The organism is Streptomyces sp. NPDC014995 (assembly GCF_043080745.1).
In the GTDB taxonomy this organism is placed as follows: domain Bacteria; phylum Actinomycetota; class Actinomycetes; order Streptomycetales; family Streptomycetaceae; genus Streptomyces.
The window spans coordinates 56794-286619 of sequence record NZ_JBIBVX010000005.1 but is presented as its reverse complement, the minus strand read 5'-3'; the positions used below and the strand labels follow the sequence as shown (position 1 = coordinate 286619).

The 229826-nt window shown below is 73.2% G+C and carries 193 protein-coding genes and 6 pseudogenes (1 of these 199 running past the window's edge); 108 read left to right on the top strand and 91 right to left on the bottom strand.

The features are described 5' to 3' along the window. A protein-coding gene (locus ACF1A1_RS13015; protein ID WP_391999413.1) for a putative bifunctional diguanylate cyclase/phosphodiesterase crosses the window boundary here: on the top strand, nt 1-952 show its 3' end. 1184 nt of this gene lie to the left of the window's left edge; the window shows 952 of its 2136 coding nt (coding positions 1185-2136); the start codon falls outside the window, past its left edge; the stop codon is at nt 950-952. 638 nt (nt 953-1590) lie between these two features. Here ACF1A1_RS13015 and ACF1A1_RS13010 read toward each other — a convergent pair. Beyond that, nucleotides 1591-2475, bottom strand: a complete 885-nt coding sequence (locus tag ACF1A1_RS13010; RefSeq protein WP_391999412.1) for a LysR family transcriptional regulator — start codon at nt 2473-2475, stop codon at nt 1591-1593. 120 nt (nt 2476-2595) lie between these two features. Here ACF1A1_RS13010 and ACF1A1_RS13005 point away from each other — a divergent pair, with 120 nt between their 5' ends. The 5 genes from ACF1A1_RS13005 (at nt 2596) to ACF1A1_RS12985 (ending at nt 7991) form a co-directional block, all read left to right on the top strand. After that, a complete protein-coding gene (locus tag ACF1A1_RS13005) occupies nt 2596-3267 on the top strand; it encodes a succinate dehydrogenase (protein ID WP_391999632.1) in 672 nt (223 codons plus the stop codon). Nucleotide 3268: 1 nt separating this feature from the next. Further along, nucleotides 3269-5218, top strand: coding sequence for a fumarate reductase/succinate dehydrogenase flavoprotein subunit (locus ACF1A1_RS13000; RefSeq protein ID WP_391999410.1), 1950 nt, complete (start codon nt 3269-3271; stop codon nt 5216-5218). Then, nucleotides 5215-5964 carry a succinate dehydrogenase/fumarate reductase iron-sulfur subunit gene (locus tag ACF1A1_RS12995; protein WP_391999408.1) on the top strand — a complete coding sequence of 250 codons (750 nt, stop codon included), beginning with the start codon at nt 5215-5217 and terminating at the stop codon, nt 5962-5964. Before ACF1A1_RS13000 ends, ACF1A1_RS12995 begins: the two co-directional genes overlap by 4 nt. Nucleotides 5965-6228: 264 nt before the next feature. After that, nucleotides 6229-7005, top strand: coding sequence for a GNAT family N-acetyltransferase (locus ACF1A1_RS12990; RefSeq protein ID WP_391999406.1), 777 nt, complete (start codon nt 6229-6231; stop codon nt 7003-7005). Beyond that, nucleotides 7002-7991 carry a lysophospholipid acyltransferase family protein gene (locus tag ACF1A1_RS12985; protein ID WP_391999405.1) on the top strand — a complete coding sequence of 330 codons (990 nt, stop codon included), beginning with the start codon at nt 7002-7004 and terminating at the stop codon, nt 7989-7991. Before ACF1A1_RS12990 ends, ACF1A1_RS12985 begins: the two co-directional genes overlap by 4 nt. On the opposite strand, the gene ACF1A1_RS12980 is transcribed toward ACF1A1_RS12985, so the two are convergent. Continuing rightward, the gene (locus ACF1A1_RS12980) at nt 7969-8703 is read right to left on the bottom strand and encodes a hypothetical protein (RefSeq protein ID WP_391999403.1); all 735 of its coding nucleotides are present in this window, start codon (nt 8701-8703) and stop codon (nt 7969-7971) included. The two genes, ACF1A1_RS12985 and ACF1A1_RS12980, sit on opposite strands and share 23 nt — an antisense overlap. Before the next feature lie 77 nt (nt 8704-8780). On the opposite strand from ACF1A1_RS12980, the gene ACF1A1_RS12975 reads away from it, so the two are divergent. Continuing rightward, nucleotides 8781-9878, top strand: coding sequence for an NAD-dependent epimerase/dehydratase family protein (locus ACF1A1_RS12975; protein WP_391999402.1), 1098 nt, complete (start codon nt 8781-8783; stop codon nt 9876-9878). Nucleotides 9879-9949: 71 nt separating this feature from the next. Here the strand turns inward: ACF1A1_RS12975 and ACF1A1_RS12970 are convergent, their stop codons facing one another. The 3 genes from ACF1A1_RS12970 to rpmF all read right to left on the bottom strand — a co-directional run bounded on the left by ACF1A1_RS12970 (nt 9950) and on the right by rpmF (nt 12709). Next, a complete protein-coding gene (locus ACF1A1_RS12970) occupies nt 9950-10963 on the bottom strand; it encodes an LLM class flavin-dependent oxidoreductase (protein WP_391999400.1) in 1014 nt (337 codons plus the stop codon). Between the two features lie 391 nt (nt 10964-11354). After that, nucleotides 11355-12533 carry a GTP-binding protein gene (locus ACF1A1_RS12965; RefSeq protein ID WP_391999399.1) on the bottom strand — a complete coding sequence of 393 codons (1179 nt, stop codon included), beginning with the start codon at nt 12531-12533 and terminating at the stop codon, nt 11355-11357. Between the two features lie 5 nt (nt 12534-12538). Further along, nucleotides 12539-12709 (bottom strand): 50S ribosomal protein L32, encoded by a 171-nt coding sequence (rpmF, locus tag ACF1A1_RS12960; protein WP_391999398.1) that lies wholly within the window; start codon nt 12707-12709, stop codon nt 12539-12541. Nucleotides 12710-12928: 219 nt separating this feature from the next. Here rpmF and ACF1A1_RS12955 point away from each other — a divergent pair, with 219 nt between their 5' ends. After that, a complete protein-coding gene (locus tag ACF1A1_RS12955) occupies nt 12929-13420 on the top strand; it encodes a hypothetical protein (RefSeq protein ID WP_391999396.1) in 492 nt (163 codons plus the stop codon). Between the two features lie 25 nt (nt 13421-13445). On the opposite strand, the gene ACF1A1_RS12950 is transcribed toward ACF1A1_RS12955, so the two are convergent. Then, nucleotides 13446-13661, bottom strand: coding sequence for a dodecin (locus ACF1A1_RS12950; RefSeq protein WP_391999395.1), 216 nt, complete (start codon nt 13659-13661; stop codon nt 13446-13448). A gap of 335 nt (nt 13662-13996) precedes the next feature. On the opposite strand from ACF1A1_RS12950, the gene ACF1A1_RS12945 reads away from it, so the two are divergent. From ACF1A1_RS12945 to ACF1A1_RS12935, 3 genes are all read left to right on the top strand, one after another. Then, nucleotides 13997-15424, top strand: coding sequence for a sugar transferase (locus tag ACF1A1_RS12945; RefSeq protein ID WP_391999393.1), 1428 nt, complete (start codon nt 13997-13999; stop codon nt 15422-15424). A gap of 190 nt (nt 15425-15614) precedes the next feature. Further along, nucleotides 15615-16175: a putative colanic acid biosynthesis acetyltransferase gene (locus ACF1A1_RS12940; RefSeq protein WP_391999631.1), complete on the top strand. Its 561-nt coding sequence runs from the start codon at nt 15615-15617 to the stop codon at nt 16173-16175. Beyond that, nucleotides 16172-17299 carry a glycosyltransferase gene (locus ACF1A1_RS12935; protein ID WP_391999392.1) on the top strand — a complete coding sequence of 376 codons (1128 nt, stop codon included), beginning with the start codon at nt 16172-16174 and terminating at the stop codon, nt 17297-17299. The genes ACF1A1_RS12940 and ACF1A1_RS12935 overlap by 4 nt, the downstream gene beginning before the upstream one ends. A gap of 428 nt (nt 17300-17727) precedes the next feature. Here the strand turns inward: ACF1A1_RS12935 and ACF1A1_RS12930 are convergent, their stop codons facing one another. Together ACF1A1_RS12930 and ACF1A1_RS12925 are read right to left on the bottom strand one after the other, a co-directional pair. Beyond that, nucleotides 17728-18927, bottom strand: coding sequence for a glycosyltransferase family 4 protein (locus ACF1A1_RS12930; RefSeq protein WP_391999391.1), 1200 nt, complete (start codon nt 18925-18927; stop codon nt 17728-17730). 50 nt (nt 18928-18977) lie between these two features. After that, nucleotides 18978-19958, bottom strand: a complete 981-nt coding sequence (locus ACF1A1_RS12925; RefSeq protein ID WP_391999389.1) for an NAD-dependent epimerase/dehydratase family protein — start codon at nt 19956-19958, stop codon at nt 18978-18980. Nucleotides 19959-20213: 255 nt separating this feature from the next. On the opposite strand from ACF1A1_RS12925, the gene ACF1A1_RS12920 reads away from it, so the two are divergent. The 5 genes from ACF1A1_RS12920 (at nt 20214) to ACF1A1_RS12900 (ending at nt 26992) form a co-directional block, all read left to right on the top strand. Further along, nucleotides 20214-21737 carry a hypothetical protein gene (locus tag ACF1A1_RS12920; RefSeq protein WP_391999388.1) on the top strand — a complete coding sequence of 508 codons (1524 nt, stop codon included), beginning with the start codon at nt 20214-20216 and terminating at the stop codon, nt 21735-21737. Then, nucleotides 21734-23284: a hypothetical protein gene (locus tag ACF1A1_RS12915; RefSeq protein ID WP_391999387.1), complete on the top strand. Its 1551-nt coding sequence runs from the start codon at nt 21734-21736 to the stop codon at nt 23282-23284. Before ACF1A1_RS12920 ends, ACF1A1_RS12915 begins: the two co-directional genes overlap by 4 nt. Before the next feature lie 11 nt (nt 23285-23295). Further along, nucleotides 23296-24822, top strand: coding sequence for a lipopolysaccharide biosynthesis protein (locus tag ACF1A1_RS12910; RefSeq protein ID WP_391999385.1), 1527 nt, complete (start codon nt 23296-23298; stop codon nt 24820-24822). A gap of 134 nt (nt 24823-24956) precedes the next feature. Continuing rightward, entirely contained in the window at nt 24957-26447 is a 1491-nt protein-coding gene (locus ACF1A1_RS12905) for a fibronectin type III domain-containing protein (RefSeq protein ID WP_391999384.1), read from the top strand. After that, a complete protein-coding gene (locus ACF1A1_RS12900) occupies nt 26444-26992 on the top strand; it encodes an adenylyltransferase/cytidyltransferase family protein (RefSeq protein ID WP_391999382.1) in 549 nt (182 codons plus the stop codon). The genes ACF1A1_RS12905 and ACF1A1_RS12900 overlap by 4 nt, the downstream gene beginning before the upstream one ends. Here ACF1A1_RS12900 and ACF1A1_RS12895 read toward each other — a convergent pair. After that, nucleotides 26882-27583 carry a CDP-alcohol phosphatidyltransferase family protein gene (locus ACF1A1_RS12895; RefSeq protein WP_391999380.1) on the bottom strand — a complete coding sequence of 234 codons (702 nt, stop codon included), beginning with the start codon at nt 27581-27583 and terminating at the stop codon, nt 26882-26884. The genes ACF1A1_RS12900 and ACF1A1_RS12895 overlap by 111 nt on opposite strands. Before the next feature lie 62 nt (nt 27584-27645). Here ACF1A1_RS12895 and ACF1A1_RS12890 point away from each other — a divergent pair, with 62 nt between their 5' ends. Beyond that, nucleotides 27646-29082, top strand: coding sequence for a glycosyl hydrolase family 28-related protein (locus ACF1A1_RS12890; protein ID WP_391999378.1), 1437 nt, complete (start codon nt 27646-27648; stop codon nt 29080-29082). A 46-nt stretch (nt 29083-29128) separates the two neighbouring features. Here ACF1A1_RS12890 and egtD read toward each other — a convergent pair whose 3' ends face one another. Genes egtD through egtA form a run of 4 tightly spaced genes read right to left on the bottom strand, consistent with a single transcriptional unit; the run spans nt 29129 to nt 33535 of the window. Then, nucleotides 29129-30091 carry an L-histidine N(alpha)-methyltransferase gene (gene egtD, locus ACF1A1_RS12885; protein WP_391999377.1) on the bottom strand — a complete coding sequence of 321 codons (963 nt, stop codon included), beginning with the start codon at nt 30089-30091 and terminating at the stop codon, nt 29129-29131. After that, entirely contained in the window at nt 30088-30876 is a 789-nt protein-coding gene (gene egtC / locus ACF1A1_RS12880) for an ergothioneine biosynthesis protein EgtC (RefSeq protein WP_391999375.1), read from the bottom strand. Before egtC ends, egtD begins: the two co-directional genes overlap by 4 nt. Beyond that, nucleotides 30876-32252, bottom strand: a complete 1377-nt coding sequence (gene egtB, locus ACF1A1_RS12875) for an ergothioneine biosynthesis protein EgtB (protein ID WP_391999374.1) — start codon at nt 32250-32252, stop codon at nt 30876-30878. The genes egtC and egtB overlap by 1 nt, the downstream gene beginning before the upstream one ends. After that, nucleotides 32249-33535 carry an ergothioneine biosynthesis glutamate--cysteine ligase EgtA gene (egtA, locus tag ACF1A1_RS12870; protein WP_391999373.1) on the bottom strand — a complete coding sequence of 429 codons (1287 nt, stop codon included), beginning with the start codon at nt 33533-33535 and terminating at the stop codon, nt 32249-32251. The genes egtB and egtA overlap by 4 nt, the downstream gene beginning before the upstream one ends. Before the next feature lie 316 nt (nt 33536-33851). Here egtA and ACF1A1_RS12865 point away from each other — a divergent pair, with 316 nt between their 5' ends. Further along, nucleotides 33852-34673 (top strand): TIGR02452 family protein, encoded by an 822-nt coding sequence (locus ACF1A1_RS12865; protein WP_391999371.1) that lies wholly within the window; start codon nt 33852-33854, stop codon nt 34671-34673. Here the strand turns inward: ACF1A1_RS12865 and ACF1A1_RS12860 are convergent. Continuing rightward, the gene (locus tag ACF1A1_RS12860; protein ID WP_391999369.1) at nt 34658-35104 is read right to left on the bottom strand and encodes a type II toxin-antitoxin system PemK/MazF family toxin; all 447 of its coding nucleotides are present in this window, start codon (nt 35102-35104) and stop codon (nt 34658-34660) included. The genes ACF1A1_RS12865 and ACF1A1_RS12860 overlap by 16 nt on opposite strands. A gap of 239 nt (nt 35105-35343) precedes the next feature. After that, complete coding sequence (locus ACF1A1_RS12855) at nt 35344-36771, bottom strand: amidase (RefSeq protein ID WP_391999368.1); 1428 nt, start codon at nt 36769-36771, stop codon at nt 35344-35346. A gap of 225 nt (nt 36772-36996) precedes the next feature. Here ACF1A1_RS12855 and ACF1A1_RS12850 point away from each other — a divergent pair, with 225 nt between their 5' ends. Next, nucleotides 36997-38385 (top strand): glycoside hydrolase family 43 protein, encoded by a 1389-nt coding sequence (locus ACF1A1_RS12850; RefSeq protein ID WP_391999367.1) that lies wholly within the window; start codon nt 36997-36999, stop codon nt 38383-38385. A 91-nt stretch (nt 38386-38476) separates the two neighbouring features. Here ACF1A1_RS12850 and ACF1A1_RS12845 read toward each other — a convergent pair whose 3' ends face one another. Together ACF1A1_RS12845 and ACF1A1_RS12840 are read right to left on the bottom strand one after the other, a co-directional pair. Beyond that, entirely contained in the window at nt 38477-39481 is a 1005-nt protein-coding gene (locus ACF1A1_RS12845; RefSeq protein ID WP_391999366.1) for a sugar ABC transporter substrate-binding protein, read from the bottom strand. Nucleotides 39482-39817: 336 nt separating this feature from the next. Further along, on the bottom strand, nt 39818-41947 hold the full coding sequence (locus ACF1A1_RS12840) for an alpha-galactosidase (protein ID WP_391999365.1): 2130 nt from the start codon (nt 41945-41947) through the stop codon (nt 39818-39820). A gap of 118 nt (nt 41948-42065) precedes the next feature. On the opposite strand from ACF1A1_RS12840, the gene ACF1A1_RS12835 reads away from it, so the two are divergent. The 5 genes from ACF1A1_RS12835 to ACF1A1_RS12815 all read left to right on the top strand — a co-directional run bounded on the left by ACF1A1_RS12835 (nt 42066) and on the right by ACF1A1_RS12815 (nt 48823). Further along, on the top strand, nt 42066-43103 hold the full coding sequence (locus ACF1A1_RS12835; protein WP_391999364.1) for a LacI family DNA-binding transcriptional regulator: 1038 nt from the start codon (nt 42066-42068) through the stop codon (nt 43101-43103). 65 nt (nt 43104-43168) lie between these two features. Further along, nucleotides 43169-44491, top strand: a complete 1323-nt coding sequence (locus ACF1A1_RS12830) for an ABC transporter substrate-binding protein (protein WP_391999363.1) — start codon at nt 43169-43171, stop codon at nt 44489-44491. Nucleotides 44492-44515: 24 nt separating this feature from the next. Next, entirely contained in the window at nt 44516-45445 is a 930-nt protein-coding gene (locus ACF1A1_RS12825) for a carbohydrate ABC transporter permease (protein WP_391999362.1), read from the top strand. After that, nucleotides 45442-46266, top strand: coding sequence for a carbohydrate ABC transporter permease (locus ACF1A1_RS12820; protein WP_391999361.1), 825 nt, complete (start codon nt 45442-45444; stop codon nt 46264-46266). The genes ACF1A1_RS12825 and ACF1A1_RS12820 overlap by 4 nt, the downstream gene beginning before the upstream one ends. An 88-nt stretch (nt 46267-46354) precedes the next feature. Then, nucleotides 46355-48823, top strand: a complete 2469-nt coding sequence (locus tag ACF1A1_RS12815; RefSeq protein WP_391999360.1) for a cellulosome protein — start codon at nt 46355-46357, stop codon at nt 48821-48823. Between the two features lie 57 nt (nt 48824-48880). On the opposite strand, the gene ACF1A1_RS12810 is transcribed toward ACF1A1_RS12815, so the two are convergent. Further along, nucleotides 48881-50929, bottom strand: coding sequence for a SpoIIE family protein phosphatase (locus tag ACF1A1_RS12810; protein ID WP_391999359.1), 2049 nt, complete (start codon nt 50927-50929; stop codon nt 48881-48883). A 279-nt stretch (nt 50930-51208) separates the two neighbouring features. On the opposite strand from ACF1A1_RS12810, the gene ACF1A1_RS12805 reads away from it, so the two are divergent. The 3 genes from ACF1A1_RS12805 (at nt 51209) to ACF1A1_RS12795 (ending at nt 54065) form a co-directional block, all read left to right on the top strand. After that, complete coding sequence (locus ACF1A1_RS12805; protein WP_391999357.1) at nt 51209-52036, top strand: SAM-dependent methyltransferase; 828 nt, start codon at nt 51209-51211, stop codon at nt 52034-52036. A gap of 24 nt (nt 52037-52060) precedes the next feature. Further along, nucleotides 52061-52729 (top strand): formylglycine-generating enzyme family protein, encoded by a 669-nt coding sequence (locus tag ACF1A1_RS12800; protein ID WP_391999355.1) that lies wholly within the window; start codon nt 52061-52063, stop codon nt 52727-52729. Between the two features lie 364 nt (nt 52730-53093). Continuing rightward, nucleotides 53094-54065, top strand: a complete 972-nt coding sequence (locus tag ACF1A1_RS12795) for a TerC family protein (protein WP_391999354.1) — start codon at nt 53094-53096, stop codon at nt 54063-54065. A 12-nt stretch (nt 54066-54077) separates the two neighbouring features. Here ACF1A1_RS12795 and ACF1A1_RS12790 read toward each other — a convergent pair whose 3' ends face one another. Next, nucleotides 54078-55025 (bottom strand): FkbM family methyltransferase, encoded by a 948-nt coding sequence (locus ACF1A1_RS12790; protein WP_391999353.1) that lies wholly within the window; start codon nt 55023-55025, stop codon nt 54078-54080. Nucleotides 55026-55201: 176 nt separating this feature from the next. Here ACF1A1_RS12790 and ACF1A1_RS12785 point away from each other — a divergent pair, with 176 nt between their 5' ends. After that, the gene (locus tag ACF1A1_RS12785; protein ID WP_391999352.1) at nt 55202-56083 is read left to right on the top strand and encodes an LLM class F420-dependent oxidoreductase; all 882 of its coding nucleotides are present in this window, start codon (nt 55202-55204) and stop codon (nt 56081-56083) included. Between the two features lie 83 nt (nt 56084-56166). On the opposite strand, the gene ACF1A1_RS12780 is transcribed toward ACF1A1_RS12785, so the two are convergent. Next, nucleotides 56167-56730 carry an NADPH-dependent FMN reductase gene (locus ACF1A1_RS12780; protein ID WP_391999350.1) on the bottom strand — a complete coding sequence of 188 codons (564 nt, stop codon included), beginning with the start codon at nt 56728-56730 and terminating at the stop codon, nt 56167-56169. A gap of 117 nt (nt 56731-56847) precedes the next feature. Between ACF1A1_RS12780 and ACF1A1_RS12775 the strand changes: the two genes are divergently transcribed. The 4 genes from ACF1A1_RS12775 to ACF1A1_RS12760 all read left to right on the top strand — a co-directional run bounded on the left by ACF1A1_RS12775 (nt 56848) and on the right by ACF1A1_RS12760 (nt 61337). After that, entirely contained in the window at nt 56848-57498 is a 651-nt protein-coding gene (locus ACF1A1_RS12775; RefSeq protein WP_391999349.1) for a TetR/AcrR family transcriptional regulator, read from the top strand. Between the two features lie 87 nt (nt 57499-57585). Beyond that, complete coding sequence (locus tag ACF1A1_RS12770) at nt 57586-58635, top strand: LacI family DNA-binding transcriptional regulator (RefSeq protein WP_391999347.1); 1050 nt, start codon at nt 57586-57588, stop codon at nt 58633-58635. 56 nt (nt 58636-58691) lie between these two features. Further along, complete coding sequence (locus ACF1A1_RS12765; protein ID WP_391999346.1) at nt 58692-59870, top strand: 4-hydroxybenzoate 3-monooxygenase; 1179 nt, start codon at nt 58692-58694, stop codon at nt 59868-59870. Between the two features lie 30 nt (nt 59871-59900). Then, nucleotides 59901-61337: an aldehyde dehydrogenase family protein gene (locus tag ACF1A1_RS12760; protein ID WP_391999344.1), complete on the top strand. Its 1437-nt coding sequence runs from the start codon at nt 59901-59903 to the stop codon at nt 61335-61337. A gap of 23 nt (nt 61338-61360) precedes the next feature. Here ACF1A1_RS12760 and trxA read toward each other — a convergent pair whose 3' ends face one another. Continuing rightward, a complete protein-coding gene (gene trxA / locus ACF1A1_RS12755) occupies nt 61361-61756 on the bottom strand; it encodes a thioredoxin (RefSeq protein WP_391999343.1) in 396 nt (131 codons plus the stop codon). 142 nt (nt 61757-61898) lie between these two features. Here trxA and ACF1A1_RS12750 point away from each other — a divergent pair, with 142 nt between their 5' ends. Then, on the top strand, nt 61899-63317 hold the full coding sequence (locus ACF1A1_RS12750) for a dihydrolipoyl dehydrogenase family protein (RefSeq protein WP_391999341.1): 1419 nt from the start codon (nt 61899-61901) through the stop codon (nt 63315-63317). Between the two features lie 8 nt (nt 63318-63325). Here the strand turns inward: ACF1A1_RS12750 and ACF1A1_RS12745 are convergent, their stop codons facing one another. Then, nucleotides 63326-63970: a peptide deformylase gene (locus tag ACF1A1_RS12745; protein WP_391999340.1), complete on the bottom strand. Its 645-nt coding sequence runs from the start codon at nt 63968-63970 to the stop codon at nt 63326-63328. A gap of 158 nt (nt 63971-64128) precedes the next feature. Between ACF1A1_RS12745 and ACF1A1_RS12740 the strand changes: the two genes are divergently transcribed. Continuing rightward, entirely contained in the window at nt 64129-65526 is a 1398-nt protein-coding gene (locus ACF1A1_RS12740) for a PepSY-associated TM helix domain-containing protein (protein WP_391999339.1), read from the top strand. 59 nt (nt 65527-65585) lie between these two features. On the opposite strand, the gene ACF1A1_RS12735 is transcribed toward ACF1A1_RS12740, so the two are convergent. From ACF1A1_RS12735 to ACF1A1_RS12720, 4 genes are all read right to left on the bottom strand, one after another. Further along, nucleotides 65586-65951: a tetratricopeptide repeat protein gene (locus ACF1A1_RS12735; protein ID WP_391999629.1), complete on the bottom strand. Its 366-nt coding sequence runs from the start codon at nt 65949-65951 to the stop codon at nt 65586-65588. 395 nt (nt 65952-66346) lie between these two features. Next, nucleotides 66347-67312 (bottom strand): pirin family protein, encoded by a 966-nt coding sequence (locus tag ACF1A1_RS12730; protein WP_391999338.1) that lies wholly within the window; start codon nt 67310-67312, stop codon nt 66347-66349. A gap of 18 nt (nt 67313-67330) precedes the next feature. Further along, the gene (locus tag ACF1A1_RS12725; protein WP_391999337.1) at nt 67331-67822 is read right to left on the bottom strand and encodes a hypothetical protein; all 492 of its coding nucleotides are present in this window, start codon (nt 67820-67822) and stop codon (nt 67331-67333) included. A 2-nt stretch (nt 67823-67824) separates the two neighbouring features. Then, nucleotides 67825-68280 (bottom strand): ATP-binding protein, encoded by a 456-nt coding sequence (locus ACF1A1_RS12720; protein WP_391999335.1) that lies wholly within the window; start codon nt 68278-68280, stop codon nt 67825-67827. Nucleotides 68281-68430: 150 nt separating this feature from the next. On the opposite strand from ACF1A1_RS12720, the gene ACF1A1_RS12715 reads away from it, so the two are divergent. Both ACF1A1_RS12715 and ACF1A1_RS12710 read left to right on the top strand, forming a co-directional pair. Further along, complete coding sequence (locus ACF1A1_RS12715) at nt 68431-68652, top strand: DUF397 domain-containing protein (RefSeq protein WP_391999627.1); 222 nt, start codon at nt 68431-68433, stop codon at nt 68650-68652. 169 nt (nt 68653-68821) lie between these two features. Further along, nucleotides 68822-69742 (top strand): helix-turn-helix domain-containing protein, encoded by a 921-nt coding sequence (locus ACF1A1_RS12710; protein ID WP_391999333.1) that lies wholly within the window; start codon nt 68822-68824, stop codon nt 69740-69742. A 22-nt stretch (nt 69743-69764) separates the two neighbouring features. Here ACF1A1_RS12710 and ACF1A1_RS12705 read toward each other — a convergent pair whose 3' ends face one another. Beyond that, nucleotides 69765-70583: an SAM-dependent methyltransferase gene (locus ACF1A1_RS12705; RefSeq protein WP_391999332.1), complete on the bottom strand. Its 819-nt coding sequence runs from the start codon at nt 70581-70583 to the stop codon at nt 69765-69767. Between the two features lie 240 nt (nt 70584-70823). Between ACF1A1_RS12705 and ACF1A1_RS12700 the strand changes: the two genes are divergently transcribed. The 3 genes from ACF1A1_RS12700 to ACF1A1_RS12690 all read left to right on the top strand — a co-directional run bounded on the left by ACF1A1_RS12700 (nt 70824) and on the right by ACF1A1_RS12690 (nt 73031). Beyond that, nucleotides 70824-71558 (top strand): transcriptional regulator, encoded by a 735-nt coding sequence (locus ACF1A1_RS12700; RefSeq protein ID WP_391999331.1) that lies wholly within the window; start codon nt 70824-70826, stop codon nt 71556-71558. Beyond that, a complete protein-coding gene (locus ACF1A1_RS12695; protein ID WP_391999329.1) occupies nt 71555-72532 on the top strand; it encodes a pyridoxal-phosphate dependent enzyme in 978 nt (325 codons plus the stop codon). The genes ACF1A1_RS12700 and ACF1A1_RS12695 overlap by 4 nt, the downstream gene beginning before the upstream one ends. Before the next feature lie 139 nt (nt 72533-72671). Then, complete coding sequence (locus ACF1A1_RS12690; RefSeq protein WP_391999328.1) at nt 72672-73031, top strand: cupin domain-containing protein; 360 nt, start codon at nt 72672-72674, stop codon at nt 73029-73031. A 27-nt stretch (nt 73032-73058) separates the two neighbouring features. Here the strand turns inward: ACF1A1_RS12690 and ACF1A1_RS12685 are convergent, their stop codons facing one another. Then, nucleotides 73059-74423 (bottom strand): VWA domain-containing protein, encoded by a 1365-nt coding sequence (locus tag ACF1A1_RS12685; protein WP_391999326.1) that lies wholly within the window; start codon nt 74421-74423, stop codon nt 73059-73061. Beyond that, a complete protein-coding gene (locus tag ACF1A1_RS12680; protein WP_391999324.1) occupies nt 74420-75277 on the bottom strand; it encodes an AAA family ATPase in 858 nt (285 codons plus the stop codon). The genes ACF1A1_RS12685 and ACF1A1_RS12680 overlap by 4 nt, the downstream gene beginning before the upstream one ends. 257 nt (nt 75278-75534) lie before the next feature. Between ACF1A1_RS12680 and ACF1A1_RS12675 the strand changes: the two genes are divergently transcribed. Continuing rightward, nucleotides 75535-75954 (top strand): CBS domain-containing protein, encoded by a 420-nt coding sequence (locus ACF1A1_RS12675; protein ID WP_391999322.1) that lies wholly within the window; start codon nt 75535-75537, stop codon nt 75952-75954. Between the two features lie 57 nt (nt 75955-76011). Beyond that, nucleotides 76012-77553: an FAD-dependent oxidoreductase gene (locus tag ACF1A1_RS12670; protein ID WP_391999320.1), complete on the top strand. Its 1542-nt coding sequence runs from the start codon at nt 76012-76014 to the stop codon at nt 77551-77553. Between the two features lie 22 nt (nt 77554-77575). Here the strand turns inward: ACF1A1_RS12670 and ACF1A1_RS12665 are convergent, their stop codons facing one another. From ACF1A1_RS12665 to rhaI, 6 genes are all read right to left on the bottom strand, one after another. After that, nucleotides 77576-78217 (bottom strand): lactate utilization protein C, encoded by a 642-nt coding sequence (locus tag ACF1A1_RS12665; protein WP_391999318.1) that lies wholly within the window; start codon nt 78215-78217, stop codon nt 77576-77578. After that, nucleotides 78214-79692 (bottom strand): LutB/LldF family L-lactate oxidation iron-sulfur protein, encoded by a 1479-nt coding sequence (locus ACF1A1_RS12660; RefSeq protein ID WP_391999316.1) that lies wholly within the window; start codon nt 79690-79692, stop codon nt 78214-78216. The genes ACF1A1_RS12665 and ACF1A1_RS12660 overlap by 4 nt, the downstream gene beginning before the upstream one ends. Further along, entirely contained in the window at nt 79689-80444 is a 756-nt protein-coding gene (locus tag ACF1A1_RS12655) for a (Fe-S)-binding protein (protein ID WP_391999315.1), read from the bottom strand. Before ACF1A1_RS12655 ends, ACF1A1_RS12660 begins: the two co-directional genes overlap by 4 nt. A 72-nt stretch (nt 80445-80516) precedes the next feature. Next, nucleotides 80517-81968: a rhamnulokinase family protein gene (locus ACF1A1_RS12650; protein WP_391999313.1), complete on the bottom strand. Its 1452-nt coding sequence runs from the start codon at nt 81966-81968 to the stop codon at nt 80517-80519. A gap of 5 nt (nt 81969-81973) precedes the next feature. After that, the gene (locus tag ACF1A1_RS12645) at nt 81974-84013 is read right to left on the bottom strand and encodes a bifunctional aldolase/short-chain dehydrogenase (RefSeq protein ID WP_391999312.1); all 2040 of its coding nucleotides are present in this window, start codon (nt 84011-84013) and stop codon (nt 81974-81976) included. Between the two features lie 140 nt (nt 84014-84153). After that, nucleotides 84154-85314 (bottom strand): L-rhamnose isomerase, encoded by a 1161-nt coding sequence (gene rhaI / locus ACF1A1_RS12640; RefSeq protein ID WP_391999311.1) that lies wholly within the window; start codon nt 85312-85314, stop codon nt 84154-84156. Between the two features lie 307 nt (nt 85315-85621). Here rhaI and ACF1A1_RS12635 point away from each other — a divergent pair, with 307 nt between their 5' ends. The 9 genes from ACF1A1_RS12635 (at nt 85622) to ACF1A1_RS12595 (ending at nt 95433) form a co-directional block, all read left to right on the top strand. Next, nucleotides 85622-87139 (top strand): sugar ABC transporter ATP-binding protein, encoded by a 1518-nt coding sequence (locus ACF1A1_RS12635; protein WP_391999309.1) that lies wholly within the window; start codon nt 85622-85624, stop codon nt 87137-87139. Next, entirely contained in the window at nt 87136-88176 is a 1041-nt protein-coding gene (locus tag ACF1A1_RS12630; protein ID WP_391999307.1) for an ABC transporter permease, read from the top strand. The genes ACF1A1_RS12635 and ACF1A1_RS12630 overlap by 4 nt, the downstream gene beginning before the upstream one ends. After that, the gene (locus ACF1A1_RS12625) at nt 88169-89170 is read left to right on the top strand and encodes an ABC transporter permease (RefSeq protein ID WP_391999306.1); all 1002 of its coding nucleotides are present in this window, start codon (nt 88169-88171) and stop codon (nt 89168-89170) included. Before ACF1A1_RS12630 ends, ACF1A1_RS12625 begins: the two co-directional genes overlap by 8 nt. A 30-nt stretch (nt 89171-89200) precedes the next feature. Further along, nucleotides 89201-90283: a rhamnose ABC transporter substrate-binding protein gene (gene rhaS, locus ACF1A1_RS12620; protein ID WP_391999304.1), complete on the top strand. Its 1083-nt coding sequence runs from the start codon at nt 89201-89203 to the stop codon at nt 90281-90283. 17 nt (nt 90284-90300) lie between these two features. Further along, a complete protein-coding gene (locus ACF1A1_RS12615; RefSeq protein ID WP_301994841.1) occupies nt 90301-90621 on the top strand; it encodes an L-rhamnose mutarotase in 321 nt (106 codons plus the stop codon). Nucleotides 90622-90682: 61 nt separating this feature from the next. Next, nucleotides 90683-92107 (top strand): BNR repeat-containing protein, encoded by a 1425-nt coding sequence (locus tag ACF1A1_RS12610; RefSeq protein ID WP_391999302.1) that lies wholly within the window; start codon nt 90683-90685, stop codon nt 92105-92107. A gap of 78 nt (nt 92108-92185) precedes the next feature. Then, nucleotides 92186-93205 (top strand): LacI family DNA-binding transcriptional regulator, encoded by a 1020-nt coding sequence (locus ACF1A1_RS12605; RefSeq protein ID WP_391999301.1) that lies wholly within the window; start codon nt 92186-92188, stop codon nt 93203-93205. A gap of 103 nt (nt 93206-93308) precedes the next feature. Continuing rightward, nucleotides 93309-94610, top strand: a complete 1302-nt coding sequence (locus ACF1A1_RS12600; RefSeq protein ID WP_391999300.1) for an alpha/beta fold hydrolase — start codon at nt 93309-93311, stop codon at nt 94608-94610. Nucleotides 94611-94689: 79 nt separating this feature from the next. Further along, the gene (locus tag ACF1A1_RS12595; protein WP_391999298.1) at nt 94690-95433 is read left to right on the top strand and encodes a PIG-L deacetylase family protein; all 744 of its coding nucleotides are present in this window, start codon (nt 94690-94692) and stop codon (nt 95431-95433) included. Nucleotides 95434-95509: 76 nt separating this feature from the next. Here ACF1A1_RS12595 and ACF1A1_RS12590 read toward each other — a convergent pair. After that, nucleotides 95510-95680: pseudogene (locus ACF1A1_RS12590) on the bottom strand (DUF5999 family protein); the annotation flags it as partial. A 180-nt stretch (nt 95681-95860) separates the two neighbouring features. Between ACF1A1_RS12590 and ACF1A1_RS12585 the strand changes: the two are divergent. Next, entirely contained in the window at nt 95861-96691 is an 831-nt protein-coding gene (locus ACF1A1_RS12585) for a pentapeptide repeat-containing protein (RefSeq protein WP_391999297.1), read from the top strand. Here ACF1A1_RS12585 and ACF1A1_RS12580 read toward each other — a convergent pair. Continuing rightward, complete coding sequence (locus tag ACF1A1_RS12580; protein WP_391999295.1) at nt 96653-98173, bottom strand: cytochrome P450; 1521 nt, start codon at nt 98171-98173, stop codon at nt 96653-96655. The genes ACF1A1_RS12585 and ACF1A1_RS12580 overlap by 39 nt on opposite strands. Before the next feature lie 109 nt (nt 98174-98282). On the opposite strand from ACF1A1_RS12580, the gene ACF1A1_RS12575 reads away from it, so the two are divergent. Together ACF1A1_RS12575 and ACF1A1_RS12570 are read left to right on the top strand one after the other, a co-directional pair. Beyond that, nucleotides 98283-98903 carry a TetR/AcrR family transcriptional regulator gene (locus ACF1A1_RS12575; RefSeq protein ID WP_391999293.1) on the top strand — a complete coding sequence of 207 codons (621 nt, stop codon included), beginning with the start codon at nt 98283-98285 and terminating at the stop codon, nt 98901-98903. A 95-nt stretch (nt 98904-98998) separates the two neighbouring features. Then, a complete protein-coding gene (locus ACF1A1_RS12570; protein WP_391999292.1) occupies nt 98999-99724 on the top strand; it encodes a DUF2470 domain-containing protein in 726 nt (241 codons plus the stop codon). On the opposite strand, the gene ACF1A1_RS12565 is transcribed toward ACF1A1_RS12570, so the two are convergent. The 5 genes from ACF1A1_RS12565 to ACF1A1_RS12545 form a co-directional block, all read right to left on the bottom strand. Next, the gene (locus ACF1A1_RS12565; protein WP_391999290.1) at nt 99692-100975 is read right to left on the bottom strand and encodes a lactonase family protein; all 1284 of its coding nucleotides are present in this window, start codon (nt 100973-100975) and stop codon (nt 99692-99694) included. The genes ACF1A1_RS12570 and ACF1A1_RS12565 overlap by 33 nt on opposite strands. Before the next feature lie 103 nt (nt 100976-101078). Continuing rightward, nucleotides 101079-102134 carry a hypothetical protein gene (locus ACF1A1_RS12560; RefSeq protein ID WP_391999288.1) on the bottom strand — a complete coding sequence of 352 codons (1056 nt, stop codon included), beginning with the start codon at nt 102132-102134 and terminating at the stop codon, nt 101079-101081. 45 nt (nt 102135-102179) lie between these two features. After that, nucleotides 102180-103433, bottom strand: a complete 1254-nt coding sequence (locus tag ACF1A1_RS12555; protein ID WP_391999287.1) for an FUSC family protein — start codon at nt 103431-103433, stop codon at nt 102180-102182. Nucleotides 103434-103507: 74 nt separating this feature from the next. Then, entirely contained in the window at nt 103508-104002 is a 495-nt protein-coding gene (locus ACF1A1_RS12550) for an FBP domain-containing protein (RefSeq protein ID WP_391999286.1), read from the bottom strand. Nucleotides 104003-104144: 142 nt separating this feature from the next. Beyond that, nucleotides 104145-104348: a hypothetical protein gene (locus tag ACF1A1_RS12545; protein WP_391999285.1), complete on the bottom strand. Its 204-nt coding sequence runs from the start codon at nt 104346-104348 to the stop codon at nt 104145-104147. A 97-nt stretch (nt 104349-104445) separates the two neighbouring features. Here ACF1A1_RS12545 and ACF1A1_RS12540 point away from each other — a divergent pair, with 97 nt between their 5' ends. Both ACF1A1_RS12540 and ACF1A1_RS12535 read left to right on the top strand, forming a co-directional pair. Next, the gene (locus ACF1A1_RS12540) at nt 104446-105735 is read left to right on the top strand and encodes an ROK family protein (RefSeq protein WP_391999283.1); all 1290 of its coding nucleotides are present in this window, start codon (nt 104446-104448) and stop codon (nt 105733-105735) included. 89 nt (nt 105736-105824) lie between these two features. Continuing rightward, nucleotides 105825-106079 (top strand): hypothetical protein, encoded by a 255-nt coding sequence (locus ACF1A1_RS12535; protein ID WP_391999281.1) that lies wholly within the window; start codon nt 105825-105827, stop codon nt 106077-106079. 628 nt (nt 106080-106707) lie between these two features. Here ACF1A1_RS12535 and ACF1A1_RS12530 read toward each other — a convergent pair. The 4 genes from ACF1A1_RS12530 to ACF1A1_RS12515 form a co-directional block, all read right to left on the bottom strand. Beyond that, complete coding sequence (locus ACF1A1_RS12530; protein ID WP_391999280.1) at nt 106708-107736, bottom strand: SDR family oxidoreductase; 1029 nt, start codon at nt 107734-107736, stop codon at nt 106708-106710. A 351-nt stretch (nt 107737-108087) separates the two neighbouring features. Then, nucleotides 108088-109302: an aromatic acid exporter family protein gene (locus tag ACF1A1_RS12525; protein ID WP_391999278.1), complete on the bottom strand. Its 1215-nt coding sequence runs from the start codon at nt 109300-109302 to the stop codon at nt 108088-108090. Beyond that, a complete protein-coding gene (locus tag ACF1A1_RS12520) occupies nt 109299-109955 on the bottom strand; it encodes an HAD family hydrolase (RefSeq protein ID WP_391999277.1) in 657 nt (218 codons plus the stop codon). Before ACF1A1_RS12520 ends, ACF1A1_RS12525 begins: the two co-directional genes overlap by 4 nt. Nucleotides 109956-110037: 82 nt before the next feature. Continuing rightward, nucleotides 110038-111078 carry a PHP domain-containing protein gene (locus ACF1A1_RS12515; RefSeq protein ID WP_391999276.1) on the bottom strand — a complete coding sequence of 347 codons (1041 nt, stop codon included), beginning with the start codon at nt 111076-111078 and terminating at the stop codon, nt 110038-110040. Between the two features lie 163 nt (nt 111079-111241). Here ACF1A1_RS12515 and ACF1A1_RS12510 point away from each other — a divergent pair, with 163 nt between their 5' ends. From ACF1A1_RS12510 to ACF1A1_RS12500, 3 genes and pseudogenes are all read left to right on the top strand, one after another. Beyond that, a complete protein-coding gene (locus ACF1A1_RS12510; RefSeq protein WP_391999274.1) occupies nt 111242-112051 on the top strand; it encodes an SDR family oxidoreductase in 810 nt (269 codons plus the stop codon). Nucleotides 112052-112055: 4 nt separating this feature from the next. Next, nucleotides 112056-113081, top strand: a pseudogene (locus ACF1A1_RS12505) (DNA topoisomerase IB). 79 nt (nt 113082-113160) lie between these two features. Continuing rightward, nucleotides 113161-113397: a hypothetical protein gene (locus tag ACF1A1_RS12500; protein WP_391999273.1), complete on the top strand. Its 237-nt coding sequence runs from the start codon at nt 113161-113163 to the stop codon at nt 113395-113397. Between the two features lie 25 nt (nt 113398-113422). On the opposite strand, the gene ACF1A1_RS12495 is transcribed toward ACF1A1_RS12500, so the two are convergent. Together ACF1A1_RS12495 and ACF1A1_RS12490 are read right to left on the bottom strand one after the other, a co-directional pair. After that, nucleotides 113423-114049 carry a VanZ family protein gene (locus ACF1A1_RS12495; RefSeq protein WP_391999272.1) on the bottom strand — a complete coding sequence of 209 codons (627 nt, stop codon included), beginning with the start codon at nt 114047-114049 and terminating at the stop codon, nt 113423-113425. A gap of 128 nt (nt 114050-114177) precedes the next feature. Further along, on the bottom strand, nt 114178-114840 hold the full coding sequence (locus ACF1A1_RS12490) for a DUF4230 domain-containing protein (RefSeq protein WP_391999271.1): 663 nt from the start codon (nt 114838-114840) through the stop codon (nt 114178-114180). Nucleotides 114841-115316: 476 nt separating this feature from the next. On the opposite strand from ACF1A1_RS12490, the gene ACF1A1_RS12485 reads away from it, so the two are divergent. After that, entirely contained in the window at nt 115317-116270 is a 954-nt protein-coding gene (locus ACF1A1_RS12485) for a ribose-phosphate diphosphokinase (protein ID WP_391999270.1), read from the top strand. A 166-nt stretch (nt 116271-116436) separates the two neighbouring features. Here ACF1A1_RS12485 and ACF1A1_RS12480 read toward each other — a convergent pair whose 3' ends face one another. Both ACF1A1_RS12480 and ACF1A1_RS12475 read right to left on the bottom strand, forming a co-directional pair. Beyond that, nucleotides 116437-116817 (bottom strand): anti-sigma factor antagonist, encoded by a 381-nt coding sequence (locus tag ACF1A1_RS12480; RefSeq protein ID WP_391999269.1) that lies wholly within the window; start codon nt 116815-116817, stop codon nt 116437-116439. A 260-nt stretch (nt 116818-117077) separates the two neighbouring features. Continuing rightward, a complete protein-coding gene (locus ACF1A1_RS12475) occupies nt 117078-117542 on the bottom strand; it encodes a MarR family winged helix-turn-helix transcriptional regulator (RefSeq protein WP_391999267.1) in 465 nt (154 codons plus the stop codon). A gap of 104 nt (nt 117543-117646) precedes the next feature. Between ACF1A1_RS12475 and ACF1A1_RS12470 the strand changes: the two genes are divergently transcribed. Next, nucleotides 117647-119101, top strand: a complete 1455-nt coding sequence (locus tag ACF1A1_RS12470; RefSeq protein WP_391999266.1) for an aldehyde dehydrogenase family protein — start codon at nt 117647-117649, stop codon at nt 119099-119101. Nucleotides 119102-119126: 25 nt separating this feature from the next. Continuing rightward, the gene (locus ACF1A1_RS12465) at nt 119127-120233 is read left to right on the top strand and encodes an NAD(P)-dependent alcohol dehydrogenase (protein ID WP_391999264.1); all 1107 of its coding nucleotides are present in this window, start codon (nt 119127-119129) and stop codon (nt 120231-120233) included. Nucleotides 120234-120302: 69 nt separating this feature from the next. Here ACF1A1_RS12465 and ACF1A1_RS12460 read toward each other — a convergent pair whose 3' ends face one another. Beyond that, the gene (locus tag ACF1A1_RS12460) at nt 120303-121253 is read right to left on the bottom strand and encodes an NADP-dependent oxidoreductase (protein ID WP_391999262.1); all 951 of its coding nucleotides are present in this window, start codon (nt 121251-121253) and stop codon (nt 120303-120305) included. A gap of 71 nt (nt 121254-121324) precedes the next feature. On the opposite strand from ACF1A1_RS12460, the gene ACF1A1_RS12455 reads away from it, so the two are divergent. After that, a complete protein-coding gene (locus tag ACF1A1_RS12455; protein ID WP_391999260.1) occupies nt 121325-122284 on the top strand; it encodes a GlxA family transcriptional regulator in 960 nt (319 codons plus the stop codon). Between the two features lie 61 nt (nt 122285-122345). Beyond that, nucleotides 122346-123200 carry a hypothetical protein gene (locus tag ACF1A1_RS12450; protein ID WP_391999259.1) on the top strand — a complete coding sequence of 285 codons (855 nt, stop codon included), beginning with the start codon at nt 122346-122348 and terminating at the stop codon, nt 123198-123200. A gap of 20 nt (nt 123201-123220) precedes the next feature. Here ACF1A1_RS12450 and ACF1A1_RS12445 read toward each other — a convergent pair whose 3' ends face one another. Both ACF1A1_RS12445 and ACF1A1_RS12440 read right to left on the bottom strand, forming a co-directional pair. Then, nucleotides 123221-123784 (bottom strand): TetR/AcrR family transcriptional regulator, encoded by a 564-nt coding sequence (locus ACF1A1_RS12445; RefSeq protein WP_391999257.1) that lies wholly within the window; start codon nt 123782-123784, stop codon nt 123221-123223. After that, on the bottom strand, nt 123781-124143 hold the full coding sequence (locus ACF1A1_RS12440; protein ID WP_391999255.1) for a DUF1304 domain-containing protein: 363 nt from the start codon (nt 124141-124143) through the stop codon (nt 123781-123783). Before ACF1A1_RS12440 ends, ACF1A1_RS12445 begins: the two co-directional genes overlap by 4 nt. A gap of 96 nt (nt 124144-124239) precedes the next feature. Here ACF1A1_RS12440 and ACF1A1_RS12435 point away from each other — a divergent pair, with 96 nt between their 5' ends. Both ACF1A1_RS12435 and ACF1A1_RS12430 read left to right on the top strand, forming a co-directional pair. Continuing rightward, nucleotides 124240-124704, top strand: coding sequence for a pyridoxamine 5'-phosphate oxidase family protein (locus tag ACF1A1_RS12435; protein ID WP_391999253.1), 465 nt, complete (start codon nt 124240-124242; stop codon nt 124702-124704). A gap of 67 nt (nt 124705-124771) precedes the next feature. After that, nucleotides 124772-125164: a VOC family protein gene (locus ACF1A1_RS12430; protein WP_391999251.1), complete on the top strand. Its 393-nt coding sequence runs from the start codon at nt 124772-124774 to the stop codon at nt 125162-125164. Between the two features lie 48 nt (nt 125165-125212). On the opposite strand, the gene ACF1A1_RS12425 is transcribed toward ACF1A1_RS12430, so the two are convergent. Next, nucleotides 125213-125509, bottom strand: a complete 297-nt coding sequence (locus ACF1A1_RS12425; protein WP_391999249.1) for a DUF4235 domain-containing protein — start codon at nt 125507-125509, stop codon at nt 125213-125215. 105 nt (nt 125510-125614) lie between these two features. Next, a complete protein-coding gene (locus ACF1A1_RS12420; RefSeq protein WP_391999247.1) occupies nt 125615-126634 on the bottom strand; it encodes a glutathione S-transferase family protein in 1020 nt (339 codons plus the stop codon). Nucleotides 126635-126847: 213 nt separating this feature from the next. On the opposite strand from ACF1A1_RS12420, the gene ACF1A1_RS12415 reads away from it, so the two are divergent. Beyond that, nucleotides 126848-127765 carry a cation diffusion facilitator family transporter gene (locus ACF1A1_RS12415; RefSeq protein ID WP_391999246.1) on the top strand — a complete coding sequence of 306 codons (918 nt, stop codon included), beginning with the start codon at nt 126848-126850 and terminating at the stop codon, nt 127763-127765. A gap of 82 nt (nt 127766-127847) precedes the next feature. Here the strand turns inward: ACF1A1_RS12415 and ACF1A1_RS12410 are convergent, their stop codons facing one another. Together ACF1A1_RS12410 and ACF1A1_RS12405 are read right to left on the bottom strand one after the other, a co-directional pair. Further along, the gene (locus ACF1A1_RS12410; RefSeq protein WP_391999245.1) at nt 127848-128297 is read right to left on the bottom strand and encodes a nitroreductase family deazaflavin-dependent oxidoreductase; all 450 of its coding nucleotides are present in this window, start codon (nt 128295-128297) and stop codon (nt 127848-127850) included. A 209-nt stretch (nt 128298-128506) separates the two neighbouring features. Beyond that, entirely contained in the window at nt 128507-129130 is a 624-nt protein-coding gene (locus ACF1A1_RS12405; RefSeq protein ID WP_391999243.1) for a LysE family transporter, read from the bottom strand. 500 nt (nt 129131-129630) lie between these two features. Here ACF1A1_RS12405 and ACF1A1_RS12400 point away from each other — a divergent pair, with 500 nt between their 5' ends. The 4 genes from ACF1A1_RS12400 (at nt 129631) to ACF1A1_RS12385 (ending at nt 133981) form a co-directional block, all read left to right on the top strand. After that, the gene (locus tag ACF1A1_RS12400; RefSeq protein WP_391999242.1) at nt 129631-129828 is read left to right on the top strand and encodes a ferredoxin; all 198 of its coding nucleotides are present in this window, start codon (nt 129631-129633) and stop codon (nt 129826-129828) included. A 483-nt stretch (nt 129829-130311) separates the two neighbouring features. Next, nucleotides 130312-132336 (top strand): M36 family metallopeptidase, encoded by a 2025-nt coding sequence (locus tag ACF1A1_RS12395; RefSeq protein WP_391999240.1) that lies wholly within the window; start codon nt 130312-130314, stop codon nt 132334-132336. A gap of 44 nt (nt 132337-132380) precedes the next feature. Next, nucleotides 132381-132896 (top strand): flavoprotein, encoded by a 516-nt coding sequence (locus ACF1A1_RS12390; protein WP_391999238.1) that lies wholly within the window; start codon nt 132381-132383, stop codon nt 132894-132896. A gap of 116 nt (nt 132897-133012) precedes the next feature. Further along, nucleotides 133013-133981, top strand: coding sequence for an aldo/keto reductase (locus tag ACF1A1_RS12385; protein ID WP_391999236.1), 969 nt, complete (start codon nt 133013-133015; stop codon nt 133979-133981). Between the two features lie 39 nt (nt 133982-134020). On the opposite strand, the gene ACF1A1_RS12380 is transcribed toward ACF1A1_RS12385, so the two are convergent. Continuing rightward, the gene (locus ACF1A1_RS12380; RefSeq protein WP_391999234.1) at nt 134021-134836 is read right to left on the bottom strand and encodes a phytanoyl-CoA dioxygenase family protein; all 816 of its coding nucleotides are present in this window, start codon (nt 134834-134836) and stop codon (nt 134021-134023) included. Nucleotides 134837-134899: 63 nt separating this feature from the next. On the opposite strand from ACF1A1_RS12380, the gene ACF1A1_RS12375 reads away from it, so the two are divergent. Beyond that, nucleotides 134900-135916 (top strand): helix-turn-helix domain-containing protein, encoded by a 1017-nt coding sequence (locus ACF1A1_RS12375; protein ID WP_391999232.1) that lies wholly within the window; start codon nt 134900-134902, stop codon nt 135914-135916. 288 nt (nt 135917-136204) lie between these two features. Then, nucleotides 136205-138217 (top strand): ricin-type beta-trefoil lectin domain protein, encoded by a 2013-nt coding sequence (locus ACF1A1_RS12370; RefSeq protein ID WP_391999231.1) that lies wholly within the window; start codon nt 136205-136207, stop codon nt 138215-138217. A gap of 234 nt (nt 138218-138451) precedes the next feature. On the opposite strand, the pseudogene ACF1A1_RS12365 reads toward ACF1A1_RS12370, so the two are convergent. Next, nucleotides 138452-138526, bottom strand: a pseudogene (locus tag ACF1A1_RS12365) (hypothetical protein); the annotation flags it as partial. Nucleotides 138527-138643: 117 nt separating this feature from the next. After that, nucleotides 138644-141022 (bottom strand): SpoIIE family protein phosphatase, encoded by a 2379-nt coding sequence (locus ACF1A1_RS12360; RefSeq protein WP_391999230.1) that lies wholly within the window; start codon nt 141020-141022, stop codon nt 138644-138646. 269 nt (nt 141023-141291) lie between these two features. On the opposite strand from ACF1A1_RS12360, the gene ACF1A1_RS12355 reads away from it, so the two are divergent. The 5 genes from ACF1A1_RS12355 to ACF1A1_RS12335 all read left to right on the top strand — a co-directional run bounded on the left by ACF1A1_RS12355 (nt 141292) and on the right by ACF1A1_RS12335 (nt 149717). Continuing rightward, entirely contained in the window at nt 141292-144378 is a 3087-nt protein-coding gene (locus ACF1A1_RS12355; protein WP_391999229.1) for a glycoside hydrolase family 2 TIM barrel-domain containing protein, read from the top strand. 170 nt (nt 144379-144548) lie between these two features. Then, nucleotides 144549-146798: a glycoside hydrolase family 9 protein gene (locus ACF1A1_RS12350; protein WP_391999227.1), complete on the top strand. Its 2250-nt coding sequence runs from the start codon at nt 144549-144551 to the stop codon at nt 146796-146798. Between the two features lie 141 nt (nt 146799-146939). Further along, entirely contained in the window at nt 146940-147185 is a 246-nt protein-coding gene (locus ACF1A1_RS12345; protein WP_391999226.1) for a hypothetical protein, read from the top strand. Between the two features lie 3 nt (nt 147186-147188). Continuing rightward, nucleotides 147189-147566 carry a toxin Doc gene (locus ACF1A1_RS12340; RefSeq protein ID WP_391999225.1) on the top strand — a complete coding sequence of 126 codons (378 nt, stop codon included), beginning with the start codon at nt 147189-147191 and terminating at the stop codon, nt 147564-147566. Nucleotides 147567-148067: 501 nt separating this feature from the next. Then, entirely contained in the window at nt 148068-149717 is a 1650-nt protein-coding gene (locus tag ACF1A1_RS12335) for an RICIN domain-containing protein (RefSeq protein WP_391999223.1), read from the top strand. A gap of 855 nt (nt 149718-150572) precedes the next feature. Here the strand turns inward: ACF1A1_RS12335 and ACF1A1_RS12330 are convergent. The 3 genes from ACF1A1_RS12330 to ACF1A1_RS12320 form a co-directional block, all read right to left on the bottom strand. Beyond that, a complete protein-coding gene (locus tag ACF1A1_RS12330; protein ID WP_391999222.1) occupies nt 150573-151742 on the bottom strand; it encodes a lactate 2-monooxygenase in 1170 nt (389 codons plus the stop codon). Nucleotides 151743-151812: 70 nt separating this feature from the next. Next, a complete protein-coding gene (locus ACF1A1_RS12325; protein ID WP_391999220.1) occupies nt 151813-152508 on the bottom strand; it encodes an alpha/beta fold hydrolase in 696 nt (231 codons plus the stop codon). After that, entirely contained in the window at nt 152505-152831 is a 327-nt protein-coding gene (locus tag ACF1A1_RS12320) for a hypothetical protein (protein ID WP_391999642.1), read from the bottom strand. The genes ACF1A1_RS12325 and ACF1A1_RS12320 overlap by 4 nt, the downstream gene beginning before the upstream one ends. A 580-nt stretch (nt 152832-153411) precedes the next feature. On the opposite strand from ACF1A1_RS12320, the gene ACF1A1_RS12315 reads away from it, so the two are divergent. Then, nucleotides 153412-153843 (top strand): protease inhibitor, encoded by a 432-nt coding sequence (locus tag ACF1A1_RS12315; RefSeq protein WP_391999219.1) that lies wholly within the window; start codon nt 153412-153414, stop codon nt 153841-153843. 182 nt (nt 153844-154025) lie between these two features. On the opposite strand, the gene ACF1A1_RS12310 is transcribed toward ACF1A1_RS12315, so the two are convergent. The 10 genes from ACF1A1_RS12310 to ACF1A1_RS12265 all read right to left on the bottom strand — a co-directional run bounded on the left by ACF1A1_RS12310 (nt 154026) and on the right by ACF1A1_RS12265 (nt 165016). After that, complete coding sequence (locus ACF1A1_RS12310) at nt 154026-154190, bottom strand: CDGSH iron-sulfur domain-containing protein (protein ID WP_391999625.1); 165 nt, start codon at nt 154188-154190, stop codon at nt 154026-154028. 85 nt (nt 154191-154275) lie between these two features. Beyond that, entirely contained in the window at nt 154276-154938 is a 663-nt protein-coding gene (locus ACF1A1_RS12305) for a HemK2/MTQ2 family protein methyltransferase (protein WP_391999218.1), read from the bottom strand. 12 nt (nt 154939-154950) lie between these two features. After that, nucleotides 154951-155970 carry an iron-containing redox enzyme family protein gene (locus tag ACF1A1_RS12300; protein WP_391999216.1) on the bottom strand — a complete coding sequence of 340 codons (1020 nt, stop codon included), beginning with the start codon at nt 155968-155970 and terminating at the stop codon, nt 154951-154953. A gap of 496 nt (nt 155971-156466) precedes the next feature. Then, nucleotides 156467-156691, bottom strand: coding sequence for a hypothetical protein (locus ACF1A1_RS12295; RefSeq protein ID WP_391999215.1), 225 nt, complete (start codon nt 156689-156691; stop codon nt 156467-156469). A 27-nt stretch (nt 156692-156718) separates the two neighbouring features. Beyond that, nucleotides 156719-157726: a Ppx/GppA family phosphatase gene (locus tag ACF1A1_RS12290; protein WP_391999213.1), complete on the bottom strand. Its 1008-nt coding sequence runs from the start codon at nt 157724-157726 to the stop codon at nt 156719-156721. Nucleotides 157727-157919: 193 nt separating this feature from the next. Then, the gene (locus tag ACF1A1_RS12285) at nt 157920-160781 is read right to left on the bottom strand and encodes an NHLP bacteriocin export ABC transporter permease/ATPase subunit (protein ID WP_391999212.1); all 2862 of its coding nucleotides are present in this window, start codon (nt 160779-160781) and stop codon (nt 157920-157922) included. 1 nt (nt 160782) lies between these two features. Further along, complete coding sequence (locus ACF1A1_RS12280) at nt 160783-163005, bottom strand: NHLP family bacteriocin export ABC transporter peptidase/permease/ATPase subunit (RefSeq protein WP_391999211.1); 2223 nt, start codon at nt 163003-163005, stop codon at nt 160783-160785. After that, on the bottom strand, nt 163002-163808 hold the full coding sequence (locus ACF1A1_RS12275) for an HlyD family efflux transporter periplasmic adaptor subunit (RefSeq protein ID WP_391999209.1): 807 nt from the start codon (nt 163806-163808) through the stop codon (nt 163002-163004). Before ACF1A1_RS12275 ends, ACF1A1_RS12280 begins: the two co-directional genes overlap by 4 nt. Before the next feature lie 126 nt (nt 163809-163934). Beyond that, the gene (locus tag ACF1A1_RS12270) at nt 163935-164150 is read right to left on the bottom strand and encodes a type A2 lantipeptide (protein ID WP_391999207.1); all 216 of its coding nucleotides are present in this window, start codon (nt 164148-164150) and stop codon (nt 163935-163937) included. 452 nt (nt 164151-164602) lie between these two features. After that, a complete protein-coding gene (locus tag ACF1A1_RS12265) occupies nt 164603-165016 on the bottom strand; it encodes a PaaI family thioesterase (RefSeq protein ID WP_391999206.1) in 414 nt (137 codons plus the stop codon). A 189-nt stretch (nt 165017-165205) separates the two neighbouring features. Here ACF1A1_RS12265 and ACF1A1_RS12260 point away from each other — a divergent pair, with 189 nt between their 5' ends. Continuing rightward, nucleotides 165206-166633, top strand: a complete 1428-nt coding sequence (locus ACF1A1_RS12260; RefSeq protein WP_391999204.1) for a S1 family peptidase — start codon at nt 165206-165208, stop codon at nt 166631-166633. A 236-nt stretch (nt 166634-166869) separates the two neighbouring features. On the opposite strand, the gene ACF1A1_RS12255 is transcribed toward ACF1A1_RS12260, so the two are convergent. Then, on the bottom strand, nt 166870-169026 hold the full coding sequence (locus ACF1A1_RS12255) for a SpoIIE family protein phosphatase (RefSeq protein WP_391999623.1): 2157 nt from the start codon (nt 169024-169026) through the stop codon (nt 166870-166872). Between the two features lie 207 nt (nt 169027-169233). Here ACF1A1_RS12255 and ACF1A1_RS12250 point away from each other — a divergent pair. Then, a pseudogene (locus tag ACF1A1_RS12250) lies at nt 169234-169815 on the top strand (LuxR C-terminal-related transcriptional regulator); the annotation flags it as partial. On the opposite strand, the gene ACF1A1_RS12245 reads toward ACF1A1_RS12250, so the two are convergent. The 4 genes from ACF1A1_RS12245 to lanKC form a co-directional block, all read right to left on the bottom strand. After that, a complete protein-coding gene (locus ACF1A1_RS12245) occupies nt 169738-171885 on the bottom strand; it encodes an ATP-binding cassette domain-containing protein (RefSeq protein ID WP_391999621.1) in 2148 nt (715 codons plus the stop codon). The pseudogene ACF1A1_RS12250 and the gene ACF1A1_RS12245 sit on opposite strands and share 78 nt — an antisense overlap. A 587-nt stretch (nt 171886-172472) precedes the next feature. Then, nucleotides 172473-174209: an ATP-binding cassette domain-containing protein gene (locus ACF1A1_RS12240; RefSeq protein ID WP_391999202.1), complete on the bottom strand. Its 1737-nt coding sequence runs from the start codon at nt 174207-174209 to the stop codon at nt 172473-172475. A gap of 83 nt (nt 174210-174292) precedes the next feature. Further along, complete coding sequence (locus ACF1A1_RS12235) at nt 174293-174409, bottom strand: SapB/AmfS family lanthipeptide (protein ID WP_391999619.1); 117 nt, start codon at nt 174407-174409, stop codon at nt 174293-174295. 50 nt (nt 174410-174459) lie between these two features. Beyond that, a complete protein-coding gene (lanKC, locus tag ACF1A1_RS12230) occupies nt 174460-177126 on the bottom strand; it encodes a class III lanthionine synthetase LanKC (protein WP_391999201.1) in 2667 nt (888 codons plus the stop codon). 207 nt (nt 177127-177333) lie between these two features. Between lanKC and ACF1A1_RS12225 the strand changes: the two genes are divergently transcribed. The 5 genes from ACF1A1_RS12225 to ACF1A1_RS12205 all read left to right on the top strand — a co-directional run bounded on the left by ACF1A1_RS12225 (nt 177334) and on the right by ACF1A1_RS12205 (nt 182611). Then, the gene (locus ACF1A1_RS12225) at nt 177334-179778 is read left to right on the top strand and encodes a SpoIIE family protein phosphatase (RefSeq protein ID WP_391999199.1); all 2445 of its coding nucleotides are present in this window, start codon (nt 177334-177336) and stop codon (nt 179776-179778) included. 49 nt (nt 179779-179827) lie between these two features. Next, nucleotides 179828-180196 carry a DUF6479 family protein gene (locus tag ACF1A1_RS12220; protein ID WP_391999198.1) on the top strand — a complete coding sequence of 123 codons (369 nt, stop codon included), beginning with the start codon at nt 179828-179830 and terminating at the stop codon, nt 180194-180196. A 28-nt stretch (nt 180197-180224) separates the two neighbouring features. Further along, entirely contained in the window at nt 180225-180410 is a 186-nt protein-coding gene (locus ACF1A1_RS12215; protein ID WP_391999196.1) for a hypothetical protein, read from the top strand. Between the two features lie 296 nt (nt 180411-180706). Next, a complete protein-coding gene (rfbB, locus tag ACF1A1_RS12210) occupies nt 180707-181672 on the top strand; it encodes a dTDP-glucose 4,6-dehydratase (RefSeq protein ID WP_391999194.1) in 966 nt (321 codons plus the stop codon). A 438-nt stretch (nt 181673-182110) separates the two neighbouring features. Beyond that, entirely contained in the window at nt 182111-182611 is a 501-nt protein-coding gene (locus ACF1A1_RS12205) for a metallophosphoesterase family protein (protein ID WP_391999192.1), read from the top strand. Nucleotides 182612-183084: 473 nt separating this feature from the next. On the opposite strand, the gene ACF1A1_RS12200 is transcribed toward ACF1A1_RS12205, so the two are convergent. Beyond that, a complete protein-coding gene (locus tag ACF1A1_RS12200) occupies nt 183085-184224 on the bottom strand; it encodes an XdhC family protein (RefSeq protein WP_391999190.1) in 1140 nt (379 codons plus the stop codon). A 663-nt stretch (nt 184225-184887) separates the two neighbouring features. Here ACF1A1_RS12200 and ACF1A1_RS12195 point away from each other — a divergent pair. The 5 genes from ACF1A1_RS12195 (at nt 184888) to ACF1A1_RS12175 (ending at nt 197322) form a co-directional block, all read left to right on the top strand. Further along, nucleotides 184888-185958, top strand: a complete 1071-nt coding sequence (locus ACF1A1_RS12195) for an alcohol dehydrogenase catalytic domain-containing protein (protein WP_391999188.1) — start codon at nt 184888-184890, stop codon at nt 185956-185958. 164 nt (nt 185959-186122) lie between these two features. After that, nucleotides 186123-189326 carry a family 78 glycoside hydrolase catalytic domain gene (locus ACF1A1_RS12190; RefSeq protein WP_391999186.1) on the top strand — a complete coding sequence of 1068 codons (3204 nt, stop codon included), beginning with the start codon at nt 186123-186125 and terminating at the stop codon, nt 189324-189326. Between the two features lie 375 nt (nt 189327-189701). After that, a complete protein-coding gene (locus ACF1A1_RS12185) occupies nt 189702-190199 on the top strand; it encodes a hypothetical protein (protein WP_391999185.1) in 498 nt (165 codons plus the stop codon). Between the two features lie 71 nt (nt 190200-190270). Further along, a complete protein-coding gene (locus ACF1A1_RS12180) occupies nt 190271-192304 on the top strand; it encodes a flotillin family protein (RefSeq protein ID WP_391999183.1) in 2034 nt (677 codons plus the stop codon). Nucleotides 192305-192381: 77 nt separating this feature from the next. Further along, complete coding sequence (locus ACF1A1_RS12175; protein WP_391999182.1) at nt 192382-197322, top strand: DNA repair ATPase; 4941 nt, start codon at nt 192382-192384, stop codon at nt 197320-197322. An 84-nt stretch (nt 197323-197406) separates the two neighbouring features. Here the strand turns inward: ACF1A1_RS12175 and ACF1A1_RS12170 are convergent, their stop codons facing one another. From ACF1A1_RS12170 to ACF1A1_RS12160, 3 genes are all read right to left on the bottom strand, one after another. Further along, complete coding sequence (locus ACF1A1_RS12170; protein ID WP_391999180.1) at nt 197407-199359, bottom strand: potassium channel family protein; 1953 nt, start codon at nt 199357-199359, stop codon at nt 197407-197409. Nucleotides 199360-199377: 18 nt separating this feature from the next. Next, on the bottom strand, nt 199378-200676 hold the full coding sequence (locus ACF1A1_RS12165) for an SLC13 family permease (protein ID WP_391999179.1): 1299 nt from the start codon (nt 200674-200676) through the stop codon (nt 199378-199380). A gap of 80 nt (nt 200677-200756) precedes the next feature. Beyond that, nucleotides 200757-202004: a cation:proton antiporter gene (locus ACF1A1_RS12160; protein WP_391999178.1), complete on the bottom strand. Its 1248-nt coding sequence runs from the start codon at nt 202002-202004 to the stop codon at nt 200757-200759. A gap of 409 nt (nt 202005-202413) precedes the next feature. Between ACF1A1_RS12160 and ACF1A1_RS12155 the strand changes: the two genes are divergently transcribed. Continuing rightward, nucleotides 202414-203475, top strand: coding sequence for a PucR family transcriptional regulator (locus ACF1A1_RS12155; RefSeq protein ID WP_391999177.1), 1062 nt, complete (start codon nt 202414-202416; stop codon nt 203473-203475). Between the two features lie 25 nt (nt 203476-203500). Here the strand turns inward: ACF1A1_RS12155 and ACF1A1_RS12150 are convergent, their stop codons facing one another. Together ACF1A1_RS12150 and ACF1A1_RS12145 are read right to left on the bottom strand one after the other, a co-directional pair. After that, nucleotides 203501-204217: a potassium channel family protein gene (locus ACF1A1_RS12150; protein WP_391999176.1), complete on the bottom strand. Its 717-nt coding sequence runs from the start codon at nt 204215-204217 to the stop codon at nt 203501-203503. Further along, nucleotides 204210-205589, bottom strand: coding sequence for a TrkH family potassium uptake protein (locus ACF1A1_RS12145; protein ID WP_391999174.1), 1380 nt, complete (start codon nt 205587-205589; stop codon nt 204210-204212). Before ACF1A1_RS12145 ends, ACF1A1_RS12150 begins: the two co-directional genes overlap by 8 nt. A 439-nt stretch (nt 205590-206028) precedes the next feature. On the opposite strand from ACF1A1_RS12145, the pseudogene ACF1A1_RS12140 reads away from it, so the two are divergent. From ACF1A1_RS12140 to ACF1A1_RS12115, 6 genes and pseudogenes are all read left to right on the top strand, one after another. Beyond that, nucleotides 206029-206271 (top strand): annotated as a pseudogene (locus ACF1A1_RS12140) (universal stress protein); the annotation flags it as partial. 81 nt (nt 206272-206352) lie between these two features. After that, nucleotides 206353-206640, top strand: a complete 288-nt coding sequence (locus ACF1A1_RS12135) for a DUF1876 domain-containing protein (protein ID WP_391999173.1) — start codon at nt 206353-206355, stop codon at nt 206638-206640. Between the two features lie 91 nt (nt 206641-206731). After that, the gene (locus ACF1A1_RS12130) at nt 206732-207655 is read left to right on the top strand and encodes a DUF1918 domain-containing protein (RefSeq protein ID WP_391999172.1); all 924 of its coding nucleotides are present in this window, start codon (nt 206732-206734) and stop codon (nt 207653-207655) included. Nucleotides 207656-207674: 19 nt separating this feature from the next. Continuing rightward, nucleotides 207675-207887, top strand: a pseudogene (locus tag ACF1A1_RS12125) (hypothetical protein); the annotation flags it as partial. A 118-nt stretch (nt 207888-208005) separates the two neighbouring features. After that, a complete protein-coding gene (locus ACF1A1_RS12120) occupies nt 208006-208881 on the top strand; it encodes a potassium channel family protein (RefSeq protein WP_391999171.1) in 876 nt (291 codons plus the stop codon). Nucleotides 208882-209008: 127 nt separating this feature from the next. Beyond that, complete coding sequence (locus ACF1A1_RS12115; protein WP_391999170.1) at nt 209009-210862, top strand: endoglycosylceramidase; 1854 nt, start codon at nt 209009-209011, stop codon at nt 210860-210862. Between the two features lie 102 nt (nt 210863-210964). Here the strand turns inward: ACF1A1_RS12115 and ACF1A1_RS12110 are convergent, their stop codons facing one another. Then, entirely contained in the window at nt 210965-212218 is a 1254-nt protein-coding gene (locus ACF1A1_RS12110) for a YncE family protein (protein WP_391999169.1), read from the bottom strand. 175 nt (nt 212219-212393) lie between these two features. Here ACF1A1_RS12110 and ACF1A1_RS12105 point away from each other — a divergent pair, with 175 nt between their 5' ends. After that, nucleotides 212394-213056, top strand: a complete 663-nt coding sequence (locus tag ACF1A1_RS12105) for a TetR/AcrR family transcriptional regulator (RefSeq protein ID WP_391999167.1) — start codon at nt 212394-212396, stop codon at nt 213054-213056. Between the two features lie 198 nt (nt 213057-213254). On the opposite strand, the gene ACF1A1_RS12100 is transcribed toward ACF1A1_RS12105, so the two are convergent. Continuing rightward, on the bottom strand, nt 213255-213620 hold the full coding sequence (locus ACF1A1_RS12100; protein WP_391999166.1) for a nuclear transport factor 2 family protein: 366 nt from the start codon (nt 213618-213620) through the stop codon (nt 213255-213257). A gap of 172 nt (nt 213621-213792) precedes the next feature. Between ACF1A1_RS12100 and ACF1A1_RS12095 the strand changes: the two genes are divergently transcribed. Then, nucleotides 213793-214083, top strand: a complete 291-nt coding sequence (locus ACF1A1_RS12095; protein WP_391999165.1) for a hypothetical protein — start codon at nt 213793-213795, stop codon at nt 214081-214083. A 63-nt stretch (nt 214084-214146) separates the two neighbouring features. On the opposite strand, the gene ACF1A1_RS12090 is transcribed toward ACF1A1_RS12095, so the two are convergent. After that, nucleotides 214147-216009, bottom strand: a complete 1863-nt coding sequence (locus ACF1A1_RS12090; RefSeq protein WP_391999163.1) for an ABC transporter ATP-binding protein — start codon at nt 216007-216009, stop codon at nt 214147-214149. Nucleotides 216010-216076: 67 nt separating this feature from the next. Here ACF1A1_RS12090 and ACF1A1_RS12085 point away from each other — a divergent pair, with 67 nt between their 5' ends. The 7 genes from ACF1A1_RS12085 (at nt 216077) to ACF1A1_RS12055 (ending at nt 221591) form a co-directional block, all read left to right on the top strand. Further along, nucleotides 216077-217162, top strand: coding sequence for an S-(hydroxymethyl)mycothiol dehydrogenase (locus tag ACF1A1_RS12085; protein WP_391999161.1), 1086 nt, complete (start codon nt 216077-216079; stop codon nt 217160-217162). Continuing rightward, nucleotides 217162-217791, top strand: coding sequence for an MBL fold metallo-hydrolase (locus ACF1A1_RS12080; RefSeq protein WP_391999160.1), 630 nt, complete (start codon nt 217162-217164; stop codon nt 217789-217791). The genes ACF1A1_RS12085 and ACF1A1_RS12080 overlap by 1 nt, the downstream gene beginning before the upstream one ends. A 294-nt stretch (nt 217792-218085) precedes the next feature. Then, on the top strand, nt 218086-219000 hold the full coding sequence (locus ACF1A1_RS12075; protein WP_391999159.1) for an SDR family oxidoreductase: 915 nt from the start codon (nt 218086-218088) through the stop codon (nt 218998-219000). Between the two features lie 226 nt (nt 219001-219226). Continuing rightward, the gene (locus tag ACF1A1_RS12070; protein ID WP_391999157.1) at nt 219227-219535 is read left to right on the top strand and encodes a hypothetical protein; all 309 of its coding nucleotides are present in this window, start codon (nt 219227-219229) and stop codon (nt 219533-219535) included. Between the two features lie 166 nt (nt 219536-219701). Then, a complete protein-coding gene (locus ACF1A1_RS12065; protein ID WP_391999156.1) occupies nt 219702-220397 on the top strand; it encodes a L,D-transpeptidase family protein in 696 nt (231 codons plus the stop codon). 135 nt (nt 220398-220532) lie between these two features. After that, nucleotides 220533-220706 (top strand): hypothetical protein, encoded by a 174-nt coding sequence (locus tag ACF1A1_RS12060; RefSeq protein WP_391999154.1) that lies wholly within the window; start codon nt 220533-220535, stop codon nt 220704-220706. 57 nt (nt 220707-220763) lie between these two features. Next, nucleotides 220764-221591 carry an EamA family transporter gene (locus tag ACF1A1_RS12055; protein WP_391999152.1) on the top strand — a complete coding sequence of 276 codons (828 nt, stop codon included), beginning with the start codon at nt 220764-220766 and terminating at the stop codon, nt 221589-221591. Nucleotides 221592-221614: 23 nt separating this feature from the next. Here ACF1A1_RS12055 and ACF1A1_RS12050 read toward each other — a convergent pair whose 3' ends face one another. The 3 genes from ACF1A1_RS12050 to ACF1A1_RS12040 all read right to left on the bottom strand — a co-directional run bounded on the left by ACF1A1_RS12050 (nt 221615) and on the right by ACF1A1_RS12040 (nt 225036). Beyond that, nucleotides 221615-223015 (bottom strand): S1 family peptidase, encoded by a 1401-nt coding sequence (locus ACF1A1_RS12050; RefSeq protein WP_391999150.1) that lies wholly within the window; start codon nt 223013-223015, stop codon nt 221615-221617. 118 nt (nt 223016-223133) lie between these two features. Beyond that, nucleotides 223134-223964: an SAM-dependent methyltransferase gene (locus ACF1A1_RS12045; protein WP_391999148.1), complete on the bottom strand. Its 831-nt coding sequence runs from the start codon at nt 223962-223964 to the stop codon at nt 223134-223136. A gap of 52 nt (nt 223965-224016) precedes the next feature. Beyond that, the gene (locus ACF1A1_RS12040) at nt 224017-225036 is read right to left on the bottom strand and encodes a hypothetical protein (protein ID WP_391999146.1); all 1020 of its coding nucleotides are present in this window, start codon (nt 225034-225036) and stop codon (nt 224017-224019) included. Nucleotides 225037-225075: 39 nt separating this feature from the next. Here ACF1A1_RS12040 and ACF1A1_RS12035 point away from each other — a divergent pair, with 39 nt between their 5' ends. Further along, nucleotides 225076-226254 carry a MalY/PatB family protein gene (locus ACF1A1_RS12035; protein ID WP_391999144.1) on the top strand — a complete coding sequence of 393 codons (1179 nt, stop codon included), beginning with the start codon at nt 225076-225078 and terminating at the stop codon, nt 226252-226254. A 271-nt stretch (nt 226255-226525) separates the two neighbouring features. Beyond that, nucleotides 226526-226906 (top strand): PPOX class F420-dependent oxidoreductase, encoded by a 381-nt coding sequence (locus tag ACF1A1_RS12030; RefSeq protein WP_391999142.1) that lies wholly within the window; start codon nt 226526-226528, stop codon nt 226904-226906. Nucleotides 226907-226958: 52 nt separating this feature from the next. Here ACF1A1_RS12030 and ACF1A1_RS12025 read toward each other — a convergent pair whose 3' ends face one another. After that, a complete protein-coding gene (locus ACF1A1_RS12025) occupies nt 226959-229736 on the bottom strand; it encodes an alpha/beta hydrolase family protein (protein WP_391999140.1) in 2778 nt (925 codons plus the stop codon). Between the last annotated feature and the right edge of the window lie 90 nt (nt 229737-229826).

Here is a 229826-nt window from a genome sequence, read left to right as displayed (position 1 = left end):
GCTGACCGTGCGCGGCAGCATCGGCATCGTCGAGGGCCCGGCCGGCGAGCGCAGCCCCGCGGAGGTGCTGCGCAGCGCCGACATCACCATGTACCGGGCCAAGTCGGCGGGCGGCAACCGCTTCGAGCTCGCCGACCCCGAGGCCGACGCCCGGGCGATCACCCGGCACGGGCTGACCACGGCGCTGCCGGCCGCCCTGGAGCGGGGCGAGTTCTTCATCGAGTACCAGCCGCTCGTCCACCTCGACGACGGCAGTGTGCGCGGTGCGGAGGCCCTGGTGCGCTGGCTGCACCCGCAGCACGGGGTGCTCGGCCCCGACCGGTTCATCCCGCTCGCCGAGCACACCGGGCTGATCGTGCCGCTGGGCCGTTGGGTCCTGGAACAGTCGGTGTGCCAGGCCCGCGCGTGGCGAGAACGCAGCGGAGACACCAGACCGCTGCGCATCAACGTCAACCTCTCCCCGTGCCAGCTCACCCACCCCGGGCTGGTGCAGGACACCGTCGACATCCTGGAACGGGCGGGCGTCGAACCGCGGGCCCTCTGCCTGGAGGTGACCGAGTCGGCGTTGATCGGCGCCGACGACGACCTGCTCAAGCCGCTGCGCCGGCTCGCCGAGATGGGCGTCGACATCGCCCTGGACGACTTCGGCACCGGCTACTCCAACCTCGCCAACCTGCGTCGGCTGCCGGTGAGCGTGCTCAAGCTGGACCGGTCCTTCACCCAGAGCATGCAGCAGTTCCCTGCCGACCCCGTCGACCTCAAGATCGTCGAGGGGATCGTTTCCCTCGCCCACAGCCTGAACCTCGCGGTGACCGTGGAGGGCGTGGAGACCGGAGCGCAGGCCGAGCAGCTGCGGATACTGGGCTGCGACACGGCCCAGGGCTGGTACTACGCCCGCCCGGGCCCCCCGGAGCGGCTGCACGAGCTGGCACTGGTGGACGCGACGGGCTGAGCGCCGGACGGGCCCACCCGTCCGCCGGGGACGACGGCGCTCGGGCCGCGCGGCCAGGCCGGGGACGCGGTGCCCGCCGCCCACCAGCAGCAGCACTTCTCCGCGATCCCCGACCGCCCCCGAGGACGGCCGAGCCCGAGGACGACCGCCCCCGAGGCCGTCGTCCTCGAGGACGACCGCCCCCGAGGATGACGGCCTCACCTACGGCGACGACGTCATCGTCAGGTGGGGACGCCGCGCGGCCCCACCCGCGGGGAGCCGGTTCGGGCTCCCGCCGGGTGGGGGGGCGCCCTCGAGGTGCCCTTCGCCGAAACCGTCCCGGCCCATCCCGGCCCGTCTCGGCTCGGTCCGGCCCATCCCGGCCAGGCCCGGCCAGGCCCGGCCCGTCCCGGAAGGGGCGGATGACGGGCGAGGCGGCCCACTTCGCCCTGGCCGCCCTGTGCGAGCAAGCCGGGACCCGGCCGGTGCGGGAGGCCGGATCCCGCCGGTGCGAGAGGCCGGGATCCCGCCGGTGCGAGCAGGCAGGGATCCCGCCGACGCGAGCAGCTCGGGATCCCGCCGACGGACGTACGGGCCGCCGCGGCCGGACGCCGCAGGCCGCGGCCGGACGCCGCGGGCCGGTGCCGGTGCCGTGGCGGTCAGTGCTCCAGCAGCATCCGCTGCAACTCCCGCGCCGCCCGCGGCGGAGCCACATCGCTGCGGTGGGCCAGGGCGATCGTCCGGTGCAGCCCGGGCCGGGTGAGCGGGGTGACGCGCAGTCCGCGCCCCGACCGGGCGGCCACCATGCGCGGTACGACGGCCAGTCCGAGCCCGGCCCGTACGAAGCCCAGCACCGCGTCCATCTCGCCGCCCTCCACCGCCAAGTCCGGCTCGAACCCCTCGGCGCGGCAGGCGGCGACGGTCAGTTCGCGCAGGTCGTAGCCGTGGCGGAACATCACCAGGCGTTCGCCCTCCAGGTCGGCGATGCGGACCGTCCGCCGGCCGTGGCCCGGGCGCGGGGCCTCCGGGGAGGAGACGACCACCAGGTCCTCGCGCAGCAGCTCCACCGTCGTCAGGGCGGGGGAGGGGGTCGGCAGGGGAAGGACGACCAGGGCGAGGTCCAGGGCGCCGCGGGCCAGCTCGCGGACCAGGTCGTGCGAGCCGCCCTCCTCGATCAGCAGCCGGATACCGGGGTAGCGGTCGTGGAAGGCGCGCAGGACGTCCGGGAGCAGGCCCGTGCACAGACTCGGGGTCGCCCCCAGGCGCACGCGGCCGCTGCGCAGCTGCACCAGCTCCTGCACCTCGTACCGGGCCGTCTCCGTGTCCGCGAGGATCCGCCGGGCCAGCGGCAGCAGCGCCTCGCCCGCGTCGGTGAGGGTGATGTTGCCGCGCGCCCGCAGGAACAGATCCGCCCCCAACTCCCGTTCCAGGGACTTGATCTGCTGCGACAGCGACGGCTGCGCGACGTGCACGAGCTCGGCGGCCCGGGTGAAGTGCCGGGTCTCGGCGACCGCCACGAAGTACTGGAGCTGCTGGAACTGCATCCAGCCATGATAGGGCCCTCCTATTGAAACGAGCCGGACCATGTCTTGGACTGATGGGATGCGCCGGGCCTAGCGTCCTGTGCCATGGCTCTGGCAACGCGGACGGACCGACGGCCGTCGATGGCGCGTACGGTGTGGGACTCCTCCGTCGGGAAGAAGACGGTGATGGCCGTCAGCGGCCTGATCATGCTGCTGTACCTGGTCGTCCACATGATCGGCAACCTGAAGATCTTCTTCGGCGCCGGCGAGTTCGACCACTACGCGCACTGGCTGCGCACGGTCGGTGAGCCGTTCATGCACTACGAGTGGACGCTCTGGCTGATCCGCGTCGTCCTGGTCGTCGCGGTCGTCGCCCACGCCGTCTCCGCGTACCAGCTCAGCCGTCGTGACATCAAGGCGCGCCCGGACAAGTACGTGCACCGGAAGCCGCGGGCGAGCTACGCGACGCGCACCATGCGCTGGGGCGGCGTCATCCTCGGCCTGTTCATCGTCTGGCACATCCTCGACCTGACGACCGGCACCGTCCACCCCGGCGGCTTCCAGCAGGGCCACCCGTACCAGAACGTCGTGGACACCTTCTCCACCTGGTACGGCAACGTCATCTACATCGTCGCGATGCTCGCCCTGGGCCTGCACGTCCGGCACGGCTTCTGGAGCGCCGCCCAGACTCTCGGCGTCGGCAGCCGCGCCCGCGACCGCGGCCTGAAGACCGTCGCGAACGTCCTCGCGCTGCTGCTCACGGCCGGCTTCGTCGCCGTACCCGTGGGCGTCATGACCGGAGTGGTGAGCTGACATGACCTCGTACACCGACTACGCGACCGGTGAGCCGGTCGTCGACACCAAGGCCCCGTCCGGTCCGGTCAACGAGCGCTGGGACAAGCGCCGTTTCGAGGCCAAGCTGGTCAACCCGGCCAACCGGCGCAAGCACACGGTCATCGTCGTGGGCACCGGCCTCGCCGGCGGCTCCGCCGGCGCCACCCTCGCCGAACAGGGCTACCACGTCGTCCAGTTCTGCTACCAGGACTCCCCGCGCCGCGCCCACTCGATCGCCGCCCAGGGCGGCATCAACGCGGCGAAGAACTACCGCAACGACGGCGACTCCATCCATCGGCTGTTCTACGACACCGTCAAGGGCGGCGACTTCCGGGCCCGGGAGTCCAACGTCCACCGCCTCGCCCAGATCTCCGTCGAGATCATCGACCAGTGCGTGGCCCAGGGCGTGCCCTTCGCCCGCGAGTACGGCGGCCTGCTCGACACCCGCTCCTTCGGCGGCGTCCAGGTGTCGCGTACGTTCTACGCCCGGGGCCAGACGGGTCAGCAGCTGCTGCTGGGCGCGTACCAGGCGCTGTCGCGGCAGATCGCGGCCGGGAACATCGAGATGCACCCGCGCACCGAGATGCTCGACCTGATCGTCGTCGACGGACGGGCGCGCGGGATCGTGGCCCGGGACCTGATCACCGGGAAGATCGACACGTACTTCGCGGACGCCGTGGTCCTGGCGAGCGGCGGCTACGGCAACGTCTTCTACCTGTCGACGAACGCCATGAACTCCAACGCCACCGCCGTCTGGCGGGCGCACCGGCGCGGCGCCCACTTCGCCAACCCCTGCTTCACGCAGATCCACCCCACCTGCATCCCGCGCACCGGCGACCACCAGTCGAAGCTGACGCTGATGAGCGAGTCGCTGCGCAACGACGGCCGGATCTGGGTGCCGAAGGCCAAGGGCGACACCCGCCCGGCGAACCAGATCCCCGAGGACGAGCGCGACTACTACCTGGAGCGCATCTACCCGTCCTTCGGCAACCTGGTCCCGCGCGACATCGCCTCCCGCGCCGCGAAGAACGTCTGCGACGAGGGCAGGGGAGTGGGCCCCGGCGGGCAGGGCGTCTACCTCGACTTCGCCGACGCCATCCAGCGGATGGGCCGCAAGGCCGTCGAGGCCAAGTACGGCAACCTCTTCGACATGTACCAGCGGATCACCGACGAGGATCCGTACGAGGTGCCGATGCGGATCTACCCGGCCGTGCACTACACGATGGGCGGCCTGTGGGTCGACTACGACCTCCAGACCACTGTCCCCGGCCTGTTCGCGATCGGCGAGGCCAACTTCTCCGACCACGGCGCCAACCGGCTCGGCGCCTCCGCACTGATGCAGGGCCTGGCCGACGGCTACTTCGTGCTGCCGGCCACCATCAACGACTACCTCGCCCGCAATCCGCACCAGGGTGAGGTCACCGACGGCCACCCCGCCGTGCAGGAGGTGCTGGCGGAGACCCAGGACCGCCTCAACCTGCTGCTGTCCGTGGACGGCGACCGCACCCCCGACTCCTTCCACCGCGAGGTCGGCGAGCTGATGTGGGAGTTCTGCGGCATGGCCCGTACGGACTCCGGGCTGCGCAAGGCGCTCGAGCGCATCCCGCAGATCCGTGAGGAGTTCTGGCGGCGCATCAAGGTGCCCGGCACCGGCGAGGAGTTCAACCAGTCCCTGGAGAAGGCCAACCGCGTCGTCGACTACCTGGAGCTGGCCGAGCTGATGTGCCTCGACGCCCTGCACCGCGCCGAGTCCTGCGGCGGCCACTTCCGCGAGGAGTCGCAGACCCCGGACGGCGAGGCCGCCCGCCGGGACGAGGAGTTCGCGTACGCCGCCGCCTGGGAGTTCACCGGCACCGGCGAGGCACCCGTCCTGCACAAGGAAGACCTGGTCTTCGAGTACGTCCACCCCACCCAGCGGAGCTACGCATGAAGCTCACCCTGCGCGTCTGGCGGCAGAAGAACGCCGACGCCGACGGCGCCATGTCCACGTACGAGGTGGACGGCATCTCACCCGACATGTCCTTCCTGGAGATGCTGGACACCCTCAACGAGGAGCTCATCCTCCGGGGCGAGGACCCCGTCGCCTTCGACCACGACTGCCGTGAGGGCATCTGCGGCGCCTGCTCGCTCGTCATCAACGGTGACGCGCACGGGCCCGAGCGCACCACCACCTGCCAGCTGCACATGCGCTCCTTCCGGGACGGCGACACCATCGACGTCGAGCCGTGGCGGGCGTCGGCGTTCCCCGTGATCAAGGACCTGGTCGTCGACCGGACGGCCCTCGACCGGATCATCCAGGCCGGCGGCTACATCACCGCGCCGACGGGCGCCGCCCCCGAGGCCCACGCCACGCCGGTGCCCAAGCCGGACGCCGACTTCGCCTTCGAGCACGCGGAGTGCATCGGGTGCGGGGCGTGCGTGGCGGCGTGCCCCAACGGGGCGGCGATGCTGTTCACCTCCGCCAAGGTCAACCACCTCAACGTGCTGCCGCAGGGGGCGCCCGAGCGCGAGACGCGGGTGCTGGACATGGTGGCGCAGATGGACGAGGAGGGCTTCGGCGGGTGCACGCTGACGGGCGAGTGCGCGACCGCCTGCCCGAAGGGCATCCCCCTGGTCTCGATCACCGGCATGAACAAGGAGTGGCTGCGGGCCACCCGCAAGGCGGCGAAGCGGTAGCGAGCCGCTCGACGAGAAGACGTTCGCCGAACGGTGCGGACGGGCGGGGCCGGGAGTGGTGCTCATCCCCGGCCCCGTCTGGTTTTCCGCCGCACCCGGTTCCGCACCGGTTCCCGCACCCGCTTGCCGAGCCCGGTCGCCGCGCCCGGCATTCAACATCCCCACATCCGCGCTCCCGGCACACGTCACGTACACGCCAACCGGCCCCGGAAGAAACAGGGGGTACCGCTCCGTCCCCACCTCGTGCGTGTCCAGGAGAGAGCCATGACCGGCGTTTCCGCCCTCGCTCGGCCCCCGCAGTCCACGGCACCCGTCCGTTACACCGTCATCCTGGCCCGCGACGAGGCCGACGTGCGGGCCGCGCAGCGGCTGCGGCACGACGTCTTCGCCGGGGAGATGGGCGCCCTGCTGACGTCCACCCGGCCCGGCCTCGACGCCGACCCCTTCGACGCGTACTGCGACCACCTGCTGGTGCGCGACGCCGGCACCGGCCAGGTCGTCGGCACCTACCGGCTGCTGCCGCCGGAGCGCGCCGCGGTCGCCGGACGCCTGTACTCGGAGGGCGAGTTCGACCTGGCACGGCTGGACGGGATCCGGCCCGGCCTCGTCGAGGTCGGCCGCTCCTGCGTGCACCCCGACCACCGCGACGGCGCCGTCATCAGCCTCATCTGGGCCGGCATCGCCCGCTACATGGTCGACCGCGGCCACGAGTGGCTGGCCGGCTGCTGCTCCGTACCGCTCGCCGACGGCGGCGCCCTCGCGGCCGGCACCTGGGACCGGGTGCGGGACAAGCACCTGGCGCCGGAGGAGTTCCGGGTACGCCCGCTGCTGCCGTGGGTGCCGCCGACCGACGTGGCGCTGCCCGCCCGCACCGAACTGCCCGCCCTGCTGCGCGGCTACCTCCGGCTGGGCGCCCGGGTGTGCGGCGAGCCCGCCCACGACCCCGACTTCGGGGTCGCCGACCTGTACGTGCTGCTGTCGATGCGCACCGTCGACCCGCGCTACCTGCGGCACTTCCTCTCCCTCGTCCCGGCCCGGTGAGCGCCTGGCTGCCCAGCGCGCCCTGCACCCCACGGGCGTGCGTGGAGGAGACCGGGTCCGCGAACGCCGTACCGCGGGCCGTGCTGCGGCTCACGGCGGTGGTGCTGCTCGTCCTCACCGGGGTCCTGCTGTCGCCGCTCGGCCGGGGGTGCCCCCGCTCGCGGGGGAGGATCCCGGCCGGGGCGGTACGGCGGTGGAGCCGGGCGGTCGTCCGGGCGGCCGGCGTCCGCGTCCTGACGACCGGCACCGCCGCGCCCGCCGGGGGACTGCTGCTCGTGGCCAACCACATCTCCTGGCTGGACGTCCCGCTGCTGGCCGCCGTCCGCCCGGCCCGCATGCTCGCCAAGGCCGAGATGCGGCGGTGGCCGGTCGCCGGAGCGCTCGCCGCCCGCGGCGGGGTCCTGTTCATCGACCGCGACCGGCTGCGCGCCCTGCCCGGCACGGTCGACCGGATCGCCGGGGCGCTGCGCGCCGGGCAGGCCGTCGCGGTGTTCCCGGAGGGCAGCACCTGGTGCGGCCGCGCCCAGGGGCACTTCCGGCGGGCCGTGTTCCAGGCCGCGCTGGACGCCCGGGTCCCCGTTCAGCCGGTGCGCATCCGGTACCGGTGCGCAGGGGGCGCGGCCAGCACGACGCCCGCCTTCGTCGGCGACGACTCCCTGCTCGCCTCCCTGTGGCGGGTGGCGACGGCACGGGGGCTGGTGGCCGAGGTGGAGGCGGGAGAGGTGATCGCCCCGCAGGACCACCCCGACCGCGCGTCGCTCGCGGCCGCCGCCGGGGCATGGGCGCTGGTGGGACCGGCCGGCGCCTCACAGGACGGGAGCGGGGCATCCGGGGCCGGGCGGGCGGACGGGGCGCACGACCGGCACCCGGCGTGCGCGCCGGCCGACGAGCCGCACACCCCCGGCCGCAGGCGGCGCCCCGGCCGCAGGGTGGGCCTCGGAGTGGCTGGTCCGGTCGTCCGTCCTACCCGTCCGCCGGTCGCATGAGCAGCAGGTCCTCGCCCCAGTCGTCCAGCACTGCGCCGTGCCCGGCCGTCCGGGCCGCCGGCTCGACACGGGCGAACAGTGCCCGCTGCGCGCGCACGTCACCGGTCGCCGCGATGTGCTCCACGGTGTCGAGCAGGGCGGCGGTGTCCCAGCCGGGCAGCGGGTGGTGGGCCAGTTCCCAGCGCAGGTACTTGTTGTAGGGGCGGGGCCGGCGGTCGAGCGCGAACAGGAACTCCAGCAGGAAGCCCAGACTGTCGGCCGCGTCCAGGCGGGCGGCCAGGGACTCGCCGTCGCGGGCGTTCTTGACCGACCGGTAGAGGGAGTTGGCGTACGCGTCCAGCCACCCGGCCGCGGTCCGGAACGCCTCGTCCGCCGTCAGCCGCGCCTTCGCGGCGAGGATCCGGCCGATCTCCCCGTCGAGCCGGTCGAGGACGACCCGCGCCCGGGCGAGCGCGTACCGCTCGAAGCCCGGCATGCCCGCCGCCCGCAACCCGGCGAGCGGCACGACCACCACGTCGAGCCCGGGGGTGCGGCGACCGAGGTCCGGGACGGCGGCGTCGTCCGCGAGAACGACGTACAGGTCGTGGTCGGAGTGCTCGGTCGCCATACCGTCGTGCGCGTGCGACCCCTTGAGCACGAGGCCGACGACGGCCGGGTCGGCGGCCGCGTGTGCGAGGAATTTCTCGTAGGTGACGGGCGGTTGGGCGGTCATGGTGGGATCATGACAGGTCCCGACCCGCCCCGACCCGCCTTGACCCGACTCGATCCGACCCTCCGAGGAGCGCGCGCGTGAGTGGAAGCCCGGCCGGCAGGACGGTCCTGGTGACGGGGGGCAGCGGCTTCGTCGCCGCCCATCTCGTACGGCAGTTGCTGGAGCGCGGCCACCGGGTGCACACGACCGTGCGCGGCACGGCGAACGCGGCGAAACTGCGGCCGCTGCACGCCCTGCGGGACGCGCACCCCGGCCGCCTCGACCTCTTCGAGGCGGACCTGCTCGCGGACGGCTCCTTCGACGAGGCGATGCAGGGCTGTTCCGTGGTCTTCCACGTGGCGTCGCCGTTCCTGATGCCGGAGAAGATCAGGGACGGCCGGCGGGACGTGGTCGAACCGGCCCTCCGGGGCACCCGGAACGTCCTGGCGGGCATCGACCGCACGGAGAGCGTCGAGCGACTGGTCCTCACGTCCACCGTGGGGGCTGTCTTCGGCGACTACGCCGACGTCCTGGAGATGGAGGACCGGACGCTGTCGGAGAGGTACTTCAACACCACGAGCACGGTGGAGAACAACCCCTACCACTACGCCAAGACGGTGGCGGAGCGGGCGGCCTGGGACGCGGCGGCCGCGCAGGACCGCTGGGACATGGTCTCCGTCAACCCCGGCCTCGTCCTCGGCCCTTCCCTCACCCCGGCCTCGGACTCCGGCAGCCTGTTCCTCCTGGACGAACTTTTCAAGGGCTACTTCTTCTACGGCGCCCCGGACTTCAGCTTCACGACGGCCGACGTACGGGACGTGGCGGCGGCCCACATCGCGGCGGCGGAACGCCCCGAGGCGCACGGCCGTTACCTCGTCGCCGCCGAGGAGATGACGTCGTTCCACCGGATGGCGACGATCCTGCGCGCCCACCACCGCGGAAACCTCCGCCTTCCCCGGACGGCCCTCCCGCACTGGCCCGTCCGCCTGCTCGGCCCGGCCTTCGGCCTCAGCCAGACCTACATCCGCAACCACCTCGGCATCCGCTTCCGCGTCGACAACCGCAGGAGCGTCGAGGAGCTGGGCCTCACGTACCGTCCGATCGAGGAGACGCTCGTGGACCACTACCGGGCCTGGCGCGAGCAGCGGCGGGCGCGCGCGAGGGGGAGTGCCCGCGGCAACGCACTGAGGGGATGACGCCGACCGGGACGGAAGACGGGGGAGTGGGTCCCGGCGGCCGACAGCGGCTCTTCGGCGGTCACCCGGTGTCACTCGGCGTTCTTCGCCCGGTTCACGATCCCGGCCAGTCGCCGGTAGGAGTCCAGCAGCGCCTCACGGTCGTACGTGCTGGTGGTGACGAGGACCTCCCGCGCGCCGGTGTCCTTGAGCACGGTCTCCAGTTCGTGCGTGACCTGCTCCTCGGTGCCGGCGATGTGGCCGGCGAGACCGGACTCGTACAACCCGCGTTCCTTCGCGGTCATCGGGAGGGCCTCGACGCGCTCGGCCGGCGGCAGCGGCGGGAAGGTGCCGTGGGTGCGGGAGTACGCCATCGACCAGGCCTCCGGGACCAGCAGCCGCCGGGCCTCCTCCGCGGTGGCGGCGACCGCGACCGTGCCGGAGACGACGACGTACGGCTCGGTCGCCCAGGGGGAGGGCCGGAAGTGGTCCCGGTAACGGTCCACACCGCGTCGCATCCGGTCGCGGTCGCGCAGGTCTCCGATGACCATCGGCAGCCCCGCCTCCGCGGCGATCCGCGCGCCCTCGCCCATGGCGAGCACGAACGGCGGCACGGTCAGGCCCTCGGCCGGCCGGGCGTGCACGCCCGTCGGGGACGTGCCCCGGAACCAGCCCAGCAGCTCCCGCAGTTGCCCGGCGAAGTCGTCCGCGTCGCCCTTGTCGCGTCCCAGCGCCCTGCGCACACCGTCGGTGAAGCCCACCGACCGGCCGAGCCCCATGTCGATCCGCCCCGGGAACAGGGACTCCAGGACACCGAACTGCTCGGCCACGACCAGCGGCCGATGGTTGGGCAGCATCACTCCGCCGGTGCCGACCCGGATCGTACGGGTCGCGCCGGCCACGGCGGCGGCCAGCACCGTCGGGGCGGATCCGGCGACGCCGGGCACACCGTGGTGCTCCGACACCCAGAAACGGTGGTAGCCGAGCCGCTCCGTCTCCCGCGCCAGCCGCACGGTGTCCCGGAGCGCCTCCGCGCCGGTGTGGCCCTCGCGGGTGCGGGAGCGGTCGAGGACGGAGAAACGGGCCGAGGCGATCACGGAGCTCATACAGGGTTCAACACCCGCGGTCCGGGAGGATTCCCCCGGGAGGGGCGGCCGGGCCAGGTGACCCGCCCGCGGGTGGCGCCCGCCGCCGCGTATCCGGAGCAGGCCCGCGTCCGCCGCCGCGTATCCGGAGCAGGCCCGCGTCCGCTGGACGACCGACCCCTCGATCCGGCTCGTCCACCGGGCGGCGTCGGTGGACGCGGCCCGGTCGTCCGAGGCGGGACGAGCGGGGGGAACGGCGCTCAGGAGTCGGTGCGCCTCGGCCCGCGCCCTCCGGCCACGGCGTCCCGAGCCTGCGCGAGCACGTCCGTGGCCGTCGTCCGGCCGACCGTCCGCCCGGTCACCGCGGCTCCCTCCTCGCCGGCCGCGAGCAGAACCGTCCCTCCCAGGAGGGTCAGGGCAGGGCGGCCCGCGGCCGGTCGGCGTGCTCGTGGTCGCAGGCGTCGTCGATGCCGTAGGTGTCCCAGGCGGGGAACGGGTCGTCGGCCGGAAGGGGCTCGCCGGGGGCCATGAGGCAGCCGGTCAGGGCGGCCCGCAGCGCCTCGGCGCGCAGCTGCGTGCCGATGAGGACCAGCTCCTGCGCGTACGGGGCGTCGGTGTCGCGCGCGGCCGACGGCTCGAAGCGGGCCACGGAACCGGCCTGCGACCACAGTCCCGTGACCTGCGGGCGGGTGGCGAGCGTGAAGAACCCCTTCGAGCGCAGCACCTTCCCGTACGCCCCGCTGTCCAGCCCCTCGGTGACGAGATCCCACAACCGGCCGGGGTGGAAGGGGAGTCGGGAGCGGAACACGGTGGAGGAGATGCCGTACTCCTCCGTCTCCGGCACGTGCTCGCCGTTGAGCTCCCGCACCCAGCCGGGTGCCTGCTGGGCCCGTTCCAGGTCGAAGCGGCCGGTGCCCAGCACCTCTCTCAGGTCCACGCGGCCGTGGACGGCGGGGACGATCCGGGCGAGCGGGTTGAGCCGGCGCAGCGCGGCCCGCAGCCGGTCGGCGGCCTCGCCGTCGACCAGGTCCAGCTTGTTGAGCACGAGGACGTCGGCGAACTCGACCTGGTCGACGAGCAGATCGCTGACCGTGCGTTCGTCGTCCTCGAACGGTGCCAGGCCGCGTTCGGCGAGCTCGTCGCCGCCGTCCAGCTCGGTCAGGAAGTTCGCCGCGTCGACGACCGTGACCATGGTGTCCAGGCGGGCCACGTCCTGAAGGGTCGCCCCGTCGTCGCGGGCGAAGGCGAACGTGGCGGCCACGGGCAGGGGTTCGGAGATGCCGCTGCTCTCGATGAGCAGGTGGTCGAAGCGGCCCTCGCGGGCCAGCCGGTCGACCTCCTCCAGCAGGTCGTCGCGCAGGGTGCAGCAGATGCACCCGTTGGTCATCTCGACCAGCCGTTCCTCGGTCCGCGACAGGGCCGCCTCACCGCCGCGCACCAGCGCCGCGTCGATGTTGACCTCGCTCATGTCGTTGACGATCACCGCGACGCGCAGTCCGTCGCGGCCGCTGAGGACATGGTTGAGCAGCGTGGTCTTGCCCGCCCCGAGGAACCCGGACAGCACGGTCACGGGCAGTCGCTCGTACGGCATCCCGGTCAGCCCTCGGGACGCAGCAGGCCGCGCTCGTACGCCTTCACCAGGTGCTGCGGGACGAGGTGGCGGACCCCGTCCACGGTGACCGGGACGAGCTGCGCCGTGCTCGCCTTCCACTGGGCGCGGCGGTGACGGGTGTTGCTGCGGGACATCTTCCGCTTGGGCACGGCCATGGGGAACCTCCTCGGTGGGGTGAGCACCGAGGACGCTACATGAAAATGGATCCCATTAACAATCAAGAGGGGGTGGCCAGGTCGCCGTACCGGCTCCGCCCTGCCTGCTGGTTCGCCTGCCGTGCCTGCCGTGCCTGCCGCGCCTGCCCTGTCGCACCGCAGTGGCCGACCCGGGGCGGGGAGGTTGCCGGGGTGCGCGAGGTCCTTAGGGTGAGTGGTGTGACCGACACCAGCAAGCGGCCGATCGCCGTGTTCGACCTGGACAACACCCTCGCCGACACGGCCCACCGGCAACGGTTCCTGGAGCGCAGGCCGCGGGACTGGAACGCCTTCTTCGCGGCCGCGCCGCAGGACCCGCCCGTCCCCGAGGGCGTGGCGATGGCCGTGCGGAGCGCGCGGGAGTGCGAGGTCGTCTATCTGACCGGGCGGCCCGAGCGCTGCCGGCGGGACACGCTGGAGTGGCTCGACCGGCAGGGGCTGCCCGACGGGCGCGTGTACATGCGGCGCGACGACGACCGCCGACCCGCCCGCCGTACCAAGCTGGAGACCCTGCGCCGGCTGGCCCGCGACCGGGAGGTGCGGGTCCTGGTGGACGACGACGAGCTGGTGTGCGACGACGCCGAACAGGCCGGCTTCACCGTCTTCCGGGCGCGCTGGGCGCTTCCCTCGGTCACGCTGCGGGTGGCGCAGGAGCGGGAGGGCCGTACCTGAGGCCGAGCGCCTCAGGGAAGGCGCGTCACTCGGAGTCCTCCAGGCGGAAGCCGACCTTCAGGCCCACCTGCCAGTGCGCGACCTCGCCGTTCTCGAGCTGGCCTCGCACCTGGGTCACCTCGAACCAGTCCAGGTTGCGCAGCGTATGCGAGGCGCGGGTGATGCCGTTGCGGATCGCCTGGTCCACGCCGTCGGGCGAGGTGCCGACGATCTCCGTGACCCGGTAGGTGTGGTTCGACATGCGGGTGCTCCTCTCCGCGACTGCGGCAGCGTCACGTGTGTCCCGTCCACGTGGTCACGTGGTCACGTGTCACTCCACCGTGCCCCAAGCCGCGACGGAGCGCGAGGCGTGTCGTGCCGGTGCTCCGCCGGCCTGCCCGGGGTCTCCACACCGACCATGAACCATCAGAGTTAAAGACCGATATTCGTATGTATCTGGTGATATAACGATCATGTTCTTGGGTGTGGCTGCCGGTGACGGTGCTCCGGCAGCCACACCCGCGATCTGTGACCGGGGGTTTGGAGGAGACCGTGCGGCGGTTCAGACTCGCGATGTCCCGACAGGCGCCGATCCCCATGGCGCGCCACCCCATCCACCGTGAGGAGACACGGGCGCGCTGGTACGCCCCCTTCTCGGTGTGTGTGGACCTCCTCGCCGCGGCCCTGCCGGTCGCGGCGGCGTTCGTGGAGGTCCGCGAGCCCCACCCGCTGCGCCTGGCGGCCGCCGCCGCCCTGCTGTGGCCCCTCATCGGGGTGGTCAGCAAGCGGTACACACCGCAGACCTGGGGCGACGGGGGCGGGCTGCGGGCCGTGATACGGGACTGGCTGGTGCTGGTCGGCGCCCTGGCGACGCTCCGTGTGGTCTGCGGACTGGACAGCGTGCCCGCCGAGGCGTTCACGGCACTGATCCCGGCGCTGGTCCTCACGGGCGTCTGCCAGAAGATGATTCACCGTCATCTGCTGGCCGCCCGCCGGGACGCCCGCGCCCTGCGCCACGTGGTCATCGTCGGTGCTGCCCCGATGCTCGACGCCGTGGTCGAACAGCTCGCCCAGCGCACCGACCACGAGTACGTGGTCGTCGGCGCCTGCCCGGTCGGCGAGGGCGAGGTGCGCTCCGGGGTCCCGGTGTGCGTACGGCTGCCCTGCGAGACGCCCGAGACGCCCGAGGAGGACGCCGCGGCCGTGCTCGGGGCGGCCGACGACCTCGCGGCCGACCTGGTCTTCGTGGCGCCCGGCCCGTACATGTCCGGTGAACGGGTACGCCGGCTGTCCTGGGCCCTGCACGACCAGGGCCGCTCGCTCATGGTGCTGCCCGGCATCGTCGAAGTGGCCCGCCGGCGGGTGCGGCTGACCTCGGCGGCCGGCCTCACCCTGCTGCACATCGCGCCGCCGCTGCACCGTGGCGTGCACACGCTGCTGAAGTCGTTCGTGGACCGGGTGGGCGCCCTGGCACTGATCGTCCTGCTGTCGCCGCTCCTGCTGGTGCTGGCGGTGGCGGTCCGGCTGGGCTCACCCGGCCCGGTCCTCTACCGCCAGATCCGGGTCGGCCGGAACACGACGCCGTTCCCCATGTGGAAGTTCCGCACCATGGTGGTCGGCGCGGACCGGCTGAAGAGCGGACTGGAGGCGGAGAACGAGAACGACGGGCACATGTTCAAGATGCGCCAGGACCCCCGGGTCACCCCCGTGGGACGCGTCCTGCGCCGCTACTCCCTGGACGAGCTGCCCCAGCTGTTCAACATCCTCTTCGGCCACATGTCCCTGGTCGGCCCGCGCCCACCGCTGCCGGAGGAGGTCGCCAGGTACAACGGCGTCGAGATGCGCCGGCTCAGCATCAAACCGGGCCTGACCGGCCTGTGGCAGGTGAGCGGACGGTCGGACCTGTCCTGGCGGGAAACGGTCGCGCTCGACCTGCGTTACGTCGACAACTGGTCCCTGGCCGGGGACATGAACGTCATGGTCCGCACCCTGCGCGCGGTGCTGAACGGGCAGGGCGCCTACTGAGGGACCTGTGCGGCCCCCGCGGCCGCATCGTCCATCCGGGCAGCTCTGACGCCAACACGCAGTGATCGAGGGTGCTCCCTCCCCGGGGCCGTGAAGGATCGCGGACGTGGACACACAGACCTCAGCCGCATCCCCGGCAGCCGCCCCGCACCCGGGTGACTCCGGCGGCGCCACGACGCACCGGCCCGTCGTGGCGCGAAACCTGCGCGGCTTCACCGGTGCCGGATACGACAAGGGGCGGCCCCTGCCGGTGCAGGCCGCCTGGTTCGCCGCCCTCCATCTGCTCTTCGTCAAGTGGTGGTTCCCGGCCCGCTGGCGGCCGGCCCTGCTGCGCGCCTTCGGCGCCCGCGTCGGACAGCGGGTGCTGATCCGGCGCGGGGTGCGGATCCACTGGCCGTGGAAGCTGGAGGTCGGCGACGACGTGTGGATCGGGGAGGACGCCTGGATCCTCAACCTCGAACCGGTCACGATCGGCAGCGACTGCTGCCTCTCCCAGGGCGCGCTGCTGTGCACGGGCAGCCACCGGCGCCGTTCCGCCACCTTCGAGTTCGACAACGGCCCCGTCCGGCTGGAGCCCGGCAGCTGGGTCGCGACCCGTGGGGTGGTGCTGCGCGGCGTCACCGTCGGCCGGGGCGCGGTGGTGGGCGCCGGCGCCGTCGCCCACCGGGACCTCCCATCTGGCGCGGTCCTGACGGCGGGCGGTACGACCGCACCCACCCCGTCCGCCTCCGCGAAGGGAGCCAGGCCATGAGACTGGTCCATGTGGTCACGCTCGTCAGCGACGACGGGGCCTTCGGCGGCCCGACCAGCGTGGCCCTCGCCCAGCTCGAGGAGTGCGCCGCCCGCGGCCACGACGTGACGCTGGTGTCCCTGTGGCGGGGCGGGACCCGGGCCGCGCAGCACATCGGCGCCGTCCGTTTCGTCTCCCGTCCGGCATGGCGTCTCGTCCCCGGCCGGGGCTGCCTGGGACTCATGCATCCGCTGCTGCTGCGGGACCTGTGGCGGGCCATGGGGCACGCCGACGCCGTGCATCTGCACGCCGGACGCGACCTCGTCTCCCTCGCCGCGCTCGCCGTCGCCCGGCTGCGCGGCAAGGCCTTCGTCACCCAGACACACGGCATGGTCGAGCCCCGCACCGGTGCCGTGGCGCGGGTCTTCGACCGTCTGTACGTGCCCCTGCTGCGCCGGGCCCGCTGCTGCTTCGTGCTCACGGATCGGGAACGGCGCGCGCTGACCACGGTGCTGGGACCGGACCGGCCACCGCTGGTGTCGCTGCCCAACGGCCTGCGTCCGGCCGGTGACGGGGCGGACGCGCGACGGCGGAACGACAAGGAGGTGATCTTCCTCGCCCGGCTCCACCCGCGCAAACGCCCCGAGGCGTTCGTCGAGATGGCCGCCCTGGTCCACAAGGAGATCCCCGAGGCACGGTTCACGCTCTACGGAGCGGACGAGGGATCCCTGCCGGCGGTCAACCGGCTCGTCGCGGACCGCGGGCTGACCGACGTGGTCTCCTACGGCGGCGCGCTGGAGCACTCCGCGGCACTGGAGGCCTACCGCAGGGCCACCGTGTACGTCCTGCCGAGCGTGCACGAGCCGTTCCCGATGACGGTCCTGGAGGCGCTGGCCGAGGGCACACCGGTCGTGTGCACGGACAGCAGCGGCATCGCGGCCGAACTGGCGCGCAGGGAAGCGGCCCTGGTCACCGACGGCAGCCCGGAGGCCCTGGCCGACGCGGTGAGCCTGCTGCTCGCCGACGAGGCGCTGCGCGGGCAACTCGTCGACGCCGGCCGCCGCGCGATCGACGAGGTCTTCTCCATCCGCGCGGTCGTGGACCAACTGGAAGGCGTCTACCGGAGCCGACCGGCCCGGAGGTGACGCGACCCACGGCGACCAACGCCCCCTCCGGCTCGCACCGCATCGGCGGGAGACGGAGGGGGCATTGGCCTCGCAGGTCTCGATGGACGGCGAGGTGGTTTCGGTCCCGGTGGCGGTGGAGCGGCTGGAGGGCGTCTGCCGGAGCCGAGCCCGGTCAAGGAGGATGCGGCCCGCTTCGGCCACTGCCGATCACTTCGGATCCGTCACGCCGGTGGGAGTGGGAGGAGGGTGGTGGTCTCGGAGGTTCTGCCCATGCCGGTGGCGGGTGTTCGGCGAGGGGCTCTGGGTCCGGGTGGTGGTGGAGCGACTGGGGCCCTGTCGGGGGCGGCCCGGTCAGGGGGGATGCGGCCCGTTTCGGCCACCGCCGGCCGCCTCGGAGCCGCCGCGTCGGCGGCGAGGTCCGGGGTGGCCGGCGGCAGGGGTGACCCTCAGCGGGCCGGGGTGCGGCTCACCGTACGGAGGATGTCCTCGAAGCGGGAGGCGCAGTCCTCCAGGGCGAACTCCCGCTCGGCCAGGGCGCGGCTCTCCTTGCCCAGGAGCTCGGCGCGCGCGGGGTCGGACAGGACCTCCTGGGCCCAGGCGGAGGCCTCGTCGAGCGAGGACTCCTCCGGCGGGAAGACCGCGGACCCCGCCTGCCGGAGCAGACGCGCGGCCAGGTTGTCGGCGGGCATCAGGCCGAGCACCGGGCGCCCGGCGCACAGATACGACAGCGTCTTGGACGGGACCGAGAACTGCCCGGCGTCCGACGCCAGGAGCACGACGAGGAGATCGCCCGTGCCCAGCACCTCGGGCAGCCGCTCGTAGGGCTGGAAGGGCAGCAGCGTCAGCTCGACGCCCCGGGCGGCCGCGGCCTCCCTGAGGACGGGCACGGCCGGGCCGTCGTTGACGACGACCAGACGCACCGGAGTGCCCCGGTCCCGCAACCGCTCGGCCAGCCGCACGAGCAGGACCGGGTTGTGCTTCAGGCCCAGCGTGCCGGAGTACAGCACCGTCCGCACCCCGTCCAGGCCCTGCTCGGCCGACCAGGCGTTGGCCCGGTCCACCGGGACGATCTCGTCCAGCGGCGCCCAGTTGGGGATGACGGTGACCTTGCCGGCGGTGCCCCACTCCTCGTGGATCCGCACGAAGGACCCGGCGATCACCACGATGGCCGCGGCCCGGCGCGCCGACCACTTCTCGCCCGCCTCGAAGACCTTGGCGGCGACCCCCATCGACTTCGCGACATCGGCGGCGGCGAAGCTCTTCAGGGCGACGGCGGTCACGTCCTGGTGCCACAGCACCCACGGGATGCGCAGTCGCCGCAGCACGGCCGCCGCCACGACCAGCACAGGGATGGGCAGGTTGGACAGCAGGGCCACATCGGGCTTCTCGCGCCGTACCTGCCGGGCCAGTTCGAGGCCCAGCAGGGTCTCCTGGCGGAGCCGGTGGAAGTAGGCCTCCTTCCGGAGCGCGGTGCCGTCCCCGATGGTGACGAAGCGCAGGCCCGGGGTGTCCCCGGCGAGGTTGCCCTTGCCGGAGACGTAGGCCGTGCACGTCGAGTGCACGACATCGTGACCACGGCGCGCCAGTTCCCGGCTCAGCTGGGCCTGGAACGGGTGGCCGCTGTAGTCGTGGACGAGAATCCTCATCGGTTCTCCGTGTCCTGGTGCTCGGTGCACTCGGTGCACTCGGTCGGGCGTCACTGCCGGGAGCGCTTGACCTGGTCGTAGACCCAGGCGTAGGTCTTCTCCAGGCCGTCGAGGAGGCTGACCGACGGTTCCCAGCCGTGGATCTCGCGGATCAGGGTGTTGTCGGAGTTGCGGCCGCGCACGCCCTGCGGGGCGTCGAGCCGGTAGGCGCGCTCGCAGCGGACGCCCGCGATCCGCTCGACGATGTCGACGAGCTGGTTGATGGTGACCAGCTCCGACGAGCCCAGGTTGACGGGGACGCCACTGGACCCGTTCATGATCATCTGGGTGCCGTGGAGGCAGTCGTCGATGTACATGAAGGAGCGGCTCTGCCGGCCGTCGCCCCAGATCTCGATCCGGTGGTCACCGGAGAGGACCGCCTCGGCCACCTTCCGGCACACCGCCGCCGGAGCCTTCTCCCGCCCGCCGGTCCACGTGCCGTGCGGGCCGTAGACGTTGTGGTAGCGGGCGACACGGGTGACGAACCCGTAGTCCTCGGCGTAGTGGCGGCACATGCGCTCGGAGAAGAGCTTCTCCCAGCCGTAGCCGTCCTCCGGCTGCGCCGGGTAGGCGTCCTCCTCCTTCAGCGCGGTGACGTTCGGGTCGGTCTGCTTGCCGGCGGCGTACACGCAGGCGGAGGAGGAGTAGAAGTAGCGCTCCACGCCGGCCTCGTGCGCCGCCCGCAGCATGTGGGTGCTGGTCAGCACCGACATCATGCAGGCGGCCTTGTTGTTCTCGATGAAGCCCATGCCGCCCATGTCGGCGGCCAGCATGTACACCTGGCGGGCATCCCGGACGCCCGCGCGCGCACTGTCCAGGAGGGACAGGTCGGCGACCACGTTCTCGGCGTCCTGGTGCACCTGGTACCACTCGTGCCGGGGCTTGATGTCGATGGAGCGGACGGTCAGCCCCTGGGCGAGGAGGTCGCCCACGAGATGACCGCCGATGAATCCCCCGCCCCCGGCGACGACGACGTCGACCTGCTTGCTCATGCGCAACTCCCTTGGGAATCCGGAGATCTGGTGTGAGGTCAGCCGGTCCGCCGCGCCCGAGGTGCCGGTCCGGCACCGGGCTGGCGGCGACCTGCGCGACAAGCTATGCAGACTTGTCATGATTTCAGGTAATTGGCACGCCGCCGATTACTAAGATCACCCGATGACTCTGTTCGGGGGCAAGAGCACCGAAGTCAATGATTTGTGCGCGCCTGGGGCGATTTGCGAAGTAAGCACGCTATATATCTTTCGGTGATGTTTCAGCCTGAAAACTCGCTCGGCAGAGAGGTCGGGATGCAGGACGCTCGCGTCCGCAGTGTCGCTGCGGTCTTCCTCTGGACCGTGGCGCTCACCGTCCTGCTGCCGGGGCTGATCCTCCAGCCGGACGGTGTGCGGATGTCGGCGGCGCTCGCTCTCCAGGGCGTCGTCGTGGCGCACACCGGCGGTGCGCTCGCCCGGGTGCTCACCGCGCCCACGGTGCGTCTGGTCGCCTTCGGCTTCTGGGTCTTCGCCTACATCTGGCTCGGCATCGCGCCCCTGGCGATGCTTGCCGCCGACGCCTACCCGTGGCCCTTCCGGGCCTCCGAGGCGACCGCCTTCGAGGCCGTGGCCGTCGTCGAACTCGGGCTCCTCGCCTACAGCGCCGGAACGGCCCTCGCCGCCCGTCGCCGGCAGACCCGGGAGACCGCCGGTCCACCGGGGCCCATGGAACGACTGCTCTCCCGCCGGGTCGCCCCCTGGCGCCTGCTGGCGCTCTGCGGGCTCGCCCTCGCCTTCGCGGTACTGCTGATCTCGAGCCAACCCGGGCGACTGCACGCGTACTTCACCAGCCGCCAGGCCATCACCGAGGCCGGCGCGATGGCCAACGCCCAGGACGCCTTCCTCCAGGTGCTGCTCACCTGGTCCCTGTCGGTGCCCGCCTTCTGGGCGCTGCTGGGCCTGTTGCACGTACCACGGGTGGCGGGCGCCGACCGCTGGCTGCGAGGCCTGCGCTGGCTGCTGCTGCCGGTGCTCCTCGTGCTGAACGCCGTCGTCAACAACCCCATCAGCAAGCCGAGGTTCTGGGTCGGCACGGTCCTGCTGACCCTCCTCTTCACCGTGCCCCGGCTGTCCCGGCCCCGCCCCTTCCGCGCCGCGGCGGCCGCCCTCATCGCCGGACTCCTGCTCGTCTTCCCCTACAGCGACTACTTCCGCTACAGCGACCGGGAGGACGTCGCCGTCGTCTCCCTCACCGACCAGTTCACCACCAACGGCGACTACGACGCCTTCCAGCAGATCCAGACCGGCATCGACTACGCGCGGGACAACGGGTTCTCCCCGCAGGACGCGCTCGGCCCGCCGCTGTTCATGGTGCCGCGCTCGATGTGGCCGGAGAAACCCGAGGACACCGGCATCGCACTGGCCCGGTACGCGGGATACGACTTCCTCAACCTCTCCGCGCCACTGTGGATCGAGAGTTACCTGTGGGCCGGCCCCTTCGCGGTGGTCGTCGTGTTCTGCCTGCTCGGCGCGGTCAGCCGGCGCGTGGACGACGTACGCCACCTGCTGCGCGACCGGCCGGGCACCGTCGCGGCACTCCTGGTCCCCGCCTTCGCCTTCTACCAGATGGTCTTCCTGCGCGGCAGCCTGCTCGGCATCGCCGGCCCGCTGACGCTCCTGGTGACCATCCCGCTGCTCATCAGCACCCGTACCGCCCGGGCATCCCGGTTCCCCTCATCGGCGGTGCCGACCGCACCCATCCGTCACGCATCGATCCCCGGAACAGGAGGGCACCCGTGACCGGCCCCATCCCATTCGACGACCGGTACGACGAGCCGGACCAGCTACGCGACCAACTGCGCCGCATCTTGCGCCACCGCGTCCTGATCGCGCTGGGAATTCTTCTGGGAGTGCTGGGCGGGCTGGCCCTGTCCCTTCAGCGCGCCCACACCTACACCGCGACCAGCGAAGTCCTCGTGCGCTCCACCACCGACCCGTTCAGCTCGGTCGGCGTCTCCGCCGACAACCAGGTCAGCATGAGCACGGAGCAGCGGATCGCCACCAGCGCGGCCGTCGCCTCGCGCGCGGCGCACATCCTGGGCCGGCCCGGCACCCAGGCCGGCACCCTCGGGGCCCGGCTGCGGGTCACCAACCCGCAGAAGTCCCAGGTGATCCGCTTCGAGTTCACCGCCCGCGCGCCGCAGCGCGCGGCGCGCGGCGCCAACGCCTTCGCCGAGGCCTACCTGGCCGACCGCAAGAGCCGCAACGACGCCACGGTGCAGCGGGCCACCCGCGCCCTGGAGCAGCAGATCGCCGTGCTGAACCAGCGCATCGCCCTGGACCAGCTGGAGCGTTCGTCGGCCAAGCCCGCCGCGCAGAACCAGCTGTACAACCTGCAGAAGCGTGTCCTCGACATCAAGTCCCGTGACACCGACGGCGGTGACATCGTCCGCCGGGCCACGGCCCCCACCCTTCCGGTGGGACCCGGCATGCGGACCCTGCTCGGCCTCGGGCTGGTGTGCGGGCTCCTCCTCGGCATCGTGCTGGCCTGGGTGCGCTCCGCCCTGGACAACCGGGTCCGCTCGGTCGGCGAGGTACAGGCCGCCCTGCGCGCCCCGGTGCTCGGCATCCTGCCCTCCGACGACGGGGGCGACGACGCCCTGCTGACGGTCGGCCGCACCAGCAGCCCCCGCACGGAGGCGTACCGGGCGCTGGCCTTCCGGCTGCGGCAGACCCGAAGCCCGGAGGGCCCCGGCCGGGTGCTCGTCGTGTCCCCGCGGGACGTCGGCGCCGCCGAGGAGGTCGCCGCCAACCTGGGCGCGGCCCTCGCCGACGACGGGGGCGACGTCCTGCTGGTCGACACCGCGCCGGACACCTCCGGCCTCGCCACACACCTGCCGCTGATGCCGTACGCGGCCCCCACCCTGGAGGAGGCGTTCCTGCCCCCCGGGAGCGTCCTCGTCGACGCCGACGTCGTCGGCCGGTTCGCCTTCTCCTCGAGCGGTGGCCTCGATCCGCACGCCCGGGCGGCGTCCGAGCCCGACACGTCGAGCGTCCTCGTCACGGGACCGTTCCTCGCGCAGGCCGACGCGCTGGCGGTCGCCCAGCGCGTCGACGGCGTCGTCGTGGTCGCGAACCTCAACCGCACCCGGCGGGAGGACCTCCGGCAGGTGCAGGAGCTGATCGGCTGCTCCGGCGGACGCCTCCTCGGGGCCGTGCTCGACGCCGGGCGCCCGCGCCGGCGCCTGGGCACCCTGCGCCGCCGCCCGAAGTACGCTCCCGAGGCGCACACGTCGAGCATGGAACTCCCCGTGCAGGACGGCACGTTCAGCGTTTCCCGCCGGTGACCGCGCCCGAGGTGACCGCTCGCCCCCGCGCCGGGGCGGCCACCCCGAGCGGGGTGGCCGCCACCGCGCGGGGCGGGTGGTGGGGGATGGCGGGTTCCGTCGCGAACGCCGCCTTCTCCTTCCTCCTCGTCGGCCTGATCACCCGGGCCGTCGGGGCGCAGGGGGCGGGAGCGATCTTCACGGGCGTCGCCCTGTTCACCATTTGCAGCAACGCCTGCAAGCTCGGTGCCGACACCGGGCTCGTGCGGTTCGTACCGCGCGACCTCGCCGTCGACGGCGGCCGCTCGGTGGACGCGCTGCTGCGCACGGCCGTCCTGCCGGCGGCCGTGGCCGGCACCGCGGCCGCCGTGCCCCTGCTGCTGTCCCCGGCGGTGGCCACCACGCTCCTGCCGCACCTGCCCCCCGCGGACGCCGTCGCCCTGGTGCGGCTCTTCGGACTCTTCGTGCCCGCCGCCACCGTGGGCATGGTCCTGCTCGGCGCCACCCGGGGATACGGCACGGTGGTGCCCTTCGTCGGCGTGGAGCAGATCGGCAAACCGGTGCTGCGCGTGCTGATCGCCGTTCCCGTGGCCTGCTACGCGCCCGGAGTGCTGTCCCTGGCCTCGGCCTGGCTGCTGCCCGCGCTGGCCGGCTCCGTGGCCGCCTGGTTCTCCCTGCGCCGCTGCCGTGCCGCCCGTCCCACGCCGCATTCCACGGGAGGCGGGACCGTGCCCTGGCGGACCTTCTGGGCCTTCGCCGCACCCCGTGCGGTCTCCTCCGTCTTCGACATCAGCGCGGTCTGGGCCGGCGTCATCCTGCTGTCCGTCCTGGGCACGGCCGGCGAGGCGGGGGTGTACACCGCCATCGGCCGCGTCGTCACGGCGTGCACCCTCGTCCAGCTCGCCGTCCGGCTCGCCGTCGCACCGGAGCTCAGCCGGCTGCTCGCCCTCGGCAAGATCGCCGAGGCACACGATCTGCACCGTGTCTCGACCTGCTGGACCGTGCTCTTCTCCGGGCCGCTGTTCGCCCTCGTCGCCGCCTTCCCCGGGACCGTGCTGTCCGTCTTCGGACCGGAGTTCACCGTCGGCGCGCCCGCCCTGGTGGTGCTGTGCGCCGCCTCCGTCGTCAATGTCGCGGTGGGCAACGCCCAGACCGTGCTCCTCATGGCCGGCCGCAGCTCGTGGCATCTGGCGGTCACCGCCGCGGCGTTCACGGTGCAGCTGACCGTCGGTGTGCTCGCCGTGCCCGCCTGGGGCGTGCTGGGCGCCGCGGTGTCCTGGGGCGCGGCCATCGTCGTGGAGAACCTCGCGGCGGCCGTGCTCATCCGGCTGCGCCTCGGCTTCCCGACCGTGGACCGCGGCTACGCGAGCGCCTTCGCGCTCGGACTGGTCGTCTCGCTGGTGCTGACCGCCTCCCATGTGAAGAAAGGTGACACTCCGTCAGGACTCGCCGTGGGGATGGCCTTGGGATTGTGTGTATTTGGTATTACTTTGTGGCGATATCGGACGTCGCTGAGAGTGGGCGAGCTGGTCGGCGTGCTGCGCCGCCGTGCGGCATGAGCCAGCCACGGTCGTACCGTCCACGCCCTCCCGGTCGGCGTCACTCACCCTCACACCACTGCCAACCGGGGTCTCCCTTGTACCTGAGAAAACTCCGTACGAAGCCGGTCGCCAGGGTCGCTGCGACAGCACTCGTGTGCTGCACCACCGCCCTGCTCGACGCCTCCCTCGCCGCGGCCGCCGACGGCACACCCGCGTTCTCCGCCGATCCGCTGGCCACCTGGCAGACGGACGGCATCGTCTGGTCGATGGCCGCCGCGAACGGTGTCGTCTACGTCGGAGGAACCTTCGACCACGTCCGCCCGCCGGGAGCCGCGCCCGGACAACGGCAGGTCAAGCGCCGCAACTTCGCCGCGTTCGACGCCGCGACGGGCAAACTGCTGCCCTGCGCCCCGTCGTTCACCGGCCACCACCACACCGTCCGGGCCATGAAGGCCTCCCCGGACGGCCGGGTGCTGTACGTGGGCGGCTCCTTCGACCACGTCGGATCCGCCCGCGCGAGCAACGCGGTCGCCCTCCACACGTCCAACTGCACCCCGAGCAAGAGCTTCCGGCCCTCGGTGTCCGCCACCGTCCGGGCCATCGAGACGACGGACAAGACGATCTTCCTGGGAGGTGACTTCGGCCGCGTCGGCGGTCAGCCCAGGAACCGGATCGCCGCCCTCACCCCCAAGGGCGCCCTGCTGCCCTTCCGGGCGGACGTCGACCAGCCGGTGCGCGCCCTGGCGGCCGCGGCCTCGCACGGCAGGCTCTTCGTGGGCGGTGACTTCGAGTCCGTCAACGGACAGGGGGCCCGCTCGCTGGTCACCCTGAACCCCACCACAGGCAAAACGGTTCTCTCCTATCCCGGCTGGTTCCCGCCGCAGTCCTCGGTGAAGGCGATCGCACGGGACAAGACCCGCTTCTTCGTGGGGGCCGAGGGTCACGGGCCGGGCATCTTCGACGGGCGGATCGCGGGCCGTCTCACCAACGGCACCATGGTGTGGAAGGACACCTGCCGGGGCGCCACCCAGGCCCTCGTGCCCTACAAGGGCCTCCTCTACAGCGCCTCGCACGCGCACGACTGCGGCGAGACACCCGGAGGGTTCCCGGAGCGCGGAGACCGGCAGCACCTGCTGGTCCAGTCGCTCGACACCCGCAAGATCCTGCACTGGTTCCCCGACACCAACGACGGGGTGGGGGAGCACGTGGGTCCCCGTGCCCTGGCGGTGTCGAGGGGCGTCCTCTGGGCGGGTGGCGAGTTCACCCAGGTCAACGACACACCGCAGCAGGGCATCACCCGCTTCGGGAGCCGTGACACCGGAGCGCCGAAGGTTCCCGTCCTGTCGGTGTCCGACACGGACCCCGGCAGGGTCACCCTCACCTGGCGCGCCTCCTGGGACCGGGACGACGCGTCACTGACGTACCGGATCTACCGCGACGGCAAGCTCGTGGCGCGCAAGACGAAGGCGTCCACCTTCTGGGACCTCCCGCGGATGAGCCACACCGACTCCGCGCCCGCGGGCCGCCACCGGTACGAGATCGAGGTGACGGACGGGACGAACACCTCGCGCAGGTCCAAGGCCGTGACCGCGACCGTGCCGGCGAAGGCGGCGCAGGACCGAGTGGTGGGTGACCCGCGGTGACGCTCATCGGATTCGCGCCAGGTGTCTACGACCTGTTCCACATCGGACACCTCAACATCCTGCGTGAGGCGCGCCGGCACTGCGACCGTCTCGTGGCCGGGGTGACCTCCGACGACCTGGCCGCGCACCTGAAGGGCCGGGTGCCGGTCGTGCCGCTCGCCGAGCGCCTGGCGATCGTCCGCAGCGTGCGCTACGTCGACGAGGTCGTCGTGGAGTCGGAGGTCGACAAGCTGAAGACGTGGAAGCGGATCGGCTTCCACGTCATCTTCAAGGGCGACGACTGGCGGGGAACGCCCAAGTGGGAGGAGTTCGAACGGCGCTTCGCCAAGGTCGGCGTCGAGGTCGTCTACTTCCCGTACACCATGCACACCTCCAGCACGCTGCTGCGCGGAGCGCTGGAACTGCTCTCCGCGCAGGACCGGCCGGAGATCCCCTCAGCGCAGCTCCCGGAACCACTTCACGAGGAAGGCGGCCATGAACACCACGTGGGCCACCAGCAGCGCGCAGTACACCGTGAGGAAGACGTGCTGGCTTCCCAGGAATAGGAAGCTGACGCAGGTCAGGCCGTAGTCGACGGGCAGCAGCAGCACGGACCGCAGTGCGAGGGCGGATGCGGCCGGAGCCTCGCCCGGCGTCCGCCCCTTGAGCTTCTCCGTCAGGATCCCGGCGAAGAAGATCACCACGGCCGCGAGCTGGAAGACCATCGGTGCCAGCAGGAAGGCCGGGCTGGGCAGGTCGAAGAACCGGTAGAACGACACCAGCACCACCAGGTGGAGGGCGACGATCTTGACGCAGTCCAGCACATGGTCGAGCCACTCGCCCGACGGGCTCCCCGAGCGCTGCCCGCGCGCCAGCTGACCGTCCGCCGAGTCGAGCACGAACCCCACGGCCAGGGCGACGCCGACGCAGACCGCCATCCGCGGTCCGGGCGGCAGCAGGGCCACGGCGGCCAGGGCCGGAAAGGTGAACAGGGCGCCGAGGACGGTCAGCTGGTTCGGCGTCGCCCCCACTCGGTAGGCCAGCGCGGCCAGGACCCGTCCGGCCGGGCGGTTGACGAACCGGGTGTAGAGCGAGACCCCTTTCGCGGGCTTCTGTGCCGTCGACAGCTGTCTGAGCACCTCGGCAAACTCGGTCATTTCCCTCCTTTATTGAAAAATTCGGTGGAAAGAAGGCGATTATGGCAGAACGGGGAGGCGGGATGTCTCGTGTCAGCCGTCGGCAACTTCTGCGTGGCGGGGTGTCGGTGCTCGCCGCGACGGCGCTGACCGCCCACAACGCGTCCGCCGCCGTCGGACCGGAACGCGGCCCCGAGGTGCCGAACGGCCCCGCCGGTCCCGAGCGCGACCGATCCCGGGCCCGGCTGCCGCTCGTGATCAACGTGGCCGACGTCGGAGCGGTGGGCGACGGACGGACCGACGACAGCTCGGCGTTCGAAATCGCCTACTCGCTCGCGGCCTCCCGGGTCTCCCGGGGGGTCGGGCGCACGGTGATCGAGATTCCCGCCGGCGAGTTCCTCATCACCCGGCCGAACGCACTGCTGAACGGCGTCGCCCCGCTGCGGGCGGCCAACGGCCTGCGCATCTGCGGGGCGGGCAAACGCATGACCACGCTCGTCTTCCGCCCGGCCCGGGGCCCGGGCTCCTACCTGTGCCGCAACGAGGACATCTGGTCGAACCTCTCCTTCGAGCGCATGCAGTTCCGCTCGGCCACGCCGGGCGCCTCCTTCTTCAGCTCGTACTCCACCGGACAGGCGCAGGACTACCGGTTCTCGGAGTGCGAGTGGATGGGGGAGTGGGAGTACGGCCTCGCCCTGGACGGCGATGACACCAACTCGGAGATGCGCTGGGAGGCGTGCCGGGTCGGCGGCAGCTACCGCAGGGCGTTCCTGTACTCGGGGCTGTCACGCCGGCAGGCGGACCCCAACGACCAGGACCAGTTCCTCAACTACTGGTTCACCGACATGAAGGTCGAGTACGAGTGGGGCAACTTCCTGGAGTTCCCCTACGGCGGTTCGATCACCTGCCGGGGAGGCTCCTACATCATCACCGGCACCCGGCCCGGGAGCACCGCGGAGTACGGCACCAGCAGCACCTTCTTCCGCTTTCCCGTCCCCCAGCACCACGACTCGGTGCAGCGGTTCCACGCCGAGGACATCCGGTTCGAGATCCGCAACCCGCAGGTGCGGATCATCGACTGCGCGTGGAAGAGCGGAACGGTCCACTTCAGCGACTGCGACGACACCGGGATCGCCTTCAAGGACTTCTCCACCGACGTCCTCGCGCACCGCTACGCGGTGGGGCCGCGGGGGCCACTGGTCCGGTACGACTCCTGCCAGCTGGTGGGCCGTCACGCGTACCGGACGGAGAGCCCGCCGGACGCCCTGCCGCCGACCGTCGCCCGCTACGACATGTGTCTGCTGCGCAGTCGCAGGGCGAGCGAGTTCGTGGTCGCCGAAGGCGCCGAACGGCCCGACTTCGTCAGCTTCGTCGACTGCCTGGACGGACCCGGCCGCGACGAGGCACTTGTGCCGGCCCCGCCCGGCACCCCGCAGTCGTCGACCAGTCCCGCACCGCTCGCCAGCGCGCCCCCGCCGGCCGCCGACCCGGTCGCTCCGGTCCCGGGCCGGGCCCGCTGACGCCCACCGGGGCCGGCGGGTACGCCGGCCCCGATGGGCCCTGCCGTCAGCGCACCACGCTCAGGGACAGCGCGAAGCGCCCCTCGCGGTCCGTCCACCAGCGCGTCAGCTCCAGCCCCGCGGCGGACAGTTCGGCCCGCACCCCCTCCTTGCGGAACTTCGCCGAGACCTCCGTGCGCAGCTCCTCGCCCGCCGCGAAGTCGACGGCGAGATCGAGCGCGGGAATCTTGACGGTCTGCGCCGAACGGGACCGCAGCCGCATCTCGATCCACTCGGCGCCGGCGTCCCAGAGGGCGACGTGGTCGAAGGCGCCGGGGTCGAAGTCGGCGCCCAGTTCGCGGTTGACGACCGTCAGCACGTTCCTGTTGAACGCGGCCGTCACCCCGGCCGCGTCGTCGTACGCCCGCACCAGCACCCCCTCGTCCTTCACCAGGTCGGTGCCGAGCAGCAGAGCGTCGCCCGGCGCCAGCAGGGCGCGGACCGAGGCGAGGAACGCCGCCCGCTCGTCCGGCAGCAGGTTGCCGATCGTCCCGCCGAGGAACGCCAGCAGACGCGGACCCGGGGTGTCCGGCAGCGTCAGCGGGGCGGTGAAGTCGGCGATGAGGGCATGGACGTCGAGGCCGGGCCGCTCGGCGATCAGCGCGTGTCCGGCCCGGGTGAGGGCGCTCTCGCTGACGTCGACGGGCACGTACGCGCGCAGCCCGGTCAGCGCGGCGATCAGGTGGCGGGTCTTCTCCGAGGAGCCGGAGCCCAGTTCCACGAGGGTGCGGGCGCCGGCCGCGGCGGCGATCTCGCCCGAGCGGTCCACGAGGATCTCCCGCTCGGCGCGCGTCGGGTAGTACTCGGGCAGCTCGGTGATCCGCTCGAACAGTTCGCTGCCGTGCGCGTCGTAGAACCACTTCGGCGGCAGCGCCTTGGGGGTGGCGGTGAGGCCGTGCCGGACGTCGGCGCGCAGGGCGGCGTCCGTGGCGTCCTCGGGGAGGGTGCGGGTGATGTGGAACGGACTCACGTGCCGGTCTCCTCGGTCGGTACGGGTGCCGCGTCCGCGTCCGGGTCCTTGAGCGGGGTCAGCAGGACCTCGGTGCGGTTCGCCACGAGCAGGGTGCGGTCGGGGGCCTCCCGCCAGCGCGGATCGTCGTCGTGGGGCTCGGAGGCCACGATCGCGCGGCCGGGCTCCGCCAGGTACCAGAGGCTGTCGCCCCAGGCCGTCGCGGTGATCGTCCCGCCGTCGGTGAGCAGGAGGTTGAGGCGGGAGCCGGGGGCCGCCGCGGCGACCTCCCGCACGGTGTCCGCCAGCGCCTGCCCCGCCGCGTCGCCGGCGCGCAGCCGGGCGAGGGCCAGCGCCCACACGAACGCCGAGTCGTTGCGGGCCTCCATCGACAGCACGTCGGCCGCCGGCAGGGTGCGCGCGAGGGACTCCAGGGATCCGGGCCAGCCCCGGACCGCCCCGTTGTGGCTGAACAGCCAGGTCCCCGCGGCGAACGGCGCCGCAGCCGCCTCGGCGTCCGCCCCGGCCAGCGTCGCGTCCCGTACGGCGGCCAGCAGGGCCCCGGTCCGTACGACGCGGGACAGGTCGGCGAAGGACAGGTCCGCCCAGATGGGTCCCGCCCGGCGGTAGCGGGCCGGCACCGGATCCCCCGGGGCGTACCAGCCCACTCCGAAACCATCGGCGTTGACCGTGCCGTGGCGCTGCCGCCGGGGTGCCCACGACTGGCGGTACAGGGCGTGCGTGGGCTCCACCAGGATCCGGCCGAACGGCTCCTCGGGCCCCACGTAGGCGACATGACGGCACATCAGACGACCCCCGAGCGGGCCGTGCGGAAGCCGGAGAAGATCTGCCGCCGGATCGGGAGGTCCCAGTTGCGGAACGTGCCGCGGCAGGCCACCGGGTCCACCGCGAACGAACCACCCCGCAGCACCTTGTACTCGGGCCCGAAGAACACCTCGGAGTACTCCTTGTAGGGGAACGCCCGGAAGCCGGGGTAGGGCAGGAAGTCGCTCGCCGTCCACTCCCACACGTCGCCGATCAACTGCCGTACGCCGAGCGGCGACTGACCCGCCGGGTAGCTGCCGGCCGGGGCGGGGCGCAGGTGCCGCTGGCCCAGGTTGGCGTGCTCGGGCGCGGGGTCGGCGTCCCCCCACGGGTAGCGGGTGGAGCCGCCGGTCGCCGGGTCGTACCGGGCCGCCTTCTCCCACTCGGCCTCGGTAGGCAGCCGTCGTCCGGCCCAGCGGGCGTAGGCGTCCGCCTCGTACCAGCACACGTGCAGCACCGGCTCGTCGGGCGGTACCACCTCCGTGACGCCGAAGCGGCGCCGAAGCCACTGCTTCCCGTCCCGGCGCCAGAACAGCGGGGCATGCAGGGAGTTCCGGCGGACGTGGGCCCAGCCGTCCTTCGTCCACCAGCGTGCGTCGTCGTAGCCGCCGTCGTCGATGAACGCCTGGTAGGCGCCGTTCGTCACCGGGGTGGTGTCGATGAAGAACGGCGGCACCTCGCGCGGGTGCGCGGGCCGTTCGTTGTCCAGCGCCCACGGCTCCTCGGACGTCCCCATGGTGAACGGGCCGCCGGGGACCAGGACTTCGGACGGGCCGGTGAGCAGTGGAGCCGGGTCCGGGTCGGGGGCGGTCAGGGCCTGCGGGCCCCGGCGGAGCTGATGGGTGATCAGCATCGTCTCGTCGTGCTGCTGCTCGTGCTGCGCGATCATCCCGAAGGCGAAGCCCGCCTCCGTCAGCCGCGTGCCGTGGAAGTCGGCCGACTCCAGCACGTCCAGGGCCCGCCCGCGCACCTCCGCCGCGTACCGGCGGGCCTCGTCGGGCGGCAGCAGCGGCAGCGAGGGCCGCTCGGAGCGGGGGTGCTCGAACGCGTCGTACAGGCCGTCGATCTCGGGGCGCATCGCCTCACGGCCGGCCACCGTGCGCAGGAGCCACAGCTCCTCCTGGTTGCCGATGTGCGCGAGGTCCCACACCAGCGGGGACATCAGCGGGGAGTGCTGGGCGCTGAGGTCGGGGTCCTCGACGCAGGTGGTCAGCAGCGTCGTGCGCGCACGGGCCGTGGTCAGCGAGGCGAGGGCGCGCTCGCGGAGCGTGTCGGCGTCGTGGACGGCGTCGCGGCCGGTGGCGGTCCTCGTCTCGGTGGCGGTCGCGGTCTCGGTGTCCGGGGCGGGGTCGGTCATGGGCGGACGTCCTTCCCGTGCGCGCGGTCGAGCTGGTCGTCGGCGGGGCAGCGGCCCGGCAGGACGTAGCGGTCCCGGTAGGCGGTGACGGCCTCCAGGACGGCGGGGGTCGCGCCGAGCCGGGGCAGGGCCTCCAGAGCCGCCGTGAAGCAGGCGACGGCGGCCTCGTGCAGTTCCGGGTCGGTCAGCCCGGCGCGTGCCGCGTCGGTCCACAGCGGATTGTGCGGGGCGGGCAGCGACAGCGCCCGTTCCGCCAGCGGCTTCACCGCGCGACCGGCGCTCTCGGCGGCCTCCGGGTCGTCGAACAGCGCCGTCGTCACGGCGACCGGCACGATCCAGCCGTCGTCGCCGGGCTGTGCGTCGATCATGCGCAGCTCCAGGTGGCCGCGCGGTCTGACCGGCGGGAAGAGCGTGGAGAGGTGGTAGTCGAGGTCCGCCCGGGTGGGCGATCCCCGCCGCGTCCACTCCCGGAACGTCATCCCGTCGGGCACGTCCCACGGCCCGCTCTCGCGCCGTACGCACATCACCGGCGCGTCCAGGACGTGCCGGGCCCACGCCTCGCGCGGCTCGGTGTCCGGGTCGGGGGCGCCCGCGCGGCCGGCGCCGATCTCCGTCCACAGCAGCTGCCGGGTGGAGCGCCAGCCGGTGGGGGCGCCGGCGAGCAGGGGGGAGTTGGCGAAGGCGGCGACCAGGACGGCGCCCAGGGTGTGCGCCAGCCACCAGCGCCGCCCGTGCCCCAGCGGGCCGGGCTCCTCGTAGCCGGCGTCCAGGCAGACCTGCACGGAGGCCGAGGTGCACATCATGGCGCGGCCGGCCGGGCCGGTGCGGTCGAGGTACGCCTCCATGGCGTCGTAGCGGGGTTCGTGCAGGAACCGGCGGGGCGGGTGCCAGGGGTCGGTGCCGATGCCGGTGAGGGCGAGTCCGGCCTCGCGCAGGACCGCGCGGACGGCGTCCAGGTCGGCGGAGAGGGTGCCGATGCACTCCGTCAGGGAGGCGGCGGGCGGCGAGCTCAGCTCCAGCTGTCCGCCGGGTTCGACGGTGAGCGCCGACCGCAGGGGCACGGTCCGCAGGGCGGCGTAGGCCGCTTCGAGCCGTTCGGGTGTCACGGGGAGCTGCGGTGCGCGCAGCTCGTGGACGAGCCATTCCACCTCGACCCCGAGGGTGCGGGGCGGACCGGTCTTGAAACAGATGCCCCTGACCAGGGCCTCCACCTCGGCTTCGGTGAGGGCCGTACCGGGCTTCGTACAGTCGCCCACCGAAGGAGAACTGGATATGTCGGACATGTCGGGATCCTCCTGAGATTCCACCATGCCGCCGGCCCGGTGTCACTGGAGCCGGACCGGCATCACTCGTCCCACCCAAGACCCTCGGGCGGATTCGCACAAGGGTGCACAACGGCACTTTCGGGACCGGGAACCTCCTATTCCGTGCTGTTTCCAGGCCGTTTTCGGCCTGTCCGGGACGTTTTCCCGCCCGGGAAAGTCGGTTGCACCGCCTGTCCAGGATCGCTGACGATGCGTGCATGAGCACGACGGGGGAGACGTACGGGACGGGGGAGGCCGCGCGGCGCGCGGTCGCGGCGCCCACGGGGGTGGCGCCGTGAGCGCGCGGCTGCGGGGCATCGCCCGCGAGAACGAGCAGATCGTCGCGGCGGGCGCGTACCGCGCGCCGGGCGGGCACGAGGTGTCCCTCGCGGCGGCGATCGCGGCGGCCCGCGAGGGGACCCGGATGCTCGGGCCGGACCCCGTCCCGGTGCCCGGCACCGCTGACGCGGACACGCTCGTCGAGGTCACCGGCGAGAGCAGCACGCAAGCCGCCCGCCGACTCGCGCGGCACGGACCGGCCGCGGTGCTGAACTTCGCCTCCGCGCGCAACCCCGGCGGCGGCTACCTCAACGGCGCCCAGGCCCAGGAGGAGGCCGTGTGCCGCGCCTCGGCGCTGTACACCTGCCTCCTCGAGGCCCGTGAGTTCTACGACCACCACCGCGCCCACCGCGACCCCTTCTACACGGACCGGGTCATCCACGCGCCGGCCGTGCCCGTCTTCCGCGACGACCGGGGCCGGCTGCTGGACCAGCCGTACACCGCCGGCTTCCTGACGGCCGCCGCCCCGAACGCCGGGGTGGTGCTGCGTACGGCGCCGCGGCGCGCGGCCGAGTTGCCGCGCGCCCTGGCCGTCCGCGCCGAGCGCGTCCTGGAGACGGCCGCCGCGCACGGCTACCGGCGGCTGGTCCTCGGCGCGTGGGGGTGCGGGGTGTTCCGCAACGACCCCGCGCAGGTGGCGGGGGCGTTCCGGGCGTTGCTGGGGCCCGGCGGACGGTTCGGGCGGACCTTCGAGCACGTGGTGTTCGGGGTGCTGGACCGGACGCCGGGGAGTGCGGTGCGGGGCGCCTTCGAGCGGGCCTTTCAGGTCCAGCCGTAGCGCTCGTGCAGCCGGTGGCGCACCAGGTTGAACCGCATCCGGTCCAGCGCGCACGCCTCCCGGCGCATGCCCCGCTCGTGCAGCCGCAGGACGCGGTCCACGTCGACCCAGGAGTCGCGCCCGGACCGGTCCCACGGCCCGCTGCCGATCGGCACCCACTCGCGGTCGCCGTCGTGCCGCCTGCTGGACAACTGCACGGCCAGGAAGGTCCCGGCCGCCTCACGGGCGACGACGAGCACCGGGCGGTCCTTGCCCCGCCCGTCGTTCTCCTCGAAGGGGACCCAGGTCCAGACGATCTCACCGGGATCGGGGTCGCCGTCGTGCGCGGGCGAGTACTCGGTGCGCACCCGGCCGACCTCGCGGGGGTCGGCCTCGGTGGTGGCGGAGGGGCCGGAGCGGCCCGGAACGTTCTCTTCGGTAAACGCGGTCACGGAGGCACCCTAGAGCCTGCCTCCGCGGCTGCCGGCCCCACGTCGCCCCGGCCGGCGCCTTCCGCTCGGGCGGCGGGGCGACGAGCGCGTCGAGCGAAGTGCCCCGCCGGCGCCGCCCGTCGTGGTCCATGGCGCGGGCGGAAGCGGCGGCCCGGACGAAGTCCCGGCCGCGCGCGCCGAGTTGCGGGCGACGGCGGCCACTCCTCGGCCCCGCGTACCGGGCGATGACCTCGCCGACGTCATCCGGCCGTCGCGTTCGTGACCGGGTCCGGCTGCGGCGGCCACACCTCGTGCCAGCGCAGCTCCGCCTCCAGCTGCGCGGCGAGCGACAGCAGCAGCGGCTCGCTGTGCGCCGGGCCGAGCAGCTGCGCCCCGACCGGCAGTCCGCCGGGGGCGAAGCCCGCGGGCACGTTGACACCGGGCCACCCGAGGACGTTCCACGGCCAGGCGTACGGACACGCGGCGATGATGGCCCGGTCGGTGGCGAACCCGCCGAGGTGCAGCATGGCCCCGATCCGGGGCGGGGGAGTGGCCGTCGTCGGGGCGAGGACGACGTCGTACATCCCGAAGAAGGCGCCGATACGGCGGTGCAGGGCCGCCTCCGCGCGCCGGGCCGCGCGCAGCGGGACGCCGCCGAGGAGCCGGCCCAGCCGGGCGGCGTCACGGGTGCGCCGGTCGAGCAGCGCGGGGAAGGGCGCCTCGGCGACCCACTCGGCGATGCCCGCGGTCGCCCGCGGCACGAAGGTCAGCCCGATCTGCCCGTACGGGGGATCGGCCTCCTCGACGGTGTGCCCCAGGTCCGCCAGTTTCTCCGCGAGGTCCACGACCCGGGCGCGCACCTCGGGCCGCAGCCGGGCGGGCACGGCGGTGAACGGCGGCTTCAGCGCGAGCGCGATCCGCAGCCGGCCGGGGTCGCGGCCGACGGCGGCGCGGGCGTCGACGGCGGGCGGCCGGTGCGGATCGCGTTCGTGGTTGCCGCTCGCCGCGTCCAGGAGGAGGGCCGCGTCGGCCACGGTCCGGGCCAGCGTGCCGTTGACGGTGATGCCCTGGAAGGACTCGCCGCGCGGCCAGGTGGAGATACGGCCGCGCTGCGGCTTGACGCCGACGAGGTGGGTCCAGGAGGCCGGGATGCGGACCGAGCCGGCCCCGTCGGAGCCGAGCGCGGCCGGCACCAGGCCCGCCGCGACCGCGGCCGCCGAGCCGCCGGAGGAGCCGCCCGGGGTGTGGTCGGTGCTCCAGGGATTGCGGGTCGCGCCGAAGGCCGGCCCCTCGGTGAACGGCCACTGCCCGAGTTCGCAGGTGTTGGTCTTGCCGACGATGACGGCGCCGGCCGCGCGCAGCCGCCGTACCGCCTCCCCGTCCTCGGCGACCGGCGGGTGGCTGCCCGGGCAGCCGAAGGCGGTGGGCTCGCCCGCCACGTCCATGTCGTCCTTGACGGCGACCGGCACGCCGAGCAGGGGTTTGCGCACCCCGGCGGCCAACTCCCGGTCCGCCGCCTCCGCCTCGGCGAGCGCGGCCTCGGTCCGCACGACCCGGAAGGCGTTGAGCGTGCCCTGGGTCGCCCCGATCCGTACCAGGGCCTGCTCGACCAGCGTGCGGGAGGAGACCTCCCCCTCGGCCAGCGCACGGGCGCAGTCCGTCAGGCCTGCGGAACGGTCGAGCGTCATGCGGGACACCTCCGGGAGGACGTTGTCTACCGAACGGTAACGTCTGGAGGGGGGTGACGGAACGACCCCCGCGCGGGGTGAGCCCATTGGCCGCCACGGCTCTCCCACCGGGTCCTCCGCGTTCTGCGCAAACCATTGACGGGTCGGTGCCCCACCCCTACCTTCTGATCGACTTTCCGAACCTTGTTCGGAAAGTCGAACGCTGAGTCGTAGGGAGAGCCGCACATGACCACCCGTCCCCCCGCCCCGTCCCGCCGCACCCTGTTGCGCGCGATGGCCGTCCTGCCCGCCTCGGCACTCGTGCTCGGCGAGATGCCCGGTCTGCTCGGCACGGCCCTCGCCGCCGCCCCGCCCAGCGGCTCGGCCACCCGGTACACCATCGTGCCGTTCCTCAACAGCAACGACGGCACGGTGAACGTCTACCAGTCGGACGACGCCACCGACTTCCGGCTCGTGAAGGCCTCCGCCTACACCCCGCCGAGCAACCGCATCCGCGACGCGAGCATCTTCAAGCACACGGACGGTTACTACTACATCACCTACACCACCCACACCTGGCAGGACGTCAGCACCACCATCGGCTTCGCCCGCAGCGCCGACCGGGTCAACTGGACGTTCCTGTACGACTACACGGTCCCGATCGCCAACCTGTCCCGCGCCTGGGCGCCGGAGTGGTTCGTCGACAGCGACGGCAGCGTCAACATCATCGTGTCCTGCTCCACCACGAACGACCAGTGGATCTTCACCCCCTACCTGCTGAGAGCCACCAACTCCGCCCTCACCGCATGGAGTTCACCGGTCGCCCTGTCCGGCATAGGCCAGAACCACATCGACACCTTCATCGTGAAGATCGGCTCGACCTACCACGCCTTCACCAAGAACGAGACGACCAAGTACATCGAGTACGGCACCGCGACGAGCCTCACCGGGCCGTACACGATCTCCCGGACCGGCAACTGGGCCGGCTGGGGCAGCTACCGCGAGGGCCCGGCCCTCGTGCAGCTCGACAACGGCGCCTGGCGGATCTTCTTCGACGGCTACGGCGACGGCAACTACTACTACAGCGACAGCTACGACACCTTCGCCACCTGGAGCACCCCCAAGGCCCTGCCGGCCGTCTCGGGCACGGCACGCCACTTCACCGTCATCAAGGAGACGGTGTCCGGCGGGGTAGCCCTGGCGAAGAACGTCACCCGCTCCCTCCGGTCGGCCAACTACACCACCCGCTACTGGCAGGAGCAGTCGTCCCTGCTCAACCTCCCGGTGGTGACCGGCTCCAGCACGACCACCGAGAAGCAGAACTCCACCTTCACGGTCGTGCCCGGCCTGGCCGACGCGAACGGCTACTCCTTCCGTGACGCGGCGGGCAACTACCTGCGCCACTACTCCTTCCGCGGCCGCTTCGACCCCAACAACGGCACGTCGACCTTCGCCCGGGACGCCACGTTCGTCGCCCGCACGGGCACGGCGAGCGGTTCGGTGCGCTTCGAGTCGTACAACTATCCCGGCTACTACCTGCGCCACTACAGCTACCAGCTGCGGGTGGAGCAGACGGACGGCACGGACCTGTTCCGGCAGGACAGCTCGTTCGTGCCGGTGACGAGCTGGGCCTGAGCGAGGCGGCGCGGCCTCGGCCGGCACGCGGGCGCGTGCCGGCCGAGGCCGATGGGCCCGTGCTGGTGCGGTCGGTGTTCCCGCGCCGCTGTCACCGCGTTCCCTTCGCGGCGAACTCGGCGACCGCGTCCACGTTCTCCTTGGTGATGAAGGCCGGTCCGGTGAGCACCGGAGCGGTCCCGCCGCCGCTGAAGTTGCCGTTGGTCCGGTACAGCCACAGGGCGTCCACGGCGAGGTAGCCCTGAAGGTAGGGCTGCTGGTCGACGGCGAACTCGACGGTGCCGGCCTGGACGGCCTTGACCAGCTCCTTGTTCAGGTCGAAGGTCGCGACCTTCGCCTTGCTGCTCGCGTCGGCCACCGACTGCACGGCGGTCAGCGCGATCGGGGCGCCGAGGGCGACGACCTGGTCGATGGAGGAGTCCTGCTTGAGCTTCGCGGTGATCGTCGACTTCACCGACGGCATGTCGGTGCCGTTGACGTAGAGGATGTCGGTCGTGCCGCGGAAGCCCTTCTTCAGGCCGGCGCAGCGCGCCTCCAGGGCGACCTGTCCCTGCTCCTGGATGACGCAGAGGGCGTGCTTGGCGCCGAGCTCGTCGAGCCGCTGTCCGAAGGCCTGGCCCGCGATGTTCTCGTCCTGGCCGAAGTACTCGAGCATGCCGAGCTGCTTCCAGTCGTCCACGCCGGAGTTGAAGCCGACCACCGGGATCCCGGCCGCCCTGGCCTTGGCCACCACGTCCTTCATGGCGTCCGGTTTGGCGGCGGTGAGCGCGATGCCGTCCACCTTCTGGTCGATGGCGTTCTGGACCAGGTTGGCCTGGTTGCCGGCGCTGGGATCGCTGGAGTAGACGAGCTTGACGTTGTCCTTGGCGGCGGCGGCCTGGGCGCCCTTGCGGATCAGGTCCCAGAAGGTGTCACCCGGGGAGGCGTGGGTGATCATGGCCACGGTCATCCGGGGAGTGTCGGCCTTCCCCGCCGAGGCGGCGGCCCCGCCCTCCTCGGACTTCTTGCCCCCGGAGCCGCTGGAGCAGCCGGCGGCGAACAGCGCGCCGGCCAGGACGGTGGCGGCCAGGGTGACGGCTCGGTGGTGTCTGCGCATGTCCCTTGCACCTCGCTGTGCGATCGGGGTCGGGGTCGGGGGCCGGGTGGGGGCGGCCTGGGGGTCGGTGGTGCGGCCGCGGCGCCGGGCCGTAACGGGGGAGTCCGCCGCTGGCGCGCTTTAGTAGCGCGCGCTAGTGGCACGTAACTATGGAGCTGCCCCCGGGTGATGTCAACAGTCTTGTCCTGACGTACCGACAAAGAACGCGGGGGTGATCAGGGGGCCCCGCGACCATGCGCCGCGGGCCTCCACGCCAGGATCGGGCCAGGCGTGGAGGGCCGCACGTCACCGCGGGGGCGCGAGCTTCCCTCGGACCCCGGTTGCCCGCCCGCGTCGCTACTCGCCGGTGGCGAGACGCACCAGCAGCGCGGTGGGCGTGCGCGGCAGCGACACCCGCAGTCCCCGCCCGTCCCAGACCGCCGACCCGGCGCCCGCGGCGGACGGATGCAGGATCTCCGCCCGGACCTCCCGGCCCGCCAGGTGCCGCACGGGAAGGCGCAGCGCGGCCTCCCCGCCGCGGCGCCAGACGGAGACGTACGACGTGCGGTCGCCGGGCACGCGCATCCCGAGGGCCAGCCACTCGTCCGTCCACCCCGGCAGACCGAGCGGCCAGAAGGGCACGGCCCCCGCGAGATCGCCGCGGATCGCCTTGTACGTGGCCAGCGCGTCCCGGACCAGGGCGAGCTGGCGTCCCGACATCCGGTCCAGATGGCCCGACAGGTGGACGCGGCCGAGCAGGGCGCCGCCCAGGGTGAAGGAGATCAGGTCGTCGTCGAACCCGGGCTGCGGATAGGCCCAGACGGCACCCTGCTCGGGCGGGACGGCGGTCGGCGCGGCGGCGGCGATGGGCGGGTAGCGCAGGGGGTCCTGCTGGTCGCTGGTGGACTGGAGCTGGGCGACGGACAGGGTGGCGCCGTCCATGCGCATGCCGCCGGAGGCGCAGTTCTCGATCACCAGCCCGGGGTGGCGGTCCAGCACCCCGGACAGCCAGTCCAGGTAGGCCCGGGCGTGGCCCAGCAGCCCGGCACCCGGTGAGACCTCCCCGGGGGCGCACGTCCCCGGGTCGACCACGATGTTGTAGTCCAGCTTGAGGTAGCCCACGCCCCACTCGCCGACGATCCGGTCCACCGTCCGGTCGAGGTGGGCGCGGGCGGCCGGGTGCCGCAGGTCGAGCTGGTGGCGGCCCTGCTCGGTGAGGCGCACGCCGTCCCGCTGGAAGAAGGCCTCCGGCGGCAGCGCGGACGCCACCGGGCTGCGCACCCCGACGACCTCCGGTTCCAGCCACAGCCCCGGAACCATGCCGCGCTCCCGGATCCGGTCCAGCACCGCCAGGATGCCGCCGTCGGGGAAGCGGCGCGCCGAGGGCAGCCACTCGCCGACGCTGTCCCACCAGCCCAGGGTGTCGTCGTACCAGCCGGAGTCGACGCAGAAGTACTCCGCCCCGGCCTCGGCGGCCGCGTCGATCAGCGGCAGCAGCTTCGCCGTCGTCGGGTCGCCCATCAGCGTGTTCATGTAGTCGTTGAAGACGACGGGGAGCGCGGTGTGGTCCGGGTGCGGGCGGCGTACGGCACGACGGTAGGAGGTCAGCGCGGCCATCGCCGCGTCGAAGCCGGTGCCGAGGGCCAGTACCGCCGGGACCGTGGTGAACTCCGCGCCCGGTGTGAGCCGGACCCGCCACTGGTGTTCCGCGTCGGTGGGGCCGTTCAGCGCCAGGCAGGTGCCGTGTGCGCGTTGGCCCAGGTCCCAGCGCCAGCCGGCCGGCGACTCGATCTGCCACAGCCAGGTCCGGCCGCCGCCCCGCTCCGTCAGCGCGCCCATCGGCAGGTGGCCGTCGGTGGGCCAGCTGCCGCGACCGGTCAGGACGAGGGCGGCCCGGCTGTCGTGCTGGTGGACGTCGACGCCGATGTCGGCGACGGTGGCCCGCAGCGGCTCGGCGTACCAGCGCCCCTCCGCGAGCCAGTCGTTGCGGGCCCGTAGGACGTCCAGGGCGTCCGGGGAGGGCAGGCCGCCGAGCAGCAGGCTGCTGACGGACTGGACGACCAGGGGCTCTGTGCCGTCGTTGCGCACCCGCACCCGGGAGCGCAGCACGGCGACACCGTCGGGGGACGTCAGCTCCACGAACGCCGTCAACCCGGTGGCCGGGTCGTGGAGTTCGACGGTCAGCCACTCCTGGCCGGCACGGTTGCCCGTGCGGTGGCCCCGGTAGCGCAGCCGTGTGCCGAAGGCCGTGCCGGTGAAGCGCGGGCCGGACCAGCCGCTGCCGTGACCGAGGGCGGTCAACTCCACGAGCGGCAGGGCGGCTTCGGGGTCGCCGGGGCCGGGATCGCCCGGGCCGGCCAGCCGGACCAGTCGCAGGGTGCCGTCGGCGGCGGTGGCGAACTCGGCCTCCAGCGCCGAATGTTCCCACCTCAGCTTCTCCTGTGGGTGGCCGCAGGCCGTGTGCGCCGCATCCGCCGTACCGGTCAAGGTGCTCCCCCCTCCTGACGCCGTCCTGTCCCCACGGAAGGCAGCGGTCCGCGTCAGTCGCGTGAATCCAGCGTGACGGTCTCTTGACGACCGTTGTGTGACCGGTCACAATCCTCGCATGAATGTGACCGGTCACACAAGGCGCCCGGCGAGCATCCGGGACGTCGCGACCGCCGCCGGGGTCTCGTACCAGACCGTCTCCCGGGTGATCAACGACCATCCCAGCGTCAAGCCGTCCACCCGGGAGCGGGTGCTCGCCGCCATCGACGAGCTGGGCTTCCGCCGCAACGCCACCGCCCTGGCCCTGGCCAGCGGCCGCAGCCGGGCCGTGACCGTGCTCACCGCCAACACCACCCACTACGGCTACGCCTCCATCCTCCAGGGAATCGAGGAGGCCGCCCGCGCCGCGTCCTACGCGGTCGGGATCGGCGTCCTCGAATCGGCCGACGAGGCGGCCGTCGCCGCCGAGGTGCAGCGCGCGGCGGACGCGGGTGGCGGACTGATCGTGATCGCCTACGATCCGGCCGGTGTCCGGGCCCTGGGTGCCGTCCCCGCCGAACTGCCGGTCGTCGGTGTGGTCGAGACCCCCGCGAGCCCGCCCGGCGGTGACCGCCCCTGGGTGTGGACCGACGACCGCCGGGCCGCCTACGAGGCCACCCGCCATCTGCTCTCCCTCGGCCACGAGACCGTGCACTACGTCGCCATCCCGTCCAGCACCCGCCGCACCAGTGCCCGCACCAGCGGCTGGCGGCAGGCGCTGAGGGAGGCCGGAGCCCCGGAACCCCGCCCCGTGCAGGGCAGTTGGGGCCCGGCCGGCGGCCATGCGACGGGCCTCGAACTCGCGGGGGACCCGTCCGTCACCGCGATCCTGTGCGGCAACGACGACCTCGCGCTCGGGGTGCTCCGCGCCCTGCACGAGACCGGCCGCGCGGTACCGGACGAGGTCAGCGTGGCCGGGTTCGACGACGCCCCGCACTCCGCCTATCTGACCCCGTCGCTGACGACCGTACGCCTGGACTTCACCGGCCTGGGGCGGGCCGCGTTCGCCCTGCTGCACGGGGTGCTGGAGGAGTCCGCGCAGATCGCCCCGCATCCCGTCTCCGTACCGGAGCTCGTGCTCCGGGAGAGCGCGGGTCCGCCGCCCGCCCGTCGCTGAACGCCCCCTGCGAGCCCAGCTGTTCCGAGTCCTGCCCAGAACCGCCCGTTCTCGAAAGGCACGTGATGAAGAGAAGAGCTCTCCCCGTCCTGGCGCTGATATGCGCCGTCGGCCTGGCCGCCACCGCGTGCAGCGACCCCACCGCCGGGGACTCCGGTGCGGACGCCGGGCGGACGGCGGTCGACCCGCCCGCCCGCCTGGACGGTGTGAAGCTGACGATGTGGACCGCGCAGAACACGGTCAACGCGCCCAAGCAGGTCATCGACGCCTTCGAGAAGGCCACCGGCGCGCAGGTGGAGACCCAGGCGATCCCGGACCTGTACGAGCAGAACGTGCCGACCAAGCTCGCCTCCGGCGACCGGCCGGACCTGATGTTCTGGCAGCCGTCCATCTCCACCCTGCCGTTCATCCAGCCGGAACGGAACCTGCTCACCCTCGACGGGGAGGAGTGGGTGTCCAGACTCGGCGAGACCGAGAGGTCGCTCGGCGTCATCGACGGCAAGCGGTACGCGGCGATCGTCACCAGCCCGGCCATGCTCGGCGTCTACTACAACAAGGACGTCTTCCAGCAGGCGGGGCTGAGCGAGAAGGACTTCCCCAGGTCCTACGACGAACTGCTGGCCCTCGGCCACAAGATCGTCGACAAGACCGACGCGGCCGCCTTCTACGAGGCCGGCGGCGACAAGTGGCCCCTGCAGTGGCAGATGCAGGTCCAGCTCACCGACCTGGACGAGCAGTGGTGGGCGGACCTGAACCAGAACAAGAAGAAGTGGACCGACCCGGTCGTCGTCGGCGCGATCAAGAAGTACAAGGAGAAGCTGCTCGACGCCGGGCTCGCCCAGAAGAACCACCGGACGGGCACCTTCACCGGGCAGGCCGACGACCTGTGGAACGGCGACGTCGGCATGGTCCTCAACGTCACCTCCTTCCAGAGCCAGTTGCAGGCCACCCACTCCACCGCCGAGATCGACCGGAAGATCGGCTGGTTCCCCATCGCCAACTCCTCGGCCACCGGCATGTACTCCCCCGACCAGACCAACGGCGTGGTCGCCTTCAGGACCGGTGACGAGAAGCGGCAGAACGCGGCCCGGCAGTTCCTCGCCTTCTGGCTCGGCCCCGACTACGACGACTACATCAAGGCGATGAAGATCCCGTCCGTGCAGCCGTCCGTGCCCACGCCCGACGGACTGCCGCAGACGTCCAAGGCCCAGGTCGCGGCCCTGCCCCAGGCCATCGGGGTCTTCCAGGCCAAGGCGATCGTCGCTCCGGACACGCATCTCTATCTCGCCGACATGATCTTCGGCAAGAAGAGCCCGCAGCAGGTCGCGCAGGCGATCCAGGACCAGTTCGCGCAGGTGGCCAAGGCCCAGGGCGCGTCCGGCTTCTAGACGACCACGGGCGGGGACGATCCGATGGCGGACACAGCCATACGCACGCGCAAGCGGAAACCGGCACCGCGAACCGGCGGACCGGCGAGAGTGGGGCGGCTGCCGCGCGCCGCCGTGCACCACCCCTGGTGGTTCGCGCTCCCCGCGATCGTCGTCTTCGCGGGCTTCTTCCTGGTGCCGAACCTGCTCAACTTCTACTACCCGTTCACCGACTGGTCCTCGTACCACCCGGACATCGCCTTCACCGGCCTCGACAACTTCAAGACCATCGCCGACGACGGTTCGCTGCTGCGCGCGATCCGTACGACGCTGCTGTACGCGCTGCTGGCCGCGCTGTTCCAGAACGGCTTCGGGCTGGTGCTGGCGCTGCTGCTGGAGGACGACAGCCGCTTCAACCGGTTCTTCCGCGCCGTCTTCTTCCTCCCGGTCCTCATCTCGGCGCTCGCCACCGGCTACGTCTTCCAGGCCCTGCTCGACCAGGACGGCGCCGTCAACTCCGTCCTCGGCACGGACCTTCCGTGGCTGGGCTCGACGACCTGGACGCTGGTCGTCGTCACCCTCATCCACGGCTGGAAGTGGATGGGCCTGTCCATGCTGATCTACCTGGCGGGGCTCAAGGGCATCCCCGGCGAGATGCTGGAGGCCGCGAAGTGCGACGGCGCCGGACCCTGGCGGACCTTCCGGTCGGTGCGCTGGCCGATGCTCGCGCCGGCCGTCACCTTCAACGTCACCACGGCCCTCATCGGTTCGATGAACACCTTCGACATCGTGCAGGCCACCACGGGCGGCGGGCCCGCGGCCTCCACCGAGGTCTTCAACATCTACATGTTCCGGATCTTCGGACAGGGCCTGTACGCCCAGGCCTCCGCGATGAGCCTCGTCCTCTTCCTGGTGGTGGTCGCCGTGGCGATTCCGCTGGTCGTCGGCCTCAGGCGAAGGGAGCAGATGCTATGAGCCCGGTGTGGCGGTACGGCCGCCCCGCCCTCGTCCTGCTGCTCGCCGCCCTCGCCGTCGGCGTACCGCTGTGGCTGGTCGCCGTCACCTCGGCCAAGCCGCAGGCGGAGGCCATCAAGCCGAACCTGGACCTGCCGCGGCACTGGCAGCCCGGCAGCAACTACGCGGACGCCGTCAGCCAGGGCGAGATGCTGCGCGGCTTCCTCAACTCCCTGCTGGTCGTGGTGCCTTCGGTGGTCCTCGTGCTGATCCTGGGGGCGGGCGCCGCCTGGGTCTTCGCGCGCCGCACGTCGAAGCTGGTCTCGGCGGCGTACGCGCTGTGCGTCAGCGGACTGCTGCTGCCGCCCGCCGTCATCACCATCGTGATGGAGCTGCGGCAGCTGGGCCTGGCGAACACCCGGCCCGGGATGATCGCCGTCTACACCGGCATGTACCTGTCCACGTCGATCTTCTTCATGACGGGCTTCATCCGCGCCATCCCCGTGGAGTTGGAGGAGGCGGCGCGGCTGGACGGGGCGGGGCCTTCGCGGATCTTCCTGCGGATCGTCCTCCCGCTGCTCCGGCCGGTGATCGCCACCGCGACGATCATGGTGATGCTCTACGCCTGGAGCGACGTCTTCTACGCGTTCTTCGTCCTCGGCGGCGGAGAGCGGGCGACCCTCCCGCTGAACCTCTACCAGGTCGCCAGCGCCCAGCTCTACCTCAACAACTGGCATCTCGTCTTCGCGTACGTCGTGGTGATGAGCCTGCCCATGGTCGCCGTGTTCCTCGTCGGCCAGCGAAAGATCGTGTCCGGAATCACCAGTGGAGCCGTCAAATAACCGGAGGTCCAGCAGCGTGATCACCCCCACCCGCACGAGATCCCGCACCCGAACCGCCTTGATCACAGCCGTACTTGGAGTCACCGCCATGGCAGGCACCCTCCCCGCCGCGGGGCCCGCGTCCGCCGCCGGGCCGCAGCGCCTCACCGTCGACCTCGCCGCCTCCGAGGGCCCGGTGATGCTCGGCGCCAACGGCGCCCTCTACGGGCTCAGCGACGACGGCGTGCCCAGCGACGCCGTCCTGGAACCCCTGAAGATCACCAGCATCTCGCAGAAGCCGGAGGGCGGCGCCCAGCACCCCAACGGCGACGCGCTCACCGTCTCCACGTCGTTCTTCCGCAACGGCGGCGGCGAGATCAACGTCATGATGCAGGACGTCTACGCCAAGTGGCCGTACGAGAACCTCGGCATCGACGACTACCTCCCCAAGGTCGACAAGATCGTCAAGGAGGTGTCGGCGGACCCGAACAGCGACCGCTTCGTCTACATCCCGTTCAACGAGCCGGACTTCATCTGGTACAAGCTCAACGGCTCCGACCAGGCCGAATACGAGGCCGAGCGCGACCGGTTCTTCGAGCACTGGAAGACGGTGTACCACCGGATCCGCGCCATCGACCCGGACGCGACGATCGCCGGTCCCAACGAGACCGGCTACTACCCCCGCTTCCTGAGGGACTTCCTCACCTTCGCCAAGCGGGAGAACGTCCTGCCCCAGATCATGACCTGGCACGAGCTCAGCTCCGGCTCACTGCGCGACTTCCAGGGGCACTACGACAACTACCGCGCCCTCGAACGCGAGGTGGGCATCGGCCCGCTGAAGATCAACATCGACGAGTACGCCAACCGCCGCGACCTGTCCGTGCCGGGGCAACTCGTGCAGTGGGTCTCGATGTTCGAGCGGAACAAGGTGTACGCCAACCAGGCCTACTGGGACGCCGCCGGCAACATGGACGGCAACGTGGTGCGGTCGAACATCCCCAACGGCGGCTGGTGGTTCTTCCGCTGGTACGCCGGGATGACCGGCGACACGGTGAAGGTGACCCCGCCGCAGCCCAACACCATCGACACCCTCCAGGGCCTCGCCTCCCTCGACACCTCCCGCCGCCAGGCGCAGGTCCTGCTCGGCGGCTCCGCGGGCGACTCCGACGTCGTCGTCCGCAACGTCTCGCGCCCGGTCTTCGGCCGTACGGTCACCGCGACCGTCGCCGAGGCCGCCTGGTCCGGCTACGAGGGACAGCACGCCACCCCGCGCGTCCTCGCCCGAACCAAGGTGAAGGTGGCCGACGACGGCTCGGTCACCGTCCCGCTGCGCGGCCTGCACAAGATGTCCGCGTACCGGATCGTCCTCACCCCCGGCGGCTCGGGCACCCCCTCGCCCGCCTCCGTCCCCTGGTCGGCGTCGTACGAGGCCGAGGACGCGGCCGTCACCGACGGCAAGGTCTACACCCAGGGCACCGTCGCCAACGCCAACGGCTACGCCGCCTCCGGCACCAAGGACGTCGGCTCCCTCAACCAGACCGGCAGCAAGGTCGACTTCACGGTGACCGTCCCGCAGGACGGCACCTACGACCTGGCGATCCTGTACGGCAACCAGTCCGGCCGCCCGGCCACACAGCGGCTGTCGGTCGACGGCGGGGAACCGGCCACGGTCACCTACCCCTCCACCGAGAACTGGACCTACCGCGCCAAGAAGGACGTCCCCCTCCGGCTGGCGGCCGGCACCCACGTGCTGACACTGGCCAAGGGCGACGCCGAGGTCACCCTCGACCGCATCGACCTGACCGCGCGCACCGGCGAACCGTCGGCGTCGTACGAGGCGACACTCGCCGACATCGGCGGGAGGCCGGCGTACGACTACTCCTCCTCGGCCGGGGTGGGCACGGGCGCCCTCGTCCTGCGCGCCGGCGACCGGGCGGTCTTCGACGTGTACGCCCCGCGCGACGGCTACTACACGGTGGTGCCGCGGGCCTCGGCGCCCGTGCGGCTCGCCCTGCACGGGGAGACGGTGCAGGCGGCACCCGGCAGGCCGCTGCGGCTGTTCCTGGAGACGGGCAACAACCGCGTCACCGTCACGGCGCCGCACTCCTCGGTCCGCTCCCTCGACGTCCGGGGCGACGGCTCGGCCACCGGCACGCTCTCCTACGAGGCCGCCACGGCCGCCCTCACCGGCGGGGCGAAGCTCGTCCCCTCCGCCCACGCCTCGGGGGGCTCCTACATCGGCGACCTCGGCAACAGCGCCGCCAGCACGGCCGAGTTCACCGTCGACGCACCCCGGTCCGGCCGCTACCTGCTCGTCGTCCACTACGCGCACAACGACCGGCGCGACAACGGCCACGCCTACAACACCGACATCGTGTCCCGTACGGCCGACATCACGGTCGGCGCCGGCGCACCCCGGAAGGCCACCTTCAAGAACACCTGGAGCTGGGACGACTACTGGACCGTGGCCGTGCCCGTCGACCTGAGGAAGGGCCCCAACACCGTGACGTTCGGGAACGCGAGCGCGTGGGCCCCGAACATCGACCGGATCGAACTCGGCCGGGTCGTCGGCCACTGATCCGTCCGGCGAGGGCGACGCCGCCCGGACCGCTCCGCCCCTCCTCCCGCTCCGCGCTCAGCCCCGGGTGCGGACCAGGAGGAGGGCGACGTCGTCGTCGGGTTCCGGGCGCAGCGCGCCGAGGAGGCTGTCGCTGGTCCGCTCCAGACAGTCGCCCGGGTTCTGGAGGAACCGCGTCAGCGTGCCGAGGCCGGTGTCGATGGGTTCCGCCCGGTTCTCGACCAGTCCGTCGGTGTAGAGGGCGAGCAGCGAGCCGGGGGTGAGCTCCAGTTCCACGGTGCCGAAGTCCACGCCGCCCACCCCGAGCGGTACGCCACCGGGCACGTCGACGAGTTCCGCGGTGCCGTCGGGCCTGGCCAGCACCGGCGGCAGGTGGCCGGCGCTGGACAGCTCGCAGGTGCCGCGCCGCAGGTCGCACACGGCGTAGACGCAGGTGGCGATGGCGTCGCCGAGCGAGCCCGCGATGTCGTCGAGGTGCCGCAGCAGCTCGGCGGGCGGCAGGTCGAGGCGGGCCAGCGCCCGGGTGGCGGTGCTCAACTGCCCCATGATCGCGGCCGCCTGGACGCCCTTGCCCATCACGTCCCCCACCACGAGCCCGGTGCGCCGCGGCCCCAGCGGCAGCACGTCGTACCAGTCGCCGCCGACCTCGCTCAGGGCGGGCCGGTAGCGGGCGGCGATGTCGAGCCCCTCCCGCTGGGCCGGCGCGGACGGCAGCAGGCTGCGCTGCAGGGTCAGGGCGGTGGTGCGTTCGCGTCCGTACAGCCGGGCGTTGTCGATGCAGATCGCGGCCCGTGCGGCGAGCTCCGAGGCGAGGACGCGGTCCTGCTCGTCGAAGGGCCGGTCGTTGACCGTGCGGTACAGGCTGAGGGTGCCGAGCACCTTTCCCCGGGCCATCAGCGGCAGCGCGAGGTAGGAGTGGACGCCGGCCTCGTGCAGTGTCTGGGCGGCCCGCGCGTCCCGGGCGATGCGCCGCATGATCCGCCCGTCCACCCGCTCGACGAGCACCGGCCGGGCGTCGCGGACGCACTGGGTGATGATCCGTGAGGACCCGTAGGTGGCCAGTTCCCCGACCGGGTCGGCGGCGTGGATGGCGTCGGTGGGGTAGCCCGCCGCCACGGCCAGCGCCCGGAACTCGGCGGGGGCGTGGCCCGCGACGGGCGTGATGGTGCCGTGGGCCACGACGGATTCGAGGACGTCGACGGCCGCCAGGTCGGCCACGTGCGGCACGGTCACGTCGGCCAGCTCCCGGGCGGTCTGCCGCAGGTCCAGTGTGGTGCCGATCCGCACCCCGGCGTCCGCGATCACGGACAGGCGCTGCCGGGCCTGGGCGACCTCGGCCGCGGCCTGCTGGCGTTCGGTGACGTCCAGCACGGCCACCGCCAGACCGAGGACCCGGCCGCCGGTGTCCTCGATGCGGTGGTACGACTCCGAGTACGCGCGGTCCTCGGTGTCCGCGGCCGTACGACCGATGGTCTGCTGGTCGAGCAGGGGCCTGCCGGTCGCCAGCACGTGCCGCATCCGGGCCTCGATGGCCGCCACGTCCAGGTCCGGCAGCACCTCACCCACCCGGCGGCCCACCACCTCCGACTCGGGTACGCCGTTCATGCGCTCGAGTGAGGGATTGACCCCCACCCAGCGCAGGTCGGTGTCGAAGACGGCGATGCCGATGGGGGTCTGGTTCACGAGACTGTGGGACAGCGCGAGATCCCGCTCGACGACCCGCACGGTCGTCGCGTCGGTGGCGAGCCCGAGCAGGTGGGGCTGGCCGTCGCGGTCGAGCAGGCGCATCGTGCGGAACTCGACGGAGCGTTCCGTGCCGTCCCGGTGCCGCAGCGGGAAGACCCCCGCCCACCGGGCCCCCGAACGGACCTGGGCGAACAGCTCCCTGCCCCGCGACCGGTTCTCGGGGGCGACCAGGAGCGTGTCCGCACGCTGTCCCAGGGCCTCCTGCGCCGAGTGGCCGAGCAGCTGCTCGATCTCGGGGCTCCACAGGGCGATGTGCCCGCCCGCGTCCAGGACGACGGCGGCGACCTTCAGGAGGTCCAGCAGCCCGCCGGGCGCCGCCGTGACCTCGTCGTCGTTCGTGGTCACATCCCCGCGCTTCACGTGCCGCTCCTTCCGGCGCGGCAAACGGTACCGCCAAGATTCGTACTGATGGCCATCCGATTAGGTCACAGAACGGTCGGAAGGGCAACACTGTCGGCGCTGAGACGAACATCGACGGTCCGGCGCGGCGGCAGGGCCCCGGCACGCCGCGGAATGGCCGCGGAATGGCCGAAACGGCACGGCGAACGGCGAGGATCGGGATCAACTCCCGTACCAGCGGCACCCGTTGGCCTAGGTTGGGGATCCGGTCACCGACTCGCACGCGCAGGAGGCTTCGCTGTGCCGGACTCCGTCCCCCGCACCACCGACGACAGCCCGGCGGCGGCCGCCCGGGTCGACACCTCCAAGCCGCATTCGGCCCGCTTCTGGAACTACTTCGTCGGCGGCAAGGACAACTACGAGGTCGACCGGGAGATCGGGGACCGGATCAAGGAGATCTTCCCCGGCCTGGTCGACGTGGCGGTCGGCAGCCGGCGGTTCCTCGGGCGCGCCGTCCGCCACCTGGCCGGCGACCGGGGCATCCGGCAGTTCCTGGACATCGGCACCGGCCTGCCGACCGCCGACAACACCCACGACGTCGCGCAGCGCGTGGCCCCGGACGCCCGGATCGTGTACGTCGACAACGATCCCGTCGTGCTGGCCCACGCGCACGCCCTGCTCACCAGCGCGCCCGAAGGCAGGACCGCCTACCTGGACGCCGACCTGTACGACCCGGAGGCCGTCCTGGCCGCCGCCGCGGACACCCTGGACCTCTCGCGGCCGGTCGCCCTGATGATCCTCAACACGCTGGGGCACGTCGCCGACCTCGAACAGGCGCGCGACCTGGTGCGCCGGCTCATGGCGGGCCTCCCCTCCGGAAGCCACCTGGTGATCAGCGACAGCACCGCCACCAGCGAGGGCATGATCGCCGCGTCCGAGGCGTACAACGCGAGCGGCGCCGTGCCCTACCACGTGCGCGAAGTCGAGGAGATCGCCGGGTTCTTCGACGGGCTGGAGCTGGTGGACCCCGGCGTCGTCCCGGTGACCCGGTGGCGTCCGCAGCCCGGTGATCCGGCCGGACCCGTCGTCCACGTCGATGCCTACGGCGGAGTCGGCCGCAAGCCGTAGCGCCCGGGATGGGATCATCCGCTCATGAACACGGGGGCGGAGTACGAGACGGTCCGGGTCGGCGCCGGCCGGGTCACGCTGTCGGACCGGCGCACGCGGCGTACCTGGGCGGTGGAGCTGGCGCCCTACCGGCTCGGGGTGTACCCGGTCACCCGGGAGCTGTACGCCCGGGTCACCGGCCGGCCGGCGGACGGCGGGGAACGGCTGCCGGCCGAAGACGTCTCCTGGTGGGACGCGGTGGGTTTCTGCAACGCCCTGTCCCTGCGGGACGGCCTCACCCCCGCCTACGACGTCCGGCCCGACGACGAGACCGTCGCCCGGGACACCTCGGCCGACGGCTACCGGCTGCCGACCGAGGCGGAGTGGGAACACGCCTGCCGGGCCGGCACCACCGGACCGCGCTACGGCTCCCTCGACGCCGTCGCCTGGCACCGCGGAAACTCCGGCGGGCGGATCCGCGAGGTCGGCGGCAAGCAGCCCAACGCATGGGGCCTGCACGACATGCTCGGCAATGTCTGGGAGTGGTGCTGGGACCTCTACGACCCCGAGGTCTACGGCACCTACCGGGTGCTGCGCGGCGGCGGCTGGTTCGACGAGCACTGGAGCTGCCGCGCCTCCGTACGGCGCCGCAGCCATCCCACCTTCCGGGTGGACGACGTCGGGTTCCGCCTCGCGAGGCCGGCGGACCGCTGACCCGCGCCCGCCCGGCGCCCCGGGCGTGGTACGGCCCGGCCGACCGGATGCCGTACCCCGCATACCCGTACCCCGCCGCGTCGGCGCGGGCGGGCGCCGCGAGTTCGGGGTCGCAGGGCGCCGCGAGTTCGGGGTCGAAGGGCGGTGGGACGGAGGTCATGGCTTCTCCTCACGGCGGAAACGCGGCGGCTCGCGCGGCTGGTGCGACTCGCGACTCGCGACTCGTACGAGTCGTGACTCGTGCGACGTGCCCGCCGGACTCGTACCTTGCCCGATCATGACCTGTTGTTCACCTGAGAGGGGTGGAAGAGGTCCCTGAGGGCGGTGACGATGTCGAGCCCACCAGGCACCAGGAGTAGAACCAGTGAACGTCTCCCTCTCCGTCTGGCTGCTGACCGTAGCGGCCCTCTGCGCGCTCGTCGCCGTCGACTTCGTCATCGGACGCAAACCCCACGAGGTGTCGGTCAAGGAGGCCGGGACCTGGACCGTCGTCTGGATCGTCCTGGCCTGTCTCTTCGGACTCGGCCTGCTCGTGTTCGGCGGCGGGAGACCCACCGGCGAGTTCTTCGCCGGGTACATCACCGAGAAGTCGTTGAGCGTCGACAACCTCTTCGTGTTCGTCCTCATCATGGGCAAGTTCGCGGTGCCCGCGCAGTACCAGCAGCGGGTGCTGATGGTGGGGGTCCTGATGGCCCTGGTCCTGCGGGCGGCGTTCATCGCGGCCGGAGCGGCGATCATCTCCGCGTTCTCCTGGGTGTTCTACCTCTTCGGCGCCTTCCTGATCTGGACGGCGTGGAAGCTGGTCCAGGACGCGCGCAAGGAGGGCCACGACGAGGAGTACGAGGAGAACAAGCTGCTCAAGGCCGTCGAGCGGCGCTTCGGCGTGGCCGACCGCTACCACGGCACCAAGCTGTGGATCGAGGAGAACGGCAAGCGGGTCATGACCCCGATGCTGGTCGTGATGCTGGCGATCGGCTCCACGGACGTCCTGTTCGCCCTCGACTCCATCCCCGCGATCTACGGGCTGACCGAGGACCCGTACATCGTGTTCACCGCGAACGCCTTCGCCCTGATGGGCTTGCGGCAGCTGTACTTCCTCATCGGGGGCCTGCTGAAGAAGCTGGTCCACCTCAGCTACGGCCTGTCGATCATCCTGGGCTTCATCGGCGTCAAGCTGCTGCTGCACGCGTTGCACGAGTCCGGCGTCCACGTCCCCGAGATCGGCATCCCGGTGTCGCTCGGCTTCATCGTGCTCGTCCTCACGGTCACGACGCTCACCAGCCTGCGGGCCGCCAAGCGGCAGGAGGAGGCCGCACGGGGCGAGTCCGCGGTGTGACGCGCGGCGGGCCTACGCCGAGGGCGCCGCGTCCGCGCGCATCATCACGCAGTCGAACTCGATCACCCGCCCGGTGGTCGCCTCGCGCGTCACCGGGTACATTCCGGTGATGCCGAAGCCGCCGGCCTCGTACGCCGCGATCGCCTCCGCCATCGGCGGGCTGCCCTCGTACAGCCGCAGCACGGCGACCTCGGACTGGAGGCCCACGAACTCGGCGATCCGCTCCCCGGCCCCGGCGAACACCTCCAGGTCGTAGCCCTGGGTGTCCATCTTCAGGTACGGGCGCGGATCGGCCAGGCCCTCCAGGGCCTCGTCCATGATCCCGTCCAGGCGGCGGACCGGGATCTGCGCGGTGTCGGACGTGGCGAACCGCCCGTAGCGGCCCCTGCCGTAGTCGCTCGGCGCGAGCAGCGAGTTCATCGTCTTCCAGCCGGTGTGCAGGGCGGCGGCCGTGTCCGCGCGGCCCAGGGCGAAGGGGTACACCCGCCAGTCGGGGTCGCTCGCCGCGGCCTCCTCCAGCCGGGCGAACGTCTCGGGGGCGGGCTCGAAGGAGACGATCCGCCCGCCGTAGCCGAGCCGGCGCAGCCGCCGGGCGTACTGGCCGGTGTTGGCGCCGACGTCGACCACGCAGTTCACGCGGTACAGGTCCAGCATGGCGGCCACGTGCTGGGTGCACAGGTACTCGGCGGCCGCCAGCTGGAGCCTGCGCTCGTCCTGTCCGGCCGCGGCGTCCATCAGGAGCACCGCACCGCTCTCGCCGAGCCGGACGGCGCTGCCGTCACCGCTCCGGTCCGGTGTCCCGCTCTTCGTCCGCCGGACGACCCAGGTGTGCTGGTCCGCGCCGACGACCGAGTGGCGGGCGTCGGACCGGGAGACCAGCGCGGTCCCCGGGGCGAGGTCGGTCACCCGCACACCGAGGCGGGGCATCAGCCGGAGGAGTCGTCGATAAAGAGTCTGCATCCCGCCACCCCTATCAGACGGGGCGGGCCGCGGTCGCCGGGTTGAACGACTTTCCACACCGGGGTGACCGCCTTCTTACGTACCGCCGGGGCGGGCCCGTGTGTCCTTGACTTCGAGAGCGCTCCAGCGCCTAGCGTCACCGGGGTCGGCCAGGGTCGCGGTGAACGGAGACGGACATGCGGGTGGGCGTGCACATCAACCGGTTCGGACACTCCGGGGGCGCGCCCGCGCCGGCCGCCGAACTCGCGGCGGCCGGCGCGGCGGCGGAGGCGGCGGGCGTGAGCCGGCTGTCCGTGATGGACCACTACTTCCAGATGGAGTTCAACGGCGGCGCCCAGGAGCCCATGCTGGAGGCCTACACCACCCTGGCCTACCTCGCCGCCCACACCTCCACGGTCCGGCTCGGCGCGCTGGTCACCGGCGTGACCTACCGGCACCCGGGGCTGCTCGCCAAGATCGCCACCACGCTCGACGTGGTGTCCGGCGGCCGGGCCTGGCTGGGGATCGGGGCGGCCTGGTACGACCGTGAGCACGAGGGGCTGGGAGTGCCGTTCCCGCCGGTCGCCGAGCGGTTCGAGCGGCTGGAGGAGACGCTGCGGATCTGTCTGCGGATGTGGGACCCGCACGACAACGGCCCCTTCGAGGGCCGGCACTACCGGCTGGCGGAGACCCTGTGCGTCCCGGCGCCGGTCAGCGCGCCGCACCCGGAGATCCTGATCGGCGGCGGGGGCGAGCGCAAGACGCTGCGGCTGGTCGCCCGGTACGGGAACGCCTGCAACCTGTTCGCCTCCTCACCCGGGGAGGTCCGGCACAAGCTCGACGTGCTGCGCGGCCACTGCGAGGCCGAGGACCGCGACTACGACGCGATCCTGAAGACGCTCACCTACACCGGCGAGGCGGCCACCGACGGGGACCTCGACGCCTTCCTGCGCGACCTCAGCGGTTACGCCGGGCTCGGCGTCGACACGGTGATCCTCGCCCCACGCCTGGCGGAGACGGCCGGGTGGACCGAGCGGTTCGTGGCTCCGGCCGTCGAGCGGCTCGCCCAGCTGGACTGAGGCATGCCGAAGGGGCCCGCAGACGCTCCGGACCCCTTGCGACGGCTCTGCGCGACGGCCACCCGCGGTGGTGGCCACGGTGCTCAGGCGGCCGCGGCCTCGCCCGCGTGACCGTGCAGCCGGGCGACGACCTCGGTCAGCTGGGCGGCGACCTCGGCGTCGTTCACCGGGTGGGTCTCGGCGAAGCGGGTCAGCGAGCCCGGGATGGAGAGCTTGAGGTCCTCGATCACCTTGCCGCCGGCGATGCCCACGGCCTTGCGGGCCTCGTCCTGCGCCCACACGCCGCCGTACTGGCCGAAGGCGGTGCCGACCACGGCGACCGGCTTGCCGCCGAAGGCGCCGGCGCCGTAGGGGCGGGACAGCCAGTCGATGGCGTTCTTCAGGACGGCCGGGATCGTGCCGTTGTACTCGGGCGAGAAGAGCAGGAACGCGTCGGCGGCCTGGGCCGTCTCGCGCAGCTTGGCGGCAGCGGCCGGGACGCTGCCCTCGACGTCGATGTCCTCGTTGTAGAACGGGATGTCGGCCAGGCCCTCGTAGAGGGTGACCTCGGCGCCCTCCGGAGCGACCTTGACGGCGGCCTCGGCGAGCTGGCGGTTGGTCGAACCGGCGCGAAGGCTGCCGACGAGCGCGAGGATGCGGACAGACATGGGTACTCCCAGGGGCTGAAACAGTGCCGTTACGATCCGGACCGGGGTCCGTTTAAGGTTGTATCACTCTAAGCGGACCACGGTCCAGTTTCATTCCCGGTGCTTTACGCTGTTTTCATGTCCGCCGCTCTGCCGCCCTTCCACGGGCCCGAGGAGACCGTCGGCGCGCCCGAGCTGCTCCAGCTCGGCGCGGCCGAGGACGAACCCTGTCTGCGTGCCGACGCGGCCCGCAACCGGGCCCGGCTGCTGGACGCCGCCGCCCGCCTGATCGCCGAGCACGGCGCGGCCGCGGTCACGATGGAGGCGGTGGCCGCCGCGGCCGACGTCGGCAAGGGCACGGTGTTCCGCCGCTTCGGCGACCGCACCGGCCTGCTGACGGCGCTCCTGGACCACTCCGAGAAGAAGTTCCAGGCGGCCTTCCTGAGCGGCCCGCCGCCGCTCGGGCCCGGCGCGCCGCCGGTCGAGCGGCTGCGGGCGTTCGGCGTCGCCCTGCTGCGGCGCTCGGCCGACGAGCTGGACCTGCAACTGGCGGCCGAGCCCGGAGCGGACCGCCGTTTCCTCGTCCCGGCGCGCCGTGTCCTGCACAGCCACATCGCGCTGCTGCTGCGCCAGGCCGCACCGGACACGGACGCCGAGCTGCTCGCCCACACGCTGATGGGCTACCTCAACCCCGTCCTGATCCACCACCTGACCCGCCAGTGCGGCCTGCCGCCGGCCCGGCTGGAGGCGGGCTGGAACGACCTGGTCGACCGGGTGACGGGCGGCTGACGCCCCCTCAGATCCCGTCCCGGCGCCGGGAGTCGGGACGGACTTCGTCCAACCCCGCCCGGCGCGCCGGCCCCCGCTTCTGCCAAGATGCCGTACGTCATGGTGCAGATACCGAACACGCCCGCGCCGACACCGTCGTCGGCACCGGGCTCCGTGCCCACGAGCGCCGACGTGGCCCGCCTGGCCGGCGTCTCACGCGCGACCGTCTCCTACGTGCTGAACAACACCAGCGCCGTACGCATCAGCGAACCCACGCGCCGCCGGGTCCACCAGGCCGCCAAGGAACTCGGGTACGTCCCGCACGCGGCCGCCCGCAGCCTGCGCGCCGGACACAGCCGCATGGTCCTGATGCCCGCCCCGCCCGTCCCGGCGGGCCCCCTCTACAGCCAGTTCGTGCACGACTTCCAGGGCGCGCTCAGCCGCCTCGACTACACCGTCGTCCAGTACGGCGCCAGCGGTCTGCACGGCGACGACGCCGCCCGCGCCTGGGCCGAACTGCGGCCGGTCGCCGTCCTGGTGCCCGGACCCGGACTCGGCCCGCGGGGCGTCGCCGTCCTCAAGCGCTCCGGCGCCCGCGCCGTGGTGACGCTCAGCTCCGAACCCGTCGAGGGCGCCCACGCCCTGCTCCTGGACCACGCCGGCGCCGGCCGCAGCGCCGCCGGGCACCTGTACGCCCGCGGCCGCCGCCGTATCGGCGTCGTCGTCCCCCAGGAGCCCGGCCTGCGGATGTTCTCCGCGCCCCGCCTCGCCGGCGCCCGCGCGGCCCTGCACGGCACCGACGCCACCGTCACCGAACTGCCCCTCGCCTTCACGGAGGAGTCCGCGGCGGCCCTCGCCGCGCGCTGGCCGGGCCTCGGCCTGGACGCGGTCTTCGCCTACAACGACGAGTACGCCATGCTGCTGATGCGCGCCCTGCAGGACGAAGGCGTGCGCATCCCCGAGGACACGGCCGTCATCGGCGCCGACGACCTGATGCTCGGCCGGATGCTGCGCCCCCGGCTGAGCACCGTCCGGATCGCCCTGCCCTCCGGCCGCGACCTCGCCGAACTGGTCGACCGGGCGGTCCGCAACCCCGGCGCCGCGCCCGAGTCGCACGAACTGTTCGAGGCCACGGTGGTGCACCGCGACTCCAGCTGATGCACTGGAGTACCGGGACTCCGCCGGACGACCGCCGCACCCAGGGGAGGCATGCCATGCGCACGACGGTCGGCATCATCGGCGGCGGGCCCGCCGGACTGCTCCTCGCCCGCCTCCTGCACCGCGCGGGCATCGACTGCGTGGTCCTGGAGAGCAGGACGCGGGAGTACGTCGAGCGGCGCCAGCGCGCCGGAATGCTGGAGCAGGGCACGGTCGACGCCCTGCGCGCGGTCGGCGCCGCCCGCCGCCTCGACCTCGAGGGCCTGGTCCACCACGGCATCGAGCTGCGTTTCGACCGGGAACGCCACCACATCGACTTCCCGGTCCTCACCGGCGGCCGCACCGTCACCATCTACGCCCAGACGGAGATCGTGAAGGACCTCGTCGCGCTCCAGCTCGCCGCCGGTCCGCCCCTGTGGTTCGGGACGGAGGCGCTCGCGATCGAGAAGCCGGAAAGCGACACACCCGTCGTACGGTTCGTGCGCGAGGGCCGCGAACACACTCTGGTCTGCGACTGGGTCGTCGGCTGCGACGGCTCCCACGGCATCGCCCGCGCCGCCTTCCCGGCCGCCGCCGGGCGGACGTACACCCACGACTACCCGTACTCCTGGCTCGGCGTCCTCGCCGACGTCCCGCCGTCCTGCGAGGAGTTGGTCTACGCACGGCACGAGCGCGGCTTCGCCCTGCACAGCATGCGCTCGCCGAGGGTTTCCCGCCTCTACCTCCAAGTCCCCAACGGCACCCGGGTGGACGACTGGCCCGACGACCGGATCTGGGACGAACTCGCCGCCCGCTTCGCCATCGACGCCGACTGGACCCTGAACCGCGGCCCCATCACCGCCAAGGCCGTGACCCCGTTGCGCAGTCGGGTCCACGAGCCGATGCGCCACGGCAGGCTCCTGCTCGCCGGGGACGCCGCGCACATCGTGCCGCCGACCGGTGCCAAGGGGCTCAACCTGGCCGTCTCCGACGTCCGCGTCCTCGCCCGCGCCTTCGTCGCCCTGCACACCACGGGCTCCACCCAGCTCCTGGACGGGTACTCGGACCAGTGCCTGGAGCGGGTGTGGCAGGCCACCCGCTTCTCCTACGACATGACTAGGATGTTGCACGCTCAACCAGATGGGGATGCGTTCGACCACCGGATGCAGCTCGCCCGGCTGCGCCGGATCACCGCATCCCGCCACGCGGCCGCCGAACTGGCGGCGAACTACACGGGACTTCCGTTCCCCCTGTGAGTCCCGCGGGTCACTGATCGGAGAGCCGTCATGCCGTTGCTCGACCCCACCACCTGGCAGCCCCGCCCCCTGTCGGGCCCCCGGTACACCGTCACCGAGCCCGCCACCGGCGATGAACTCGGCACGGTCGTCCTGGCCGGCGCCGAGGACGTCACCCCGGCCACCGAGGCGGCGCACGCCGCACAGGCCGAATGGGCCCGCGTCCCGCACTTCGTGCGCGCCGGGGTGCTGCGCAAGGCGGGCGACCTGTTCGCCGCGCACGCCGAGGAACTGCGCGAGTGGCTCGTGCGCGAGTCCGGCTCCATCCCCGGCAAGGCCGACTTCGAGCTGCACGTCGCCGCCCAGGAGTGCTACGAGGCCGCCGCCCTCGTCTCCCGCCCGGCCGGCCAGGTGCTGTCCAGCGAGGCGCCCCGCCTGTCGTACACCCGACGCGTCCCGGTCGGCGTCGTGGGCGTGATCTCCCCCTTCAACGCCCCGCTGATCCTGTCGATCCGCTCCGTCGCGCCCGCCCTCGCGCTCGGCAACGCCGTCGTCCTCAAGCCGGACCCGCGCACCGCGGTGTGCGGCGGCTTCTCCCTGGCCGCGGTCTTCGCCGAGGCCGGCCTCCCCGAGGGGCTGCTGCACGTCCTGCCGGGCGGCCCCGACGCCGGCGCGGCCCTGGTCGCCGACCCGCGCGTGCCGGTGATCTCCTTCACCGGGTCCACCGCGGCCGGGCGGGCGGTCGGCGAGGCCGCCGGACGCCACCTCAAGCGCGCCCACCTGGAACTCGGCGGCAACTCCGCGCTGATCGTGCTGGAGGACGCCGACCTCGACGCGGTGATCTCCACGGCGGCCTGGGGCTCGTTCTTCCACCAGGGCCAGATCTGCATGACCACCGGCCGCCACCTCGTGCACGCCTCCCTCTACGAGGAGTACGTCGAGCGGCTCGCGGCGAAGGCGGACTCCCTGGCCGTCGGCGACCCGCACCGCCACCAGGTCCACCTCGGCCCGCTCATCGACGACGGCCAGCTCACCAAGGTGCACGGCCTGGTCGAGGCCAGCAGGGGCGCCGGCGCCAAGCTCGTGGCGGGCGGCACGCACGAGCGGCTCTTCTACCGCCCGACCGTCCTCGCGGGCGTCGACGACCACACCCCCGCCTACGCGGAGGAGGTCTTCGGCCCGGTCGCCCCGGTCCGCGCCTTCACCCACCCCGACGAGGCCGCCGCCCTGGCCGCGGCGAGCTCCTACGGCCTCTCCCTGGGCATCGTCACCCGCGACACCGCCCGCGGCCTCGACCTCGCCGAACGCATCCCGACGGGCATCGTGCACATCAACGACCAGACGGTGAACGACGAGGCGGTCGCGCCCTTCGGCGGTGTCGCCGCCTCCGGCACCGGCGCCCGCTTCGGCGGCGAGGCCAACCTGGAGGCCTTCACCGAGGTGCGCTGGACGACGGTGCGCGGCGACGTGGCGCCGTACCCCTTCTAGGGGTTCCAGGGGCTTTTCCGGGGTTACCCGGCCTGAGGTCCCTGAGAGGTCTGGGCGCCCTGCTGCTCCTCGATCGACTTGCGGACCTCGTCCATGTCGAGCCCGCGGGCCTGCCCGATGACGTCCGCCAGGGCGGCCTCGGGCAGGGCGCCCGGCTGCGCGAACACGGCGACACGGTCACGGACGATCATCAGCGTCGGGATGGACTGGATGCCGAAGGCCGCGGCCAGCTCCGGCTGCGCCTCGGTGTCCACCTTGCCGAACACCAGGTCCGGGTTGTCCTCGGCGGCCCGCTCGTAGACCGGGGCGAACTGACGGCACGGCCCGCACCAGGACGCCCAGAAGTCGATCAGGACGAAGTCGTTGTCGGTGACCGTCTGGTCGAAGTTCTCCTTGGTGAGCTCCACGGTGCTGCTCATGGCGTGATTCCTTCTTCCCGGTGCTTCCTGCCGGGTGCCTCCCGGCAGGGGTGAAGCCGTCCGCACAACACGGCCGGCGGGTCGCGTATTCCGCGCCCCTACCCGTGTGGCCACCCCGCACACCACCCAGCAGACTGACCCCATGACGGAAACGGAAACCATCGCGTACGACGTCGTGGTGCTCGGGGCCGGGCCCGTGGGGGAGAACGTCGCCGACCGCACCCGCGCGGCCGGTCTCACCACCGCGGTCGTGGAGAGCGAACTGGTCGGCGGCGAGTGCTCGTACTGGGCCTGCATGCCCAGCAAGGCGCTGCTGCGCCCGGTCATCGCCCGCGCCGACGCCCGCCGCCTGCCCGGCCTGCGCCAGGCGGTGCGAGGACCCCTGGACGCCGCCGCGGTCCTCGCCCACCGCAACCACTACACCTCCGACTGGCACGACGACGGCCAGGTCGGCTGGCTGGAGGGCATCGGCGCCGACCTGTACCGCGGCCACGGCCGCCTGGCCGGTCCCCGCACCGTGACCGTGGGCGACACGGTCCTGACCGCCCGGCACGCCGTCGCCGTGTGCACCGGCTCCCGGGCCGTCCTGCCCGACCTGCCGGGTCTGGCCGAGGTCGGGCCGTGGACGAGCCGCGAGGCGACGAGCGCGCAGTCCGTCCCCGGCCGGCTCGTCGTGGTCGGCGGGGGAGTGGTCGCCACCGAGATGGCCACCGCCTGGCAGGCACTCGGCGCACGGGTCACCGTCCTCGTCCGCGGCAAGGGCCTGCTCAACCGCATGGAGCCGTTCGCCGGGGAACTGGTCGCCGAGGCGCTCACCGAGGCCGGCGCGCAGGTGCGGACGGGCACGTCGGTGGAGTCGGTGACCCGCTCGGACGGCACCGTCGTGGTGGTCACCGACGGCGGCGACCGCATCGAGGCCGACGAGATCCTCTTCGCCACCGGCCGCGCCCCGCGCACCGACGACATCGGCCTCGACACGGTCGGTCTCGAACCGGGCTCCTGGCTCACCGTCGACGACAGCCTGCGCGTCACCGGCACCGAGTGGCTGTACGCGGTCGGCGACGTCAACCACCGCGCCCTCCTCACCCACCAGGGCAAGTACCAGGCCCGGATCGCGGGCGCCGCCATCGCGGCCCGCGCCTCGCACGCGGCGCCCCTGGACTCCGACCCGTGGGGCGCCCACGCCGCCACGGCGGACCGGCACGCCGTCCCGCAGGTCGTCTTCACCGACCCCGAGGCGGCCGCCGTCGGCCTCTCCCTGGCGGAGGCGGAACAGGCCGGCCACCGGGTCCGGGCCGTCGACGTCGACCTGTCCTCCGTGGCCGGGGCGGGCCTGTACGCCGACGGTTACAAGGGCCGCGCCCGCATGGTCGTCGACCTGGAGGAGGAGATCCTGCGCGGCGTCACCTTCGTCGGCCCGGGCGTCGGCGAACTCATCCACTCGGCGACCGTCGCCGTCGCGGGACGGGTCCCGGTCGCCCGGCTGTGGCACGCGGTCCCGTCCTACCCGACTATCAGCGAGGTGTGGCTGCGGCTGCTGGAGGCGTTCCGGGACAACTGACCCGTTTCTCAGGGCAGTTCGAAGCCCAGCGCGTGCGCCGCCTGGTCCGGCGTCGGCTGCGCCCAGCGCTCCGCCACGACCTGGTTGGCGGAGAGCGAGCGCAGTTCCGCCCGGTCCAGGTAGAGCATGCCGTCGAGGTGGTCCGTCTCGTGCTGGACGATCCGGGCCGGCCACCCGGTGAACACCTCGTCCAGCGGGCGGCCGTGCTCGTCCTCGCCCGTCAGCCGCACCTCGGCGTGCCGGGCCACCACCGCCTGCCAGCCCGGCACGCTCAGGCAGCCCTCGAAGAACGCGGCACGGGCGCCGCCGGCGGGCTCGTACGACGGGTTGACCAGCACCCGGAACGGCTGCGGCACCCGGCCCCGGGCCACCCGGACCTCCTCCGGCACCGGCGCCGGGTCCTCGATCACCGCGATCCGCAGGGCGACGCCGACCTGCGGGGCGGCCAGACCGACGCCCGGCGCCGCGCGCATGGTGACGCGCAGGGCCTCGACGAAGCGGGCCAGCAGCGCGGGCGCGAGCTGACCGTCGTAGCGCTCGGTGCCGGCGCGCAGGACCGGGTCGCCGGCCGCGACGACGGGCAGCGGGCCGCCGGGGGCGAGGAGTTCCTCGATCCGCTCGTCAAGGGGAGCGCGGGGACTGGGAGATGCCATCGGGCCAGGATGCCACGGCGGCCCGACCGCCCTCGGATTTCCGTGTGACACACGCCACTTGGGCGGGCGGGAACCCGGCGGGATCCCGCTCCGACTACTGGACCGTCACGGCTGAAGAGCTGACGCACCGTCCCCACATACCCGGGAGAAGCCCGCCGATGTCCACCGCCCCCTCGACCACCACGGACGAGGCCCCGCACCCCGCGGCGCCCGCGGCGAAGTCCCGCGGTCCGTGGGCTGCGCTGCGCCCCCTGGTGCTGCGCCTGCACTTCTACGCCGGCGTGCTCGTCGCTCCCTTCCTGCTCGTCGCCGCCGTCACCGGTCTGCTGTACGCGGCCTCGTTCCCGGCCGAGAAGGTCCTCTACGCGCACGAACTGACCGTGCCGGCCGGCGACACCAGGCTGCCGGTGTCCGAGCAGGTGGCCGCCGCCCGCGCGGCGTACCCCGAGGGCACGGTCACGGCCGTACGGCCCTCCCCGTCCGACGACGCCACCACCCGCGTCCTGCTGTCCGGCGTCACAGGCGTCGACGCCACCCACAGCTTCGCCGTGTTCGTCGACCCGTACACCGCCGACATCCGCGGCGGCCTGGAGCAGTACGGGGCCACCGGCGCGCTGCCGCTGCGGACCTGGATCGACGAGTTCCACCGCGACCTGCACCTCGGCGAGAACGGCCGTCTCTACAGCGAACTCGCCGCGAGCTGGCTGTGGGTGATCGCGGGCGGTGGCGTGGTCCTGTGGTTCTCCCGCCGCCGCGCCCTGCGCAAGGTCCGTGGCACCGGCGGGCGGCGCCGCACGCTCGGCCTGCACGGCACGGTCGGCGTGTGGGCCGCGGCCGGGTTCTTCTTCCTGTCGGCGACCGGCCTGACCTGGTCGCAGTACGCGGGCGCCGGCATCGACGAGCTGCGCACCTCCCTCGGCGGCTCCACCCCGTCGATCTCGGCGGCCGCGAGCGGCGGCGACCACGCCGGTCACGACACGACCTCCGCCGCCGGCGGCACGGGCGAGCACGGCGTCGGCCTCGACAGGGTCCTGGCCGCCGCCCGGGCCGAGGGCCTCGGCGATCCGGTGGAGATCGTGCCGCCCGCGGACGCCGAGTCGGCGTACGTCGTCAAGCAGGTGCAGCGCGGCTGGCCCACGAAGCAGGACGCGGTCGCGGTCGACCCGGCCACCGCGGAGGTCACCGACGTGCTGCGGTTCGAGGACTACCCGGTGCTCGCCAAACTGACCCGCTGGGGCATCGACCTGCACACCGGGGTCCTGTTCGGCCTGGTCAACCAGATCGCCCTGATGCTGCTCGCGCTCGCGCTGATCCTTCTGATCGTCTGGGGCTACCGCATGTGGTGGCAGCGCGGCCGTGGCTCCGCCTTCGGCCGGCCGGTCCCGCGCGGCGCGTGGGCGCAGGTCCCGCCGTACGTCCTCGTCCCGCTGGTGGCGGCGATCGCCGTCCTCGGCTACTTCGTGCCGCTCCTCGGCATCCCCCTCGCCGGGTTCCTCGTCGTGGACGTCGTCCTCGGGGAGATCGCGCACCGGCGGGGGCGGCGGGCCTCCGCCTGAGCCGCGCGTACGGGAGCGGCCCGGCGGTGATGTCCACCGCCGGGCCGCTCCTCGTTCCGTCAGTCCTCCGGGAAGTCGCCCGCCAGCGCGGAGGCGAGGCGCAGGTGCGGTCCCGCCTCCTCGTGCCGTCCCTGCCGCTCCAGGGTGCGGCCCAGCATCAGCCGGGCGTAGTGCTCCACCGGGTCGCGCTCGACGATGACCCGCAACTCGTCCTCCGCGCGGCGCAGTTGAGCCGAGTGGTAGTAGGCGCGGGCCAGCAGCAGCCGCGGTCCGGTCTGCTCCGGCACCTCCTCGACCAGCCCGGCCAGGACCCGCGCCGCGGCGGTGTAGTCGCGCGCCGCGAAGAACAGCTGCGCCCGCTCCCAGCGCTCGGCCGGCGTTCCGTGGGAGTAGTACGCGGTGTCGTACGCCGCCTCGTATGTCATGTCCACTCGTGACCTCCTTCGAGGCCGACAACCGGAGTCAGTGGTTGAATATTCCACTACCCGGCTCGGTGCCGCGGGTCTGCGCCGCGAGATGCCGGGCGGCGGTCGTCGCCGACGGCCCCCTGGACCTGGACGCCCTCGTCGGCCAGGTCACCGGGGCGCTCAAGACCGACCCGCCGACGTCCGCGTCACGGTCGGGGATCCGCTCGACAAGGGGCTGCTGTCGGCCGACGGGCCGCTGCTGCGGCTCACGGAGACGGGACGCGAGCTGATCGCCGCGGTCGCCGCCGGGACGGGCGAGATCTCTCGCCCGCATCCACGCCGGTATCCCCGATGACCTGGCCGCCGGGAGCCGCGTGCCGGCCCCGGTCCCCCGGACCCGCCACCCCGTTGTCCTACCGCACCCGGCCGCGCGGCTTGAGGGGTGTCGTGGGCAGCTCGGGCGCGGGCAGGGGGGCGCCGTCGTAGCCGTGCACCTCGCCGAAGCGGGTGCCCGTCATCCAGTCCTGGCGGGCCTGCTCGATCTCCGCCTGGCTGCGGCCGACGAAGTTCCACCACATGACGAGCTCCTCGGCGAAGGGCTCGCCGCCGAGCAGCATCAGTCCCGCGTCGGACTCCGCCCGCAGGGGCAGTTCGGAGCGGCCGCAGCCGAGGTAGAGCATCGAGCCCGGCAGGACGGGCACGCCGTCCACGTGCACTTCGCCGGACATCGACAGCACGCCGTACTCGAAGTCGGGGACGAGCGGCAGCCGCACGTCGGCGCCCCGGGCGAGTGCGAGGTCGGCGCCGACGACCGGGGTGTACGCCGTGCCGGGCGAGGTCGCGCCGTCGAGGTCGCCGAGGACCACGGTGGCGGTGAGGCCGGGAGCCGTGACCGTGGGCAGCACGGCGTGGTGTTCGAAGCGGGGCTCGGTGTGCCGGTGGGCGTCCGGCAGCGCGACCCAGAGCTGGGCGCCGTGCAGAGAGGGGGCGTGTGCCTTCGGGCTCTCCTCGGAGTGGCTGATCGCGCGCCCCGACGTCATCAGCCCCAGCTCGCGCGGGCGGATGGTCTGGAGGCTGCCGGTGGAGTCGCGGTGCAGCACCTCGCCCTCGTGCAGCCAGCTGACGGTCTGCAGCCCCATGTGGGGGTGCGGCGGGACCTGCATGCCGGGCTCGTCGGCGATGTCGTCGGGGCCGTAGTGGTCGACGAAGGCCCAGGCGCCGATCATGCGCCGGCCGAGGTTCGGCAGCAGTCGGCGCACCTCGGTCGACTCCCCGAGCCGGACGTGCCGGGGGCTCAGCAGCTCACGGACGGGCTCGGCGACGACGAATCCGCGGCCGCCGCACACGCTGGGTACGGGGGCGCGGTCAAGGTTGCTCATGCCGCACAACCTAGCGCTTCACCGGTCGGTCAGCGTGGCGTCCAGTTCCCTGCTGGCCCGGACGAGCTCCCGGTCCGGTTCGTCGAGCAGGTGGCGCAGGACACCGCGCTGGGCGCGGACGGCGCGGCGGGCCTCACGCTCCCATTCGACGTAGTTCTCGCGGCGGCGCAGCAGCTTCGGGTAGGCGGCGGCCGTGGTCTCCCACTGGCGGGCGTCGGCGATGCTCTTCAGCAGGTGCAGGATCTGGACGCGGCAGGTGACCTGCGGAAGCCGGACGAGCTCCCAGAGGAAGGGCACCGTCGCCGCCGTCGCCTGGCCAACGACGAAGCCGTACTGGCAGATGCGCCGACGCAGTTGGTCGAGCGCGGAGCCGGCCGCCTCGGCGTCACCCCGGGCGACGGCGGTCAGCAGGAAGGGGATGGCCGCGGCGCAGCCGGTCGAGTCCTTGATCTCGGGCCAGGGCACGTGTCCGAGGTCCTTGAGCGGTGCGGGTCTCTTCGTGGGAGTCATCTTCAGGTGTGGGGACGGGTCGGCAGCATGGCCCAGACGGTCTTGCCCACGGGGGGCCGGCGGGTCCAGCCCCAGTGCTCCGAGAGGGTGTCGACGATGTGCAGTCCGCGGCCGTGCTCCAGCAGGGGATCGGCGGTGTGCGGGTAGACGGGCGGCTCGTCGCTCGGATCGGTGACGGCGCACACCAGGTGGGAGCGGCGCAGGGTGAGCCTGAGCCGTACGTCGGCGTCGTCGGGGGGCAGGTCCGGCAGGGCGTGCAGCACGGCGTTGGCGGCGAGTTCGGTGACGACGGTGAGCGCGTCGTCGGTGCAGTGGTCCAGGGACCAGCCGTCGAGGGTGCGGTGGGTGAAGTCCCGCGCCTCGGCGAAGCCCTCCCTGCTGCCGGTCAGGTGCAGTGTGGCGGTTCTGGCCGAGTCGAGGACGGACTCGGGACTCCGGAACTGCGCAGGTGATGACACGGGGCATCTCCCTGAGGCGACGTCAGGACGGGCCGCCAGAAGTGCGGTTGACGACACGGTTATTATCCACGCTGACGAGGTCCTCGTGCAATTTCACGGGAAATTGCGCGTACGAGCGAGGAGAGTGCCGTGCCGTCAGTTCCGGAGTCTGTGCCGAACGGAGTGCGGGCGAGCGCGCTGGGCGTCCGCTGGATCAAGAGCAGTCACAGCAACGCCGAGGGCAACTGTGTCGAGATGGCCGTGCTGGAGGGGGGAGTCGTCGCGATGCGCAACTCCCGCGATCCCGACGGGCCGGCCCTGGTCTACACGCCGGCGGAGGTGGCCGCGTTCGTCGCCGGCGCGAAGGGCGGGGAGTTCGACCACCTGCTGTAGGGCGGACGCCCGCCGTACGGCGGCGACCTGCTGCACGGAGGCCTCCCGCCGTACGGTCACGACCTGCTGTAGGGGCATGCGTGCGGGCTCAATTCGGGTGCTCCGTGCGGCCGGAGGCCTTCGGATGCGATAATGCGGTCTGTCGTCTGCCGGTCAACGGGGAGTCAGGATGTCTGCCGAGTCGCCTCGCGTTTCCCGCCTCGAACCGTATCTGAACCGGGCCGAACCCGCCCCGACCTTGCTGAAAATGCTGGTCGGCGTGCAGTTGGCGGGCATGCGGGAGGACGCCGGCCTCTCCCAGGAGCAGGCCGCCCGGGCCCTCGGGTTCAGCCCGGCGAAGCTGTCACGGATCGAGGCGGGCAAGGGACGCCGTCCGCCCGCGGAGGCGGACGTCCGCGCGCTCCTGGACCGGTACGGGGCCGACGAGTACGAGGCGTCCGTGCTGCTGCAGTTGCTGCGGCGCGCGGGAGAGCCCGGCTGGTGGCAGCGGTACGACAAGCGGCTGATGCCGGAGTGGTTCGACCGCCTGGTCGGACTGCAGGAGGCGGCCACGGCGATCCGTACCTTCGAGATCCAGTACGTCCCGGGCTTGTTGCAGATCCCGGCGTACACGCGTGCCGTGGTGGAGCGCGGGCTGCCGACGGCGTCGGCCCGGGAGGTCGAGCGCCGGGTGGAGCTGCGGACGCGGCGCTGTGAGCTGCTCGAGCGGCCCGACGCCCCGCAGGTGTGGGCGATCGTCGACGAGTCGGTGCTGCTGCGCGTCCTGGGCGGCCGCGAGGTGATGCGCGAGCAGCTCGTCCACCTCATGAGGCTGGCCCGGCTGCCCCATGTCACGCTCCAGATCGTGCCGTTGGACGTGACGCACGCGTCCGCGCCCGCGATTCCCGTGACCTACCTGCGGTTCGGCGGCTCCGATCTGCCCGACGTCGTCTACCTCGAGCAGATCAGGAGCGCCACCTTCCTGGAGGACCGGGACGAGACGGAGGAGTACCGGGTCACGCTGGACCGGCTGGCCGACGAGGCCCTCAACCCACGTGAGTCGTTCGACCTGTTGGAGGAGACCCTGGAGCGGCGCTACCCCGCTCCCTGACCCCCGCTGGGCGCCGCGCCGGTCAGCGCAGGCGGCCCACTCCGCCGAACTCGATCCACTCCTGGGTGAGCTGGCGGGGCACCACCTCGTTGTCCGGCCGCCAGGTGGAGACCTCCACCAGCCCCGGCTCGAGGATCTCCAGGCCCTCGAACAGCGCGGCGACGTCCTTCTCCTGGCGCACCCGGCCCCAGTGCCCCTGGGTGGCCTGGGCCATGAAGTCGGTGACGAACTCCCGCACCTTCGCGTCCTCGCTGACCAGCTGGCACATCACCACGCAGCTGCCCGGCGCCAGGCGATCGACCACGCGGCGGACCACCGCCGGGGGGCCGTCGGTCTCGCTGTCGGGGATGCAGTGGAAGACCGAGTTGAACAGCACCGCCACCGGCTGCGAGAAGTCGATCAGACGCTCGGTGTCGGGGTGCGTGAAGATGGCCTCGGTCTCGCGCATGTCCGCGTGGATGACGGTGGTGCGCTCGTCCTGCTCGAGCAGGGCCCGGCCGTGCACGAGCACCATCGGGTCGTTGTCGACGTAGACGACGTGCGCGCTCGGGTCGATGCGCTGGGCGACCTGGTGCACGTTGTCCTGCGTGGGCAGACCGGATCCGTGGTCGAGGAACTGCCGGATGCCGTACTCCTGCGTCAGCGTCCTGACGACCCGCTGAAGGAAGCGCCGGTTGTTCAGGGCGAGGGCGCGGGTGCTCGGGACGACCTTGTCGAGCTCCTCGCAGGCCGCGCGGTCCGCCGCGTAGTTGTCCTTGCCGCCCAGGTAGTGGTCGTACATGCGCGCGGCCGTCGGAACCGTGGCATCGATCTTCGTGGACAGCTGGTTGCCAGGCTGCATCTCTTCCCCCAGTCCCGGGTCGCGCCAGGGGCGGCGCGGTCGGCAACCCATCCTAGGGACACGGCAATTGGCGATGCCACCCCTTGATCGCCGGTTCCCCTGAAGGCGGGACGCGGGGAGTCCGGCGTTTCGTCTGCCGGGACCACCTGGCTGGACTATTTGTCCAATGATTGGATTCGTGGTCTAATCGAGGTCGTCGGGATCGCTTCCCGTCGAGTACGTCCGGACACGGGAGGGCGGATGGCGGCCGAGGACCCACGGGAAGCCGAGCGGGACGCGGTCCTGCGGGCGCTCGCCCCCGTCGTCGACGGGATCGCGGCCACCTTCGGGCCGGTGTGCGAGGTGGTGCTGCACGACTACCGGCGGCCGGAGAACTCCGTGGTCGCCGTCGCCGGGTCGGTGACCGGGCGGACGGTGGGCGGGGCGATGAGTGAGATCGGGATGCGCGTGCTCGCGCGCGGCGACGAGGCCACCGACGAGCTGAACTACGTCACCCGTACCGGCACCGGCCGGCTGGTGAAGTCGTCGACGATGGTGCTGCGCGACTCCGCGGGCGCGGTGTTCGGCGCCCTGTGCGTCAATGTGGACGTCACCGAGGTCGGCCGGGTGCAGAGCCTGCTCACCGCGCTCGCCGGGGGCGGCGCGCCGCCCGCGGACACGCCGGTGACCACCTTCGGCGACGACATCGACTCCGTCGTCGACGCCCTCCTCGACACGCATCTGGACCAGACCTGGGGCGGACTCGACCGCGCCCGGCGCCTGGCGCTCTTCCGCGGCCTGGACGAACGCGGCGTGTTCGCCGTGCGCCGCGCGATCGAGCAGGTCGCCGCCCGTCTCGGCATCTCCCGGGCCTCCGCGTACAGCTACCTGTCCCAGGCACGGGCGGCAGGCCCGGCCGACCACCACGACACCGGGCACGACACCTCCGGGCACGACATCTCCGGGCACGACACCTCCGAGGGAGCACACCCGTGACGACCACACCGCCGCCGATCACCCCGGACGACGTCCATGACGCGGCCGCCCGCCTCAAGGGCGTCGCCCACCGCACCCCCGTGCTCCACTCCCGCACCCTCGACGCGCTCGTCGGCGCGGAAACCCTGCTGAAGTGCGAGAACTTCCAGCGCGTCGGCGCCTTCAAGTTCCGCGGCGCCTACAACGCCGCCTCCCGGCTGACCCCCGAGCAGCTCGCCCGGGGCATCGCCGCCTACTCCTCCGGCAATCACGCCCAGGCCGTCGCCCTCGCCGCCCGCGAGCTCGGCACCACCGCGGTGATCGTCATGCCCGAGGACGCGCCGCGCTCCAAGCGCGCGGCGACCGAGGCGTACGGCGCCGAGATCGTGACGTACGACCGCTACGCCGGTGACCGGGTGGCCCTTGCCGAGGCGCTGGCCGCCGAGCGGGGCCTGACCCTGATCCCGCCCTACGAGCACCCGCACGTCATGGCGGGCCAGGGCACCGCGGCTCTCGAACTCCTGGAGGAGGTGGGGGAGGTGGGCGCCCTGCTGACCCCGGTCGGCGGTGGCGGGCTGATCGCGGGCAGCGCGACGGTCGCGAAGGGGCTGTACGAGGGGATCCGCGTCGTCGGCGTCGAACCGGAGGCCGGGGACGACACCAGGCGCTCGCTGGCGGCGGGCCGGCGCGTGAGCATCCCGGTGCCGCGCACGATCGCCGACGGCCAGGCCCTGCACACGCCCGGTGAACTGACCTTCTCGGTGAACCGGCGGCTCGTCGACGCGATCGCCCTGGTCTCCGACGACGAGATCCGCGCGGCGATGCGGTTCGCCTTCGAGCGTCTGAAGATCGTCGTCGAGCCGAGCGGCGCCACCCCGCTGGCCGCCCTGCTCTCCGGTCGGGTCCGCGATCTGCCGCCTCGTGTCGGCGTGATCATCTCCGGCGGAAACATCGACGCGGACCGGTTCGCACGGCTCTGCGGCGACGGCGACTGAGGACCCGATCACCCGAATGGCGGCCCCTGGGATGCGGGCGGACGATGGGGGTGTGGGGTCCGGCCGCCACCGGAGGCGCCAGGCCGGCGGGGAGACCGGGCCGGGCCGCGGTGACCCGCGGCCGGAAGGGAGGAGCGTCATGCTGGAAGTGAAGACGCTCGACAAGCCGGACGAGCGGCGCGATTTCCCACGTGGTCACCTCGAGGCCGTCCACATGACCGGGCTGGACTTCGCCGTGGCGACCTTCGAGCCCGGGTGGCGCTGGTCCGAGTCCGTGGCGCCGATCGCGGGAACCGAGAGCTGCCAGGTCCACCACAACGGCTACATCGTCCAGGGCCGCCTGCACATCCGCATGGACGAGGGCGGCGAGAGCGAAGTCGGCCCCGGCGACGTGTTCGTGTGCCCGCCCGGCCACGACGCCTGGGTCGTGGGCGACGAGCAGGTCGTGGCCTACGACTTCGCGGGGCAGATGGCCAAGGAGTACGCGAAGTCCGAGTGAGACCGGCCCGGGGGAGAGCGGAGACCGTCAGACCGGCAGCAACCCGCCCACCAGCGCGCCGAGCTGGTGGGCGTTGCGGCACTCGTGCATCGACACCAGCTCGGCGTAGTCGTACGCCGCGGAGTCGCCCGTGCCCCACTGCGGGCGCGGCTCCGGGTTCAGCCAGTGGACGCGGCGGGCCCGCCCGGCGATCTCCCGGAGGGCCGCCGGGTTGGGGTCGCTCATGTTCGTACGGGCGTCGCCGAGTACGAAGACCGTCGTGCGCGGGCCGACCGCGCCGGCGTACCGCTGGGCGAACTCGCCCAGGGCCACGCCGTAGTCGCTGCTGCCGTGCCAGCCGGTCAGGGTCGCCTCGGCGCGGATGCGGGCGCCGAGGCCCTCCGGGTCGGCCGCGCCGTGGTCGAGAAGGCCGGTGACCTCGTCGATCCGGTTGACGAAGGCGAAGACGCGCACCTTGGCGAACTGGTCGTGCAGCGCCTGCACCAGCAGCATCGTGAAGTCGGAGAAGCCGGACACCGAGCCCGACACGTCGCACAGCAGCACCAGTTCCGGCCGCGCCGGGCGACGGCGGCGCAGCACGGGCCGCATCGGCACCCCACCCGTCGACAGGGAGCCGCGCAGGGTGCGCCGCAGGTCGATCGTGCCCCGCGAGGCCCGGCGTCGCCGCGCGGCCAGCCGGGTGGCCAGCTTGCGCGCCAACGGCTGCACCGTCCGCCGGAGTTCGGCCAGCCGGTCCTTCCCCGCGTACAGGAAGTCGACCCGGTCGGCGGTCGGCGCCACCGCCCGCCGGGCGATCTCGTCCCGTCCGCGCCGCTCCGCCACCCGCCGCCGCGCCTCGGCGGCGACCAGTGCCCGGAAGGCGTCGATACGCCGCCGGATCTCGTCCTCCAGCAGCCGGCCGGCGAAGCCGTCACCGCCGCCGCGCCGCCGGACGTCGTCCCGCACCCGCGCCAACAGCGTCTGCGGACGCAGCCGTTCGAGCGTCTGGTACGACGACCAGCCGTCCGATCCCGGGGAACTGCCGTAGCCGCCCAGCCCGTCGACCGCCTCCACCGCCAACCGGGCCAGCAGCGCCTCGTCGTCGGCGGCGAGCGCGTCGGCGAGCCGGTCGCGCAGGCCGTCCCGGTCACCCGCTTCCGCCTCGGGCGCGCCGACGCCGCGCGGGAAGTACAGGTCGAAGACGGCGTCGAACAGCCGCCGCTGGTCCGTCCCGCGCAGCAGCGTCGCGGCCAGTCCCTCCCGCAGCAGCACCCGGTCCGCGAACCCCAGCGCGGCCACCGCCTCGGCCGCGTCCACCGTCTCACCGGTGCCGATGCGGACGCCGTGCGCGCGCAGCGCGGCGACGAACCCGGTGAGCCGGGCCGCGGCGTCCGCGTCCGACGGGGCCGTCATACGGCGTCCAGGTCGAGCTTCGCGGCCGCCCTCAGCACGTCGTCCTGATGCTTGAGGATCACCCCCAGGGTGTCGCGGACCAGGGCCTCGTCGAGGGTGCCGGCGCCCAGGGCGAGCAGCGTGCGCGCCCAGTCCACGGTCTCGGCGACGGAGGGCGCCTTGCGCAGGTCCATCGCGCGCAGCGCGCCCACCACCCGGACGACCGACTCGGTGAGCGCCGCGTCGATGCCGGGCACCTTCAGCCGGACGATCCGGCGCTCCAGCTCCTCCTCGGGGAAGCCGATGTGGAGGAAGAGGCAGCGGCGGCGCAGGGCCTCCGACAGCTCACGGCCGGCGTTGGACGTCAGGACGACGAAGGGGCGGCGGGTCGCGGCGATCGTGCCCAGCTCCGGGACGGTCACCTGGAAGTCGCTGAGCACCTCCAGGAGCAGGCCCTCCATCTCGACGTCGGCCTTGTCGGTCTCGTCGATCAGCAGCACCGTCGGCTCGTCGCCGCGGATCGCGGTCAGCAGGGGCCGCGGGAGCAGGAACTCCTCGCTGAAGATGTCCGTGCGCGTCTCGTCCCAGCTCTCGTCGCGGCCCGCGCTGATGCGCAGCAACTGCTTGGCGTGGTTCCACTCGTACAGCGCCCGGGACTCGTCGACGCCCTCGTAGCACTGCAGGCGCACCAGCCGGGCTCCCGCCACCTGCGCGACGGCCTTGGCGAGTTCGGTCTTGCCGACCCCGGCCGGGCCCTCCACGAGGAGCGGCTTGCCCAGCCGGTCGGCGAGGAAGACGGTGGTGGCGACGGCGGCGGAGGCGAGGTAGCCGGTCTCGGCGAGACGCGCGGAGACATCGTCGACGGACGTGAACAACGGGGCCTCCCGGGGCGGGGCGCGGGCTGGGGCGACAGGTGGCGCGGGGTTCCGAACCCCTATCTAAGCGCTTGTTCAGTGCGCTTGTCATCAGATCTGCCCGAGGTGGAGAAGGCCCGCCGGGCATACGACCAGCAGCAGTGACGCCGCTTCCGGCGCTGCCGCCGGCGGCCGTCCCGGGTGCGGTGGCGTACGGCGGGTACCCGGTCGCCGAGCGGTGGTGACGGACACCACCGGAACCGGAAGGAGGACACGCCGTGACTCAGCACGTGCGGGACATCATGACCGCCGAACCCGTGACGGTGGAACCGCAGGCCTCGGTGACGTCCGTCGCCCGGCTCATGCGGGACGAGAACATCGGGGCGGTCCTGGTCACGGAAGAGGACCGGCTGCGCGGCCTGGTCAGCGACCGCGACCTCGTGGTGCGCGCCCTGGCCGAGGGCGGCGACCCGGAGCAGACGACGGTGGCCTCCGTCTGCAGCGACGACCTGGTCACCGTGACCCCGGACGAGGACCTGGACCACGCCGTCCAGGTGATGCGCGAGCACGCGGTGCGCCGCGTCCCGGTCGTGGAGGAGGGCCGGCCGGTCGGCATCGTCTCCCTCGGCGACCTGGCCATCGAGCGCGATCCGGATTCGGCGCTCGGCGACATCAGCGCCGCCAAGTCCAACCAGTAGACCGCGCGTCCCCGGCCCGGCCGTGTGACCGGGCCGGTCGCGGGAACCCGGGCACCCATGGAACGACAGCAGGCGGACATCCACGGGTCGTACTGGCTGCACACCGCACCACCCGGTGATCCGGCACCCCCCCTGGAGGGGCCGCTCACCGTCGACGTCGCCGTCGTCGGCGCGGGCATCGCCGGACTCAGCACGGCCTGGGAACTGGCCCGGCGGGGCCGTTCGGTCGCGGTGCTGGAGGCGCACCGGATCGCGGCCGGCGTCACCGGCCACACCACGGCGAAGGTGAGCGCCCAGCACACCCTCGTCTACGACCACCTGCGCCGCACCCGCGGCCGGCACGGGGCCGAGCTGTACGCCCGCTCGCAGATGGACGCCATCCGCCACGCCGCCGAGACCGCCGAGGAACTGGGTGTCGACTGCGAGTGGGAGGAGACCGCCGCCTACACCTATGCCGAGGACCCGGCCCACACCGACCAGCTCAGGGCCGAGGCGGAGGCCGCGCGGGAGGCGGGGCTGCCCGCCGAGTACGTGACGGAGACGGATCTGCCGTTCCCCGTCGTCGGCGCGGTCCGGGTCGCCGGCCAGGCCCAGTTCCACCCCCGTAAGTACCTCCTGGCCGTCGCCGACGGCATCCGGCGTCTCGGCGGCACGATCCACGAGTACAGCCGTGTCACCGGCCTCCACGAGGGCGAGCCCTGCGAGCTGACCGTCGAGTCCCCGGCGTCGGCGACCAAGGTGACCGCCCACTCCGTCGTCGTCGCCACCCACTACCCGGTCTTCGACCGCGCCCTGCTCTTCACCCGCCTGTCCCCGCGCCGCGAACTGGTGCTGACCGCACCCGTCGACGCCGCCAGGGCCCCGCTGGGCATGTACATCACCCAGGAGCAGAACACCCGCTCGGTGCGCACGGCGCCGCTCCCGGACGGGCGGCGCCTGCTGATCGTGACCGGCGAGCACTTCAGCCCCGGCACCGGCGGGGACGTCGAGGAGCGCTTCGAGCGGCTCGCCGCCTGGGCGACCGACCGTTTCGGCGACCTGACCTTCACCCACCGCTGGGCCACCCAGGACAACGACTCCACCGACTCCGTGCCGCTCGTCGGCCCCCTCCATCCCGGGAGCCGCAACACCTACGTCGCCACCGGGTTCGGCGGGTGGGGCATGAGCAGCGGCATGATGGCGGGCCGCCTGCTCAGCGAGCGGATCACCGGCCGCGCCTGCCCGTGGAGCGACCTGTACGACCCCCGCCGCATCGCGTCCGTCGTCCGCGAGGGCGCCGCCTTCCTCAAGCACCAGGCCGACGTGGCCCGCCACTTCGTCGGCGACCGGCTGCCGTCGGCGAGCGGCCCGTCCGTGGACGACATCGCCCCCGGTGACGGCGCGGTCGTCCGCGTCTCCGGGGAGCGCTGCGCGGTCCACCGCGACGAGCACGGACAGCTGCACGCCCTCACCGCCCGCTGCTCCCACCTGGGCTGCGTGGTGGCCTTCAACCGCGCGGAACGCGCCTGGGAGTGCCCGTGCCACGGCTCCCGGTTCGGCGTGGACGGCCGGGTCATCCAGGGCCCGGCCCAGAAGCCCCTGGAGCGCCGCGACCTGTGACGCCGTGACGCGCCGGCACCGCTCAGCCGACCAGGACCACCTCCAGGGTGCGCGGGCCGTGCACCCCTTCCACCCGGTCCAGCTCGATGTCGCTGGTCGCCGACGGGCCGGAGATCCACGTCAGCGGACGGGCCGGGTCGAGCCGTTCGAGCGCCTGCGGCACGGACGCGACGACCTGGTCGGGGACGCGGACGACGCAGATGTGGTGGTCGGGGACGAGGGTGATACGGCGGCGGCCCTGGTCGGGTGAGCCGTCCAGGACGATGGTGCCGGTCTCGGCGACGGCCACGGCGCACCCGGTGACCACGCTGTCGACGCGGTCCAGTTCGTGCGGGGTGCCGGCCGGGCGGTCGTGGACGCGCGTGGCCTCGACGGCCTTCAGCCAGTGCGGCGGAAGCTCCGGCGGCACCACGACGCTCGTGGCCCCCCGCTCGGTCAGGAGCCGCACGAGGAGACCGGGCAGCTCCTCCTCCGTACAGCGGTGCACGACCGCCCGGTAGTCCTCGAGGTTCTCCGCGAGCAGGTCCACCGTCTCCTCGACGCCGAGCTCACCGTGCGCGCGCAGGTAGTCACGGCGGACGGCCTCCTCGTACGGGGCGTCCTGGCGGGGGACGTCGGCGAGCGCGCGCCGCACCCGCCCGAGGATCCGCTCTCTGCTGTTCACCTGGCCTCGTCCTTTCCACCGTTCGTCCGCTGCCACCAGTCGCGGAACGGCTCCGCGGGCACCGCCGGCAGGTCCCGCGTACCGCTCCACGCCCTGCCGGGCCCGGGCAGCGTATGCGGATGCAGCCGGCGGGTACGGGACGCCAGCCGCTGCCCCGCCCGCAGGGCGCCGGGCCGGGCGAACGCCCAGCGCGCCGCCCGCATCGCCGCCCGCTCGGCGGCATGCCCCTTGGCGGGCTTCAGCACCACCTTGTTGCCCTCCCGCGTCACCGGCCCGCCCTCGACGACCCGCTCCCGCAGATGCACCAGCACCTCGGGGATGTCGATGGCGACCGGGCACACCTCGTAGCAGGCACCGCACAGCGAGGAGGCGTACGGCAGCGAGGCGTCGATCTCGCTGGCCGTGCCCCGGAGCTGGGGGCTGAGGATCGCGCCGATCGGACCCGGGTAGACCGAGCCGTAGGCGTGGCCGCCGGCCCGCTCGTACACCGGGCACACGTTCAGACAGGCCGAGCAGCGGATGCAGCGCAGGGCCTGGCGGCCGACCTCGTCGGCGAGGGTGTCGGTGCGGCCGTTGTCGAGCAGGACCAGGTGGAAGGTGCTGGGTCCGTCGCCGTCGGTGGTGCCGGTCCAGGTCGAGGTGTAGGGGTTCATGCGCTCGGCCGTGGAGGAGCGGGGGAGGGTCTGGAGGAAGACCTCCAGGTCCCGCCACGTCGGCACGATCTTCTCGATGCCGACGACGGAGATCAGCGTCTCGGGCAGGGTGAGGCACATCCGGCCGTTGCCCTCGGACTCGACGACGACGAGGGTGCCGGTCTCGGCGACCATGAAGTTGGCGCCGGAGATGCCGACCCTGGCCCGCAGGAACTTCTCCCGCAGGTGCAGCCGGGCGGCCTCGGCGAGTTCGGCCGGCGTGTCGGTGAGGCCCTCGGGGGCGGGGCGGCCCCACTCGCCCATCTCGTCCCGGAAGATGTCGCGGATCTCGCCGCGGTTGCGGTGGATGGCGGGGACCAGGATGTGCGAGGGCCGGTCCCTGCCCAGCTGCACGATCAACTCGGCGAGATCGGTCTCGTAGGCGCGGATGCCCTCGGCCTCCAGCGCCTCGTTGAGCCCGATCTCCTGGGTGGCCATGGACTTGACCTTGACCACTTCCGACTCGCCGGTCATCTTGACGAGGTGGGCCACGATCTCGTTGGCCTCGTCGGCGTCGGCCGCCCAGTGGACGACGCCGCCGGCGGCCGTCACCGACTCCTCCAGCTGCACGAGGTAGCGGTCGAGGTGACGGAGCGTGTGGTCCTTGATCCGCTTGCCCGCCTCCCGCAGCTCCGCCCAGTCCGACACCTCGGCGACCGCCTTCGCCCGCTTGCCGCGGATGGTGTGCGTCGCATGGCGCAGATTGCCCCGCAGGGTCTCGTTGCCGACGGCCTCGCGCGCGGCCTTCGGGAACGCCGGCATTCCCACGAACGTCCCGCTCATACGGCCGGTTCCTCCTCCGTGCTCGCCAGGATCTCCGCGATGTGCACCGGCCGCATGTCCGTCCGGAGCCGGGTCATGGTGCCGCCGATGTGCATCAGGCAGGAGTTGTCGGCCGCGCACAGCACCTCCGCGCCCGTCGACTCGGCGTTGCGCACCTTGTCCGCGCCCATCGCCGCCGAGACGTCGGAGTTCTTCAGCGCGAAGGTCCCGCCGAAACCGCAGCACTCCTCCGCGCCCGGCAGCTCCACCAGCTCCAGCCCCCCGACCGCTTCGAGCAGCCGCCGGGGCCGCTCCCCGAGCCCGAGCCCGCGCAGTCCGTGGCAGGTCGGGTGGTAGGTCACCCTGTGCGGGTAGTACGCGCCGACGTCCGTCACCCCCAGCACGTCCACCAGGAACTCGGTCAGCTCGTACGTCTTCGGCACCACCGGCGCCAGCGTCTGCGCGAGACCGTCCCCGCGCCCCTCGGCCCGCGCCCGTTCACCCATCCGCGGATACAGCTCCCGCACCATGGCCCCGCACGACCCGGAGGGCGTCACGATCGCCTCGTACTCCCCGAAGACATCGGAGAAATGCCGGGCCAGGGGCTCGGCCTCATGGCGGTAGCCGGTGTTGTAGTGGGCCTGCCCGCAGCAGGTCTGGGCCATCGGGAAGTCGACCTCGACGCCCAGCCTGGTCAGCAGTTTCACCACGGCACGGCCGGTGTCCGGATACAGCGTGTCGTTGACACACGTCAGGAACAGTGCGACACGCATCGCGGCTCCTTGGGGTTGGTCATCGGATGGGTGAAGCGTAAGGGGAGGGCGCGTCCCGGGGGAGGCCCCGGCTCACCGTGGGGCGAGCCGGGCCTCCGCGTCGCGCCAGCGCCCGGTGCCGCCCTGCGGCTCGTAGCGCGTCAGTGGCTGGGTGCGGGCGAGCAGTCGGCGCATGGGGTGCCGGTCGCCGACCAGCCCGTGCGCCCGCGCCTGCACGAGGACGTTGCCGAGGGCGGCCGCCTCCGTCGGACCGGCCACCACGGGCAGCCCGCAGGCGTCGGCGGTGAGCTGGCACAGCAGGGCGTTGCGGGTGCCGCCCCCGACGATGTGGACCACGTCGACGGGGTGGCCGGCGAGCCGCTGGGCGTCCTCGACCGCCCGGCGGTGCGCCAGGGCGAGCGAGTCGAGGATGCACCGCGTGATCTCGCCGGGCGACCGGGGCACCGGCTGCCCGGAGGCCCGGCACGCCTCGGCGATCCGCTCGGGCATCCGGCCGGGCGCGAGGAAGGCGGCGTCGCCCGCGTCCACGACCGAGCGCAGCGCCGGCGCGGCGGCCGCCTCGCGCAGCAGCCCGCCCAGGTCCGGGTCGCCCCAGGCCCGTACGCACTCCTGGAGCAGCCACAGGCCCATGATGTTGCGGAGGTAGCGGACCGTGCCGTCCAGGCCCAGCTCGTTGGTGAAGTTGGCGGCGCGGCTCTCCTCCGTGAGCACGGGGGCGTCGAGCTCCAGGCCGGCCAGGGACCAGGTGCCGGTGCAGATGTAGGCGAAGCGCTCGCCGGCCGCCGGGACCGCGGCCACCGCGGAGGCGGTGTCGTGCGAGCCGACGGCCGTCACCGGCACCGGACCGGTCAGGCCCGTCTCCTCCAGCACCTCCGCGCGCAGCGGTCCCGCCGGGTCGCCCGGCTGCCGCAGCGGGGCGAACAGCTCCAGGTCGACGCCGAGCCGGGTGGCGATGTCGTACGACCAGTCCCGGGTGCGGGGGTCGACGAGCTGGGTGGTGGAGGCGTTGGTCAGCTCGGTGCCCTGCTCGCCGGTGAGCCAGTACGTCAGCAGGTCGGGGATGAGCAACAGGCGCCGGGCGTGCGCGAGCTGGGCCGAGGAGGCCGCGGCCGTCAACTGGTAGAGCGTGTTGAAGGGCGCGTACTGGATCCCGGTCGCCGCGTACAGCTCGGCGGCCGGCACGGTGGCCCACACCTTCTCCGCGACGCCCTCGGTGCGGGCGTCGCGGTAGTGCACCGGGTTGCCGAGCAGGGCCCCGTCGGCGTCCAGCAGGCCGTAGTCCACGGCCCAGCTGTCGATGCCGACGGAGTCGAGCCGTCCACCGCAGTGGGCACCGGCCGCCCGCAGACCGTCGAGGACACCCGCGTACAGCCCGAGGACGTCCCAGCGCAGCCCCTCCGGTACCCGCACGGGCCGGTTGGGGAAGCGGTGCGCCTCCGACAGCCGGAGCGAGTCCGGGCTCACGCGGCCGACCATCACCCGCCCGCTGGAGGCGCCGAGGTCGACCGCGGCGTACGAGCGCACGGCCGTCACCGGAGGAAGGCGGCGGCGACGCCGGCGTCGACCGGGACGTGCAGCCCGGTGGTGTGGGTGAGCTCGCCGCCGGTCAGCGCGAACACGGCGTTGGCCACGTGCTCGGGGAGCACCTCGCGCTTGAGGATGGTCCGCTGCGCGTAGAACTCGCCGAGCTTGTCCTCCTTCACCCCGTAGACGGCCGCGCGCTGCGCGCCCCAGCCGCCCGCGAAGATCCCGGAGCCGCGCACGACCCCGTCCGGGTTGACGCCGTTGACGCGGATCCCGTGCTCGCCCAGCTCGGCGGCGAGCAGCCGCACCTGGTGGGCCTGGTCGGCCTTGGTCGCGGAGTACGCGATGTTGTTCGGCCCGGCGAAGACGGCGTTCTTCGACGCGATGTAGACGATGTCGCCGCCCAGCCCCTGCGCGATCATCACCCGGGCCGCCTCACGCGACACGAGGAAGGACCCGCGGGCCATGATGTCGTGCTGGAGGTCCCAGTCCTTGGCGGAGGTCTCCAGCAACGGCTTGGAGATGGAGATGCCGGCGTTGTTGACGACGAGGTCGACCCCGCCGAAGGCGAGCGCGGCGGCCTGGAAGGCCCCGGCGATCTGCTCCTCGGACGTCACGTCGACGGTCACGGCGACGGCCCTGTCCGGTCCGCCCAGCTCCTCGGCGACGGCGGCGGCGTTCTGCGCGTTCAGGTCCGCGACGACGACACACGCGCCCTCGGCGACCAGCCGGTGCGCGATCGCCCTGCCGATCCCGCTGCCGGCGCCCGTCACCAGGGCCACCCGCGTGGCCAGCGGCTTCGGCTTCGGCATCCGCTGGAGCTTGGCCTCCTCCAGCGCCCAGTACTCGATGCGGAACTTCTCCGACTCCTCGATCGGCGCGTACGTCGAGACCGCCTCGGCGCCCCGCATGACGTTGATCGCGTTCACGTAGAACTCGCCCGCGACCCGCGCGGTCTGCTTGTCCTTGCCGAAGGAGAACATGCCCACGCCGGGGATCAGCACGATGGCCGGGTCGGCGCCGCGCATGGCGGGGGAGTCGGGCTCGGCGTGCCGCTGGTAGTAGGCGGCGTACTCCTCGCGGTAGGCGGCGTGCAGCTCCTTGAGACGGGCGATCGCCTCCTCCAGCGGGGCGGTCGGCGGCAGGTCGAGGACCAGGGGCCGCACCTTGGTGCGCAGGAAGTGGTCCGGGCAGGAGGTGCCCAGGGCCGCCAGCCGCGGGTGCTCGGCGCGGGAGACGAAGTCCAGCACCACGTCCGCGTCGGTGAAGTGTCCGACCTGCGGCCTGTCCTGCGAGGCGACGGCGCGCACGTACGGGGCGAGCGCGGCGGCCCGCTCCCGGCGGCCGGCCTCGGGCAGCGGCTCGTACCCCTCGATCACCGGCCCGAAGGGCTCCGGCCGGCCCCGGTCCGCCAGGAAGGCCTCGGCGGTGCGGATGATGTGCAGCGAGTTGCGCTCGCACTCCTCGGCCGTGTCGCCCCAGGCGGTGATGCCGTGCCCGCCCAGGACGCAGCCGACGGCCTGCGGGTTGGCCTCCTTCACGGCCGCGATGTCCAGTCCCAGCTGGAAACCGGGCCGCCGCCACGGCACCCACACCACGCTGTCCCCGAAGCACTCGGCGGTCAGCTTCTCGCCGTCGGCGGCGCAGGCGAGCGCGATGCCGGAGTCGGGGTGCAGGTGGTCCACGTGGGCGGCGTCGACCAGCCCGTGCATGGCGGTGTCGATCGAGGGCGCGGCCCCGCCCTTTCCGTGCAGGCAGTAGTCGAACGCGGCGACCATCTCGTCCTCGCGCTCGACCCCCGGGTAGACGTCGACGAGCGCCCGCAGCCGGTCCAGCCGCAGCACGGCCAGCCCCGCCTCGGTGAGCGTCCCGAGGTCCCCACCGGACCCCTTCACCCACATCAGCTCGACGTCGCCACCGGTGACGGGATCGGTGTCGGAGCCCTTCGCGGACGCGTTGCCGCCGGCGTAGTTGGTGTTGCGCGGATCGGCGCCCAGCCGGTGCGAGCGGGCGAGGAGGGCGGCGGCTTCGGGATGGGTTGCCATGAACTGTCAGTCCTTAACTCGAAAGAGGGGTGAGTGCACGCCCTTGGGGGCGCGGGGCTGTATCGAGGTGCGGCTCCGCCGCGTGGGCGCGATCAGCCGCACACGGCCGCGTCCCGTGGACGGCGGAACCCGGCGGACGCCTACGCCCCCCACCCGGCCTGCTCCCCACCGACCCGCTCGGCGACGATCTTCTCGGCCCACCCGGACGCCCGGTACGCGGCGATGGGGTCGGGGTCCAGCCCCATCTCCTCGCGCAGCTCGGCCAGCAACGGACGTACGTCCGTGTTGTACGCGTCCATCACGACGGCGTTCGCCTCCAGCACGTCCCCGGAGGCCTGCGCGTCCGCCAGCGCCGACCGGTCGACCAGCAGCGCCTTCGCCGTGGCCTCCTGCACGTTCATCACCGAACGGATGATCGCCGGGATCTTGGCCTCGATGTTGTGGCACTGGTCGAGCATGAACGCGACGTCGGAGGTGAACCCGCCCCCGCGCACGACCTCGTACATGATCCGGAACAGCTGGAACGGGTCCGCCGCCCCCACCATCAGGTCGTCGTCGGCGTAGAACCGCGAGTTGAAGTCGAAGCCGCCGAGCTTCCCCTCCCGCAGCAGCGTGGCGACGATGAACTCGATGTTGGTCCCCGGCGCGTGGTGCCCGGTGTCGACGACTACCTGCGCCTTCGGCCCGAGCTTGAGGCAGTGCGCGTACGCCGTGCCCCAGTCCGGTACGTCGGTCGTGTAGAAGGCCGGCTCGAAGAACTTGTACTCCAGCAGCATCCGCTGGCCGTCCCCGAGCCGCTCGTACACCTCGGCCAGCCCCTCGGCGAGCCGGTCCTGCCGGGCGCGGATGTCGTCCTGGCCGGGGTAGTTCGTCCCGTCGGCGAACCACAGCTTCAGGTCCGCCGACCCGGTGGCGTCCATGATGTCGACGCACTCCAGCAGGTGGTCGACGGCCTTGCGGCGGACCGCGGCGTCGGGGTGGCAGATGCTGCCCAGCTTGTAGTCGTCGTCCTGGAAGGTGTTGGAGTTGATCGCGCCCAGCCGCACACCCCGGTCCTCGGCGTGTTTCGCAAGTGCGGAGTAGTCCTCCACCTTGTCCCACGGGATGTGCAGGGCGACGGTCGGGGCCACACCCGTGAAGGCGTGCACCTGGGCCGCGTCGTCCAGCTTCTCCTGCGGCGTGCGCGGCACGCCCTGCTGGGCGAACACCTTGAAGCGGGTCCCCGAGTTCCCGTACGCCCACGACGGCGTCTCGACGGCCTGTGTCTTCAGCGCGGCCTTCACCGCGGCGAGGTCGGTCACTTCGGGCTCCTGTGACATCGGTCCGGAACACTCCGGACGAGCTTCGGACGAGCTCCTGAAGAGCTCTACAGGTGAAACGATTCAGAACGGGAAGCTATGAGCCCGCCGGAGGCGTGTCAAGCCCTCTGTCCAGGTCCGTCTTCCGTGACCGGCGCGTGACCTTCGACTATCGAAAATTTTTCGACGCGGACCCATTGACGTGACATGCCCCGCATGCCTAACGTCCCGGCAATCCAGTTGAAACCTTTCACGACGTCGTGACAGCCCCCGGTGGGCGCCGTCCGCGGACGTCGTCGAGGAGCCACCCATGACCCACCCGTCCGACACGGGACCAGCCCCGGTGCTGGCGCTCCGGGACGTCGCCAAGTCCTTCGGCGCCGTACGCGCCCTGCGGGGCGTCTCCCTGGAGCTGTTCCCCGGCGAGGTGCACGCCCTCGCCGGTGAGAACGGTGCGGGCAAGTCGACCCTGATCAAGACGCTCGCCGGGGTGCACCGACCGGACGCCGGCCAGGTGCTGCTCGACGGTGAGCCCGTCGTCTTCCACGGCCCCGGTGACGCACGCGACGCAGGCATCGCCGTCATCTACCAGGAGCCCACGCTCTTCCCCGACCTGTCGATCGCCGAGAACATCTTCATGGGCCGCCAGCCCCGGCGCGCCCTCGGCCGCATCGACCACAAGGCCACGTACAACGCCACCGCGGCCCTGATGGAGCGCCTCGGTGTCGATCTCGACCCCGACCGCCCGGCGCGCGGCCTGTCCATCGCCGACCAGCAGATCGTGGAGATCGCCAAGGCGCTCTCCTTCGACGCCCGCGTCCTGATCATGGACGAGCCGACCGCCGCCCTCACCGGCAGCGAGGTCGCCCGCCTCTTCGGCGTGGTGCGCACCCTGCGCGAGCAAGGTGCGGCGGTCCTCTTCATCTCGCACCGGCTGGAGGAGATCTTCGAGATCTGCCGGCGGGTGACCACCCTGCGCGACGGCGCCTGGATCGCCAGCGAACCGCTGGACGGCATGACCGAGGACGACCTGGTCCGCCGGATGGTCGGCCGCGACCTCGACGAGCTCTACCCCAAGCAGGACGTCACGCCCGGCGAGGTCGCCCTCAGCGTCCGCCGCCTGACCCGGGAGGGCGTCTTCACCGACGTCTCCTTCGAGGTCCGGCGCGGCGAGATCGTCGGCCTGGCCGGACTCGTCGGCGCCGGGCGCACCGAGGTCGCCCGGGCGGTCTTCGGCATCGACCGGTGGGACGCCGGCGAGGTCGAGGTCGGCGGGAAGCCGCTCGTCAACGGCGCCCCCTCCACCGCCATGGCCGCCGGGCTCGCGCTCGTCCCCGAGGACCGGCGGGCCCAGGGCCTGGTGATGGACATGTCCATCGAGCGCAACATCGGCCTCACCGGACTCCGGACGACCGTGAGGGCCGGCCTGATGGACCGCGGCGCCGAACGCAGCCGCTCCCTCGACTGGGCGGTCAAGCTCCAGGTGAAGTACGCCCGGATCGCCGACACCGTGAACACCCTGTCCGGCGGCAACCAGCAGAAGGTCGTCCTCGCCAAGTGGCTGGCCACCGGCCCCAAGGTGCTCATCGTCGACGAGCCGACCCGTGGCATCGACGTCGGCACCAAGGCCGAGGTGCACCGGCTGCTGTCGCAACTGGCCGCCGACGGCGTCGCCGTCCTGATGATCTCCTCCGACCTGCCCGAGGTCCTCGGCATGGCCGACCGCGTGCTGGTGATGCACGAGGGCCAGCTGACCGCCGAGATCCCCCGCTCCGACGCCACCGAGGAAACCGTGATGGCCGCCGCCACCGGGAGGGCCGCCGCATGACGGTGATCACCCCGAACCAAGCCCCCGCCGCCGAGGTGCCCAAGTCCAGCGGCACCCGGCTGGTCGACCGCGTCTTCAAGATGCGCGAACTCGCCATCCTGCTCGTGTTCCTGGTGATGATCGCCGTCACCCAGGCCGGCAACAGCGAGTTCCTGTCCGAGCAGGGCATCAAGGACCTGCTGCTCAACGCGACCATCCTGGTCCTGGTCGCCACCGGCCAGTCCCTGGTGGTGATCACGAGGAACGTCGACCTGTCCGTCGGCTCCACGCTCGGCATCACCGCCTTCGCCGCGGGCACCTATCTCCAGGGCGGCGGCAACCCGGTCGTCGCGATCGCCCTGGCGGTCCTGCTCGGCATCGGCTTCGGCCTCCTGAACGGCCTCCTGGTCAGCCTCGGCCAGGTGCCGGCCCTCGTCGTCACCCTCGGCACCCTCTACATCATCCGGGGCATCGACTCCATCTGGGTCGGCTCCCGCCAGATCACCGCGGCCGACCTGCCCGGCTCCTTCGTCGACTTCGGCTCCGGCGGCATCTCCGCCGTGCCGTATCTCGCGCTGATCGCCCTCCTCGTCCTGGTCGCCACCGCCTACTACCTCAAGCACTTCGGCAGCGGCCGCGAGCTGTACGCGCTCGGCTCCAACCCGGAGGCCGCCCGCCTCGCCGGCATCCCCGTCCGCAAGCGGATCCTCGTCGCCTACACCTTCTGCGGCGCCCTCGCGGGCCTCGCGGGCGCGATGTACCTGGCCCGCTTCGGCAACGTCGACTCCGGCACCGGCAACGGCTACGAACTCACCGTCGTCAGCGCGGTCGTCGTCGGCGGTGTCGTCTTCACCGGCGGCTCCGGCAGCGTCTACGGCGCCGCGCTCGGCGCGCTGCTGCTGACCTCCATCAACAGCGTGCTGCCCGCCCTCGGCGTCAGCTCCGTCTGGGTGCTCGCCATCAACGGCATCCTGCTCCTCCTCGCCATCGCCGTGGACCGTGTGGTCGCGCTGCGGGTGGCGTCGGCCCTGAAGAAGAGGAACGCCCGCCATGCCTGAGTCCGGATCTCTCGCGAGCCGCGCGATTCGCTGGGACACGGTCGTCGGCGCCCTCCTGATCGTCCTGCTGCTGTTCTCCTTCTCCTTCGTCGACGGCTTCGGCAACGCGCTGAACCTGTCCTTCCTGATCGGCAACACCCTGCCGATCGCGCTGATCGCCCTGCCGATGACGCTGCTGGTGGTCTCCGGCGAGATCGACCTGTCGGTCGCCTCCACGGCCGGCCTGTCCGGCGCGGTGATGGGCGCCCTGTGGAACCAGGGCATGACCATCGAGGCGATCATCCCGATCTGCCTGCTGCTGGGCGTGGCGTGCGGGCTGGTCAACGGCCTGCTGGTGACCCGCCTCGGGCTGCCGTCCCTCGCCGTCACCATCGGCACCCTCGCCGCCTACCGGGGCATCGCCCAGATCGTCCTCGGCTCCGACGCGGTGACCGACTTCCCCGGCCAGTACCTGGACTTCGCGGCCGGCCGCGTCGGGGACAGCTTCCTCCCGCAGGCCTTCCTGCCCTTCCTGGTGCTGCTCGCGATCGCCGTGATCGTCCTGCACGCCACCCCGTTCGGCCGGTCGCTGTTCGCGATCGGCGCCAGCGAGGAGGCCGCGCGCTTCGCCGGCGTCCGTGTGAAGCGGCACAAGCTCGTCCTGTTCACGGTGACCGGCCTGATGGCCTCCCTCACCGGCGTCTTCTGGGCCCTGCACTACGCCAGCGCCCGCTACGACAACGCCACCGGACTCGAACTGTCCGTCGTCGCGGCCGTCCTCCTCGGCGGCATCGACTTCGACGGCGGCAAGGGCACCCTCGGCGGCGCCATCGCGGGCGTCTTCCTGCTCGGCGCCCTGCAGAACGTGATGAGCCTCCTCAACGTCTCCGCCCAGTCGCAGATCGTCGTCACCGGCGTCCTGCTCGTCGTCTCGGTGCTCGGCCCTCGGGTCGCGCGTCAGATCTCCGTCGCGAGGGCGGGTCGCAGAGCCGCCGCCTCGGCCCCGACGTCGTAATCCCGCCCTCCCCGTAAAGGAATCCCCGCCATGCGCAAGTCATCCCTCCGTCGTGCCTGCACGGCCCTCGCCGCCGTCACCTCCCTCGCCCTCGCCGCCACCGCCTGCGGCGGCACCACCAAGGAGGACGTGAAGAACGAGAGCACGGGCGCCGCCGCCTCCGCCGGCAAGGCCGACCCGAACGCGGCCACGAAGAAGGGCCTCACCGTCGGGTTCCTGCCCAAGCAGGTCAACAACCCGTACTTCACCTCGGCCGACAAGGGCGGCGAGGCGGCCCTGAAGGAGCTGGGCTCCAACTACAAGGAGGTCGGCCCGTCCAGCGCCACCGACACCTCCGGCCAGGTGAGCTACGTCAACACCCTCACCCAGCAGCAGGTCGACGCGATGGCCGTCTCCGCCCAGGACCCGGGCGCCCTGTGCACCGCGCTCAAGCAGGCCATGAGCAACGACATCAAGGTCGTCACCTACGACTCCGACACCAACCCGGAGTGCCGCAACGCCTTCGTCTCGCAGGCCTCCGCCGAGGACCTCGGCCGCACCGAGGTGCAGCTGCTCGCCGAACAGATCGGCTACAAGGGCGAGATCGCGATCCTGTCCGCCGCGCAGACCGCGACGAACCAGAACATCTGGATCGACTTCATGAAGGACGAGCTGAAGGACCCGAAGTACAAGGACATCAAGCTCGTCAAGGTCGCGTACGGCAACGACGACGCCCAGCAGTCCTTCCAGCAGACCCAGGGCCTGCTCCAGGAGTACCCGAACCTGAAGGGGATCATCTCCCCGACCACCGTCGGCATCAAGGCCGCCGCCCAGTACCTGTCGGGCTCCAAGTACAAGGGCAAGGTCAAGCTGACCGGCCTCGGCACCCCCAACGACATGCGCAAGTACGTCAAGAACGGCACCGTCGAAGCCTTCGAGCTGTGGGACCCGTCGAAGCTCGGCGCGCTGGCCGCGCAGACGGCCGTGGCGCTGGTCTCCGGCCAGATCACCGGCAAGGAGGGCGAGACCTTCAAGGCCGGCGGCACCACCTACACCATCGGCAAGGACGGCGTGATCAGCCTCGGCAAGCCGACCGTGTTCGACGCCAAGAACATCGACCAGTTCAACTTCTGATCCCCGGAGGGGTGTTGATGCAGCGCGTGTGCTTCCTGCTGAAGGTCCGGGCCGACCGCCTCGACGAGTACCGCGAGCGGCACGCCGCCGTGTGGCCGGAGATGCTCGAAGCCCTCTCGGCCACCGGCTGGCACAACTACTCGCTCTTCCTGCGCGAGGACGGCCTGCTCGTCGGCTACCTGGAGACCGAGGACTTCGCGGCCGCCGTGGCCGGCATGGAAGCCACCGATGTCAACGCCCGCTGGCAGGCGGAGATGGCGCCGTTCTTCGAGTCGTTGGACGGCGCCCGGCCCGACGAGGCCATGAAACCGCTCACCGAGGTCTTCCACCTCGCCTGAACCCCCCGAGCGCCACCCCCGTCCCCCTCCCTCAGCTCGCTCGACAATGGAGTCCCCCGAGATGAAACGACGTACGCTGCTGGGCGCCGCCCTCGCCGGTACCGTGGTGACCCCCGTCCTCGGTGCAGGCACCGCCCGGGCCGCCGACCCCGGCCCGTCGGTCACCCAGACCGGGAACACGACGCTCGACAGCCAGGCGATCTTCTTCGTGTCGTACGACGGCCTGGTCAACAACAACTCGTTCCAGAAGAACGGCCTGCTGACCTACAAGGGCTACCAGTACGCCGTCTGGTACACCGCCGACCGCAACGCCGTCGTCGGCCGCCGCGTCCTCGGCGGCACCACCTGGTCCACCGTCAAGGTCGGCCACACCCTGCGCTACAACGACTCCCACAACGTCATCTCCATGGGCGTCTCCAAGGTCGACGGCCGTCTGCACCTCAACATGGACTCGCACAGCGACGGCTTCACCTACGTCAAGTCGGTCGCCGGGCTCATGGACAACCCGGCCGGCCTGAGCTGGACCACGAGCCGCTTCGGCGCCCCCCAGTCGACCCTCGACGGGCTCGCCCTCACCTCGCAGTTCACCTACCCGCAGTTCGTCTCGATGCCCGACGGCAGGCTCCAGCTCAGCTACCGCGTCGGGATCTCCGGCAACGGCCGCAACGCGATCGCCGAGTACAACGGCACGTCCTGGACCAACCTGGGCGAGTGGACCAGCTCCACCGGCACCTACACCAGCGAGCACGGCTCCTCGACGGCCCGCAACATGTACCTGCACGGCATCGACTACGACAAGAACGGCCGCCTGCACTCCTTCTTCACCTGGCGCGAGCAGAACGGCGCCGTGATGTGCTCCAGCGGCGGCATCACCAACCACGACACCGGCTACGTCTACTCCGACGACCGCGGCCGCACCTGGCGCAACAACGCGGGCACCGTCGTCGGCACCACCGGCGGTTCCGACCGGGTGTCCGTGACCGACGCCGGCCTGGTGGTGGACCCGCTCAACCCGGACCACTCCCTGATGAACCAGGAGAGCCAGTTCACCGACTCCGCCGGCCTCCCGCACGCGATCATCAGCTACGTCCCCGGCCGCTTCGGCCAGTGCACGACCAACTACGTCGCCAACCGCACCGCCAACGGCCGTGCCTTCCACGTCCGCAAGAACGCCTCGGGCACCTGGCAGAAGACCGAGATCCCGGTCGTGCTCGGCTCCAGCCAGCGCACCAAGCTGGTCCTGGACAAGTACGACAACGCCTACGCGATCTTCCCCTTCGGCCGGATCGCCGGCGCCTCGAAGGCCTCCGGTCACACCGACTGGAAGCTGCTCTTCGACGGCAGCGGCCTCAACGCCTTCGGCGAGGTCGTCGTCGACGAGACGCGTGTCGTCCAGGAGAACGTCCTGTCCGTCATGTACCAGGAGAAGTCGAGCGGTACGACCCCCTCGGCACTCCACGTCGTCGATTTCCGGCTGCCCGCCTGACCGGTCTGGTGTGCGGCGGGATGACGGTAATGTGAAGGCCTCGCCCGCCGCCCCTCGTTCTCTGGAGGTCCTCGCCCGATGGCCCAGTCGGTGGGTATCAAGGATGTCGCCCGTGCCGCCGGAGTCTCCGTCGGCACGGTGTCCAACGTCATCAACCGCCCGGACACCGTCGCCACGGAGACCCGGGCCCGCGTGCTGTCCGCGATAGACCGACTCGGCTACGTCCGCAGCGAGTCCGCGCGTCAGCTGCGCGCGGGCCGCAGCAGGATCATGGGGCTGCTCGTCCTCGACATGGGCAACCCCTTCTTCGTGGACGTCGCCCGCGGCGCCGAACGGGCCGCCCGCCGGGCCGGGCTCGGCGTGATGGTCTGCAACAGCGCCGAGAGCGTCGGCGAGGAGGCCGAGTACCTGGCGCTCTTCGCCGAGCAGCGGGTGCGGGGCGTGCTGCTCACCCCGGCCGACGCGACCGGGCGCAACATCGCCTCCTTCCGCCGGCACGGCATCCCGTTCGTCCTGGTCGACCGGGTCTCCGAGGGCACCACCGAGTGCTCGGTCTCCGTCGACGACGTGGCCGGCGGCGCGCTCGCCGTGCGCCATCTGATCGACGCCGGGCACCGCTCGATCGCCTACGTCAGCGGCCCGCCCGGCTTCACCCAGGTCCGCGACCGCCGCACCGGCGCCCTCAACGCGCTCGCCGAGGCCGGCCTCGGCCCCGAGCACCTGCGCGAACTGCCCACCGAACGGCTCGACGTGGCTGCCGGCCGGGACGCGGGCGCCCGCCTGCTCGGCCTCGCCGACCGCCCGACCGCCGTGTTCTGCGCCAACGACCTGCTCGCCCTCGGTGTCCTCCAGGCGATGTACGCGGCCGGCGTCAACGTCCCCGACGACCTCGCGATCGTCGGCTACGACGACATCGAGTTCGCGGCCGCCGCGGCCGTACCGCTCACCTCGGTCCGTCAGCCCGCCGTCACCATGGGCGCCCTGGCCGCGGAGATGCTGCTGGAGGAGACGGAGGAGGACGGCGGCAGGCACGAACACCGGCGGGTCGTGCTCCAGCCGGAGCTGGTGGTGCGGCGCTCCAGCCTGTCGGCGCGCTGAGCCCCCGTTCAGTAACCGTGCATGATCCCCGGGGCTCGGCAGCCGGCCGACCATGTGCTGAACTGGGACGCGGTCCGCACACCGATCGTCCCGGGAGCCCCTGTTGTCCGTCAGCTACCGCCAGCCCGGCGTCGTCCTCACCGACCGCCACTTCACCGTGCCCCTCGACCACACCGACCCGGCCGGAGAGACGATCGAGCTGTACGCCCGCGAGGTCGTCGCGAGCGACAAGGCGGGTCAGGACCTGCCGTGGCTGCTCTACCTCCAGGGCGGACCCGGCTTCGGCGCCAACCGCTTCGTGGGGAAGCCGGCCTGGCTCGGCCGTGCCCTGAAGGAGTACCGCGTCCTCCTCCTCGACCAGCGCGGCACCGGCCACTCCACGCCCGCCAACCGGCAGACGCTCCCGCTGCGCGGCGGCCCCGCCGAGCAGGCCGACTACCTCACCCGCTTCCGCGCCGACTCGATCGTCCGCGACTGCGAGCTGGTGCGCCGCGAGGTCACCGGCGGCGCCCCCTGGACGGTCCTCGGGCAGAGCTTCGGCGGCTTCTGCACCGTCACCTACCTCTCCCTGGCCCCCGAGGGCCTCGCCGCCGCGGTGATCACCGGCGGTCTGCCCTCCCTGGACGCCCACGCCGACGACGTCTACCGCGCCGCCTACCCGCGCATGGAGCGCAAGGTCGCCGCGCACTACGCCCGCTATCCGCAGGACGTCGAGCGGGCCCGCCGTATCGCCGACCACCTCCTGACGCACGAGGTGACCCTCCCGAACGGCTACCGGCTGACGGTCGAGGCCTTCCAGTCGCTCGGCATCCTCCTCGGCGGCGCCGAGGGCAGCCACCGTCTGCACCACCTCCTCGAGGAGGCGTTCGTCCGCACCCCGCGGGGCCCCGCCCTGTCGGACGCCTTCCAGGAGGAGGTGCAGGGCCTGCTCTCCTACGCGAGCCACCCCCTCTACGCCCTGGTCCATGAGGCGATCTACGGCCAGGACAGCCGCCCCACCGCCTGGTCGGCCGAGCGGGTGCGCGCGGAGTTCCCGCAGTTCGACGCGGCGAAGGCGCTCGCGGGCGACGGGCCGCTGCTGCTGACCGGCGAGACGGTCCACCCCTGGCTGTTCGACTGCGATCCCGCGCTGCGCCCGCTGCGCGAGACCGCCGGCCTCCTCGCCGCCCGCACCGACTGGACACCGCTGTACGACCCCGCCCGCCTCGCCGCCAACGAGGTGCCGGTCGCGGCGGCGATCTACCACGACGACCTGTACGTCGACACCGCCCACTCCCTGCGCACCGCGCGTGCCGTCCGCGGACTGCGCACCTGGGTCACCGACGAGTTCGAACACGACGGCGTCCGGGCCGGCGGCCCCCGCGTTCTCGACCGCCTGCTGGCCCTGACGCGCGACGAGGTCTGAGAGGGACGGGTGACGCCCCGGGACCTCGCGGGATGCCGGGGACGGGTGCCGGGGAGCGGGCCCCGGTTAGTCTGCGGACATGACCGAGCCGACGATCTCCCAGCTCCAGCCGATGCCCGAGGACTGGTCCCGAGCCCTCGCCGTCGTGGCGCACCCGGACGACCTCGAGTACGGGTGCTCCGCGGCGATCGCCGCCTGGACCGACGCGGGCCGCGAGATCGCCTATGTGCTGGCGACCCGCGGCGAGGCCGGCATCGACACGCTCCCGCCCGCCGAGTGCGGCCCGCTGCGGGAGCGGGAGCAGCGGGCGAGCGCGGCCGTGGTCGGCGTCTCCACGGTCGAGTTCCTCGACCACCGGGACGGCGTGATCGAGTACGGGACGGCCCTGCGCCGTGACATCGCCGCCGCCATCCGCCGCCACCGCCCCGAACTGGTGATCACCCTGAACCACCGCGACACCTGGGGCGGAGTCGCCTGGAACACGCCCGACCACGTGGCCGTCGGCCGTGCCACCCTCGACGCGGCCGGGGACGCCGGCAACCGCTGGATCTTCCCGGAACTGGCCGACGAGGGACTCGAGCCGTGGAACGGCGTCCGCTGGGTCGCCGTGGCCGGATCCGCGTCCCCCACCCACGCCGTGGACGCGCGGGCGGGTCTGGAGCGGGCCGTGGCCTCGCTGCTCGAACACCGCACCTACATCGAGGCGTTGACCGACGAGGAACCCGACGTGTATGCCCGCGGTTTCCTGACCGGGGTCGCCGGTTCGCTGGCGGAGCGCTTCGGCGGCAAGCCGGCCGTGGCGTTCGAGTTGTTCAGCCGATAGGGGAGGGGCTGCCGGCGGGCAGCGCGTCCGTCGTCTGCCGCACGCCGTGCCGTTCGACGCCGGGCGGGCCGGGGACGCGGTGCGGATCCACCACCCGCCCGTCCGGCAGGAGTTCGCCGGTGTCGTCGAAGACGACGGTTCCGTCGCACAGCAGGCTCCACCCCTGCTCGGGGTGGGCCGTGACGACGACGGCCGTGTGACGGCCGGCGCCGTCCGCGGCCGGGCACGGGGGCTGGTGACTGCACATGACGTACTCCTCGGTCCGTCGGCTCCTGCCGCTGCGGCTCCTGACACCGTGATAGCCGACGTTGTTTTCCGTGGGATGAGAGGACCCCCACACGGCCGGAGAACCGGCGGTGAGGTTCCGTGCCGGGCGGGGGCCACCGCGGTGTCCGCTCCCGAACCGCGGGTCAGTAGGGTGGACGGAATGCGAGAACAGAAGGTGCAGCCGAGCGACCTGCGCGGTGACTGCGGCAACTGCTTCGGGCTGTGCTGTGTGGCCCTGCCGTTCGCCCGCTCGGCGGACTTCGCGATCGACAAGGACGCGGGCAGGCCGTGCCCCAACCTGGGCGAGGACCACCGCTGCGGCATCCACGCCCGGCTGCGGCAGGAGGGCTTCACCGGCTGCACGGTGTACGACTGCTTCGGCGCCGGGCAGAAGGTCTCGCAGGTCACCTTCGGCGGCCGGGACTGGCGCACCGGCGACCGGGCGCGCGCCCGCCGTGTGGTCGAGGTGTTCCCGGTGGTCCGCCAGCTCCACGAGCTGCTGTGGTACCTCACCGAGGCGCTCGCCCTGCCCGCCGCCGGCCCCGTCCACCCGGCGGTGCGGCGGGCACTGGAGAAGACCGAACGGCTCACCCGGCAGACCCCCGAGGAACTCGCCGCCCTGGACGTGCCCGCACACCGCCAGGACGTCAACGTCCTGCTCCTGAAGGCCAGCGAACTGGCACGCGCGGGCATCCCGGGGCGCCGGAAGGAACGTCGCAACGCCGACCTGATGGGCGCCCGTCTCCAGGGCGCCGACCTGCGCGGGGCGAACCTCCGCGGCGCCTACCTGATAGCCGCCGACCTCACCGGAGCCGATCTGCGCGGTGCTGACCTGATAGGGGCCGACCTGCGCGACACCGACCTCACGGACGCCGACCTGACCGGCGCGTTCTTCCTGACCCAGCCGCAGCTCGACGCGGCGCGGGGGAGCGCCGGCACCGGGCTGCCGGGGTCAGTCACCCGACCCGCGCACTGGACGGCGGGGCTCTGACCCGCCCTCGTCCACGACCGGCCCGCCCGGCGCCCGAGGGGGCGTACGACGTTCAAGGCGCAGCCGCAGCCCCTCCGGCATCAGCGTCAGCCGCTCGGTCACCCGCAGCCGGTAGCCCGGGTCGGGACGCAGCTCGTAGCGGCGCAGCAGCAGCCCCAGCACGAGCGCGGCCTCGTGCAGCGCGAACTGCCGCCCGATGCAGGCCCGCGCTCCCGTGCCGAACGGCTTGAAGGTGTGCGGGGCCCGCGCGCGGACCGCTCCCGTGGCGAAGCGGTCCGGGTCGAACCGGTCGGCGTCGGCGCCCCACACCTCGGGATCGCGGTGCAGCATCGGCGTCAGCACCAGCGCCCACGCGCCGCGCCGCATCGGATGCTCCCCGGCCAGCACGGTGTCCTCGCGGGCCTCCCGGGCGAACGCCGGCGCCGTCGGCCACAGCCGCAGCGACTCGTCCAGGACCTGGCGCACGTAACGCAACTTGGCGACCTGGTCGTATCCGGGCGCCGGGGTGTCCCCCCACACCCGGTCCACCTCGGCGCGGGCGCGGGCGGCGACGTCCGGGTGCCGGGAGAGGTGGTGCAGGGCGAAGGAGAGCGCGCCCGAGGTGGTCTCGTGGCCGGCGACGAGGAAGGTGATGACCTGTCGGCGCACGTTCTGCGCCGACAGCCGCTCGCCCGTGGCGGGGTGGGCGGTGTCGAGCATCCGGTCGAGCAGGTCGCCCTCGCCGCCGCCGTCCGTACGGCGCGCCCGAATCAGGTCGTCGACCGTGCGGTTGAGGTGGGCGATGTCCGCCTCGTTGCGGCGCGAGGCACGCCACAGCAGCCGCGGTGACGGCACGGTGTTCAGCCGCTGCGCGTAGCCGAGGGTGCCCACCATCGCGGTCACGAAGGGATGCGGCCGGGAGCGTTCGAAGGAGCCGAAGTCGTGGCCGAAGCCGGTGCGCGCGATGGTCTCCAGGGTCAGCCTGGTCATGTCCCCGGGGACGTCCACGGTCCGTCCCGCGGCCGCCGCGCGGTCCCACCGGCCGGTGAGCCGCTCGGCGACGTCCAGCATCATCGGGTGGTAGGCGTGCATCGCCTCCCGGCTGAACCCCGGGGCCAGCACGTCGTGTGCCAACTGCCAGTTGGGCTCGTGGTTGTACGCCGTGAACAGGGCGTCCCCGACGACCGGCCGCAGATTGGCGACGCCCAGCCCCACGTGCTTGGCGAACCGCGTCTCGTCCGCCAGGTCGGCGGCGAACCGCCCGCCTCCCACGAACACGAACTCCCTGCCGAACACGCGGCGCCGGAAGACGGGCCCCAGCCGTCGGCCGTGGCGCAGGGAGTCCTGGAGTGGCGTACGCGGACTCGTGCCCAGCACGTCCCCGAGCAGGGGGAGCCGGTGGGGCGGGTGCGGGATGCGGTGCAGCTCGGGCCACCCCAGCTCGGCGCCGCGGAACCCCTTCGGTACTCCGCCCGCTCCGTCCCCGGTCGTCGTCACGGCCATGACGCGATCTCCCTCGAGTCGACGGCACGTCGATGCTGTTGTACGTGGGTTCAATAGCGCGGGATCAGTCTCGTCCCGTTGTTGAACCGGCGTCAAGTAGAGTGCGCGCATGGCCGCCCACCAGGGGGAGCGCGTACGGCGCCGCCTCAGCACCGGGGAGCGCAGGGAACAGCTCCTGTCGGTCGGCGCGCGTCTGTTCTCGGAGAACCCCTACGACGAGGTGCGGATCGAGCGGGTCGCCGAGATCGCCGGGGTCTCCCGGGGCCTGCTCTACCACTACTTCCCGACCAAGCGGGACTTCTTCGCGGCGGTCGTCGAGCGGGAGAGCGAGCGGATGCTGCGCATGACGGCGGCGGTGCCCGGCGTCCCGGTCCGCGAACAACTCACCGCCGGCCTGGACGCCTACCTGGAGTACGTCCGCACCCACGCGCACGGCTACCGCGCCTTCCACCGCGCGGACGCGGCCGGCGACCGGGCCGTGCGCCGCGTCTACCAGCGCGCCCTCGCCGCCCAGGAACAGCAGATCCTCGCGGCGCTCGCCGCCGACCCCGAGTTCGGCGCGCTCTTGCGGGACCGTCCCGACGTACGGCTGGCGGTGCGCGGCTGGCTGGCGTTCACCACGGCGGTGTGCCTGGAGTGGCTGCGGGGGTCGGATGCGTCGCTGTCGCGGGAGCAGGTGCGGGAGCTGTGCGCGCGGGCACTGTGGGGAGTGGTCGCGCCTCCCGGCTGATCCTCGGCGGACATCCGCGACGGCCGTGGGCGCCATGGTTGGCGCAGGCCCGGATCTTCGGTAGGTTAGGCAAGGCTTACCTAAGGAGGTTCAGGATGGGTGACAGCCACAGCTGGACGGCCGCGCCTTCCGCGGCCGAGCGGGCCCGGTCGGTGCTCGCCGCCTCGTGGTCCTGCGCGGTGACAGCGGACGGCGGCCGCGAGGAGTTCGTCGGCGCGCACACCGTCGACGAGGACGGGCGGGTCCACCTGCGCGTGCCGGAGGACAGCGCCCTGCTCACGGCGGCGATCTGCGCGCCCCGCGGCGAGCCGTCCGCCGTGCTGGAGTTCGCCGACGTCGCACCCGTCCCCGTCCGGGGCCGTATCCGCGCCCGGCTCTGGCTCGCCGGCTGGTTCGTCCCCGGGGACGGCCGTCTCGCCATCCACGCCACCCGCGTCGTGCTGAAACAGCCCTCCGGCGCGGTCGTCGTCGACCTCGACGAGTTCGCCGCCGCCGCACCCGACCCGCTCGCCACCGCCGAGGCTCAGCTCCTCACCCACCTCGCGGACGCCCACCCCGACGCCGTGGAGCGCCTCACCCGGCTCGTGCGGAGCGACAGCCTGCACGGCGCCGTCCGCGTCCGGCCGCTCGCCGTGGACCGGCACGGACTGACGCTGCGCATCGAGCGCGCCCGCGCCCACGGCGACGTACGCCTGCCCTTCCACGCGCCCGCCGACGACGTCGGGCAGCTCACCGAGCGCATGCACGTGCTGCTCACCCAGGCCGCCACGGCCTCCTGCCCGCGCGCCCTACAGCGGCAGCGCGCAGACGGCGACGGGTGACGCGTACGGCTCTCCCGCGAGCCGCAGCGCACCGGTGGCGCCGTCCACGTGGAACACGCTGACCGTGCCGGAGCGCTGGTTGGCCGCGAACAGCAGGCCACCGTCCGGCGAGAGGGCGATCTGCCGGGGGAAGTCCCCGGCCACCGGCACCGTGCCGAGCAGCCGCAGCCGGGCCCCGTCCGCCTGCACCGCGTACCGCGCGAGCGTGTTGTCCCCGCGGTTGGCGAGGTAGGCGTACGCGCCGTCCGGCGTGACCGCGAACTGCGCCGGATGGTTGGGGTCCGCCTTCGCACCCGTGGACTGCGGCTCCCCGATCGTGAGGCGGCCGGTGGACGGTGCGTAGGCGCACACCGCGACCGTGTCGTCCGCCTCGTTGGCCAGGTAGGCGTACCGGCCCCCCGGGTGGAACGTGAGGTGGCGCGGGCCGGCGCCCGGCCGGGTGTGCGCCTGCGCGACCTCGGTCAGCGTGCCGGACCGCTCGTCCAGGCGGTAGGTGTAGACCGTGTCGGTGCCGAGGTCGACGGCGAGGACGTGACCGCCGTCCGGCGCGGTGACGAACTGGTGCGCGTGCGGCCCGTCCTGGCCGGGACCGGGCGCCGGACGGCTGTGGACGACCCGGTCGGTGCGCTCGCCGAGCGCGCCCGAGGCGTCGATCGGGTGCACGGCGACGCTGCCCGAGCCGTAGTCGGCGCTCAGCAGCCAGCGTCCGCCCGGGTGCACGGACAGCTGGCAGGGATGGGCCCCGCCCGTCGCCCTGCTCCCCAGCACCTGGCGGTCCGACAGCCGTACGGCGGTGACGGCACCGCGCTCGCGCTCGTTGACCGCGTACAGCGTCCGGCCGTTCGGGTGCACCGCGAGGTACGACGGATCCTGGACGCCCGTGACCGTGCCCCGGCCGGTGATCCGGCCCGACGCGGGGTCGTACGTGGCGAGGCCGATGCCCTTGCCGCCGCCCTCGGCGGAGGTGTACGTGCCGATGTAGAGCGGGCGGGGGCCGGAGGGCTTCCCGGCGCTCCGGGACGGTGAGGCCTGGGGCGCGGCGGTGGACGGCCCCTCCGGTGCGGCGCCCGGCGTCTCCGGCTGCGTCCGCGGCGTCCGCGTCGCACCGCAGCCGGTCAGCGCCGGGGCCGCGGTCGCCGCGCCGAGTGCTCCGAGCGCCCCGACGAAACTCCGCCTGCTCCAGCCGCCCCCGCTCTCGGCTCCGCCCGAGCGGGCGGACCCCCCGCGCGCCGCTTCCGTCCCACTGCCCATGTCCCGCACCTCTGGTCGTCGGTCACCGTCGCGACCACCACCCTGGCGTGCGGGGACCGCCGGACGCAAAACCCCGCTCACCGGCCGCCCGCGCCCGCCGCCGTCACCAGTCGCCGTCCCGCACCGGCTTCCCCTGCGCGTCCTTCAGAGGGTGCACCTGCCGGGATCCGGGCGCCTGCCAGGGGTCGAGGTCGTCGCCGAGCCAGTCGCCGACCGGCTTGACGGCACCCAGCGGGCCGGCGGGGGCGAGGTCGTGGGCGTCCTGGTCGTCGTACTCGTACCAGGGCAGTCCGGCCCGCGTGTAGGCGGCGCGGTCGACCGGGGACGGCGGGGGAGCCTCGCCGGTGATCCGACGCCAGTCCGGGGGCGTCACCAGGTGCACGAAGACCCGGCCGGCGGGCTCGGCCGCCCAGTCCTCCAGCGGGCGGTCGTCCCGGTACACCTCCTGCCGCATCGAACCGCCGACGCCCAGACCCATCGCCGCGGCGGCCCGGGGCGCGGCGCCGGGAGCGGCGGCGGCCGCGGGCATCGGGGGTGCGCCGGGGGCGGGCGCGGCGCCGTACCCGCCGGACGGCGGGGGCATCGCGGCCCGCATCCGCGTCCGCTCCGCCCGCCGGCGCTCCGCCTCGCGCAGCCCGGCGAGCTTCGCCGGGTTCAGCGGGAACGACTGGAGCTGGACGCCGCCCCACACCTCCTCGCCGGTCACCTGGCCCTCCACGGTCGCCCCCAGCCCCAGCGGCACCGCCACGAACTGGCGGACCGTCCCCCTGCCGGAGTTGATGCCGTCCAGCCAGGGCTGACGCGGCAGCGCGACGTAGTTCTGCGGGTCCCGGGAGAGCCGGTCGCTCCAGGGCCGGCCGGAGACCGCGCACACCTTGCCCACGCCGACCTGGAGCGCGGCGGGCTCCGTGGTGCCGGCGAAGCTGAGCCACATGGCCTCGCGCAGGTACAGGGGCAGCATCACGCCCCCGCGCGCCAGCCACTCGGCGGGCGCGGTGTCCGGATGGTCGGAGACCCGCCGGACGGGGAACACACCGAGACCGGGCGGCAGTTCGTGCGTCCCGCTCTCCGGCAGCCGCAGGGTCCGCATGAACCGCACGGCCACACCCCCCGGCAGCCTCAGCGTGTCCCCGTCGATCCGTACGGCGGTGTCGGCCATCGGCCCGCTCCCTCGCGTCCCGCGCCGGCCCCGCCCGGCGCACCCTCAGAGAGAACGCCCGCCGATCCCCGTACGGTTCCGCCACAGCCTCTCCTGCACGCCCATGCGCTCGCGCAGCCTGGTCAGGCGCGGCAGCCGGGCGCGCTGTTCCTGTGACACACGGTCCAGTTCCTCCAGGAGGCGGCGGGAGCGGTGCTCGGTGTCGAGCTCGTCGAGGATGCGGTTGACCTCGGTCAGCACGGCACCGTGCAGCTGCCACTGCCGGGCGTCGTGCTGGAGCTGATCGAGCAGCAGCTGGGCCAGCTTGTCGCGGGTGGCGGCGGCCTGTCGCAGCTCCGCGGTGAGCCGGGCCTCCGCGGCGTCCGCGTTGAGGCTGACGTGCGTGGTGACCAGCACCGCGAAGCTCACCACGGCGTCGGCGATCTCCGACAGCAGCCGCTCCACCACCTCGCCGGTCTCGGGCGCGAACAGCGGCTCCCGCTCGCGCTCCTTGGCGAGGTCGGTGAGGGTGCGGGCCAGCACCCGCAGGACGACCGTGCAGATCTCCAGCGTGTCCAGGCCGGTGCGCAGCACGACCCGGTGCAGCAGACCCTCCCGCACGCGGGGGTTGAGCCGCAGACTGTCCTCGGCCTGCCGCAGGGCCGCGTCCACCTCGACGATGTCGTGGTCGAGGCGGCGCGCCTCGTACAGCCGGGCGGTCGCCTGCTCGACCGCCGTGCGGCCCGCGGCCTGCTCCCCGATGCGCAGCATCAGCTGCCGGAGCCGGCGCGCCAGTCCGTCGATGGACTCGCCGGCCTCCTCCACCCACACCGGAGGGGGCAGCAGGAGGTTGATGCCGAGCCCCACCACCGCCCCGATCAGCGTCTCCAGGATCCGCGCCCACGCCGTGTCGCCGACGGTGGTGACCCCGAGCACCAGCATGGCGCTGATCGCCACCTCGGGGACGTACTCGTCGACCCGCACCAGGTGCCCGACCGCCAGCGACGCCACGATCAGCAGCGCGAGACTCCACCAGGTCAGCCCCACCAGCAGGCTGAACGCGATGGCGACCAGCACCCCGGCCACCACCGAGTTGACCCGGCGCACGCCGTTGGTCAGCGTCGCGTACAGGGTGACCTGGACGACCAGCAGCGCGGTCAGCGGCGCGGTCAGCGGCGCGGCCTCGGGGCTCAGCCGGAGCGCGACGACGTAGGCGATCGTCGCCGCCGCGGACGACCGCAGGGCCTGGACCACCACGGGTTCCCGGTGCCGTCGCACGAACCGCACGAGCGGTGCGGCACGCTCACGTACTTCTGTCATCGCCTGGCCAGTTCCCGTTCCTCAGGTACATCGAACGTCTCTTCCGTCACCTGGGGAGTCTCGCCGGGCCGGGGTCAGGCGTACAGCTTGTCCAGGAAGGCGGACAGGTTGCCCGTGGTCCGGGCGATCTGCTCCTCCAGTGTGAGGCTCTCCTCGAAGCGGCCTCCCGCCTCCGGGGTCTTCCTTCCCCGGACGTACAGCGAACAGGCCAGGTCCGTGCACATGTACAGGCCCACCGAGTTCCCCTCGCGGCCCGCCGCGCCCGCCTTGCGGGCCGTCATCAGCGAGACACCGCCGCCGGGATGCGTGGTCAGACACAGCGAGCACATGCTGCGGTGCAGGAAGCCGCGTTGCGAGGACGGGAAGCGGAGGGTGACGCCGACGAGCCGTCCGTCCCGTTCGGTGACCAGATAGCTGCGGTCGGGTGCGCCCGGATCTCGCCAGCCCAGGAAGTCCAGGTCGTCCCAGGGGCGTTCGTCGAGATCGCGCGGCACGGACAGACGCTTGGCCTCGCCCTTCGAGCAGTTCACGAACGAGCCGCGAATGTCCTTCTCGGTGAGCGACCGCATGGGGGGCCTCCTGGGGTGTTCTGTGCGTTGTGGAACGCGTCCTGTGCGCCATGGGATGGCGACTGAACCTAGGGGAACTAGGTTTCTGCCTACAGTACTCAAGCGCGGTGAGGAGGAGCGAGCGGATTTCCCGTACGCCGGATCACCGCGCGAGGCCTCCCGAGACCGGCTTGCGCGCCAGCGTGACCTCACCCCGGACGGCGGCGGGGGTGGCGCGGGTGGCGCGGGCCGTCGTGGCGCCCCCGGCGGGCGGCGCGAGGACACGGGCCTCGACGGGGCTGACCCGTACGGGGGGCGACGGTGGCCGGGGCTCGGGTTCCCCGCGGACGGCCCAACCCTGAGCCACCCTAAGCTCACACCATGAAATAAGGGGTGGGGGAATGTCGCGCCGAGTCCGCCCGCAGCGGTATGTTGCAGGTCGGGCAGGGTGCGAAGGGAGCCACATGGCGGGGCGGAACGGGCGTACGGTACGCGATCTCAGGCGGGCCAACCGCACGGCCGTACTGCAACGGCTCTACTTCGACGGACCCCTGAGCCGCTTCGAACTCGGCCCGGTCACCGGTCTGAGCTCCGGTTCCGTCAGCAATGTCGTCGCCGACCTGGTCGCCGACGGGCTGCTGGAGGAGGCGGGCAGCGTCGACTCCGACGGCGGCCGGCCCCGCACCCTGCTGCGGGTCGCCCCTGCCAGCGGCCACATGATCGGCGTGGATGTCGGCGAGACCCGCGTGCGGGTCGAGCTGTTCGACCTCACCCTCACCGAACTCGCCCGCGCGGAGCGCCCGCTGGAGCAGCGGCGGTACGAGGTCGGCGGCATCGTCGGCCACATCCGCGACGGCGTCGCCGAGGTCCTCGCCGCCGCGGACCTCGCCCCCGAGCGGCTGCTCGGCGTCGGCATCGGCGTCCCGGGCATCGTGGAGCACACTTCCGGGCGGGGCGCCGTCGTGCACGGCCAGACGATCGGCTGGGACGCCGTCCCCCTGGAGGAACTGCTGCGCCAGGGCTCCCCCTTCCCCGACACCGTGCCGTTCTTCATCGACAACGGCGCCAAGACCCTCGGTCAGGCCGAGATGTGGTTCGGCGGCGGACGCGGCGCCGACAACGCCTGTGTCGTGCTCTTCGGCTCGGGCGTCGGCGCCTGCCTCGTCACCCCCGACGTCGAGCGCGGCCGGGCCGTGGAGTGGGGGCACCTGACCGTCCGGGTGCGCGGGCGCCGCTGCCGCTGCGGGGCGCTCGGCTGCCTGGAGGCGTACGCGGGCGCCGAGGCGCTCCTCGACCGCTGGCGCGAGGAGGGCGGCCGGCCGCCCGAGGGCACCGACGAGGAGACCGCGCTGACCGCGATGCTCGCCGCCGCCTACCCGGCCGACGGCGACCCGGCCGACCCGGTCGCCCTCGCCGTCCTGGAGGAGACCGCCGAGTACCTGGGCGCGGGGCTCTCCGACCTGATCAACCTCTTCCAGCCCGAGCGCATCCTCATCGGCGGCTGGGCCGGCCTGCAGCTCGGCACCCGCTTCCTGCCCGCGGTACGCCGTCACGCCACCGCGTACGCGCTGCGCCACCCCGCCCAGAAGGTCACCGTCGAACTGGGCCGGCTCGGCCCCGACGCGGTCACCGTGGGCGCCGCGATCCTGCCGCTGGCCGACTTCTTCGCCCGGGGCGGCCGACGCCCCGAGCCCCTGCCCAGCGGCCCCCCGCCCGCCTGGCGCACGGCGCTGGAGGAACGTACTCCGCACTGACGTTTCGCCGGTGGGGGCGGAGGTACTCGCGTGAGGCCGTGCCGCGAGACCGCGTGCGGCGCCGCACGAACCCGAAGGGAGGACGTTCCGTGGCCGACCATCGTCTCGAAGGACCCGGCGAGAACGGCACGCCGGTCCCGCGCGACCTGCCCGACCAGCAGGCCGACGCCGGTGAGGACCCCTGGGAGGTCGCCCCCGCCCGGGCCGACGAGGACGAGGCGACCGACGAGGAACCCTCCACCGACGTCCCCGACACGGATGAGGCGGGCACGGGCCGGCAGGGCGCCCCGCAGGCGGCCACCGTGAACCCCGAGCACCCCGTCCCCGACGAACCGGCCGACTGAGCCGGATTCCCTCCATCCCCCGTTTCTCCGGCGAACTACCGCCCGGTCCCTTGCGGCCATGTGCCGCATGGCCGACCGGGCGGTGGTCGTCGTGGTGGCGGCCGGCAGATCTCATCGACGTCCGGTCCCACGGCTTCGAAGCGTGCCTCGTATACACCTCGTGCCCACCGGCCCTGGCCGGCCGACACATCGTCCTGCCCGCGCGCGGCGCGTGCGCGTGGAGGGCGCCCGGCGCGACGGCGGCTCGTACGAGGCCGCCGCACCGTTCCACTTGCGCCCGGATGCCGCTGTCCTCGCGGCCGGGCAACCGGTCACGCAATCACTCGCGCCACCGTGCGGCGATCCGGTGATCCGGCGATCCGGCGACCGGCGGGAGACCGGCCGGGCGAGGCCAGGGAGGCGAGCGAGGCCGGGGAGGAGGGAGGCCGGAGAGGCCGGGGGAGCCGCGCCGGACCGTGACGGCCGACCATGACGGCCTGGCCGATCTCCGCGTCCGGTCGCGGGCGCCGCGCGGGTCCCGACGGCCGGGCTCCTACGGGGCGCGAGGATGCGCGAGGGACGCGGGTGACCGTGTCGGAGAACGTGGCCGACGAGGGCCGCGGGATCCTGTCCCCGCGCTGGTCGGTCCTCAGCCCACCTTGCGTCCGCGCAACGGGGCCGTCGGTGCGCCCTCGCCGCTCCGCATCCCGCGCAGCAACTCCTCCAGTACCTCCGTCGCCGACCGCTCCGGGCGCCAGCCGAGTTCGACACGCGCGCGCGTGCAGTCCATGAGCGGCAGGCGCAGGACCGCGTCGAAGAGGTGCGGGGAGGCGGGCAGCAGGTGCAGGTTCCACGCGGCGGCGATCGCCGTGCGGGCCGCCGTGCGGGGCAGGCGCACCGTGCGGGCGTCGAACATCTCGCCGAGCAGGTGGGCGTCGACCGGCGGATCGGCGGCCAGGTTGAACGGTCCGCGCACGTCGGTGCGCACGGCGAGCCGGTACGCCTCGGCCGCGTCGTCGGTGTGCAGCGCCTGCATCCGCAGTCCCGGTATGTCCGGCAGGAAGGGCAGCAGGTCCGGGCGGGCGACCGGCCCCGGCAGGAACCGCCCGCCGAAGATGCGGCGCTGCTCGCTCGCGGACTCCCGCTTGAACAGGAACGCCGGCCGCATCCGCACCACCCGCACGTCCGGATGGTCACGCTCGAAGGTGTCCAGGGCCCGTTCCAGATAGGCCTTCTCCCGGCAGTACGCGGCGTCCGGCCACCCGTGCGTCGGCCAGGACTCGTCCACCGCGTGGTCCTTCGGCCCCGGTGAGTACGCGCCCACCGACGAGGCGTGCACGAGCACGGGCACCCGGGCGGCGGCCACCGCCTCGAAGACCCGCATGCTCCCGAGCACGTTCGTCCGCCACGTCACCGCCGGATCGTGTGTCGGCTGGAACGCCCAGGCCAGATGCACCACCGCGTCCGCGCCGTCGAACACGCCGTCCAGATCGGTCTCTTCCGACGCCAGGTCGACCGCCGACCACTGCGTCTTCGGCGGCGCCCAGTCCGGGATCCGCCGGGCCAGCCCCACCACCGACCCGACCTCCTGATCCTCCGCCAGGAGCCGCACCACACTCGTGCCGACGTTGCCGGTGGCGCCCGTGACCACGACCTTCCTGCCCGACCCGTTGCTCACCGTCGACTCCTCTCGCCGCGTCCGGCTGGAGCGGTCCGAGTACCCCGGTGCCGTGAGGCGCACGCGGCGGGCCGGTCGCAGGCCAACACCCCGAAGACACGTGCGCCGCGGTGCGGGGGAGACAGGGGAAAGCCCCGACCGGACGGGGGAATCACGGTCGGGGCGGCCAGGTGGTGGGCGCGGATGGCGGTCGCCTCTCGGCGAAAGGCTCCACAGGGCTTCAGCCGGACGATCGTCCCTGTGGGCAAAAGGTGAGGCCCGGGGACACTGTCCCATCCGCACCCACGGTTCGTTCAACGGAGAACCTCCGGGCGGTGTTCCCTTCCCGGCCCCGGTCCGCGGTGATCCGCGTCACTCCGCCCGCTCTTCCCGCCGCGCGCCGGGCAGCGCCTCCACCCACAGGTTCTCCGCCTGGAGCAGCAGCGTCCCGAGGACGGCCGTGTGCGCCGCGCCCTGCCCGGCGTGGTCGCGCAGACTGCCCTGCAACCGGGCGCGCAGCTCCTCCATCTCCGCCTCGGCCCTCTCCGCCTCGAACCCCTCCACCTCGGCGCCGTCGGCGCCCGCGCCCAGGAGCCCCTCGGCCTGCGCCTCGCACGCGTCGCCGAGCAGCTCCAGCAGCCGGGCGTAGACCCGCAGGGCCGCCGCCCGGGGCGGGGCCGGGGCGCGGTCGTCGTCGGCCGCGACCGCGAGGGTGCGGGTGAGCGCCGTGACATGGTCCGTCACGCGGCCCCAGCGGGCGTCCTCCGACTCCGGCGGCACGTCGAGGGGCACCCGGTGCAGCGCGCGCAGCGGACCCGCGGTCAGCCGCAGACTCTCCCGGCTCCAGCTCCGCGCCGACCGCAGCCCCTCGCACCGCCGTTCGAGCCGGTCGGCGCGGCGCGACCAGTCGGCGGCGGTCGCCGCGTCCCACTCGCCGTCCCGCAGTCCGGCGGCGACCTCATGCAGCGCCTCGCCCGCCTCCCGGGCCAGCGCCGCGAGGTTCTCGCGCACGTCCCGCAGATGCACCGGCGGCAGCACGAGCGCGTTCACGGCCACCCCGATCACCGCGCCGAGCGCCGCCTGCCCCACCCGGTGCCCCACGGCCGACGCCGACACCGCGCCCGAGGCCAGCGTGAACACCGCCGTGGTGGCCGCGTAGATGCCCTGGTCGCCGAAGCGGGGCCAGTGCGCCAGCAGCATCAGCAGCGGCACGGACAGCGCGAGCGCGCCCAGTGTGTCCCCGGTCAGCGCCTGCGCCGCCGAGGCGAGCAGCGTGCCCGCGCAGATCGCCGTCCACTGCTGGGCGGCCTGGCGCAGCGAGCCGTACACCGTCGCCTGCACCAGGACCAGCGCCACCCAGGGCGCCATCAGGGCCATCGGGTCGCCCAGCCAGTCGCTCGCCACGAACCAGGCGAGCACCGCGGCCAGCGCCGCCTTGAGCGACTGCACGACCAGGTCCCGTTCGCGCCCGGGCGTGCTGCGGGCCGCCCGCACGGCCCGGCCGGCGGCAGCCGCCTCCCGTCGTACGGCCTCCGCCCAGCGAGCCCCCGCTCCTTCCGTCCCCGGCTTTCCGACGCGGATGCTCATGCCAGGGGGCTGTCCTCCAGAGAGGCCAGCAGGTGGGCCGGGTCGGCGTAGATCGCCTGGGCGCCCGCCTCCTCCAGGTCGGCGCGCGGGATGCCGCCGCACAGCACGCCCACGCAGCGCACCCCGGCCCGGCGGCCCGCCCGCATGTCCCAGACGGTGTCGCCGACGAACACGGCCCGCTCGGCGGGCACCCCGGCCAGTTCCAGGGCGTGCTCGACGGGCTCCGGTGCCGGCTTGCCCTCCTCGACGTCGTCCGCGCTGGCCGTCGCCGTGATCGCCTCGTCGGCGTCGAGGGCGCGCCGCAGGGCCGACAGTTCCGCCCCGCTCGCCGAGGTGGCGAGCACGACCCGCCAGCCGTCGCCGTGCAGCCGCTTCACCAGCGGGCCGGCGTCCCGCAGCGCGGGCAGCCGGTCGAAGTACTGCCCGTACAGGGCCTTGTGGGCGGCGCTCAGCCCCGCGTCCTCGTCCCGGTCCCGGTCCTCGCCCAGGAGATGGGCGATCAGGTCGGTGGAACCGAGGCCGATCGCCCGGTGCACGGCGTGCATCGGCACCCGGTGGCCGGCCTGTCGCAGCGCCTCCCACCAGGTCACGACGTGCAGATGGTTGGTGTCGACGAGGGTGCCGTCGACGTCGAAGACGGCGGCGCGTTCCATCCGGGGTCCTTTCTCTCGTGGGCGCGCCCGAGCGGGCGGCGTTCTCACCGGCGGCCGAGCGGGCGGCGCCCCGGGTACCACGTCAGGCGCCCGCCACGCCTGCCGGCACCCTGCCCTCCCGGGTCCAGGCCAGCAGGTCGGCCACCGGCCAGGTGGTCACCACCCGTTCCGCGGGCACCCCGCACTCCTCGGCCCGTTCGCAGCCGAGGATCTGCCAGTCCAGCTGGCCGGGCGCGTGCGCGTCGGTGTCGACGGAGAACAGCACGCCCGCCTCGACCGCCCGGCGCAGCAGCCGCCGGGGCGGGTCGAGCCGCTCGGGCCGGCTGTTGATCTCCACGGCCGTGCCCGACTCGGCGCACGCCGCGAACACCTCGTCGGCGTCGAACTCCGACTCCGGCCGGCCCCGCCCGGTCACCAGCCGTCCGGTGCAGTGGCCGAGCACGTCGGCGTGCGGATCGCGGACGGCGTTCACCATGCGACGGGTCATGGCGCGGGCGTCCATGCGCAGCTTGGAGTGCACGGACACCACGACCACGTCGAGCCGCTCCAGCAGCTCCGGCTCCTGGTCGAGGGAGCCGTCGTCGAGGATGTCGCACTCGATGCCGGTCAGCAGCCGGAACGGCGCCCAGGTCGCGTTCAGCTCCTCGACCACCTCCAGTTGCCGGCGCAGCCGGTCCGGCGACAGCCCGCGGGCCACCGTCAGGCGCGGGGAGTGGTCGGTGAGCGCGGCCCACTCGTGGCCCAGCGCGGCCGCCGCCCGGCCCATCTCCTCGATCGGGCTGCCACCGTCCGACCAGTCGGAGTGCACATGGCAGTCCCCGCGCAGCAGCGCCCGCAGCCGCGCGCCGCCGCCCTCGGTGAGCGGCCGGCCGACCTCGCCCTCCAGCTTCTCCAGATAGGCCGGAACGCGCCCGGCCAGCGCCTCGCGCGCCACCTGCGCCGTCTTGGGGCCGACGCCCCTGAGCGACTCCAGCGTCCCCGCGGCCGCCCGCTCCTCGACCTCCCGCGCCGGCAGCCGCCCCAGCGCACGGGCCGCGGTGCGGAACGCGCGCACCCGGTACGTGGGCGCCAGGGACCGCTCCAGCAGGAACGCGATCCGGTCCAGGGCCTCGACGGGATCCATCACCACCTCCTGGTTCGCGGCTCCGTCGCCACTCCTGGCTCCAGAGTTCCCCAGCTCCCCCCGGCCCGCACGACGGGGGCGACGGTTCGTCACGCGGTTTGTCCCGTACGCACCCGGGTACTGCGTCGTCCCACCACCCTCGCCGTCCACGAGGAGGCCACTGATGCCCGCCCCCACCGCTCCCCGCCCCAAGGTGGCCGTGGTCACCGGCGCCGACTCGGGGATCGGCCGCGCCACCGCCGTACGCCTCGCCCAGGCCGGGATGGACGTCGGCATCACCTGGCACAGCGATCTCAGGGGCGCCGAGGAGACCGCGGAGGAGGTCCGCTCGCACGGTCGGCGGGCCGCCGTCGCGCAGCTCGACCTCACCCGGCTGCCCACCGCCGCGGGCACCGTCGACGAGCTGTGCGACCGGCTCGGCCGCCTGGACGTGCTGGTCAACAACGCGGGGACGGGCACCATGACGCCGTTCCTCGACCTGGAACTGGAGGATGTGCGCCGGGTGCTGGACGTCGACCTGGTCGGCCCGTTCCTGTGCGGGCAGAAGGCGGCCCGGCACATGATCCGGCAGGGCGACGGCGGCCGGATCGTCAACGTCACCTCCGTCCACGAGCACCAGCCGCGCGTCGGCGCCGCCCCCTACTGCGCGGCCAAGGGCGGCCTCGGCCTGCTCACCCAGGTCATGGCGCTGGAGCTCGCCCAGTACGGCATCACCGTCAACGCCGTCGCCCCCGGCGAGATCGCCACGCCCATGACCGGGCAGGAGGACACCGACGTGCACGCCGTCGACCGCCCCGGCGTTCCGCTGGGCCGGCCCGGCGACGCCCGGGAGGTCGCCGCCGTCATCGCGTTCCTCGCCGGTCCCGACGCCTCGTACGTCACCGGTGCCTCCTGGAGCGTGGACGGCGGCATGCTGCGGATGGGCCCGCAGGCCGGATCGCACCTGGGCAGCGACGAGTGGCGCCGCCCCTGAGCCGATGAGACTGCGGACGAGTTCCAGTGACCGACCCGGCTTCACCCGCGTCCGCTGCGGCCGCGGGTTCCGCTACCGCGACCGGCACGGCGAGCCGCTCACCGACCCCGGGCACCTCGCCCGGATCCGGGCCCTGACCATCCCGCCCGCCTGGCGCGACGTGTGGATCTGCCCCTGGCCCGACGGCCACCTCCAGGCCGTCGGCACCGACGACGCCGGCCGCCGCCAGTACCTGTACCACGAGCGGTTCCGCGCCCAGCAGGAGGAGGCCAAGCACGAGCACGTCCGCCAGGTCGCCCGCGTCCTGCCCGACCTGCGCGCCCGGGTCCGCGCCGACCTCGCCGGGCGCGGCCTGAGCCGGGCCCGCGTCACCGCGTGCGCCGTACGCCTGCTGGACCTCGGCCTCTTCCGCGTCGGCAGCGACCGCACACCAGGGCGAGCGAGACGTACGGCCTGACGACGATGCGCCGCGAGCACGTCACCTGCGGTCGTGGCGAACTCGCCTTCCGCTTCCCGGCGAAGGGCGGCACCGAGATCGTCCGGGCGCTGGTGGACGACCAGGCCCACGCCGTGGTCCGGGCCCTGCTGCGGCGGCGGCGCGACGGTGAGCGGCTGCTGGTCCACCGGGAGCAGAGCGCCTGGCACGAGCTGCGCGGGGGCGACCTCAACGAGGCGCTGCGACGGCTGGCCGGCACCGACCTCACCGCCAAGGGCTTCCGCACCTGGCACGCCACCGTGCTCGCCTCGGTCGCCCTCGCGGTCACCACGAAGGAGGCCCGCGCCACCGCGGCCGCCCGCCGCCGGCAGGCGGCCCGGGCCGTCCGCGAGGTCAGCCGCTACCTCGGCAACACGCCCGCGGTGTGCCGGGCCTCCTCCATCGACCCGCGGGTCTTCGAGCTCTTCGAGCAGGGGCGCACCATCGCCCCCGCGCTCAGCCGACTGGGGGGACCACGGGGACTTCGGGCGCCCGGCCACCCAGGGCGCGGTCGAGGCGGCGGTGCTGGATCCGCTCGACGGCGAGAGGCGCTGACGGGACGGCGGGGAATCCGAGGAGGCCCGTGACAAACCGGGAGATTCCTACCCGCCGGTTGCGTTCTACGCTCTATGACATGACCGAAATCGCGAGCCCTTACATCTCCCATCCGCGGATCACGGTGCTCGGGGTGCAGCCGGGCACGTCGCCGTTCCGCATCGTGGAAATCGACGGCGAGGTCGTCGGTGAGGCGAGGGCCGTCACCGACGTCCTCCAGGCTGCCGCCGCCTTCGGCATCACCGTCCACGACCTGGACGACCCGGACGTGGTGCGCTGGGTGGGCGGTGACCGGTACACCTGGCGGCCGCGCTAGCGCACGCCCCCGTCGGTCGCCGTCGTCACGCGCGTCGCCCGCGCGCGTGGATCGCCCGGCTCATCCGGCGGCCCACGAGCAGGTATCCGATCAGCGCGCCCGCCGTGTTGAGGATGACGTCGTCGATGTCGAAGGCGCGCCCGGTCACCAGCGCGCCCTGGGCGAACTCCACCATCAGCATCACGGACGCCGTCAGCAGCAGCACGCGCAGCAGTCCGCGCGTGCGGGGCGCGAGCACCGGCACCAGGACGCCGAACGGCACGCCCAGCAGCACGTTCCCGCCGATCTGCCGGACCGCGTCGCGCAGTTCGGGCTGGTCGAGGTAGGCCCGCAGCGAGCGGCCCGGCCGCAGGTTGGTGTGGATCAGCGCCTCGGAGGCGGGGGACGGCTCCAGCGTCACGCGGGCGAGCACGGCGGCGAAGCCCACCATGAACGCGAAGGCGAGCAGCATCGCCAGCAGTCGCAGCGGGAACGGCAGCGGCCGGCGCCCGGCGGGCCCCGGTTCCCTCGCCCTCCCGCCCTTCGCCGCCCGGCCCTTGGCGTCCCCGGCCGCGGGCTCGGCCGGCGTCGGCCTCTCGGGCCTGTGGGTGCGCAGGCGGAACGCGTTCCGCGCGCGCAGGACTGCGCCTGGACGTAGGGCTGCACGGGCCATGCGGTCCTCCAGTCGTAACTTCCCTGCGAGATGTGCCGGTTACCCGCGAACGGCCGGAGGATGCCGACGGCGCGGCCGCGCGCGGCCCCGGTCGCCGTCGGCACGGCCCCGGCCTGATCGTCGTCGCGTCAGGCGCCGTACGTCACGCGCACCTCCTCGAAGCCGAGGGAGCGCAGCAGGCCCTGGAGCATGTCGGTGGTGTTGGACTCGGCGCGCGCGGTCAGTTCGCTGTCCTTCGCCGCGTCGCCGATGTGCCGGACGGCGAGCTTCTGCACGGCCTGCTCGCCGTTGGGGTTGTCCGAGAAGAGGTCGCCGAGGCGGTCGAGGAGACCCCGCTGCTTGGAGACCGCGTAGGAGCGTTCGGGGTCGAGGGCCGGGGTGCCGAGCCGGGCGTGGGGCAGCCTGAGGGTGGCCGACGTGCGGTCGTCGTTGACCGTCACGTCCTTCTCGTCGATCTGGCCGAGGTCGACGTAGGCGTCGACGGTGCCCGCCCCCACGTACAGGGTGCGGGTGCCGCGGAGCGCGTCGGGGAGGTACTTGGCGTCCTTCTCCAGGTCCACGACGACCTGGAAGTTGCCGGAGGCCGCGTCGTAACGGCTCATGTCCTGGATCGACTTGAGCAGGGCGGGGCCCGAACGGTCGTGGGTCTCGGTGCCGAAGACGTCGCGCAGGCCCGGCAGCAGGCTCCACCGGATCCCGGCGAACAGGACGACGAGTACCAGCACGACGGCGGTGAGCGCCTTGGCCCAGCCGGGCATGCGCCTGGGGAGGCGCTTGACGGAAGTCGTCATGGTGACGGTCCTCCTTCCTCCTGACCGGATTCCCGCCAACGTCCTTGTCAGACCGCACTGTTGAGGATCTGTGACAGTGCGCTCCTGGTACGGCGCGGACCGCCGGCCGCCGACGCGCCTCTGCCGGGGGTACGGCATGCTCCGGGGCGAGCCCGCGGACGCCGTCGGCCCCTGGCTCGTTGGCCTGCGCGTTTCCGGGCGGCGGGCCGGCGTCGACACCCCCGGCCAGTCCGGCTCCGCGGCCCCGGCGGCGACGTGCCACGCCGTCCGCCCCCGCCGCCCGCCCCTACCCCGACCGGCTCACCGTTCCCGGCCCCGCCGCCGGCCCGCCGAACCCGGGCGTCCGCCCGGCCACCGGCGCGCGGTCGTCCGGTTCCGGCGGTGGTGAGGGTGACGGGGCGGGAGGGATCGGCCAGCATGAGAGAGCCACAGCAGGAGAGAGCCCCGCCGCACCGAGGTCATACGAGGAGCCGATCGTGCGAGACATCTCCGTGTTCAGCGGCAGTGCCCACCCCGACCTCGCCGCCGAGGTCTGCGCCCATCTGGGCGTCCCCCTGAGCCCCACCCGGGTCAGCAGGTTCGCCAACGACTGCCTGGAGGTCCAGCTCCAGGCCAACTGCCGGGAACGTGACGTCTTCCTGGTGCAGCCGCTGGTGCGTCCCGTGCAGGAGCACCTCGTGGAGCTGCTGCTGATGTGCGACGCGGCCCGCGGGGCGTCCGCGGGCCGGATCACCGTCGTCATGCCCCACTACTCCTACGCCCGCTCCGACAAGAAGGACGCCCCGCGCATCTCCCTGGGCGGACGCCTGGTCGCCGACCTGATCGCGGCGTCCGGCGTGCACCGGGTCCTCGCCATGACCCTGCACTCGCCCCAGGTGCACGGCTTCTTCTCGGTCCCCGTCGACCATCTGCACGCCCGCCGTGAGCTGGCCGCCCACTTCCGCCGCTACGACCTCACCCGCACCACCGTCGTCTCACCGGACCTCGGCAACGCCAAGGAGGCCGCCGCGTTCGCCCGGATGATCGACGCCCAGGTCGCGGCCGGCGCCAAGCAGCGGTACGCCGACGACCGGGTCAGCATCAGTTCCGTGATCGGCGAGGTCACCGGCCGGGACGTCATCGTCCTCGACGACGAGATCGCCAAGGGCAGCACGGTCCTGGAACTCCTCGACCGGCTCCGGGAGCTGGCCCCGAGATCGATCCGGGTGGCCTGCACGCACGGCCTGTTCGCGGCGGGCGCCCTCAAACGGCTCAGTGAGCAGGACGACGTCCTGGAGATCGTGTGCACCAACACGGTGCCCGTGCCCGCCGAGGAGCACACGGACAAGCTGCGGATCCTGTCCATCGCGCCCGCCCTCGCCGAAGCCGTACGCCGGATCCACAACGGTGAGTCCGTCAGCGCCCTGTTCGACGCGCCCCGCGGCCAGTAGGCGGGGAGGGGAGGAGCGGCGCGGGCCGTCACCCACCCGGCCGCCGTGCGGGAGGAGCGGGGACTGGGGTTCGCCATCCGTGAGGGCGGGCGCACGGTCGGCGCCGGCCAGGTCACGGAGATCGTCGGGAAGCGCACCGGAACGCGGTCGTCGCGCCGGAGCGCGGTCATAACGAGCCGGACGTGGCCTCGGGCAGCCCCAGGGCGGCGTCCAGCGTCGGGGCCGGCGGCAGCAGCCGGGACAGCCCGGTGGCCCGCAGGACGCGCAGGGTCAGCGGATGGGCGCAGACGAGGTGCAGCTGGCCGCCGTGCTCCAGGACCCGGCTGCGGGCGCGGTAGAGCAGGCGCAGCCCGGAGCAGTCGAAGAAGTCGATCCGGCTCAGGTCGATCACGACCCGCGGGGCGGAACCCGCCGTGGCGTCGTCGAGGCGCGGGGCGATCTCCGTCGCGGCGACGATGTCGATCTCGCCGCGGAACTCCAGCACCGTGTACCCGCGCTCCTGGCGGACGCGCAGGTGCGGGGTGTCCGCGGCGGGTTCCTGCTGCACGACGACATCGCCTCCAACCCGCTCCACCGGTCGGGAGCCTCCAACGGCGGGGGAGCGCACAGCAGTTCCCCGCCCCAGCAAGTTACCCCCGTTGGAGTGAATTCCAGCATGTTCGGTTGACATATGTCTTCGAATTGAGGCCGTGTCTCGACCGAGTTTTTTCGCATCGTGAGCGAAGCCGTGAACGGTGGCCCGGGGCAGGGCCTGCGGCGAGGGCGGACGGGCCTGCGGCGGCGTGCGGACAGTGCCGGGGGCAAGAGCTACGACAGCGCCTGCCACGCCTTGGAGAGGGCCAGCCGGAACTGGTCGGCCTGGCGCCCCGTGAGGTCCCGCACCATCCGCTCCTCCAGCTCCCGCACGGGCCCCGCGTGCCGTGCGAGCAGCTCGCGGCCCTCCTCGGTGAGCAGGATGAGCAGCTCGCGCCGGTTACGCGGATTGCGCTCGCGGCGGATCAGGCCGCGGTTCTCCAGGGAGCGCACCAGGTCGGCGATGGACTGGGCGGTGACGAACGAGTCCCGGGCCAGCTGGGCGGCCGACAGCCCGTCGTGCCGCTCCAGCACGGTGAGCGCCGTGTACTGCAACGCCGTGATCCCGGACGGCTTGACCAGCTCGTCCAGATGGGAGCGCACGACGAGTTCCACCTGCTTCACCATGTAGAGGAGGGACGGGGGCGCCTTGTGGGGCCCGGGTGCGGGCGCTGCCTCGGTTGTCTGGGTGCCGGCCATGGGGCCGAGCCTAGAGCATTGACAGGAAACCTGTCTGTACAGAGACTGCGGACCAACAGGAATCCTGTTTGTTGAAATCTTGGCGACGATGCTGAGGAGTGGTGATGACCACCTTCGAGATCGACCCCGGCCGGCTCTTCGTCGGGGGACAGTGGCGCGAGGCCGCCGACGGAGCGCGCACCGAGGTGGTCGACCCGTCCCGGGGCGCGGTCGTGACCACCGTCGCGGAGGCCGGCGCCGCCGACGTGGACGCGGCGGTGCGGGCCGCCCGCGAGGCCTTCGACGCCGGCCGGTGGTCCGGGCTCAGCGGTCGTGAGCGCGGCCGGATCCTGTACCGCGTGGCCGAGCTGATCCGGGAGAATGCCGACGAGCTCGCACGGCTGGAGAGCCTCGACGTCGGCAAGTCGATCACCCTGGCCCACGCGGTCGACGTGACGAACGCGGCGAACGACTACGAGTACTACGCCTCCCTCGCGTACACCCTCGACGGCGCCATCCGCGACACCCCCATGAACGCGCACGCCTACACCAAGCGCGGCCCGCTCGGCGTGGTCGCCGCGATCACCCCGTTCAACTTCCCGCTGATCCTGGCCGGCTCCAAGATCGCCCCCGCCCTCGCGGCCGGCAACACGGTCGTGCACAAGCCCGCCGACGAGACCCCGCTGAGCGCCCTGTACATGGCCGGGCTGCTCCAGCGCGCCGGCGTGCCCGACGGCGTCGTCAACGTGGTCACCGGCACCGGCCCGGTCGCCGGCGAGGCCCTGCTGCGCCACCCCGGCGTCGACAAGATCGCCTTCACCGGCTCCACCGCGGTCGGCCGGCACGCCGCGAGCGTCGCCGGCGAGTCCCTCAAGCAGGTCACCATGGAGCTCGGCGGCAACGCCGCGCACCTCGTCTTCGAGGACGCCGACCTGGAGAAGGCCGTCGGCGCGATCATCAAGGGCTTCGTCTTCAACACCGGCCAGTTCTGCATGGGCGGCCCCCGCCTGCTGGTCTCCCGCCCGGTCTACGGCACCCTGCTGAACATCCTCGCCGAGGCCGTCCCCGGCGTGCCGGTGGGCGATCCGCGCCGGCCGGAGACCGTCGTCGGCCCGATGGCGGCGGAGAAGCACCTGCGCAAGGTCGAGGAGTACGTCGACATCGCCCGCAAGGAGGGCGGCCGCATCCTGTGCGGAGGCGAGCGCCTGGACCTCGACGGCGGCTACTACTACAAGCCCACCGTCATCGCCGACCTGCCCAACGACTCCCGGGTGATCCAGGAGGAGATCTTCGGCCCGGTCCTCACCGTCCAGCCCTTCGACACCGAGGACGAGGCGGTCGCCCTGGCCAACTCCACGCCGTACGGCCTGGCCTCCGGCGTCCAGACCGGCAACCTGGCCCGCGCCCACCGGGTCGCCGACCGGCTCCAGGCCGGCATCGTCTGGGTCAACGACTGGGCGATGCTCGACCCCGCCGTGCCCTTCGGCGGCGTCAAGGAGTCGGGCTTCGGGCGCGAGTACGGCCCCGAGGCACTCGCCTCCTACACCAAGGTCAAGTCCGTCGTCGTCTCGCTCGACTGAGCGCCGCACCCCAGGAGTCCCCGCGATGTCCCTCACCACACGCGCCGCCGTCGTCGAGAGCGCCGGAGCACCCTTCACCCTCTCCGACGTCGTCCTGGACGACCCCGGCCCGCACGAGGCGGTGGTCCGCCTGGTGGCGACCGGCCTGTGCCACACCGACCTCGGTGTGGCCGGCGGCGGACTGCCCTTCCCGCTGCCCGGAGTCCTCGGCCACGAGGGCGCGGGGGTCGTGGAGGCGGTCGGCTCGGCCGTGACCGGCGTGGCCCCCGGCGACCACGTCGTGCTGTCCTTCACCTCCTGCGGCGAATGCCGCAACTGCCACGGCGGCCACCCGGCCTACTGCTCCACCTGGCTGCAGCTGAACCTCCTCGGGGGCCGCCGCGCCGACGGCACCAGCACCATCAGCCGGGACGGCGAACCCCTCGGCGGCCGCTTCTTCGGCCAGTCGTCCTTCGCCGAGCGGGCGCTGGTGGACGAGCGCAGCCTGGTCGGGGTCGACCCGGAGGTGCCGCTCGCCTCGATCGCCCCGCTGGGCTGCGGGGTGCAGACCGGGGTCGGCGCGGTCTGGAACGTGCTCAAGCCGACGACCGGCAGCACGGTCGTCGTCCTGGGCGCCGGAGCCGTCGGCCTCTCCGCGGTCATGGCCGCCGCGCTCACCCCGGCCACCACGATCGTCGCCGTCGACCGGGTCGCCGAACGCCTCGAACTGGCGAAGGAGCTGGGCGCCACGCACACCGTGGACGCCGGCTCGGCCGTCCTCGGCGAGGCGATCGCCGAGATCACCGGAGGCCAGGGCGCCGACGGCATCGTCGAGACGACCGGCAACGTCGGGGTCCTGCGCCAGGGCGTCGACGCGCTCGCCGCCCGAGGCACCCTGGTCGTGGTCGGTGCCCCGCCCTTCGGCACCGAAGTCGCCCTGGACGTCAACGGGCTGCTCGGCGGCAAGCGGGTCGTCGGCCTCACCCTCGGCGACAGCGAGACGCAGACCTTCATCCCGGCCCTCGTCCGGCTGGTCAAGGAAGGACGGCTGCCGCTGCACCGCCTGATCGGCACCTACGCGTTCGAGGACATCGACCAGGCGGTGCGGGACATGACCGCGGGCAAGACGATCAAGCCCGTGCTCGTGTTCTGAGAGGGACGTTCCGAAGTGCCGAGAGGGACGTCGCGAAGGTTCTGAGAGGGACGTTCCCGGGGCGGACCGTCAGTCGACGGTCAGGACCAGCTTCCCGGTGGTCCGGCCGGTGTCGCCGAGCCTGTGGGCCTCGGCGGCATCGGCCAGCGGGAACGTCCCGGCGATCGTGGCGCGCAGCGTGCCCGCCTCGACCAGCTCGGCGATCGTCCGCATCCCGGCCCGGTCGGCGTCGACGAGCATGCGCACCGCGCGGACGCCCAGCGCCTCCGCCGCGTCGAAGAACTCCCGGGACCCCACCGGCAGGATCGACACCACGATCCCGCCCGGCCGCAGCACCCGCAGGGAGTCCGTCGACGTGCTTCCCCCGATCGTGTCCAGCACCACGTCGACGTCCTTCACCGCCTCGGTGAAGTCCGTCTCCCGGTAGTCGATCACCTCGTCGGCGCCGAGCCGCCGCAGGAAGTCGTGCTTGCCCGCGCTCGCCGTACCGATCACGTACGCGCCGCGCTCCTTTGCGATCTGCACCGCCACGTGCCCGACGCCGCCGGCCGCCGCGTGGATCAGGATCCGCTGCCCGGCCCGGAGTCCGGCGACCTCGCCGAGTGCCTGCAGGGCGGTCAGCGAGACCAGCGGCAGCGCGGCCGCCTGGACGTGGTCGATCACGGCGGGCTTGTGCCACAGGGCGCGGACGGGGGCGATGACGTACTCGGCGTGCGAGCCGTGGCCGTACGGGTAGGGCAGCATGCCGAAGACGTCGTCCCCGGGCGCGAAGGCCGCGACGCCGATGCCCACCTCCTCGACCGTGCCGGAGAGGTCCCAGCCCAGCACGAACGGGGGTCGGCCCAGGAAGCCGCCGGTCGACCGGTGCTTCCAGTCGGTCGGGTTGACGCCGGCGGCCCGGACCCGGACCAGTACCTCGTTGGGGCGCGGCGCGGGCCGCTCCACCTCGGCTTCCCGCAGCACCTCGGGACCGCCGAGGACGTCCTGTCGGATGACACGCATCGTGCGCTCAGTACTCATGGACCACAGCCTGCCAAAGGCGGTACTCCTCGGTGAATGGCAAGATTGCCATCCTTCGATAGGATCGTGCCATGCGTGGCAAGCAGCAGCGTCCCGAACGCGTGGTCGTCCTGGCCCTCGACGGCGTCTACCCCTTCGAGCTGGGCATCCCGAGCCGCGTCCTCGGCGCGGCCGACGGCCGCTACGAGGTGCTGACCTGCACCGTCGACGGCCGACCGGTGCACACCAACGCCGACTTCACCATCGGCGTCGAGCACGGCCCCGAGGTGCTGGAGACGGCCGGCACCGTCGTCATCGCCCCCGTCTCGCCCGACCGGGTCGGCGCCGACCTCCCCGCCCCGGTCTCCGCCGCGCTCGCCCGCATCCGCCCCGACGCGCGCATCGTCTCCATCTGCACCGGCGCCTTCGTCCTGGCCGCCGCCGGCCTCCTCGACGGCCACCGGGCCACCACCCACTGGCAGCTGGCCGAGCACTTCCGCCGGATGTTCCCGCACATCGACCTCGACCCGGACGTCCTGTTCGTCGACGACGGCCGGGTGCTGACCTCGGCCGGGGCCGCCTCCGGCGTCGACGTCTGCCTGCACCTCGTGCGCGGCGACCACGGCAGCGACCTCGCCAACAAGGTGGCCCGCCGCTGCGTCGTCCCGCCCTTCCGGGACGGCGGCCAGGCGCAGTACATCGAACAGCCGGTGCCTGAGGCCGGCGCCGCGAGCACGGCGGCCACCCGCGCCTGGGCGCTGGGACGCCTCGGCGAGCCCCTCACCCTGGCCGACCTCGCCGCCCACGCCCGGATGAGCCTGCGCACCTTCGCCCGCCGCTTCCACGACGAGGTGGGCGTCAGCCCCGGCCGCTGGCTCATCCAGCAGCGCGTGGCGCACGCCCGGCACCTGCTGGAGTCCAGCGACCTGACGGTGGACCAGATCGCCGGCCGGGTCGGCTTCGCCACCGGAGCCTCGCTGCGCCAGCACCTGCACGCGTCGATCGGGGTGTCACCGCAGGCGTACCGCAGGACCTTCCAGACGGCCCGCTGAACGTTCCGGGCCGCCGCCGCGTCGCAGAGGCGCGGGGACAACCGGTGGAACAGGGGCGGGAATGCGCAGAGGGCTCGTGGTGGTGACGGTGCTGGCGGCCGTGACGGCGGTGGCGTGCGGCGACGGGAGCGGGCGGGACGTCGTGGTCGAGGGCACGCCGCCGGCGTCGCCGTACGGCGGGCCGCTGGAGGTGCCCACCGAGGAGCTGGACGAGGACACGCCGCAGGCGCTGCGCCTCGCGTCCGGCGCCGCGGGCCGGGCGCTGGAGTGCGACGGGGAGATCTACGAGGGCGGCGGGCCCGACGGATGGAGCGGGCGCGACGCGGGTGACAGCCCGGAGGAGGGCCTGCGGCTCTACTTCCACATGTTCGACCCGGAGGTCCCCCGGCGCGGCTACCGCGTGGAGCGGGGGAGCGCGGACCGGGTCCTGTACTCCTTCGACGTCGGCGGCAGGACCAAGGTGGCGGTGGTGGTCGCCAGGGACCAGCGGGACCGGCCCGGCTGGGGCCCGGAGACCCACGCCTCCTGCGATCCGGCCGAACTCCCGGCGGAGTTCACGAACTCCTCGTGGTACGAGATCTGGACCGACGACAGCGGCGAGCGGCAGCCGGTCGCACGGATCCACACGTCGGCCGGTGCGGAACACTGCGGCTGGCAGCAGGCGCGCTTCCTAACGCTGGGCCGGGGCGCCGACGCCAGGACGTACGTCCGCGACCCCGACGGCGTCCTCGAACCCGGCATGCTCGACGCCCCGTTCGACGGCGACGTCCGGATGCCCGCCGACGCGCACGACACCGGATACCGCTACCGGGACTGGCAGTTGTGGCTGACGGACGACCGCGCGACGGCGTACGTCCGCACGCCCGACGGCGTCGAGGCCTGGCCCTCGGCGAAGGACGGCGTGGGCTGCATGTGACGCCTCACCGGCTCGCGTGCTCACCGGCTCGCGTGCAGGGCGACCAGCAACTGCCAGACCTGGTCGGCGATCTCGGCGGGCGTGGCCTCGAGCATGCCGTGCAGCCAGTCGGCCAGCACCCCGGCGAAGGTCGCGGCGACGGCCGAGGCGACCAGCGGCGCGTCCGCGGCGCCCGCACGCTCGCGCTCGCGCAGGCTGTACGCCCGCAGGTCCCGGTGCAGCACCCGGCCGAGCGGCCCGCCGCCGCCCGGGGCCAGGAGGGTGCGGTACAGCTCCGTGTGCGGGACGAGAGAGGCGAAGAACTCCGCGAGCGCCGCCGGGGCCCGTACCGGATCGGGCCGCCCCTGCCAGGCGTGCAGCGCCTGAACGGCCTCGCGGACGATGTCCGCGCAGGCGTCGACCGCGAGGGCTTCCAGGTCGGCGTAGTGGACGTAGAAGGTGGCCCGGCCCACGCCCGCCCGGCGCACCAGCGCGGCGACCCCGACCTCCTCCAGCGGCCGCTCGGCGCACTCCTCGAGGAGGGCCGCCCGCAGCCGCGCCCGGGTGCGCGCCGCCCGCGGGTCCTCGGGCTCGCCGCGGCTCACCGCGCGACGAGGACGGCGGCCAGGGCCACGGCACCGGGCAGGGCCTGCGCGACCAGGATCCGGCGGTTCGCGGTGACGGCGCCGTACACGCCCGCCACGATCACGCAGCTCAGGAAGAAGACCTGCGCGCGGAAGCCGGTCGGGTCGGCGGCGACCAGCCCCCATACCAGGCCAGCCGCGAGGAACCCGTTGTACAGCCCCTGGTTGGCGGCCATCGCGGCGGTCGCCCGCGCCATGTCCGGGTCGAAGCCGTGGAACGACCGCCCCGGCTTCCTCTGCCACAGGAACATCTCCATCACCAGGATGTAGACGTGCAGCGCGGCCACCAGGCCCACCAGCACGTTCGCGACGGCTACCACGGTCTCCCCCACTTCTTGGACAGGTGTCCGGCTTGGACAGGTGTCCACTATAGCTGGACAGCTGTCCAAGAAGCTTCCGCGGGTCACACTGGAGACATGACCTCAGCACCCGCACGCTCCCCACAACAGCGCAAGCACGACACCCTGCGCCGGCTGGAACACGACGTCGACGCCTGGGTCGCCACGGCCGCCGAGGACGGCGCGGCCCCCTATCTGGTCCCGCTCTCGTTCGTCTGGGACGGCGCCACCCTCCTCGTCGCCACCCCGGCCACCAGCCGCACCGGCCGCAATCTGCGCGCCACCGGCGTCACCCGCCTCGGCATCGGCCCGACCGACGACGTCGTCCTGGTCGAGGGCACCGCGGTGGCCGTGGAGCCCGCCGAACTGCCGGAGGAGGACGCCGAGATCTTCGCCGGCAAGACCGGCTTCGACCCGCGCCGACTGGCCGCGCCCTACCTGTACTTCCGCATCCTGCCGCGCCGCATCCAGGCCTGGCGTACGGCGGGCGAGACCGACGGGCGGGAGCTGATGCGGGACGGGCAGTGGCTGGTGCGCGACTGAAACCGGGGTATCCGCAAGGTTCGGGGGCGGTGCCGGTCCGTCCCCGCACCGAATCTGCGGAGGAGACATGGCACTGGTGAAAGCGGGCGTCGTGGTGCTCGACTGCGCCGAGCCCGAGAAGCTCGCCGAGTTCTACAAGGGGCTGCTGGACGCCCGGGAGACCGACGCCACCGCCAACCGGGTGGAGATCGAGGGCGCCGGCGGAACCCGGCTCGCCCTGCGCCGCGACGCCAACGCGACCCCGCCCAGCTGGCCCCGCCCCGAGAACTCCCTCCAGGTCCACCTGGACTTCCTCGTCGACGACCTGGACGAGGCGGAGCGCAAGGTCGTGAGCCTCGGCGGACGCCCCCTGGACACCAAGGGCGCCCCCGGCCCGTACGAGGAGCGCGGCTACGCCGACCCGGCCGGCCACTCCTTCACCCTGCGGCGGGTGGCCTCCATGGCACCGAAGCAGGGCTGAGGGACGCTCCCCGGGGGCGGGGCGGGGGCCGACCCCGCCCCGCGCGGCTCAGTCCCGGCCCCCCTTCTCCTTCGTCGGCCACACCCCCGTGGACCGTTCGATCGCCTTCGCCCCCGTGCGGTCCGCCGCGCTGCGCACCGCGGCGAAGATCGCGCCCTGGATCGCCGCGGCCAGCAGGACCTCCCCCCAGCCGCGGTCCTTGTCCAGGGCGTCGGGCGCGTCGTCCTCGTGCCGTACCACCTTCCAGACCTTGCGGAAGGCCATCCCGGCGAGCGCTCCGCTCGCCCAGCCGAACACGAATCCGACGGGCTGGTAGATGAGGGGAAGTTTCTGTTTCTTGCCCACGTGCGCCTCCTTGTGGCGTAGGGATGGGGAAAGGGATGGATGAACGGGGGACAGGGGACCAGGGGACAGGGGGAGAGGGGCGGGAAGCCGGGGCAGGGGTCAGGGTCAGGGCCGGCCCCGGGACGGGACCTCCTCACCGGCGCGCACCGGGCCCGGCGGCGTCCCGTCGCCGAACGGCCGGCCGCCGAGTTCCTCCCGGTGGTGCGGGGTCAGCCAGCCGGACAGCTCGGGCCCGAGAGGGACGATCCCGGTCGGGTTGATACCGGTGTGCACCTGGTAGTAGTGCCGCTTGATGTGGTCGAAGTCGACGGTGTCACCGAATCCGGGCGTCTGGAAGAGGTCCCGGGCGTACGCCCACAGCACCTGGTTCTCCGTCACCTTCCAGCGGTTGCACTTGAAGTGGCCGTGGTAGACGGCGTCGAACCGCACCAGCGTGGTGAACAGCCGGATGTCCGCCTCGGTGATCGTGTCGCCGACGAGGTAGCGCCGGCCGGCCAGCCGGGACGCCAGCAGCTCCAGCCGCCGGAAGACTCCGGCGCACGCCTCGTCGTACTCGTCCTGCCGGTGCGCGAAACCCGCCCGGTACACCCCGTTGTTGACGTCCTCGTAGATCTCCGCCATGACCGCGTCGATCTCGTCGCGCCGCTCCCGCGGGTACAGGTCGGGCGCACCGGGCCGGTGCAGGCCGGTCCACTCGGTGGCGAGGTCCAGGGTGATGCGCTGGTAGTCGTTGGTGACCAGCTCGCCGCTGGGCACGTCCACGATCGCCGGCACGCTCACCCCGCCCGGAGGGTCGCTCTCCCGCTTGTCGTACGCCTCGGCGAGGTAGCGGATGCCGAGGACCGGGTCGCGGCCGTCGGGGTCGAGGGTGAAGCGCCAGCTTCGGTCGTCCTGCACCGGGTCGGCGATCGCCATCGACAGCGCGTCCTCCAGACCGAGCAGCCGCCGGGAGATCACCGCCCGGCTCGCCCAGGGACAGGCGCGGCTGACCACCAGGCGGTAACGGCCGGCCTCGACCGGCCAGCCGTCCCGGCCGTCCGCGGTGATCCGGTCGGTGAAGTGGCTCTTGGAACGCGTGAAGGCCTTGTGCCCGTAGGCGCTGTTGCCGTCGCCCCCGCCGCTCATCGTTCCTCCCGCTGGTGGTGGTGCGTGTGTCCTGCACAACGCGTTCCCCGTTTTCCGCCGACGGCACGGTGTGAGTGCGTCCGGCCGGGGCAGTCGCCGGAGGTGACTGGGACATCCTCGGAACACACCACGCGACGAAACCCCGGAAGGACGACGACAGCGCATGGCGAGCAGCACGCCGGACCGGCGGCGGACCGCAGGACACGCGTCACCGTGCTCGTGGCCCTCGCGGCCAACCTGGTCATCGCCGTAGCCAAGGCGGCCGGCGGCCTGCTCGCGGCCTCACCCGCGCTGCTGTCGGAGGCGGCCCACTCCGTCGCCGACAGCCTCAACGAGGTCTTCCTCCTCGCCGCGCTGCGCCGCAGCCGCCGACCGGCCGACCGGCGCCACCCCTTCGGCTACGGCAAGGAGCGCTTCTTCTGGTCGCTGCTGGCGGCCGTAGGCATCTTCGTCATGGGTGGCTGCTTCTCCTTCTTCCAGGGCATCGAGGCCCTCAGGACCGGCGGCGAGGAGAAGTTCGGCGGATATGTGGCGGGCCTGACCGTGCTCGGCGTCGCCCTCCTCGCCGAGGGCGCCTCGCTGCTGCGGGCCCTGTACCAGGTGCGCCGGCAGGGCGGCACCGCCGGACTGCGCGATCCCGCCCTGCGCACGGTCGTCGCCGAGGACGGCACGGCGGTGCTCGGCGTCACCCTGGCCGCGGCCGGCATGGGCCTGCACATGGCCACCGGACAGGTCGTGTGGGAGGCGTGCGCCTCGCTCGCGATCGGCGCCCTGCTCGTCTACGTCGCCTACGGCCTCGGCCGGGAGGCCCGTGACCAGCTGATCGGCGAGGCCGCCGACCCCGAGACCGGCAGCCGGATCCACGCCCTGCTGGCGGCCCAGCCGGAGATCGACAGCGTGGAGGCGCTGTTCACGATGAAGACGGGCATCGACTCCACCCTCGTGGCGGCCCGCGTCGACCTCGTGCCGGGCCTGGACAGCGAGCGGGTCGAGGAGGTCGCCGTCCGCATCAAGCGGTCCGTGGCCGGCGCGGTTCCCGAGGCGGACCAGATCTTCCTCGACGTGACCGACCGTCCCGCCCGGGAGACGGCAGAAAGCCCCGCCGCGACGGGGGAACGCGGCGGGGCCTGACCTTCAGGTGCCCGGCCCGCACGCGTCCATGCGCGTCCCCGGCAGATTTTTCTACGAGATTTTTCCCGGGCCGGAAGCGAGGTCAGTGACGGCCGGCCGGCTCCAGGACGAAGACCGGAATCTCCCGGTCGGTCTTCTCCTGGTAGTCGGCGTACGGCGGATACGCGGCGACGGCACGCTCCCACCACTCGGCCTTCTCCGCGCCGGTGACCTCACGGGCCGTCATGTCCTGCTTGACGGGGCCGTCCTGGAGTTCCACCCGGGGATCGGCCGTGATGTTGTGGTACCAGACCGGGTGCGTGGGCGCCCCGCCCTGGGAGGCCACCACGGCGTACCGCCCGTCGTGCTCGACCCGCATCAGCGGCGTCTTGCGGATCTTCCCGCTCTTCGCGCCCCGCGTGGTCAGCAGGATGACGGGCAGCCCCGTGTCCCGCAACGTCGTGCCCTTCGTGCCGCCGGAGCTCTCGTACAACTCCACCTGCTCACGCACCCACTGGGTCGGGCTGGGCTCGTACTCACCCTCGAGAGGCATGGCATCCGTCCCCTTCTTCGTGTCTGGACATCTCGTCGGCACATCGCGTCCGAGTCGCATCGTGCCTCAACACAGGTACACCCGCGTTTCATCCGCGGCGCGTCCCACGCCACGAGTACGCCATGCCCCCGCACATAATCGCCCCGTCCGGCACGGTCGGAGGCGGGGGCCGCCCTCCCGGCGGACGACGCCGAGGTGTCAGGCGGTTCCTAGACCACCATCCGCACGGCCAGCACCGTCATCACGGCGCTCGACACGAGCGCCGTGACCAGCCGCCCCCGGTGCCCGGTCAGCGCGCGCCCCAGCAGCGCGCCGCCCCCGGCCAGCAGTACCTGCCAGCTCGCGGACGCGACGAAGGCCGCCAGCACGAACACGCCCTGATCCAGGGGGCGTACGGCGTCCGCGCCGCCGCTGCCGAGGACCAGCGCGGCGAAGTAGACCACCGTGGTCGGGTTGAGGAGGGTGATGCCCAGCAGACTCAGAAAGGCCCGGACCGGACCGGGCGGCGGCGGGTCGGACCGGGTGGTGAGCCGGTGGGCGCGGTACCGGCGTACGGCCGCCACCGCGCCCCACGCCGCCAGCGCCAGCAGCGCCAGGGCCGAGGCCCAGCGCAGCGGTCCCAGCACCGGACGCAGCGCGGCGGCGACCGCGGAGCCCCCGACGGTGGCCAGCAGGGCGTAGAGCCCGTCGGCGGTGGCGACCCCGAGCGCGGCGCACACTCCGGTGCGCAGGGAGGTGCGGGCGGTGAGGGAGACGAGGTAGGTCCCGACCGCGCCGACGGGTACGGCGATGCCGTAGCCCGCGACCAGGCCGGCGACGAGCGCGGCCGTCATGAGTTCGTGGGACCGGGCCTCCGGCGGCGGCCGGGCTGCTGCCGGCCCCGCGCCGGGAGAGCGGCGGCGGACAGCGGCGGCACAGGAGCTGCGTAGGTGGGCATGGCCAGATCCTGCGGGTGGGGCGGGCCGGCGGCAACCGGATTTCCGGGGCCGGAGCGGTGACCTCTTCGTTCCGTTCCCCGGCCGCGCAGTGCCGCGCGGCGTCCGGTTCCGGTCACAGAGCCCGAGGCGTCGATCCGGCCGAACCGAGCGTCGCCGTCCGGACGCCAGGGGCATCCGATGAGGTTCGGCACGACGCCCATCGCCTGAGGGGTCTGCCCATGACGGACGCGACGGACACAACGGACGCGACGGATACGACGGTCCCTCTTCGACCGCCTGCCCGGCCTGCGCCCGGCCCGCGCCCGGTCGTCCCGGCCGACGAGGTCCCCCGCAAACCCGGCGACACGATCCAGGGGATGCTGGAACTCCCCGTGACCTGGTAAGAGGCTCAGGCCATGCACATCGACATCGACACGGACGTCTGCATCGGCGCCGGCCAGTGCGCCCTGACCGCCCCCGGCGTCTTCGCCCAGGACGACGACGGCTTCGGCACCCTTCTGCCCGGTCGGGAGGACGGCACCGACGACCCGATGACCCGAGAGGCCGCGCGGGCCTGCCCGGTCGGCGCGATCAGACTGACGGACACGGCCTGACGTCGTGCGACGGGACCGCTCCGCGACACCGCGCGGACGAAGTCCTCCCTGGAGGGCGCACAGGCGGTTCGGGCGAGCGGGCCGAGGCGCGGCACAGCACCCTGCCGCCCGGTCCGCTGCCCGGTACCGCCCGGGGACGCCCCGGCTCGCGCCCCGTATCCGCTTCAACCGTACGGAGTTGAACGGAAGTCCCCCTACAACCCGGGATGCGGGACGGCAACCGAGGGCGGACGATGGGGAGGGCGCGCTTCCGACTCCGGGACCGGTTCACCGCGGAGGCACCCGTTCACCGCACGGAGCACCGGCATGCCCGTGCTCCGTCACGACATCGGAACGACCTTGGCGGCCGTCCGCCCGGAGGCCGACGCGCGCTCGCGGCCATTCATCGCCCGCCCCGTCACGGCGACCACACCGACCCCCACGGGCCTGTGAACCGTACGACCGCCGTGACCGGGCGGCACGCCCGCGGCAGGAGCATCCGTCATGACACAGTTGATCGACAAGCGGAACCTGGACTACGACCGGCTGACCGAAGTCGCGGACGCCGGGGCGTTCCTCGACGAGACCGCGCGGGTCGCGGAGTCGGTGCACCACACCCTCATCGCCGAGGGCAGCAAGGTGAACCGCTTCACCGGGCACCTGACCGAGCTCCGCGTGGAGGGCGCGCCCGCCCTCGCGGAGCGGGCGCGCGACGGCCGCCCGGACGGGGAGTACATCGCACGGGCCAAGGAGTACCTCGCCTCCGTCGCGGAGGCGATCGGGTTCGCCTCCGGGGAGCCCGCCGAGTTCGAGGCCGATCCGAAGGTGATGGCCACCAGCGAGGGCCTGCGCGTGGTCAGTCTCCAGCAGGTGCTCAACGGCATCGAGGTCTGGGGCATGGCCCCCAAGGTGTGGCTGCGCGAGGACGGCGCCGTGGACCGGGTCGTCGGCGACACGGCGAGCGTGGGGGTGGACGTGCCCACGATGCCTGCGGTGCCGCCCGAGGCGGCCCTCACCGTGGCCGCGGCGGAGGCCGCCGAGCCGAGAACGGTCGAAAGCCCCTTCGGCACCGACGAACTGCCCGCCCTGGACGTCTCGGCCGGCTTCTCCCGGCTGACCCACCAGGCACTCAACGCCCAGCCGATGACCTTCGACCAGGGCCCCTTCGACGAGGTGATCCCCGCCCGGCTGGTCTACCTCTACATGGGGGACGAGGTCCGTCTCGCCTGGTCGTTCAGGTTCTCCCGGGACCGAGGGGCCGCGCAGTACCACGCGCTCGTGGAGGCCGACGACCGTACGGCGGACCCGGCGGCGCCCCAGATCCTGTACTTCCAGGACCTGACCAGCCACGTCATCGCGGGACGGGTCTTCCGGCGCAACCCGGCCGAGAGCACCTTCGACCGGGCGCCCTTCCCGCTGCCGCTCACCGACTATCCGACCGAACCGCTGTCGAAGCCGCTGCCCGGGTTCCCCGGTGACTGGACCACACGGACGAACGGCCATGTGGCGACCGCCGGCAACAACGTGCTCGCCGTCGACGGGGCCACCCGCCGCAGCGTCGAGATCGACGTCGACCCGGAGGGCAACGGCGTGTTCGACCCGGAGCCGGACACGCCGGAGCAGTTCGTCACCAACATCTTCTTCTTCTGCAACTACATGCACGACTTCTTCATGACGCTCGACTTCACGGAGGAGCACGGCAACTTCCAGACCGTCAACGTCACGGGGCTGGGCAAGGGCGCCGACCCGGTCCACGCCTTCGCCCACCCCGGCCCGGTCATCGGCACGGCCAACATGGCCACTCCCGCGGACGGCTCGGCAGCGGTGATGAACATGGGTCTGGTCGCCCGCTCCGGCCGGCACACCGCCAACGACGCGGACGTCGTCTTCCACGAGTTCGTGCACGGGGTGACCAACCGGCTCGTCGGCGGCCTGCACGACGCCAACGGGCTGCGGGAACTCCAGTCGAGGGCGATGGGCGAGGGCTGGTCGGACTTCTTCGCGCTGACCACCCGCAACTTCTTCCAGGACCGCGAACGCACCGTCGTCGGCAACTGGGTCGTCGACAGCGACCAGGGCATCCGCCAGCGGCCGTACGACGACCGGTATCCGGGCGGCTTCGGCGACATCGGCAAGGGCCCCGGGGAACTCCCGGACGGACTCGACTACACGAAGATCCACAACGTGGGCGAGATCTGGTGCGCCGCGCTCATGGACATGACCCGCCGGATCGGCGCGGCCCTCGACAGCAAGCAGCGCGGCTACCGCGTCGCCTGGCAGGCCGTCGTCGACGGACTGAAACTCACCCCGAAGAACCCGACCCTCCTCCTCTCCCGCGACGCGATCCTGCGCGCCCTGAGGGACCTCGCGGGCGACAAGGTCACCGAGGCCGAGTACCCGGCGGTCCGGCGCGCGGCCTGGGAGGCCTTCGCCCGCTTCGGCATGGGCTTCGACGCCTTCTGCCCGAACGCCTCCCTGCGGGGCTGCCGGGCCGGCACACAACTGCCGCCACAGGGACACGAGGACTGACCGCGACCGGCCTCGCGCGGTTTCCCTTTGAGTAGGGTTCCCGGGTGACCGAACAGGACGAGAAGCCGCCCTTCCTCTACGTCGTCGTCTGCGCCGCAGGCATCGCCGCGGACGTCGGCAAGCTGATCACCGCCGCACAGGAGCGGGAGTGGCACGTCGGCGTCATCGCCACGCCCCTCGCCATGGACGGCTTCTTCGACACCGCCGCCGTCGAGGCGCAGACCGGCCGCCCGATCCGCTCCGCCTGGCGGCGCCCGGGCGACCCGCGGCCCTTCCCCGAGCCCGACGCGGTCGTCGTCGCCCCGGCCACCTTCAACACGGTCAACAAGTGGGCGGCCGGCATCGCCGACACCCTCGCGCTGGGCACCCTGTGCGAGGTGTCCGGCCTCGGTGTCCCCATCGCCGTCCTGCCCTGCGTGGCCGACGCCCTCGCCGCCCACCCCGCCTACCAGGAGAGCCTGATACGGCTGCGCGGGATGGGCGTGCGATTCGGCTTCCCGTACGCGGGCGCGGACGGCGAGGAGTTCGGCTGGGAGCGGGCGCTGGACCTGCTGGACTGAGCCCGCGGTGACGTCCGTCGCGGTGCGTCAGGCCGGCGCCGGCGGGCCGCAACATGCGCGGGGACGACGACGTAGGCTCCCCTCGGTACCCCACACCGACGTCAGGAGCAGCGACGATGCAGTACGTGAAGCTCGGTTCGACGGGTCTGGACGTGTCGCGGATCTGTCTGGGTTGCATGACCTACGGACTTCCCGACCGGGGCGTGCACGAGTGGACCCTCGACGAGGAGGCGTCACGTCCGCTCATCCGGCAGGCGCTGGACGCCGGCATCAACTTCTTCGACACCGCCAACGTCTACTCCGACGGCACCAGCGAGGAGATCGTCGGCAAGGCGCTGCGCGACTTCGCCCGCCGTGACGAGATCGTGCTCGCGACGAAGGTGCACGGCCGGATGCGGCCCGGCCCCAACGGCGGCGGCCTGTCCCGCAAGGCGATCCTCGCCGAGATCGACCACAGCCTGGACCGCCTCGGCACCGACTACGTCGACCTGTACCAGATCCACCGCTTCGACCCGCACACCCCGGTCGAGGAGACGATGGAGGCGCTCCACGACCTGGTGAAGGCGGGCAAGGTGCGCTACATCGGGGCGAGTTCGATGTACGCCTGGCAGTTCTCCAAGATGCAGTACACCGCAGAGCGGCACGGCTGGACCAGGTTCGTGTCCATGCAGAACCACTACAACCTCCTCTACCGCGAGGAGGAACGCGAGATGCTGCCGCTCTGCGCCGACCAGGGCGTCGGCGTCCTGCCCTGGAGCCCGCTGGCCCGCGGCCGCCTCACCCGCGACTGGGGCACCGTCACCGGACGCAGTTCCCAGGACGACTTCGGCAGCCGCCTCTACCAGGAGAGCGACCGTACCGTCGTCGAGGCCGTCACCCGCATCGCCGACGAGCGCGGCGTCCCCCGCGCCCAGGTGGCCCTGGCCTGGCTGCTGCACCAGGACCCGGTGGCGGCCCCGATCATCGGCGCGTCGAAGCCGCGGCACATCGAGGACGCGGTGGCAGCGGTGGAACTGACCCTCACCGAGAAGGAGTCGGAGGAGCTGGAACGGCCGTACACCCCGCACCCGATCGCGGGCCACTGACCGTCGGGTGCGGTGGTGCCCCCCTCCCGGGTGCGCAGCTCAATGCGGTCCGTGCGGCGCGAACTCGGTGCCGCACGGACCGCCCCCCTCGCTCTCCGGCAGCACCACCCGCTCCCCGCTCATCGCCACCGTGCGGTAGTAGGCACCGATACGCGCGGTGGACCGGCCCACGTAGTGGCCGATGAACGACCGCCGGAACCGGGTGGAGCGGTTCGGCTGGGACCCGTGCACCAGGCTGCCGTTGAAGAACAGCACGTCCCCCGGCGCCATGTCGACCGGCACGGCCGCGAGACCGGGCGGCGGCGGCACGTACTCCCGGGCGAACGACGCCTCCGCGTCCGCCTCCTCCGGGCAGAACAGGTCCATCCGGTGGGTGCCGGGGACGACCTCCAGGCCGCCGTTCTCCCGGTCGATCACGTCGCAGGCCAGCCACGCCGCCACACACGTGCCCGGCTCCACCCGCAGATAGAAGTTGTCCTGGTGCAACGCCTGTCCCCGGGCGCCCGGCGGCTTGAAGTAGAACATGCTCTGCGCGGCCAGCACCTCCTCGCCGAGCAGCGTCTCCAGCACGTGCCGCAGCCGCGCGTCCAGCAGCACACGCCGGGCGAGCGGCTCGATCTCGTGCGGCTGCATCACCCTCGGGTACGCGTGCAGCGGGTCCTGGCCGGGGCGCGGCTCGAAGTGCCCGGGAACCGGCCCGGCCGCGTGCAGCGCCGCGAACCGGCCGCACAGCAGGTCCACCTCACCCGATTCGAACAGGTTGGGTACGACGGTGAACCCGTCCTCCCGGTACTGCTGCAGCCCCGTCTCGGTCAGGATGGGAGCCCCGGCGGCGCCGATGCCCGTGACTGTCATGCGTACCCTCCTCGGTTCGCTGTCCTCGGCCCGCCACGCTAGGCGGACGCGAGGTCCGGGAGGATGCCCGTGCGTGCTGACGACCTGCCCGTCACTGCCGCGCCCGGACCCGCCGCGCCGGGGGATCCGTCCCCGCCTCCCGGCCTGGTGGTGGTCGGCCACTTCGACCAGGGCCCGGGCTACGGCGCCAACCGCCCGCGCGGCTCGGACAGTTGGCTGTTCACCTGGACGACGGGCGGACGGGGACGCCTGCGTCAGGGCGCCACCGAGGTCCGCGCGGACCCCGGCGACCTGGTCGTGCTGGCGCCGGGCGTACCGCACCGCTACGGGACCGAACCCGGCGCCCGCCACTGGCGGTTCTGGTGGGCGCACTGCCAGGCCCGCCCGACCTGGACACCGTGGCTGCGCCCGTACGACGCCGGCGACGGCGTGTACGTCGTCACCGGCGTTCCGGACGTACCGCACGACCGGATCGAGTCGGCCTTCCACCGGATGCGCGCCGACGCCCGCCGGCCCGGCAGCGGACCACCGGACGTCGCGGTGCACGCGGACGCGGACCACGACATCGCCGTGGCCCACGGAACCGCCGCCCGCGAACTCGCCCTGTGCGCACTGGAGGAGGCCGTGCTGCTCACCACCGCTCGCACGCACCTGCCTCCCTCCCCGCCCGGCGTCGACGACCGCGTCCGCCGGGCCCAGGACCGGATCACCGCCGACCCCGGCGCCCCGCACACCGTCCGCTCGCTCGCCGAAGAGGTCGCGCTGTCGCCCTCGCGCTTCGCCCACCTGTTCACCGAGCAGGTCGGCCACTCCCCGATGCGGGCCCTGCGCGAGGCACGGCTGCGGCACGCGGCCCGGCTGCTGGAGGGCACCGGGCTGTCCGTGGAACGCGTCGCGGCCGCCTCCGGGTTCGCCAGCCCCTTCCACTTCACCCGGGTGTTCCGCGCCCGGTACGGGAGGCCGCCCGGCGCGTACCGGGACGGAATACGTGCCGTGAATTACCTTCCGAAAAGGGACACCGATACAGGGACCGCCCCGAATGGCGAACCCGTGACAGAACCCGTGAAGAAGCCCGGTTGACGAATCGTCAGAGAGGCGCGGGGGGTAGGCACGGCACGAAACCGTGAGATCGCTTGTTCCGCCTGGTCCGCCTGTGCGAAGGTGTGCCTTGTCGGCGCACGGACCACGATTTCTCCACGGTGCGCACGAGGCATCCCACGTTCACACACCCCCCACGCTTCGAAACGAGCCGCACCCCGCGGACGTGGGTGCCGAACCCTGTGCGAGAGGATCCCCGGCGCCGCGAGGCCGGGTCACATACCCGCTGGAATGGACTTAATGCCGCATGTTCCCGGGAGGAATGCAGCCGTGAAAGACGCAGGCCTGTCGAATTCCCCTTCGGCGCGCCGCTTCGAGGTGACGGACCAACAGCTCAGCGCCGAGCTGAAGAACTGGACGGGAGCGTCGCCCGCGCTGCACCCCGTCGGTGAACTGCTGGACCGGCACTGGGAAGCGGCCTTCGCCTACGCGCGGCTGTGCGCCGACGGGGAGCGTGCGGCCGGGATGCTCACCACGGCGGCGTTCACCCGGCTCTTCGGGGAGACCCTGCGGCAGAACGGGCCGACCGCCGCCTGGCGCCCCCATCTGCTGGTCACCGTGCGCCGGATCGCCGTGGAGTGGGACTCCGACGGCCGCCGCGACCTGCTCCACCCCGAGCTGCGCTCCACCGAGGGCGACACCGGGCGCCTGGCCGCCCGGCTGCTCCCGCCCCCGAACCGGCGCCTGCTGTCCCGGGCGTTCCAGCGGCTGCCCCAGAACGCCCGCTGCCTGCTGTGGCACATCGACGTCGAGGCCGAACCCCTCGCGGTCCCGGCCGGTCTGCTCGGCCTGGAGGAGGAGGGCGCCCGCGTCGAACTGCGCCGGGCCCGTGAACGGCTGCGGGAGGAGTGCCTCCAGCTCCACCGCGAACTGGCCGTCGACGAGGAGTGCCACCCCTATGACCGGCTCCTCGACGTCACGTGCCGCCGCGGCGGCGTCGACGTCGACCCCGATCTGCGCGCCCACCTGGACCGGTGCCGGCACTGCGCCCACACCGCCGACCAGCTGAGCCAGTTCGACGCGCACTTCGGCGCCGCGCTCGCCGAGGGCGTGCTGGGCTGGGGCGCCGCGGCGTACATGGCGGTCAGAGTGGGCGGTACCGCGGCGCCCGCCGACGAGCCCGGGGCACCGCGCGCGGTGATGGCGGGCGAGGCGTTCACCGACGAGACGTACGGGGCCGACGCCGCCCCGCCGACGGCACCCCACCCCGCAGCGACCACGCCGCCCGGCACGGAACAGGGCCCCGGCACCGCACCGGGCCCCGGCATCGGACGGCGCCCCACTGCCGGCAACCGTCCCCCCGCCGGGAACCGCTCCACCGCCGCCCCTGACCCCAGCACCGGCAACCGCCCCACCACCGACCCCGGCTCCACCACCGACGCCCGCCCCCTGTCGCGCCGCTCCGCCCAGAAGGCCGCCCGGCGCACCCGCCGCCGAAACGTCGCCGCCGCCGTCCTCACCGTCAGCGGGCTGATCGTCCTCCCGCTCGTGGTGTGGTCCGTCCTCGGCTCCGACGGGACCGCCCCGACCGCCGGCGAGGAGACCGGGCGCAACCCGGGGACGGCCACGGCGACCGACGACCCGTCCTGGGCCGGCGCGGGCGAGGAGACCCAGGGCACCCTGCGCGGCCGCCTGCACAACGTCGCCTCCGGACTGTGCATCGGGGTCGCCGGCGGCACGGCCGCCAACGGCGCCGAGACCCGGCTCGCCGCCTGCTCCTCCGTGGCCGGGCAGCAGTGGTCGTACGAGGCGGACGGGCTGCTGCGCAACGCCGAGGACCCCGACCTGTGCCTCGACTCGCGGCTCGGCTACTCGGTGCGGCTGGCCCCCTGCTCGGCGGGCGCCAAGAACGTCCGCTACGACTTCACCCTCCAGGGCACGCTCGTCCCGCGCGGCAACCAGAACCTCGCCCTCGCCCCCGCCGCCACCGACGGTTCGGGCGCCGTCGTCCTGAAGAACCGCGACGACGGCGCGGTCCAGCGCTGGGTGATCGACACCTCGCAGCCGGATCCCCAGCTCCAGGTCGTCACCTGGGGCGAGGACGTCACCGCGGAGCCCACCCCCACGCCCGGGTCCGCGCAGGCCCCCTCGCCCACCCCGACGCCGTCCGCCACCCCGACGACCCCGCAGCCGACGGCGACGACCCCCGCACCGGGCTCCGACACCACCTCCTGCTCGTACGACACCCCGTACGCCTGCTCCTGGGAGGACGGCCGGTGGGACTCGTCCGGCGGATCGGGACACGGCTTCGGGGACGGCGGACGCGACGGCGGCCGCCCCTGACCCCGGCCTGGTCCCAGCGTGGCCCCGGCCCGGCCGCCGACCCGCCGGGAGCGACACCCACAGCGCCGCGCCCCGACGGTGCGCCCTGGCGGTGCGAACCCGGCCGGGCCGGTTCCCTCCCGCCGGTCCGCCACCGCGCGCAGGGCGACGCGGCCCACCTCCCCGTACGCCACGTGCACTGGTCAGCTGGGGGGTGAGCTGCGAGGCGAGCGGGATGTCGTCGTAGCCGACGAGCGACAGGTCGTCCGGCGCCCGCGGACCCGCCGTGCGCAGGGCCCGCAGGGCGGCACAGGCACAGCCGGCGGTCATCCCGAGCAGCGGGACGAGGAGCGCGAGCGCGGGCACGTCGTCGAGCCGGTTCGCCGGCCCTGGGCCACCGGTGTCCCCCGCCGCCGCACGAGCGCCCGCGAGCCCCGGCGAAGCCCCTCACTCGTCCTCGAACAGCCCCAGCTCGGCCCAGATCGTCTTCCCGTCGGCCGTGTGCCGGCTGCCCCACCGCTGGGTGAGCTGGGCGACCAGCAGCAGCCCCCGGCCGCCCTCGTCCCACGTCTTCGCCCGGCGCAGGTGCGGGGCGGTGTGGCTGGTGTCGGAGACCTCGCAGATCAGGGTGTCGGCGTCGTGGATCAGCCGGAGCCGGATGGGGCGGGCGCCGTACCGGATGGCGTTGGTGACCAGCTCGCTCACCACCAGCTCGGCCGTGAAGGACGCCCCGACCAGCTCCCAGCGCTCCAGCTGCTCGACGACCTGCTTGCGGATCGGCGCGACGAGCGCCGGGTCGGCGGGGATGTCCCACGTCGCGACCTGGGAGGCGGACAGGCCCCGGGTGCGGGCCAACAGCAGGGCCACGTCGTCGGAGGCCCCGCCGTGGGGGAGCAGCGCGTGCAGGACGCGGTCGCAGGTCTCGTCGAGGGAGTCCGAGTACGCGGCCAGCGCGTCGCCCAGCACCCGGTGACCGGCGTCCACGTCCCGGGACTCGATCAGGCCGTCGGTGTAGAAGGCGAGCACCGAGCCCTCGGTGAGTTCCAGCTCGGCCGACTCGAAGGGCAGCCCACCCAGGCCCAGCGGGGGACCGGCGGGCAGGTCGACCCGGCGCGGTACGCCGCCCGGCGGCAGCAGCAGGGGCGGGGGGTGCCCGGCCCGGGCCAGCGTGCAGCGCCGCGACACCGGGTCGTACACGGCGTACAGGCAGGTCGCCCCGACCTCGCCGGGGCTGCCGCCGTCGCCGCCCGCCTCCTCCGAGAGCCGGACGACCAGGTCGTCGAGATGGGTGAGCAGCTCGTCGGGGGCGAGGTCGATGTCAGCGAGGGTGCGCACGGCGGTACGCAGCCGGCCCATGGTGGCCGAGGCCTGGATGCCGTGCCCGACGACCTCCCCCACCACCATCGCGACCCGCGTCCCGGACAGCGGGATCACGTCGAACCAGTCGCCGCCCACCCCCGCCCGGGCGGCCGGCAGATACCGGGAGGCGGCGTCGACGGCGGCGGTCCGCGGCAGTCTGCGCGGGAGCAGGCTGCGCTGGAGCGCCAGGGCGGTCTCGCGCTCCCGGGAGTAGCGGCGGGCGTTGTCGATGCAGACCGCGGCGCGGGCGGTGACCTCCTCGGCCAGCAGCTCGTCGTCCTGCGAGAAGGGCTCCGGCCGCCGGAAGCGGGAGAACACGACGACCCCGAGGGTGGTACCGCGGGCCTGGAGCGGCACGGACATCGTGGAGTGGATGCCGTACTCCTTCACCCGCCGTACCCGCCGCTCGTCCCAGGCGCGCCAGGCGTCGAGGTCGCCGGACGGCACCGCGGCCACGGTGGTGCGGCCCGCGAGCAGGGAGGTGGCCTGGGGGGAGGCGTCGGGGTAGACGTCCACCTGGCCCGGCTTGACCACGGCCTCCGGGGCGCCCGGATTGACCGAGTGGTGGGCCGCCCGCCGCAGGTGGACCGGCGCGGTCAGCGGGCCGGTGGTCTCACCGCCGTGCTCATGCGGGTCGAGCAGGTCGACGCTGACGAAGTCGGCCAGCGTCGGAACGCACACCTCCGCCAGTTCCTGGGCGGTCCGCGTGACGTCGAGGGTGCTGCCGATGCGCACGCTCGCCTCGTTGACCAGTTGGAGGCGCTCGCGGGCGAGGAAGTGGCCGGTGAAGTCGTGGGCGGTCACACAGACGCCCCGCACCCGTCCGGAAGGGTCGGTGAGCGGCGCGATCCGGGCCAGCCAGGCGTGCGCCCGCTCCTCGCCCGTGGCCTTCATGAACGTCTGCATCTGCTGGCGCTCGCCGGTGGCGAGGACCCGGCGCAGGTAGGCCTCGAGTTCCGCGTTCTGCGGCCGGGTGCCGACGTCGCCGGCGCGCAGGCCCCGGATGCGGGCGGAGGGCAGCTGGAGCAGGTCGGCCATGGCGTCGTTGACCCCGCGCAGCCGCAACCGGTCGTCGAAGATCATCGTGGCGCACGGTGACTGGGTGAGGGCCGCCCGCACCAGCTCGTCGTCCTCCGGCGCCGGGAACCCGTCGGTCCGCGGTGTCACGGCGAGCCAGGTGACCGGGCCGCCGTCCTGTGGCGCCCTGCGGTGGGCGAGCACCCACACGGAGACGGTGTGGCCGTCGCGGTGGCGCAGCGCGAGGGTGCCGCTCCAGCGGTTCTCGCCCGGGCCGGGGAGCGGGAGGCCGCCGTCGGCCAGCAGGGCGGCGGCGGGCCGGCCGACGACCTCGGCGGGGCCGTAGCCGAGCAGATGGCGCGCGCCCTCGCTCCACCGGGTCAGGGTGCCGTCCTCGTGAATGACCGCCCGCGCCGTCGAGGCGTCGTCGAACGGGTCGTCCGGGCTCATCGTCCCCACTCCATCGCGGACACTCACAGTGAACAGGCACGTCACCTGAGTTCCACCTTAGTGCGTGCGGCTCCGGCACGGAGGGCAACCCCTTCCGGCCCTCCCGCCGGGCGATCGAGGGGCGGGAACCGGACGATGTGAGGTATGCGGGGTGCGGGTGGCCGAAGGGGGCGACCGCGCCCTTGACGGGCAGGAGTGGCACGACGTCAGATTCTGTTTGTCGACGATCAGTTGTGAGTACTTCTGCTTCCTGATGAGGGAGAGCCGCCATGACGGTCACTCGCCGATCCGTCCTACTCGCCTCCGCGGCCGCGCCGGCCGCCGGATCGCTCCTCGGCACCACGGCGGCCCGGGCCGCGGAAACCGGCGCGGGCGCCCCGGGCCGCCGTACGGTCGCGCTGCGCGACGGCTGGCGCTTCGCGCTGGTCAATCCCGGCGGCATCACCGACCCGACCGGTCAGTACGCCGACGCCGCCGCCCCGGGACACGACGACTCCGCCTGGCGCGAGGTCGCGATCCCGCACGACTGGAGCATCGAGCAGACCCCCACCACCGGGCTCGGCACCACCAGCGGCACCGGCTTCCTCCCCGGCGGCCTCGGCTGGTACCGCCTGGCCTTCACCCTGCCGGGCGCCCTCGCCGGGAAGCGGATCTCGGTCGAGTTCGACGGCGTCTACATGGACGCGTACGTCTACTGCAACGGCACCGAGGCCGGCCGGCACCCCTACGGCTACACCGGCTTCGCCCTCGACCTCACCGACCTGGTGCACACCGACGGCACCACCGAGAACGTGCTCGCGGTCAAGGTGCAGAACCGCCTCCCGAGCAGCCGCTGGTACTCCGGCAGCGGCATCTACCGGGAGGCCCGCCTCGTCGTCACCGAACCGGTGCACGTGGCGCGCTGGGGCACGTACGTCACCACCCCGGACGTCACCGGCGAGCGGGCCCTGGTCCGGGTGCGCACGGACGTGGTGAACGCCTCCGGCACCGGCACGGACGTCGAGGTCGTCTCGCGGGTCATCGCACCCGACGGCCGCGTGGTGGCCCGTACGTCCTCCACGGTCGCCGTCACCGACAAGACCGCGGAGACCCACGAACTCACCGTCCCCGGCCCGCGGTTGTGGGACTTCGCCGCACCCCACCGCTACACCCTGGAGACCGAGCTGCGCGTCGGCGGCCGGCGCACCGACACCTACCGCACCCGCTTCGGCATCCGCACCTTCCGTCTGGACCCCGACGAGGGCTTCCACCTCAACGGCTCCCACGCCAAGCTCAAGGGCGTCGACCTGCACCACGACCTGGGCGCGCTCGGCGCCGCGGTCAGCGCCGACGCGATCCGCCGCCAGATGACGATCATGAAGTCGATGGGTGTCAACGCCCTGCGCACCTCCCACAACCCGCCGGCGCCCGAGATGATCCAGATCTGCGAGGAGCTGGGCATCGTGATGCTGGTGGAGGCGTTCGACTGCTGGAGAAGCTCCAAAACCCGGTACGACTACGGCCGGTTCTTCGACGAGTGGGCCGACCGGGACATCGCGGAAATGGTGCTGGCCGCCCGCAACTCGCCCGCCGTCGTCATGTGGTCGATCGGCAACGAGATCTCCGAGTTCACCTCCACCGCCGGCCTCGCCATGGCCGACCGGCTCATCGCCGGCGTGAAGGCCTACGACGACACCCGGCCGGTCGTCATCGGCTCCCACCGGCACCGCAGCGTGCCCGCGCCGGGCTCCCCCGGCGACCTGATCCTCGCCAAGCTGGACGGACTCGGCCTCAACTACAACACCGCCAAGTCGGTGGACGCCCTGCACGCCCGCTACCCGCACCTGTTCCTCTTCGAGTCGGAGTCGTCCTCGGAGACGTCCACCCGTGGCGTCTACCAGGAGCCGGAGCGCCTCAACACCGGCGAGAACCACACGCCCGGGAAGCGGGCCACCTCCTCCTACGACAACAACCTCGCCTCCTGGACCATGAGCGGCGAGTACGGCCACAAGAAGGACCGGGACCGCAAGTGGTTCGCCGGACAGTTCCTGTGGTCGGGCATCGACTACATCGGGGAGCCCACCCCGTACGACGTCTTCCCGGTCAAGGCGTCCTTCTTCGGCGCGGTCGACACGGCCGGTTTCCCGAAGGACATGTACCACCTCTTCCGGAGCCAGTGGACCGACGAGCCCATGGTCCATCTGCTGCCGATGACGTGGAACCACGAGAAGGGCGACACGGTCGAGGTGTGGGCGTACTCCAACGTCGACACCGTCGAGCTGTTCCTCAACGGCCGGTCCCTGGGCGTGCGGCGGTTCGACACCAAGAAGACCCTCGACGGCCGGGAGTACCTGGAGACCACCGAGGCCACCGGCGACGACAAGACCTTCACCGACGGTCCGTACCCCGGCAGCTACACCAGTCCCAACGGCAGCGCGGGCAAGCTGCACCTGACCTGGAAGGTGCCGTACGCGCCGGGCGTGCTGAAGGCGGTGGCCCGCCGGGACGGCAGGGTGGTCGCCACCGACGTGCTGCGCACCGCCGGCGCCCCGCACGCCGTCCGCCTCACCCCGGACCGCGCGTCCCTTCCCGCCGACGGCCGCTCGCTCGTCTTCGTCACCGCCGAGGTCGTCGACGCGCGCGGGGTCCTCGTGCCCGACGCCGAGCACCTCATCTCCTTCGAGGTGGGCGGCGGCCGGCTCGCCGGGCTCGACAACGGGCGGCAGGAGAGCGCCGAGCGCTACCAGGCCAGTACCCGAACGGCCTTCCGCGGCAAGGCACTCGCCATCGTGCGCGCCGGCACCGAGGCGGGTGCCCTGAAGGTGACCGCACGCGTGGACGGCCTGCGCCAGGGCTCCGCCACCGTGCGCACCACCCCCGCCCGCCCGGTGGTGACCACCCCGGCGGCGGCCGTCGCCCCCGACCACCCGGCGCCCCCGGACCATCCGCACGCGGACGCCAGTCACTCCGGCCGCCCCGACACCCTGCCCGCCGCCATGCTGGACGGCGACCCGGCCACCGGCTGGTCCAACGCGTTCGTCAAGGCGGCCACCGCCCTGCTGCCCGCCTTCGACCAGGCGCGGGCACAGGACTGGGTCTCGGTGGACTGGGGGCGGACGCGGACCGTCGACCGGGTGGAGGTGTCGTTCACCGTCGGTGCCACGCACAGCCTGCCCGCGTCGGTCGAGGTGGCGGTCTGGGACGGAAAGCGGTACGCGCCGGTCACCGGGGCGGCCGTCGACTGGGCGGAGGCCTCGGACGAGCCCACCGTGATCACCTTCGACGCCGTCCGCGGCTCCCGGCTGCGGCTCACCCTGACGAGCAGTCACCCGGGTGAGGCCCGTGGGGCGCTGCGGATCAGCAGGCTGGAGGCGTAGCCCCGGACGGACGGTCCCGGCTCATGCAGGCGGTCCGGGCGAGGGAGCGTTCCAAGCCGTCCTGTCCGGACCGTTGACGGGGTGTCATGACTCCAACAAGCATGTCCTGCGACCGACTTTGGGAGCGCTCCCATGCGGTGTGCTTCCCCGAGGAGCCCAGGAGTCCCGACGTGAAACGACGCAGAACCACCCTGCTGACCCTGGCGGCCCTGCTGGGCACGGCGCTCACCGCGCTGCCCGCCCAGCAGGCCGGGGCCGAGGAGACCGAGCAGGTCAGGAACGGCACCTTCGACACCAGTACCGACGCCTGGTGGACCAGCAACGTCGTCGCCGGCCCGGAGGGGGGCCGGCTGTGCGCGGACGTGCCGGGCGGCACCATCAACCGCTGGGACTCCGCCGTCGGCCAGGACGGCATCACCCTCGTGAAGGGGGAGACGTACCGGTTCTCCTTCTCGGCGTCCGGCGTGCCCGAGGGGCATGCGGTGCGGGCGATCGTGGGCCAGTCGGTGTCGCCGTACGCGACCTGGCACGAGGCGACTCCCGTGCTGGGCGAGCCGGCGGGCTCGTACTCCTACACCTTCACCTCGCCGGTCGACTCCGCGCAGGGCCAGGTCGCCTTCCAGGTCGGCGGCAGCGCGGACCCCTGGCGGTTCTGCCTCGACGACGTGTCCCTGCTGGGCGGGGTGCCGCCGGAGGGGTACGAGCCGGACACCGGGCCGCGGGTCCGCGTCAACCAGGTCGCCTACCTGCCCGCCGGGCCGAAGAACGCCACCCTCGTCACCGACGCCACCGCAAGGCTGCCCTGGGAGCTGAGGAGCGCCGCCGGTGCGACGGTCGCGCGGGGCTGGACCGTGCCGCGCGGAGTCGACGTCTCCTCCGGGCAGAACGTCCACTCCATCGACTTCGGCGCCCACCGCACCCGCGGCACGGGCTTCACGCTGGTCGCCGACGGAGAGACCAGCCACCCCTTCGACATCGGCACCGCCGCCTACGAGCGGCTGCGCCTGGACGCGGCCAAGTACTACTACACGCAGCGCAGCGGCATCGCGATCCGTGACGACCTGCGCCCGGGCTACGCCCGCCCCGCCGGTCACCTGGGCGTGGCGCCCAACCGGGGCGACCGCGACGTGCCCTGCCAGCCGGGCGTGTGCGACTACACGCTCGACGTCACCGGCGGCTGGTACGACGCCGGCGACCACGGCAAGTACGTCGTCAACGGCGGCATCTCCGTCTGGGAGCTGCTGAGCACGTACGAGCGCGAACGGCTGGCCCGCACCGGCGAGTCGGAGAAACTGGGCGACGGAACCCTCGCCATCCCGGAGAGCGGCAACAAGGTGCCGGACCTCCTCGACGAGGTCCGCTGGGAGCTGGAGTTCCTGCTGAAGATGCAGGTGCCCACGGGGCAGCCGCTGGCCGGCATGGCGCACCACAAGATCCACGACGAGCAGTGGACGGGCCTGCCCCTGCTGCCGAGCGACGACCCGCAGAAGCGCGAGCTGCACCCGCCGTCCACCGCGGCGACCCTCAACCTGGCGGCGACGGCCGCGCAGGCGGCACGCCTGTACAAGCCGTACGACAGGCAGTTCGCGGCCAAGGCCCTGGCGGCCGCCCGCAAGGCCTGGGCGGCGGCGCGCGCGCATCCCGACGTCTACGCCTCGGAGAGCGACGGCGTCGGCGGCGGCACCTACGCCGACGGCGACGTCACCGACGAGTTCTACTGGGCGGCGGCGGAGCTGTACCTCAGCACCGGCGACAAGGCGTTCGCGGACCACGTCCTGAACTCCCCGGTCCACACGGCCGACATCTTCGTCCCCGCCGGCTACGACTGGGCGCGGACGGCGGCGGCGGCCCGGCTGGACCTGGCGACCGTGCCGAGCGGGCTGCCCGGCCGGGACAAGGTGCGCCAGTCGGTCGTCAAGGGCGCGGACCGCTACCTGGCGACGCTCGGCTCACACCCGTACGGCATGCCGTACGCCCCCGCCGGCAACCTCTACGACTGGGGATCCAACCACCAGGTCCTCCACAACGCGGTCGTGATCGCCACCGCGTACGACATCACGGGCGCCTCGAAGTACCGTGACGGCGCGGTGCAGAGCATGGACTACATCTTCGGCCGCAACGCGCTGAACATCTCGTACGTGACCGGCTACGGCGAGGTCCACTCCCACAACCAGCACGCCCGCTGGTACGCCCACCAGCTCGACCCGAGCCAGCCGAACCCGCCGAAGGGCACGCTGGCCGGCGGTCCGAACTCGAGCATCCAGGACCCCCTGGCGCAGAGCAGACTCCAGGGCTGCGTCGGCCAGTTCTGCTACATCGACGACATCCAGTCCTGGTCGACGAACGAGCACACCATCAACTGGAACTCCGCGCTGACCCGGATGGCGTCGTTCGTGGCCGACCAGGGACGGCGGGGATAGACCGTGTGTGACCGGACGGTGTCCGAAGCTGCCGTCGACCGATCGGTCGCGTGACCGCTCGGACACCGTCCGGTACCGTCATACCATCACTTTGACCTGGGGATATTTACGAGTAAGTACCCGAGCGGTACCGTGAAGGGCATGCCAGCCCTCAATGTGGAATTCAGCGATCGCGAGCTGGAGGACCTGCGGCAGATCGCCAAGGAGCGCGGTACGTCGATGAAGGCGCTCGTGCGGGAGGCCGCCGCCGCCGACATAGCGCGCCACCGGGCGCTCCAGGAGGGCGCGGAGGCCTTCCGCCGGTTCTTCGCGTCCCACGCCGACGAGTTCGCGGCGGCCTTCCCCGACGACGAAGCGCCCCTCAAGGGCGAGGGGCAGGTCGCCTGACCGATGACGCCCGTCATCCACATCGACGTGCCCTGGCTGCTCCAGCGCCACGAAGAGGTCATGCCGGACCAGCCCACCGTCAACGACTTCTCCGCGCTGGTCGCCGCCGTCGCCCGGCACCGCGTCGACCCGCCCCGGCTCGGCGTCGACTCCGACCCGGCCTGGCGGGCCGCCGCGCTGCTGCACACCCTCGCGCTGCTCAAGCCCCTGCCGTCGGCCAACGCCCGCTTCGCCTGCGCGACGGCGGTGGCGTACATGTTCGTCAGCGGCGTCGGCATCGACCCGCCCTACGGGGCCCTCGTCGACCTGGCCCGGGACCTGATCGACGGCCGGGCCGACGTGTACGGCGCCGCCGACCGGCTGCGGTCCTGGCAGATCTGAGCGCACCGGCCCGCGGGGGGCCTCCCGGGCCGCCGGCCGAGGGCGGGAGGAACAGGGCCGGCGGCCGTACTCGCGCGGGAGAGCCGCCGTCCCGCGCGGGGCCTCCGAGGAGGGGCCGCACCCAGTCCACTACGCCCCGCCGCGCGCCGGGAAGGTGTGCGTCGCGCCGGCGCGTGCACGCGTTTCACACCGGGTGCGCCACGCACGCACAGGGCGGCGAAAGCCGTTGCCGGGGACGGGCATCGGGACTTCGGCACATCGCGCGAGACGGAAATGGGGCATCGCGGGAGACGGAATTCGGGCAGGAAATCGAGGCTTTCTTATCGACATTCTTTCAACAGTGGCCGGGAATCTCCGGCAGCTTGTTGCGTACGACTCAGTTGTGCAAGGGTGAGCCACTCGTGCGGGGGGCCGGGGCGGGAATGCCCCGTGTTTCGCCGGCGGAGGCGAACGCGTGCTCCCCGCCGCGCCGAACAGGTACGTACCAAAGGAAGCCGCTCAGTGCTCACCCCCCCTCCTCCTCGCCCTCCCTATCCCCCGCCCGGCGGGGGACCCGGAGAATCCGACGAGTCCCTCGCCGCGGGGGTGCGCGGCGGCACGGACAGTGAGGTCGGCCAGTCCACCGCGCTGCTGATCGCGCGGCACTGGCAGCCGGTGCACGAGTACGCGGTCGTCTGCCTCGCCTCCTCCACGGGCGTCGCCTCCATGGTCACCACGGCCGCGTTCCACCAGGTCTTCGACCGGCTGAAGCTGGGCGAGCCGGGCACGGCGCTGCGCCCCCGGCTGCTGGTGACCGTGCGGGACACGATCCGGCTGTGGGCCGCCGACGAGGGACTGTCCGGTGTCCTGCCGGACCTGCGCAAGCCGGCGGGCGCCCGCGGGATGCGCGCCGCCAAGTCCATGACCCCCGAGAACCGGGTGCTCACGGAACGCGCCTTCCACGGCCTGCCCCCGGTCGCCCGCTGCGTCCTGTGGCACGTCGAGGTCGAGGCCGAGCCGATCACCGTGGCCGCCGGACTGCTCGGCATGGACACCGACACGGTCGCCGCCGCGCACGAGCAGGCCCGCGAGAAGCTCCGCGAGGGCTGTGTGCGCGCCCACCGGGAACTCGCGCCCAGCAAGGACTGCCGCTTCCACAACCGGCTCCTCGACGTGCCCATGCGCCGCGGCGGCGACCTCCTGCCGGACGTCCGCCAGCACCTGGACGCCTGCCGGTACTGCCGGTCCGCGGCCGAGCAACTCGGCCATTTCGAGGGCGACTTGGGTGTGCTGCTGGCCGAGGTGGTGCTCGGCTGGGGCGCCCGCCGCTACGTCGAGTCACGTCCCGGCCGCGTCGGCGGGGAGACCATACGCCTCAGAGGCTCGGCCCGGCACCGCGGCGGGCGGTCGCGCGCCACCCGCCGCACCACCCTGCTCGACCGCATACCGTCCCCGCGCCGCCGCGCACCGGGCGGCCCCCGGTCGCCGCGGGCGCTGATGACGGGCGTCGGCCTCGCCTCGGCCGGCCTGCTCACCACCCTGCTCGCCGCCGGCATGTGGTCGGACGACGGCGGCGCGGACCCGGCCGCCTCCACCAGCGCCACGGGCGGCGGCGCGGCCTCCGGCACCGACTCCCAGTCCGCGCCCACCGCCACCCCCTCGGCCCCGGACACCGCCCAGCTGCCGACCGTGCCGAGCCGGACCAGGCTGCGCAACGCCGCCGCCGACCTGTGCCTGGACATCCGGGGCGAGGTGACGGCGGGCGCCGCCGTCGAGCTGGCGGACTGTTCGTCCGAGGCGACCCAGCAGTGGTCGTACGAGGACGACGGACAACTGCGCAACGTCGCCGATCCCGAGCTGTGCGTGGACTCGCACGCGGACGCCGGTGTCGTCATCCTCGGCGCGTGCGCCGAGGCCGGCGACGCCCGTGCCGACGACGTCCGTCACGACCTCACCGTGCAGGGGGAGTTGCTGCCCCGCTGGGACAAGACACTCGCCCTCGCCTCCACCGGCGAGGACCCCGGCGCCGACGTCGTCGTCAAGGTCCGCGACCACTCCACCGGCCAGCGCTGGCTCACCGACGCCGGCACGGCCGGCCCCGGCTCACTCGAGGTCACCGGCAGGGAGACCCTGCCGGCACAGCCCGTCGAACTGTCCGACCGCACGGCGTGACGGGCCGCCGGCCGCTCGGGCGTACGGCGTGAGACGTGCCGTCAGCGGGACGAGCGGGACGAGCGGGGCACGAGACGGGAGAGAAGACACGCCTGGGCGGCGCGCCGGATGCCGTGGGCACCGCGACCCCATCAGCTGGTGCCGTGCCCCAGGCCGGCCGCGTACACGAACGGCATGACGCCGCCGGCGGCGGCTCGGCGTCGACGAGGGAGTCGCCCGCCGCCGACGCCGACTCGGCGCCGACCAGGAGCGCGGCCGTGCGCGGGGCGTGCGGCCGCATGGTCCGTCGTCCCGTGGCCGCGGGTCCCCTTTCGACGCGGCCGTCGCCAGTCCTTTCGCGCGTCCCGCACGCGAAACCGGCGACGGGGCAGAAGCGAACCGGCGACGGCGAGCAAATGCGGCTGTGGGCGCTGAGTGCGGGGGACCGGCGGGCGGAACCTGGTTGATTGGGTCGGCCGGGGTGTGTGGCTTGCACGGTCTGTCGTCCTGTGGCCGCGGGCCGAGGGGGACGGCGAGCATGCGGCGCCGAGTGCTGGGCCCCGGCGGGTGGGAATCCGGTTGATCGGGTCGGCAGGGGTGTGTGGCTGCGCGGTCGCGCCGTCCTGTGGCTGCGGGTCGACGGGGACGGCGAGCAGGTCCGGCGCTGAGTGCGGGCACTGGCGGACGGGGATCCGGTTGACGGGCCGGCCGGGATGGCCCGGCGCACGGTCCGTCGTCCCGTGGCCGCGGGTCGGCGGCGGCGAGCATGCGGCCTGGGCGCCGAGTGCGGGGGACCGGCGGGCGGGGACCCGGTTGATCGGGTCGGCCGGCGTGTGTGGCTGCGCGGTTCGGTGGGGGTGCCGCTGGGGCGGATCGTCATCCCGCGTCCTCGACGAGGTCGTCCGGGCCGGCGGTCGCCGGGCCGGCGTGGCCGGAGAGGGCCAGGGTGAGGTCGAGTTCGGCGAGCAGGCAGCGGATCACGTGCTCGACGCCGGCCTGCCCGTCCAGGCCGAGGCCGTAGACGTACGGCCGTCCCAGCAGCACCGCGCGGGCGCCGAGGGCGAGGGCCTTGAAGACGTCGTCGCCGGTGCGTATCCCGCTGTCGAACAGCACGGTCAGCCGGTCGCCGACCGCCGACACGACGCGGGGCAGCGCGTCGGCGGCCGCGACCGAACCGGCCACCTGCCGGCCGCCGTGGTTGGAGACCACCACGCCGTCCATCCCGGCGTCCGCGGCCAGCCGGGCGTCGTCCGGGTGCAGGACGCCCTTCAGGACGATCGGCCCGTCCCACTGTTCCCGCAGGAACGCCAGGTCCGGCCAGGTCTTGGCCGGGTCCGCGAACAGGCGCACGAAGTGCAGCACGGCCGCGTTCGGATCCTCGTGCACCGGCTTGGCCAGGCCTGCCCGGAAGGCCGGGTCGGTGAAGTAGTTGGCGGTGCCCACGCCGTGCAGGAACGGCAGGTACGCCTGGTCGAGGTCGCGCGGCCGCCACGCCAGCAGCGGGGTGTCGAGGGTGACGACGAGCACCGTGAACCCGGCCGCCCTCGCCCGGCCCAGGAAGCTGCGGGTCACCTCGCGGTCCTTGGACCAGTACAGCTGGAACCAGCGCTCGGCGTCCCCCATCGCCTCCGCCACCTGCTCGATCGGCGTGCTGGACGCCGACGACAGCACGAACGGCACCCCCTGCGCGGCCGCGGCGCGGGCCGCCGCCGACTCGGCCTCCGGATGCATGATCGACAGCACGCCGACCGGGGCCAGGGCGAGCGGGGCGGGCAGGGAGCGGCCCAGCACCTCGACCGACAGGTCCCGCTCGTGCACGTCCCGCAGCATCCGCGGCACGATCCGGCGGCGCCGCAGAGCCGCCCGGTTGGCGCGGGCCGTACTGCCGTCGCCCGCGCTGCCCGCCACGTACCCGACCGGGCCCGGCCCGAGCCGCTGCTCGGTCAGCTCCTCCAGCCGGGTCAGGTCGGTGGGCAGCCGGGGGACCGCACCCGTCATGCCGTTCAGGTAGATCTCGTACTGGAAGTCCGCCCAGTGTTTCGCCATCCGTACCTGCCGCCCCTCGTCGTCCCGTCGTCGAGTACGTGCCGCACGGGACCCTACCGGCAGGTAGCGCTCAGCGGCCGGCGGCCGACTCCCGCAGGACGGTGGCCAGTTCGCGTGGCCGCGAGAACATCGGCCAGTGCCCGGTGTCCATCCGCACCAGATCCCACCGGTCGCCCTCCAGCAGCGCCGCGACGGCGGGCATCGGCTCGTCGCCGTCCAGCAGGCACTTGACGTACGTCGTCGGCAGTTCGGCCGGCGAACGCTTCACCGCGGCCGCCTCGACGAGGGTGGCGCCCGGATGCGGGGTCGAGCCGTCGACGATCCGGCGGATCTCCTCGTCCGTCAGGCCCTGGCCCGCGTAGTCGTCCGCGGTGAGCGGGGGCCAGAAGCCGTCGTGGGCGGCGATCGCCTCCCGCACGTGGTCGCTCGGCCAGCCCGACAGGAACGACTCCCCGTCGACGGGCACGTCGGCGTCGACCAGCACCACCCGCCGCAGCCGGTCGCCGATCCGCTCCGGGGCCAGCCCGACCGGGATCCCGGAATAGCTGTGCCCGACCAGCACCACGTCCCGCGCACCGAGCCGCCCGACCTCGTCGACGATGTCCCGGACGTGCGTCTCGAGACCCGCCGGGACCCCCCGCTTCTCGGCGAGCCCGGACAGCGTCAGCGGATGGACGTCGTCCCCGGCGGCGCGCAGCTCGGCCGCCACCTCGTCCCACGCCCAAGCACCGAGCCAGGTCCCCGCCACCAACACGAAAGGAGTCATGGCCGCAAGGTGGCCGACGGGTCCGACAACGGCGTCCCGTCAACTCCCGCGCCCGGGCCGGTGATCGGCGCCACCGGCACCGGCACGTCCACGGCCCGGGCCGGCCGCGGGCCCTCGGGCCCGTACACCGCGCGGGGCTCCGGGAACAGCCTCAGCGGGGACAGGTACAGCACGGCGGCGATCGCCGGGGAGGGGCAGGCCGATCGGACAGGACCGGGGAAGGCGCCCAGGGCGCAGGTGGAGAAGGTGTTCGCGCCGCCGAAGGCCAGCCGGAACAGGTCGAAGGGGGTCGCGGTGCGCTCGGCGCCGGGGACGCGGTCCACACCGTGGGCTTCGACCTCGGTGGGGGAGGGACGTGGACGGCGACGGCTGAGTGGGGGCCGGGGCGGACGGCGAGGCCGACGAGGACTCCGGCGGACGGACGACGGGGGAGCGCGGGCATGGCGCGGCGGGCTGAACGGCCGCTGCCGCCGCGGGGTGGGCGGCGTGAGCGGACGGCGTCCGGAACGAGGTCCGCCGAACGTACGGCGCCGGGCAGGGCCCCGGCCAGAGGACGATTCCTCCTTCTCCGCGGCCCCGAATGGAGGAAACGGGCGCTGTCGCCGGGGGGACGGGAGGGGGTCGCGGGGCGGGGCGCGGCGCGAAAGCGGAATGTTTCCGGACGATTGACGAGCCTATGAAAACCGGTCACCGCGGCGAGCCGGGGGATCATGAAGCGCTTGCTTACGGGGTTGAACCGTTCGAATTCCGTGACTTCGCGCCACTGATTCAACACGCAAGGTTACTGAAACCTGTGGGGTCGATGTGAGTTTCGGCGGCGGACTCGGCAGACTCGCGTTCGCCGCGTTCGGCACAGATCGCGCCGACCGGCACACCCCCGAATCAAGCGGAAGGATGCACACAATGCGGAACACCGCGCGCTGGGCAGCGACCCTCGGCCTCACGGCCACCGCCGTCTGCGGACCCCTCACCGGGTCCGCGCTCGCCGCCCCGGCCGCTCCGGCCTCGCTGTACGCCCCGTCGGCCCTGGTGCTGACGCAGGGCCACGGTGAGAGCGCCGCCGCCGTCGGCCCGGCCCGTGCCGTCACCCTGAGCTGCGCGCCCAGGCCCTCCGGGACCCATCCCGCCCCCGCCCAGGCATGCGCCGAACTGCGGGCCACCGACGGCGACTTCGAGGCCCTGACGGTCACCGGCGACGCGTGGTGCACCAAGCAGTACGACCCCGTCGTGGTCACCGTCGACGGTGTGTGGCAGGGCAAGCGCGTCTCCTATGAGCGCCTCTTCTCCAACGAGTGCGTGAAGAACTCCGCCAGGAGCACCCTCTTCGCGTTCTGAGACCGGGATCGCGTGGCCCCGTGGACGCCGCGAGAGGCTCGTGACGTGGGGAGTGCGAGCCACTGACACGGGACCACCGCGATCTCGCACCAGGGGCCGGCCGGGCGGAGTGGGGCCGCCCGCCGGCCCCTGGTATCACCACACACGCGAGCGTCGGACACCGTGCGCCGCCGGGCGCGGTGTCAGCACCGGTCGCGATGGCTGGTGTCGCACCACGGATAACGGCGGCTGCGCCGGCAGGTGCACAGGGCGACCCGGAAGCGGTCGGAGACGACCGTGGAGCCGTCCTCCAGCTCCACTTCCACCGGACCCTCGACGAGCAGCGGGCCCCGGCGCTGGACGGTGATCCTGCGGGGCTCGGCGGCGGGGGAGCGCGGCCCGGGGGAGGGGTCCGGCCCGGCGGCGGTGCGCCGGTCGGCGCCGGAGCCCGGCTCAGCAGGGGAGTTCGGCACGGACGACCACCAGTTCCTCGTTGTCCTCGTCGGTGGAGAGCAGCCCGCACTCGCGCAGCCACTCCTCGCGCGAGCGCAGGACCGGTCCGAAGGGGATGCGGCGACGCCGGGTCACCGAGGCCTTCAGGCCGGTCGCGCGCAGATGCGCGAGGGTGCGGTCCGGGTCGCTGAGCGCGGAGTGCACCATCAGCAGTACTCCGCCGGGCCGCAGCAGCTCCGGCGCCTCGCGGCAGATCCGGTCCAGGACCAGCCGGCCGTCCCCGCCCGCGTCCCAGGCCCGGGCCGGACCGCGCGGCTCCCGGCCGCCCGTGGGGGCCGGCACGTACGGCGGATTCGTCAGGATCAGGTCGAAGGACTGCCCGCGGACGGGCTCGAAGAGGTTGCCCTGCCGTACGCGCACCGGCAGCCGGGCCCGCCACACGTTCCAGCGGGCCGCGCACACCGCCCGCCAGGACACGTCGACGGCGGTGACCCGCCCGCCGCGGCGGGCGGCCTCCAGGGCGAGCGCGCCGGAGCCCGTGCCGACGTCGAGGACGTCCGCGCCCGGTGGGAGCGGTTCGTCGGACAGCGCCCCGGCCAGCAGGTCGGTGTCCTCCTGAGGGGCGTAGACGCCCGGAAGTACCAGCGGATTCACTCTGATCATGTACCCCGGCATTCAGGAAATATGGGCCATTTGGGTATGGAGAGGGGTGTACAAGGAGGAAATGCCCGCGCGCCAGGAGCTGAGCAGACGTGCGGCGAGGCGGTCCTCCAGCAGACCGGTGACGTCGATGCCGAAGGCGATGTCGGGGGCCAGCTGCGGCTCCTCCTCCAGCAGGCCGCCGATGACGTCGTGCCGGACGACCTGCTCGTGGACCGCGTCGGCCTCGACGTGTTCGTCGTAGAAGTACGCGGCGGCGGGACCGGCGTCCGTGCGGCGCATCGCCTCGGCGAGCCGCCGGGAGCCGGGGGAGGAGGTGATCTCGACCGCCGCGAAGTGGCCCACGAGTGCGCCGCGCAGGGAGCGGTGCAGGCCGAGCAGCGACATGAGGTTGACCGTGGCCAGCGTCTCGGCGCACGCGGCGTCCAGATAGCGGCCGTAGGTGGTGTCCAGGCCCAGGTCCGTCATCAGGTTCGCGAACAGGCGGGCGTGGACGCGGTCCGCGCGGCCGCCGCCGTACTCGTCGAACTCCACCGCCGCCATGGCCGCCTTGGCCCGGCCCCACAGCCGGGGCAGCACCCAGGCGTGCGGGTCGGCCTCCTTGAGGTGGTACAGCGAGCGCTGGGCGGCGTACTCGCGCAGGTGCCACAGCTCACCGTCGTCGCGCAGGAAGTGGGAGACGCCGGTGCCCTGGACGGGCTCCACGAGAAGCTCCGCGAGCGCCTCGTCGAGGCTGTCGTGGACGGGCGTGTCGGCGCGCAGGGCGGTGAGGAACCGGTGCTCCAGCGCCGCCCGGACCCGCAGCAGGTCGGGGTCCCACTCGAGGTCCGGGCTCACCCCGGCGAAGCCGCGGTAGTGCAGTTCGTAGCAGAGGTACAGGGCCAGCTGGAGGTCGTCGCCGTAGACGGGCGCGCCCGCCACCGCCTCGGCGGGCGGCAGCGGGCCCGCGCCCAGCAGGTAGGCCCGGACGGCCCCGGAGAGCGGGCCCCGGGCGGCCGGCAGGCGGGGTCCTTCGTGTGGTCCTTCGTGTGCCATGCCGGCCGTGTACCCCGCGATCACCAGGCCATCCGCCGGGTGGGCCCGGCCGGTGGGGGTACTCCCAGCCGGCATGCCCCGGGACTGCTCGGGCCACGCGGGGCGGGGCGGGGGCTGGGCTTCGTCGGTGGTCGCGGGGATGCCGGCCGAGATGGTGGCATGCGTCGCCCGTCCTGGCCGCCTGGTTCCGCTGTCGGCCGCCCCGGGCTGATACGGGGAGCCGAATGAGCCCCGTCGGGCCTCGTCGGTAGAAACCGGTGGAAGCGCGGACGCCGGTTGAGGCGCTGGCCACGGCGCCGCGCGGGCGAGGGGTGGTGGGCGGTGTCCTCGCGGCCGAGAGGCCGGCGGGATTGCTTTCCGGCTGAGAGTGCCCGGCGGTTCCGTCGGCCTGGGGCTTCCGGCGCCTGTGGGGCGGGGGTGACGGCCGTGTCGTCCGGCGTGCGGGTGGTGGCCGGGCGGTCGCTGGGCGGTGCCGCCCGGCCGGGGCGCCCGGTGGTCAGTCGCCCTGGGATTCCTCCTGGGCGCGGGTGTTGGGCGTGATGGCCTCGCCGGCCTCGCCGCTGTGGCGCCGTTCGTCCCGCGAGGCGTCGGTGCGGCGCTCGGCCTCCTCTATCTCCCGCAGCACCTCTTCGAGCGCCGTCTCGGGGCGGTCGTCGGAGCGCTCGCCCTCGGAGCGCTCGCCCTCGGGGCGCTCGGCGTCGTGGGGCAGGGGGTCGGACATGGGGCTCCTTTCCTGGTGGGGTGGCGGTCAGTTCTTCCCTGAGGCGATCCGCAGGGGTACCGGGTCCGGTGGCGCGGCCTCCTCGGCGAGCCGGGTGACCTCCGCCCACCAGGACGCGCCGTCCTCGATGTGGCGCAGCAGGACGCCCTCCCGGATCGCCCACGGGCAGACGGTGACCGTCTTCAGCCCGATCAGCTTCATCGCCGTGTGCCCGACCACCGCGCCCGCCAGGCTCTGCGCGGAGCGCGGCGCGGAGATGCCGGGCAGCCGGGCGCGTTCGGCGGCGGGCAGGGCGGCCAGCCGTTCGACCGCCTGGCCCAGGGCGCGACTGTCCAGGGTGCGGTCGACGAACGGGCCGTGGCGTCCGGGCGGCGCCCCGCACAACCGCCCCAGCTGCTGGAACGTACGCGAGGTGGCCACCGCGGTGCGCGGGCCCTCCCAGCGGATCCGGGCGGCCACGTCCCGCAGCTGGTGGCGCACCCTGCGCCGCAGCGCGCGGACACGCTCCGGGGACGGCGGATCCTGCTCCGCGAAGAACTCGTGGGTCAGCCGGCCGGCCCCGAGCGGCAGCGAGGCCACGAAGTCCGGCAGCCGGCCCCGCCCGAACGCCACCTCGAACGAACCGCCCCCGATGTCCATGAGCGCGAGCGGCCCCGACCGCCAGCCCATCCAGCGCCGGGCGCCGAGAAAGGTCAGCTCGGCCTCCACCTCGCCCGGCAGGGTGCACAGCGGCACACCGGTCCGCGCGCGGACGGCGCGCAGCACCTCCTGGCGGTTCGGGGCGTTGCGCACCATGGCGGTCGCGAACGCCAGCGGGCTCGCCGCCCCCCACCGGGTCGCGGTGCGGCTCGCGGCGGCGACCGCGTCGACGAGCTGCTCGACGGCCTCCTCGGGTATCGGCTCGCCCGGCTTGACCTGCTCGGACAGCCTCAACCGCCACTTGGCCGTGTGCACCGGCAGCGGTACGCCGTCCTCCGCGTCGGCCACCACCAGCCGCACCGTGTTAGATCCCGCGTCCAGCACGCTGATTCTCATATACCGGCGAGTACCCAGGCGGGCCCCGTCATGCCCCTCGCGGTGGGGCGTACGCCGCCTACGCCCGAGTGCCGACGGACGAGGGGACAGGGGACGAGGGGACAGGGGGCGAGGGAATAGGGGGACGGGGCCGGGGGAGTGGTGCGAGGGCCACTCCGGCCGGACCGGTGGCGGCCGTCCGGCCGGTGCCCGGTCAGGCCAGCTGTCGTCGCACCAGCTCGTGCAGCCGGCCGCCCGTGTCGGCGAGGAGCTGGGCGGGCGGGCCCTGTTCGGCGACCTTGCCGTTCTCCATGACCACGACCCGGTCGGCGTCCATCACGGTCGACAGACGGTGGGCGATGACGATGCGGGTCGCGTTGAGCTTGCGGGTGCTCTCGATGACCGTGCGCTGGGTCTCGTTGTCGAGGGCGCTGGTGGCCTCGTCGAAGAAGAGGATGCGCGGCCGGCGGATCAGCGCCTGGGCGATCATCAGCCGCTGGCGCTGGCCGCCCGAGACCGACCCGCTGCCCGAGACGATCGTGTGCAGCCCCATCGGCATCCGCTTGATGTCCTCCGCGAGCCCCGCCAGCTCGGCCGCCGCCATCGCCTCCTCCGGCGTGTACGACTCGGTGCCGCAGATGACGTCCAGGATGGAGCCGGTGAACGGCTGGGCGTGCTGGAGGACGACCCCGCACTGGCGGCGGACGGCCGACTGGTCGAGGGCCGCCAGGTCCTGGCCGTCGTACAGCACACTCCCGGAGACCGGCTTGTCGAAGCCGATCAGCAGCCTGAGCAGCGTGGACTTGCCGCAGCCGCTCGGGCCGACGATCGCCACGAACTCGCCGGGACGCACCTCGAAGGAGACGTCGTCCAGGACGAGGGGGCCGTCGTCGGAGTAGCGGAACGACAGGCGGCGGGCCTCGACCGCGCCGGACAGCGGGCCCGGCCGGGTGCTCGCCGCCCGCACCTCGGGGGTCGCCTCCAGCACCGGGCGGATCTCCTCGAACAGCGGCAGCGCGGCCACCGCCGACACGAACGCGCCGGTCAGCGAGGTGACCGAGGTGAGGAGCATGGTCATCGAGGTGTTGAAGGTGAGGAATTCCGCCGCCGACAGCGTCCCGCGGGCCGGGCCGGCCAGCAGCATGAACATCAGCAGGGAGCACAGCGGCAGGTACACCGCGCCGAGCACCGCGTTGAGGTTCTTGATCCGGCCGAGCCGCTGCTGGAGCTCCCGGCTGCGGGCGAACTGGGCGGCCCAGGCCGCGTACGCGTAGTTCTCGGCGGCCGCGATCCGCAGCTTTGGCAGGCCCCGCAGGGTCTGGAACGCCTGGTTGTTCAGCTTGTTGCCGAGCACCACCAGCCGCCGCTGCCAGCGCACCTGCCACAGCCCCAGCCCCAGGAACACCGCGGCGATGACGGCGAGCATCCCGATCGCCGCCAGCGCCATCGGGACGCTGTACCACAGCAGCAGCCCCAGGTTCATGGCGCCGATCGTCACCGACTGCGCGACCGACGGGCCGAGGCCCGCCAGCAGGCGGCGGACGGCGCTGATGCCCATGGCGGCGCTGGCCAGTTCACCGGTCGAGCGTTCGGCGAAGAACTTCGTCGGCAGCCTGAGCAGCCGGTCCCACACGGCCGGCTGGAGCGTCGCCTCGATCCGGCCCTCCAGCCGCAGGATGGTCAGGTTCTGCAACAGCAGGAACGCCGCCGCCACCACGCTGCTGACCATCACGGCCAGACAGACCTGGACGATCAGGTCCTGCTGGGCCCTGGGCACGTACTCGCCGAGCACCTTGCCGGTGGCGATCGGCACCAGTGCCCCGATCACCACCGTGACGAGCCCGCTGAGCAGCAGATGCGTCAGGTCGCCGCCGGTGCCGCGCATGCTGAACCGCAGCAGCCCGAGCGGGCTCGGCTTCCGCTCGGGCAGCGGGCGGTAGAACATGACGGCCCGCGGCTCGAACTCCTCCGCGTTGGCCTTCTCGACCGGTGTCTCCCGCCCGGTCGCGGGATGGACGGCGACATAGCCGCCGCGCCGCCACAGCAGCGCGACCGGTGCCCCGGACAGGGCCCGGTGGCCGACGAGCGGGCCGACGTCGTCCCGCCACCAGCGGCCCTCCAGGCGTACGGCGCGGGTGCGGACCCGGGAGGCGAGGGCCACCTGCTCGACGGGGTCGAGGCGGTCGTTGCCGGCGCCCATCCGCGTGGGCTCGACGAGCGTGATCCCGGCGGCCTGCGCGACCAGCTTGCAGGCGGCGAAGGTGGCGTCCGCGTCCGCGGCCGTCGTGCGTTGTCCGGCCTTCTTGCCGATCGACGCCAGCAGGGTCCGGTCGGCCTGGGCGCGGACCGCCTCACCGGCCTTGATCCCGGCGGCCGTCCGCGTCTCGTGGGTGCGCTCCAACTGCTCGATCCAGCGGTCCAGCGTGGTCAGCAGGCGGTACTGCTGGTCGACCATGGACTGCCACACCGCCGGGTCCATCAGCAGGTCGGCGGCGGCCTCCGCGCCGTACAGGGAGCCGTACTGGACGCTGCCGGGCGGCACCTGCATCCAGAACACGTCGTCGTCCTCGCCCGTGCTCGAATACGCCCGCACGGGGGCACCCCCGTCCTCCGCGGGCCGGTCGGCGGCCATCGGCGCCTGGAAGAGGACGGACAGGCCGCGGCCGACGCCGAGCGCGAGGGCGTACTCCAGCGGGCTGGTCGTGGGCGGCACGTACTGGGGATTGCCGTACTCGTCGTAGGACCAGGTCTGGGTGCTCGCCGGCTGGTACAGCTCGCGCAGGTTGACGCGGTGGACGACGCAGTCGCGCAACGGGCGCGCGACCAGCGTGTGCTGAGGGCCGGCGACCGGGCCGAGGAGCAGCGAGCCCGCCTCCAGCCGGCCCAGGTGGTGCCAGTGGCCCTGCTGTTCGGCGTCCACCGCGAACAGGTCCAGCGCCCCGGCCGCGACCAGCCACAGCACCTGCGGGCCCTCCAGGTCCAGACGGCTGAACCCGGCGCAGTCCACACGGGCGCCCAGGGAACCGAGGGCGCCCAGGACGAGGTCGCCCTCCTGGGGCAGACGCGGAGTCGTCATCTCACCGCTCCCTGACCAGCGCCGCGTACGCGCCGCCGCGCGCGACGAGGTCCTCGTGCCGCCCGCGTTCCACGACCGAGCCGTGCTGGAGGACGACGATCTCGTCGCTGTCGCGGACCGTGCTGAGCCGGTGGGCGATCACCACGCACGCACAGCCCCGCCGGCGCAGGTTGTCCATGACCACCAGCTCGGTCTCCGCGTCCAGCGCGCTCGTGACCTCGTCGAGGACGAGGATGCTCGGCCGGCGCACCAACGCCCGGGCGATCTCCAGCCGCTGGCGCTGTCCGCCGGAGAAGTTGCGGCCGTCCTGCTCGACCTTGCTGTGGATGCCGCCGGGCCGCCGCATGACGACGTCGTACAGCGCCGCGTCCCGCAGGGCGTCCACCACGGCGTCGTCCGGGATCGAGGGGTCCCACAGCGCCACGTTGTCACGGACCGTTCCGTCGAAGAGGAACACCTCCTGGTCGACGAAGGAGACGGAGGCGGCGAGCGCCCCGCGCGGGATGTCCTCCAGGCGCTGCCCGTCGATGCGGATCACGCCCTCCCACGGTGTGTACAGGCCCGAGATCAGCCGGGAGACGGTCGACTTGCCGCTGCCGGAGCCGCCGACCAGCGCCACCTGCTGCCCCGGCCCGACGGTCAGGTCGAAGCCGGTCAGCAGCGGTTTGTCCAGCGGGCTGTAGCCGAAGGTGATGTTCTGGAGCTCGACGTGGCCGTGCAGCCGGCGTGTGGAGTCGGCGCCGCCCGGGCGGTCGTAGAGCGGGTCGGCGCGGAAGTTCTCCACGTCCTTCAGCCGGGCCACGTCCGCAGCGAAGTCCTGGATGCGGCCCGCGACGCCGTTGAGGCGGGTCAGGGGAGCGGTGAAACGGGTGACCAACGCCTGGAAGGCGACCAGCAGGCCCACCGAGATGTGGCCCTCGATCGCCCGCATCCCGCCGATCCACAGGATCAGCGCGCTGTTCAGCGTCGCGAGCGTCGGCGCGACCACGCCCAGCCAGGCGCTCGGCACGCCCAGTCGCTGCTGTTCCTCCAGCGTGGTGGCGTGCTGACCGGCCCACTTGCGGAAGTAGCCGTCCTCGCCGCCGGTCGCCTTCATCGTCTCGATCAGCTGCAGACCGGTGTACGCCGTGTTGGTCAGCCGCGCGTTGTCCGCGCGCAGCTTCGCCGTACGCGTCGCGCGCAGCCGGATCACGATCCGCATGGCGACGATGTTCAGCAGCGCCACACCGATGCCGACGAACGTCAGCTGCGGGTCGTAGGTGTAGAGGAGGACCGCGTACAGGACGACGACCACCGCGTCCACGCCCGCCGAGGCCAGGTCGCGGGCCAGCGTCTCGGCCACCGCGTCGTTGGACTGGAGGCGCTGCACCAGGTCGGCCGGGCTGCGCTGGGAGAAGAAGGTCACCGGCAGCCGCAGCAGGTGGCGCAGGAAGCGGGCGCTGGACAGGGTCGAGGAGATGATGCGGCCGTGGTGGAGGTTGGCCTGCTGGAGCCAGGTCAGCGCGACCGTGAGCAGCACGCACGCGCCCATGGACGTGAACAGCACGTCCAGCAGCGAGGTCTGGCCCCCGATCAGGAACATGTCGATGTAGGTCCGGCTCAGCGCCGGGACGGCCGCGCCCACCAGGACCAGCAGCAGGCTCGCCAGGACGGCGGCGGGCAGGGTGCCCGCGGTGCCGCGCAGCCGGGCGGGCATCGCGCCCAGCACACCCGGCCGGCGCCCGCCCGGCTCGAAGCCCTCGCCCGGCTCCAGCACGAGCACGACACCGGTGAAGCTGCCGTCGAAGTCCTCCATCGGCACGAAACGCCGGCCCTTGCCGGGGTCGTTGATGAAGACGCCCCGGCGGCCGAAGCGGCGGCCCATGCCGTCGTAGACGACGTAGTGGTTGAACTCCCAGAAGAGGATGGCGGGCGCCTTCACCCCGGCGAGGGCGGCCAGGTCCATCTGCATGCCCTTGGCCGTCAGCCCGTAACTACGCGCCGCCTTCAGCAGGTTGCTCGCCCGCGAGCCGTCCCGGGAGACACCGCACGCGATGCGCAGCTCCTCCAGCGGGACGTGCCGGCCGTAGTGCCCGAGGACCATGGCGAGGGAGGCGGCCCCGCACTCCACGGCCTCCATCTGGAGGACCGTGGGCGTGCGGACGGTTCTGCCCCGGCCTTTGGGGACCGTGCGCCTGGGCGGCGCGGCACGGCGTCTGCCGCGGGTTTCCTGAGCGGTGGTCACGGCAGCAGCCAATCGACGGGACGCTGGTCGGCCAGCCGGATCGAGCCGGTGGCCAGGGTCATGGAGGTGAGGGCGTACGGCGGTCCGTCCGCGGAGGACCACTGGTAGCCGCTCTTCGTCGACGTGGAGGTGTCGAGGCGGACGAGGACGGCCACCGGGCGGCCCTTCTTCGTGAACTGCTCGCCCAGCTGGCCGTCCCCGAGGAACGCGGCGATCTGCTGGGCCGACTGGGCCGTGCGGTCCACCGACTTCACCTGGCCGCGCAGGACGCCGTACCGCTGGGACGGCACGGTCTGCACGGTCAGGTCGACGGCCGCGTTCTCCGGGATGGAGGCGGCGTTCTCGGCCGGGACGTACACCGTCGCGTACAGCGGATCGTCGGCGTGGGCGACCTTCTCCACGGCGGCGACGTTCGCGCCGGTGGAGATGATCTGCCCGATAGTGGCGGCGAGCGCGGTGATGCGGCCCGCGGCGACCGTGCGCACCACGGTGTCCCCGTCGGCCGTACGCACCTTCAGTACGGGGGAGCCGGCGGGCAGCCGCTCGCCCTCCTTCGCGAGGACCGCGGTGACCTGGCCCGCCGCCGGGCTCTGCAGGATGTAGCTGCCCTGGCCGTGGGTGAGGACGGCCGGAGCGCTCACCGTGGAGGCGACCGAGCCGGTCACCGCCCACACGGACGCGGCCGCGAGGGCGACCACCGTCACGGACAGCACCAGCCAGCCCTGGGGGCGGGCGAACCGCACCGGCAGGTCGAGTTCCTCCGGCGACTGGAGCTTGGCGAGGGCCTGTTGGCGGAACTGCAAGGGACTTGCCTCACCGGTCGGAAGAAGTCGGAGCGTCGGAAGTGTTCGTCCGGAGCGTGCTACGGCATCCGAGAGTCCCGGAGCCGGGTGCCGGCTCCGGGACTCAGGGGGATCACAAGGGCGCGATCAGAGACCGGCGACCAGGTTGGCGGCCGGAGCGGTGTTCAGGCCGGTGACACCCTCGACGGTGCCGACGGCCGTGTCGACCAGGCCGGAAACCGGGGCGATGCCGTCCACCAGGCCGGTGACGGTGCCGAGGGCGTTCACGGACAGGCCGCCGGAGACGTTGTCGAGGTCGGCGTCGGCGATCTCGACGGTCTCAACCTGGGGGGTGGAGTTCATGGTGGAACTTCCCTTCATATGGATGGCTCATAAGGGGGGAGCGGCCCCCTCTGGGGACAGATGACGGCCGCGACCGCGGGTGCCGGGCACCCGTTTCCGGGAACCCTCGCGGCCCCCGCGGTGCGATGGATCAAAGCAGGTCCGGCGCCGACGCAGCCAATCAACCACCCGTCTCACCAGGGAAGTTGCGTCACAGGAACGTTGAACCGTGCAGGAGTGACCACGTCTTGTCGGCGACTTCTTCACACCTCGGGCGGGGTTCGCTCGGATGAGCGGTCCGTGCCGCCGAGGCGAATCCGACACTCCCGCCCCAATGGCGTGAGCGGCGGCGCGCAGTTGTGCAGGATCGCCGCTCGCCGTGACCCGCTTGGGTAATCGATGTGCAGATTCTCTGAAGCAGGGATTCCGCTCTCCGGCCGGAACGGTCCGTCCACGACTGCTTACCGTCGGTATCAGCCCAGGAGCGCGTAGACCGTGCTCGCCCGGGCCGCGAGCTCGCCCGACCGCTCGGCCGTCATCGTGATGTCCGCGAACGCCATCCGGCGGCCCAGCTTCGTCAGGACCGCTTCGATCAGGACATCCGAATCGGCCACCGCCCGCTGGAACGAGGTGGACTGCTGCACCGTCGTCATCGGCACGAAGGCTCCCCGGGCGGCCGACACGGCGATCACGGTGGCGGTGTCCGCGGCCGCCATCAGCGCCTGCCCCGACAGTCCTCCGCCCTCCCGTGCCAGCGCCTGTGACCAGGGCAGACGCAGCGTCGCGCGGTCGTCTCCCAGGCTCTCGGCGGACAGGTTCAGGGCGAGCACCCAGGGCGCGAAGTTGTCGGAAAGGATCTTGTCGGCTTCGCCGGTGGTCATCGTCATATGGGCGATTGTTCCCCGGGCGGCCGTCCCCGACGCCGGTCATGGCCGATTCGCGTGTTCGCAAAGGAAGTTGGCAAACGGAGTTGAACGCACCCCGCGTCCCCCGCGTACTCATCGGCAACCAGGCGCCGCTGTACGGAGCTGCCGAACACCGGCAGCCAGACCCCGCCCCCCAGGAGGTCGAGTTTTTTGAGTCACAAGCGAATTCCGAAGCGCAAGGCCGCGATCGCGGTAGGCGGTGTGGCGGCGCTCGGAGCGGCGGCACTCCTGCTCCCCAACGCCAACGCCTCCCAGGACGGCGACAACGCGACCGCCGCAGCGCCGAAGACCTTCAAGGCGGCGGACGCCTCGGACCTCGCCTCGCAGCTCGAGGGCCTGCTCGGTGACGCCTTCGCCGGCTCGTACTACGACGCCGACCAGCAGCAGCTGATCATCAACGTGGTCAACGTCTCCGGTGACGAGAACAACGTCATCGTCCAGGCGAAGAAGGCAGGTGCGCAGGTCCGCGAGGTCGAGAACAGCACGGCCGAACTCGAGGCGGCGGCGCAGACCCTCAAGGCCGAGGCGACCATCCCGGGCACCGCGTGGGCGGTCGACCCGCGGACGAACAAGATCCTCGTCACCGCCGACTCCACGGTCACCGGCAGCAAGTGGGACCAGCTGGAGTCCACCGTCCAGAGCCTCGGCGCGCAGACGGCGACCATCAAGAAGTCGGCCGGCACGTTCAAGACCTTCGCCTCCGGCGGCGACGCCATCTTCGGCGGCGGGTCGCGCTGCTCCCTCGGCTTCAACGTCACCGCCGGCGACGGCGCCCCGGCCTTCCTGACGGCGGGTCACTGCGGCGTCGCGGCCGAGGCGTGGGCGGACGCGGAGGGCGGCGAGCCCATCGCCACCGTCGACCAGGCGACCTTCCCCGGGGAGGGCGACTTCGCACTCGTGAAGTACGACGACCCCGCCACGGTCGCTCCGAGCGAGGTCAACCTCGGCGACCAGACCGTCCAGATCACCGAGGCCGCCGACGCGACGGTCGGTACCGAGGTCTTCCGGATGGGCAGCACCACCGGGCTCGCCAACGGCCAGGTCCTCGGGCTCGACGCCACCGTGAACTACCCCGAGGGCACCGTCACCGGCCTCATCCAGACGGACGTCTGCGCCGAGCCCGGCGACAGCGGCGGCTCGCTGTTCACCCAGGACGGTCTCGCGATCGGCCTGACCTCGGGCGGCAGCGGCGACTGCACCGTCGGCGGCGAGACCTTCTTCCAGCCGGTGACCACCGCGCTGGAGGCGGTCGGCGCGACCCTCGGCGAGGCCGGGGCCGGCGCCGGTGAGGAGGCCGGTGCTGGTGAAGGGGCCGGGGCCGGCGAAGATGCCGGGGCCGGCGAGGACGCCGGTGCTGGTGAAGAGGCCGGGGCCGGCGAAGGCGCCGGGGCCGGCGAGGACGCCGGTGCCGGTGAAGGGGCCGGGGCCGGCGAAGAGGCAGGCGGCGAGGAAGCCGGTGCCGGAGCCGGTGAAGAGGCCGGCCAGGAGGTCGGCGGCGAGGAGGCCGGCCAGGAGGTCGGCGGTGAGGAAGCCGGTGCCGGTGCCGAGGACGGGTCCGGACTGACCGAGACGCACTGACCCCGGCAGCTGACGCAGACCCACCGATCGGCCTGATCAGCGGTTCCGGCCGGTCGGTGGCACGGTCCGGCCCTCCGGCGGGAGGGCCGGACCGGCGCGTCTGCGCCACGGCCGGTCCGTTTGCCGCCCTTTCAGAGAGGGCCTTTCCTGTCGCCCTTTCAGGGAAGCCTTTCTGACACCCTTTCACGGACGGTCCTCGCCGCCTTCCGGGGACCGGCTCCCCGCCCGGCGCCCCGTCAGCCGTCCCCTCGCGCCCGCAACAGCAGCAGCGCCACGTCGTCGATCCGTTCCTCCGCGGCGGCGTAGTGCTTCACGAGTCCGTCGGCCAGGTCCTCCAGCGGCCGGTCTCCGGCCTCGCCGAGCCGCCGTCCCAGCTCGATGACCGCGTCCTCGATGTCCACGCCCGGGGACTCGATCAGCCCGTCCGTGTAGAGGGCGAGGACACAGCCGGGGGAGAGGTCGACCTCGGTGGTCGCGTAGGCCGCCGCACCGTCGATGCCCAGCAGGGGACCGCCCGCGAGGTCGAGGACACGCACCCGTCCGTCCGGCCGCCGCAGCAGCGGCGGCGGATGCCCGGCCCGGGCCATGACCGCGCGCCCACGGTCCGGATCCAGCCGCAGGTACAGGCAGCTGGCGAACAGATCGGCCCCCAGGTCGATCAACAGCCGGTTGGTGCTGCGCATGACCTCCGCCGGCTCCTGGCCCACCGCCGTGTACGCGCGCACCGCGGTCCGGATCTGCCCCATCAGCCCGGCCGCCGTCACGTTGTGGCCCTGCACGTCCCCGATCACCGCCGCCGGCAGCGGCCGCGAGGGCACCAGGTCGTAGAAGTCGCCGCCGATCTCCATGCCCCGAGTGGCCGGCAGATAGCGGGCGGACGCCTCGATACCTGGCAGCACGGGCAGCGAGGGCGGCAGCAGGGCCGCCTGCAGGCCGTGGGCGAGCCGGTGCTTGGCGTCGTAGAGCAGCGCCCGGTCCATGGCCTGCGCGATCAGCCCGGCCAGACTGGTCAGCACCGCGCGCTCGTGCGTGGAGAAGGCGCGCGGCTCGGGATAGGCCAGCACACAGGCGCCCACCGAACGGCCGGAGGCGATCAGCGGCAGATAGGCCCAGGCCGCGAAGCCGTCGGGAGCGGCGTGCCGCCGGGCCGGATACAGGCGCTCCAGTTGCTGCCGGGAGTCGAAGAACGCCGGCACCCCGTGCGCGACGACGTGCGTGCCGGGCGCCGAGGTGGTCAACGGCATCCCGTCGAACTGCTCCACCACACGCGGATCCGGATAACCATGGTGTCCCAGCACATACAGCCGCCCCGCTCGGGCACCGAGCAGCGCCAGGGCCCGGCTGCCCACGGCCGGGGCGATCTCTTCCGCCACCAGTCGCACCACGTCCTGCACGCTCACCGTCTCCGTGAGCGCCCCGGACATGCTCAGCGCCTGCGACATCGACACCAGCCGGGTCGGCGCGTCCCCCTGCCCGCGCCCCGCCGGACGCGTCTCCGACACCGCACGCGCCCGGCTGACCCGCACGCTGAGCCCGTTGGTCGACGGATACAGCCGGAACGACAGCCACTCGGAAGGCGGGCGCAGCGCCACGAACGACGTGGCGACCTGGCTGATCAGCGCGGCCCGGTACCGCTCCTCGTACGCCGGGTCGTTGAGCCAGGGCACCGACTCCCACAGCGGGGTGCCCAGCAGCCCGCTCACCGGGACGCCCAGCAGCTCTGCCGCGGCGGCGTTGGCGAAGACCAACCGCCCGTTGAGGTCCAGCGAACACAGTCCGTACGGCAGCCGGGACACCATCCGCGCCGCCTCGACCGTGCTGAGCGCGTCGGCGGCGGCGCCGATCGCCCCCGTGGCCAGCGGATCGGTCTCGGGGCGCACCGGACGGTTCTCCGCCGCGGCCCGCTCCAGCCGCAGCGCGAGCCGTTCACAGGCCGACTCCAGCTGCTCCCGCTCCCGGTCGGACAGCTCCGGCGGGTGCGAACCCGGCCAGGTCACGAAGACCGCGCCGTACACCGTCGACCCGGTCGCCACCGGCAGCGCCGCCAGCGCGAAGGGATACGGCAGGACGACGGCGATCCGCGGATACCGGCGGGCCATGTGCTCCTCGCCGCCCACCCACACCAGCCGCCGCTCGCGCGCCGCATCGGCGACCGGGACCGGTGCGCTCAGCCCCACCCGCTCCCAGGGCGCCGCGAACGACCGGGGCAGCCCCGCCATCACCGCCATCTCCAGCACCGGCTCGTCGCCCCGCCGCAGGTAGACCGCGCCGGAGTGCGCCCCGACGGCGTCCATCATCGCCGTCAGCGCGAACGACAGCAGCGGATGGCCGACCGGGGCCCCGACAACCGTCGACGGCCGGCCGGACCTCTGTCCGTCGGACACGGCGACCACCTCCTCGCCCGGCCGCGCGGTCCCAGGAACCAAATCTGCCCCCTGACGGCGCCGAGCGCACGGCGAGCGGCGCCGCCGCGTACCCCGTCGGCGGGAAGGCATGCCCCCTGACTCGATGCGCGGGACGGAGTACAGGCGCCGCACGTGCGCCCCCGCGCATCCCGATGGCCGGTTCTTCGCGCCCGGAGACGGTCCCGGGACCCAACAATGGGCACGTTCTCACCAGCAGGGAACCGACGGAACATTGAGTCGAAGGGGCGGGCAGTGATCCGGGTACTTCTGGTGCACGACGGGTGTCTGGTGCGATCGGTCCTCGCGCAGTGGCTGTCCGCGCAGCCCGACCTGCGGGTGGACGACACACCGTGGCGCAGCGCGCCGGGCCGCGTCCGGTCGCTGCGGCCCGACGTGTGCGCGGCCGACCTGGACCACGCGGACGCGTACGGCACCCCGCCCCTGGGCGACCTGTGCCCGCGCGGCGCCGGCCGGACGGTGCCGCGCCTTCTCGTCCTCGCGGCCGGGAACAGGCCGGGCCTGCTGAAGCGGGCGCTGGAGGCGGGGGCGCTGGGCTACGTCGACAAGGCCGGGTCGCCGGAACAACTGCTGCGCGGCATCCGGAAGGTCGCCCTGGGGGAACGTTTCGTCAGCGAGTCGCTGGGCTTCGGCTTCCTCAAGGCCGCCGAGATGCCGCTGACCCGGCGGGAGCTGAACGTCTTATCCCTCGCGGCCGAGGGCGCCTCGGTCGCGGAGATCGCCGGGAGCCTGCACCTGTCCCACGGGACCGTGCGCAACTACATGGCGGCCATCACCCGCAAGACCGGGGCCCGCAACCGGATCGACGCCATCCGCATCTCGCAGGGGCAGGGCTGGCTGTGAGGAGGGTTCCCAGCGGCCGACCAGCTCCCGGTAGAGCGGGGACCGCCGCAGCACCTCCGCATGCGTGCCGCACACCGTGCGCGGCCCGTCCATGACCAGCACCTGCCCGGCGCGCCGGGCCGAGCTGATCCGGTGGGCCACGACCACGAGCGTGCCGCCCGGCCGCCCGGCGAAGGCCCGCTCCGCCCGCTCCTCCGCCTCCGGGTCCAGGTGACAGGTGGCCTCGTCCAGCAGGGCGAGCGGGGCGTGCGACAGGTAGGCGCGGGTCAGCGCGATCAGCTGCCGCTCGCCCGCGGACAGCGCGGCCGGATCCACGACGGCCGCCGGCCCGCCGAGCCCGTCGAGCAGCGGGGCGAGCCCCACGGCCTCGGCCGCGGCGAGCAACTCGGCCTCCGGCACCGGGTCCGCCCGCAGGTACCCCAGGTTCTCGGCGAGGGTGCCGCCGAAGACGTACGCCTCCTGCGGAATGAGCACCCGCCACGCGGTGGCCTCCGACACGGGCCGCCCCCACACCCGCACCTCCCCCCGCCACGGCTCGAGCAGCCCGGCCACCAGCCCGGCGAGCGTGGACTTGCCACTCCCGCTCGGCCCTACGACGGCCAGGTGACCCCCGACCGGCAGGCCGAGGCTCAGCCCGTCGACGACGGGCGCGGAGGCGGGGCCGTAGGCGAAGGTGACGGAGGTGAGGGAGAGGGCGGGGGGCGAGGGGAGTGCGTGCTTCCCCGGGGTGGCCGGGCGGTGGTGCCCGTCGGGTGGGGGATGAGGGGTGTCGGTCGGTCGGGGTGGCCTGCCGGTCTGCTGCTGGTCGTCGGTGCTCGATGGGAGGTCGGCGGGGTCGGGGGGTGCAGGGACTGTTCGTGGTGCGGGGGTGGGCGGCCGGTGGGGCGCGCTGGCTGGGGGGTGTGGGGTGTCGGTCGGTCGGGGTGGCCTGCCGGTCCTCTGGTCGTCGGTGCCCGTTCGCAGGCCCGAGGCGACCGTGCGTGGTGCCGGGGTGGGCGGCCGGTGGGGTGCGTTGCCCGGGGGGTGTGAGGTTTCCGTCGGCCGGGGGTGCCCGACGGCTTCCCGGCCCGCGGTGCTCGGCGGGACGGCGGCCGGGGCGGGAGGCGGGCTCAGGCGCCGCAGTACCACCGTCAGTCGGGAGCCGCTCGTGCCGAGGCCGTGGATGAGGTTGTGCAGGGCCGGCAGGAGGGACTGCGTGACGTAGGCGAGGGCACCGACCAGGGCGCCGGGGGTGGTGCCGTGGGCGAGGAGCCAGGGGGCGGCCGCCAGGAGCAGGACGACGGGCAGATGCCCGCCGACCGCCAGACACGCCACCCGGGCGACGCCCCAGCGGGCCAGCGAGCGGGCCGCCCGCAGCTCGGCGTCGGCGAGCTCCCCGAGGTCCGCGGCGATCTGTTCCTCCGCCCCGGCGGCGGTGACGTCCCGCAGCCCCGGGCAGACGGCTCCCAGGCCGCTCGCGAGGGACTCGTCGGCGGCCAGGAAGACCTCCTGACGTCGCGCGAGCGGGCGCAGGGTCGCCGCGAAGAGGCCCACCCCGGCGGCGAGCGGAGGCAGCACGACCAGCAGCAGGGCAGGGGCGAGCGAGAACAGGCCGACCAGCGCGCCGGCGGACGTGAAGAGAAACGACCGGGAGACCATCACCAGGCCCGCGAAGGTGTCCCGGGCGATCTCCACCTGCTGCGTGAGGCCGGACAGCGCCCCGCCGTCCCCCTCCCGCACCCCCCGCTCCACCACCCGCGTGACGAGCCGGTCCCGCAGCGGCTCCACCAGTGCCGCGACCGCCCGGTACACCCGCCCGGTCCCGTACGCGCCGACGAGCACGCCGACTCCGGCCGCCGCCAGCCAGCCGAGCCCCACGCCGGCCCGCCCGGCCAGGAACCCGTCGTCCAGTGCCCGCGCCAGGGCGTAGCCGAGCAGGAAGGTCTGCGCGGCCTCGAGGACGGACCAGCCCGCGAGCCGCAGCAGGACGCGGGGGCGGGCCCGCAGGAAGCGGACCGCCCGATGCCGGAGCCGGTCCGGGCCGCCGACACGGGCATGCCCGCCCCGTTGCGTCGCACGGCCGCGCTTGCTCCGGGCCTTCAGCCCCCTTCCGTCGTCGTCCGTGCGTCGCCGGTCCGGGCCGCAGGCGCCGGTGCGCTCGCTCTCCTGTGGTGCCTGGCCGTCCTCGTCCCGGGCGCTCCGCCGCCCGGGACCGCCGGGGTCTGTGCGGGGCCGGTCGGGGCCTCGGCCGTCGGTGTGTTCGTTGTCCTGTGGTGCCTGGCCATCCTCGTGCCGGGGGCTCTGCCCGGCACCGCTGTGGTTGCGAAGGGGTCGGTTGGGGCCTCCGCCGTCGGTGTGTTCGCTGTCCCGTGGTGCCTGGCCATCCTCGTACCGAGCGCTCCGTCCGGCACCGCTGTGGTCGCGAAGGGGCCGGCCAGGACCTCGGCCGTCGGTGTGTTCGCTGGCCTGTGGTGCCTGGCCGTTCTCGTGCCGGGTGCTCGCCCCAGCACCGCCGTGGCTGCGAAGAGGCCGGCCGGGGCCGCCGTCGGTGTGCTCGCTCTCCTGCGGCCCCCGGCTGCTCCCGTCCCGGGCGCTCACTCGTGCACCGCCGGGGCGTCGACGGGGTCGGGCTCCGCGGCCGTGCCCGTGTCTGCGCCGAAGACCGACCGGTACTCCCGCTGGCGCCACAGCTCGGCGTGCGTGCCCACCGCCCGTACGCGTCCCCCGTCCAGCCAGGCCACCGCGTCGGCGCGGGCCGCCGTGGTCGCGCGGTGGGCCGCGACCAGCCGGGTGCCGGTGGCGGTGGAGCCGAACACCGCCTCGGTGACCTGGTGCTCGGTGACGGTGTCGAGGCTGGAGAGGGCGTCGTCGAGGACGAGGAGGCGGCCGCCGCGGGCGAAGGCGCGGGCCAGGCCCAGGCGTTGGGCCTCGCCGCCGGAGTGCGGGGCCTCGGCGCAGGGGGTGGCGTAGCCGGCGGGCAGGCGGCGGACGAAGTCGTCCGCGCGGGCCGTGCGGGCGGCTTCCCGGACCCGGGCGGGGCAGGGGCGGGGCAGACCCAGGCCGATGGTGTCCCCGACGGTCGTGCCGAGGAGGGCGGGGCGGTCGAAGGCGTGGGCGATCGCCGTGCGCAGCTCGGCCCGGGACAGGTCCGGCAGCGGGACGCCGTCGAGCAGGATCTCCCCGGCGTCCGGGTCGGTGAGCCGTCCGGCCAGCGCGGCCAGCAGTGACTTGCCCGCGCCGGAGCGGCCCACGACGGCGAGGGTCGTCCCGCCGGGCACGACGAGGTCGACGCCGTCGAGCACGGTGCGCCCGCCGCGCCGGGCGGTCACGCCGCGCAGCTCCAGGCGGCCCGGACCGTCCGGCGGGAGGCGGCGTTCGCCGTACGCGGGGGCCGGGTGGGCCAGGACCTCGCCGAGGCGGTCGGCCGCCGTGCGGGCGCGGACCAGGCCGGAGAGCCGGCCGACCAGCACGCCGACGCCGGTGGCGAGGACGGCGTAGCGGGACGCGGCGAGGACGTCACCGGGGGAGAGGCGGTGCCGGGCGAGGAGGAGACCCGCCACGGCGACGACCCCGAGGTGCAGCAGCGGCGCCACGGCGACGGCCTGGGCCGCCGCCCGCCCCTGGACGTGCCACATGCGCCGGCCGGCCCGGCTCAGCTCGGGCAGCGGCCGCAGCACGCGGGCCGTGTCCCGGTCGGCCGTACCGGCCGCGCGGATGGTGCGGGCGCCCGCGACCGCCTCGGCGAGCGCCGCCGCGATCCGCCCCTGCACCCGCTGGTAGTCCGCCACGCAGGCGGAGGTGTCACGGGCGAGGCGGCGCAGCAGGAGGGTCAGGGCGGGCGCGCCGGTGAGGAACACGGCCGCGAGCCACGGGTCGATCAGGGCCAGCGCGATCACCCCGCCGACGGGCCCGGCGAGCGCGGCCAGCAGCGCGGCGCGGGCCGCGGGTGACGTGCCGGCCTGGGCGGCGTTGCCGACGAGGCGGGCGACGAGGTCGCCGGAGCCGAAGCGGAGGGTGAGGCGGGGGCCCACGGCCAGGACGTGTCCGGTCACCCGGCGGCGCAGGAAGGCGGTGCTCCGGGCGTCGACGGTGCCGCCGAGCACGGTCTCGCACGCGTCGAGCAGGGTCAGCAGCAGGACGAGGCCCGCGCAGGTCAGCACCCAGCGCGTCGCCGGTTCCCCGGCGAGCAGCAGGTCGAGGGCGCGGCCCAGGGCGGCGGGCAGCAGCAGCCCGGCGCCGGTCGCCGCCGCGGTCACCAGGCACAGGGCGACGCAGCGCGGCCCGCTGTGCCGGGCCGCCGCGCCGAGCAGCTCACGGGTGGTCCGCTCCACGGGACGTCCTTCCTCGGCGGGACGGACCCCGGGCGGCCCCCCTCGCGGGGGAGCCGCCCGGGGCGTCGATCACGCGGTGCCCGTCAGAGACAGAGCAGGACGCTCGCCGCGCTGATGCAGGACAGCAGGCTGACGGTGCTGTTGCCGCCACCCCCGGTGAGCTCGTCGGATTCCATCGTCTGCAGGTCGAGCAGGGCCATCGTGATGTCCTTTCGTCCGTTCGGATGTTCGTCCCGTGGGGACGGGTTGGTCACGACTCCGTCGGTCGCGGAGCCGCGTCAGGTGGGCCGCCGGTGCGGCGGCGGGAGGAAGGGCACGGGAGGAAGGGCAGGTGGGCGTCGGCGCCCTCGTCGAGGGCCGCGGCGAGCGCCAGCAGACAGCCCGCCGTTCCGGTGGCGAGGTCCATGGACAGCCGCATCATCTGGTGCCCGGGGAAGGCGAGCTGGCCCTGGTAGGGCATCGCGAACCAGCCCAGCCCGGCGATCTGCCGCTCCAGCCGGTCCCGCGTCGCGCCCGGCGCGGTGGTACGGGCCAGGTGCAGGATCATCCCGGCACGGCCCTGGAAGAGACCGGGCTGAGCGTAGAAGCGCGAGGTGGCGGCGGTGACGATCCCGGCGCGGGCCCGCTCGAACTCCTCACGGGCGTGCGGGGCGAGCGCCAGGTACTCGTCGAGCACCGTGCCGATCCCGACGCTCCCGTCGCCGAGGTACGGCAGCGTCCGCCACCCCTCGTCGACCTCCAGCGCACCGCCCTCACGCTGGACGCAGCACTCCAGGTCCCGGCGGAGCGCGCCCGCCGCCGCCTCCAGCAGCGCCCGCTCGCCCGTCGCCTCGTACTGGCGCAGCAGGAACAGCGCCGGTCCGCTCGCGCCCCGCAGCAGACCGGCCCGCCGCCGGGGCGCGGCCGGTTCGCCGAGGCGCCGTACGAGGATGCCGGCGGCCTCCGCGGCCCGCTCGCGCAGCCGCGTCTCGCCGGTCGTGCGGGCGAGGTGTCCGAGGACCAGGCCGAGGCCGGCCAGGCCGCCGTGCAGGTCGGAGGAGAGGTTCTGCCAGCGTTCGCGCAGGATGCCGTCGACCAGGTCCAGGGCCCGCTGCCGGTGTCCGAGCAGGTCCAGGACGTGCGCGACGCCCGCGAGTCCGTCGTACAGGCCGAGCGGGGTGCCCGTCGGGGCGGGGGCCGTGCGCTTCAGCAGCCAGCGCTCGCCCTCGTCGTAGCGGTCGGTGCCGGTCGCCGCGAGCGCGTACAGCACGCCCGCCGCGCCGTGGGCGAGGCCGAGGCCGCCGCCGTCGGAGAACTGGGTGATGTCCCCGGGGAAGAGCCGGTCGTCGCGTTCCGGCGTCGCCGAGGCGAGGATCGCCTTGACCATCGAGTCCCGGCTGTGCGGCCAGTCGCCGGGCTCCACCCGGGAGGCCGGGGCCGACGGGACCGGAGCGGGCGCTGCGGTTCCGCCGCCGTCCGGGGCCGGCCCGCCGTCGGAGGGGGCACGGGTGATCTCCGCGACCGCCTCGGCCAGGAAGTCCCGCGGCACGTCCGGGAACTGCTCCGCGATCACCTCCGCGAGATGGGCCGCCTTGCCCCGGTCGACCACGAACAACGTGGTGACCGGCAGGAACAGGGCGAGCCGCAGACAGGCCAGCGCGTACCGGTCGACCTCGGCGCCCCGGCGGTCCGGCGGCGCGAAGAAGCCGGGGTGCGCCACCACCTGGCGGCCGTTCTCCTCGGCCGGGGCCGCCGCCTCGAAGTCGATCAGGACCACCGACTCCTCGTCCGGCGCGACCATGATGTTGAAGACGTGCAGGTCGTTGAAGACGATCCCGCGCGCGTGCACCTTCTCCACCGCCCGCTCCACCGCCCCGTGGACGCGCACCGCCCACGCCGTGTACGCGGCGACGGCCTCGGGATCGGGATCCGGGGCGAGCAGCGGGTGCCGTTCGGCGAAGAACGCGTTGAGGGGCCGCCCCTCGACGAAGTCCATGACCAGGAAGCGGTGGTCGCCGAGCGTGAACCAGTCCCGCACCTCGGGCACCACCCCGGTGCCCGCCACCGCCTCCAGCGCGCGCTTCTCGCGCTCCAGCCGGGCGATCGCGTCCGCCCCGTCGGAGGCCAGCCCCGCGTGCGGGCGCCCCTCCTTGAGCACGACCCTGCGCCCGTCGCGCACATCGGTGCCCGCGTAGACCCCGCCGCCGTTGGAGAAGTGCAGCGCCTTCTCGATGCGGTACGGCAGCTCACCCACCGTCGTGGTGTTGCGGGCCGCCAGATGCGGCTCCAGGAACGCGGGCAGCGTCACCCACTCGGGCACCTGGAAGGAGGGCGCCCGCCGGTCCGGCACGAGTTTCCCGTCCCCGTCGCGCACCGCCGGCACCAGTGAGCCGCGCTCGTCGACGACGAACATCCGCGCGAAGGCGCCGTAGCGGACGTACAGCGGGCCGTCGTCCCAGCGCAGGTCGGTGAGGATGTACGGCCCCTCGAAGCCCCGCAGCAGGGCGCCCAGCTCACGCAGGACCGTGTGCAGCTGCTCCTCGTCGGCCGGGTAGACGGTGACGAACTTGCCGCTGGAGTCGCGGGCGGCGTACTTGGTGTTGCGCAGGTGCAGCAGGTGCGGGCCCGGCACGAACTTGAACGGGATGCGGCGCGGGACGCAGTAGTCCCACACGATCTCCGCGATCTCCGCCGCGTTCGCCCGGGTGGCCGAGGCGTGGATCTTCCAGCCCTGGCCCGGCCCCGGCGCCGGCGTCCCGTCCGCGCCGAGCGGCGTCAGCGTCAGCCAGTCGCCGATCCGCGCCGCCTCCCAGCCCCCGGGCACCGCCCGGCGCGCCGCCGCGTACAGCGGCGCCGCCTCCCGGGCGCCCGCCAGCCGGTCCGGCGTCTCGTAGAAGTGCGCGTCCGCCAGCGCGTACACCTCGTACCGCTTGTCCATGCGACCCCCTCCGTGGCCCGGCCACGAGACTTCCAGCGGGGCGCGGACCACCGACAGTCACGCCTGTCACCAGATCGCCGTGCGGAACGCATGGGTAAAGACATGTTCGGCTCCTTTCGAGCCGAGCCCCCCGCACCGTCTCCTTCCGGCCTCCGTCGAACGGTCACAGGGGCTGCGCGAACGTCTCATAAGCGCTGTAATACGGACGTGGTCAGTCAGGGTGCTGCGGAGCGCGGAACGAGGACGCTGCGGGCCGAAGTCGCCCTCAAGACGATCGCAACCGATCTCGCCTCACCTGATCGGGTGAGGCGCGTCCTCGAACAGGCGCTGGTCTTCGCGGGCGCCACCTTCGCCGCCGTCTACACGCCCGGCGACGAGGGCGAGCTGCTCTGCCTGGTCGACTCGGCCGGCGTCCCCCGCACCCTCTACGGGCTGCGCGAGAGCTATCCCGCCGACGGGCACTCCCCGGCCGCCGAGGCCCACCGCGGCGGGCGGGGAGTGTGGCTGGGCCCCGACGAGCTCGCCGACGGTGCCGAGTCGCGGCGGACGCCCGCCCCGGACGTCCACCTCGCGGCGCTGCCCGTGCGCGACGCCGCCGGCGGCTGCCTGCTGGCCGTGAGCGAGAGCCCCGGCGGCTTCGCCGCCGACGACCGCGCGTGCCTGGAGCTGGTCGCCGGTGCCGTCGCTCTCCCCGTCCCCGCCGCCCCGGTCGCCGGCGAGGCACTGCCCGCCGACGCCTTCAGCCTCGCCGTGGACAGCGGACGCGTCGAGGTCGGCGACGAGATCCTGGAACTGTTCGGCCTGCGGAGGGAGCAGTTCGACGGCCGGGTGGAGAGCCTGCTCGGCCGCACCGTCCCCGAGGACCTGCCCTCGCTGATGTCCGTGGTCGAGGCCGACCACATGACGATCGGCGAGCGCGAGCTGGAGTTCCGTGTTCTGCGGCCGGACGGCCCGCCCCGGTGGCTGCGGCTGTGCGGCCGCTTCCAGCCCGGCGGCGAGGGACACCCCGCCCGCCTCGTCGGCACCGTCGCCGACGCCTCCACCCTGCGCTCCGACGTCACCGACGTGGCCCGCGTCCAGCGCCTGGCCGCCGCGCTCGCCACCGCCGGCACCGTCCGCGACGTCAGCCAGGCCGTCGTCTCCTCCCTGCGCGCGCCCCTGCGGGCCGACCGGATCGCCCTCGCCGAGCTGGAGAACGAACGCCTCGTCGTCACCGTCCTCGACCCGCCCGATCCCGAGGCGTGGCCCGATCTGTGGCGGCTGGAGTGGCGCACCGAGTGGCCCGACGCCCCCGTGCGCGCCATGCCCACCCTCGCCGCCGCCCTGCGCACGGGCCGCGCCCAGATCTGGCCGGCCGGCACCACTCTCGAACCCGCCCTCGCCGAGGTCGGCCCCGGCGGCCTCGCCGTGCTGCCGCTGCCCGGCGCGGGCCGCATGGCCGGCGCCTGCCTCATCGGCTGGGACACCCCGCACGACTTCGGCCCCGACGAACGCGCCCTGCTCACCGCCTCCGCCGGCCTCGTCGGACAGGCCCTGATGCGCGCCCACGCCTTCGACGCCGAACACGAGCTCGTCGGCATGCTCCAGCGCCAGCTGCTCCCCCGCCGCCTGCCGGAACTCCCCGGCGCGGTCGCCGTCGCCCGCTACCTGCCCGCCACCGCGGGCCTGGAGGTCGGCGGCGACTGGTACGACGTGATCCCGCTGCCCGACAACCACGTCGCCCTCGTCATCGGCGACGTCCAGGGCCACAGCACCGCCGCCGCCACCCTCATGGGCCAGATGCGCACCGCCCTGCGCGCCTACGCCGCCGAGGGCCACCCCCCGGACGTGGTCGTCGCCCACGCCAACCGGCTCCTGGTGGAGATGGAGACCGACCTCTTCGCCACCTGCTGCTACGTCGACCTCGACATGGAGGCCGGCATCGCCTGGTGCGTCCGCGCCGGCCACCCGCCGCCCGTCCTTCGCCACCCGGACGGCTCAACCGACATCGCCGAGTCCGACGGCGGCCCCCCGCTCGGCGTGCTCGTCCAGGCCGACTTCCCGATGACCCCGCTGCGGCTGCTGCCCGGCACCGTCCTCGCCCTGACCACCGACGGCCTCGTGGAGTCCGCCGAGTCCGACATCGACGAGGGCCTGGAGCGCCTCGCCCACGGACTGTCCGCCTCCGACCCCGGCCATCTGGGCCTGGTCGCCGACGCCCTCCTGGGCAACGCCCACCGCGGCGACGACGTCGCCCTGCTCCTGCTGCGCTACGACGGCATGGCCGTACTGCCCCTGCGCGAGGGCTGGACGGTGTGGCGGGTGCCGGAGGCGGCCCGGCACGCCCGCCGCTTCAGCCGGCGCACCCTGCGCGCCTGGGGCGTCCCCGACGACGCGATGGACGCCGCCCTGCTCGTCGTCTCCGAACTCGTCACCAACGCCCTCGTGCACACCGACGGCCGGGTCCGCCTCGACCTCACCCTGATCAACCACCGGCTGCGCCTCGCGGTCACCGACGCCTCGCCGCGCACCCCCGTCAAACCGACCAACCTCAGCTGGGAGGCCACCGGAGGCCGCGGCATCCTCCTCGTCGAGGCGATGTCCGAGACGTGGGGAACGGTGCCGGTCAGCGGCGGCAAACAGGTGTGGAGCGAGTTGCTGCTGGGGGAGTGAGCCGTGCACGCGCCGGTGTTCCCGGGCGCGGGCAGGGTACCCGGCGTCCATGGACACCATTGCCACTGCCTACCTGGCGGCCACCGGGTCCGCGCTGGCCTCCGTCGCCTTCGTCGTCGTCGGCCTCGTGCTCGTGGGCGGCCTGATCTGGGCCTTCCGCCTCGGCTTCCGGGTCCGCAGGCGCGAGCCGGCGCCGCCGCGACCCCAGGAACAGCCGCGGATGCCCGCGTCCGGCCCGGCCCGGGAGAGCCATCAGGTGCGCGAGCCCAACGAGATGCCGCAGTCGGCGGACGGCACCCGCCTCACCCCGCACGAACTGCGACCCACGGGCGGGCGGGACAGCGACGACCAGAGCCGCCCGCGCTGGGAGCCCGGCTCCAGCGGTTCCTTCGGCAGCGGCGGTCCCGGTGTCCGCTGACCGAAACAGAGAAAGGTGATGAGCCGCCGTGACCTCGCACACCGAGGAGAAACCCGCCACCGCCCGCAAGCCCGAGACCGGCTGGGCCAGGGCCCGCCGTCTGCGCCGTGGCGACCCCGCGCTGCGTACCTGCATACCGGCCACGGAGGCCCCCGGCAGCATGCCCGGGACACGGCCCTGGCCGGAGGGGAACATCGTCAGGGGTGAGGACTGAGCAGTAGGCATCGAGCGGTAGGCGATCCGGCGGTACACACCGCCCCGTCAGCGGTACCGGGGCCGGCCCGGAGTGCGACCGGGGCCGGGTCCGGAGTCGACCGGGGCCGGGTCCCCAAGCGTGACCCCGGCAGGTCGTCGGTCCGGAGGACAGGCAGTGAGGTCCCCTCGCACCGCGTGACTCCCTCTTCGACGACGGGATGGGCCGCTCCGGGGCTCCCTGCCGGGCCGGCACGTCGAGGACGCCCCGGCGCCCCCGGTTCGTCACCGGCGCCCACGGCAAGGTAGAGATCCCCCATGAACCTCCTTGTCACCGGAGCGGCCGGTTTCATCGGCTCCAGCTATGTCCGCGGTCTGCTGGCCGACGGTGCCGCGGACATCACCGTCCTGGACAAGCTGACCTACGCCGGCACCCTCACCAACCTGCCGCTCGGCCATCCCCGCCTGGAGTTCGTGCAGGGCGACATCTGCGACGCCGCCCTCGTCGACAAGCTGATGTCCGGCGCCGACCAGGTGGTGCACTTCGCCGCCGAGTCCCACGTCGACCGCTCCATCCAGGGCGCGGCCGCATTCGTCCGCACCAACGTCCTCGGCACCCAGACTTTGCTGGACGCGGCCCTGCGCCACCGCGTCGGCCCGTTCGTGCACGTCTCCACCGACGAGGTCTACGGCTCGACCGAGACCGGCGCCTGGCCCGAGGACCGCCCGCTGCGGCCCACCTCGCCCTACGCCGCGTCCAAGGCGTCCTCCGACCTGATCGCCCTCTCCTACCACCGCACGCACGGCCTCGACGTCCGCGTCACGCGCTGCTCCAACAACTACGGCCCGCACCAGTTCCCCGAGAAGATCGTCCCGCTGTTCGTGACGAACCTCCTCGACGGCCGGAAGGTCCCCCTCTACGGCGACGGCCGCAACGTCCGCGACTGGCTGCACGTCGAGGACCACTGCCTCGGCGTCGACCTGGTCCGCACCAAGGGCCGCCCCGGCGAGGTCTACAACCTCGGCGGCGGTACGGAGCTGAGCAACCGGGAGCTGACCGGTCTGCTCCTGGCGGCCTGCGGGGCCGGCTGGGACCGCGTCGAGTACGTCGAGGACCGCAAGGGCCACGACCTGCGCTACTGCGTCGACTGGAGCAAGGCCCGCACCGAACTCGGCTACCGGCCCCGCCACGACTTCACGTCCGGCCTCGCGGAGACCGTCGCCTGGTACCGGGACCACCGCGAGTGGTGGGAGCCCCTGAAGCGGGGCGCGGGGCTGCGGTGAGGCTGGGGCTGCGGTGATCCGGCTGGTTACAGGGGGAGCGGACGGGTCGCCTGGCCGCCCCGTGCCACCGCGCCCGGTGAACCAACAGCGACGGCAATCCGCGCGGACGCCGTCGCGGCTTCGGCTGTGCCGGGACGATGACTGGCTGGCTGCGCGTGACCGGGTTCCGCTGTGACGGTGACGGTGACTGGCTGTGCCGTGACCGGGCTCGGCCGGCCGTGACGGTGTCCGGCTGTGCCGCCATGGCCCCGCACGCGCTGTCACGGTCCCGACTGCGCCGCGACGGCGCCCGGCTGCGCGCTACGGCGTCTGCAGCCTGCCTTGCGGCGCCTGCCTCACGGCGCAACCGTCACCGCCCCCCGGTCGCCCCCATCCCGCCCCCGCGCGGGCCGGTGATCGCGCAGTGAAGACGCGCGGTAGCCGCCGTAGGCTGGGGGCGTGCGCCTTCTGATCATGTCCGACACCCATCTCCCCAAGCGCGCCAAGGCCCTCCCCGCCCCGCTGCTCGACGAACTTCCGCACGCCGACGTCGTGATCCACGCCGGGGACTGGGTCGACACGGCCACCCTCGACCTGCTGGAGAGCCGCAGTCGCCGGCTGCTCGCCGTGTACGGCAACAACGACGGCCCCGAGCTGCGCGCCCGGCTCCCCGAGGTCGCGTACGCCGAGCTCGGCGGAGTGCGCTTCGGCGTCGTCCACGAGACCGGGCCCGCCCAGGGCCGCGAGGCCCGCTGCGCCGCCCGCTTCCCCGACCTGGACGTCCTCGTGTTCGGCCACAGCCACATCCCCTGGGACACCACCGCCCCCGGCGGACCGCGCCTGCTCAACCCCGGTTCCCCCACCGACCGCCGCCGTCAGCCCCACTGCACCTACCTGACGGCCGCGGTGGCCGACGGACGCCTCACGGACGTCGTCCTGCACCGCCTCCCGCCGCGCTGAACTCCCGCCGGCTGCCGCACCCGGCGCCGCTCTCTGCCGCTGCCGGTCCCCAACCGGTGGCCCCGGCGCGCCCCGGCGAGGGATGCCCTTCCCTGTGGTCGTTGTCCCGCCGGCCGCAGGGGGAGACGGCGCGCCCTGAGGCCCTGACCGACCCGGCGAGCACCGCCGTCGACCTTGCCGGCCTCCGCACCGCGGCCTGGCTTGCGAGGTCACCTGCTGACCCGGTCTCGCCGGCGTCGGGCTTGCGGGATCAGTGGTGGACGTGGTCTCGCCGGCGTCGGGCTTGCGGGGTCACTGGCGAACGCGGTCTCGCTGGCGTCGTGGCGGACGCGGTTTCTCACTGGCGTCCGGCCTGCGAGGTCACCGGCGGACCCGGCCTCACCGCCACCGGCCGCCGGGCCTGTAACGCCACCGGCGGACCCGCCCCCGCCCCCACCGCCCCGGGGCCCGCGACTCCGCCGCCTGACCCCGCCTCACCGACCACCACGATCCGGCGAAGCCGACGTCCGGGCGCACCGCGGGCGGTGGATCGCCCCCGCCGTGGCCGTGAGCGGGGCCCCGGTGCCGCCCCAGCGCAGCGCGACGATCTCGGCGGCCACGGACACCGCCACCTCCTCCGGCGTGCGGGCCCCCAGGTCGAGCCCCACCGGTGAGCGCAGCCGGGACAGTTCACCTTCCGTCAGCCCCGCCTCGACCAGCCGCCGCCGGCGGTCCTCGTGGGTGCGGCGGCTGCCCATCGCCCCGATGTACGCGGCCGGCCGGCGCAGCGCCACCTCCAGCAGCGGTACGTCGAACTTCGGGTCGTGGGTCAGCACGCAGATCACCGTGCGCCCGTCGGTGTCCGTGTCGCGCAGATAGCGGTGCGGCCACTCCACGACCACCTCGACGCCCGGTGGGAAACGCCTGGCCGTGGCGAACACGGGCCGCGCGTCGCAGACGGTGACCCGGTAGCCGAGGAAGTCCCCGATCCCGGCCACGGCCGCCGCATAGTCGATCGCCCCGAACACCAGCATCCGCGGCGGCGGCGCGAAGGAGTGCAGGAACACCGCGACGGCGTCCTCCCGCCGCTCGCCGCGCGGCCCGTAGTGCCGTACGCCCGTGGCGCCCAGGGCGAGTTCGCCGCGCGCGTCCGCGGTGACCGCCGCGTCCAGGCCGACGGCGCCCAGCGTGCCGCATGTGCGCTCCGGCCAGACGGCGAGCGTGGCGCCGCGCGGGGCGGGCCCGTCCGTCACCGTCGCCACGGTCACCGGCTCACCCGCCGCCACCGACCGCGCGACCGCGCCGAACGACGGATCGAGGGCGGGCGTCACCGGCCGCACCAGCAGGGTGATCTCGCCGCCGCAGGTGAGACCGACCGCGAACGCGTCCTCGTCGCCGTAGCCGAAGGTCTCCAGCCGGGCCTCGCCGCTCGCCACCGCCTCCCGCGCCAGCTCGAACACCGCGCCTTCCACACAGCCCCCGGACACACTGCCCACGACCCGGTCGTCCGGGCCCACCGCCATGGCCGCTCCCGGATCGCGCGGCGCGCTGCGGCTGACGGCGACCACGGTGGCGAGTCCGAACGGCACACCGGCCGCGTACCACCCGTCCAGCACCGGGAGAATGTCCCGCACGTCCCGCTCCTTCCCGTCCGCCGCCGGCCTCGCCGCCGCGCCGCGAGCAGCCGGGTACCCCGCGCCGGGCAGGGCGTGTCCTCCGGACCGGCCGGGCCGGCTCCGAGCCACTGCGCGGTGCGGCTCCCGTGGCGGCCGGCCCCATCACGACGGTGCCGGCCGGTCGAACGCGAGGGCCGGACACGGGCAGGGACGCGAGGGCCGGACACGGGCAGGGACGCGAGGGCCGGACACGGGCAGGGACGCGAGGGCCGGACACGGGCAGGGACGCGAGGGCCGGACACGGTCAGTAACGCCAGGGCCGGACACGGGGCGGACGCGAGGCGGGCCCGGACACGGGCAGGGAAGGGCCGGACACGGACATGGGCCCGGACACGGGCGCGGGGTGGGGCGCGGGGTGGGCCGGACACGGACGTGAACCCGGACACGGGCGCGGGGTGGCCCGGACACGGGCCGTCCCAGGAATTCTTCGCCGGACCGGTGTGCGGCGCGAGGGCCGGCCACGGAGTGCCGGCCGGACCAGGCGGTCGCCCACGACTTGCCACATGCTGGATCCATGGGCGGTCCGGCCCCGGGACGGTGCCCTGCCAGCACACCGGCGCCCGGACGTCCCTTCGGGGGAGCCCGCAGACCCCGGCACGAGCGAGGGCGGTGAGGATCGTCATGAAGGGCTACGTCTTCCACGGCCCCGGACAGTCCGCTTGGGAGGAGGTTCCGGACCCGGTGATCAAGGACGCCGCCGACGCGATCGTCCGCGTCGACGCCGTCAGCATCTGCGGGACCGACCTGCACATCCTCAAGGGCGACGTGCCCGAGGTGCGCCCCGGCACGGTGCTGGGGCACGAGGCGGTCGGCGAGATCGTCGAGGTCGGCGGCGACGTGCACGCCGTGCGGCCGGGGGACCGGGTCCTGGTCTCCTGCATCAGCGCCTGCGGCCGCTGCCGCTACTGCTGGGAGAAGGCATACGGCCAGTGCCGGGGCGGCGGAGGCTGGATCCTCGGCCATCTGATCGACGGCACGCAGGCCGAGTACGTGCGCGTGCCCTTCGCCGACCTGTCGCTGCACGCCCTGCCCAGCGTCCTGGACGGCAAGGACGCCGTCCTGCTGGCCGACATCTTCCCGACCGGCTACGAGGTGGGCGTGCTCAACGGGCACGTGCACCCGGGAGACACGGTCGCCGTCGTCGGCGCGGGACCCGTCGGCCTGGCCGCCATCGCCACGGCCCAGCTGTACGCGCCGGGACGCGTCGTCGCCGTGGACCTCGCCGCCGCCCGGCTGGACGCCGCCAGGGGGCTCGGCGCCGACGCCGTGGTCGACGCCCGGGAGGAGCCCGAGCAACTCGTCGCCGACCTCACCGACGGGCTCGGCGCCGACGTGGTCATCGAGGCGGTCGGCGTACCGGAGACCTTCGAGCTGTGCACGCGCATGGTGCGGCCCGGCGGGCACGTCGCCAACGTCGGTGTGCACGGCAGGCCCGTGACCCTGCACCTCGAGGACCTGTGGATCAAGAACGTGACCATCACGACCGGACTGGTCGACACCTACTCCACCCCCACCCTGCTGCGGATGGCCGCCGCCGGGCGCCTGCCCACCTCGTCCCTGGTGACGCACGTCTTCCCGCTCGAGCGCATGGAGGAGGCCTACGACGTCTTCTCCCGCTCGGCCGTCACCGGCGCGCTCAAGGTGGTGCTCGGCGGAGAGCAGCACGACGTCGTCGCCGTCCGGGCGGCGTGACGGCAGCGACCGCCCCGGCGCGACGCCGGTGACCGAGACCCCCGCGATTAAATCGTTTCACTTCAACTCAACAGTGATGGTGTCGAGGTATTGACCGACAACCGAGCGGAACCCTAACCTCCGGGCAATCCCTTTGAAACCTTTCACGAACCCGGTGGTGCACCGTGTCCTGGGACATCTCGCGTCGAAGACTCCTGCAGCTCGGTGGCGCCGCGACCGCCTCCGTCATGCTGACCGGCCCCCGGGCCCTCGCGGCCGGCCAGGCCCCCGGAGCAGCCGGGCAGCCGCCCAGGCCCACCGGGATGCTCGCCGACCTGCTGCCCCGGTCGCTCGGTACGAGCGCCGGGCAGCGGCCCCGGTTCAGCTGGATGGTTCCCGACTTCGGTGCCGGCACCGTCCAGCGGGCGTACCAGCTTCAGCTGGCCGCCACCCCGGGCGGCTTCGAGACGGACCAACTCGTCTGGGACTCCGGCAAGCAGCTCTCCGCCGACTCCGTCGCCGTGCCCTACGGCGGGCCCGCGCTGAAGCCCCGTACGGCCTACTGGTGGCGGGTCAGCAGCTGGGGGGAGCAGCGCTCGGGCTGGTCGGAGCCCGCCCTGCTGGCCACGTCGGTCGACGACGAGTGGGAGGCCGAGCCGATCTGGGCGCCGGCCGGCCCCACCATGACCGACGGCACCTTCGCCGTCCGGCTGAAGATCACCACGGTGGCCGCGGGTCTGTGGTTCCGGGCCACGAACACCGCCAACAACTACATGTGGCAGCTCCGTGCGGGCAGCACGGCCGGCGTGCTGCGCAAGCACGTCTGCGTCAACGGCACCTACACCGTCCTGGGCGAGACCACCCTGCCCTTCCCCGTCGCCACCGGCGCATGGATCGACCTCTCGATCACCATGACCGGCCCGACCTTCGTCACCACCGTCAACGGGACGGTCGTCGACACCACCACCCACGGCCGGTACACCTCCGGCAACGTCGGTCTGCGCAACGGCCTGACCGAGTCCCAGGTGTACGACGAGGTCAGCTACACCGCGGCCGACGGCACCGTGCTGCTGGTGGACGACTTCGCCTCCGACAAGGGCACCTTCTCCGCCGGCACCGTCTCCGGCGGCACGCTCACCTTCCCGACCGGCGCCACCTCGCTGTCGTCCTACGGCGCCGACGACACCTGGGCCCTGCTGCGCCACGAGTACGACCTGGCCGACAAGGAGGTCGCCGCCGCCGTGCTCTACGTCGCCGCCACCTCCCCCACGCCCGCCCGTCAGTACGTGGCCAAGGTGTGGAGCAACGGCGACGTGGTCGGCTTCGCCTCGGTGCGCTCCGGCGCCGGGGTGGCGTACCAGGCGTTCGACATCACCTCCACCCTGCGCCGCGGCGAGGCCAACGCCCTGGCCGCGCTCTGCCACACCACCTCGTTCCAGAAGTTCCTGGCCCAGCTGGAGATCACCTACGCCGACGGCACCCGCCGGACGGTCGGTTCCGGCAGCGGCTGGAAGGCGCGCCGCCAGGCCGGGATGCTGCCCGCCAGGGGCAGCGCGGGCAGCAGCTACTACACCGTGCCGCAGGAGTACTGGGACCTGCGCTACGAGCCGGTCGGCTGGACCGAGCCCGGCTTCGACGACGGCGACTGGTACGCCCCGGCGTCCCGGCAGGCCATCGACGGGCTGGTGCCGGCGCTGATCGAGCCGGTGCGGCTGCACGACGTGCGGCCCGCCTCGGTGACGAAGACGGCCGACGGCCGCTGGCTGGTGGACCTCGGCCGCGAGATCGTCGGCGGACTGGCCCTGAAGATCACCGGCACCGCGGGGGACACCGTCGAGGTGCGCCTCGGCGAGGAGCTGAACTCCGACGGCACCGTCCGCCACCAGCTGCGCGCCACCAACACCTACCGCGAGGTGTGGACGCTGCGCGACGGCGTCCAGCGCTTCGAGCACTGGGGCTACCGCGGCTTCCGCTGGGCGGAGCTGCGCACCTCCCTGGACCTGTCCGCCGACGGCGTCGTGATCGCCGGCCGGGCCTGGAAGCTGGACTGGGACGACTCCCACAGCTCCTTCGGCAGCTCCGACGCCGGTCTCGACCGGGTCTGGGACCTGTGCCGCTACTCCATCGAGGCCACCCGCGGCGACCTCTACACCGACACCCCGACCCGCGAGCGGGGCCCCTACGAGGGCGACGCGCTGATCAACCAGCTCTCCGAGTACGGCGTACAGCGCTCCTACGCGCTCGCCCGGTGGTCCAACGACTACCTGGCACGCCAGGGCACCTGGCCCACCGAGTACCGGCTGATGTGCGCGATGTCCGCCTGGGAGGACTACCTCGCCACCGGTGACGACCGCCAGCTCGCCAAGGACTACGACCTGCTGACGGCCAAGAACCTCACCGCCCACCTGGACTCCCAGGGCCTGGTCCGCAAGGCCCCCGGCAACACCAGCCAGGACCTCGGCGACCTGGTCGACTGGCCCGCCGCCAGCCGGGACGGCTACGTCTTCACCACGGTCAACACCGTCGTCAACGCCTTCCAGTACGCGGCCTTCGACGCCCTCGCCAAGTGCGCCCGCGCTCTCGGCAGGGACGGGGACGCGGACCGGCTGCGCGAGCGGGCCGACACCCTCGCCGCGGCGATGCGGGACACCCTGCTGGACAGCGCGGCGGGGAAGTTCCGCGACGGCGTCGGCACCACGCACAGCGCCCAGCACGCCACCGCCTTCCCCGTCGCGCTCGGCGTCGCCGACACGCTGGAGCAGTCCGTCCTGTCCAGGCTCGGCGACACGCTGGCCGCCGGCGGGATGAAGGTGAGCGTCTACGGGTCGCAGTTCCTGCTGGACGCGCTCTTCCGGCTCGGCCGCTCCGACGCGGCGCTGGCGCTGCTCACCTCCAGGGCCACCAACTCCTGGCTGCACATGCTGGACGACCTGAAGGCCACCATCGTCACCGAGGCCTGGGACCCCGCGCTGAAGCCCAACACGACCTTCTCGCACGCCTGGGCGTCCGCACCGGCCAACGCCGTCTCCCGGCACGTGCTGGGCGTGCAGATCACGGCCGCGGGCGCCGAGGAGTTCCTGATCCGGCCGCGGACCGGCGGCCTCACCCGGGTGAACGGCACCGTGCCCTCGGTACGCGGCCCGGTCTCGGTCTCGGTGGACCGCTCCGGCACCGCTCACTCGGCCCGGGTGACCGTGCCGCCGAACTCCCGTGCCGTACTGGAGGTGGAGATCGGGGACGCCGACCCCTCGGAGTACCGCGTCACGGCCACCGCACCGGGCGCCCGCGGCCGGGTGGACGTCAAGCCGTTCACCGACCTCACGGGAACGGTGCTGCGCATCGGACCGGTCGGCTCGGGCACGACGGAGGTCATCCGCACGACCTCCTGAGCCCCCGCACGGTCACCGGAACCGCCCGCAGCGCGCCGACGAACGGCGCCCGCGGGCGGTTCCTGCCGTCAGGGGGCCGGACGCGGCCGTCCGGACACCGCCCGGGAATCCTCCCTTCCGCCGCGGTGCCCCCGGTTCCTGACGCCCCGTCGACGGTTTCCTGGTGCCCACCGGCATGCAGACCGTCCAGAACACTGCCGGAAACCGGCAATGCGCCAAAGCACCCCCGGCGTCCACCATGACGTACGGGGAGCACCGCGGACGGTTCCGGTGCCGGACACCGGCAGGTGCCCGCACCGGGAACCGCGGCGATCCCGGGCACCACCCCACATGAGGGATGCGCACCACGGGCGGACAGCGGAAGGAGGGCGGGACATGCGGACGTTCCTGCCGGCCGCGACCGGAATGCCCACGATCCTGCTCACCGCGGCCCTCGTCGTGGTCGTGTGCTTCTGGCTCCTCGTCGCCCTGGGCGTCGCCGCCGCGGACGGCTTCGACACGGACGTCGACCTCCGGTCGTGGGGCATGGGCGGCGTACCCGTGACGGTCGCCTTTTCCTTGCTGACCACCTTGGCCTGGTCCCTGAGTGTCGGGGCGACGGTCCTGTCGGCCGCCTCCGCGCCGCCGGGGCCGGCCACCGGGCTGCCGCGTCTGCTCGCGCCGCTCGGGGCGCTGCTCGTCGCCTGGCGGCTGACCCGCCTGCTCGTCCGGCCGCTGCACCGTCTCTTCCCCGATGAACCCGGGCCCTCCCGGCCCGGCGAGGTCCACGGGGACGACGGCACCGCGCCGCACGGCGCGGGTGACGGGTGCCGGGACGCCTCCGAGGGAGCGCCGGACGACCGTCCGCTTCCCCTGTGGGACCGCGCCGCCTGAGCCGCGCCGCCGCCGGGCCCCGCCCTCTCCTGCTCACGCCTCACTCTTCTCACGCCTCAAGGACGTATGCCATGAATGCCATCACCCTGGGCGTCGGCGTGCTCGTCGCCGTCTGTCTGCTCTCCCTGCTCGTCGTCCCACGGCTGTTCCGCAAGGTGGAGCAGGGCAAGGCGCTGATCGTCTCCAAACTGCGCAAGGTCGACGTGACCTTCACCGGTCAGATCGTGCTGCCGGTGCTGCACAAGGCCGAGGTGATGGACATCTCGGTGAAGACCATCGAGATCACCCGGGCCGGCCGGGACGGGCTGATCTGCCGGGACAACATCCGCGCGGACATCCGGATCTCGTTCTTCGTGAAGGTCAGCAAGACCGTCGAGGACGTCATCAAGGTCGCCCAGGCCGTCGGCACCGCACGGGCCAGCGACCGGGACACGCTCCAGGAGCTGTTCCACGCGAAGTTCTCCGAGGCGCTGAAGACCGTCGGCAAGCAGCTGGACTTCACCGACCTGTACACCAAGCGCGAGGAGCTGCGGTACCGGATCATCGAGGTCATCGGCGTCGACCTCAACGGCTACCACCTCGAGGACGCGGCGATCGACTACCTGGAGCAGACGCCGCTGACCCAGCTCGACCCGGCCAACGTCCTCGACGCCCAGGGCATCCGCAAGATCACCGAGCTGACCGCCGTGGAACACGTGCGCACCAACGAGGCGCAGCGCACGGAGGAGAAGGAGATCACCCGGCAGAACGTCGACGCCCGCGAGGCCATCCTGGAGCTGGAACGCCGGCAGGCGGACGCCGAGATCAAGCAGCGCCGGGAGATCGAGACCGTACGGGCCCGTGAGGAGGCCGAGACGGCGCGGGTGGTCGAGGAGGAGCGACTGCGGGCGCAGGGCGCGTTCCTGAAGACCGAGGAGCAGCTCGGTGTGCAGCGCGAGAACCAGGCCCGCGAGGTCGCCGTCGCCGCCAAGAATCGCGAGCGGGTCATCGCCATCGAGAACGAGCGCATCGAGAAGGACCGGCTGCTGGAGGTCATCGCACGGGAGCGGGAGACCGAGCTGACGCGGATCGCCGCCTCCAAGGAGGTCGAGGCGGAGAAGCGGGAGATCGCCGAGGTCGTCCGCGAGCGCGTCGCCGTGGACCGCACGGTCGCCGAGCAGGAGGAGTCCATCAAGAAGCTGCGGGCGGTGGAGGAGGCGGAGCGGCAGCGGCAGGCCGTGGTCATCGCCGCCGAGGCAGCGGCGCAGGAGAAGCTCGTCAAGGACATCAAGGCAGCGGAGGCCGCCGAGCAGGCCGCCACGCACCGCGCCGCCGAGGAACTCACCCTGGCCGAGGCCCGGTTGAAGACGGCCGACCTCGACGCCCGCGCCAAGCTGCGGCTCGCCGAGGGTGTCCAGGCCGAGTCCGCCGCCGAGGGACTGGCCGCCGTCCAGGTCCGCGACAAGGAGGCCGAGGTCATCGAGAAGGCCGGCCGTGCGGAGGCCGAGGCCACCGAGGCCCGGATGCGCGCCGAGGCGGAGGGCGCCCGGGCGAAGGCGCTCGCCGAGGCCACGGCCATCGGCGAGAAGCTGAAGGCCGAGGCGGCCGGACTGACGGAGAAGGCCGCCGCGATGGCCGCGCTCGACGAGGCGTCCCGCACGCACGAGGAGTACCGGCTGCGGCTGGAGGCGGAGAAGGACGTCCGGCTGGCCGGTCTGGACGTGCAGCGGCAGGTCGCCGAGGCACAGGCCACGGTGCTCGCCACCGGGCTGGAGAACGCCGACATCAGCATCGTCGGCGGCGAGTCGGTCTTCTTCGACCGGCTGGTGTCCTCGATCGCGCTCGGCAAGAGCGTCGACGGCTTCGTCCAGCACTCCGAGACCGCCCAGGCGCTGGCCCGGCCCTGGCTGGACGGCACCTCCGACTTCACCGGCGACCTGACCCGGATCCTCGGCTCGGTCTCCACGGCCGACGTACAGAACCTGACCGTCTCCGCGCTGCTGATGAAGCTGATGAAGACGGGCGGACCCGACGCCACCGCGCTGCGCCAACTGCTGGACAGGGCGGGTGAGCTGGGCGTCGCCGACACCCCGCTCGCCGCCCTGAACGGCAGCGCCGGGCGCTGACAGGCCGGCGGTCCGGAGCTGCCGCACAGGGGACGGCAGCTCCGGACCGCCTTCTTCCGACTTCCGAGAGGAACCGCATGACCACCGGCCTGGCCACCGGCACGTACGACGCCGTCGACACCGGCACCTACGAGGTGCTGCGCGACCGGCTCACCGCGCAGGCCGCCGAGCTCGCCCGGCGGGCCGAGGCACTCAACGCCCGCCGCACCGAGGAGTTCGGCTCGACCCGGCTCGAACTGGCCCGCACGCAGCGGCTGCGCACCGGGCACGCCTGCGTGCCCCGCGACATCGTCGCCGTCGGCGACGTGCTGCTCTTCGGCCACAACGTCTTCCTCGACGTGAAGCCGGAGACGACCGTGGCCGACGTGTTCGCACTGCACGACCGCGACCTGGAGCGGCTGCCCGACGACGCCGTTCCCGGCCTGCTCGACGACCCCGCCTTCGTCCGGGAGTTCACCGCCCTCCACCGCTACTACCGCCAGGCCCACCTGCTGCAACTGCGTCGCGTCGACGGCAGGCTGCTGGCCGTCTTCCGCACCGGCGAGAAGGCCGACGACATCCGCGTCCTGCGCTGGGCGCTGTCCGACGACGGGCAGGCGCGCTTCCTTGACGCACGCGGCGACCGCGACCACGTCCTGCCGCCCTCCCACGACGTCGACTGGCGCGAGACGACCCGCGAGGACCACGTCCTCGGCCGCCACCCGCACGTGTCCGTCGAGGGCGAGGTCTTCGTCGCCGCGGTCGGCGGCACCCTCACCGTCAAGGCCGAGGACGACACCGAGACGGGCGAGGCAATCCACTCGGAGCCGGTCGACGAGCCGTTGCAGTCGCTCGCCGACGCCGACCTCGCCCACGCGCGCGTGGGCGCCCTGATCCTGCTGCGGATCCGCCCCTACAAGGAGGACACCCACCGCTACCTGGTCTTCAACACGCTCACCCGGAGCGTCGTACGCCTCGACGGCATCGGGCGGGCCTGCCGCCGCCTCCCCGAGGACCAGGGCATCGTCTTCCCCGGCGGCTACTGCCTGGCCACCGGCACCCACAAGACGTACGAACTCGACACGGACGGCCTGGAGTTCGAGCGGGAGGTGCGCTCACCGAACGGCGAGGACGTGCTGTTCGCCTTCCACGCGCGCGTGGCGGGCCGCACCCTGCTGATGCCCTACAACACGATCCGCAAGGAGGTCGCGACCCCGCTGTCCTGCCACGGCTGGGCCCTCTTCGACGACGGCACCCTCATGGTGCTGCGTGCCGACGGCGACGAGCCGCAGCGCGTGCACCCCCTCCAGCTGTGGAACTCGCCGTACGTCTCCGACACCCACGCCGCCGGCCGGCCCGTCGGCACCGGACCGCTGGCCCGCGTCGGCAACGCCGACCTGGTCCGAGGCATCTCCGACTGCCTGTCGGTCACCCGTGCCGTCGCCGGCACGACCCCGACGCGTGAGGTGTACGCGGCGCTGGCCGCCGCCTGCGCTAGGGCGGCGGACTCCCACCACTGGCTGGCCGAGCCCGAACTCGGGGATCTGCACACCCCGCTCGACCAGGTGCGGACCACGGCCGAGCAGGTGCTGGCCGAGTTCGAGACCGTGCAGGCGCTGACCCGGCACGCCGCCGACGCGCTCGCCGGGGCCGCCGCCCGCCTCGCCACGGTCGTCCGGCGCCTGCGCGGCGAGGCCCCCCGCAGCGCCTCGGCCTGGGTCACCGGCCTGAACCAACTCCGCCACGCCCAGGGCCACCTGCTCACGCTCAGGGATCTGCGCTACGCGGACACCGCCCGCATCGACGCACTCGCCTTTGAGGCCGAGGCCGACCTGGCGGCCTTCGGGCAGCGGGCCGTCGCCCACCTGGCCCGCGAGGACGCCTTCGCCGGCCACCACGCGGACGTCGAACGGCTCCTCGCGGACGCCGAGGCGATCGCCACCGTCGCCGAGGCCGCGCCCGTCGCCGCCAGCCTCGACGAACTCACCGACGGACTGCGCACGGTGACCGAGGTCGTCGCCGGGCTCGACATCGGCGACGCCACCGTCCGCACCTCGGTCCTGGAACGGATCGCCGAGGTGCTCGGCGCGGCCAACCGCGCCCGCGCCACGCTCGGCACCCGCCGCCGCGAGCTGCTCGACCACGAGGGAAGGGCCGAGTTCGCCGCGGAGCTCGCGCTGTTCGGCCAGGCGGTCACCGGCGCGCTCGCCGCCGCCGACAGCCCCCGGGCGTGCGACGACCAACTCGCCCGCCTGTTGGCGCAGTCGGAGAACCTGGAGTCCCGGTTCGCCGAGTTCGACGACTTCCTCGGCACGCTCGCGGACAAGCGCGACGAGATCCACGAGGCGTTCGCGGCCCGCAGGCAGACCCTCGCCGACGCCCGCGCCCGCCGCGCCGAGCGCCTCGCCGACTCGGCGGCCCGGGTCCTGCGGACGGTCGCCCGCCGGGCCGCCACGCTCGCCGACGCGGACGCCGTCGCCACGTACTTCACCTCCGACCCGATGCCCACCAAGGTCCGCCGCATCGCCGACGAACTGCGCGGACTCGGCGACCAGGTCCGGGCGGAGGAACTGGACGGCCGGCTCGAGGCCGCCCGCCAGGAGGCCACCCGCGCCCTGCGCGACCGCACCGACCTGTACGCCGACGACGGCCGCACCCTGCGCCTGGGCGCCCACCGCTTCGCCGTCAACACGCAGCCCCTCGACCTCACCCTCGTCCCGCACGGCGACGGCCTCGCCGTCGCGCTGACCGGCACCGACTACCGCGCCCCGGTGACGGACGCCCACTTCCCGGACTTCGCCGCCACCCGCCCGTACTGGGACCGCCCCCTGCCGTCCGAGTCACCCGAGGTCTACCGCGCCGAACACCTCGCGGCCCGGCTGCTGGACGAGCACGGCCCCGAGGCCCTGGCGGAGGCCGACCTGCCGGCCCTCGTACGCCGGGCCGCGGAGGAGGCGTACGACGAGGGCCACGAACGCGGCGTCCACGACCACGACGCGACCCTGATCCTCGAAGCGCTGCTCCGTCTGCATGCCGGCGCCGGCTCCCTGCGCCACGAGCCCGCCGCCCGCGCCGCCGCCCAGCTGTTCTGGGCCCACGGCACGACGGCCGAGGCCCGCGAGAGCTGGACCCGGCGCGCGCTGTCGCTGGCCCGCGCACGAGACACGTTCGGACTGGCGCCCGCCATCGCCGACCTGTGCCGGGAGCTGGCGGAGGCGATCGGCGGGGAGGGCGCACAGGCTGCCGCCACCTACCTCTTCGAGGAGCTGACCGGCGGCCCCGACGGCTTCGTCATCAGCGCCGGCACCCGCACTCTGCTCGACACGTTCCGCCGTACGGTGGGCACCTCGGCGTACGACGACGACCTCGCCGCCCTCGGGCAGCCGAGCGCCCGCCGCCAGCTGGTGCAGGCGTGGCTCTCGTCGTACGCGTCCTCGACCGGCACGGACCTCGCCCCCGGCGACCTGGCCGAGGCGGTGGCCGCGGAGCTCTGCCCGGACCTGCCGCGCCACGAGTCCGACGCACCCCTGACCGCGACCGTCGAGGGGCTCCTCGGCAGCCACCCCCGCATCACCGGCCGCCGGCTCACGGTCCGCCTCGACGAACTCCTCGCCCGCACCCGAGCCTTCCGCGCCCACGACGTCCCCGCCCACCGCGCCTACCAACGCCGCCGGGGCGCCCTGGTGGCCGCCGAGCGCGCCCGTCTCCGCGTGGACGAGTACCGCCCGCGCGTGATGCCCGCCTTCGTCCGCAACCGGCTCATCGACGAGGTCTGCCTGCCGCTCATCGGCGACAGCCTCGCCAAGCAGCTCGGCACCACGGGCGACGGCAGGCGCACCGACACGGGTGGCCTGCTGCTGCTCCTCTCCCCGCCCGGCTACGGCAAGACCACGCTCATGGAGTACGTCGCCGACCGCCTCGGCCTGATGCTGGTGAAGGTCAGCGGCCCGGCGCTGGGGCAGGCCGTGACCTCACTGGACCCGGCGGAGGCCCCGAACGCCACCGCCCGCCAGGAGGTCGAGAAGATCAACTTCGCGCTGGCGGCGGGCAACAACACCCTCCTGTACCTCGACGACATCCAGCACACCTCGCCCGAGCTGCTGCAGAAGTTCATCCCGCTGTGCGACGCCACCCGCCGTGTCGACGGCGTACGGGACGGCGAGCCGCTCACCCACGACCTGCGCGGCAAGCGCTTCGCGGTCTGCATGGCCGGCAACCCCTACACCGAGTCCGGCAGCCGCTTCCGCGTCCCCGACATGCTCGCCAACCGCGCCGACGTGTGGAACCTCGGTGACGTCCTCAGCGGCAAGGAGGACGCCTTCGCACTGAGCTTCGTCGAGAACGCCCTGACGGCGAACCCGGTCCTGGCCCCGCTCGCCGGGCGCGACCCGGCCGACCTCGACCTGCTGATCCGCCTGGCCTCGGGGGACTCCACCGCCCGCGCCAACCGGCTCGCCCACCCGTACGCCCCCGCCGAACTGGAACGGACCCTCGCCGTCCTGCGCCACCTGCTGACCGCGCGGGCGACCGTCCTCGCGGTGAACGCCGCGTACATCGCCTCCGCGGCCCAGTCCGACACCGCCCGCACGGAACCGCCCTTCCGGCTCCAGGGCTCCTACCGCAACATGAACAAGATCGCCCAGCGCGTCCAGCCGGTCATGAACGACGCGGAGGTGGCGGCACTGATCGACGACCACTACCGGGCCGAGGCCCAGACCCTCACCACGGGCGCCGAGGCCAACCTGCTGAAACTGGCCGAGCTGCGCGGCACGCTCACCGCCGGACAGGCGGCACGCTGGACCGCGGTGAAGGCCGCCTACGTCCGTGCCCGGGCGCTCGGCGGCCCGCAGGACGACCAGCTGACGCGGGCCGTCGCCGCGCTGGGCCTGCTCGCCGACCGGATCGCCGCCGTCGAGGCGGCGATCCACCGCGCCGTCGGCCCGCTTCACCCGCCGGCCGGCCCGCACGCCCGGCACGCCGCCGGGAGGCAGGAACCTGCGGTGAGTCCTTCCGGGTGCCCTTCGGGGCCGGCGTCCTGATCACCGGCCCGGGCGGTGGCGCCGCGGAGCGGCAGGGACCGACGCGGCGGCCCGCCGGTGCCGGCCGTGGGCCGGTCCCGGCGGTCACCACCTGTCGTGGACGTCCGGCCGCCGCGCCCTCGGCGTCGGCTGCCGGCCGAGGAGCTCGGCCAGGCCCTGGCGGGTCGCGGCGAGGACCACGCGGTCCTGGGGCCGCAGGACGTAGCCGGGGTGGAGGTCCCATACGAGTCCGGCGGGGCGGTCGGCGCCGTCGTGCTCCGGCGTGGCGGCGAGGTCGGGGAGGCGCTCGTCCGGTTCCGCGGTGTCCAGGGCGAGGACGCGCCAGGCACCGGGCCGGAACGACTCGGCGATGGTGCGCCCCTCCAGCCGCGGGTGCCCGGCGACGTTCAGGGCGGCGAAGACCAGGACCCGGCGTTCGACCGGGATGGCGCCGAGGACCTGGCGGCCCATCATGGCGCCGGCGAAGGCGGGGGCCGCGAGGGTGGAGACACTGCGGCTGCGGGTGAGGGCCTGGGGATGGGCGGCGCGCAGGGTGCGGTAGACGGCTGTGGCGAAGTCGTCGTCGTACAGGCGCAGCGCCACCCGCAGGCCGGGCTCGACGGAGCGGGCGTACAGGGCCGCTTCCAGGTTGGTGGTGTCGTTGCTGGTGAGGGCGAGCAGGGCGTGCGCGCGGTGGATGCGGGCGGCTTCCAGGACGCCCTCCTGGGTGACGTCGCCGAGGACGGTGGGCACGCGCAGACGGCGGGCGAGCGGGACGCCGCGCGCTTCGGGGTCCTCCTCCACGCACACGACGGGAATGCCGAGTTCCCGCAGCCGGGCCAGGACCCGCGTGCCCACCTTGCCGAGGCCGAGCAGGACGACGTGGCCGGACAGGCCCCGGGGCGGGCCGCGCAGCGCGGACGCGGTGCGGAAGGTGCCCAGCGCCTCCAGGACGGCCGCGAGCAGCACCGGCAGCAGGAGTAACCCGGCCAGGCCGGCGAGGAGCTGGAGCACCTGGCGGGCGGTGGGCTCGCCGATGGCCGGGTCGCCGATCGCGAACAGGTCGAGCAGGGTGAGGTAGGCGGCGTGCAACGGGTGGTCGCCGGTGGTCAGCCAGGCCGCGACGGCCAGGCCCAGCACACAGGCCGTGAGCCCGGTCAGCGACCAGCGCACCCGGCGGGAGAAGAGCCGGCCGAGCGGCAGCCCTCGCCCGGTCAGGCGGGCGGGCGGGGGAGTGGGCCCGGTGTGCGCCACGGTTTCGAGGACCACCGTGCCCCGCCCGGTCGCGGCGGCCACCGTGTCGTCGTCGGGCAGCAGCGTGGGTCCCTCCCGGCCACTGGCGTCCGTCCCCTCCGCGCCGGCCGGATCGCTGGTGGTCGACGACAGCAGCGCGAGCGTGCACAGGCCGTGGTCCGCCGCCTCGCCCTGGCCCGGCGGGGTGCGCTCGGCGGCGCGCAGCAGCAGCCCGTCCGCCTGGACGACCTTGCTGGTGCCGGCGACCGCGGTGGCCGCGAGGGCGGGGGCGGCGGTGTCCGCGTCCGACAGGACGGTCGTGGAGGTGTCCAGGGCCTCCGGGTCCAGCCCGGGGACGGCGAGGACGGCGGCCTGGTCGAGGAGTTCCTCCAGGTGCTGGCCGAGTTTGCGGTTGTAGAGGCGGATGACCAGGCGCAGCCGGGGGTTGAGGCGGCGGGCGGCCAGCGCGGCGTGGATGTTGGTCGCGTCGTCGTCGTGGACGAGGGCCAGGGCGGCGGCCTCCCGCGCGCCCGCCTCGGCGAGGGCGGCCTCGTCGAGGGCCTCGGCCTCGATCACCCGCGGCGCGGCGAGGTCCCCGTCCGTACGGTTCATCGCGACCTGGATCCGGCCGAGCAGCGCCGAGACGCGCGGCGCCGGCCCGGCCGGGCCGGACCGGTGGGCGGACGGCGGTACGACGAGGGTGACCCGCTCCCGGTACACCGCCGTGAGCTCGGCCGCCAGCCGCTCGGCGAGGGCGTCGTCGCCGCAGACGATCATGTGCCCGGTGCGCGGACCGCCGCGCGCCGGCTGGGGGAAGAGGACCATGCGTCGGTGACCTCCCGCTCAGGCCAGGGCGAAGTAGCGCAGCCACACGTATCCGGCCGACAGTGCCACGGTGACGGCCGTGACGACCAGACCGTACTTGGTGAACTGCCAGAACGAGATGGGCTGGCGGTTGCGCTCGGCGATGCCGAGGACGACCACGTTGGCGCTGGCGCCGATCGCGGTGGCGTTGCCGCCGAGGTCCGCGCCGATGGCCAGGGCCCACCACATGACGTGGTCGCCGGAGCCGCCCATGCTCTGCACCAGGTCGGCGGTGATCGGGGCCATGGTGGCGACGTAGGGGATGTTGTCGACGATGCCGGACAGCACGGCCGAGGCGCCGAGCAGCAGCATCGAGCCGCCGAGTTCGTTGTCCCCGATGGCGTCGGCGAGGGACGCGGAGATCTCGCCGATGACGCCGGTCTCGATCAGGCCGCCGATCATGATGAACAGCCCGGCGAAGAAGGCGAGCGTGGGCCACTCCACCTCGTCGAGGATCTCGCCGGTCTCCGCCTTGGAGATCGCGATGAGCAGGCCCGCGCCGAGCAGGGCGACCACGCTGGGCGCGTAGTGCAGCACCGGGTGGAGCACGAACCCGACGACGACCAGGGCGAGCACCAGCAGGCCCTGCACGAGCATCCGGGGGTCCTTGATGGCCTCGCGCTCCTCCAGCTCCATGACCTCGACGGCCCGCGTCTCGTCGTAGACGAAGGACTTGCGGAACAGGAAGCGGCACAGCGCGACCAGCACCACGATCAGGATCGCCGACAGGGGCGCGAGGTGGACGAGGAAGTCGTTGAAGGTGAGATCGGCCCGGCTGGCGATGATGATGTTGGGCGGGTCGCCGACCAGGGTCGCGGCGCCGCCGATGTTGGAGGCCAGCACCTCGGCGATGAGGTACGGCGCGACGGGCAGCGCGAGGCGCTCGCACACCAGCAAGGTCACCGGCGCGATGAGCAGCACCGTGGTGACGTTGTCGAGCAGCGCGGACGCGAAGGCGGTGATGACGACGAGCATCACCATCACCCGGAAGGGCTTGGCCCGTGCCCGTTTCACCGCCCAGATGGCCAGATACTCGAACATGCCGGTCTTCTTCAGCACGCCGACGATCATCATCATGCCCATGAGCAGGAAGATGACGTTCCAGTCGACGCCGCTGTGTTCGGAGAAGAACGCCGATTCGTCGTCCGTCGCCCGGATCGCCAGCATCAGGGCGGCACCGCCCAGCGCCGCCGCCACGCGGTGGATCTTCTCGCTGATGATCAGTCCGTACGTGGCCACGAAGACGACGATGGCCGCCCAGCTCTCCCAGCCGTTCACGATCCTCCGATGAGTCGTTCCGTCAGACGGGCGGCGCTCAGGCCACCCGTCAACCGTTGTAGGGGCGGGACTCGGCGGAGTCAGGGGCCGACACGGTCGGCCACCCCCGGAGTCTCGCCCGCCGAGTCGCCGTCGGACGCGCCGCCGGGCACGCCGGCGAGGTCGTCGACGTGGAAGAGACGGGCGATCGGTACGTCCGTGGAGCTGTGGGCGATGATCGAGAAGGCGATGCACACGGCGATGAGCGTGAACGCCTCCTCACCCTGCGGGATCCCGGCCTGCAACACCAGCAGCCCGTACACCACCGACGCGAAGCCCTTCGGCCCGAACCAGGCCGCGACCAGCTTCTCCCGCCGGGTGAAGCGCGTCCCGAGCAGGGAGAGCAGCAGCGAGGCCGGCCGGATCAGCACGATGGCCAGGACCACGGCGACGTAGCCGCCGAAGGACAGGTCACCGAAGAGCCGCGGGGTGAGCAGCGCGCCGAACACCAGCAGGGCCGCGAACTTGGCCAGCTCCGCCAGCGCCTCGCCGAGCGGCTCGAACGACTCCTTCGCCTCCAGCGAGCGCGCGGTGAGCACGGCGCCCGCCGAGAACGCGGCGAGGTAGGGGTTCGCGTGTGTGAGGTGACAGGCCGCGTAGAGGATCACGCCGATCGCCAGCGGCAGCAGCGGCTGGAGCCTGGGCTCGGCGCCCAGCAGCCGGAACCGGACGAGCTCGATCACCACGAAGGGCAGGACGAGCCCGAAGACCAGCCCCAGGACCAGCTCCAGCGCGATCGTCCCCAGGCCGGCCTCGGCGTGCCCGGAGGTCGGGCCGGCCGCGGCGATCAGGATGAGTACGACCGGCAGGGCGAGCCCGTCGTTGATGCCGCTCTCCACGTTCAGCAGCTGCCGCAGCTTCGAGGGGACCTCCTTGCGGCCGACGATCGCGGAGGCGAACACCGGGTCGGTCGGCGCGAGCACGGCGCCGACCAGGAAGGACGTCGTCCAGTCCAGGCCGACGAGGTAGTGCGTGATCAGTGCCGTGCCTACGAAGGCCAGCGGCATGCCGAGCCCGAGGGCGCGGGCCGGGTTGCGCCAGTTGGCGCGCAGCTGCGGGAAGGAGACGTGCATGCCGTCGGTGAACAGCACCGCGAACAGCGCCAGGTCGGCCGTCACGGACACGATCTCGCTGTCCGGCGTGATGTGGATCAGACCCAGGAACCCGTCACTGACCAGCGCACCGCCGACCAGGAAGAGGAAGGACGTGGACAGGACGGTCCGGGCGGCAAGGCCCGACAACAGCACCGCGATGAGCAGCGCCACCCCGAAAACCACGACGAGCACCATGACCCGGACCCCGATCGGCGAAGAGACCTCTGGCAGACCGCCGACCAGGCTTCCCGGCACACCGCTGGGCACCCTACACGGTCTGTTCACGGCACTGACAGGTGCCTGCCGTGCAGTCTGACGTGCAGGACACTGCCGGATCCCGGCAGAGTTCGCCGCCCGGACCCGGGTCGCCCCCCAGGGAGAGCGGCGACCGCTCCCGCCCCGTCCCGGCCGCCGGCTCCGTCCGGCGGAACACGGGACAGGCCATCCGGTGCGGGACCGACCGCGCCCGGTCGCCGGCGGCGCCCGACGGCCTCCCCGTGACCTGCCGGAGCCCGGCAGCGGCGCCGCCCCGCCCCGCCCCCACCCGAAGTCCGGCCCATGCGTTAGAAAGGCGTCGACGGCACAGCGCATCGGGGGGACGCACATGGCGGGGCGGGACGTGTCCGAGGAGTACCTGGAGGGGTACGCGCGCATCCTCGCGGACACCTCCGCGACCGGCCGCCGCCTGACCCGGGAGGAACTCGACTCGCGCCGCGTCCTCGGGGAGCGGGCCGCGGAGGCCGGTCTCGGGCTGCGTGCCCTGGTCGGAGCCCACCTGGACGCCACACGAGCCCACTGGCCCACCGGCGGCGGCACGTCCGCGGACAGCGTCCTGGCCGCCGCCGCCCAGGCCCTCGACGCGTTCGCCGAGGGCTACGAACGCGCGCAGCGGCATGCCGTACGCCAGGAGGAGGCCGCCCGCCGGGAGTTCATCGACGACCTGCTCTACGGCCGCAGCGACCTCGGCCTGCTGGCCCAGCGCGCCGAACGCTACGGACTGCGGCTGGCGTACGAGCACGCGGTGGCCGTGGCACGCGGCGACGTCGCGTACGACGAGGGGGACCCCGTGCCCCGGGAGGTGGAGCGCGCGCTGATAGGCCGGTTCGGCGACCGCAGCATCCTGCTCACCACCAAGGACGGCCGGCTCGTGTGCATCGCCCCGGGCGACCAGGACGACGTCCTCGCGTACTTCGCCAAGCAGGCGTTCGCCGCCACCGGGGGCGGGCAGGTGGCGATCGGCCGCCAGCAGTCCGGTGCGGCCGGTGTCGTCCAGTCGTACGAGGAAGCGCTGAACACCCTCGACCTGGCCGACCGCCTCGAACTCGACGATCCCGTGCTGCGCGCCGCGGAACTCCTCGTCTACCCGGTCCTCACCCGCGACCGGCAGGCCATGGCCGACCTGGTGATCAGCGCCCTCGGCCCGCTGCGCCAGGCCCGGGGCGGCGCCCAGCCGCTCCTCGACACCCTCACCGCGTACTTCGACTCGGGCTGTGTGGCAGCGGAGGCGGCCCGGCGGCTGTCGTTGAGCGTGCGCGCCTTCACCTACCGCCTGGAACGCATCCACAAGCTCACTGGCTCCGACCCGTCCGACCCCGTGCACCGCTACACGCTGCAGACCGCGGTGATCGGGGCACGGCTGCTGGACTGGCCGGCGAAACCGTTGTGAGTGGTGAACGGCCGAAGTCCCGGACTCAGCCGAGCTCGGCGAACGTCTCCACCGCCCGGGTCCTGCCGGTCACGACGATGACGTCGCCCTTCTGGACGACGGTTTCCGCGGCGGCGTAGGTGAAGTCCTCACCGGGCCGTTTGATGCCGACGACCGTGACGCCGTACCTGCTGCGCACCTGGCTCCGGGCGAGCGGGATGCCGGTGATGACGCCGGGGGCGATGGTCTTCACCAGGGCGTAGTCGTCGTCGAACTCGATGAAGTCCAGCATCCGCCCGGTGACCAGGTGGGCGACGCGTTCGCCCATCTCGTGCTCGGGCAGGACGACGTGGTGGACGCCGAGGCGCTCCAGGATCTGGCCGTGCTGGCGGCTGATCGCCTTGGCCCAGATGTTGGGTACCTCGGCCTCCAGCAGGTTGGAGCTGACCAGGATGCTGGCCTCGATGTCGGTGCCGATGGCGACGACGGCGCTGGTGAACTCGTGGACGCCGAGCTGGCGCAGCGCCTCCGGGTCGGTGCAGTCGGCGACGGCGGCATGCGTGAGGTCGTCGCTGTACTTCTGCACCAGTCGGGCGTCGGTGTCGAGGCCGAGGACGTCCCAGCCCCGCCGCATCAGCTCGCCGGCGAGGGAGAAGCCGAAGCGGCCGAGGCCGATGACGGCGACGCGCTGGTCGCCGGCGTGGGCTTCGGGCTCGGCCGGCCGTTCGCGGTGACGGCGGCGCAGGGCGCGCAACTTAACCAATGACGGGTCGCTCCTCTGGCAGTTCGTAGCGGCGGGTGCGCTCGCGCAGGGCGAGGGCCGAGACGAGGGTGATCGGGCCGAGGCGGCCGACGAACATCAGGCCGGTCAGCAGCAGTTCGCCGGCCGTCGGGATGTCGGCGGTGATGCCGGTGGACAGGCCCACCGTGGCGAAGGCGGAGACGACCTCGAACAGCACCGCCTCCAGGGGTTCGTCGGTGAGCGTGAGCAGGAAGAGGGTGGAGCCGATGACCAGGCCGACGCCGAGCAGCGCCACGGTCAGCGCCTGGCGCAGCGTGTGCGGGGCGAGACGGCGGCCCAGCACGGTCGAGTGGGGCTCGCCGCGCACCTCGGCGATGATCGCGACGAGCAGCACCGCGAACGTGGTCACCTTGATGCCGCCCGCCGTGCCCGCGCTGCCGCCGCCGACGAACATCAGGACGCACGTCATCAGGAGCGTCGAGGCGTGCATCGCGCCGATGTCGAGGGAGTTGAAGCCGGCGGTGCGCGACATCGCGGAGTGGAAGAACCCGTCGAGGATCTTCCCGCTCGCCGTGTGCGGGCCCAGGGTGCCGGGGTTGGTCCACTCCAGCAGGCAGGTCAGCACGGTCCCGGCGGTCAGCAGGACGGCGGTGGTGATGAGCGTGAGCCTGGTGTGCAGGGTCCAGTTGTGGCGTCCGGTCGTACGACGGCGGCGCCGGTGGCGCAGGAGTTCCAGCATGACGGGGAAGCCGATGCCGCCCAGGATCACGGCGGCCGCGACCGGCAGGGTGACCCAGGCGTCCTGGGCGTAGCGGGTGAGGTTGTCGGCGTGCAGCCCGAAACCGGCGTTGTTGAACGCCGACACGGCATGGAAGTAGCCGAGGTACAGGGCGCTGCCGGCGTTCTCGCCGTACCCGTACCGGAAGCGCAGCGCCAGGACGGCCCCGACCACGAACTCGACGACGAGCGTGGTGCCGGCGACGCCCAGCAGCACCCGGCGCACGTCCCCGATGCCCAGCGTCCTCGTCTCCGCCTGTGCGTGCAGTTGGAGCCGCAGCCGCAGCCGGCCCGACACCAGCAGCGCGAGCAGCGACGCCATCGTCATGATGCCGAAACCGCCGACCTGGATCAGCGCCAGGATCACGCCCTCGCCGAAGCCGCTCCAGTAGCTCCCCGTGTCGACGACGGCCAGACCGGTCACGCACACCGCCGAGGTGGACGTGAACAGCGCGGTCACGAAGCCGGTGGCGGAACCGTCCTCGGCGGCGAAGGGCAGCGACAGCAGTCCCGCCCCGGCCAGGACCGCGACGGCGAACGCCACGACCACGGCACGGGCGGGATGCGCCACCAGCAGCGAGGACCGCGTCCGCGCCCATGCCACCAGTCCCGACATCTGCCACTTCCCGCTGGTCCCGTCTCCGTACCCGGCCTGTACCGGGCCGTGACGTCGTTCAAGATCCCGGCCGCACACCCTACCCGCGCAGCCGCCCGGTCGAACGCCCCCGGCGCGAACGCCCCCGGCGCGTCGGAGACGGCCGCACCGGCACCCGCGGGAGTCGGAGAGGCAGGCCGCCGCAGTCCGGGTGAGCGGGCCGGTGGCCCACGGTGACGGCCGGTTGCCTGGCGGCGGCCCCCGTCTCGTACGAAGCTGGAACGGACGGTGAAGGAGTCCGCCGACCGAACCGTCCGGACGCCGCCGGCCTGCCGTGGGGGAGCGGGCCGGGGGGCGTGGAGGCCGGCCCGAGAGGAGACAGGGGCGGTGACGATTCCCCTGGTGGTGGGCGTCGCGCGGCGCGGCGGGGCACCGGGAGCGGTACGTCCTGGATGCCCACCGTCCGCCGGCGCAGGTGCTCGACGACGCCCCGCGCGGCCCGGCGGAGCGGTACGGCGACGCCCCGGCGACCCGGCGGGTGGTCGAGGGACCGGCCCGGCGGGCCCTGCCGGAGGCCGCGTCGGGGGCGGACCCGCTGGTCGTCGGCGCCCGCAGACGACAGGGGCATCCGGGCCTGCGACCGGGTCTGACCGGTCACGGGGTACCGCACTACGCGCCGTGTCCGGTCGCGGTCGTTCCCCGGCCACGAGCAAGCCCCGTGAGACGGTCCACGTCGCCGGACGGCCCGTGGATGACGGTCCGTAGCGAGACAAGGAGGACAGCGATGTCGCACACGGTGGAATGGAACGTCCGGCTCCGCCTCGTCGAGGAGGATGACGGTACGACGAAGGCCCACGTGGAGCTGGACACCGGCACCACGGCGCTCACCGGCCACGGGGCCGCGCACTGCCACCCGGCGGACCCGAACGTGCCGGAGATCGGCGACGAACTGGCGGCGGGCCGGGCCATGAACAACCTCGCCCAGCAACTGCTGAACGCGGCCGAGCGCGACATCGAGAGCCGGGGCGGGCCCCGGCCGGGCACCCGCCGGGCCGCCGGATGGCTCACGTGAACAGCCGGACGATCCGGGCCCGTCGGCCCATGCGGCGGCGTGACGCGCGTGGCACGTTGGATACAGCACTTCTGAGGAGAGGGCGGCGACCATGCGAGCTCACCTCGGCGACCGACTCGTCATCGAAAGCCCGGCGACCGGCGCCGCCCGGCGCGACGGCGAGATCGTCGGACTCCACCACGAGGACGGAACACCTCCCTATGACGTGCGCTGGTCGGACACGGACGAAGTGACGCTCGTGTTCCCCGGGCCCGACGCGCACATCCGGCACGTCGGGCACGGACCGCCCCGGCCACCCGGCGGGCCTTCCCGGCCGGACCCGGGCGAGGCGCGGGCCGGGTCCGCGGCGGCCCCGTCGGCCGGGACCCCCAATCCCGGGGACATCGGCCGGCGCGTGGCCGACGAACGCCGCAGGCACGGGCTCAGCCGGGAACAGGCCGCCCGCCGCGCCCGCATGTCGCCGGAGTATCTGGCGTACCTGGAGGAACAGCCGGCCGATCCGACCGCGGCGACTCTCATCCGGCTGGCCGACGCCCTGGGCACCACCGTCAGCGCTCTGCGCGGGGGAGGTGCCGATCTGCCTCCCGGCCAGGGCCGGGCACTGGCGCACCCGCGACTGCTGGACCTCGACGTGCGGGAGTGCCGCGCCCTGCTGTCCACCCACGGTGTGGGGCGCGTCGCGGTGTCGGCGCCCGACGGCCGCCCGGCGGTCGTCCCCGTCAACTACGAGGTCGTCGAGGACGCCATCGCCTTCCGGACCGCGCCCGACTCGGTGCCCGCGGCGGCCGTGGGGAAGGAGGTCGCCTTCGAGGTCGACCACGTCGACGAAGCCATGAGCGAGGGCTGGAGCGTGCTGGCGGTGGGCCCCGCACAGGTCGTCACGGAGCCCGACGCGGTGCGCAGGCTCACCCAGGGCGCCCACGCCACGCCGTGGGCGGGCGGCGAACGCGAGATGTGGGTGTCGATCCGGCCCACGACCCTGACGGGCCGCCGCATCACCCCGGCCGACCAGTAGGCGGTCACGGCACCGGCCCGTGCGTCGGCGCTCCGCGCCGGCGCCCGCTCACCTCGGCCCGTGCGACCCCGCCGCCGAGCAGTTGCGTGCGTCGCTGTGCACCCTCGGCAACGGCCACTGGGCCACGCGGGGCGCGGTGCCCGAGTCCGGGGCCGCCCCGGCGCACCGCCCGCGGATCTGCGCGGCCGGGTGCCGCAACCGCCCGGAGTCGACCGTGGCCGGGCGGCGGGTGGCGGCGAGTCGATCCGCGCGGACGGGGTACCGGGCCGTGCGTCGATCGATCCGTCAGTCTGGTGGCGGGGGCCCGGACGGCGGGCTCCGCGTCGGTGGAAGGTCCGTAGGAGACGTGGATGAAGTGGTTGGTCTCGCTGGTCGGTGCCGGGCTCGTCATGATCACCCTGCGGGACCTGTTCCACACCCTGTGGCACCCCACCCGCCACGGCGGGCTGAGCCGTCTCGTCATGACGGCGTTGTGGAGACTGGCCCGGCGCTTCCGCGCCCGCAGGCTGGTCGGGCTCGTCGGACCGCTCGCCATGGTGACGGTGGTGGGGATGTGGACCGGCACCGTCATCATCGGCTGGGCCATCGTCTACTGGCCCCACATGCCCGAGGCGTTCACCTTCTCACCCGGTTCCGAGGCGGCGCGGGAGCCGGCGCTGCTCGACTCCGTCTACCTGTCGCTCGTCGTGGTGGCCACCCTGGGCCTCGGCGACATCGCCCCGGGCGAGGGCTGGCTCCGCCTGGTGTCACCGCTGGAAGCCCTCGTCGGCTTCGCCCTGCTGACGGCCACCGTCTCCTGGGTGCTGGAGATCTACCCGGCGCTGACCCGCAGGAGGGTCCTCGCCATCCGGCTGGCGCTGCTGCGTGACGCCGACCCGACGACGCGGCAGATCGACTGCACGGCCGGTGCGGTGCTGCTGGACAGCCTGGCCACCGAAGTCGTGCGGGTCCGCATCGACTTCACCCAGTACTCCGAGGCGTACTACTTCCACGACGGGGACGACCATTCCTCCCTGGCGGCCATGGTCGGCCACGCCGCCGTCCTGGCCGAGCGCGGCCAGGCAGCGGGCCGGCCGGAGGTGCGACTGGCCGGTGACCTGCTCGCCGGAGCGCTGAACGACCTCGCCGCCACCCTGGACCAGCGTTTCCTCCACACGGGGGGCCCACCGGCGGACGTCTTCGCCGCGTACGCCGCCGACCACGGCCGAGGCCGCGCACAGCCCTGAGCCCGGCCCCGCCCGGTGACCTGTGGCACGGAGTGGGCCCAGTGACCCCCTGGGCTGACTGAGAGTCAACTTACTCAGGGGTCAGGTGGTATTGACGGTGTCCGGAAATGGCCGGACTGTAGTGGACATGCCGAATATTCGGGCACGTCTGCTCGCTGTTCTGGTCGTCCTCTGCGGATTCCTGACGGTGACGGGTACCCCGGCCGCCACCGCCGCCACCGTTCCCGACTCCCTCCCGTTCGACGGCACCCCCCTCACCGTGTCGGGCGGCCGTTTCGTCGACGCCACCGGCCGCGAGGTCGTGCTGCGCGGTTACAACGTCTCCGGCGAGACCAAACTCGCGGAGAACAAGGGCCTGCCCTTCGCCTCGGTCGCCGACGCGAGGAAGTCGGCGACCGCCCTGCGCGCCCTCGGCGGCGGCAACTCCGTCCGCTTCCTGCTCTCCTGGGCCTACGCCGAACCGGTGCGCGGCCAGGTCGACACCGCCTATCTGGCCGCCGCCACCGACCAGATGCGCGCCTTCCTCGACGCCGGCATCCGCGTCTACCCCGACTTCCACCAGGACCTCTACTCCCGGTACCTCTTCGACCCCGACAGCTGGTACACCGGCGACGGCGCCCCCCAGTGGGCCGTGGACCTGGGCAACTACCCCGACGAGTCCTGCGGCATCTGCCTCTTCTGGGGCCAGAACATCACCCAGAACGGCGCGGTGAAGGCCGCCCAGCACGACTTCTGGCACAACGCGCACGGCCTCCAGGACTCCTTCCTCGCCATGGCCCAGCAGACCATGGCGTACGTCGAACAGCACCTGACCGACGAGCAGTTCGCGGGCGTCGTCGGCTTCGACCCCTACAACGAGCCGTACGCCGGCACCTACGACTCCGGCCAGACCAGCCGCACCTGGGAACGCGACCTGCTGTGGCCCTTCTACGTGAAGTTCCGGGCCCGGATGGACGCGGCCGGCTGGCAGGACAAGCCCGCCTTCGTCGAACCGAACCTCTTCTGGAACGGCAACGTCAGCAAGGAGGAAGGCGGCCTCCTCGACGCGGGCACGCTCGGCTCCCGCTACGTCTTCAACACCCACTTCTACGACCAGAAGGCCATCTCCGGGATCCTGATGTGGGGCAAGGCGGCCGACGGCCAGTACGTCACCGACTTCGGCACGGTCCGCGACCGGGCGGCGGCGGCCGGGACGACAGCCGTGGTCAGCGAGTTCGGCCACCCGCTCGCCGGCACGGTCTCGGACAAGGCGCCGACCGTCCTGAAGGCCATGTACCAGGCCCTCGACTCCCGCGTGAAGGGCGCCCACTGGTGGACGACACCCGCCGCGTCGGGACCCGTCCTCTCCGGCAACCAGTGGCAGTGGGACATCTACCACGGCCGCCACCACGAGCTGATGAACGGCAACCCCGACAAGGTGCTCACCGCCGGCGACGCCTGGAACGACGAGGACCTCTCCGCCGTACGCCTCGACGACACCGGCAAGGCGACGCTCCGTCAGGACGCCCGCCTGCTCGACCGGCTCTATCCGAGCGCCACCAGCGGTACGCCCCTCGCCTTCACCTACGAGGACCGCTCCCGCGACGGCTCCACCACCCTCACCTGGAACCCGGTGCCGAGCTCCCTGCCGAATGTGGCGCAGCTGGTCGGCTCCGGCCAGTACGGCCTGCTGGTGTGGCGGTCGAACGGCACCGCGGCCCCCACCGAACTGCACCTGCCCGCGTCCTTCCCCACCGCCTCCACCACCGTCGTCTCCGACCTCGGCACGGTGCACGCCCCACCCGCGTACACCGGCACCTCCAGGATCGCCGCGGCCGCGGAACCGGGCGGCACGGGCAGCCGCCGCCTGCTGCTCACCGCACCGGACTCGGGCACCGTGCACCACGCGCTGGTCACCAACGGGGCGACCGCGCCGTCCGCGTCCCTGCTGGCGGCGGCGCGCGCGGAACTCGCGACCTGGGTGGCACAGAAACTCGGCTAGGCACGGCCCGGCCTCTCCCTCACCTCAGGGAAGAAGCCGGGCCGGACAGGCGTCGTCGTGACGCCTGTCCGGCCCGGCTCCAGCAGGGACGGTGCGGTCGCGTCAGGCGCCGGGGCTCGTCCAGTCGGCGGCGACACGGCCCAGCCGTACGCGCTGCGGGTGGTCGCCCACCGGCACCGACACGACCTTCCGGCCGGTGGCGAAGTCGATCGCCGTGACCTGGTCGGAACCGCTCTCGGAGACGACGCAGCTCTTGCCGTCACCGCTGACCGTCGCCCAGTAGGGCTTGGAGACGGTGACCAGCGGGCCCTCCTGGAGGGTGGCGCGGTCGACGACGGTCGCGTAGTCGTCCATCGTGCCCGCCACGCACAGCTTGCTGCCGTCCGGCTTCATGGAGAGGCCGTGGTGGCGCGAGTCGTTGACGAACGTGGTGCGGTCGTCGCTGGTGGACGGGTTCTTCGGCAGCGTCTTGGTCCGGGTGATGCGGTCCGTGGCGATGTCGTACTCGAAGAAGCCGTTGAAGAAGGAGACCTGGAAGTACAGCTTGGACTCGTCCGGGGAGAACACGGCCGGGCGCACGGCGTCCGAGTGGTCGGAGAGGCCGATCGCGTTCAGCCGCTCCCGCATGTCGATGACCTTGACCTGCTGGTAGGTGGTCGCGTCGACGACCGTGATGCGCCGGTCGCCCTTCGTCCAGTCCAGCCACGGTGCGTCGAGCGCGGTGTTCACCTCGCCGATCGACATGGTCCAGATGTACTTGCCGTCCTTGGTGAAGATGTTCTCGTGCGGCTTGTCGCCCGTGGAGTACGAACCGAGCTGCCTGCCGGTGACGATGTCCAGCACGTGCACGGTGTTCGACGTCGAGGCCGAGACCGCGACCCGGGTGCCGTCGGGCGAGACGGCCATGTGGTCCGAGCGGTAACCCGACACCGGGAAACGCCAGTTGACGGCACCCGTCGTGAGGTTGATCGAGACGACGTCGGCGAAGCTGGGCCGGGAGACGACCACCGAGGTGCCGTCCGGCGTGGAGTACATGTCGTCGACGAACTGGTCGTGGCCCTCACCGACGCTGTTGCGGATGGTCATGAAGGCGATCCACCGGACCGGGTCGGCGTTGATCTCCGCCATCCGCTGGTCCTTGTCGGGGATGACGTTGATCCGGCCGATCTTCGCGAAGTCGCCGCCGGACCTGATGACGTCGGCGGTGCCCTCCCAGTTGTTCCCGACGAACATCACCTCGCGCAGCGCGGCGGCCCCGGGACCGGAGGCGGCCGTGGCGACGGTCGCGGGGGCGGTGACGGTCAGGACGAGGGCGGCGGCCACGGAGCATAGGTGCCTGGTTCTGAAGGCAGCCATGAGTGCTCTCTCCTCTGGGGTGGGGGGCGGGTGTGCGCGGGCAGGGGGAAGCAAGGCCCGCATCTGAACACGGCTGCGTTCAGAGTGGACTTACTGGAAAGTAAGGAAGGGGTGCCCTTAACCACAAGACTGCGTACACGACAAAATTGACCGACACAGCGACGAGGGAGGGTCAGTGGCGGGCAGGCTGAAGGCGCCGACCGGCCGTTACGCCGGAAAGTCCGCCGAGGAGCGGCAGGCCGAGCGGCGCCGAAGATTCCTGGACGCGGCGCTGCAACTGTTCGGCGACACCCCCGGATACCGGGGCACGACGGTCGCGGCGCTCAGCGAGGCGGCCGGCCTGTCGACCCGCCAGTTCTACGAGGAGTTCCGCACCCTGGAGGACGTCCTGGCGGCCCTGCACCTCCAGGTCAACGACTGGGCCGAGGAGGCGGTGGTGGCCGCCTTCGCCGCCGCCCGTGACCTGCCGCTGGCCGACCGGGTCACGGCGATCTTCCGCGCCTACGCCGGCAACGTCACCGCCGACCCGCGCCGCATCCGCATCACCTTCGTCGAGATCGTCGGCGTCAGCCCGCGCCTGGAGGAACAGCGCCTGGCCCGCCGGGCCCGCTGGATCGAACTCATCTGCGCCGAGGCGACGGCGGCCGCCGCCCGCGGCGAGGCGGCCCCCCGCGACTACCGCCTCGCCGCGACCGCCTTCATCGGCAGCGTCAACGGCCTCCTGCACGACTGGAGCGCCGGCTGGGTGGACGCGACCCTCGACGAGGCCGTGGACGAACTGGTCCGGCAGCTGCTGGGCATCCTGCGGCCACCGGGGTGGGGACCGAACGGCTCCTGAGCCGCGCCCGCCCTCACTCGTTCACCGCGCGAGCCGTGCCGCCGCCGGCGACCGCGGCGACGCGGCGGACGTCTGGCCGACCGCCCGCTCATGGCCCGCCCCGGCGCCGCGGCGACCCGACGCCGACGGCACACCCTCCGCTCGCTTCCGGATCTCCTCGCGGCGGCCGGACCCCGCGACCCTCCTTCCTGCTCGTCCCTACTCGTCCCAGGCCTGGATCATCGTCTGTTCGACGATCTTGCCGTCGCGCAGCGAGACCATCGACTCGGCCAGGACGCGCACCCCGTCCGGGTACTCGCACGACTCGCTGAAGGCGGCGCGATCGCCCTGCACGACGCAGTCCTCCAGCCGGTGCGTCATCTCCCGGCTGTACACGTCGTCGAGCAACTCGGCTATCTCGTCCCGGCCGTGCAGGACCTTGGGACGGCTCGGCTGGGTGTTGTGGTCGACGACCCGCAGTTCCGCGTCGTCGGCGTAGAGCGACAGCAGCGTCGCCGAGGTGTGTCCTTCTATGCCTCTGCGCAGTGTCTCGGTGTCGAAGGCGGAGCCTGCCGCAGTGCCCATGGTGACCTCCTCACAGGACCGCGGACCCGGGGGAGTCGGGCCCGCCGGGCCCTCACCTCCGAGACTCCTCCGCCCCACCGGGGTCGGCAAGCGCAGCGGGCCGGGTGCGCCCGCCGGGTGAGCGGGTCCGCCCGCCCGTGTCCGCGGGGCGGCCCGCCGCGTTGCCCAGGGCATGATCTCCACTCGACGCATCGTCGCCGCCGCCGCTCTCGCCGCCGGCGTCACGGCCCTCGCCGCGCCCCTGGCGAGCGCGGCCGAGGCCCCGGACGCCGGCCGGCCGAACCGGACCACCGTGCTGGACTCGCTCGCCGCGGGCGAACTCCCCACCGGGCACCGGCACGGACGCCCGCCGGTCTCCCGGCAGCTCACCGAGGTGAAGACGGTCCCCGAGCCCGACAAGCTGCACCAGGTCACCGACCTCGACGGCCCCGTGCCCCGGCTGCTGCCCGCCCTCGACGCCTGACCGTCGTCCCGCGACCCGTGGGGGCCGCCGGGACATCCGGCCGGCCCCCACGGGTCCGGCGGCTCACTCGGCCGTCGCGAGGAACTGGGTCGCCGCCAGCTCCGCGTACAGCGGGTCGGCCGCGACGAGCTCACGGTGCGTGCCCACGGCGCGGACCCGGCCCGCGTCCATCACGACGATCCGGTCGGCGGCGGTGACCGTCGACAGACGGTGGGCGACGACGAGCACGGTGGTCGTCCGGGCCACCTCGGCGACGGTGTCCCGCAGGGCCGCCTCGTTCACCGCGTCCAGCTGGGAGGTCGCCTCGTCGAGCAGCAGCAGACGCGGACTGCGCAGCAGCGCGCGGGCGATGGCCACCCGCTGGCGCTCCCCGCCGGACAGCCTGGTCCCGCGGTGCCCGACCAGCGTCTCCAGGCCCCGCGGCAGCCGGGCGACCAGATCGTCGAGCCGGGTCGTCTTCAGCACACGCCGCACCGTGTCGTCGTCGGCCTCCGGATTCCCCAGCAGCAGGTTGTCGCGCAGGGTGCCCGACAGCACCGGGGCGTCCTGCTCGACGTAGCCGATGGCGGACCGCAGACGGGGCAGCTCCCAGTCGGTGAGGGCGTGGCCGTCGAGGGTGATCGTGCCGGACTCGGGGTCGTAGAACCGCTCGATGAGGGAGAACACCGTGGTCTTGCCGGCGCCGGAGGGGCCGACGAACGCGGTCATGCCCCGGGCGGGCACGGCGAACGTCACCCCGTGGTGGACGTACGGCAGGTCGTCGGCGTACCGGAAGCGCACGTCGGTGAACGCGAGCGAGGCCGGTGCGGTGCCGGACGACGGCAGCGGGCCGGGCCGGGCCGCGGGTTCGGCGGGCAGCCGCAGAGCCTCCTGGATGCGGCCGAGGGCCGCCGAGCCGGTCTGGTACTGGGTGATCGCGCCGACGACCTGCTGGATCGGCGACATCAGATAGAAGACGTACAGCAGGAACGCCACCAGCGTCGCGATGTCGATCGCGCCCGTCGCGACCCGCGCCCCGCCCACCGCCAGCACCGTGATGAAGGCGGTCTGCATCGCCAGGCCGGCCGTGTTGCCCGCCGCCGCCGACCACTTGGCGGCCCGCACGCTCTGCCGCCACGACTCCTCCGCCGCCGCGTGCAGCGCCCGCTCCTCGCGGTCCTCGGCACCCGACGCCTTCACCGTGCGCAGCGCGCCCAGCACCCGCTCCAGCGAGGCGCCCATCACACCGACCGCGTCCTGCGCCTGACGGCTGGCCCGGTTGATGCGCGGCACGATCACCCCGAGGACCATGCCCGCGCCCAGGATCACCGCCAGCGTAACCCCGAGCAGCACCGGATCCACCACTCCCATCAGCACCACCGTCGCGACGAGCGTCAGCCCGCCGGTGCCGAGCCCGACCAGGGAGTCGGTGGTGACCTCCCGCAGCAGGGTCGTGTCCGAGGTGATCCGCGCCATCAGGTCACCGGGCTCGCTGCGGTCCACCGCCGTGATCCGCAGCCGCAGCAGATACGACGACAGCGCGCGCCGCGCCCCGAGCACCACCGACTCGGCCGTGCGCCGCAGCACGTACGAACCCACCGCCCCCACCGCCGCGTTGGCGATCACCAGCCCCGACATCGCGAGCAACGCGCCCGTGATCGCCCGGTCCGCGGCGAGGTCGTCGATCAACCCCCGTGCCACCAGCGGCAGCAGCAGCCCGGTGGCCCCGGTGACCAGGGAGAGCCACGCCCCCGCCAGCAGGGCCCGCCGGTGCGGTCGTACATAAGCGAGCAGCAACCGCCACGGGGGCTGGTCGACGGCCGTCTCCACACTGCTCACAGGGCTCCTCGGGGGGCATGGTCCGGGTGGAGCGTTCAGGTTACGTCGGCGGCTTCGGGGCGTGGCCCGAAGCGGGTGTTCCGGGCCATGACCTGCCCTGTTGTCCATGCCCTCACCGATCAGTCACGCGTAGGGTCGAAGGAGACGGTTGGCCGCCGACGAAAGGGACAGCGCCATGGCGCAGGAAGTACGCGGAGTGATCGCACCGGGCAGGGACGAGCCGGTGCGGGTGGAGACGATCGTCGTACCCGATCCGGGCCCCGGTGAGGCGGTGGTGCGGGTCCAGGCGTGCGGGGTGTGTCACACCGACCTGCACTACAAGCAGGGCGGGATCAACGACGAGTTCCCCTTCCTGCTGGGACATGAGGCGGCGGGTGTGGTGGAGTCGGTCGGCGAGGGCGTGACCGACGTCCGGCCGGGCGATTTCGTGATCCTGAACTGGCGGGCGGTGTGCGGGCAGTGCCGGGCCTGTCTGCGGGGCCGGCCCTGGTACTGCTTCGACACGCACAACGCCAGGCAGAGGATGACCCTGACCGACGGCACCGAGCTGTCGCCGGCGCTGGGGATCGGCGCGTTCGCGGAGAAGACGCTGGTGGCGGCCGGGCAGTGCACGAAGGTGGATCCGTCGGTGTCGGCGCAGGTGGCCGGGCTGCTGGGCTGCGGCGTGATGGCGGGCATCGGGGCGGCGATCAACACGGGCGGCGTCGGGCGCGGCGACACCGTCGCGGTGATCGGTTGCGGCGGGGTCGGCGACGCCGCCATCGCCGGGTCGAACCTGGCGGGCGCGGCGAAGATCATCGCCGTGGACATCGACGACCGGAAGCTGGAGACGGCCAGGTCGATGGGCGCCACCCACACGGTCAACTCCAAGGAGACCGACCCGGTGGAGGCGATCCGTGAGCTCACCGGCGGGTTCGGCGCGGACGTCGTCATCGAGGCCGTCGGCCGGCCCGAGACGTACCGGCAGGCCTTCTACGCGCGGGACCTGGCCGGGACGGTCGTCCTCGTGGGTGTCCCGACCCCGGAGATGAAGCTGGAGCTGCCGCTGCTGGACGTGTTCGGCCGGGGCGGCGCGCTGAAGTCCTCCTGGTACGGCGACTGCCTGCCCTCCCGCGACTTCCCCATGCTGATCGACCTGCATCTGCAAGGGCGCCTGGACCTGGGGGCGTTCGTGACCGAGACGATCGCGCTCGACGAGGTGGAGAAGGCGTTCGAGCGGATGCACCACGGCGACGTGCTGCGCTCGGTGGTGGTGCTGTGATGGCCGCGCGCATCGAACGCCTCGTCACCTCCGGGCAGTTCAGCCTCGACGGCGGCACCTGGGACGTCGACAACAACGTCTGGATCGTCGGCGACGACCACGAGGTGATCGTGATCGACGCCGCCCACGACGCCGACGCCATCGCCGCCGCCGTCGGAGACCGTCGGCTGACCGCCATCGTGTGCACCCACGCCCACAACGACCACGTCGGCGCTGCGCCTGCCCTCGCGGACCTGACGGGCGCGACGATCTGGCTGCACCCCGACGACCTGCCCCTGTGGAAGCTGACCCACCCCGGCCGCGAGCCCGACGCGCATCTGGCCGACGGCCAGGTCATCGAGGCCGCCGGCGCCGACCTCACCGTCCTGCACACCCCCGGGCACGCGCCCGGCGCGGTCTGCCTGTACGACCCCGGACTCGGCGTGCTCTTCACCGGCGACACCCTCTTCCAGGGCGGCCCCGGCGCCACCGGCCGCTCCTACTCCCACTTCCCGACGATCATCAGCTCGATCCGTGACCGGCTGCTGTCCCTCCCGCCCGAGACGAAGGTCCTCACCGGCCACGGTGACGCGACGACCATCGGCGCCGAGGCACCCCACCTGGAGGAGTGGATCGCCCGGGGCCACTGAGACACCGTTCCGCCCGGAGCCCGGAGCCCGGAGCCCGGAGCCCGGAGCCCGGAGCCCGGAGCCCGGAGCCCGACGTCCGGCGTTCGGAGCCCGCACCCGGCACCCCGCGCCCGGCGCCCGGCGCCCGGCGCCCGGTGACGCGCGCGGGCGGGGCGCTCGGCTCGTCCTGACGGACGGCAGGAGAGAGGCCCCGCGCCCGGCCGGATGACCCCGCCGGAAAAGGCGACAGGAGATGTCCGGCTTCCCCGCGATCCTCGATGACGGCATCGACGGAACACGCACAGGAGGTCGGACATGTCCCATCCGCTGGAAGGCAAGGTCGCACTGGTCGCCGGGGCGACCCGGGGCGCGGGGCGGGGTATCGCCGTGGAACTGGGGGCGGCCGGCGCCACCGTCTACGTCACCGGGCGCACCACCCGCGACCGCCGCTCCGAGTACGACCGCCCCGAGACGATCGAGGACACCGCCGACCTGGTCACCGAGGCCGGTGGGCACGGCATCGCCGTGCCCACCGACCACCTCGACCCCGCCCGGGTCCGCACGCTCGTCGACCGGATCGCCGACGAGCAGGACCGCCTCGACATCCTCGTCAACGACATCTGGGGCGGGGAGAACCTCTTCCAGTGGGACACCCCCGTCTGGGAGCACGACCTCGACAAGGGGCTGCGGCTGCTGCGGCTCGCCGTCGAGACGCACGCGATCACCAGCCACCACGCCCTGCCGCTCCTCCTGCGCCGCCCCGGCGGACTGGTCGTCGAAGTCACCGACGGCACCGCCGACTACAACCGCGACACCTACCGGGTGAACTTCTTCTACGACCTGGCCAAGGCCTCCGTCCTGCGCATGGCCTTCGCCCTCGCCCACGAACTCGGTCCACGCGGGGCCACCGCGCTCGCCCTCACCCCCGGCTGGCTGCGCTCGGAGATCATGCTGGAGCACTTCGGGGTGCGCGAGGAGAACTGGCGGGACGCCCTCGACCGCGTCCCCCACTTCGCCATCTCGGAGACGCCCCGCTACGTCGGCCGTGCCGTCGCCGCCCTCGCCGCCGACCCCGAGGTGTCCCGTTTCAACGGCCGGTCGCTGTCCAGCGGCGGCCTCGCCCCGGTGTACGGCTTCACCGACCTCGACGGCAGCCGCCCCGACGCCTGGCGCTATCTCGTCGAGGTGCAGGACGCGGGCAAGCCGGCGGACACGACGGGGTACCGGTGAGCCGTTGGGCCTGTACCGGGGAGCGGGTGGCCCGGTCTCCTGCTCGGCGCCCGCTGCGCCCGGCCCTCGCCGCCCGCCTCGGCCACGGCCGTACGCTCGCCGTCGCCGGGCTCGCCCTGCCCGGACCGTCACGCACACCTGCGGGCATACGCGCTCATGCACCCGCCCCCTGCTGGCGCCGCTGATCGGGCGCGGTCCGTGGCTGTGGCTCGCGGGCGCCGGCTGGGTGCCGGCCACGTTCGAGGTCGGCACGGACGACGTCCCCGGCGTGAGCCTGCGGCAGCGCATGCCGCCGGACGCGCTGCTCGGCCGCACGAACGCCACCTGCCGCGTCCTGCCGACGGGAGCGCCGGCGGTCGGCGCCGCGGTGTCCGGCCTGCTGGGCGAACCGGGCGGCGTCAGGGGCACGTTGGGGGCGGGCGCCGCCGTGACGGCGGTGGCGTTCCTGCCCGTCTTCCGCTCACCGGTCCGTACGCGCCGCGCACTCCCGGAGGAACGGCCGTCCCTGACGGTCGGCCTGACAGTGCGGAAGTGAGCGCCGCGGCCCCCGCCGGCGATCCAACGGGCCGGTACACGCGCGCGGCCGGCAGCGTGCGCAAGTTCACCGTTTCGTCACAGCTCGCGCGGGAGTACAACCGACAGCCCCACCCGCCGGTCTAGTGGAACGAGACCGTCGCAACAGCGCCAGGGAGAGGGCAGACATGGGGGACATACGCAGACGAGGGGCCGTCGTGCTCGGGGTCACGGGGCTGGTCGCTCCGCTGACGCTCGCGCTGGGCGCGGCGCCGGCGCAGGCCGCGAGCTGTACCACGCAGACGGGGCCGTACCAGAAGCAGGTGGAGAAGTTCCTCGGGCGGCCCGTCGACGGCAAGCAGTCGGCCGCCGACTGCAAGGCCATCCAGGCCTTCCAGAACAAGCACGGCATCACGCCGAACATCGGCTACGCGGGGCCCGTCACCTGGGGTGTGATGAACCTCATGAACAAGCAGAAGGCGGTGGGCGACAAGCCCAACAAGGACGGCAAGTGCCCGACCAACAAGGGCCGCATCGCCTGCGTCAACCTCACCCTCCAGATCAGCTGGATCCAGGACGGCAGCAGGCTCGTCTACGGGCCCGTCCCGGTCCGCACCGGCCGCAACGGGTACGAGACCCGCACCGGCCTGAAGAAGATCTACTGGCGCAACATCGACCACGTGTCGAGCATCTACAACGTGCCCATGCCGTACAGCCAGTTCTTCGACGGCGGGCAGGCCTTCCACTCGGTCGGCGTCAGCATGTGGAACCCGCCGGGCTCGCACGGCTGCGTCAACATGACCAAGACGGCCGCCAAGAAGTACTGGTCACTGCTGAAGACAGGCGACGACGTCTTCGTCTACGGCCGGAAGCCGGGCACCTGACCGGACCTGACGGACGGGCGGCCGGAAGGCCCCACGGACGGGCAAACGGACGTGATCAGTAACACGTCCGTTTTGTCGGTTTCGGTTGGCTTTTACTCACGTTGTCTTCACCTTCGACGCCGTAAGATTCACACCATGTCCACCACTGTTGAACCCCTCTCCGAGCGATCGGCCGAAGAGGTCAACGAGGAGATCCGGGCCCTGTGGCTCCGGTCGGGCGGGACACTGAGCGTCGAGCAGCGCGAGGAGTACCAGCGGCTCGTCCTGGAGTGGGCCGCCGCGGCCCCGCATCCGGTCGAGGCGGCCTGACGGCCACCCGACCGCGGGGCTTCGCATCGGAGCCCCCCACCGGGGCACCCCTGCTGCATGGGTGCCCTCCTCGCACTGGCCTCGGCCGTCCTGTACGGCTTCGTCGACTTCGCCGGCGGCATCCTGTCCCGCCGCACGCACTTCGCCACCGTCACCCTCCTCGGCCAGATCGGCGGCCTGCTGCTCGCCGTGGCGGCCGCCCTCCTCGTGCCCGCCGAGGCCGTTGACCGCACCGACCTGCTGTGGGGCGCCCTGTCGGGCGTCGGCAGCGGCATGGCCATGCACGTCCTCAACCGCGGACTCGGCCGGGGCGCGATGAGCGTGGTCGTGCCCGTGAGCGCCGTCACCTCCGTCGCCCTCTCCGTCCTGTGCGGTGTCCTCCTCCTCGGCGACCGGCCCGGCCTCCTCGCCTGGGCCGGCATCGCCGTCACCGTGCCCGCGCTGTGGCTGGTGGCCGGCGGCGGCACGGACGGCGTGGCCGGCGGCGGGGTGCGCGACGGGCTCCTCGCCAGCGCGGGCGTCGCCGTGCAGTACCTCGCGCCGGGGCAGGCGGGGGCGTCGAGCGGGCTGTGGCCGGTGGCGGCGGGGCGGGTGGCCGCCGTGGCCGTCCTGCTGCCGCTCGCGGCCCGCCGCACACGGCGGCCGGCGACGCCGCGCCTCGGCGCGGCGGCCCTCGCGGTCGGCGCAGGAGCCGCCCTGGGGCTGACCCTTTACCAACTCGCCGCGCACCGCGAACTGTTGGCGGTCGCCGTGGTCATCGCCTCGCTCTATCCGGCCCTGCCCGTCGTCCTCGGACTGGTCCTGCTGCACGAGCGGGTCACCCGGTGGCAGGCGGCCGGCCTGATGGGTGCCGGCACGGCCACCGTGCTGCTCGCGGTCGGGTGACCCCGCCGGAGTCCCACGGCGCCTCACCCCCAGGTCGTCGAGTAGTAGCGCTGGTACGCCTTGCGGTCCTGCTCCGCCCGGATGTACCGGGTCGCCACCAGCGCGACCAGGCTGCCCGCGATCACCAGCAGACCGGGCCCGATGTTGCGGGGGTCGGTGAGACGGGAGACGAGGGTCGCGCCGTCGAAGCCGCCGGCCACCGGAGTCGTCGAACCCGGCGAGGCCGCACCCGGGGCGACCGCGGCAGCGGTCGGCGAGGACGACGGCTCGGAGGCTCCCTCGGACGGCGCGGGCGAGGCGCCGTTCCCCGCGGTGTCGGACGGCGCCGCCACGATCAGCTGCACCCCGAGCTGGGCCAGCGCCTTCGTCACCGGCTGGAAGTACGTCGTACCGCCCGACGTGCAGTCGCCGCTGCCGCCCGAGGTGATGCCGAGCGCGATGCCCTCGGAGAACATCGGGCCGCCGCTGTCACCGGACTCGGCGCACACCGTCGTCTCGATGAGCCCGGAGACGGTGCCCTCCGGATAGTTGACCGTCGCGTCGAGGCCGGTGACCTCGCCGTCGCGCAGCCCGGTCGTGCTGCCGCTGCGGAACACCCGCTGCCCGACGGCCGCGTCGCCCACGCCCGTGATCCGCACCCCGTTGCCGTCCCCGATGGCCACGATGTCGGCGCCGTTGCCGGCGTCGCCGCTCTCGTACTCCACCAGGGAGAAGTCACCGCCGGGGAAGCTCGAGTTGACCGTCTGGCCCACCTGCCGGTTGCCCTGGTTGTCCGCGAACCAGATGGACCCGGTCGGCCCGCAGTGCCCGGCGGTCAGGATGAAGTCGCTCGACCCGTTGGTCACGTTGAAGCCCGCCGAACAGCGCCCGCCGGTCGACAGGATGGGCTGGGCGCCGTTGATGCGGGTGGTGAAGGTGCCGGACGTGCGCTCCATGCGGACGAAGCTGCCGATGCCGGACGCGACCTTCGTCAGCTCGGCCCAGTCGGAGGACGACACTGTGCTGTCGCCCCGCACGACGACCTGGTTGGACTTGTAGTCCATCACCCACGCGGTCCCGGCGACCCGGGGCGCCGAACGCAGCGTCGCCGCGGCCGACTTCAGCTCGTTCATGCTGTGCCCGACGACCTTCGCCTCCGCGCCCGCCTTCCGGACCGTCGCCGCCGTCCTGTCGTCCGTGACGGCGACGACCGGACGCCCGTCGGACCCGATCCAGGTGCCCGCCGTACGGGAGGTGCCGAGCCGCTTCACCAGGTCCGCCCCGGTGCTCGCGACGGACCGCGCCGCATCACCCGGCACCGCCGACGTGGCAGGCGTCTCGGTCGCCATGGCCGCCTGCGTGACCATGGTCCCTCCCAGGAGGAGTCCGCCGACTGCCGCCAGCCGTGTCACTCGCCGGACGATCCGTCGTCGTACGTGCCTCATGCATGGCTCCCGAAACCCCGAACGCGCGGTTCGAACACCGCGGGGCCCTCCGGTCGTCGAGCGCCCTCATCTCCATACGTGCGGCGACCGCGCGGTGTTCACCCCGGAAGGGATCACCTCACGGCTTGCGGGCCACCCCGCCGAACATGGCGACCTCCTCCGGCTCCGTCCCGCCGGTCCCCTCCGGGCGCCAGCGCGAGCAGGACACCACGCCCGGCTCCAGCAGCTCCAGGCCGTCGAAGAAGCGGGCCACGTCCTCCGGCGTGCGCTGGGTCAGCTTCGGCGTGCCGTGCTCGTTCCAGAACTTCACGGCCTCGTCCACGTCCGGCATCGCCGGGGAGGTGATGGTGTGCGACAGCACCAGGTGGCTGCCCGGCGGCAGCTCGTCGACCAGGCGGCGCACCAGCCCGTACGGGTCCTCGTCGTCGCCGACGAAGATGACCACGCCGAGCAGTATCAGCGCGACCGGCTTGCCGAAGTCCAGGGTCTTCGCGGCGTGCTGGAGGATCGCGTCGACGTTGCGCAGGTCCTCGTCGAGGTAGTCGGTGCGGCCCTCGTCCGTGCTGGTGAGCAGGGCGCGGGCGTGCGCCAGGACCAGCGGGTCGTTGTCGACGTAGACGATCCGGGACTCGGGGGCCAGGCGCTGGGCGACCTCGTGCGTGTTGTCCGCGGTGGGCAGACCGGTGCCGATGTCGAGGAACTGGCGAATCCCCGCGTCAACCACCAGGTGGCGCACGGCGCGGCCCAGGAAGAGGCGGTCGGCGCGGGCGTACTCGCCGATGCCCGGGTGCAGTTGGCGGATCTGGTCACCGGCCGCACGGTCGACCTCGTAGTTGTCCTTGCCGCCCAGCCAGTAGTTCCAGATGCGGGCGGTGTGCGGCTGGTTGGTGTTGATGCGGTCGCGCAGCGACTGCGCCGCCTCGTCCACGGCCGGCGGGTTCTCGGTCACGGATCAGCTCCTGTGCATGCCTGGTGAAGAAGTGCCACGGTCAACGTGCAATCTAGACCGCCGAGTTGGCCCCCGCCCACCGCCCCCCGTCCTCCGCCAGCGGTCCGAGCCGGGCCCAGCTGCGCTCGTCGCCCCAGACCGCCCGCGGACCGGTGTACGGACGCAGCAGCGCGGTGAGCGCCGGGTCGCCCTCGCCGTTCAGCTCGTCGGAGGCGAGCTTGCGGGCGATCCCGGCGAGGAAGTCGGCGAGCTGCACACGGGCGTCGGAGCGCGCGACGACCAGCCGCAGCCCCGCGAGCCCGATGCCCTGCCGCCGGGCCGTGTCCTCGATCCAGGCGATGCGCTCGGGGGTGAGCATGTTCTGCCGGTCGTGCGTCAGCAGGACCCGCCGCCCGCCGGCGCTCCAGTGCGCGGCCGTGCGCAGCACGGACGGCAGGAGGGGGTTGAGGACCGGAATCAGCGGGGCGGGCCCGTCGTGGAGCGCCGCGCGATAGGACAGCGCGCGGGAACGGGCCGCCGCGAGCCGTCGCAGAACCTCCGCCGGTTCCGTCCCCGAACAGGTCTGCCGCAGCCGCTCGACCGTCAGGAAGAAGTCCGTCACGGGAGCTTCCGGCGCACCCTCGGCGCGCACCCGCAGCAGCCGGTTGGCCACCGCCAGGAATTCCCGCCATTCCGCGTCCTGGAAGGTCCGCGGGCCTCGGCGGAACAGTGTGACGGCCGCTTCCGCGTCACCGAGCAGCAGGTCGACGGCCCGGTCCACCACGAAGAACGCCTTCTCCACGAGATGCACGTGCGCACGGCCGTACAACGGCCCCCCGGGCGAGAGCAGCCATTCCAGCACGGCCCGGTGCTTTTCCCGCAGCAGATGGTTGGCCTTGTACTCCTCGGCGGGCGAACGGATGCGGTCGCGGATCTCCCGGATGTGCCCGGCGGCCGTTTCCACCGGCATCCGCACACTGGCGTGCGCGAACACCAGCGTGTTGCCGCTGGTGAGATTCTCCCCGTCCGACCCCGACTCGTCGCAGGCGACCTCGCTGACGGCGGACGCGTCCGCCGGGGATGTCCCGTTCACCTGATCCCAGGTCACACCAGAGCCCCCTATCTTGTGCCCATGACCAGGATCCCGCACGAAACGTCCGGTGAGCCGAATCCCCTGCACGCCCTCACCCTCGACCGTCTGCGACGTCGTACGAGCATGAAGTGGCGCGCCTATCCGGAGGACGTCCTGCCGCTGTGGGTCGCCGAGATGGACGTGCCGCTCGCCGGGCCCGTGGTCCGCGCGGTGACCGACGCGCTCGCGCTCGGCGACACCGGCTACCCGGCGGGCACCGGCTACGCGGAGGCACTGTCTGCGTTCGCCGCCAAGCGGTGGGGCTGGTACGGGCTCGCGGTCGAGCGGACCGCGATCGTGCTCGACGTGATGCTGGGCGTCGTCGAGCTGCTCAAGCTGGTGACCGGGCCCGGCGACCCGGTGGTCGTCAACCCGCCCGTCTACCCGCCGTTCTTCCCGTTCGTCACCCACCTGGACCGCGAGATCGCCGAGGCGCCGCTCGGCCCGGACGGGCGGCTCGACCTCGACGTGCTGGAGGCCGCCTACCGGCGGGCCGTCGCGGGCGGCGGGCGCGCCGCGCACCTGCTGTGCAACCCGCAGAACCCGACCGGCACCGTGCACTCCGCCGAGGAACTCGCCGCCGTGGCGGCCCTCGCCGACCGGTACGGGGTGCGCGTGGTCGCCGACGAGATCCACGCGCCGCTCACGGCCGGGGGCGTCGACTTCGTGCCCTACCTCAGCGTGCCCGGCGCGGAGAGCGGCCTGTCGCTGATGTCGGCGTCGAAGGCGTGGAACCTGGCCGGTCTCAAGGCGGCCCTCGCCGTGGCGGGCCCCGCGGCCGCCGCCGACCTGGCCGCGATGCCGGAGGAGGTCAGCCACGGCCCCAGCCACCTCGCCGTCATCGCCCACACCGCCGCCCTGCGCGACGGCACGGCCTGGCTGGACGCCCTGCTGGCCGGCCTCGACGACAACCGCGGCCTGCTCACCGAACTCCTCGCCGAGCACCTGCCCGGGGTCGGCCACCGCCCGGCCGAGGCCACCTATCTGGCATGGCTCGACTGCCGCCCGCTGAACCTCGGTGACGACCCGGCCCAGGTCTTCCTGGAGCGCGGCCGGGTGGCCCTCGTCCCCGGGCCGGACTTCGGCACGGGCGGCGCCGGTCACGTACGGCTGAACCTGGCGACGACACCGGAGATCCTGGCGGAGGGGGTGCGGCGGATGGCGGCCGCGGTGCGCTGACGTCCGGGGACGCGCGGGCACCGGCCGGGCACCGGCGGCCCGCACCGGGGCGCGGGCCGGGTCGCGGGCCGCCCGGGAGCGGGGGGCGGGAGGAGGGCGCCGCCGTCGGATCCGTCGGCCCGCCCGCGGTCAGCACGTCCATCCCCGGCAGGCGCAGCGGATGTGGGGTGGCCGGACCCGGGCGCGTGCCGCCGTCGGCCCGGTACCGGATCAGGCCGGAATACGAGCCGCGGCCCAGGGGGTGGAGGAGACCGCTGCCTAGACTTCCGGCATGGACACAACGGCGCTGGACACGCTGGCAGCGGGCAAGTACCTGCTGATCACCAGCTACCGGAAGAACGGAAGCCCCGTCGCCACACCGGTGTGGGTGGTGCGCGACGGGGACACGCTCGGGGTCTGGACGGCCGCGGACTCCTGGAAGGTGAAGCGGATCCGGGCCCGCGGCGACGTCCTGGTCGGCCCCTGCGACCTGCGGGGCAGACCGACCGGCAAGCAGGTCCCGGCCACCGCCGAGGTCTGCGACGCCGAGACCACCGCCCGCTACCGCACGCTGATCGCCCGCAAGTACGGCCTCACCGGCCGCCTCACCCTTCTCGGCAGCCGGTTGCGGCGGGGCCTGGACGGCACGGTCGGGATCCGGGTCACCCTGTGACCACGGGGGGAGTGGACCACACGGTCCACGCCCCCCTCCGCGGGAGGACGGCCTACGGCGCGTCCACCACCGTGCCCGTCAGCACCGGGTGGCCGGGAAGCGGCTCGGCCTCCTCGTCGGTCAGCGCGAGGCGCACCGACTCGGCCGGCTCGGCCACCTCGTCCTTCACCGTCGGCACGACGAACTCGGCGGTGGTGGAGCCGGCCGGGACGCCCGTCCACACCCACAGGTTCGCCCGGGACAGCGCACGCTCGGGGTCGGGCAGCTCACCGGCGTACTCCATCAGCCACTGCGGATCCACGTCCTTGGTGGACAACTCGGCGCCCTCGGTGACCGGGAGGACCCGGACCGGCTGCCAGAGTTCCACGCCGGCCGGCTCGGAGAGGGACAGCCGCCAGCTCAGCGTCCCTCCCTCGGTCACCCGGTCCGTGACCGGCGTCATGGTGACCACCGGCTCCGGGTCGTCGTTCTCCGCGGTGACCCCGCCCCGGTGCCAGCCGACGACGGCGTTGCGAACCGCCTTCACGGCGATGTCGTGCTGCACGTCGTAGGCGAAGCGGGTGTCGCCCTTCACCGCGACCGGTACGTCGACGGCGTTGCTGCCGGGCCGCACGGTCACCAGCTTGTCCGTGCTCAGGCCGGTGTCCGGGTCGAGGACGTGGACGCGGACCTGGCCGGTGCCCTTCCCGGAGACCGAGACCGGGACCCGGTAGGTGCGGGTGCCGGAGTCGCCCTCCTTGACCGTCAGACGGCCGACGTCGACGCGCGGCAGGGCCGGCGCCGTCACCGCCGGGGTGCCGGGCGCCCAGCCCCAGGCGTCCATCAGCCAGGCCCGCCCGGACGCCGAACGCGGCGTGAGCTCGAGGGACTTGACGCGCTTCAGGTCGAGCCCGGCCCGCGTGGCGGCGGTCAGCGGGACGCGCAGCTCGCGTGCCCAGTAGGAGGCGGTGCGCTCGCTGCCGGGCAGCCCGTCGACCGTGACCCGGCCGAGCCGGGCCCGGCGGCCCGAGGAGTCCGTGACCGACACGTCGAGCTTCGTGCCGGTCGTGTTCGGCGGCACGAACACCCGCAGCGCCAGGTCCTTGGCACCGGAGAGCGAGAGCGGTGCGGCCGGGGTGACGCGTGCCGTCGTACCCGGCGCCGACCACGTCAGCTCGACCGCCCGGCGGCCGGTCTCCCGTTCGGTCTCCCACCACGCGAAGTGCGGCGAGGACCCGGCGGTCTCACGGTCCAGGCAGGCGCCGGCCGGGTCGGGATCGATGGCCGAGCACAGCCGGGCACCGGTCACCGTCACCGGTCCGTCCGGCAGCAGGCCGGCACCCCGGCGCGCGCCGACCGCGTGGGTCAGGACCCGGGCGGGGCCGGCGGACGGGGCCCGCGTGCCCGTGCCGTCGAGCAGCGGACGCACCCGGTCGTCCCCGCCGACGAACAGCCGGGCCGCGGCGGCGATGTAGGTGGCGCCGGCCTGGTGCTGCTGGTCGGCGGTCAGCCGGGTGGCGGTGCCCGGCGAGCAGACCGGGTCGCGCTGCTCCTCGTCGTCCCAGAAGTCGTCCCAGGCGGGCGCCTCGGCCTTGCCCGGCGTCCACTCGCTGTTGAAGAAGTTGTGGTTGGCGCCGACCATGTAGACCGCGCTGTGCAGGGCGTTGCCCTTGCTGACGCCGCGCGTTCCGTCGACGTACACCTGGCCCTGGAGGTCGGACACGTCGCCGTCGCAGCCCGGCAGGATCGTCGCCGACGGCACGTCCGCGACCGGATTCTGGCCGAAGATCGTCGGTCCGATGAGGACGGTGCCGCGGATCTTCCAGCGGACCGGGCCGCGGTAGCCGTCCTGGGCGGCGGGCGCCGGGTAGAGGCTGTCCATGGCGGCCCGGTTGACGCCCTCGCCGCCGCGCGAGTGGCCCACGAGCAGGACCCGCGAGAGGTCGGCCTTCGGTGCCTTGCGGACGGCCGTGGGGGCGGTGGACGGGCGGGAGGCCCAGCCGGCCCAGCGGGCGAGGTGCTGCCGGACCAGAGAGGAGCGCGCCTGGGCGCCGCCGTCCTCGGCCACGAAGTCCTGGCCGTTGATGCCGTTGGCCGAGATCGACACCGTCACATAGCCCTGGGAGGCCAGCAGTCGCTGGTCCTGAAGGTAGCCCTTGTGGCTCGGGATCGGCTTGGTGCCGGCCGGGCAGGGCCACTCACCGGTCGCGTACTCCGCGTCGCCCGGCTTGAAGCAGGTCGAGTGACGGCCGTGCAGGAACAGCGCGAGCGGCCGCTTGCCGGTGGCCCCGGCCGGCGCCACCACGACGGCCTGCATCTCGACGGGGGCGGAGAAACCGGGCAGCTTCACCGGGTCGAGGGCGTACTCGCCGGTGACGGTGCGGTACGCGCCGGGCTTGCCGGGGTCGACCGGGTTCGCCGGCGCCTGGGCCGACGGCCGCGGCGCGGCCGGTGAACTCCGGCCGTCGGTGGCGGAGTTGTCGGCGGGTGCGTCCAGGCGGCGTCCGCCCGCGAGGACGTGCAGGTCCGTCAGGGGCGCGTTGCCGGCGTCGTCGAGGGCGAGCCGGAACGTGCGGCCGTCCTTGGCCGGCTTCGGTACGCCGAGCAGGCGGTCGGCCGCGTGGAACTCCACACGGGCGTCGCCCATGGGCACGCGCGTGGCCGACCTCCAGACCAGTTCGCGCGCGCTGCCCTCTCCGGTGACGCGCCAGCCGGGCGGCAGGGCGTTGTCGGTGGCGGTGGCCAACGGTCTGGTCTCGGACGGTTGCCGGGCTTGTGCCAGTCCCGGTGTTCCCGCCAGGGCCGCGAGCGCGGCCACGGCGGTGACACCTATTCGCCGGGCACGGATCAAGGGTTCACTCCTCACCACTTGGAGCGCGGAAGCCTCCGTCGGTACCGGAGGCCCCTCGCGTCACGGAGGAAGCGAAACCGACGCCGTGGG

Bases quoted from the DNA above. Each gene is read 5' to 3' on its own strand.
- ACF1A1_RS13010 (WP_391999412.1), bottom strand. From the start codon at position 2,475: ATGCAGTTCCAGCAGCTCCAGTACTTCGTGGCGGTCGCCGAGACCCGG.
- ACF1A1_RS13005 (WP_391999632.1), top strand. From the start codon at position 2,596: ATGGCGCGTACGGTGTGGGACTCCTCCGTCGGGAAGAAGACGGTGATG.
- ACF1A1_RS13000 (WP_391999410.1), top strand. From the start codon at position 3,269: ATGACCTCGTACACCGACTACGCGACCGGTGAGCCGGTCGTCGACACC.
- ACF1A1_RS12995 (WP_391999408.1), top strand. From the start codon at position 5,215: ATGAAGCTCACCCTGCGCGTCTGGCGGCAGAAGAACGCCGACGCCGAC.
- ACF1A1_RS12990 (WP_391999406.1), top strand. From the start codon at position 6,229: ATGACCGGCGTTTCCGCCCTCGCTCGGCCCCCGCAGTCCACGGCACCC.
- ACF1A1_RS12980 (WP_391999403.1), bottom strand. From the start codon at position 8,703: ATGACCGCCCAACCGCCCGTCACCTACGAGAAATTCCTCGCACACGCG.
- ACF1A1_RS12970 (WP_391999400.1), bottom strand. From the start codon at position 10,963: ATGAGCTCCGTGATCGCCTCGGCCCGTTTCTCCGTCCTCGACCGCTCC.
- ACF1A1_RS12965 (WP_391999399.1), bottom strand. From the start codon at position 12,533: ATGCCGTACGAGCGACTGCCCGTGACCGTGCTGTCCGGGTTCCTCGGG.
- rpmF (WP_391999398.1), bottom strand. From the start codon at position 12,709: ATGGCCGTGCCCAAGCGGAAGATGTCCCGCAGCAACACCCGTCACCGC.
- ACF1A1_RS12950 (WP_391999395.1), bottom strand. From the start codon at position 13,661: ATGTCGAACCACACCTACCGGGTCACGGAGATCGTCGGCACCTCGCCC.
- ACF1A1_RS12945 (WP_391999393.1), top strand. From the start codon at position 13,997: ATGGCGCGCCACCCCATCCACCGTGAGGAGACACGGGCGCGCTGGTAC.
- ACF1A1_RS12935 (WP_391999392.1), top strand. From the start codon at position 16,172: ATGAGACTGGTCCATGTGGTCACGCTCGTCAGCGACGACGGGGCCTTC.
- ACF1A1_RS12930 (WP_391999391.1), bottom strand. From the start codon at position 18,927: ATGAGGATTCTCGTCCACGACTACAGCGGCCACCCGTTCCAGGCCCAG.
- ACF1A1_RS12925 (WP_391999389.1), bottom strand. From the start codon at position 19,958: ATGAGCAAGCAGGTCGACGTCGTCGTCGCCGGGGGCGGGGGATTCATC.
- ACF1A1_RS12920 (WP_391999388.1), top strand. From the start codon at position 20,214: ATGTTTCAGCCTGAAAACTCGCTCGGCAGAGAGGTCGGGATGCAGGAC.
- ACF1A1_RS12895 (WP_391999380.1), bottom strand. From the start codon at position 27,583: ATGACCGAGTTTGCCGAGGTGCTCAGACAGCTGTCGACGGCACAGAAG.
- ACF1A1_RS12890 (WP_391999378.1), top strand. From the start codon at position 27,646: ATGTCTCGTGTCAGCCGTCGGCAACTTCTGCGTGGCGGGGTGTCGGTG.
- egtC (WP_391999375.1), bottom strand. From the start codon at position 30,876: ATGTGCCGTCATGTCGCCTACGTGGGGCCCGAGGAGCCGTTCGGCCGG.
- egtB (WP_391999374.1), bottom strand. From the start codon at position 32,252: ATGACCGACCCCGCCCCGGACACCGAGACCGCGACCGCCACCGAGACG.
- egtA (WP_391999373.1), bottom strand. From the start codon at position 33,535: ATGTCCGACATATCCAGTTCTCCTTCGGTGGGCGACTGTACGAAGCCC.
- ACF1A1_RS12855 (WP_391999368.1), bottom strand. From the start codon at position 36,771: ATGACGCTCGACCGTTCCGCAGGCCTGACGGACTGCGCCCGTGCGCTG.
- ACF1A1_RS12850 (WP_391999367.1), top strand. From the start codon at position 36,997: ATGACCACCCGTCCCCCCGCCCCGTCCCGCCGCACCCTGTTGCGCGCG.
- ACF1A1_RS12845 (WP_391999366.1), bottom strand. From the start codon at position 39,481: ATGCGCAGACACCACCGAGCCGTCACCCTGGCCGCCACCGTCCTGGCC.
- ACF1A1_RS12835 (WP_391999364.1), top strand. From the start codon at position 42,066: ATGAATGTGACCGGTCACACAAGGCGCCCGGCGAGCATCCGGGACGTC.
- ACF1A1_RS12830 (WP_391999363.1), top strand. From the start codon at position 43,169: ATGAAGAGAAGAGCTCTCCCCGTCCTGGCGCTGATATGCGCCGTCGGC.
- ACF1A1_RS12825 (WP_391999362.1), top strand. From the start codon at position 44,516: ATGGCGGACACAGCCATACGCACGCGCAAGCGGAAACCGGCACCGCGA.
- ACF1A1_RS12820 (WP_391999361.1), top strand. From the start codon at position 45,442: ATGAGCCCGGTGTGGCGGTACGGCCGCCCCGCCCTCGTCCTGCTGCTC.
- ACF1A1_RS12815 (WP_391999360.1), top strand. From the start codon at position 46,355: ATGGCAGGCACCCTCCCCGCCGCGGGGCCCGCGTCCGCCGCCGGGCCG.
- ACF1A1_RS12800 (WP_391999355.1), top strand. From the start codon at position 52,061: ATGAACACGGGGGCGGAGTACGAGACGGTCCGGGTCGGCGCCGGCCGG.
- ACF1A1_RS12790 (WP_391999353.1), bottom strand. From the start codon at position 55,025: ATGCAGACTCTTTATCGACGACTCCTCCGGCTGATGCCCCGCCTCGGT.
- ACF1A1_RS12785 (WP_391999352.1), top strand. From the start codon at position 55,202: ATGCGGGTGGGCGTGCACATCAACCGGTTCGGACACTCCGGGGGCGCG.
- ACF1A1_RS12780 (WP_391999350.1), bottom strand. From the start codon at position 56,730: ATGTCTGTCCGCATCCTCGCGCTCGTCGGCAGCCTTCGCGCCGGTTCG.
- ACF1A1_RS12775 (WP_391999349.1), top strand. From the start codon at position 56,848: ATGTCCGCCGCTCTGCCGCCCTTCCACGGGCCCGAGGAGACCGTCGGC.
- ACF1A1_RS12770 (WP_391999347.1), top strand. From the start codon at position 57,586: ATGCCGTACGTCATGGTGCAGATACCGAACACGCCCGCGCCGACACCG.
- ACF1A1_RS12765 (WP_391999346.1), top strand. From the start codon at position 58,692: ATGCGCACGACGGTCGGCATCATCGGCGGCGGGCCCGCCGGACTGCTC.
- ACF1A1_RS12760 (WP_391999344.1), top strand. From the start codon at position 59,901: ATGCCGTTGCTCGACCCCACCACCTGGCAGCCCCGCCCCCTGTCGGGC.
- trxA (WP_391999343.1), bottom strand. From the start codon at position 61,756: ATGAGCAGCACCGTGGAGCTCACCAAGGAGAACTTCGACCAGACGGTC.
- ACF1A1_RS12750 (WP_391999341.1), top strand. From the start codon at position 61,899: ATGACGGAAACGGAAACCATCGCGTACGACGTCGTGGTGCTCGGGGCC.
- ACF1A1_RS12745 (WP_391999340.1), bottom strand. From the start codon at position 63,970: ATGGCATCTCCCAGTCCCCGCGCTCCCCTTGACGAGCGGATCGAGGAA.
- ACF1A1_RS12740 (WP_391999339.1), top strand. From the start codon at position 64,129: ATGTCCACCGCCCCCTCGACCACCACGGACGAGGCCCCGCACCCCGCG.
- ACF1A1_RS12735 (WP_391999629.1), bottom strand. From the start codon at position 65,951: ATGACATACGAGGCGGCGTACGACACCGCGTACTACTCCCACGGAACG.
- ACF1A1_RS12730 (WP_391999338.1), bottom strand. From the start codon at position 67,312: ATGAGCAACCTTGACCGCGCCCCCGTACCCAGCGTGTGCGGCGGCCGC.
- ACF1A1_RS12725 (WP_391999337.1), bottom strand. From the start codon at position 67,822: ATGACTCCCACGAAGAGACCCGCACCGCTCAAGGACCTCGGACACGTG.
- ACF1A1_RS12710 (WP_391999333.1), top strand. From the start codon at position 68,822: ATGTCTGCCGAGTCGCCTCGCGTTTCCCGCCTCGAACCGTATCTGAAC.
- ACF1A1_RS12705 (WP_391999332.1), bottom strand. From the start codon at position 70,583: ATGCAGCCTGGCAACCAGCTGTCCACGAAGATCGATGCCACGGTTCCG.
- ACF1A1_RS12700 (WP_391999331.1), top strand. From the start codon at position 70,824: ATGGCGGCCGAGGACCCACGGGAAGCCGAGCGGGACGCGGTCCTGCGG.
- ACF1A1_RS12690 (WP_391999328.1), top strand. From the start codon at position 72,672: ATGCTGGAAGTGAAGACGCTCGACAAGCCGGACGAGCGGCGCGATTTC.
- ACF1A1_RS12685 (WP_391999326.1), bottom strand. From the start codon at position 74,423: ATGACGGCCCCGTCGGACGCGGACGCCGCGGCCCGGCTCACCGGGTTC.
- ACF1A1_RS12670 (WP_391999320.1), top strand. From the start codon at position 76,012: ATGGAACGACAGCAGGCGGACATCCACGGGTCGTACTGGCTGCACACC.
- ACF1A1_RS12660 (WP_391999316.1), bottom strand. From the start codon at position 79,692: ATGAGCGGGACGTTCGTGGGAATGCCGGCGTTCCCGAAGGCCGCGCGC.
- ACF1A1_RS12655 (WP_391999315.1), bottom strand. From the start codon at position 80,444: ATGCGTGTCGCACTGTTCCTGACGTGTGTCAACGACACGCTGTATCCG.
- ACF1A1_RS12645 (WP_391999312.1), bottom strand. From the start codon at position 84,013: ATGGCAACCCATCCCGAAGCCGCCGCCCTCCTCGCCCGCTCGCACCGG.
- ACF1A1_RS12635 (WP_391999309.1), top strand. From the start codon at position 85,622: ATGACCCACCCGTCCGACACGGGACCAGCCCCGGTGCTGGCGCTCCGG.
- ACF1A1_RS12630 (WP_391999307.1), top strand. From the start codon at position 87,136: ATGACGGTGATCACCCCGAACCAAGCCCCCGCCGCCGAGGTGCCCAAG.
- ACF1A1_RS12625 (WP_391999306.1), top strand. From the start codon at position 88,169: ATGCCTGAGTCCGGATCTCTCGCGAGCCGCGCGATTCGCTGGGACACG.
- rhaS (WP_391999304.1), top strand. From the start codon at position 89,201: ATGCGCAAGTCATCCCTCCGTCGTGCCTGCACGGCCCTCGCCGCCGTC.
- ACF1A1_RS12615 (WP_301994841.1), top strand. From the start codon at position 90,301: ATGCAGCGCGTGTGCTTCCTGCTGAAGGTCCGGGCCGACCGCCTCGAC.
- ACF1A1_RS12610 (WP_391999302.1), top strand. From the start codon at position 90,683: ATGAAACGACGTACGCTGCTGGGCGCCGCCCTCGCCGGTACCGTGGTG.
- ACF1A1_RS12605 (WP_391999301.1), top strand. From the start codon at position 92,186: ATGGCCCAGTCGGTGGGTATCAAGGATGTCGCCCGTGCCGCCGGAGTC.
- ACF1A1_RS12595 (WP_391999298.1), top strand. From the start codon at position 94,690: ATGACCGAGCCGACGATCTCCCAGCTCCAGCCGATGCCCGAGGACTGG.
- ACF1A1_RS12585 (WP_391999297.1), top strand. From the start codon at position 95,861: ATGCGAGAACAGAAGGTGCAGCCGAGCGACCTGCGCGGTGACTGCGGC.
- ACF1A1_RS12580 (WP_391999295.1), bottom strand. From the start codon at position 98,173: ATGGCCGTGACGACGACCGGGGACGGAGCGGGCGGAGTACCGAAGGGG.
- ACF1A1_RS12575 (WP_391999293.1), top strand. From the start codon at position 98,283: ATGGCCGCCCACCAGGGGGAGCGCGTACGGCGCCGCCTCAGCACCGGG.
- ACF1A1_RS12570 (WP_391999292.1), top strand. From the start codon at position 98,999: ATGGGTGACAGCCACAGCTGGACGGCCGCGCCTTCCGCGGCCGAGCGG.
- ACF1A1_RS12565 (WP_391999290.1), bottom strand. From the start codon at position 100,975: ATGGGCAGTGGGACGGAAGCGGCGCGCGGGGGGTCCGCCCGCTCGGGC.
- ACF1A1_RS12560 (WP_391999288.1), bottom strand. From the start codon at position 102,134: ATGGCCGACACCGCCGTACGGATCGACGGGGACACGCTGAGGCTGCCG.
- ACF1A1_RS12555 (WP_391999287.1), bottom strand. From the start codon at position 103,433: ATGACAGAAGTACGTGAGCGTGCCGCACCGCTCGTGCGGTTCGTGCGA.
- ACF1A1_RS12550 (WP_391999286.1), bottom strand. From the start codon at position 104,002: ATGCGGTCGCTCACCGAGAAGGACATTCGCGGCTCGTTCGTGAACTGC.
- ACF1A1_RS12540 (WP_391999283.1), top strand. From the start codon at position 104,446: ATGGCGGGGCGGAACGGGCGTACGGTACGCGATCTCAGGCGGGCCAAC.
- ACF1A1_RS12525 (WP_391999278.1), bottom strand. From the start codon at position 109,302: ATGAGCATCCGCGTCGGAAAGCCGGGGACGGAAGGAGCGGGGGCTCGC.
- ACF1A1_RS12520 (WP_391999277.1), bottom strand. From the start codon at position 109,955: ATGGAACGCGCCGCCGTCTTCGACGTCGACGGCACCCTCGTCGACACC.
- ACF1A1_RS12515 (WP_391999276.1), bottom strand. From the start codon at position 111,078: ATGGATCCCGTCGAGGCCCTGGACCGGATCGCGTTCCTGCTGGAGCGG.
- ACF1A1_RS12510 (WP_391999274.1), top strand. From the start codon at position 111,242: ATGCCCGCCCCCACCGCTCCCCGCCCCAAGGTGGCCGTGGTCACCGGC.
- ACF1A1_RS12500 (WP_391999273.1), top strand. From the start codon at position 113,161: ATGACCGAAATCGCGAGCCCTTACATCTCCCATCCGCGGATCACGGTG.
- ACF1A1_RS12495 (WP_391999272.1), bottom strand. From the start codon at position 114,049: ATGGCCCGTGCAGCCCTACGTCCAGGCGCAGTCCTGCGCGCGCGGAAC.
- ACF1A1_RS12490 (WP_391999271.1), bottom strand. From the start codon at position 114,840: ATGACGACTTCCGTCAAGCGCCTCCCCAGGCGCATGCCCGGCTGGGCC.
- ACF1A1_RS12475 (WP_391999267.1), bottom strand. From the start codon at position 117,542: ATGGCCGGCACCCAGACAACCGAGGCAGCGCCCGCACCCGGGCCCCAC.
- ACF1A1_RS12470 (WP_391999266.1), top strand. From the start codon at position 117,647: ATGACCACCTTCGAGATCGACCCCGGCCGGCTCTTCGTCGGGGGACAG.
- ACF1A1_RS12465 (WP_391999264.1), top strand. From the start codon at position 119,127: ATGTCCCTCACCACACGCGCCGCCGTCGTCGAGAGCGCCGGAGCACCC.
- ACF1A1_RS12460 (WP_391999262.1), bottom strand. From the start codon at position 121,253: ATGAGTACTGAGCGCACGATGCGTGTCATCCGACAGGACGTCCTCGGC.
- ACF1A1_RS12455 (WP_391999260.1), top strand. From the start codon at position 121,325: ATGCGTGGCAAGCAGCAGCGTCCCGAACGCGTGGTCGTCCTGGCCCTC.
- ACF1A1_RS12450 (WP_391999259.1), top strand. From the start codon at position 122,346: ATGCGCAGAGGGCTCGTGGTGGTGACGGTGCTGGCGGCCGTGACGGCG.
- ACF1A1_RS12435 (WP_391999253.1), top strand. From the start codon at position 124,240: ATGACCTCAGCACCCGCACGCTCCCCACAACAGCGCAAGCACGACACC.
- ACF1A1_RS12430 (WP_391999251.1), top strand. From the start codon at position 124,772: ATGGCACTGGTGAAAGCGGGCGTCGTGGTGCTCGACTGCGCCGAGCCC.
- ACF1A1_RS12420 (WP_391999247.1), bottom strand. From the start codon at position 126,634: ATGAGCGGCGGGGGCGACGGCAACAGCGCCTACGGGCACAAGGCCTTC.
- ACF1A1_RS12410 (WP_391999245.1), bottom strand. From the start codon at position 128,297: ATGCCTCTCGAGGGTGAGTACGAGCCCAGCCCGACCCAGTGGGTGCGT.
- ACF1A1_RS12405 (WP_391999243.1), bottom strand. From the start codon at position 129,130: ATGACGGCCGCGCTCGTCGCCGGCCTGGTCGCGGGCTACGGCATCGCC.
- ACF1A1_RS12400 (WP_391999242.1), top strand. From the start codon at position 129,631: ATGCACATCGACATCGACACGGACGTCTGCATCGGCGCCGGCCAGTGC.
- ACF1A1_RS12395 (WP_391999240.1), top strand. From the start codon at position 130,312: ATGACACAGTTGATCGACAAGCGGAACCTGGACTACGACCGGCTGACC.
- ACF1A1_RS12385 (WP_391999236.1), top strand. From the start codon at position 133,013: ATGCAGTACGTGAAGCTCGGTTCGACGGGTCTGGACGTGTCGCGGATC.
- ACF1A1_RS12380 (WP_391999234.1), bottom strand. From the start codon at position 134,836: ATGACAGTCACGGGCATCGGCGCCGCCGGGGCTCCCATCCTGACCGAG.
- ACF1A1_RS12375 (WP_391999232.1), top strand. From the start codon at position 134,900: ATGCCCGTGCGTGCTGACGACCTGCCCGTCACTGCCGCGCCCGGACCC.
- ACF1A1_RS12360 (WP_391999230.1), bottom strand. From the start codon at position 141,022: ATGAGCCCGGACGACCCGTTCGACGACGCCTCGACGGCGCGGGCGGTC.
- ACF1A1_RS12355 (WP_391999229.1), top strand. From the start codon at position 141,292: ATGACGGTCACTCGCCGATCCGTCCTACTCGCCTCCGCGGCCGCGCCG.
- ACF1A1_RS12345 (WP_391999226.1), top strand. From the start codon at position 146,940: ATGCCAGCCCTCAATGTGGAATTCAGCGATCGCGAGCTGGAGGACCTG.
- ACF1A1_RS12340 (WP_391999225.1), top strand. From the start codon at position 147,189: ATGACGCCCGTCATCCACATCGACGTGCCCTGGCTGCTCCAGCGCCAC.
- ACF1A1_RS12330 (WP_391999222.1), bottom strand. From the start codon at position 151,742: ATGGCGAAACACTGGGCGGACTTCCAGTACGAGATCTACCTGAACGGC.
- ACF1A1_RS12325 (WP_391999220.1), bottom strand. From the start codon at position 152,508: ATGACTCCTTTCGTGTTGGTGGCGGGGACCTGGCTCGGTGCTTGGGCG.
- ACF1A1_RS12315 (WP_391999219.1), top strand. From the start codon at position 153,412: ATGCGGAACACCGCGCGCTGGGCAGCGACCCTCGGCCTCACGGCCACC.
- ACF1A1_RS12305 (WP_391999218.1), bottom strand. From the start codon at position 154,938: ATGATCAGAGTGAATCCGCTGGTACTTCCGGGCGTCTACGCCCCTCAG.
- ACF1A1_RS12300 (WP_391999216.1), bottom strand. From the start codon at position 155,970: ATGGCACACGAAGGACCACACGAAGGACCCCGCCTGCCGGCCGCCCGG.
- ACF1A1_RS12295 (WP_391999215.1), bottom strand. From the start codon at position 156,691: ATGTCCGACCCCCTGCCCCACGACGCCGAGCGCCCCGAGGGCGAGCGC.
- ACF1A1_RS12290 (WP_391999213.1), bottom strand. From the start codon at position 157,726: ATGAGAATCAGCGTGCTGGACGCGGGATCTAACACGGTGCGGCTGGTG.
- ACF1A1_RS12285 (WP_391999212.1), bottom strand. From the start codon at position 160,781: ATGACGACTCCGCGTCTGCCCCAGGAGGGCGACCTCGTCCTGGGCGCC.
- ACF1A1_RS12270 (WP_391999207.1), bottom strand. From the start codon at position 164,150: ATGAACTCCACCCCCCAGGTTGAGACCGTCGAGATCGCCGACGCCGAC.
- ACF1A1_RS12265 (WP_391999206.1), bottom strand. From the start codon at position 165,016: ATGACGATGACCACCGGCGAAGCCGACAAGATCCTTTCCGACAACTTC.
- ACF1A1_RS12235 (WP_391999619.1), bottom strand. From the start codon at position 174,409: ATGGCCCTGCTCGACCTGCAGACGATGGAATCCGACGAGCTCACCGGG.
- lanKC (WP_391999201.1), bottom strand. From the start codon at position 177,126: ATGGACAAGCGGTACGAGGTGTACGCGCTGGCGGACGCGCACTTCTAC.
- ACF1A1_RS12220 (WP_391999198.1), top strand. From the start codon at position 179,828: ATGGACACCATTGCCACTGCCTACCTGGCGGCCACCGGGTCCGCGCTG.
- rfbB (WP_391999194.1), top strand. From the start codon at position 180,707: ATGAACCTCCTTGTCACCGGAGCGGCCGGTTTCATCGGCTCCAGCTAT.
- ACF1A1_RS12195 (WP_391999188.1), top strand. From the start codon at position 184,888: ATGAAGGGCTACGTCTTCCACGGCCCCGGACAGTCCGCTTGGGAGGAG.
- ACF1A1_RS12185 (WP_391999185.1), top strand. From the start codon at position 189,702: ATGCGGACGTTCCTGCCGGCCGCGACCGGAATGCCCACGATCCTGCTC.
- ACF1A1_RS12180 (WP_391999183.1), top strand. From the start codon at position 190,271: ATGAATGCCATCACCCTGGGCGTCGGCGTGCTCGTCGCCGTCTGTCTG.
- ACF1A1_RS12175 (WP_391999182.1), top strand. From the start codon at position 192,382: ATGACCACCGGCCTGGCCACCGGCACGTACGACGCCGTCGACACCGGC.
- ACF1A1_RS12170 (WP_391999180.1), bottom strand. From the start codon at position 199,359: ATGGTCCTCTTCCCCCAGCCGGCGCGCGGCGGTCCGCGCACCGGGCAC.
- ACF1A1_RS12160 (WP_391999178.1), bottom strand. From the start codon at position 202,004: ATGGTGCTCGTCGTGGTTTTCGGGGTGGCGCTGCTCATCGCGGTGCTG.
- ACF1A1_RS12155 (WP_391999177.1), top strand. From the start codon at position 202,414: ATGGCGGGGCGGGACGTGTCCGAGGAGTACCTGGAGGGGTACGCGCGC.
- ACF1A1_RS12145 (WP_391999174.1), bottom strand. From the start codon at position 205,589: ATGTCGGGACTGGTGGCATGGGCGCGGACGCGGTCCTCGCTGCTGGTG.
- ACF1A1_RS12135 (WP_391999173.1), top strand. From the start codon at position 206,353: ATGTCGCACACGGTGGAATGGAACGTCCGGCTCCGCCTCGTCGAGGAG.
- ACF1A1_RS12130 (WP_391999172.1), top strand. From the start codon at position 206,732: ATGCGAGCTCACCTCGGCGACCGACTCGTCATCGAAAGCCCGGCGACC.
- ACF1A1_RS12120 (WP_391999171.1), top strand. From the start codon at position 208,006: ATGAAGTGGTTGGTCTCGCTGGTCGGTGCCGGGCTCGTCATGATCACC.
- ACF1A1_RS12115 (WP_391999170.1), top strand. From the start codon at position 209,009: ATGCCGAATATTCGGGCACGTCTGCTCGCTGTTCTGGTCGTCCTCTGC.
- ACF1A1_RS12110 (WP_391999169.1), bottom strand. From the start codon at position 212,218: ATGGCTGCCTTCAGAACCAGGCACCTATGCTCCGTGGCCGCCGCCCTC.
- ACF1A1_RS12100 (WP_391999166.1), bottom strand. From the start codon at position 213,620: ATGGGCACTGCGGCAGGCTCCGCCTTCGACACCGAGACACTGCGCAGA.
- ACF1A1_RS12095 (WP_391999165.1), top strand. From the start codon at position 213,793: ATGATCTCCACTCGACGCATCGTCGCCGCCGCCGCTCTCGCCGCCGGC.
- ACF1A1_RS12090 (WP_391999163.1), bottom strand. From the start codon at position 216,009: ATGGACAACAGGGCAGGTCATGGCCCGGAACACCCGCTTCGGGCCACG.
- ACF1A1_RS12085 (WP_391999161.1), top strand. From the start codon at position 216,077: ATGGCGCAGGAAGTACGCGGAGTGATCGCACCGGGCAGGGACGAGCCG.
- ACF1A1_RS12080 (WP_391999160.1), top strand. From the start codon at position 217,162: ATGGCCGCGCGCATCGAACGCCTCGTCACCTCCGGGCAGTTCAGCCTC.
- ACF1A1_RS12075 (WP_391999159.1), top strand. From the start codon at position 218,086: ATGTCCCATCCGCTGGAAGGCAAGGTCGCACTGGTCGCCGGGGCGACC.
- ACF1A1_RS12065 (WP_391999156.1), top strand. From the start codon at position 219,702: ATGGGGGACATACGCAGACGAGGGGCCGTCGTGCTCGGGGTCACGGGG.
- ACF1A1_RS12060 (WP_391999154.1), top strand. From the start codon at position 220,533: ATGTCCACCACTGTTGAACCCCTCTCCGAGCGATCGGCCGAAGAGGTC.
- ACF1A1_RS12055 (WP_391999152.1), top strand. From the start codon at position 220,764: ATGGGTGCCCTCCTCGCACTGGCCTCGGCCGTCCTGTACGGCTTCGTC.
- ACF1A1_RS12050 (WP_391999150.1), bottom strand. From the start codon at position 223,015: ATGAGGCACGTACGACGACGGATCGTCCGGCGAGTGACACGGCTGGCG.
- ACF1A1_RS12035 (WP_391999144.1), top strand. From the start codon at position 225,076: ATGACCAGGATCCCGCACGAAACGTCCGGTGAGCCGAATCCCCTGCAC.
- ACF1A1_RS12030 (WP_391999142.1), top strand. From the start codon at position 226,526: ATGGACACAACGGCGCTGGACACGCTGGCAGCGGGCAAGTACCTGCTG.